This window comes from Erythrobacter sp. JB2-19 (assembly GCF_057365005.1).
Genome location: NZ_CP200290.1, coordinates 1,699,867 through 1,930,552 on the forward strand (window position 1 = coordinate 1,699,867; position 230,686 = coordinate 1,930,552).

General features: G+C 57.6%; 206 protein-coding genes, 2 tRNA genes and 9 pseudogenes (2 of these 217 running past the window's edge). 95 read left to right on the forward strand and 122 right to left on the reverse strand.

Annotated elements, in window-relative coordinates:
- Both AC0V6O_RS08070 and AC0V6O_RS08075 read right to left on the reverse strand, forming a co-directional pair.
- Positions 1-889, reverse strand: partial view of a pyridoxal-dependent decarboxylase, exosortase A system-associated gene (locus tag AC0V6O_RS08070; protein WP_486143058.1) — the 5' portion only. 356 nt of this gene lie to the left of the window's left edge; the window shows 889 of its 1,245 coding nt (coding positions 1-889); the start codon lies at positions 887-889; its stop codon lies beyond the left edge, outside the window.
- Positions 886-2,422: pseudogene (locus AC0V6O_RS08075) on the reverse strand (acyl-CoA ligase (AMP-forming), exosortase A system-associated). Before AC0V6O_RS08075 ends, AC0V6O_RS08070 begins: the two are co-directional and overlap by 4 nt.
- Positions 2,423-2,457: 35 nt before the next feature.
- Between AC0V6O_RS08075 and AC0V6O_RS08080 the strand changes: the two are divergent.
- The 4 genes and pseudogenes from AC0V6O_RS08080 to AC0V6O_RS08095 all read left to right on the forward strand — a co-directional run bounded on the left by AC0V6O_RS08080 (position 2,458) and on the right by AC0V6O_RS08095 (position 5,317).
- Positions 2,458-3,435 carry a GNAT family N-acetyltransferase gene (locus AC0V6O_RS08080; protein ID WP_486143060.1) on the forward strand — a complete coding sequence of 326 codons (978 nt, stop codon included), beginning with the start codon at positions 2,458-2,460 and terminating at the stop codon, positions 3,433-3,435.
- A gap of 134 nt (positions 3,436-3,569) precedes the next feature.
- A pseudogene (locus AC0V6O_RS08085) lies at positions 3,570-3,852 on the forward strand (acyl carrier protein).
- A 59-nt stretch (positions 3,853-3,911) separates the two neighbouring features.
- Complete coding sequence (locus AC0V6O_RS08090) at positions 3,912-4,541, forward strand: hypothetical protein (RefSeq protein WP_486143062.1); 630 nt, start codon at positions 3,912-3,914, stop codon at positions 4,539-4,541.
- On the forward strand, positions 4,538-5,317 hold the full coding sequence (locus tag AC0V6O_RS08095) for a hydrolase 1, exosortase A system-associated (protein WP_486143064.1): 780 nt from the start codon (positions 4,538-4,540) through the stop codon (positions 5,315-5,317). Before AC0V6O_RS08090 ends, AC0V6O_RS08095 begins: the two co-directional genes overlap by 4 nt.
- A gap of 1 nt (position 5,318) precedes the next feature.
- Here AC0V6O_RS08095 and AC0V6O_RS08100 read toward each other — a convergent pair whose 3' ends face one another.
- The 8 genes and pseudogenes from AC0V6O_RS08100 to AC0V6O_RS08135 all read right to left on the reverse strand — a co-directional run bounded on the left by AC0V6O_RS08100 (position 5,319) and on the right by AC0V6O_RS08135 (position 13,675).
- The gene (locus tag AC0V6O_RS08100) at positions 5,319-6,506 is read right to left on the reverse strand and encodes a class I SAM-dependent RNA methyltransferase (protein WP_486145552.1); all 1,188 of its coding nucleotides are present in this window, start codon (positions 6,504-6,506) and stop codon (positions 5,319-5,321) included.
- 23 nt (positions 6,507-6,529) lie between these two features.
- A complete protein-coding gene (locus AC0V6O_RS08105) occupies positions 6,530-7,924 on the reverse strand; it encodes an NAD(P)H-hydrate dehydratase (RefSeq protein WP_486143066.1) in 1,395 nt (464 codons plus the stop codon).
- The gene (locus tag AC0V6O_RS08110; RefSeq protein ID WP_486143068.1) at positions 7,921-8,295 is read right to left on the reverse strand and encodes a hypothetical protein; all 375 of its coding nucleotides are present in this window, start codon (positions 8,293-8,295) and stop codon (positions 7,921-7,923) included. The genes AC0V6O_RS08105 and AC0V6O_RS08110 overlap by 4 nt, the downstream gene beginning before the upstream one ends.
- A complete protein-coding gene (ilvD, locus tag AC0V6O_RS08115; protein WP_486143070.1) occupies positions 8,276-9,997 on the reverse strand; it encodes a dihydroxy-acid dehydratase in 1,722 nt (573 codons plus the stop codon). The genes AC0V6O_RS08110 and ilvD overlap by 20 nt, the downstream gene beginning before the upstream one ends.
- Positions 9,998-10,038: 41 nt before the next feature.
- A complete protein-coding gene (locus AC0V6O_RS08120) occupies positions 10,039-10,761 on the reverse strand; it encodes an N-formylglutamate amidohydrolase (protein WP_486143072.1) in 723 nt (240 codons plus the stop codon).
- An 8-nt stretch (positions 10,762-10,769) separates the two neighbouring features.
- The gene (locus AC0V6O_RS08125) at positions 10,770-11,576 is read right to left on the reverse strand and encodes a 4-(cytidine 5'-diphospho)-2-C-methyl-D-erythritol kinase (protein ID WP_486143074.1); all 807 of its coding nucleotides are present in this window, start codon (positions 11,574-11,576) and stop codon (positions 10,770-10,772) included.
- Positions 11,573-12,028 (reverse strand): hypothetical protein, encoded by a 456-nt coding sequence (locus tag AC0V6O_RS08130; protein WP_486143076.1) that lies wholly within the window; start codon positions 12,026-12,028, stop codon positions 11,573-11,575. The genes AC0V6O_RS08125 and AC0V6O_RS08130 overlap by 4 nt, the downstream gene beginning before the upstream one ends.
- Positions 12,028-13,675: pseudogene (locus AC0V6O_RS08135) on the reverse strand (electron transfer flavoprotein-ubiquinone oxidoreductase). The gene AC0V6O_RS08130 and the pseudogene AC0V6O_RS08135 overlap by 1 nt, the downstream one beginning before the upstream one ends.
- Positions 13,676-13,766: 91 nt before the next feature.
- Here AC0V6O_RS08135 and AC0V6O_RS08140 point away from each other — a divergent pair.
- The 3 genes from AC0V6O_RS08140 to moaB are packed head-to-tail and all read left to right on the forward strand — an operon-like array spanning position 13,767 to position 16,879.
- Positions 13,767-14,576 carry a uracil-DNA glycosylase family protein gene (locus AC0V6O_RS08140; protein ID WP_486143078.1) on the forward strand — a complete coding sequence of 270 codons (810 nt, stop codon included), beginning with the start codon at positions 13,767-13,769 and terminating at the stop codon, positions 14,574-14,576.
- Complete coding sequence (locus AC0V6O_RS08145) at positions 14,576-16,342, forward strand: lytic transglycosylase domain-containing protein (RefSeq protein WP_486143080.1); 1,767 nt, start codon at positions 14,576-14,578, stop codon at positions 16,340-16,342. Before AC0V6O_RS08140 ends, AC0V6O_RS08145 begins: the two co-directional genes overlap by 1 nt.
- 6 nt (positions 16,343-16,348) lie before the next feature.
- Complete coding sequence (gene moaB / locus AC0V6O_RS08150) at positions 16,349-16,879, forward strand: molybdenum cofactor biosynthesis protein B (RefSeq protein WP_472638785.1); 531 nt, start codon at positions 16,349-16,351, stop codon at positions 16,877-16,879.
- A gap of 14 nt (positions 16,880-16,893) precedes the next feature.
- Here the strand turns inward: moaB and AC0V6O_RS08155 are convergent, their stop codons facing one another.
- The 4 genes from AC0V6O_RS08155 to AC0V6O_RS08170 all read right to left on the reverse strand — a co-directional run bounded on the left by AC0V6O_RS08155 (position 16,894) and on the right by AC0V6O_RS08170 (position 20,142).
- Positions 16,894-17,358 carry a hypothetical protein gene (locus AC0V6O_RS08155; protein ID WP_486143083.1) on the reverse strand — a complete coding sequence of 155 codons (465 nt, stop codon included), beginning with the start codon at positions 17,356-17,358 and terminating at the stop codon, positions 16,894-16,896.
- Between the two features lie 168 nt (positions 17,359-17,526).
- A complete protein-coding gene (locus AC0V6O_RS08160; RefSeq protein WP_486143085.1) occupies positions 17,527-17,964 on the reverse strand; it encodes a DUF1330 domain-containing protein in 438 nt (145 codons plus the stop codon).
- Positions 17,965-17,976: 12 nt separating this feature from the next.
- Positions 17,977-18,522: a pseudouridine synthase gene (locus tag AC0V6O_RS08165; RefSeq protein WP_486145554.1), complete on the reverse strand. Its 546-nt coding sequence runs from the start codon at positions 18,520-18,522 to the stop codon at positions 17,977-17,979.
- 12 nt (positions 18,523-18,534) lie between these two features.
- A complete protein-coding gene (locus AC0V6O_RS08170; RefSeq protein WP_486143087.1) occupies positions 18,535-20,142 on the reverse strand; it encodes a long-chain fatty acid--CoA ligase in 1,608 nt (535 codons plus the stop codon).
- 78 nt (positions 20,143-20,220) lie between these two features.
- Between AC0V6O_RS08170 and AC0V6O_RS08175 the strand changes: the two genes are divergently transcribed.
- Entirely contained in the window at positions 20,221-20,586 is a 366-nt protein-coding gene (locus AC0V6O_RS08175) for a hypothetical protein (protein WP_486143089.1), read from the forward strand.
- Here AC0V6O_RS08175 and dnaE read toward each other — a convergent pair.
- Positions 20,569-24,168, reverse strand: coding sequence for a DNA polymerase III subunit alpha (gene dnaE, locus AC0V6O_RS08180; RefSeq protein ID WP_486143091.1), 3,600 nt, complete (start codon positions 24,166-24,168; stop codon positions 20,569-20,571). The genes AC0V6O_RS08175 and dnaE overlap by 18 nt on opposite strands.
- Positions 24,169-24,268: 100 nt before the next feature.
- Between dnaE and AC0V6O_RS08185 the strand changes: the two genes are divergently transcribed.
- Positions 24,269-24,559, forward strand: a complete 291-nt coding sequence (locus AC0V6O_RS08185) for a DUF6958 family protein (RefSeq protein WP_486143093.1) — start codon at positions 24,269-24,271, stop codon at positions 24,557-24,559.
- A 5-nt stretch (positions 24,560-24,564) separates the two neighbouring features.
- Here AC0V6O_RS08185 and AC0V6O_RS08190 read toward each other — a convergent pair whose 3' ends face one another.
- From AC0V6O_RS08190 to AC0V6O_RS08205, 4 genes are all read right to left on the reverse strand, one after another.
- The gene (locus AC0V6O_RS08190) at positions 24,565-25,044 is read right to left on the reverse strand and encodes a glutathione peroxidase (protein WP_486143095.1); all 480 of its coding nucleotides are present in this window, start codon (positions 25,042-25,044) and stop codon (positions 24,565-24,567) included.
- The gene (locus tag AC0V6O_RS08195) at positions 25,041-25,592 is read right to left on the reverse strand and encodes a hypothetical protein (RefSeq protein ID WP_486143097.1); all 552 of its coding nucleotides are present in this window, start codon (positions 25,590-25,592) and stop codon (positions 25,041-25,043) included. Before AC0V6O_RS08195 ends, AC0V6O_RS08190 begins: the two co-directional genes overlap by 4 nt.
- A gap of 96 nt (positions 25,593-25,688) precedes the next feature.
- Positions 25,689-26,375: an ABC transporter ATP-binding protein gene (locus tag AC0V6O_RS08200; protein WP_486143099.1), complete on the reverse strand. Its 687-nt coding sequence runs from the start codon at positions 26,373-26,375 to the stop codon at positions 25,689-25,691.
- Positions 26,368-27,609, reverse strand: a complete 1,242-nt coding sequence (locus tag AC0V6O_RS08205; RefSeq protein WP_486145556.1) for a lipoprotein-releasing ABC transporter permease subunit — start codon at positions 27,607-27,609, stop codon at positions 26,368-26,370. Before AC0V6O_RS08205 ends, AC0V6O_RS08200 begins: the two co-directional genes overlap by 8 nt.
- 190 nt (positions 27,610-27,799) lie before the next feature.
- Here AC0V6O_RS08205 and purF point away from each other — a divergent pair.
- The 3 genes and pseudogenes from purF (at position 27,800) to AC0V6O_RS08220 (ending at position 30,553) form a co-directional block, all read left to right on the forward strand.
- Positions 27,800-29,273 (forward strand): annotated as a pseudogene (purF, locus tag AC0V6O_RS08210) (amidophosphoribosyltransferase).
- A gap of 5 nt (positions 29,274-29,278) precedes the next feature.
- Positions 29,279-29,992 carry an SDR family NAD(P)-dependent oxidoreductase gene (locus AC0V6O_RS08215; RefSeq protein ID WP_486143101.1) on the forward strand — a complete coding sequence of 238 codons (714 nt, stop codon included), beginning with the start codon at positions 29,279-29,281 and terminating at the stop codon, positions 29,990-29,992.
- A gap of 219 nt (positions 29,993-30,211) precedes the next feature.
- Positions 30,212-30,553 (forward strand): PilZ domain-containing protein, encoded by a 342-nt coding sequence (locus AC0V6O_RS08220; RefSeq protein ID WP_486143103.1) that lies wholly within the window; start codon positions 30,212-30,214, stop codon positions 30,551-30,553.
- A gap of 17 nt (positions 30,554-30,570) precedes the next feature.
- On the opposite strand, the gene AC0V6O_RS08225 is transcribed toward AC0V6O_RS08220, so the two are convergent.
- The 3 genes from AC0V6O_RS08225 to AC0V6O_RS08235 all read right to left on the reverse strand — a co-directional run bounded on the left by AC0V6O_RS08225 (position 30,571) and on the right by AC0V6O_RS08235 (position 34,310).
- Complete coding sequence (locus tag AC0V6O_RS08225) at positions 30,571-31,764, reverse strand: serine hydrolase domain-containing protein (RefSeq protein WP_486143105.1); 1,194 nt, start codon at positions 31,762-31,764, stop codon at positions 30,571-30,573.
- Between the two features lie 89 nt (positions 31,765-31,853).
- Positions 31,854-33,245, reverse strand: coding sequence for a cryptochrome/photolyase family protein (locus AC0V6O_RS08230; protein WP_486143107.1), 1,392 nt, complete (start codon positions 33,243-33,245; stop codon positions 31,854-31,856).
- Between the two features lie 99 nt (positions 33,246-33,344).
- Positions 33,345-34,310, reverse strand: a complete 966-nt coding sequence (locus AC0V6O_RS08235) for a metal-dependent hydrolase (protein ID WP_486143109.1) — start codon at positions 34,308-34,310, stop codon at positions 33,345-33,347.
- A 99-nt stretch (positions 34,311-34,409) separates the two neighbouring features.
- Between AC0V6O_RS08235 and AC0V6O_RS08240 the strand changes: the two genes are divergently transcribed.
- Together AC0V6O_RS08240 and AC0V6O_RS08245 are read left to right on the forward strand one after the other, a co-directional pair.
- Positions 34,410-35,363 carry an alpha/beta hydrolase gene (locus AC0V6O_RS08240; protein ID WP_486143111.1) on the forward strand — a complete coding sequence of 318 codons (954 nt, stop codon included), beginning with the start codon at positions 34,410-34,412 and terminating at the stop codon, positions 35,361-35,363.
- Positions 35,360-35,845, forward strand: a complete 486-nt coding sequence (locus AC0V6O_RS08245) for an RNA pyrophosphohydrolase (protein ID WP_486143113.1) — start codon at positions 35,360-35,362, stop codon at positions 35,843-35,845. The genes AC0V6O_RS08240 and AC0V6O_RS08245 overlap by 4 nt, the downstream gene beginning before the upstream one ends.
- A gap of 11 nt (positions 35,846-35,856) precedes the next feature.
- On the opposite strand, the gene AC0V6O_RS08250 is transcribed toward AC0V6O_RS08245, so the two are convergent.
- The 6 genes from AC0V6O_RS08250 to AC0V6O_RS08275 form a co-directional block, all read right to left on the reverse strand.
- Entirely contained in the window at positions 35,857-36,357 is a 501-nt protein-coding gene (locus AC0V6O_RS08250; protein WP_472638802.1) for a tetratricopeptide repeat protein, read from the reverse strand.
- 58 nt (positions 36,358-36,415) lie between these two features.
- A complete protein-coding gene (locus AC0V6O_RS08255) occupies positions 36,416-37,597 on the reverse strand; it encodes an RsmB/NOP family class I SAM-dependent RNA methyltransferase (protein WP_486143116.1) in 1,182 nt (393 codons plus the stop codon).
- Positions 37,594-37,854, reverse strand: coding sequence for a hypothetical protein (locus AC0V6O_RS08260; protein WP_486143118.1), 261 nt, complete (start codon positions 37,852-37,854; stop codon positions 37,594-37,596). The genes AC0V6O_RS08255 and AC0V6O_RS08260 overlap by 4 nt, the downstream gene beginning before the upstream one ends.
- Positions 37,855-37,860: 6 nt before the next feature.
- A complete protein-coding gene (gene guaB, locus AC0V6O_RS08265) occupies positions 37,861-39,315 on the reverse strand; it encodes an IMP dehydrogenase (RefSeq protein ID WP_486143120.1) in 1,455 nt (484 codons plus the stop codon).
- 115 nt (positions 39,316-39,430) lie between these two features.
- Positions 39,431-40,879, reverse strand: a complete 1,449-nt coding sequence (locus AC0V6O_RS08270; protein ID WP_486143122.1) for a M20/M25/M40 family metallo-hydrolase — start codon at positions 40,877-40,879, stop codon at positions 39,431-39,433.
- A gap of 53 nt (positions 40,880-40,932) precedes the next feature.
- Positions 40,933-41,688 carry a 3-hydroxybutyrate dehydrogenase gene (locus tag AC0V6O_RS08275; RefSeq protein ID WP_486143124.1) on the reverse strand — a complete coding sequence of 252 codons (756 nt, stop codon included), beginning with the start codon at positions 41,686-41,688 and terminating at the stop codon, positions 40,933-40,935.
- Between the two features lie 150 nt (positions 41,689-41,838).
- On the opposite strand from AC0V6O_RS08275, the gene ypfJ reads away from it, so the two are divergent.
- Positions 41,839-42,717, forward strand: a complete 879-nt coding sequence (ypfJ, locus tag AC0V6O_RS08280) for a KPN_02809 family neutral zinc metallopeptidase (RefSeq protein WP_486143127.1) — start codon at positions 41,839-41,841, stop codon at positions 42,715-42,717.
- A gap of 92 nt (positions 42,718-42,809) precedes the next feature.
- On the opposite strand, the gene AC0V6O_RS08285 is transcribed toward ypfJ, so the two are convergent.
- From AC0V6O_RS08285 to AC0V6O_RS08305, 5 genes and pseudogenes are all read right to left on the reverse strand, one after another.
- Positions 42,810-42,971, reverse strand: a complete 162-nt coding sequence (locus AC0V6O_RS08285) for an inner membrane CreD family protein (protein ID WP_486143129.1) — start codon at positions 42,969-42,971, stop codon at positions 42,810-42,812.
- A 106-nt stretch (positions 42,972-43,077) separates the two neighbouring features.
- Positions 43,078-43,545, reverse strand: a pseudogene (locus AC0V6O_RS08290) (inner membrane CreD family protein); the annotation flags it as partial.
- Complete coding sequence (locus AC0V6O_RS08295; protein ID WP_486143131.1) at positions 43,451-44,221, reverse strand: inner membrane CreD family protein; 771 nt, start codon at positions 44,219-44,221, stop codon at positions 43,451-43,453. The gene AC0V6O_RS08295 and the pseudogene AC0V6O_RS08290, both read right to left, overlap by 95 nt.
- Before the next feature lie 160 nt (positions 44,222-44,381).
- Complete coding sequence (locus AC0V6O_RS08300) at positions 44,382-46,091, reverse strand: M56 family metallopeptidase (protein WP_486143133.1); 1,710 nt, start codon at positions 46,089-46,091, stop codon at positions 44,382-44,384.
- Positions 46,088-46,495, reverse strand: a complete 408-nt coding sequence (locus AC0V6O_RS08305) for a BlaI/MecI/CopY family transcriptional regulator (protein WP_486143135.1) — start codon at positions 46,493-46,495, stop codon at positions 46,088-46,090. Before AC0V6O_RS08305 ends, AC0V6O_RS08300 begins: the two co-directional genes overlap by 4 nt.
- 122 nt (positions 46,496-46,617) lie before the next feature.
- Between AC0V6O_RS08305 and AC0V6O_RS08310 the strand changes: the two genes are divergently transcribed.
- Positions 46,618-47,292, forward strand: a complete 675-nt coding sequence (locus AC0V6O_RS08310; RefSeq protein ID WP_486143137.1) for a peptidylprolyl isomerase — start codon at positions 46,618-46,620, stop codon at positions 47,290-47,292.
- Here the strand turns inward: AC0V6O_RS08310 and AC0V6O_RS08315 are convergent.
- From AC0V6O_RS08315 to sdhC, 5 genes and pseudogenes are all read right to left on the reverse strand, one after another.
- Positions 47,264-48,259 (reverse strand): C13 family peptidase, encoded by a 996-nt coding sequence (locus AC0V6O_RS08315; protein WP_486143139.1) that lies wholly within the window; start codon positions 48,257-48,259, stop codon positions 47,264-47,266. The genes AC0V6O_RS08310 and AC0V6O_RS08315 overlap by 29 nt on opposite strands.
- A gap of 317 nt (positions 48,260-48,576) precedes the next feature.
- Complete coding sequence (locus AC0V6O_RS08320) at positions 48,577-48,843, reverse strand: hypothetical protein (RefSeq protein ID WP_486143141.1); 267 nt, start codon at positions 48,841-48,843, stop codon at positions 48,577-48,579.
- Positions 48,840-50,676: pseudogene (sdhA, locus tag AC0V6O_RS08325) on the reverse strand (succinate dehydrogenase flavoprotein subunit). The gene AC0V6O_RS08320 and the pseudogene sdhA overlap by 4 nt, the downstream one beginning before the upstream one ends.
- Positions 50,676-51,062, reverse strand: coding sequence for a succinate dehydrogenase, hydrophobic membrane anchor protein (gene sdhD, locus AC0V6O_RS08330; RefSeq protein ID WP_486143143.1), 387 nt, complete (start codon positions 51,060-51,062; stop codon positions 50,676-50,678). The pseudogene sdhA and the gene sdhD overlap by 1 nt, the downstream one beginning before the upstream one ends.
- On the reverse strand, positions 51,062-51,400 hold the full coding sequence (sdhC, locus tag AC0V6O_RS08335) for a succinate dehydrogenase, cytochrome b556 subunit (protein WP_486143145.1): 339 nt from the start codon (positions 51,398-51,400) through the stop codon (positions 51,062-51,064). The genes sdhD and sdhC overlap by 1 nt, the downstream gene beginning before the upstream one ends.
- 192 nt (positions 51,401-51,592) lie before the next feature.
- Between sdhC and AC0V6O_RS08340 the strand changes: the two genes are divergently transcribed.
- From AC0V6O_RS08340 to AC0V6O_RS08355, 4 genes are read left to right on the forward strand one after another with little or no spacing between them, the layout of a single operon-like run.
- Positions 51,593-52,303: an SDR family NAD(P)-dependent oxidoreductase gene (locus AC0V6O_RS08340; RefSeq protein ID WP_486143147.1), complete on the forward strand. Its 711-nt coding sequence runs from the start codon at positions 51,593-51,595 to the stop codon at positions 52,301-52,303.
- On the forward strand, positions 52,293-53,210 hold the full coding sequence (gene bla / locus AC0V6O_RS08345) for a subclass B3 metallo-beta-lactamase (protein ID WP_486143149.1): 918 nt from the start codon (positions 52,293-52,295) through the stop codon (positions 53,208-53,210). The genes AC0V6O_RS08340 and bla overlap by 11 nt, the downstream gene beginning before the upstream one ends.
- A complete protein-coding gene (locus AC0V6O_RS08350; RefSeq protein ID WP_486143151.1) occupies positions 53,207-54,109 on the forward strand; it encodes a 50S ribosomal protein L11 methyltransferase in 903 nt (300 codons plus the stop codon). Before bla ends, AC0V6O_RS08350 begins: the two co-directional genes overlap by 4 nt.
- Positions 54,109-54,825 (forward strand): DUF2459 domain-containing protein, encoded by a 717-nt coding sequence (locus tag AC0V6O_RS08355; RefSeq protein WP_486143153.1) that lies wholly within the window; start codon positions 54,109-54,111, stop codon positions 54,823-54,825. Before AC0V6O_RS08350 ends, AC0V6O_RS08355 begins: the two co-directional genes overlap by 1 nt.
- A 3-nt stretch (positions 54,826-54,828) precedes the next feature.
- Here AC0V6O_RS08355 and AC0V6O_RS08360 read toward each other — a convergent pair whose 3' ends face one another.
- From AC0V6O_RS08360 to AC0V6O_RS08405, 10 genes are all read right to left on the reverse strand, one after another.
- The gene (locus AC0V6O_RS08360) at positions 54,829-56,040 is read right to left on the reverse strand and encodes an RNA polymerase sigma factor (RefSeq protein WP_486143155.1); all 1,212 of its coding nucleotides are present in this window, start codon (positions 56,038-56,040) and stop codon (positions 54,829-54,831) included.
- A 2-nt stretch (positions 56,041-56,042) separates the two neighbouring features.
- On the reverse strand, positions 56,043-56,393 hold the full coding sequence (locus tag AC0V6O_RS08365; RefSeq protein ID WP_486143157.1) for a YciI family protein: 351 nt from the start codon (positions 56,391-56,393) through the stop codon (positions 56,043-56,045).
- A gap of 93 nt (positions 56,394-56,486) precedes the next feature.
- Positions 56,487-56,975, reverse strand: a complete 489-nt coding sequence (locus AC0V6O_RS08370) for a CinA family protein (RefSeq protein ID WP_486143159.1) — start codon at positions 56,973-56,975, stop codon at positions 56,487-56,489.
- Positions 56,975-58,159 carry a sterol desaturase family protein gene (locus AC0V6O_RS08375; RefSeq protein ID WP_486143161.1) on the reverse strand — a complete coding sequence of 395 codons (1,185 nt, stop codon included), beginning with the start codon at positions 58,157-58,159 and terminating at the stop codon, positions 56,975-56,977. Before AC0V6O_RS08375 ends, AC0V6O_RS08370 begins: the two co-directional genes overlap by 1 nt.
- Positions 58,156-60,234 (reverse strand): NAD-dependent DNA ligase LigA, encoded by a 2,079-nt coding sequence (gene ligA, locus AC0V6O_RS08380; protein WP_486145558.1) that lies wholly within the window; start codon positions 60,232-60,234, stop codon positions 58,156-58,158. Before ligA ends, AC0V6O_RS08375 begins: the two co-directional genes overlap by 4 nt.
- A 40-nt stretch (positions 60,235-60,274) precedes the next feature.
- A complete protein-coding gene (locus tag AC0V6O_RS08385; protein WP_486145560.1) occupies positions 60,275-60,559 on the reverse strand; it encodes a putative quinol monooxygenase in 285 nt (94 codons plus the stop codon).
- A 136-nt stretch (positions 60,560-60,695) separates the two neighbouring features.
- A complete protein-coding gene (locus AC0V6O_RS08390; RefSeq protein WP_486143163.1) occupies positions 60,696-61,007 on the reverse strand; it encodes a hypothetical protein in 312 nt (103 codons plus the stop codon).
- Positions 61,004-62,668, reverse strand: coding sequence for a DNA repair protein RecN (gene recN, locus AC0V6O_RS08395; protein WP_486143165.1), 1,665 nt, complete (start codon positions 62,666-62,668; stop codon positions 61,004-61,006). Before recN ends, AC0V6O_RS08390 begins: the two co-directional genes overlap by 4 nt.
- Positions 62,669-62,774: 106 nt before the next feature.
- Positions 62,775-64,856, reverse strand: a complete 2,082-nt coding sequence (locus tag AC0V6O_RS08400) for a CapA family protein (protein ID WP_486143167.1) — start codon at positions 64,854-64,856, stop codon at positions 62,775-62,777.
- A 115-nt stretch (positions 64,857-64,971) separates the two neighbouring features.
- Entirely contained in the window at positions 64,972-65,736 is a 765-nt protein-coding gene (locus AC0V6O_RS08405) for an outer membrane protein assembly factor BamD (protein ID WP_486145562.1), read from the reverse strand.
- An 879-nt stretch (positions 65,737-66,615) separates the two neighbouring features.
- Here AC0V6O_RS08405 and AC0V6O_RS08410 point away from each other — a divergent pair.
- Genes AC0V6O_RS08410 through AC0V6O_RS08420 form a run of 3 tightly spaced genes read left to right on the forward strand, consistent with a single transcriptional unit; the run spans position 66,616 to position 68,798 of the window.
- The gene (locus tag AC0V6O_RS08410; RefSeq protein WP_486143169.1) at positions 66,616-67,335 is read left to right on the forward strand and encodes an RHS repeat-associated core domain-containing protein; all 720 of its coding nucleotides are present in this window, start codon (positions 66,616-66,618) and stop codon (positions 67,333-67,335) included.
- An 8-nt stretch (positions 67,336-67,343) separates the two neighbouring features.
- Positions 67,344-67,847, forward strand: a complete 504-nt coding sequence (locus AC0V6O_RS08415) for a hypothetical protein (protein ID WP_486143171.1) — start codon at positions 67,344-67,346, stop codon at positions 67,845-67,847.
- 45 nt (positions 67,848-67,892) lie between these two features.
- Positions 67,893-68,798: a transglutaminase family protein gene (locus AC0V6O_RS08420; protein ID WP_486143173.1), complete on the forward strand. Its 906-nt coding sequence runs from the start codon at positions 67,893-67,895 to the stop codon at positions 68,796-68,798.
- Positions 68,799-69,395: 597 nt separating this feature from the next.
- Here the strand turns inward: AC0V6O_RS08420 and lepA are convergent.
- The 4 genes from lepA to AC0V6O_RS08440 all read right to left on the reverse strand — a co-directional run bounded on the left by lepA (position 69,396) and on the right by AC0V6O_RS08440 (position 78,779).
- Positions 69,396-71,213 (reverse strand): translation elongation factor 4, encoded by a 1,818-nt coding sequence (gene lepA / locus AC0V6O_RS08425; protein ID WP_486143175.1) that lies wholly within the window; start codon positions 71,211-71,213, stop codon positions 69,396-69,398.
- An 86-nt stretch (positions 71,214-71,299) separates the two neighbouring features.
- Positions 71,300-73,498, reverse strand: a complete 2,199-nt coding sequence (locus AC0V6O_RS08430) for an EAL domain-containing protein (protein ID WP_486143177.1) — start codon at positions 73,496-73,498, stop codon at positions 71,300-71,302.
- 121 nt (positions 73,499-73,619) lie between these two features.
- Positions 73,620-76,367: an EAL domain-containing protein gene (locus AC0V6O_RS08435; RefSeq protein ID WP_486143179.1), complete on the reverse strand. Its 2,748-nt coding sequence runs from the start codon at positions 76,365-76,367 to the stop codon at positions 73,620-73,622.
- Positions 76,368-76,562: 195 nt separating this feature from the next.
- Entirely contained in the window at positions 76,563-78,779 is a 2,217-nt protein-coding gene (locus AC0V6O_RS08440; protein WP_486143181.1) for an EAL domain-containing protein, read from the reverse strand.
- 180 nt (positions 78,780-78,959) lie between these two features.
- Here AC0V6O_RS08440 and AC0V6O_RS08445 point away from each other — a divergent pair, with 180 nt between their 5' ends.
- From AC0V6O_RS08445 to AC0V6O_RS08460, 4 genes are all read left to right on the forward strand, one after another.
- Positions 78,960-80,702, forward strand: a complete 1,743-nt coding sequence (locus tag AC0V6O_RS08445) for a PHA/PHB synthase family protein (RefSeq protein WP_486143183.1) — start codon at positions 78,960-78,962, stop codon at positions 80,700-80,702.
- Positions 80,703-80,839: 137 nt separating this feature from the next.
- The gene (locus AC0V6O_RS08450; RefSeq protein WP_486143185.1) at positions 80,840-81,682 is read left to right on the forward strand and encodes an alpha/beta fold hydrolase; all 843 of its coding nucleotides are present in this window, start codon (positions 80,840-80,842) and stop codon (positions 81,680-81,682) included.
- Between the two features lie 17 nt (positions 81,683-81,699).
- The gene (locus AC0V6O_RS08455) at positions 81,700-83,169 is read left to right on the forward strand and encodes an MFS transporter (protein ID WP_486143187.1); all 1,470 of its coding nucleotides are present in this window, start codon (positions 81,700-81,702) and stop codon (positions 83,167-83,169) included.
- Between the two features lie 75 nt (positions 83,170-83,244).
- Entirely contained in the window at positions 83,245-85,011 is a 1,767-nt protein-coding gene (locus AC0V6O_RS08460; protein WP_486143189.1) for an N-acyl-D-amino-acid deacylase family protein, read from the forward strand.
- Between the two features lie 978 nt (positions 85,012-85,989).
- Here AC0V6O_RS08460 and AC0V6O_RS08465 read toward each other — a convergent pair.
- From AC0V6O_RS08465 to AC0V6O_RS08505, 9 genes are all read right to left on the reverse strand, one after another.
- Positions 85,990-88,650, reverse strand: a complete 2,661-nt coding sequence (locus AC0V6O_RS08465; protein ID WP_486143191.1) for a DEAD/DEAH box helicase family protein — start codon at positions 88,648-88,650, stop codon at positions 85,990-85,992.
- Positions 88,651-88,794: 144 nt separating this feature from the next.
- Positions 88,795-89,883, reverse strand: a complete 1,089-nt coding sequence (locus tag AC0V6O_RS08470) for a DUF2855 family protein (protein WP_486143193.1) — start codon at positions 89,881-89,883, stop codon at positions 88,795-88,797.
- 34 nt (positions 89,884-89,917) lie between these two features.
- Positions 89,918-90,112 carry a hypothetical protein gene (locus AC0V6O_RS08475; protein WP_486145564.1) on the reverse strand — a complete coding sequence of 65 codons (195 nt, stop codon included), beginning with the start codon at positions 90,110-90,112 and terminating at the stop codon, positions 89,918-89,920.
- 6 nt (positions 90,113-90,118) lie between these two features.
- Positions 90,119-90,544 (reverse strand): glutathione S-transferase family protein, encoded by a 426-nt coding sequence (locus AC0V6O_RS08480; RefSeq protein WP_486143195.1) that lies wholly within the window; start codon positions 90,542-90,544, stop codon positions 90,119-90,121.
- Complete coding sequence (locus tag AC0V6O_RS08485) at positions 90,541-90,783, reverse strand: hypothetical protein (RefSeq protein WP_486143197.1); 243 nt, start codon at positions 90,781-90,783, stop codon at positions 90,541-90,543. The genes AC0V6O_RS08480 and AC0V6O_RS08485 overlap by 4 nt, the downstream gene beginning before the upstream one ends.
- A 74-nt stretch (positions 90,784-90,857) precedes the next feature.
- Positions 90,858-91,985 carry a DNA polymerase III subunit beta gene (dnaN, locus tag AC0V6O_RS08490; RefSeq protein WP_486143199.1) on the reverse strand — a complete coding sequence of 376 codons (1,128 nt, stop codon included), beginning with the start codon at positions 91,983-91,985 and terminating at the stop codon, positions 90,858-90,860.
- Positions 91,986-92,181: 196 nt separating this feature from the next.
- Positions 92,182-92,934, reverse strand: coding sequence for a 3-oxoacyl-[acyl-carrier-protein] reductase (gene fabG, locus AC0V6O_RS08495; protein WP_486143201.1), 753 nt, complete (start codon positions 92,932-92,934; stop codon positions 92,182-92,184).
- Complete coding sequence (gene fabD / locus AC0V6O_RS08500) at positions 92,934-93,872, reverse strand: ACP S-malonyltransferase (protein WP_486143203.1); 939 nt, start codon at positions 93,870-93,872, stop codon at positions 92,934-92,936. Before fabD ends, fabG begins: the two co-directional genes overlap by 1 nt.
- 28 nt (positions 93,873-93,900) lie before the next feature.
- Positions 93,901-94,731, reverse strand: coding sequence for an LD-carboxypeptidase (locus tag AC0V6O_RS08505; protein WP_486143205.1), 831 nt, complete (start codon positions 94,729-94,731; stop codon positions 93,901-93,903).
- Positions 94,732-94,857: 126 nt separating this feature from the next.
- Here AC0V6O_RS08505 and AC0V6O_RS08510 point away from each other — a divergent pair, with 126 nt between their 5' ends.
- Both AC0V6O_RS08510 and AC0V6O_RS08515 read left to right on the forward strand, forming a co-directional pair.
- The gene (locus AC0V6O_RS08510) at positions 94,858-96,228 is read left to right on the forward strand and encodes a glutamate ligase domain-containing protein (protein ID WP_486143207.1); all 1,371 of its coding nucleotides are present in this window, start codon (positions 94,858-94,860) and stop codon (positions 96,226-96,228) included.
- Entirely contained in the window at positions 96,225-96,506 is a 282-nt protein-coding gene (locus AC0V6O_RS08515) for a hypothetical protein (protein WP_486143209.1), read from the forward strand. The genes AC0V6O_RS08510 and AC0V6O_RS08515 overlap by 4 nt, the downstream gene beginning before the upstream one ends.
- Positions 96,507-96,515: 9 nt before the next feature.
- Here the strand turns inward: AC0V6O_RS08515 and AC0V6O_RS08520 are convergent, their stop codons facing one another.
- The 3 genes from AC0V6O_RS08520 to AC0V6O_RS08530 form a co-directional block, all read right to left on the reverse strand.
- The gene (locus AC0V6O_RS08520; RefSeq protein WP_486143211.1) at positions 96,516-97,172 is read right to left on the reverse strand and encodes a glutathione S-transferase family protein; all 657 of its coding nucleotides are present in this window, start codon (positions 97,170-97,172) and stop codon (positions 96,516-96,518) included.
- Positions 97,169-98,110 carry a DUF808 domain-containing protein gene (locus AC0V6O_RS08525; RefSeq protein WP_486143213.1) on the reverse strand — a complete coding sequence of 314 codons (942 nt, stop codon included), beginning with the start codon at positions 98,108-98,110 and terminating at the stop codon, positions 97,169-97,171. The genes AC0V6O_RS08520 and AC0V6O_RS08525 overlap by 4 nt, the downstream gene beginning before the upstream one ends.
- 78 nt (positions 98,111-98,188) lie before the next feature.
- The gene (locus AC0V6O_RS08530) at positions 98,189-98,512 is read right to left on the reverse strand and encodes a hypothetical protein (protein ID WP_486143215.1); all 324 of its coding nucleotides are present in this window, start codon (positions 98,510-98,512) and stop codon (positions 98,189-98,191) included.
- A gap of 232 nt (positions 98,513-98,744) precedes the next feature.
- On the opposite strand from AC0V6O_RS08530, the gene rpsF reads away from it, so the two are divergent.
- From rpsF to AC0V6O_RS08550, 4 genes are all read left to right on the forward strand, one after another.
- Positions 98,745-99,110 carry a 30S ribosomal protein S6 gene (rpsF, locus tag AC0V6O_RS08535; RefSeq protein ID WP_472645118.1) on the forward strand — a complete coding sequence of 122 codons (366 nt, stop codon included), beginning with the start codon at positions 98,745-98,747 and terminating at the stop codon, positions 99,108-99,110.
- Positions 99,110-99,334 carry a 30S ribosomal protein S18 gene (rpsR, locus tag AC0V6O_RS08540; protein ID WP_299192991.1) on the forward strand — a complete coding sequence of 75 codons (225 nt, stop codon included), beginning with the start codon at positions 99,110-99,112 and terminating at the stop codon, positions 99,332-99,334. The genes rpsF and rpsR overlap by 1 nt, the downstream gene beginning before the upstream one ends.
- A 13-nt stretch (positions 99,335-99,347) precedes the next feature.
- Positions 99,348-100,004 carry a 50S ribosomal protein L9 gene (rplI, locus tag AC0V6O_RS08545; RefSeq protein ID WP_486143217.1) on the forward strand — a complete coding sequence of 219 codons (657 nt, stop codon included), beginning with the start codon at positions 99,348-99,350 and terminating at the stop codon, positions 100,002-100,004.
- Between the two features lie 148 nt (positions 100,005-100,152).
- Positions 100,153-101,589 (forward strand): AMP nucleosidase, encoded by a 1,437-nt coding sequence (locus AC0V6O_RS08550; protein ID WP_486143219.1) that lies wholly within the window; start codon positions 100,153-100,155, stop codon positions 101,587-101,589.
- Between the two features lie 18 nt (positions 101,590-101,607).
- Here AC0V6O_RS08550 and AC0V6O_RS08555 read toward each other — a convergent pair whose 3' ends face one another.
- The 9 genes from AC0V6O_RS08555 to AC0V6O_RS08595 all read right to left on the reverse strand — a co-directional run bounded on the left by AC0V6O_RS08555 (position 101,608) and on the right by AC0V6O_RS08595 (position 108,160).
- Positions 101,608-102,057, reverse strand: coding sequence for a YbjN domain-containing protein (locus AC0V6O_RS08555; RefSeq protein WP_486143221.1), 450 nt, complete (start codon positions 102,055-102,057; stop codon positions 101,608-101,610).
- Positions 102,058-102,120: 63 nt separating this feature from the next.
- Positions 102,121-102,687, reverse strand: a complete 567-nt coding sequence (locus AC0V6O_RS08560) for a type III secretion system chaperone family protein (RefSeq protein WP_486143223.1) — start codon at positions 102,685-102,687, stop codon at positions 102,121-102,123.
- Positions 102,688-102,707: 20 nt separating this feature from the next.
- On the reverse strand, positions 102,708-103,817 hold the full coding sequence (locus AC0V6O_RS08565; RefSeq protein WP_486143225.1) for a YncE family protein: 1,110 nt from the start codon (positions 103,815-103,817) through the stop codon (positions 102,708-102,710).
- A gap of 323 nt (positions 103,818-104,140) precedes the next feature.
- Positions 104,141-104,662, reverse strand: a complete 522-nt coding sequence (locus tag AC0V6O_RS08570) for a hypothetical protein (protein ID WP_486143227.1) — start codon at positions 104,660-104,662, stop codon at positions 104,141-104,143.
- Positions 104,659-105,405 carry an alpha/beta fold hydrolase gene (locus tag AC0V6O_RS08575; RefSeq protein WP_486145566.1) on the reverse strand — a complete coding sequence of 249 codons (747 nt, stop codon included), beginning with the start codon at positions 105,403-105,405 and terminating at the stop codon, positions 104,659-104,661. Before AC0V6O_RS08575 ends, AC0V6O_RS08570 begins: the two co-directional genes overlap by 4 nt.
- Positions 105,406-105,422: 17 nt before the next feature.
- Positions 105,423-105,860, reverse strand: coding sequence for a GFA family protein (locus tag AC0V6O_RS08580; protein ID WP_486143229.1), 438 nt, complete (start codon positions 105,858-105,860; stop codon positions 105,423-105,425).
- Positions 105,861-105,877: 17 nt separating this feature from the next.
- Entirely contained in the window at positions 105,878-106,528 is a 651-nt protein-coding gene (locus AC0V6O_RS08585) for a DsbA family protein (RefSeq protein ID WP_486143231.1), read from the reverse strand.
- A gap of 48 nt (positions 106,529-106,576) precedes the next feature.
- Positions 106,577-107,131, reverse strand: a complete 555-nt coding sequence (locus AC0V6O_RS08590) for an aspartate-semialdehyde dehydrogenase (RefSeq protein ID WP_486143233.1) — start codon at positions 107,129-107,131, stop codon at positions 106,577-106,579.
- Between the two features lie 3 nt (positions 107,132-107,134).
- Positions 107,135-108,160, reverse strand: coding sequence for an aspartate-semialdehyde dehydrogenase (locus AC0V6O_RS08595; RefSeq protein ID WP_486143235.1), 1,026 nt, complete (start codon positions 108,158-108,160; stop codon positions 107,135-107,137).
- Positions 108,161-108,257: 97 nt separating this feature from the next.
- On the opposite strand from AC0V6O_RS08595, the gene AC0V6O_RS08600 reads away from it, so the two are divergent.
- On the forward strand, positions 108,258-109,187 hold the full coding sequence (locus AC0V6O_RS08600; RefSeq protein ID WP_486143237.1) for an alpha/beta fold hydrolase: 930 nt from the start codon (positions 108,258-108,260) through the stop codon (positions 109,185-109,187).
- Here the strand turns inward: AC0V6O_RS08600 and AC0V6O_RS08605 are convergent.
- The 11 genes from AC0V6O_RS08605 to AC0V6O_RS08655 form a co-directional block, all read right to left on the reverse strand.
- Positions 109,147-111,408 carry a S9 family peptidase gene (locus tag AC0V6O_RS08605; RefSeq protein ID WP_486143239.1) on the reverse strand — a complete coding sequence of 754 codons (2,262 nt, stop codon included), beginning with the start codon at positions 111,406-111,408 and terminating at the stop codon, positions 109,147-109,149. The genes AC0V6O_RS08600 and AC0V6O_RS08605 overlap by 41 nt on opposite strands.
- 186 nt (positions 111,409-111,594) lie before the next feature.
- A complete protein-coding gene (gene rplS, locus AC0V6O_RS08610; protein ID WP_486143241.1) occupies positions 111,595-111,963 on the reverse strand; it encodes a 50S ribosomal protein L19 in 369 nt (122 codons plus the stop codon).
- A complete protein-coding gene (gene trmD / locus AC0V6O_RS08615) occupies positions 111,960-112,826 on the reverse strand; it encodes a tRNA (guanosine(37)-N1)-methyltransferase TrmD (protein ID WP_486143243.1) in 867 nt (288 codons plus the stop codon). The genes rplS and trmD overlap by 4 nt, the downstream gene beginning before the upstream one ends.
- A 418-nt stretch (positions 112,827-113,244) precedes the next feature.
- A complete protein-coding gene (locus AC0V6O_RS08620) occupies positions 113,245-114,213 on the reverse strand; it encodes a carbon-nitrogen hydrolase family protein (RefSeq protein ID WP_486143245.1) in 969 nt (322 codons plus the stop codon).
- Entirely contained in the window at positions 114,210-114,539 is a 330-nt protein-coding gene (locus AC0V6O_RS08625) for a hypothetical protein (RefSeq protein ID WP_472638873.1), read from the reverse strand. Before AC0V6O_RS08625 ends, AC0V6O_RS08620 begins: the two co-directional genes overlap by 4 nt.
- 5 nt (positions 114,540-114,544) lie before the next feature.
- Positions 114,545-115,063, reverse strand: coding sequence for a ribosome maturation factor RimM (rimM, locus tag AC0V6O_RS08630; protein ID WP_486143248.1), 519 nt, complete (start codon positions 115,061-115,063; stop codon positions 114,545-114,547).
- Between the two features lie 96 nt (positions 115,064-115,159).
- Positions 115,160-115,750, reverse strand: a complete 591-nt coding sequence (gene rpsP, locus AC0V6O_RS08635) for a 30S ribosomal protein S16 (protein WP_486143250.1) — start codon at positions 115,748-115,750, stop codon at positions 115,160-115,162.
- Between the two features lie 43 nt (positions 115,751-115,793).
- Positions 115,794-117,290, reverse strand: a complete 1,497-nt coding sequence (ffh, locus tag AC0V6O_RS08640; protein ID WP_486143252.1) for a signal recognition particle protein — start codon at positions 117,288-117,290, stop codon at positions 115,794-115,796.
- Positions 117,283-117,423, reverse strand: coding sequence for a hypothetical protein (locus AC0V6O_RS08645; protein ID WP_486143254.1), 141 nt, complete (start codon positions 117,421-117,423; stop codon positions 117,283-117,285). The genes ffh and AC0V6O_RS08645 overlap by 8 nt, the downstream gene beginning before the upstream one ends.
- 261 nt (positions 117,424-117,684) lie before the next feature.
- A tRNA-Ala gene (locus AC0V6O_RS08650) sits at positions 117,685-117,760 on the reverse strand.
- Positions 117,761-117,854: 94 nt separating this feature from the next.
- On the reverse strand, positions 117,855-118,196 hold the full coding sequence (locus AC0V6O_RS08655; RefSeq protein ID WP_472638877.1) for a TIGR02300 family protein: 342 nt from the start codon (positions 118,194-118,196) through the stop codon (positions 117,855-117,857).
- Between the two features lie 221 nt (positions 118,197-118,417).
- Here AC0V6O_RS08655 and aroA point away from each other — a divergent pair, with 221 nt between their 5' ends.
- The 6 genes and pseudogenes from aroA to AC0V6O_RS08685 all read left to right on the forward strand — a co-directional run bounded on the left by aroA (position 118,418) and on the right by AC0V6O_RS08685 (position 124,526).
- A complete protein-coding gene (gene aroA / locus AC0V6O_RS08660; RefSeq protein ID WP_486143256.1) occupies positions 118,418-119,719 on the forward strand; it encodes a 3-phosphoshikimate 1-carboxyvinyltransferase in 1,302 nt (433 codons plus the stop codon).
- Positions 119,716-119,979 (forward strand): CBU_0592 family membrane protein, encoded by a 264-nt coding sequence (locus AC0V6O_RS08665; RefSeq protein ID WP_486143258.1) that lies wholly within the window; start codon positions 119,716-119,718, stop codon positions 119,977-119,979. The genes aroA and AC0V6O_RS08665 overlap by 4 nt, the downstream gene beginning before the upstream one ends.
- Positions 119,976-120,596, forward strand: a complete 621-nt coding sequence (locus AC0V6O_RS08670; RefSeq protein ID WP_486143260.1) for a (d)CMP kinase — start codon at positions 119,976-119,978, stop codon at positions 120,594-120,596. Before AC0V6O_RS08665 ends, AC0V6O_RS08670 begins: the two co-directional genes overlap by 4 nt.
- 335 nt (positions 120,597-120,931) lie before the next feature.
- Positions 120,932-122,640, forward strand: a pseudogene (gene rpsA / locus AC0V6O_RS08675) (30S ribosomal protein S1).
- Between the two features lie 129 nt (positions 122,641-122,769).
- Complete coding sequence (gene gloB, locus AC0V6O_RS08680) at positions 122,770-123,528, forward strand: hydroxyacylglutathione hydrolase (RefSeq protein ID WP_486143262.1); 759 nt, start codon at positions 122,770-122,772, stop codon at positions 123,526-123,528.
- 5 nt (positions 123,529-123,533) lie between these two features.
- Positions 123,534-124,526, forward strand: a complete 993-nt coding sequence (locus AC0V6O_RS08685; protein ID WP_486143264.1) for an NADPH:quinone oxidoreductase family protein — start codon at positions 123,534-123,536, stop codon at positions 124,524-124,526.
- A 144-nt stretch (positions 124,527-124,670) separates the two neighbouring features.
- On the opposite strand, the gene AC0V6O_RS08690 is transcribed toward AC0V6O_RS08685, so the two are convergent.
- The 8 genes from AC0V6O_RS08690 to AC0V6O_RS08725 form a co-directional block, all read right to left on the reverse strand.
- Positions 124,671-125,246: a F0F1 ATP synthase subunit B family protein gene (locus AC0V6O_RS08690; RefSeq protein ID WP_486143266.1), complete on the reverse strand. Its 576-nt coding sequence runs from the start codon at positions 125,244-125,246 to the stop codon at positions 124,671-124,673.
- Entirely contained in the window at positions 125,239-125,733 is a 495-nt protein-coding gene (locus tag AC0V6O_RS08695) for a F0F1 ATP synthase subunit B family protein (RefSeq protein WP_486143268.1), read from the reverse strand. Before AC0V6O_RS08695 ends, AC0V6O_RS08690 begins: the two co-directional genes overlap by 8 nt.
- A gap of 100 nt (positions 125,734-125,833) precedes the next feature.
- The gene (locus tag AC0V6O_RS08700; protein ID WP_027442220.1) at positions 125,834-126,061 is read right to left on the reverse strand and encodes a F0F1 ATP synthase subunit C; all 228 of its coding nucleotides are present in this window, start codon (positions 126,059-126,061) and stop codon (positions 125,834-125,836) included.
- Positions 126,062-126,106: 45 nt separating this feature from the next.
- Positions 126,107-126,865: a F0F1 ATP synthase subunit A gene (locus AC0V6O_RS08705; RefSeq protein WP_486145568.1), complete on the reverse strand. Its 759-nt coding sequence runs from the start codon at positions 126,863-126,865 to the stop codon at positions 126,107-126,109.
- Positions 126,866-126,959: 94 nt separating this feature from the next.
- A complete protein-coding gene (locus AC0V6O_RS08710) occupies positions 126,960-127,292 on the reverse strand; it encodes an AtpZ/AtpI family protein (protein WP_472638885.1) in 333 nt (110 codons plus the stop codon).
- Positions 127,293-127,506: 214 nt separating this feature from the next.
- Complete coding sequence (locus AC0V6O_RS08715; protein WP_486143271.1) at positions 127,507-127,896, reverse strand: YdbL family probable chaperone protein; 390 nt, start codon at positions 127,894-127,896, stop codon at positions 127,507-127,509.
- Between the two features lie 36 nt (positions 127,897-127,932).
- Positions 127,933-128,151, reverse strand: coding sequence for a YnbE family lipoprotein (locus tag AC0V6O_RS08720; RefSeq protein WP_486143273.1), 219 nt, complete (start codon positions 128,149-128,151; stop codon positions 127,933-127,935).
- A 47-nt stretch (positions 128,152-128,198) separates the two neighbouring features.
- Complete coding sequence (locus tag AC0V6O_RS08725) at positions 128,199-131,414, reverse strand: intermembrane phospholipid transport protein YdbH family protein (protein ID WP_486143275.1); 3,216 nt, start codon at positions 131,412-131,414, stop codon at positions 128,199-128,201.
- A gap of 85 nt (positions 131,415-131,499) precedes the next feature.
- On the opposite strand from AC0V6O_RS08725, the gene radC reads away from it, so the two are divergent.
- Positions 131,500-132,234: a RadC family protein gene (gene radC, locus AC0V6O_RS08730; RefSeq protein ID WP_486143277.1), complete on the forward strand. Its 735-nt coding sequence runs from the start codon at positions 131,500-131,502 to the stop codon at positions 132,232-132,234.
- A gap of 23 nt (positions 132,235-132,257) precedes the next feature.
- Here radC and AC0V6O_RS08735 read toward each other — a convergent pair whose 3' ends face one another.
- Entirely contained in the window at positions 132,258-134,429 is a 2,172-nt protein-coding gene (locus AC0V6O_RS08735; protein WP_486143279.1) for an FAD-dependent oxidoreductase, read from the reverse strand.
- Between the two features lie 110 nt (positions 134,430-134,539).
- Complete coding sequence (locus tag AC0V6O_RS08740; protein WP_486143281.1) at positions 134,540-137,275, reverse strand: DUF3857 domain-containing protein; 2,736 nt, start codon at positions 137,273-137,275, stop codon at positions 134,540-134,542.
- 275 nt (positions 137,276-137,550) lie between these two features.
- Here AC0V6O_RS08740 and purB point away from each other — a divergent pair, with 275 nt between their 5' ends.
- The 3 genes from purB to pyrF all read left to right on the forward strand — a co-directional run bounded on the left by purB (position 137,551) and on the right by pyrF (position 140,017).
- A complete protein-coding gene (gene purB / locus AC0V6O_RS08745; RefSeq protein WP_486143283.1) occupies positions 137,551-138,861 on the forward strand; it encodes an adenylosuccinate lyase in 1,311 nt (436 codons plus the stop codon).
- A gap of 99 nt (positions 138,862-138,960) precedes the next feature.
- A complete protein-coding gene (locus AC0V6O_RS08750; protein WP_486143285.1) occupies positions 138,961-139,341 on the forward strand; it encodes a DUF1049 domain-containing protein in 381 nt (126 codons plus the stop codon).
- Between the two features lies 1 nt (position 139,342).
- A complete protein-coding gene (gene pyrF, locus AC0V6O_RS08755; protein ID WP_486143287.1) occupies positions 139,343-140,017 on the forward strand; it encodes an orotidine-5'-phosphate decarboxylase in 675 nt (224 codons plus the stop codon).
- Between the two features lie 318 nt (positions 140,018-140,335).
- Here pyrF and AC0V6O_RS08760 read toward each other — a convergent pair whose 3' ends face one another.
- Positions 140,336-140,809: a hypothetical protein gene (locus AC0V6O_RS08760; protein ID WP_486143289.1), complete on the reverse strand. Its 474-nt coding sequence runs from the start codon at positions 140,807-140,809 to the stop codon at positions 140,336-140,338.
- A gap of 100 nt (positions 140,810-140,909) precedes the next feature.
- Here AC0V6O_RS08760 and AC0V6O_RS08765 point away from each other — a divergent pair, with 100 nt between their 5' ends.
- The 6 genes from AC0V6O_RS08765 (at position 140,910) to AC0V6O_RS08790 (ending at position 146,501) form a co-directional block, all read left to right on the forward strand.
- Complete coding sequence (locus AC0V6O_RS08765) at positions 140,910-141,551, forward strand: phosphoribosylanthranilate isomerase (RefSeq protein ID WP_486143291.1); 642 nt, start codon at positions 140,910-140,912, stop codon at positions 141,549-141,551.
- Positions 141,552-141,572: 21 nt separating this feature from the next.
- Entirely contained in the window at positions 141,573-142,790 is a 1,218-nt protein-coding gene (gene trpB / locus AC0V6O_RS08770) for a tryptophan synthase subunit beta (RefSeq protein WP_486143293.1), read from the forward strand.
- Between the two features lie 321 nt (positions 142,791-143,111).
- Entirely contained in the window at positions 143,112-143,510 is a 399-nt protein-coding gene (locus AC0V6O_RS08775; RefSeq protein ID WP_486143295.1) for an endonuclease domain-containing protein, read from the forward strand.
- A complete protein-coding gene (gene trpA / locus AC0V6O_RS08780; RefSeq protein WP_486143297.1) occupies positions 143,507-144,301 on the forward strand; it encodes a tryptophan synthase subunit alpha in 795 nt (264 codons plus the stop codon). The genes AC0V6O_RS08775 and trpA overlap by 4 nt, the downstream gene beginning before the upstream one ends.
- A 26-nt stretch (positions 144,302-144,327) precedes the next feature.
- On the forward strand, positions 144,328-145,176 hold the full coding sequence (accD, locus tag AC0V6O_RS08785) for an acetyl-CoA carboxylase, carboxyltransferase subunit beta (protein ID WP_472638902.1): 849 nt from the start codon (positions 144,328-144,330) through the stop codon (positions 145,174-145,176).
- 26 nt (positions 145,177-145,202) lie between these two features.
- On the forward strand, positions 145,203-146,501 hold the full coding sequence (locus AC0V6O_RS08790) for a bifunctional folylpolyglutamate synthase/dihydrofolate synthase (protein ID WP_486143299.1): 1,299 nt from the start codon (positions 145,203-145,205) through the stop codon (positions 146,499-146,501).
- Here AC0V6O_RS08790 and AC0V6O_RS08795 read toward each other — a convergent pair.
- Complete coding sequence (locus tag AC0V6O_RS08795; protein WP_486143301.1) at positions 146,498-147,820, reverse strand: AmpG family muropeptide MFS transporter; 1,323 nt, start codon at positions 147,818-147,820, stop codon at positions 146,498-146,500. The genes AC0V6O_RS08790 and AC0V6O_RS08795 overlap by 4 nt on opposite strands.
- Positions 147,821-147,826: 6 nt before the next feature.
- Positions 147,827-149,560: an AmpG family muropeptide MFS transporter gene (locus AC0V6O_RS08800; RefSeq protein ID WP_486143303.1), complete on the reverse strand. Its 1,734-nt coding sequence runs from the start codon at positions 149,558-149,560 to the stop codon at positions 147,827-147,829.
- 100 nt (positions 149,561-149,660) lie between these two features.
- Between AC0V6O_RS08800 and AC0V6O_RS08805 the strand changes: the two genes are divergently transcribed.
- The 4 genes from AC0V6O_RS08805 to rsmD all read left to right on the forward strand — a co-directional run bounded on the left by AC0V6O_RS08805 (position 149,661) and on the right by rsmD (position 153,047).
- Entirely contained in the window at positions 149,661-150,845 is a 1,185-nt protein-coding gene (locus tag AC0V6O_RS08805; protein WP_486143305.1) for an aromatic ring-hydroxylating oxygenase subunit alpha, read from the forward strand.
- A gap of 10 nt (positions 150,846-150,855) precedes the next feature.
- A complete protein-coding gene (locus AC0V6O_RS08810) occupies positions 150,856-151,557 on the forward strand; it encodes a DUF6445 family protein (RefSeq protein WP_486143307.1) in 702 nt (233 codons plus the stop codon).
- Between the two features lie 75 nt (positions 151,558-151,632).
- Positions 151,633-152,463 (forward strand): pseudouridine synthase, encoded by an 831-nt coding sequence (locus AC0V6O_RS08815; RefSeq protein WP_472638908.1) that lies wholly within the window; start codon positions 151,633-151,635, stop codon positions 152,461-152,463.
- Positions 152,460-153,047 (forward strand): 16S rRNA (guanine(966)-N(2))-methyltransferase RsmD, encoded by a 588-nt coding sequence (gene rsmD, locus AC0V6O_RS08820; RefSeq protein ID WP_486143309.1) that lies wholly within the window; start codon positions 152,460-152,462, stop codon positions 153,045-153,047. The genes AC0V6O_RS08815 and rsmD overlap by 4 nt, the downstream gene beginning before the upstream one ends.
- A 36-nt stretch (positions 153,048-153,083) precedes the next feature.
- Here rsmD and AC0V6O_RS08825 read toward each other — a convergent pair whose 3' ends face one another.
- Positions 153,084-153,440 (reverse strand): hypothetical protein, encoded by a 357-nt coding sequence (locus AC0V6O_RS08825; protein WP_486143311.1) that lies wholly within the window; start codon positions 153,438-153,440, stop codon positions 153,084-153,086.
- A 341-nt stretch (positions 153,441-153,781) separates the two neighbouring features.
- On the opposite strand from AC0V6O_RS08825, the gene AC0V6O_RS08830 reads away from it, so the two are divergent.
- From AC0V6O_RS08830 to AC0V6O_RS08845, 4 genes are all read left to right on the forward strand, one after another.
- The gene (locus AC0V6O_RS08830; RefSeq protein WP_486143313.1) at positions 153,782-156,100 is read left to right on the forward strand and encodes an ATP-dependent helicase; all 2,319 of its coding nucleotides are present in this window, start codon (positions 153,782-153,784) and stop codon (positions 156,098-156,100) included.
- A 46-nt stretch (positions 156,101-156,146) separates the two neighbouring features.
- Positions 156,147-156,776, forward strand: a complete 630-nt coding sequence (locus AC0V6O_RS08835) for a hypothetical protein (RefSeq protein ID WP_486143315.1) — start codon at positions 156,147-156,149, stop codon at positions 156,774-156,776.
- 108 nt (positions 156,777-156,884) lie between these two features.
- Positions 156,885-157,880: a hypothetical protein gene (locus AC0V6O_RS08840; RefSeq protein ID WP_486143317.1), complete on the forward strand. Its 996-nt coding sequence runs from the start codon at positions 156,885-156,887 to the stop codon at positions 157,878-157,880.
- A gap of 79 nt (positions 157,881-157,959) precedes the next feature.
- Positions 157,960-158,487 carry a DUF7282 domain-containing protein gene (locus AC0V6O_RS08845; RefSeq protein WP_486143319.1) on the forward strand — a complete coding sequence of 176 codons (528 nt, stop codon included), beginning with the start codon at positions 157,960-157,962 and terminating at the stop codon, positions 158,485-158,487.
- A gap of 333 nt (positions 158,488-158,820) precedes the next feature.
- On the opposite strand, the gene AC0V6O_RS08850 is transcribed toward AC0V6O_RS08845, so the two are convergent.
- The gene (locus AC0V6O_RS08850; protein WP_486143321.1) at positions 158,821-160,302 is read right to left on the reverse strand and encodes a DEAD/DEAH box helicase; all 1,482 of its coding nucleotides are present in this window, start codon (positions 160,300-160,302) and stop codon (positions 158,821-158,823) included.
- Between the two features lie 167 nt (positions 160,303-160,469).
- Complete coding sequence (locus AC0V6O_RS08855; protein WP_486143323.1) at positions 160,470-161,126, reverse strand: hypothetical protein; 657 nt, start codon at positions 161,124-161,126, stop codon at positions 160,470-160,472.
- A gap of 153 nt (positions 161,127-161,279) precedes the next feature.
- Here AC0V6O_RS08855 and AC0V6O_RS08860 point away from each other — a divergent pair, with 153 nt between their 5' ends.
- Both AC0V6O_RS08860 and AC0V6O_RS08865 read left to right on the forward strand, forming a co-directional pair.
- Positions 161,280-162,710, forward strand: a complete 1,431-nt coding sequence (locus tag AC0V6O_RS08860) for an FAD-binding oxidoreductase (protein ID WP_486143325.1) — start codon at positions 161,280-161,282, stop codon at positions 162,708-162,710.
- Between the two features lie 109 nt (positions 162,711-162,819).
- Positions 162,820-163,608: a SapC family protein gene (locus AC0V6O_RS08865; RefSeq protein ID WP_472638917.1), complete on the forward strand. Its 789-nt coding sequence runs from the start codon at positions 162,820-162,822 to the stop codon at positions 163,606-163,608.
- Positions 163,609-163,866: 258 nt separating this feature from the next.
- On the opposite strand, the gene AC0V6O_RS08870 is transcribed toward AC0V6O_RS08865, so the two are convergent.
- Positions 163,867-164,862: an N-formylglutamate amidohydrolase gene (locus tag AC0V6O_RS08870; protein WP_486143327.1), complete on the reverse strand. Its 996-nt coding sequence runs from the start codon at positions 164,860-164,862 to the stop codon at positions 163,867-163,869.
- A gap of 94 nt (positions 164,863-164,956) precedes the next feature.
- On the opposite strand from AC0V6O_RS08870, the gene cpdR reads away from it, so the two are divergent.
- From cpdR to AC0V6O_RS08890, 4 genes and pseudogenes are all read left to right on the forward strand, one after another.
- Positions 164,957-165,346 carry a cell cycle two-component system response regulator CpdR gene (gene cpdR, locus AC0V6O_RS08875; RefSeq protein ID WP_472638918.1) on the forward strand — a complete coding sequence of 130 codons (390 nt, stop codon included), beginning with the start codon at positions 164,957-164,959 and terminating at the stop codon, positions 165,344-165,346.
- A gap of 97 nt (positions 165,347-165,443) precedes the next feature.
- Positions 165,444-165,518: transfer RNA gene (locus tag AC0V6O_RS08880), tRNA-Val, on the forward strand.
- Between the two features lie 438 nt (positions 165,519-165,956).
- Positions 165,957-167,178: pseudogene (locus tag AC0V6O_RS08885) on the forward strand (NADP-dependent isocitrate dehydrogenase).
- Between the two features lie 72 nt (positions 167,179-167,250).
- Positions 167,251-169,014 (forward strand): cation:proton antiporter domain-containing protein, encoded by a 1,764-nt coding sequence (locus AC0V6O_RS08890; RefSeq protein ID WP_486143330.1) that lies wholly within the window; start codon positions 167,251-167,253, stop codon positions 169,012-169,014.
- Positions 169,015-169,021: 7 nt separating this feature from the next.
- On the opposite strand, the gene alaS is transcribed toward AC0V6O_RS08890, so the two are convergent.
- From alaS to dapA, 8 genes and pseudogenes are all read right to left on the reverse strand, one after another.
- On the reverse strand, positions 169,022-171,682 hold the full coding sequence (gene alaS, locus AC0V6O_RS08895; RefSeq protein ID WP_486143332.1) for an alanine--tRNA ligase: 2,661 nt from the start codon (positions 171,680-171,682) through the stop codon (positions 169,022-169,024).
- A 230-nt stretch (positions 171,683-171,912) separates the two neighbouring features.
- Positions 171,913-172,977, reverse strand: a complete 1,065-nt coding sequence (gene recA / locus AC0V6O_RS08900; protein WP_486143334.1) for a recombinase RecA — start codon at positions 172,975-172,977, stop codon at positions 171,913-171,915.
- Between the two features lie 281 nt (positions 172,978-173,258).
- Positions 173,259-174,878 (reverse strand): DUF4139 domain-containing protein, encoded by a 1,620-nt coding sequence (locus AC0V6O_RS08905; RefSeq protein WP_486143336.1) that lies wholly within the window; start codon positions 174,876-174,878, stop codon positions 173,259-173,261.
- 14 nt (positions 174,879-174,892) lie between these two features.
- A pseudogene (locus AC0V6O_RS08910) lies at positions 174,893-176,399 on the reverse strand (DUF4139 domain-containing protein).
- Positions 176,400-176,557: 158 nt separating this feature from the next.
- On the reverse strand, positions 176,558-178,999 hold the full coding sequence (locus tag AC0V6O_RS08915) for a response regulator (RefSeq protein ID WP_486143338.1): 2,442 nt from the start codon (positions 178,997-178,999) through the stop codon (positions 176,558-176,560).
- A gap of 115 nt (positions 179,000-179,114) precedes the next feature.
- On the reverse strand, positions 179,115-179,699 hold the full coding sequence (locus AC0V6O_RS08920) for a DUF2062 domain-containing protein (protein ID WP_486143340.1): 585 nt from the start codon (positions 179,697-179,699) through the stop codon (positions 179,115-179,117).
- A 196-nt stretch (positions 179,700-179,895) separates the two neighbouring features.
- The gene (gene smpB / locus AC0V6O_RS08925) at positions 179,896-180,378 is read right to left on the reverse strand and encodes an SsrA-binding protein SmpB (protein WP_486143342.1); all 483 of its coding nucleotides are present in this window, start codon (positions 180,376-180,378) and stop codon (positions 179,896-179,898) included.
- A gap of 63 nt (positions 180,379-180,441) precedes the next feature.
- Positions 180,442-181,323, reverse strand: coding sequence for a 4-hydroxy-tetrahydrodipicolinate synthase (dapA, locus tag AC0V6O_RS08930; RefSeq protein ID WP_486143344.1), 882 nt, complete (start codon positions 181,321-181,323; stop codon positions 180,442-180,444).
- A 106-nt stretch (positions 181,324-181,429) separates the two neighbouring features.
- On the opposite strand from dapA, the gene AC0V6O_RS08935 reads away from it, so the two are divergent.
- The 5 genes from AC0V6O_RS08935 (at position 181,430) to AC0V6O_RS08955 (ending at position 186,475) form a co-directional block, all read left to right on the forward strand.
- Positions 181,430-183,370: a lytic transglycosylase domain-containing protein gene (locus AC0V6O_RS08935; RefSeq protein WP_486143346.1), complete on the forward strand. Its 1,941-nt coding sequence runs from the start codon at positions 181,430-181,432 to the stop codon at positions 183,368-183,370.
- A gap of 25 nt (positions 183,371-183,395) precedes the next feature.
- Positions 183,396-183,917 carry a hypothetical protein gene (locus AC0V6O_RS08940; RefSeq protein ID WP_486143348.1) on the forward strand — a complete coding sequence of 174 codons (522 nt, stop codon included), beginning with the start codon at positions 183,396-183,398 and terminating at the stop codon, positions 183,915-183,917.
- A 57-nt stretch (positions 183,918-183,974) separates the two neighbouring features.
- Positions 183,975-185,231, forward strand: coding sequence for a dual-specificity RNA methyltransferase RlmN (rlmN, locus tag AC0V6O_RS08945; protein ID WP_486143350.1), 1,257 nt, complete (start codon positions 183,975-183,977; stop codon positions 185,229-185,231).
- Complete coding sequence (locus tag AC0V6O_RS08950) at positions 185,206-185,859, forward strand: MOSC domain-containing protein (RefSeq protein WP_486143352.1); 654 nt, start codon at positions 185,206-185,208, stop codon at positions 185,857-185,859. Before rlmN ends, AC0V6O_RS08950 begins: the two co-directional genes overlap by 26 nt.
- 139 nt (positions 185,860-185,998) lie before the next feature.
- Positions 185,999-186,475 (forward strand): glycine zipper 2TM domain-containing protein, encoded by a 477-nt coding sequence (locus AC0V6O_RS08955; RefSeq protein ID WP_486143354.1) that lies wholly within the window; start codon positions 185,999-186,001, stop codon positions 186,473-186,475.
- Between the two features lie 236 nt (positions 186,476-186,711).
- Here the strand turns inward: AC0V6O_RS08955 and AC0V6O_RS08960 are convergent, their stop codons facing one another.
- Entirely contained in the window at positions 186,712-186,954 is a 243-nt protein-coding gene (locus tag AC0V6O_RS08960; RefSeq protein WP_472638935.1) for a hypothetical protein, read from the reverse strand.
- Between the two features lie 260 nt (positions 186,955-187,214).
- Between AC0V6O_RS08960 and AC0V6O_RS08965 the strand changes: the two genes are divergently transcribed.
- On the forward strand, positions 187,215-187,973 hold the full coding sequence (locus AC0V6O_RS08965; RefSeq protein ID WP_486143356.1) for an SDR family oxidoreductase: 759 nt from the start codon (positions 187,215-187,217) through the stop codon (positions 187,971-187,973).
- A 35-nt stretch (positions 187,974-188,008) separates the two neighbouring features.
- Here AC0V6O_RS08965 and AC0V6O_RS08970 read toward each other — a convergent pair whose 3' ends face one another.
- Positions 188,009-188,446, reverse strand: coding sequence for a DUF1801 domain-containing protein (locus AC0V6O_RS08970; protein WP_472638937.1), 438 nt, complete (start codon positions 188,444-188,446; stop codon positions 188,009-188,011).
- An 85-nt stretch (positions 188,447-188,531) separates the two neighbouring features.
- Between AC0V6O_RS08970 and AC0V6O_RS08975 the strand changes: the two genes are divergently transcribed.
- Complete coding sequence (locus AC0V6O_RS08975; RefSeq protein ID WP_486143359.1) at positions 188,532-189,797, forward strand: class I SAM-dependent methyltransferase; 1,266 nt, start codon at positions 188,532-188,534, stop codon at positions 189,795-189,797.
- On the opposite strand, the gene AC0V6O_RS08980 is transcribed toward AC0V6O_RS08975, so the two are convergent.
- Complete coding sequence (locus AC0V6O_RS08980; protein WP_486143361.1) at positions 189,794-190,975, reverse strand: hypothetical protein; 1,182 nt, start codon at positions 190,973-190,975, stop codon at positions 189,794-189,796. The genes AC0V6O_RS08975 and AC0V6O_RS08980 overlap by 4 nt on opposite strands.
- Before the next feature lie 170 nt (positions 190,976-191,145).
- Positions 191,146-192,522, reverse strand: coding sequence for an acyltransferase family protein (locus AC0V6O_RS08985; RefSeq protein WP_486143363.1), 1,377 nt, complete (start codon positions 192,520-192,522; stop codon positions 191,146-191,148).
- Positions 192,523-192,704: 182 nt separating this feature from the next.
- Here AC0V6O_RS08985 and AC0V6O_RS08990 point away from each other — a divergent pair, with 182 nt between their 5' ends.
- The 3 genes from AC0V6O_RS08990 to AC0V6O_RS09000 all read left to right on the forward strand — a co-directional run bounded on the left by AC0V6O_RS08990 (position 192,705) and on the right by AC0V6O_RS09000 (position 195,719).
- Entirely contained in the window at positions 192,705-193,937 is a 1,233-nt protein-coding gene (locus AC0V6O_RS08990) for an argininosuccinate synthase (protein ID WP_486143365.1), read from the forward strand.
- Between the two features lie 862 nt (positions 193,938-194,799).
- On the forward strand, positions 194,800-195,384 hold the full coding sequence (locus AC0V6O_RS08995) for a septal ring lytic transglycosylase RlpA family protein (protein ID WP_486143367.1): 585 nt from the start codon (positions 194,800-194,802) through the stop codon (positions 195,382-195,384).
- A complete protein-coding gene (locus AC0V6O_RS09000) occupies positions 195,384-195,719 on the forward strand; it encodes a ribosomal protein L7/L12 (protein WP_486143369.1) in 336 nt (111 codons plus the stop codon). Before AC0V6O_RS08995 ends, AC0V6O_RS09000 begins: the two co-directional genes overlap by 1 nt.
- 90 nt (positions 195,720-195,809) lie before the next feature.
- Here AC0V6O_RS09000 and AC0V6O_RS09005 read toward each other — a convergent pair whose 3' ends face one another.
- Complete coding sequence (locus AC0V6O_RS09005; RefSeq protein ID WP_486143371.1) at positions 195,810-196,619, reverse strand: hypothetical protein; 810 nt, start codon at positions 196,617-196,619, stop codon at positions 195,810-195,812.
- 496 nt (positions 196,620-197,115) lie between these two features.
- Here AC0V6O_RS09005 and AC0V6O_RS09010 point away from each other — a divergent pair, with 496 nt between their 5' ends.
- Positions 197,116-197,658, forward strand: a complete 543-nt coding sequence (locus AC0V6O_RS09010) for an SH3 domain-containing protein (protein ID WP_486143373.1) — start codon at positions 197,116-197,118, stop codon at positions 197,656-197,658.
- 231 nt (positions 197,659-197,889) lie between these two features.
- Here the strand turns inward: AC0V6O_RS09010 and AC0V6O_RS09015 are convergent, their stop codons facing one another.
- Entirely contained in the window at positions 197,890-198,207 is a 318-nt protein-coding gene (locus AC0V6O_RS09015; RefSeq protein ID WP_486143375.1) for a hypothetical protein, read from the reverse strand.
- 9 nt (positions 198,208-198,216) lie between these two features.
- Positions 198,217-201,336 (reverse strand): excinuclease ABC subunit UvrA, encoded by a 3,120-nt coding sequence (uvrA, locus tag AC0V6O_RS09020; protein ID WP_486143377.1) that lies wholly within the window; start codon positions 201,334-201,336, stop codon positions 198,217-198,219.
- Positions 201,337-201,631: 295 nt separating this feature from the next.
- Here uvrA and AC0V6O_RS09025 point away from each other — a divergent pair, with 295 nt between their 5' ends.
- From AC0V6O_RS09025 to AC0V6O_RS09040, 4 genes are all read left to right on the forward strand, one after another.
- On the forward strand, positions 201,632-202,963 hold the full coding sequence (locus AC0V6O_RS09025) for a methyl-accepting chemotaxis protein (protein ID WP_486143379.1): 1,332 nt from the start codon (positions 201,632-201,634) through the stop codon (positions 202,961-202,963).
- A gap of 481 nt (positions 202,964-203,444) precedes the next feature.
- Positions 203,445-203,831 (forward strand): hypothetical protein, encoded by a 387-nt coding sequence (locus AC0V6O_RS09030; protein ID WP_486143381.1) that lies wholly within the window; start codon positions 203,445-203,447, stop codon positions 203,829-203,831.
- A gap of 137 nt (positions 203,832-203,968) precedes the next feature.
- Entirely contained in the window at positions 203,969-205,588 is a 1,620-nt protein-coding gene (locus tag AC0V6O_RS09035; protein ID WP_486143383.1) for a M3 family metallopeptidase, read from the forward strand.
- A complete protein-coding gene (locus AC0V6O_RS09040; protein ID WP_486143385.1) occupies positions 205,554-205,667 on the forward strand; it encodes a hypothetical protein in 114 nt (37 codons plus the stop codon). The genes AC0V6O_RS09035 and AC0V6O_RS09040 overlap by 35 nt, the downstream gene beginning before the upstream one ends.
- A gap of 91 nt (positions 205,668-205,758) precedes the next feature.
- Here the strand turns inward: AC0V6O_RS09040 and AC0V6O_RS09045 are convergent, their stop codons facing one another.
- Positions 205,759-206,589 carry a hypothetical protein gene (locus tag AC0V6O_RS09045; RefSeq protein ID WP_486143387.1) on the reverse strand — a complete coding sequence of 277 codons (831 nt, stop codon included), beginning with the start codon at positions 206,587-206,589 and terminating at the stop codon, positions 205,759-205,761.
- A 316-nt stretch (positions 206,590-206,905) separates the two neighbouring features.
- Positions 206,906-209,017, reverse strand: a complete 2,112-nt coding sequence (locus AC0V6O_RS09050) for a hypothetical protein (RefSeq protein ID WP_486143389.1) — start codon at positions 209,015-209,017, stop codon at positions 206,906-206,908.
- A 281-nt stretch (positions 209,018-209,298) separates the two neighbouring features.
- Between AC0V6O_RS09050 and AC0V6O_RS09055 the strand changes: the two genes are divergently transcribed.
- Complete coding sequence (locus AC0V6O_RS09055) at positions 209,299-211,065, forward strand: bifunctional helix-turn-helix transcriptional regulator/alpha/beta hydrolase (RefSeq protein ID WP_486143391.1); 1,767 nt, start codon at positions 209,299-209,301, stop codon at positions 211,063-211,065.
- Positions 211,066-211,231: 166 nt separating this feature from the next.
- Here AC0V6O_RS09055 and AC0V6O_RS09060 read toward each other — a convergent pair whose 3' ends face one another.
- From AC0V6O_RS09060 to AC0V6O_RS09075, 4 genes are all read right to left on the reverse strand, one after another.
- Entirely contained in the window at positions 211,232-211,669 is a 438-nt protein-coding gene (locus tag AC0V6O_RS09060) for a hypothetical protein (protein WP_486143393.1), read from the reverse strand.
- Positions 211,670-211,754: 85 nt separating this feature from the next.
- Positions 211,755-212,507 (reverse strand): ABC transporter ATP-binding protein, encoded by a 753-nt coding sequence (locus tag AC0V6O_RS09065; RefSeq protein ID WP_486143395.1) that lies wholly within the window; start codon positions 212,505-212,507, stop codon positions 211,755-211,757.
- Positions 212,504-213,508, reverse strand: a complete 1,005-nt coding sequence (locus tag AC0V6O_RS09070) for a FecCD family ABC transporter permease (RefSeq protein ID WP_486143398.1) — start codon at positions 213,506-213,508, stop codon at positions 212,504-212,506. The genes AC0V6O_RS09065 and AC0V6O_RS09070 overlap by 4 nt, the downstream gene beginning before the upstream one ends.
- A complete protein-coding gene (locus tag AC0V6O_RS09075) occupies positions 213,505-214,407 on the reverse strand; it encodes an ABC transporter substrate-binding protein (RefSeq protein WP_486143400.1) in 903 nt (300 codons plus the stop codon). The genes AC0V6O_RS09070 and AC0V6O_RS09075 overlap by 4 nt, the downstream gene beginning before the upstream one ends.
- 184 nt (positions 214,408-214,591) lie before the next feature.
- On the opposite strand from AC0V6O_RS09075, the gene AC0V6O_RS09080 reads away from it, so the two are divergent.
- From AC0V6O_RS09080 to AC0V6O_RS09150, 15 genes are all read left to right on the forward strand, one after another.
- Complete coding sequence (locus AC0V6O_RS09080) at positions 214,592-215,821, forward strand: cell wall hydrolase (RefSeq protein WP_486143402.1); 1,230 nt, start codon at positions 214,592-214,594, stop codon at positions 215,819-215,821.
- A 196-nt stretch (positions 215,822-216,017) separates the two neighbouring features.
- The gene (locus AC0V6O_RS09085; protein WP_486143404.1) at positions 216,018-216,356 is read left to right on the forward strand and encodes a hypothetical protein; all 339 of its coding nucleotides are present in this window, start codon (positions 216,018-216,020) and stop codon (positions 216,354-216,356) included.
- Between the two features lie 72 nt (positions 216,357-216,428).
- Entirely contained in the window at positions 216,429-218,411 is a 1,983-nt protein-coding gene (locus AC0V6O_RS09090; RefSeq protein WP_486143406.1) for a putative bifunctional diguanylate cyclase/phosphodiesterase, read from the forward strand.
- A gap of 367 nt (positions 218,412-218,778) precedes the next feature.
- The gene (gene mdh / locus AC0V6O_RS09095) at positions 218,779-219,741 is read left to right on the forward strand and encodes a malate dehydrogenase (protein ID WP_486143408.1); all 963 of its coding nucleotides are present in this window, start codon (positions 218,779-218,781) and stop codon (positions 219,739-219,741) included.
- Positions 219,742-219,834: 93 nt separating this feature from the next.
- Positions 219,835-220,137 (forward strand): hypothetical protein, encoded by a 303-nt coding sequence (locus AC0V6O_RS09100; protein WP_472638964.1) that lies wholly within the window; start codon positions 219,835-219,837, stop codon positions 220,135-220,137.
- The gene (locus AC0V6O_RS09105) at positions 220,134-220,754 is read left to right on the forward strand and encodes a hypothetical protein (RefSeq protein WP_486143410.1); all 621 of its coding nucleotides are present in this window, start codon (positions 220,134-220,136) and stop codon (positions 220,752-220,754) included. The genes AC0V6O_RS09100 and AC0V6O_RS09105 overlap by 4 nt, the downstream gene beginning before the upstream one ends.
- Positions 220,751-221,431, forward strand: coding sequence for a hypothetical protein (locus tag AC0V6O_RS09110; RefSeq protein WP_486143412.1), 681 nt, complete (start codon positions 220,751-220,753; stop codon positions 221,429-221,431). The genes AC0V6O_RS09105 and AC0V6O_RS09110 overlap by 4 nt, the downstream gene beginning before the upstream one ends.
- 29 nt (positions 221,432-221,460) lie before the next feature.
- On the forward strand, positions 221,461-221,988 hold the full coding sequence (locus tag AC0V6O_RS09115; RefSeq protein ID WP_486143414.1) for a hypothetical protein: 528 nt from the start codon (positions 221,461-221,463) through the stop codon (positions 221,986-221,988).
- Between the two features lie 92 nt (positions 221,989-222,080).
- Positions 222,081-222,971, forward strand: coding sequence for a succinate--CoA ligase subunit alpha (sucD, locus tag AC0V6O_RS09120; protein ID WP_486143416.1), 891 nt, complete (start codon positions 222,081-222,083; stop codon positions 222,969-222,971).
- Positions 222,972-223,067: 96 nt separating this feature from the next.
- The gene (locus tag AC0V6O_RS09125) at positions 223,068-225,899 is read left to right on the forward strand and encodes a 2-oxoglutarate dehydrogenase E1 component (protein ID WP_486143418.1); all 2,832 of its coding nucleotides are present in this window, start codon (positions 223,068-223,070) and stop codon (positions 225,897-225,899) included.
- 10 nt (positions 225,900-225,909) lie between these two features.
- Positions 225,910-227,139 carry a 2-oxoglutarate dehydrogenase complex dihydrolipoyllysine-residue succinyltransferase gene (gene odhB, locus AC0V6O_RS09130; protein WP_486143420.1) on the forward strand — a complete coding sequence of 410 codons (1,230 nt, stop codon included), beginning with the start codon at positions 225,910-225,912 and terminating at the stop codon, positions 227,137-227,139.
- 9 nt (positions 227,140-227,148) lie between these two features.
- The gene (locus AC0V6O_RS09135) at positions 227,149-227,724 is read left to right on the forward strand and encodes a DUF1877 family protein (protein ID WP_486143422.1); all 576 of its coding nucleotides are present in this window, start codon (positions 227,149-227,151) and stop codon (positions 227,722-227,724) included.
- A 12-nt stretch (positions 227,725-227,736) separates the two neighbouring features.
- Positions 227,737-229,143 carry a dihydrolipoyl dehydrogenase gene (gene lpdA / locus AC0V6O_RS09140; protein ID WP_486143424.1) on the forward strand — a complete coding sequence of 469 codons (1,407 nt, stop codon included), beginning with the start codon at positions 227,737-227,739 and terminating at the stop codon, positions 229,141-229,143.
- A gap of 19 nt (positions 229,144-229,162) precedes the next feature.
- Positions 229,163-230,140 (forward strand): Rossmann-fold NAD(P)-binding domain-containing protein, encoded by a 978-nt coding sequence (locus AC0V6O_RS09145; RefSeq protein WP_486143426.1) that lies wholly within the window; start codon positions 229,163-229,165, stop codon positions 230,138-230,140.
- A 103-nt stretch (positions 230,141-230,243) separates the two neighbouring features.
- Positions 230,244-230,686, forward strand: partial view of a serine hydrolase domain-containing protein gene (locus AC0V6O_RS09150; RefSeq protein WP_486143428.1) — the start only. Its footprint extends 643 nt past the window's final position; only the first 443 of its 1,086 coding nucleotides appear in the window; the start codon lies at positions 230,244-230,246; its stop codon lies off the right edge, out of view.

A 230,686-nucleotide genomic window follows, 5' to 3' on the forward strand; every position in this document is an offset into this window, starting at 1 on the left:
CAACGAGATAGCGCCCAAGCTCAAGACACAGCTCTGTATCTTGCAACACCGCCGGGAGGTTCGCCACATACTCATGCAGAGCAGCGCCGACCGCAGACAAGTCCAACGCATCATCATTGGGGAAATAGGGAATACCAAATCCGCCGCCCATATTGAGCTTTGGCAGAAGTTCTCCAATCGCGTCTGACAATTTTGCTGCCAAATTCAGCACATTGCCCTGCGCTTCTATAATTGCCTCGGCGCTCAAGGCCTGACTGCCTGTAAAAATATGCAGGCCGCGCCACTCAGCGCCCGCTGCGATCACTTCGCGCGCCAGAACGGGCACCTTGTCTGCGTCAACGCCAAATTGCTTGGCGCCTCCGCCCATCTTCATACCGGAGCCTTTCAGCTCAAAATCTGGATTCACGCGCAGAGCCATGCGAGGAGCTTTGCCCAGTTTCTCGCCGATGGCGAGGGAGCGGTGCGCCTCCCCTTCAGACTCGCAATTGAGCGTGACTCCTGCAGAAATGGCAGCTTCCAGCTCGTCATCACGTTTGCCCGGACCGGCGAAGCTGACACGCGCCGGATCAATTCTGGCGGCATTGGTCATGGCAAGCTCACCAGAGGAGGCGATGTCAAAACCATCGACCAAAGCCTCCATATGCGCGATCACAGGGGCATAGGGATTGGCTTTGACCGCATAGTTGATGCCGATGCGCGCCGGCAGAGCAGCGCGCAGCTCTGCGACCCGCGTATTGAGGCGATCTCTCGAATAGACGAACAGCGGCGTCTTACCCGCCTGTGCTGCCCATTCGCTCGCCCGCTTACCGCCAATGGCCAGTTCGCCCTCAAGTGCCGCAAACCCTGCTGGAATTGGCCCAAGTGCCTTGGTCTTATCGAGGGATGTCATTGGCTTAACTCCCTTAACAGGGCCGTGCGATCAATCTTCCCATTGGGATTGATCGGCATCGCATCGCGCCAATGGATCGTCTGAGGTTGCATGAAATTCGGAAGCTCCCGCTTGAGCCTTTTAACCAGATCTTTGTGCGACGCCTCGCTTTCGGTCCCGCGCACCACGAGATGTACTGCATGGCCAAGACGCTCGTCTGGCAGACCAAGCGCAACCGCCTCTTGCACCTGATCACAGGCGATCGCGGCTTCTTCTATTTCTGCGGGACTGATCCGGTTGCCGGCGCTTTTGATCATCGCATCGCGCCGACCGACGAAATAGAGCAAACCATCTTCGTCCCGTCGAACTCGATCGCCGGAGAACACCGCTGTCCCGCCATAGCGCGATTGACGCGGCGCAGGCTTGAATCGCTTAGCGGTGCGCTCTGGGTCTTGCCAATATCCTTGCGCGACCAGTGGTCCGCAGTGAACCAGCTCACCCTCCTCACCGGGTTCAGCGACTTCCCCCGCATCATTGACGACAAGAATTTCTGCGAAAGGAATGGCCTTACCCATTGAAGTTGGGTGCGAGATCGACCAATGCCGGATCAAGAAAGGTTGAGCGAAACGCCTCGGTCAGGCCATACATCGGATAGAGATCCGCATCGGGGAATATCCGGCGCAGATCACTGACCAACTCAGTGGTGAGTGCGCCGCCACTATTGGTCATCCGTCGCATGGAAATGGTGGCCTCTGGTGTCCACTCCAGTTCGGTGAGCTGAACCCACAGTGGTGGCACAGCGGCCAGGGTGGTGATCTGATGCTTGGCGCAGGCCTTCATCACGTCGCGCGGAAACAGGAAGTCGAGCGGGACAATACAACCGCCCGCATGCCACGTTGAAAGCAGTTGATTCTGCCCGTAATCAAAGCTCAATGGTAGGACCGACAAGGTTACATCATCGCCTGCCATTTTGAGATAATCGGCGACGCTAACCGCGCCGAGCCACAGGTTCGCGTGACTCAGAACCACGCCCTTGGGCCGCCCCGTCGAGCCACTGGTGTAGAGAATAGCTACGAGCTCGCTCGGATCGGCTTTGGACGGACCAAGCGGCGTATCATGTGTGGTCGCCGTAGACAGCGCCTCATTTTCCTCCATCGCGGCGCAGGAAGCTATTAAATTGCCGGCTTCAAGCGATTTAAGCCGTGCAGCATTAGCAATCAGCAAGCTCGCCCCGCTATCTGCTAAGATGTGCGCCGCCTGCGCACGTTTTAGCAGCGGATTGATCGGCACATGCACCAGGCCCGCCCTCGCCGCCGCCAATGGCAGAAGACAGGTCAGCTCGCCCTTTGCCGCCCAGCTCGCTACACGAGCGCCTTTCTCTGGCACAATGCTCTTAAGCCATCCCGCCAAGACAGCGACACGCTGTCTTAACTCCTCATGGTTAAACGTCCGGTCACGAAGCACCAGAGCAGGCGCATCAGCGCGGCCACATTCCACGCCGCGTTCGGCAATGTGGTCGAGCGGTTTGGCTGTCTCGTCTAAGGTGCTTGGCATGACAATTTCCGAAGGGGCACGATCGAGTGATCACCGTGAGTTACCATGATACCGTTAACGTCTTGCATGACCTATGTCATCAAGCGGATGATGGCGCGGTGACCTCGCCATTTGAGCGCGCGGAATGGTTTGGTCTCTTGGCTGAAACCGGTCTTAAGCCGCTGATCGTGATTGCGAAAGAAGGTGATCGCAGCGCAGCCTTGGCCCTAAAAGCAGGCACAGGCCACCTCACTCCAATGCGTAATTGGTACAACTTCACGTGGCGCGAACTGGCTCCGCCTGGTGATCTTGGCGACCGTCTGCTGCTGGAAATTGCGCGCAACCTAAAGACGCGCGGCCACCGCGTAACGCTGGAGCCTGTACCCGACGAAAATGGCTCGGCCACTCGGCTTGCAAAGGCATTCAAGGCTGCCGGGTGGAGCGTTGTGAGCGAGGCATGCGACCTCAACCACATATTGAAGGTTAATGGGCGCAGTTTTGCGGAGTATTGGGCCGAGCGGCCTGGCAAGATGCGCACGACGCTGAAGCGTAAGGCGAAAAAGGTGCGCACCCAGATCCTCGACACGTTCGATGAGGCTGCATGGAACAATTATGAGGCAATTTACGCCGCCAGTTGGAAGCCTGAGGAAGACGAACCCGCGATGCTGCGTAAATTTGCACACGCTGAGGGAGCCGAAAGGCGCTTACGCCTAGGCCTTGCCTATGAAGGCGAGACGGCGGTCGCTGCACAATGCTGGACGGTTGAAAATGGCCGTGCATACATCCACAAGCTCGCGCATCTAGAGAGTCATAAGCATCTCTCCGCAGGCACCACATTGACTGCTGCCTTGTTTGAACGGGTCATCGACCAGGACCACGTCCAATTGGTCGATTTTGGAACCGGTGATCAGCCCTACAAAGCGGATTGGATGGGCGAGACCCGCCATCGCTACCGAATTGATTGCCTCGATCCGCGCCAGCCCAAGGCCTGGCCTGCACTGGCCAAGCGGCTCATTCGTCAAAGCACCGGGTGACTTGCGAAGCGAGAGGTGCAGAGCTAAGGCGAGCGCCCGTATCAGTAGAAACTCGCGAAATTCCGGCAAACGAGGGGCGCATGAGTAGCAATCCGGTCACCGACAATTCGGCAACCGCATCAGAGCAGACGGATATGTCGGGCCTCGGCAAAAGCCGTGGGGCGATTGACCGTGATCTCAAGGCGATCATCGCCGATGTGCTGGGGTTGGACGCTGAGAGCGTGAACGAATTCACACCGGAAACCGGCCTGTTCGGCGACTTGCCAGAACTCGATTCTGATGGCGGTTGCGGGCCTGCTGACCGAGATGGAAGACAGGCTCGACATTGTTATCGAGGATGACGACGTCGATGGTGAAATGCTTGAAACCTATGGCGGGCTGCTCGCCTTTGCCGAGGCCAAGATCATCGAAGGCTGATCGGGCGCGTGCTCACTCACTGGCCCTGCCCGCATCCAAGCGGCAAAATCTCAGAAGAAATGCTGGCGAAATTTGAGCATGCTGGGCGCCCGTGCGTTCTTGTGATCCCGCCGCTATTCGACGAACACAACAAGTTCCGCAGGCAAATCATTGAAGTGATGCGTTTGCTCAATGATCTGGAAATTGGTTCAGCCATGCCCGATCTGCCCGGTTGGAACGAGAGCACTGCCCCATTGGCACAGCAGAGCGTGGGCGCATGGCAGGCGGCGATGGGCGCCGCTGCAAGCCATTGCGAGGCGACCCATGTGCTGACCTTTCGGGCGGGCGTGATGTTTGCGCCGCCTAGCCTTCCCGGTTGGGCCTATGTCCCGCAAACGGGCGCAAAGCAGCTGCGCAGTATGATCCGTGCGCAAGTGATCGCCGCTCGCGAAGATGGGGCTGATGAAAGCTCCGACACATTGATGCAAAGTGGACGCGAAAGCGGCATGGTTTTGGCGGGCTGGGATTTGGGCGCACAATTGGTGCGTGAATTGGAGCAGGCGGATGAAGTTTCCATCGGTAGCCTGACCGAAATCACGCAAAGCGAACTAGGCGGGCGCGGGCTATGGCTGCGTGCCGAACCGGATGAAGACCCGGAACAAGCCGTCGCTCTCGCCACGCTGCTTGCTGAAGAACTGGTCGCACCATGACCCGGCTGCATATGGATTATGGCTGCGGAACGCTCAAATGCGCGGGCACGTTGGACACTGCGCCCGGCACAACGGGTATGTTGATCGTCAGCGGCGGCAATGAAATTCGCGCAGGTGCATTTTCCGGCCAGGCGCGGTTAGCCGCAGAGATTGCTAAGGCTGGCTTCCCCGTGTTCCGCTTTGACCGGCGCGGGATCGGGGATAGCGAGGGTGAAAATCGCGGTTTCCGCAAATCAGAACAAGATATTCGCACTGCCATCGAAGCCTTTCGAGCAATAGCGCCACAAGTTGAGCGGATCATTGCCTTTGGCAATTGCGATGCGGCCTCGGCCCTAATGCTGGCAAACGGTGCGGGTTGTGACGGTTTGATCCTGTCCAACCCCTGGACGATTGAAGGCAACGAAGCGACGGATTTGCCTCCACCCGATGCGATCCGCGCTCGTTACGCTGAAAAACTCAAAAATCCGCGTGAGATTATACGCTTTCTGCGTGGGGGCGTTGATCTGCGCAAGCTGGCGCGCGGGTTGACTGGATCGCTACGTTCAGCGCCTGAGCCGACAAGTTTAGCTGCCGAAATGCAGGCCGGACTTGCTGGCTTTTCCGGCCAGGTACGCATTCTGCTCGCTAGCAGCGACCGCACGGCCCAGGCTTTTGCCGCCAATTGGGTAGCAGATGACCCTCGGATTGCGACCTGTGAAGGGGCAGGACATTCCTATGTTGAGGCGCATGCTGCCGACTGGCTGCGCGCCCAGATACTTGCTGGACTGCGCGCCTAACCTACTCCCGAGTAAACAGGCTCACCAACTCAACATGTGTTGACCAGCGGAACTGCCCCACCGGGCGCAGTTTCTCCAGTGTGAACCCCGCTTCCACTAAGCGTGCGGCATCACGTGCCCAACTTGATGGGTTGCAGCTGACATAGACGACCCGTTCAATCGTGCTTTGCGCGATTTGGCCGATTTGTTCGCGTGCACCGGCCCTCGGCGGATCAAGCAAAACGGCGGCGAACTTGCTGATTTCCTTAGCGTCGAGCGGGTTTCGAAAGAGGTCGCGGTGCATCGCATGAACTTCTCGCTGACCGCGCGCAGCAGCAGATTTGCAAGCCAGATGAGCCGCTTGATCCGCCTCTACGGCCAAGACCTTGCGCCCCTGTGCCAAGCCAAAGGCAAATGTACCGAGGCCAGAGAACAGATCAGCGACCACGCCGCAGCCCTCCAGCCAATCCGACGCATCGTTGAGCATGCGCGTCTCCGCATCGCGGGTCGCTTGCAGAAAAGCGCCCGCAGGCATGGGCACGGGCAGACCCGATAATGTGATGCTGATGGGTTGAGGCTCCCACACGGTTTCAGCGCCGTATCCCTGATCTATCGAAAGCCGAGCAAGACCTTGATCGCGCGCGAAATCGAGTGCTGCCTCTGTCGCCTCCAACCCTTCCAAAGTGATATTGGTGAGGCTGCAATCAACGCCCTGATCGGTCCAGGCGAGTACGATATCGACCGGAGCCTTGCTGCCATGCTCGGCGATAAAGGCGCGCAATGGCACGATCATCGCTGCCAGTTCAGGGAGCAGAACCGGGCATTCCTTGAGATCTACGATCTTATGCGATCCTGCCTCGCGAAAGCCGAGTAATGCGCGCCGATGCTTGCGCAAGGCATGCAATGTTGCGCGGCGGCGGCTTTGCGGCGGTGAGAGATGCACTGGCATCAGCTCGCGGGGCTCCAGCCCTTGCCCCTCGGCCGCATTGGCCACTCGGGAGCGCACGAATTCCGTCAAGCTCTCTTCATCGGCATGCTGCAATTGGCACCCGCCGCAGCGGTCAAAATGCTGGCAAGGCGGAGTAACGTGATGCGGGCCGCGCGTGACAGTGCCATCATTGGCGACTACGTCTCCAGGCAACGCACCCGGCGCATGGCGGCCGTCTGCGCTCGCTCCATCGCCCTTGGCCGCTAGCCTGACGATCTCCATTGCCTCAGAATCACTCAAACTTTTCACTCACACGCTTCACTCATTGCCCCGCTGACGGCATCGGCCAGATCATCAGCCGTAAATGCCGCGCCGCACATACGCGCAGCCGCGCCGTGAAGCCACACTGCTTCGCAGGCCGCAGTGAATGCATCGCGGCCTGTTGCCATTCGGCTGACCGCGATCCCTGCGAGCACATCGCCCGTTCCCGCTACTGACAGCCAGCTGGAGGCGTGCGGTGCCAACGCTAAACGGCCATCAGGTGCGGCGATCACTGTCTCTGGGCCTTTGGCTAGGATCACCATGCCGCTTGCCGCTGCAACAGCCTGAGCGCGGTCTTGGCGCCCTTCTGCGATCACAGCGAACGTCTGACACAGAGCGTCCAGTTCCCCATCGTGCGGGGTCGCCAGGACATTGGCGCAATCATCAATCAGATGCACCGGCAAGATTCTCAGAGCGTCGGCGTCCAGGACCAAGTCACAACCATGCTTGTAGGCTGTTTCTAGGTCCTTGATCGCGCCCTCGTGACGACCCAATCCCGGACCGATCAACATCGCCTTTATCCGCTTGTCGTCCTGCGCCACCTTGAGTGGCATCGGATCAACCACCAATCCGGCGGGGGCACCAGCCAAGGGTTCCTGGTTGAACAGTCGCACATATCCCGCCCCGGCGCGCATCGCGGCCTTACTCGCAAGCAGCGCGGCGCCCGGCATCTCCCCGCCCACGATCGCGCACATTCCGCGGGTGTACTTATGGGCGTCGTTTGCCGGAGCTTTAATGGCCGGGCGGCCAACCAATTGAGCCACGCCCTCGACCGCCGAAATGCCAATCGGCACCAGCAGTTTTTGTCCCATCGCCTCACGGGCTGGCAACCGCCAATGCGCGAATTTCCAAGCGCCCAATGCCAACGTAATGTCATAACTGGGAAGCGATTGAGCTAGGACCGCACCCGTATCGGAGTGCACTCCGGATGGCAGGTCGACTGCGATCCTGAAATCGTGGCGCTCAGCCAGATCACGCAGCAGCAACGCATGTTCGGCTGAAAGCTCTCGCGATAGGCCGGAGCCGAACAGACAGTCGACGAAGACGCTACCCACCGCCGCGCCGCTGGATGTGAGTATTTCGCCTTTGAAACCAGCGCGGGCGTTCTTGGCAGCATCAGTGGTCGGGGTGAGCGGTGCCACCACCATCACCTGCAAATCCGTTTGACGCAAAATCTCTGCGATTACGTACCCATCGCCGCCATTGTTGCCTGGTCCGCACAGCACGGTCGCCGCCCTGCCCGCAGCAATACGCCGGACCCATTCCGCCGCGCCGCCAGCAGCGACAGCCATTAATTCATCAACACTTACACCTGTATCGAAAATCGCCTGTTCAGCGGCCTGCATTTGGGCGGCGGTGAGAACCTGGCGATCACTCACTCTGGTGCGCTGGCCAGCATCTCCGCCGGGATCAAATAGCGGTCTTCGCCGATTACGAACTCGCGCACCTTGGCCGGATCAAGGCTGCGATCCTGGAGCATATCTGCCCCGTCCATCGCGGCAAGATCGCCGGTGGCTGCATCATGTTTGACCCGGCGAAACCCGCCATCAGGGTGGTGGATCAGGAAGAACGCGCCGCTCTCATCCGCGGCCTGCTCCAAAGTGCAGACGGTTGAATAATCCGCGCCCGGGCCTATCGCGCAATCAACATCGCTGCCATGCGGTGTGCTGGCAGGCTCTGCGCCGCACCCAGCGAGCACGCCGCTCGTGAGGAGTGCGATCAGCCCAGCGTTAGATATCCGCAAATACATGAGTTTCCTTTGCTGCTCCTGGATGAGTGAGCGCGCCTTTGCTAGCAGGACCGACATTCTGAGCATAGCGCCACAATGCGCCCGCCTGATAATCATTGGTGCGCGGCTGCCAGGCCTTGCGCCGCTCGGCCAACACGTCCTCGCCGACATTGAGATCGATCGTGCCGTTCTCCGCATCGATCACGATCTCGTCGCCATCTTCAACCAAGGCGATCGGTCCGCAATCCGCCGCCTCTGGTCCGACATGGCCGATGCAGAAGCCTCGTGTTGCGCCGGAGAAGCGGCCATCGGTGATGAGCGCGACTTTCTCGCCCATTCCCTGCCCATAAAGCGCCGCAGTAGTGGAGAGCATTTCGCGCATGCCCGGCCCGCCCTTCGGTCCTTCATACCGAATGATGATCACGCTGCCCTCGGCAATGTCACGCGCCTCAACGGCGGCGAAGGCGTCTTCCTCGCAATCGAAAACGCGCGCAGAGCCGGTGAATTGCAACCGCTCCATCCCCGCGACCTTCACAATTGCGCCATCGGGAGCAAGCGATCCTTTCAAGCCTACCACGCCGCCCGTAGGGGTGATTGGCTCGGCTACCTCGTAAAACACCTTCTGATCGGGGTTCCAGGTGACCTCTTCGATATTCTCGCCCAAGGTCTTACCGGTCACGGTCATCAGGTTGGGGTTTAGGAAACCGCCATCGAGCAGGGTTTTCATGCCCATGTAGATACCACCCGCTTTATGCATGTCCTTGGCGACATATTGCCCGCCAGGCTGCAGGTCGGCGATGTAAGGCGTTGATTTAAATATCTCCGCGACATCGAACAGGTCGAATTCAATGCCCGCTTCACTAGCCATCGCAGGCAGATGCAGCGCCGCATTGGTTGAACCACCAGTCGCCGCCACCACACGTGCTGCATTCTCAAACGCTTCCCGAGTGCAAATGTCGCGGGGTCGCAAATTCAGCTCCAGCAGGTTCATCACCTGGACACCCGCAGCCCGCGCAATTTCTTCGCGCGATTTATACGGAGCCGGCGTCATATTGCTGTTTGGCAGGGACAATCCGATCGCCTCGCCGACGCAGGCCATGGTGTTGGCGGTGAATTGTCCGCCGCAAGCGCCGTGGCCAGGACAAGCGACCTTTTCCAGTGCGACCAATTCTTTGAGAGGGCAATTCCCCGCTGCGTATTGCCCAACGGCCTCGAACACGTCCTTAACATTCACGTCTTTGCCGTGGTGCGTACCGGGCAGGATGGAGCCGCCATAAACAAAGATACTCGGCACATTGAGGCGCAGCATTGACATCATCATGCCGGGCAGGCTCTTGTCGCAGCCAGCAAAGCCAACCAGCGCGTCATAACAATGCCCGCGCACGGAGACCTCGACCGAATCTGCGATAATCTCACGGCTGATCAGAGAGCTTTTCATGCCCTGATGACCCATCGCAATGCCATCGGTAACTGTGATCGTGTTGAAACGGCGCGGCGTTCCGCCGTTCTCGATCACGCCCTCGCGGCAAATATTCGCCTGCGGATCGAGCGTGGTGTTGCACGGCGCGCTGTCATTGCCCGCACTTGCAATCGCCACAAACGGTCGCGCGATCTCTTCCTCGCTCATCCCCATCGCATAATAATAGGAACGGTGCGGGGCACGCTCTGGCCCGACCGAGACGTGACGACTGGGAAGTTTCGTTTTATCGAAGCGCGAAGACATAATATTTCTCAAATTGAAGCTCTGATGAAGCTCCACTGCCGCTAGTCGAGCGCGAGTGCAACCCTTCCGCACACATCTGCGATCATTGCTGCCCAACGTGATTGCTCCACGCGCGTCGCGATCAGGTCTTGGCGGACCTCGATTGCGCAATAATAGCGTCCATGCGCCTCCGCGTGACGGTTCATCGTGGCGTTGAGTTCGCGCCCGGAATAGGGCTCGTTATCGCCGACGTTTAAGCCCTGCTCGCCAAACAGGCGGATTGCATGGCGCGCCGCGCGGTCGTCCTGGTTGTAGAGCAGCGCGATTTCCCAAGGGCGGTCTTCGCTGCGCGATTCCAACTGCGGTGTGAAACTGTGCAGCGAAATGATCAGCTTGGGCGCGACTTCATCGAGCCAATCGCCGAGCGCGGCGTGATAGGGCCTGTGAAACCGCTCTAACCGCCCCTCCACATCGGCGCCGATATTGCCGGGGATCAGGTGACCGTCGCTTTCTGTCGGCACCACGCCGGGATGGTCTTCTTCTCGGTGAAGATCGGTGACGAGGCGACTGACAGTGGCGAGATGCGCGGCAATGCCGTGCTCGCGGGCCATGCGAACGGCCACGCCGTGCACGCCAATGTCGATTGCAATATGCTTTTCCAGCAGCGCGTCTGGAATGCCGAGCGGGACGTCTTCTGGCACGAAGTTTGAGGCATGGTCTGCGACACAGACGATCCCGCCGCGCGTCGGCTCGCCCATTTGCCGGAAGGGATTCTCATCAATCATGGGAGAGATCATCGCAGTTTGCCCGCCAATTGCCACCAATCCGGGTGGCTTTGTGTGATAGTCACTTGCGCTGCATTGCGCGCGGCCTCACTATCGTAGAGCGCAAAACACGTCGCGCCGGAGCCGGACATGCGGGTGAGCCAAGCGTTTGTGGCGTCCAGCGCGTCCAAGACAGTGCCGATTGCTGGGCATATGCTGATCGCTGGCTGGGTCAGGTCATTGCGGCCAGACAGCGCGATTTCGCGAGCTATCCCTGAGGGCAAGGCGCCGCGATCGACCCCGTCCCACGCTTCGAACACCGGGCCGGTTGATAGGGGCACGCGCGGATTGACGAGTAGGACTGGCGTGCCCGTAAGATCGCTTTCGATTGGCTCCAATTCGGTGCCAGTGCCCCGGCCCACTACGGTCTCACTCCTCACGCAGCATGGTACATCCGCGCCAAGCTTTGTGGCGCGCTCCATCCAATCATCTGGCAGGCCATGTGTTTGCTCAACAATGCGGAACAGCGCACCCGCATCGGCGGAGCCTCCGCCAAGGCCAGCGGCGACGGGAAGGTTCTTCTCCAGCGTGATAGCAAGACCCTCTGCGCGCGGCAGCAGGCCAAGAGCCTTCGTCACGAGATTATCCATCGGATTGTCGATCCCGCCCGCAAATTCGCCGATTGTTTGGACGCTGTCCTGCTCGGCATCGCGCGCCGTTAGCGTGTCGCCCGCATCGACAAAAGCGAACAATGTCTCAAGCTTGTGATAGCCATCGTCCCTGCGGCTGCGGACATGCAGCGCGAGGTTGATCTTGGCGTAGGCGGTTTCCTTCATTCGTTGTCGAACTTTGCTTGATCGAGCAAATGTCCACGACGCATGAAAACAGCAAGTGCTTTCTTAGCCTCCATAACAAACCGATCCCATTCGGGGGTACCGATCAGGTCCTCAATGGTCCAAGGCAATGGATCAGGTGTGGTATCGGCTGTCTCATTCCAGACTTCGTGGAAATCCAAAATTGCTTGTTGCTCTGCCTTGGAGAACACTGGCTCGGAATACCGATCAATTAAAACCGTTTTGTAGTCATGACCTTTGGTTAATACCCAATCGGCCCACTGCTCGATCATTTCGGCTGGGACCAAGCCAGGCGACTTTGCCTCGATAATGTTCTTTTCGTATTCTCTTTGCTCATCGGGCGAAGATGCAGTTTCGAGATACCATACTATCTGTGCTCTGATCCGGTATTCGATTACTTCGGGTGCCACCCCAGTCTCATCCCCTTCCGCCATCACATATTCGGATAGTTCGGACCGCCGCCACCTTCTGGTGTGACCCAGTTGATGTTCTGGTTCGGGTCTTTGATGTCGCAGGTCTTGCAGTGGACGCAGTTTTGCGAGTTGATCTGGAATTTGGGCTCCTTGCCTTCTTCTTCGATCCACTCATAGACGCCCGCCGGACAATACCGGTTTGAAGGACCGCCGAAGACGTCAAATTCGCTCGCCTTTTGCAGGTCCGCATCACCCAATTGCAGGTGAACCGGTTGGTCCTCTGCGTGATTGGTGAAGCTGAAGGCGACATTGGTCAGGCGGTCAAAGCTGATCACGCCATCGGGCTTCGGATAGTCGATCTTTGGATAGAGATCCGCGCGCCCGGTCATGGTGTAGTCGGCATGGTGCTTCATGCTGATCGGCAGGCCAATCTTGAGCGTGCGCATCCACATGTCGATCCCGCCCAGAATAGTGCCGAGATCATCGCCGTATTTGGCAACGGCAGGCTCCGCATTCTGAACCTTCTTAAGTTCGTCCGCAATCCAACTGGAACGGACAGCGGGTTCATAACCTTGAAGCTCTGGCTGGCTTTCGTGCCCTTCGATCTCTGCGGCGATGGCCTCCGCGCACAGCATCCCGCTCTTCATGGCGGTGTGGCTGCCCTTGATGCGGGGTACGTTTACAAAGCCAGCTGCACAGCCAATCAACGCGCCGCACTGGGAAGGCGAGCTTTGGCACCGACTGCCAACCGCCTTCGTTGATGACGCGCGCACCGTAAGCAACGCGGCTGCCGCCTTCGAGGATCGCTTTGATCTCTGGGTGCGTCTTCCAACGTTGGAATTCCTGATAGGGCGAGACCCATGGGTTCTTGTAATCCAGCGCGGTGACAAAGCCGATCGCGACCTGATTGTTCGCCTGGTGATAGAAGAAACCGCCGCCCCATGTGCCGCTTTCGTTGAGCGGCCAGCCTTGCGTGTGAATGACGCGGCCCGGGACGTGCTTGCCCGGCTCAATGTCCCACAATTCCTTGATGCCAAGGCCGTAAACCTGCGGCTCGCAATTGGCCTCAAGGTCGTATTTCGCCTTCATTTGCTTGGTCAGCGATCCGCGCGCGCCCTCTGCAAACAGGGTGTATTTGGCCTCGATCTCCATGCCAGGCTGATAGTCGGGCTTTTGTGAACCATCCTCGGCGATGCCCATGTCCTGAGTGATGACACCGCGCACCGCACCCTTGTCATCAAACATCACTTCATTCGCGGGGAAGCCGGGAAAGACCATCACACCCAGCGCTTCGGCTTGCTCACCCAGCCAGCGGGTCATATTGCCCAGCGAACCGGTATAGCAACCGTGATTGCTCATTAGGGGCGGCATTACGAGATGCGGGATCGATGTTTTGCCGTTTTTTGACAGAACCCAGTGCCAGTTATCGGTCACTGGTGTTTCTGCCATTGGGCAATCCATATCGCGCCATTCCGGCAGCAGCTCAGCCAGGGCCTTTGGATCAACCACCGCGCCAGACAAAATATGCGCGCCAATTTCGGAGCCCTTTTCAAGGACTACAACCTCAAGCTCTTCATTGATCTGCTTCAGCCGAATTGCCGCAGAGAGGCCCGCTGGACCGCCGCCGACAATAACGACGTCACATGGCATTGATTCCCGTTCGCTCATGAGCCTATTTGATCCCCGAATAATCCTAGAGTTTGCGTGCCTACCCACTTGCTAACTGCCACGGCTAAGGTCAAGACCTCCGATTAACAGTATGTCCGCCCCCGCTCCGCCTTTGTCCCGAGAATTTGTTGCTGCCCTTGATTGGTGGCGCGCGGCCGGCGTGGACATCGACTTTGCCGATGACGTTACGGATTGGCTTGCGAAGCCAGAACGTGAGGCAGAGCCAGGCGACGGTGCTAAGGCGAAGAAGCCGCAAAAATCGGGTGGGACTTCGCAAAAGGCCGAAATCAGCGATCCGCAAAAAACTCTTGGACCGAAGGGCGATTTACTGGGCCAGGACGCACCGAGCGACCTAGCGGCATTCCAAGAATGGTGGCTGAATGCGCCGGGTCTCGATCCGATTGGCCCGCGCGGCCGCGTGCCGCCACGCGGGAAGAGCGGCGCGAAGCTAATGGTGCTGGTGCTCGCGCCAGAGGATGACGACAGCGAACAATTGCTATCCGGGCCGCAGGGGCGATTGCTCGCCAATATGCTGGCCGCAATGGGCTTTACACAGGATGAGGTCTACTTCGCCTCCGCCCTCACCCGGCCTACACCCATGGCCGACACTGCCGCTTTGGCTCATGCGGGAATGGCAGAGGTCTTGGCCCTGCACATTAAATTGGCCGCACCAGAAAAGGTTTTGGCGCTCGGTTCAAACATCCCGCCGCTTTTGGGCCACGCAGCGGCGCAAGACGCAATCAATTCACAAAAAAGTAACCACACATCTGCACCAGAAAACAACCCTAGTGAGCCATTAACTAAGCTTCTTGTTAGCGAAAGTCTGGAAAGCCTGATGGCAAGCCCAAGGCTGAAAGCGCGTTTTTGGCGGAGATGGATTGAATGGTCGGCAAATCGGTGATGGCGAAAAGCCTTAGGCCAGTAATATTGGCCGCTTCATTCGCCGCCGCACTTGCCACGCCGAGCGTCGCTTTGGCGCAAGCGGGCAGCATGGTTGCGCATTACGATGCGAGCTCGAATGGGCGCAGCGAGGCTGTGCCAACTGTCCTGTCGGCAAATGAGCGCGCGTTTTATTCTGACCTGTTTGGTGCGATTGACGCGCAGCAGTGGGAGCGTGTTGAAGGCATGTTGGCCCAGCGCCGGGGCGGATTGCTGCACCAGATCGCGCGCGCCGAATATTACACCCATGCCAAAAGCCCAAAGATTGAGGCGGAGCGGATTGCCCGCTGGTTCGACGATGGTGTGAACCTGCCTCAGGCGGCACAGCTTGGGCGGATGGGCGCAAAGCGCGGTGTCGAAAACCTGCCCTATTTACCTCAGGCTCAGCGGTTTAGCCGGCAACCATATGCATCAAAGCGGATCCGTCCGCGTCCGGTGAATGATGGCACAATGCCATCCAGCACCAAGTCGGCGATCCTCGACCGTATAAAGAACGATGATCCGGCGGGCGCGCACAGCCTGTTGATTGAGGTCGACCCGCAGCTCAGCTCTGCTGCGCGAGCAGAATGGCGTCAGAAGGTCGCGTGGAGTTATTACATCGAGAATGATGACACCTCGGCGCAGGCCCTGGCCGAAACTGTCTCGGAAGGTTCCGGCGCTTGGGTTGCCGAAGGTGAATGGGTCGCTGGCCTAGCCGCATGGCGCCAGGGTTTTTGCGCGCTAGCGAGTGAGAGCTTTGCCCGCGCCGCTGATCGATCCTCCAATGTAGAACTGACCGCTGCGGCGCATTATTGGGCGCATCGCTCGCTGGTCCGCTGCCGCGAGCCAGGCCAGGCCCAGCGCCACCTTAGCGCCGCCGCGCGCCATGATGAGACGCTCTATGGCCTGCTGGCGGGTGAGCAATTGGGCGTGAAGGTGCCCGATAGCGCCAAGCCGGCGCCTTTCACGCGGGATGACTGGAGCGTTCTGCAACGAAGCACCAATCCGCGCATCGCAGCCGCGCTAAACGAGATTGGCCGTCCCGTGCTGGCCGATGAAGTGCTGCGCCATCAGGCGCGGATCGGCAATCCGAACGAATTTCCTCTGCTGGCGCGCTTTGCCCGTGAGCTTGGCATGCCATCAACGCAATTGTTCATGGCGCACAACGCCCCGCGCGGCATGCGCTCTGACCCATCATTGCGTTATCCCGTGGCCCGCTGGCAACCGGCGACAGGCTGGACGGTTGATCCCGCCCTCGCCTTTGCTCACGCTTTGCAGGAATCAAATTTCCGCGCTGGCGCGGTTAGCCCAGCCAATGCGCGCGGGCTGATGCAGATCATGCCCGGAACGGCGCGTGATCACAATCGCCGCCTGAACCTTGGCGCGAGCTATGCCGATCTCAACAATCCAGAGGTCAACCTCGCTTATGGACAGCGCCATCTGGAGATGCTGCGCGACAGCTACGCCACCGAGGGCAAACTTCCAAAGATCATGGCTGCTTATAACGCAGGGCTTACGCCGATCAGTCGGTGGAACAGTGAAGTGCGCGATTATGATGATCCGCTGCTCTACATGGAATCGATCCCCTATTGGGAAACGCGTGGCTATGTCGCGATCGTGATGCGCAATTACTGGATGTATGAGCGCGCTGCGGGAGTTTCTTCGCCAAGTCGCCGGGCTCTCGCCGAAGGGCGCTGGCCAGAGTTTCCGCAAATGTCTATGGGGCGCTCTGCACGTTTGGAAAGGTAAAGCGCGATGGCCATTGATGAGGCGAAACCATTCACCCCGATCAATATTGCCGTCCTAACCGTTTCCGATACGCGGACCCCAGAAACCGACACGTCGGGCGATATTCTCGCCGCGCGAGTCAGCGCGAAGGGCCACTCGTTGGCTGCGCGAGAGATCATCAAAGACGATGCAAGCACTCTGGTTGATCAATTCAATGCTTGGATTGATGATCCCGATATTGATGCGATCGTCAGCACCGGCGGGACTGGCCTGACCGGGCGTGATGTTACGCCAGAGGCGCTGTCCCGGATCGAAGACGCGCGAGACATTCCCGGATTTGGCGAATTGTTTCGTTGGCTTAGTTTCAAGACCATCGGCACCAGCACAGTCCAATCGCGCGCCTGCGCGGTTGTGGCACGCGGCACCTATATCTTCGCCCTGCCCGGTTCAAACGGCGCGGTGAAGGATGGCTGGGACGGGATCCTCAGCGAGCAATTGGATAACCGCAATCGCCCCTGCAATTTCGTGGAACTGATGCCTCGGCTAACCGAGAAATAGCACCCTCGCGCCTGTTACTCGCTTGGATTAAGGGTGTGCATTGATGCGTCGAAATCCTTAAGGTCAGGCTTTTCTGGCTTGTCACCATAACCCTTCACAACAGCGGCAAGCACTGGCTGTTTCGTACCAGGCGTTCCTTTGGACTTGCGCTCCATTCCAAGCACTTTTTCGCCGAAGTATTGGAACACTTGTGCAGCGACGCCTTGCTCTTCAGCCTTCTTAATGCGGACCTGAGCCTTGGGCGAGACGATGTAGAATTCTTCCCCGCGAACCAACACTGCGCGGCCACCTTCGCTGGTGCGCACCACATCGCCGATTTCCAAACGTGTGCCCTTGGCGGCATAGAGTGCCTTAGCATCGCGGGTGATCGAAACCTGCCCATCTGTCTCAGAAATCATCCAGCCAGAATCACTGGCGAGTGCTGCACTGCTTGAAAAGAGCCCAGCAAGAATGCACAGATGTTTTGACAGTTTGATCATGGCCTTACCTCGGGATCCTTAGATTAGACTAGGCATCCACGTTAGGCCGATGGCTTTCCCAACCGATTAAACCGATTGGCTAAGAAAGCCTTGGACCATTGGGTTAACTTTCCCTTTTTTTGTCCGCTTTCGACGTATGACTGAAAACGCAGTTTCGCCAGAGAACCATCATCCAAACACGTCCCCGCCCTCGCCCGGCTTAAATCGCATCAATCGGCTGTCGATCAGGGCGGCGCTGCGATTCACAACGGCCAGTTGATAGTTCGGGTCTTTGATCATTTGGAAGAACGCCCCGCTATTCGGGTATTGCGCGACAAAGCCATCGTGCCACACCTTGTCATCCGGCTCCGGCCCAGTGACCATGGTTTGAAATGCGCCGCGCCAAACAATCGACCCGCCAACCCGGCGAAAAATTGGACCGCTGGTCGCGCCATATTCTTTATAGGCCCGCCGTCCGCTCCAACCATTGCCGTGACGCTCATGTCCTTCAGGATACTCGGCAATGTCGCGATAGCGCAGCAGGTTGAGCATATGGATCGGCTCATCGCGTGGCAGATCCTTGAATGCCTGAAAATTATTCGGACTGGGATCGATATAGTTTGTCATCAACTTGGCTCCTCAAACTGCAATTTCGCGCCATTCACCGGGCGACAATCCCTCAACTGACCAATCTCCGACACTCCAGCGCACTAAGCGCAAGGTCGGAAGGCCCACGGCGGCTGTCATGCGCCGCACTTGCCGGTTCTTCCCTTCCGATATGCTCAGAGAAATCCAAGCATCTGGCACATTCTTGCGGAAGCGGATCGGCGGATCGCGATCCCACAACTCAGGTAAGTCAATCCTCGCTGCTTTGGCCGGTTTAGTCATACCGTCTTTCAGCTTCACGCCACGTCGCAGCGCCTCCAGCGCTTGCGTCTCTGGCTCACCTTCGACCTGCGCAAGATAGGTCTTTTCCGTCTTATAGCGCGGCTCGGCTATCTGGGACTGTAATCGGCCATCATCGGTCAGCAGCAACAGCCCTTCGCTATCCTTGTCCAGACGCCCAGCAGGGTAGACCGCCGGCATATCGATCAGATGCGCCAGCGTGTCTTGAACGCCTTCCTTGCCGCCGCTAAATTGCGACAGGACACCAAAGGGTTTGTTCAGCAGGATCAGCCGAGCGATTGCGGCGGCCTCCTAAGCGCCTTCGAGCTTATAATCGCTGAACCGGTCGCGCAGGTTCTTCTTGGAAATCTTACCTGTTGCCGTGTGCGGAATATCATCCACAAACTCGACCGCATCGGGCATCCACCATTTCGCGATCAGGGGTTTGAGATGCTCTAGCACATCGTTACTCGAGAGGTCCGCGCCCTCGTTCTTTACGACGAACAGCACGGGCCGCTCATCCCATTTCGGATGATGCATGCCAATGCAGGCAGCCTCTGCAATGTCTGGATGGCCAACCGCCGCGTTCTCCAACTCAACCGAGCTAATCCATTCGCCGCCTGATTTGATCACGTCCTTGGTGCGGTCGGTTAATTGAAGGGTGCCATCGGGATGGATGATGCCGACATCGCCCGTGTCGAACCACCCTTCGTTGTTGACTGCATCCTGTTCGCCTTTGAAATAGCGCCGAATAATCCAGGGACCACGAATTTGTAACGCACCGGAAGCCACGCCATCGCGCGGCAATTCGGTGACCATATCATCAAGATCGACAGTGCGCAGTTCCACGCCAAAGATCGGGCGACCTTGCATTGCGGTCTTATCAACCTTTTGCTCAAACGTAAGCTCGTCCCAATCATGGGTTGGTCCGCCAACCGTTCCGATTGGGGACGTTTCCGTCATACCCCAGGCGTGCTGCACCCGTGTGCCATTCTTCATCAGCCGTTCGATCATAAAGCGTGGACAGGCAGAACCGCCGATCGTTGCGGCTTTCAGCGGTGGCAGATCAATGCCTTCTTTGTCGCAATATTGGAAATGGGCGAGCCATACTGTGGGCACACCAGCGCTGTCAGTCACCTTCTCGCGCAGCATCAACTCGTGCAAAACCGCTGGATCATTGACTGCGGAGAACACGAATTTAATTCCCGCCATCGCGCCAGCATAGGGAAGGCCCCAACTCGCCGCATGAAACATCGGCACCACCGGCAACATAACCGAGGCACTGCTGAAATTGAATGTCGATGGCTGCAATCCGGCAACAGCATGAAGCACGGTCGAGCGATGCTCATACTGTACGCCCTTGGGATTGCCTGTCGTGCCAGAGGTGTAGCACAGCATGCACGGATCACGCTCGCCCACCTCGGCCCAATTGTATTCGCCATCTTGCGCGCCGATCCAGCTCTCAAATGCGTGACCATCAAAACCGTCTGCTGGATCGTAGCAAACATAGTGCTCAATCGTGGTCCAGCGGTCGCGCATCTTGTCGACGATGGGCTGGAAGGCGGCATCGTACAGCAGCACTTTGTCTTCAGCGTGATTGACGATGTATTCGAGTTGATCCTCAAACAGTCGCGGGTTCACGGTGTGCAATACCCCGCCCATCCCAGCGACGCCGTACCAGCTAACAAGATGGCGCGAGTGGTTCATCGCCAGACTGGCGACACGATCGCCTTTCTTCACACCGAGCGCTTCGAGGGCCTGTGCCATCTTCAAGGCATCAGCGCGAATGCCTGCCCAATTCGTGCGGGTCTCATTGCCATCTGCCCAGCGTGTTACGATTTCGCGGGTGCCAGATTCTCGCGCGGCGTGATCGATCACATGTGTGATCCGCATCGTCCAGTCTTGCATCGCTCCGAGCATTTATCCACTCTCCCAAATTCGTTGTTTGCCGTTCATGGCTTTGCTCATAGAGACTAGCGATCAGTCCGGGGCGCGCAAGTGATAGAGACGTTCACACAGTTAAAATTATGGCTGGTTGAAAACACCAACCTCGCGAAGGATGCGCTGCACATTTATGTGGCGCTTGCCGTCTATCTTGGCTCCTGCCTGCTGCTGAGGTGGCGAGCGGCGAGCTTAAAGCCGTGGGCGCTGGTGCTGGCGATCACTCTGCTCGGCGAACTGTGGGATGCGCAAACCACACAAAGTCTTGGACGTCAGCCCATTCCAGACGCGCATTGGAAAGACGTTTGGAACACCATGATGCTGCCAACGATCCTGCTAATTGTAGCACGTTTTACCGCCGTGTTTGAGCGACCTGTAGAAGCAAATGGGCCGCCGAAAGACGACCTAAGCGACGAGCTTTAGGTTCGCGCGGCCTCGCAGCGGCTGCAGCTCAACGTTCTCAATCCCCTCGATATCGGCGACCCGCTCGGCCAAATCACCGTCGAGAATGAAGCTGCGTCCAAGGCGCATATGCGCCTCCTGTCCGTCAGCCAGGATCAACCGCACAAGAACCTCTCCGGGTGCCTCTTCACCTTTGGTGAGCGACAGTTTAAGTTCGCTCAGCGCCTCAGCCCGGGTCACATCGGCGCGCATCATCATCAGTGTACGTCCGCTCACGCTGGCGAGAGGCTTCGCACCGCGTACCGTCAGCCGCGGTGGTTCACCGGGATTGGGCGAATCTAGCTCAACGGATAACAGCAGGCACGCGCCCTCTGCCGCCCATTTCTCAAATTCTGGCACTAGGCTTTCTTCAAAGCAGGCGGCCGAAAATTGCCCACTCGAATCGGAGAAATCCGCGCGCACAAATTCCCCGCCGCGTTTGGTCCGGGCCTTGTTCATACCCTCCACCATCGCTGCGATGACGGCGGTTCCGCGCCCACCAGGTGGAGCACCAGCCTCCATCAGACTTTGATACGTTCGCGCGCCATTGGCCGAGGCAACTTCGCGGTATTGCTGAACCGGATGGGCGGCAAAGTAGAATCCGAAATTTTCGCGCTCCTTCGCCATTTGCTCTGTGCGAGACCATTCCTCGGTCACTTTAAGGCGCAGTTCCTCTTGCGGTGCATTCTCACCGCCAAACAGCGCTACTTGCCCACTGGAGCGCTCACGCTCTGCCGCGTCCGCAATCGCCAGCAACATGTCTGCATTGGCGAAGATCGCCGCGCGGTTGGACTCCAGGCAATCAAGCGCGCCTGCCCCAACCAGACCTTCCAGCTGGCGGCGGTTCATGCTGCCCTGAGGCAGGCGGTCGAACAGGTCTTGCAGGCTCTCAAACGGCCCGCTCGCTTGGCGCTCCGCGACAATCGCATCCATCGCCTTCTCACCGACATTACGGATGCCGGCCAGCGCATAGCGCACGCCGTACCCATTGTCGGTCTGCTCGACTGTAAAGCGCGCCTCGGAATGGTTGATGTCTGGCGGCAGAACCGTGATCCCACCCTCATCACCGGTGGGATAGCGCCGTGCATCATCGACAAAGATCGACAGCTTTTCCGACTGATGCAGATCGAAACACATTGAGGCGGCGTAGAATTCCTCTGGGTAATGCGCCTTCAGCCATGCGGTTTGATAGGCGAGCAACGCATAGGCCGCTGCATGCGATTTGTTGAAGCCGTAGCCTGCGAACTTGTCGATCAAGTCGAACAATTCGTTGGCCTGTTTGGCTTCGATGTCAGAGCAGGTCTTGCAACCGTCAACGAAGCGCTGGCGCTGTGCGTCCATCTCGGCCTGGACCTTCTTGCCCATCGCCCGGCGCAGCAAATCCGCGTCTCCGAGTGAATATCCGGCCAGGATCTGCGCGGCCTGCATAACTTGTTCTTGATAGACAAAAATGCCGTAAGTTTCGGCGAGAATGCCCTCCAGTTTCTCATGCGGATATTCAATCGCGACTTCGCCCGCCTTACGCTGACCAAACAGCGGGATGTTATCCATCGGGCCTGGGCGATAGAGCGAGACGAGTGCGATAATGTCGCCGAAATTGCTAGGCTTCACCGCTTTCAGCGTGCGCCGCATGCCTTCCGATTCCAGTTGGAACACACCGACTGTGTTGCCGTCTTGCATAAGGTCATAGACCGCCGTGTCATCAAGCGGCAGCTCGCCAAGATCGATGGCGATCCCGCGCAACTCCAGCAGGTCGACGGCCTTGCGAAGCACCGACAGGGTCTTGAGCCCTAGGAAGTCGAATTTGACGAGGCCAGAACTTTCAACATGTTTCATGTCGAACTGCGTCACCGGCATGTCAGAGCGCGGATCACGGTACAGCGGCACCAACTGCGCCAGTGGCCGATCACCAATCACCACACCCGCCGCGTGAGTGGAGGAATTACGCGGCAGTCCCTCCAACTGCATCGCCAGATCAACCAGGCGCTTTACCTCATTATCATTGGTGTACTCCGCCTTGAAATCGGCCGCTCCATTAAGCGCGCGCGGCAATGTCCACGGATCGGTCGGATGGTTTGGCACCATCTTGCAGAGGCGGTCGACCTGGCCATAGCTCATCTGCAAAATCCGTCCGCAGTCGCGCAGGACCGCGCGTGCCTTCAGCTTACCAAAGGTGATGATCTGGGCGACGTGATCATCGCCATATTTCTGCTGAACATAGCGGATCACCTCGCCCCGCCGGGTTTCGCAGAAGTCGATATCGAAGTCCGGCATGGATACGCGTTCTGGATTGAGGAAGCGTTCAAACAGCAGACCCAATTGGATCGGATCAAGATCGGTGATGGTCAGCGCCCAGGCCACAATCGACCCTGCGCCTGAGCCGCGCCCCGGACCCACCGGAATGCCATTGTCTTTGGCCCATTTGATAAAGTCGGCAACGATCAGGAAGTAGCCGGGAAAGCCCATTTTGACGATTATGTCGATCTCGTAGTCGAGGCGCTCTTTGTACTCGAGCACATCCTCCCAAATTCCGTTCGTCCTGAGCTTATCGAAGGACTGCACTTCTTCTCTAAGCAATCTTGCCGAAGAGAAATGCAATGCTTCGACAAGCTCAGCATGGACGGCTTCCGGGTAGTAAGGCTTCAAGCGGTCCACCAACCCTGCGAGCGATTCCTCCGCCAACATTTTCGCCTCACCCTCCAAATCGCCAGCGAGGCTGGGCAGGATCGGGTCGCGATACGGCGGGGCAAAGGCGCAGCGTTGAGCCACTACGAGTGTGTTCGTCATCGCCTCTGGTATGTCGGCGAATAGCTCGTCCATCATCGGCGCGGATTTGACAAAGGCCTGCGCATTGGAGGTTGGGCGATCCTCGTTCTCGATATAAGTCGAATTTGCAATACACAGCATCGCATCATGCGCCTTGTGCATGTGCGGATCGGCAAAGTTGGACGGGTTTGTCGCAACCAGCGGCAGGTCGCGGGCATAGGCCAGCTCGATAAGAGCCTCCTCCGCCTTCGCCGCCGCGTCATCACCATTGCGTGCCAGCTCCACATAGAGCCGTTCCGGGAACAAGCGCTGCCAAGTATCGCACAGCGTATGTGCTGCCTCGATCTGCTCTTCCGCTAGCAATCGGGTGAGAGCGCCCTCGCCTGCGCCAGTCAGGGCGATCAAGCCATCGGTGCGACCTTCGAGCTCTTCTATGCCGACATGCGGATCCAGCTCCAGCGGGCGATCAAGGTGCGCCTTTGAAACAAGATGGCACAGATTGTCATAGCCCGCCTCGTCCTGAGCAAACAGCGGCAGGTAATCCACAATTGTGCGTTCACGCTCATCATTGCTCGGCCTTGCAACACCCAGCAATGTCCCGATGATCGGCTGCACACCCTCAGCCTTGCAGGCGGAGGCGAACATCACTGCACCATAGAGGCCATTGCGGTCGCAGATAGCTATTGCGGGAAAGCCGCGTTCCTTGGCGAGTTTTGCAATCCCTTTTGGATCAATCGCCCCCTCCAACATTGAGTAAGACGATAGAACGCGAAGCGGGATGAACGGAGCAAATGCCATGCTTGCTACGCTACGGTGCTGGCCCGCGCATTCAAGTGACAAAGGCCGCCCGCTTGGGGAAAAGCTGGGGGCAAGCTAATATCGAGCGCAGGAGGTGAAAATGAGCGACAAAATCGAGATTGAGAACGTCAACACTCCTGGGCGCACATCGCGCGTCAATGCGGCGAAATATCAGGATATGCGCCAGGCCTTCGAGCAAGCGCTGCCACGATCATCGCCAGGCCTGACCCAGGACGAAACCCGAAAGGCAGTCAAACCGCATTTGAGTGACGAACTCTTCCCTCAAGGCAAGACCTGCGGGTGGTGGGCTAAGACCGTCCAGCTTGATCTGGAGGCCAAGGGCCTAGTGGTGCGCGAGTCGACGAAGCCGCTGCGATGGTACTGGAAATAGGCGCTTTACAGTAGCTTTTCGATGTCTTTCGCTATCGCCTCTGGTTTATCGGAAGAGCCATAACGCTTCACAACATTACCCTCACGATCGATCAGGAACTTGGTGAAGTTCCACTTGATCGCGGTCGTACCCATGATCCCGCGTGCCTCTTTTTTCATCCAGTCGAACAGCGGTGAAGCGTCCGAACCATTGACATCGACCTTCTCCATCAGCGCGAAAGTGACTCCAAAGTTGAGTTTGCAAAACTCCTGAATTTCCTCGGCATTACCGGGCTCCTGCGCGCCAAACTGATTGCAGGGAAAACCAAGCACTTCAAAGCCCTGGTCTTTGTATCTTTGAAAGACCGCCTCAAGCCCGTCATATTGCGGGGTAAAGCCACATTTGCTAGCCGTATTGACCACCAGCAACACCTGCCCCTTCTTATCGGCAAGGTCCAATTCCTCTCCGCGATTGGTGATCACCTTAAAATCGGCGATAGTAGTCATAGTTCATCCTGGTCAGCGGTGTTGGGTTTCGGCCGATATAGAAGATCAAAGCTGGTTTGCCACGTAAGTCCGTGATCGGGTGAAGCTTCCCCGTGTTGCCGCACGCTGCCATCTTCCTTCGGCGTGAAGGTCATGCGGATCAGCAAATGCGGAACAGTCGGCGATGGCCAATTACCCACCAGAACCATCGCGCCATCCGCGACACCGCCGGTAAACTCGACCGCAATCGGTGCGCTGCCGACCCATTTCTGTTTCCATTGCCCAGCAGCGGTGTCGTAATGGTTCAGGCTTGTCCCACCCGCGCCGGAAAGGGGCATCCAGTTTTCAAGCACCGCGCAGCCATTGTGCTTTCGTTCAATACGGCTGTTGGCGACCTTCGTTTCAAGGTCCGAGGCGCTGTAAACATCCCATTCCCCGAGCCAGAAATCGAAGCCAGCGTGCTTTTCTGTCTGGCAATTCGGCGGCGGGGCCGCAGGTGTGGCTGGCTGCTGAATGGCATCAGCGCCAGACGCCTGCAAAACCAACAGCAAAGCGCTCGAAATATTCATCAGCATATCGAGTTCCTTTCCACAATCATGTGACTTGACGATTTGGCTTGGGACATCGGGGTTCGACAGAAGCCAGCCTGACGTCGCCAGATGTCACTATTCCAGCACCCCATCATGCAAGCGCACCACCCGGTCCATACGGGCGGCCAAACGTTCATTATGCGTCGCGACCAGAGCCGCACTGCCTTCGCCGCGCACCAGCTCAAGGAACTGCCCCAATACACGGTCAGAGGTGGTCTCGTCCAAGTTTCCGGTCGGTTCGTCAGCCAGCACCAATGTTGGTTGGTTAGCGAGCGCCCGCGCAACTGCAACGCGCTGCTGTTCTCCGCCAGAAAGCTGGCTGGGCCTATGTGTCAGGCGGTGTTCCAGCCCGAGTGAGGTCAGTAGGCTGTCAGCGCGTGCTTCAGCGGCTCCGCGTTCCTCGCCAGAGATCATTTGCGGCATCACGACATTCTCGCGCGCATCAAAATCGGGCAGCAAGTGGTGGAATTGATAGACAAACCCAAGGTGATCGCGCCGCAAAGCGGTGCGTTTGTCGGTTGGCAATTTGCTTGCCTCGATTCCCGCGATTGCGATTGAACCCTCAAACCCTCCCTCAAGCAGGCCAACCGCTTGCAGCATCGTCGATTTGCCCGAGCCAGAAGGACCAAGCAATGCGACAATCTCGCCCGGCATAATGTCGAGGTCAACGCCGCGCAAAACCTCTATCGTTTGCTCACCCTGGGTGAAGCTGCGTTTGAGACCCTTGAGCGAGGCAATTGGTGCTGCAGTCAGATTACTCATAACGCAGCACCTGTACCGGGTCTGTGCTGGAGGCCTTGAGCGCAGGATAAAGCGTCGCGAGGAAGCTCAGGATCAGTGCCAAGGCGACAATGCCCGCAACTTCCCATGGGTCTGTGCGTGATGGCAGAGTCGAGAGGAAGCGCACCTCAGGGTCCCATATCTGCTGCCCGGTCGACCATGCGATGAAGGTTACAATCGGCCCACGGAAATAAAGGATGATGAAACCAAGCACTAAGCCGGCGGCGGTACCGATCACTCCAACCGTGGAGCCGGTTGTGACGAATATCTTCAGCAGACTGCGGCGAGTTGCCCCCATCGTGCGCATGATCGCAATATCGCGCGTTTTCGCGCGGACCAGCATCACCAGGCTCGAAAGAATGTTAAAGGCTGCCACGAGAACCATGAAACTAAGTGCAAAGAACATCGCAACACGTTCGACCTGTAACGCTTCAAAAAGGGCCGAATTGATCGTCTGCCAATCCGATACGACCGCGCGTCCGGCGAGTTTTTCCTGAACCGGAGCCAGTATGGACCCGACTTTATCTGGGTCCTCCACCGTCACCTCGATCATACCGATTTTATCGCCCATCAACAGCAATTGTTGAGCATTCACGATCGGCATGATCACGAAGGTTTCATCATAGTCGTAAATGCCCGCTTCGAAGATCGTGACGACCTCGTAATCCACTTGTCGGATTGAGGTTCCGAAAGGCGTCGTCCGCCCCTGGGGATTGATGATCGTCAGGCTGTCACCGACGCGCGCACCGATATTCTGCGCCAGGCGCGAGCCAATCGCGATCCGCCGTTCGCCGGGGACCAAATCGGCAATGTTCCCCTGAACAACTGTGTCCGCAAGCCCTTCTATATCCTCGGCCGTATTACCGCGCACAAAGATCAGGTTTACCCGGCCATTGAGCGAGGCCATCAGTGGCTTTTCAATCAGCGGCGATGCATCGACCACGCCGGGAGTGGCACGCACATCCTCCAGCACGCCCTGCCAATCACCCAGATCATCATTATAGGCCTGCACAATCGCATGGCCATTGAGCCCTGTGATTTTGTCCAGCAATTCGGCGCGAAACCCGTTCATCACGCTCATTACGACAACCAGCATGGCGACGCTGAGCATCACCACGCCCACCGATATACCGGCGACGAGCGCAATGAAGGCCTCCCCCTTGCCCGGCAAGAGGTAGCGTTTGGCGATCATCCATTCAAAAGGCGTTAGAAACAAAGTGATTAAAGCTCTGATCAATTGCGGCTTAACGCAGGCTGTAAGCGCGCTCTTCCGGCGGCGCAATGTATGGCGGCCACGCGCTTGTGTGAAAAACCCCGGTGAACGCCCCGCCTTATCGCTTGTAATTGAGTTGTAACATCGTCATTGAGGCCCGCATCCAGCAGCGGCGCTTTAGGCAGGATCAGCGATGAATTTCACGCACCCCTTTCATGATGAAGATGGTGACACTCTGCGCGAGGAGTGCGGTATCTTCGGGGCGATCAATTCGTCCGACGCTGCGGCAGCGACGGCTTTAGGTCTTCACGCCCTACAACACCGCGGACAAGAAGCCGTTGGCATAACCAGCTTTGATGGCGAGACCTTCTTCTCACGCCGTGGCCAAGGGCAAGTTGCGGAGAATTTCTCCTCGCAAGAGGCGATTGACGAGCTTCCAGGCGGCATGGCGGCGGGTCACGTACGCTATTCCACCACTGGCGGTGCGGGTCTGCGCAATGTTCAGCCGCTCTATGCAGAACTCGCCAGCGGCGGCTTTGCGGTGGCGCATAACGGCAATATTTCCAACGCTCAGGCGCTGCGCAAGGATTTGGTTGGTCGCGGATCGATCTTCCAATCGACCTCTGACACTGAGGTGATCATCCATTTGGTGGCGACCTCGCGTTATCCCACAGTGGCAGACCGCTTGATTGACGCTCTGCGTCTGGTTGAAGGAGCCTATGCGCTGATCGTGATGACGCCAGAGGGTATGATTGCCTGCCGTGATCCACTGGGTATTCGCCCGCTCGTAATGGGCAAAATGGGCGATGCGGTCGTTTTCGCCAGCGAAAGCGTGGCCTTTGACGTGGTCGGCGCAGAGATGATCCGAGAGGTTGAACCGGGCGAGATGATCCAGGTCGATTTCTCTGGAGAGATCAAGCCTATCCGCCCATTTGGCGATCACAAACCGCGCCCCTGCATCTTTGAGCATGTCTATTTCAGCCGTCCGGACAGCTATTTTGCCGGGCACAGCGTCTATGAAGCGCGCAAGGCCATTGGTGCCGAACTCGCCAAAGAATCGCCTTGCGATGTCGATCTGGTCATCCCGGTGCCCGACAGCGGCGTTCCCGCAGCCATCGGCTATGCTCAGGCATCAGGTCTGCCGTTTGAGCTCGGTATTATCCGCTCCCACTATGTTGGGCGAACTTTCATTCAGCCATCCGACACAGCCCGCCATGCGAGCGTTAAGCGGAAACACAACGCCAATCGCGGCCTGGTCGAGGGCAAAAAGATCGTGCTGATCGACGATCTCGATTGTACGCGGCACCACCAGCCTTCGCATTGTTGAGATGATGCGCGAAGCCGGGGCGAGCGAAGTGCATTTCCGCGTAGCCAGCCCGCCGACGGCACACAGCTGTTTTTACGGGGTCGACACCCCGGAGCGCTCCAAATTGCTCGCAGCCCGGATGGAGCTGGAGCCGATGCGCGACTTTATTCAGGCAGACAGCCTTGCGTTCATCTCGATTGACGGACTGTACCGCGCGGTTGGGGCCAAGGGGCGCGACAAAGCCTGCCCGCAATTCTGCGATGCGTGTTTCACCGGTGACTATCCAACGACGCTCACCGACCTTGATATGGGCGAGCATGAGCCAGCCCAACTGCCATTTAGCGATCACAAAGCGGCGTAAATCACATGACACAGGACAAGCCGCTAAGCGGTAAAACCGCGCTTATTACGGGCGCTAGCCGAGGTATTGGCGCGGCCACAGCGCAAGCATTGGCTTCTGCGGGTGCGCATGTGATTCTGGTCGCGCGCGATGTAAAGGCGCTCGAGGCGATCGAAGACACGATCCATGCGGTCGGTGGGACTTCGACGATCGCCCCGGTTGATTTGACCGAATCTGACGCCGTCACTCGTCTCGCCGGTGCTATTGGCGGGCGTTGGGATGTGCTAGACTATCTCATCATTTCAGCGGCCTATTTGCCGGAGTTGTCACCAGTCACCCAGATCGATCCCAAGCTTTATAACAAAGCGCTGGTGACCAATGTTGTCGCAACGCAGGCATTGCTCGCCTCGTTCGATCACCTGCTGAAGAAATCCGAGGCGGGCCGCATCATCGGCCTCACCAGCAGCGTTGGCGCGGCCCCTCGCCCGTTCTGGGGCGCTTACGGCTCGACCAAGGCAGCTTTCGATAATTTGATCCTCAGCTACGGCGCAGAGGTAGAGAAACTCGGCAATACCCGTGTGGCTATCCTCGATCCCGGCGCGACTCGCACTGAAATGCGTGCACGCGCCTATCCGGGAGAGAAACCAGAGACGGTCAAAGAGCCCGCAGTGGTCGCTGACCGCATCACAGCACTGCTTATTGAAGGCTTTGAGACCGGTCATCGCGAACGCGTCGATTAGGCCGCAGCGCCCAGGCAAGCGGCCACAAGCATTTCAATTCGTTTGATAAGCGCGCCTCGCGCGGCGCATTTCGTATGCGCATCCTGGCTGCGTCGCTCGTCTGGTAAATATCTGGTAACCATGTTTGACAACTCGCCCTTAACGTTAGGGGCCGAATTTGCGCCCCAAGACCGACCGGCAAGAGACCACAAGCTGATTGGAAATAAGGGTACGCATCCTATGCAGACCGAACACGACCGTTACACATTGGCAGCGCAAGAAGACCGCTGCTCACCGCGCACAAAGCTAACGATACCGGCAACTTTGCGGGCATCGGGTGGCCGTGCGTTTCAATCCGTTGTCCATGATCTGTCGATCTCAGGTTTTTCAGCCGCGTCGATCAATCGCATGCACGAAGGCCAATTGTGCTGGTTGACCCTGCCCGGCCTCGAATCACTACAATGTGAAGTCGTATGGTGGGAAAACTGCGTCGTTGGCTGCGCGTTCAATGAACTGCTTAGCCCGATCGTGCATGACAATATCCTGAAACGCTACAGCGAAACCGGCGCGTACCGCCGCTGATCTTTCGCATTTGACGCTCAATCAATCGCGGCGATCTTTGCTGCGATGCCGCCCCATTTGACGCGGTATTCGCTGCTGGTTGCGGTTGGCCAATTGCTGACCACTGCCAACACCAATTGCTCTGATGGCACGATTGTAATGGATTGGCCAAAGATGCCCTGAGCGCCATAATTACCGCCGGGATAGGTCCACCATTGGTAGCCATAGCCAAAGCCACCATTTTGGAAATCGACCTGGGCTGCGCCGGCGGCGGCAAACCAGCCATCGGGCACAATACCTTCAGGCCCTCCTTCTAGGACGAACAACCCCATCCTGGCATAATCGCGCAGGCGCAGTGACAGGCAACACCCGCCTACATTGCCGCCGCGTGGATCGGTCATCCAAAACAATCCGCCTTCAAAGCCAGCGGGCTCAACGATCTTAGTTTGCGCATATTCAGCGAGGGGCAGGCCGATAGCGTTCTCGACAACCATTCCAATCAGGTTGGTCTCACCTGTGCTGTAATTCCATTTCTCGCCCGCTGGTGCTGCTCGGCCTAATTGCTTCATTTGTTCAACGATTGCATTCGGCCCAAACTCGACAACGAAACGATTGAGCTGCGCCACATCACTAGTCGGATCAGTGTAATTCTCATTCCAGGCTACGCCGCTTGTCATTGTGGCGAGCTGCTTGACTGTTACGCCGTCGTAGGAAGAACCAGCCAATTCCGGCACGTATTGGGTGATCGGATCATCCAAGCTGCCGATAAAACCATCGGCGATTGCTGCACCGAGCAGGGTAGAGGTGAAGCTCTTCGCGACGGAAAAGCTGGTCCAGCGGTCCTCTGCTCCCAGGCGAAGGCTGTAGCTTTCAAAGCGGGTTGTCCCATTCTTGATGACCATCACGCCAGAAGCGCCCGATTGCGTCATCAGTTCAATAATTTCAGCCTGAAGTGCAGGTGGCAGCGGCGCTCCATTGGGCAGCTCGCGCGGATTGGCAGAGGCAGGAACTTCATGACCCGCAAACCAGCTTTCCATCTCGCGAAAACGCGCCGAACGGGTTTCATCATCCCAAAACAGCACCTGCAGTTCTGATGGATCACGTGCTGGCGGAGTGACCAATTGCACTGGCTCTGCCGCGGCAGTGGTTTCCACAGGTCCGCTGTAGCTCGCCGAACATCCTGCAATTGCAAGTGCGGCAATCCCGCTGAGTAGTGTCTTGGTGATCATCATCTGCGCCCTGCTCTCAAATTGGTTTCGAACGGCAACCTTAATAGGATGACACCGCTAAGGACAAGGGGCGAATGGCACTGCGCGTTTCGCTATTCGCCCTTCATCGCCTTGTACGCCGACAGCGCTCGCTCACGCGCTTCCTTGTGACCGATGACTTTCGCTGGGTACGCTTTGGGCAGGCAGCCATGCTCTTCGGGATCGTGAATGTAAGGCTCGCTCAGGTCCGCCAGCTCCGGCACATATTCGCGGATATAGGCCGCGCTATCGAATTTCTCCGACTGGCTGAGCGGGGCCATAATCCGCACGAACATGTTGGAATCAACACCTGTTCCTGCGGTCCATTGCCAATTGGTCGCGTTGGAGGCGTAGTCAGCATCGACCAGCGTATCCCAGAACCACTTTTCGCCCTCGCGCCAATCGATCAGCAGATGCTTGATCAGGAAGCTTGCCGTGATCATCCGCACGCGGTTGTGCATCCACCCGGTCTGATACAATTGCCGCATACCTGCATCGACGATGGGATAGCCTGTCTTGCCCTCCTGCCAGGCCTTCAAATCGCACGCGGCGGCCTTGTCGGAATGCGGGTCGCGCCAATTTAGCTTGTCATAATCCTCGCGGTAATTTGTGCTAGCATAGGCGGGAAACTGAGCGATCGCGTTTTGCGCATAATCGCGCCAGATCAGCTCCTTCTCATAGGTCCGCCATCCGTCGGAGCAGCTATGCTTCAGCGCATGCCAAATCTGCACCGGAGATATCTCGCCAAAGTGCAAATGCGGGGATAGCTGCGATGTTTTCTCAACCGAGGGAAGATTGCGAGCCTCATCGTAGTCCTCGACGTGATTCTCCCACCAGGCGAGCCGTTCATGCGCGGTCGCCTCGCCCACTTCCCAGAATGCGCGCATACCGCCCGCCCAATCGGGCTTGCTGGGTAGTAACTGCCAATCCTCCAACGCATCACTGGCGGGCCATTTGTCGGGCGAAGACAGTGTATCTGGATCTGGCAGAACATCGCGCGGCGGGAACTGCGCCAGGCTCGCTTTGGAAAACGGGGTGTAGATTTTGTACTGCGTGCCAGAGCCGGTCGTGACCGAGCCGGGCGGCGTCAGATAGTTGCCATCATACAGCTTTAGGTCGAGCTTCTCCGCCAGAGCGCCCTGCGCCTTGCGCCACCACGGCTCGTAATGGCGATTGGCATGGATGGCCTCAGCGCTGGTTTCGTGCGCAAGCTTGGTCAACTCCTCCACCGCATCGCCGCGCCTCAGGATGAGCCGCGCATTATGCTGGCCAAGCGACTTTGACAGACTCTCCAACGAATGGTGCAACCACCAGCGTGATGCCCCGCCATAGGCGTGGCCCTTCGCGCATTCATCATCAAGCACATAGAACGCGATGACGGGACCTTGCTGCGCCGCCGCGTACAGAGCGGGATTGTCCGCCATACGCAGATCGCGCCTCAGCCAGACGATTTGTGGTTTGGTCACTCAAATGCTCCGTTCGTCCTGAGCCTGTCGAAGGACGTGGTTCCTGATGCACGTGGTTCGACAGGCTCAGGACGAACGGTTCTCTCGGTGGCAACGAGACTAGTCACTTGGAAGTTCCACACATTGCACATTAGGCAATGCAACAGTGAACCGATCGCGAGACAGCGGGTCATAGAAACGCGCGTCACGCAGGAGCACAGAACCATCTTCGGCCCGCTCAGCGAAAGGTGCGCGTGACCAAAAGATGAAGGCTTCAAGCTCCGAATTTTCTGTCCGTTCGTCTGTTAAGTCAGGCAAAATGCACTGCGGATTGTCCGACCTGTAGGAACCATCTCCAAATCCATATTCCTCACCTGTCCAACTGTCTGAGACCCATTCGTCCGTGTAAAGTCTCAGAATCCGTTCTCTTGACCAAAAAGCGACAGGGACCGGTGCGCTGATGTGTGCAGTTGGATACGGTTGACTACGCCAATCTTCCTCCAGCCAGTAGTCAGCACGAGTTATCGCCCCATTCAGCCCAATATACGCCAGCGCCACCGCTATCGCGACGCGCGCGGGCTTGATCCAATCACCGCCCTTCTTCTCGCGCCGTAATGAAAACCACGTGGCAAAGCCCATCAGCGCCCACAGCCACACATCGATGATGAACAAAGTATCGCCGTAGAACCATTGCGAGGAGAACGGCTCAAGCAGACGAATGCCATAGACATTCAGCCAATCCAGAGCGGGATGCGTCAGACATCCGATAAAACTGAGCAGGAAAAGCCATTTGAAACTGACCGGGCGTCTACCCTCAGGCCGTTTGCCACGTTTTGCCTGCCACCGGTCAAAGCCCCACAGCAATCCCGCCAATATCAGCGGTAGCAGCACCAATGCCGGCGGCCCATGCGTGATCCCGCGCCGAAATCCGAGGTGCTCCTGCCCATCCAGCCAGAAGAAACACGCCGCATCAACATCGGGCAAATTCGCCCCAATGATCAGCGCTGGCATTGCCAAACCGGTTTTCTTCTTAAGCCCCGCCTGACCCAGCAAAGCGCCGACCAGGCTATGTGTGAGATTGTCCATGTGCTAGGGCGTATCTCCGCAAGTCCTTTAATCCAAGTGGAAAAGCCGCGTAGAGGAGACTAACGCAGGATCAAACAAAGTTTGGAACGAGGTATCACTATGAGCGCAACAGCACCCTTTATCCGTGCCGATATGAAGGCATTCTTGGATGCATTGGCGGCCGCAAACGGCCCAGCCATCGCCGATATGACGCTGGAGGAAGCGCGTGCAGGCTATGGCGCGCTGCACACCATGGCGGATAGGCCTGCGCGTGACCTGGCGGTGATCCGTGACCTCAACTGTCCCGGCCCAGCGGGCGAGATAGGCCTGCGCCTGTATGATACACGTAAGACGCGAGAAGCTGGCCCAGTGATCATGTTCTATCACGGCGGCGGCTATGTGATCGGCGATCTCGACACGCACCAAAACCTTTGCACCGAAATCGCATATCTAATGGATTTGCCGGTGGTGGCGGTGGATTATCGTCTCGCGCCAGAGGCCCCCTTCCCCGCCGCGATTGAGGATTGCGAGGCGGCGACGCGTTGGGTCGCATCGGGGCCATCAGAACTAGGCCGCCCAGCCAATGGCATCATCACAATTGGTGACAGCGCCGGCGGCAACACCGCGATTGTCATGGGGCAGCAATTGGCGGCAAACCCCGCCAATATTCCGGTTGCCTTGCAAGTGCCGATCTTCCCACTTGCCAGCGATGCCATGGGATCAGCCAGCCTTAATGAATTTTCAGACGGCTATGTACTCACCAAGGCGGCTATTGAATTCTTCGATGCGCAATATCAGCCCAATCGCGGTGACCCGCGCGCCTTCCCGGTTCTAGGCGACCACAGCGCAGCTCCGCCAACCGTACTTGTCACCGCCAGCCTTGATCCAATCCGCGATTCCGGCCGGGATTATGGCGCGGCGCTCTCTCAGGCAGGCGCAGACCACATGCTGATCGAGGTGAAAGGCGTAACACATTCCTTCACCAATCTGCGCGGCGCAGTGCCCAGCGCTCAGGCCGATCTGGAACGCATCATTGCCGCTATGAAACACATGCTTGCAGGAGCCACTCCATGAGCAATCTGCCCTATCGTCCCTGCGCTGGTTTCATGCTGGTCAACGCCGATGGTCAAGTCTTTGTTGGGCAGCGCATTGATGCCAACCGCGATCCTAAGACGCTTGGCACCTGGCAGATGCCGCAAGGCGGGATCGACAAGGGCGAGGATGAGGAACAGGCCGCTCTGCGCGAGCTGGAGGAGGAAACCGGCATTGGCGCGCATTTGGTCGAAGTGATCAAACGCTCGGCCACCACGCATCTCTATGATTTGCCGCCCGAATTGCTGGGCAAGGTGTGGAAGGGCAAATATCGCGGGCAGGAACAGCATTGGTTCCTCGGCCGGTTTTTGGGGACTGAGGCGGACATCAACCTAAACGCGCACGAACCGGCGGAATTCGAATCCTACAAATGGATCGAGCCTGCACAACTGCCGGAGCTGATCGTGTCCTTCAAACGCGATGTTTACGCGGCATTGGTGGAAGAGTTTGCGCCGCTGATTTAGCGCAGTGAGCCTCAGTTTTGGGCGACGCCGCCCTCAGCAGCCGCGGTTTCTGCCGCAAGCCGCGCCTGAGCGCCGGTCGCGATGCTGCTTTGCAAAGCCAACGTCTCTGGGCAGTTCGCCCCGCACAGGCTGCGCAGTTGCGCAAGGTTAAGCTTCGCCTTCTCCAGCGCGCCCTTCTCTACCAGAGCCTCACCCTCGCCCGACATGGCCGCAAAATTGCCGGGATCACGCACCAAAGCTTCGCGGTAATAACGGATCGCCTTGCCTTGCAGCCCTTCAAACCGGGCCACACTTGCCAGCTCTAGAAACACGCCGACATAGCCCGGATCAACCGCCAATGCGGCCTCAAAGGCATCAATCGCGGCCTGCGGATCTTCAGCCTTAAGCGATGCCTGGCCCTGCGCCACAAGCGCGGCAGCGCGCGCATCAGGTTTATAATCCTGCGCGCTGGTGACGCTCGCCGAGATGGTGAGTACGAGCGATAGGGCAGCGGCGGCGGGCGCAAAGCGCATGAGCGTCTCCTTAAGGGAAGCTAAGCTGGAAGTTTGAGGCTCAGCCATAGCGCATGAGCTAACACGCAAATTCCAGATTTGCGACAAAAAATCCGTCCGTGCCGTGCTGGAACGGATCAAGCCGCCAACCCTCGCCGCGCGGCGTACCCAGCGCCAAGTCTGGTGCCTTCGCTGTCCATCCCTCATGCCGTTCTAGAAAGGCCTTGATCCGGTGCGGGCCCTCTGCATCCAAGAGCGAGCAGGTGACGAATACCATTGAACCGCCTGGACGAACCAACTGCGCCCCCACGTCGAGCACATGATCCTGCAACTCATTCAGCCGGGTAAGCTCGGCCTCGTCCAAGCGCCATCTGCTTTCCGGATTGCGCCGCCAGGTCCCGCTGCCAGAGCAAGGCGCGTCAACCAGTACGTGATCCGTCTTTGCAGCCCACTGGGCTAAGGCCTCCATTTCCTTGCCCGGATCTAGCAAGACGATGTGGTCTACCTCTGCGCCTGTGCGGGCCGCGCGCGGGGCCAGATTGCCGAGCCTGCGCTTGTCGGTGTCCGACGCGATAAGAGAGGCTGCATTGCCCAGCTTTGCCGCCAGAGCCAGCGTCTTGCCCCCGGCCCCTGCGCACAGATCAATTACCGTGTCACCGGGTTTCGCCGTCAATGCTTCGCACACCAGCTGGCTGCCGTGGTCTTGCACCTCGATCTGGCCATCGCGGTACGCCTGCCATTGCTCCACCTGAGTGCCGAAGGGAAAACGAAGGCCTTGTTCTGAAGCCAACTTCTCGCTCGGTTCAGGGAGTTCAATCGTCACACGATCAGCCTTCAGCGAGTTCACCCGAATGTCGAGCGGTGCGCGGCCGAGCAAGGCTTCGGCGGCATCGCCGGTAATCCCGCTTTGTGAGAGCAATTCGATTAGCCATCCCGGCGCGACACCGACCTTGGCGAATTTTTCGCCATCTCGGATCTTTGCAGGTCCATGATCGGAACTATCAAACAATTCGAGGATCGCGGGTTCTTCCTGGCCCAAAGCAAGCATCGCCGCTCGCCCATTCTTGGGCACCGGCCCGCACAGCCGTATTGCTCGGTAAACCAGCTCGCGAATGGCGCGCCGATCTTTCGATCCAGCATAGCGCCGCGCCTTGAAATATTCCGAGATTAAACGGTCTGCCGGGGCGGCCTTACGCCGGGCGCAATCGATGATCGTATCAAGCAGTTCAATGGCTGCTTGAACGCGCGCTGCGGGCCTCATTTCGTTGACTTTAAGTGGTTCTGCCAGACGGATTCATATTCCGTTAGGGCTGGCGCACTCATGCAGCGATGCTCGTAGCGTACGCCGCTTTTGCCGTTCGCCGCCTGCGTCATTTCCTTCGCCATTTTGGCACCAGCTTCTTCGCATTCCGCCGCTGAGGCGAACAGGAATTCTAGGCGCTGGATATCCGTCTCACCCGGTTGATTTGGATGCCATCCAACAAAGAACAGCATAACCGGCACAAACAATTCCATCATATGATCCTAACGCGTTGGATAATTGGGGGCTTCGCGAGTAATCGCCACATCGTGAACGTGGCTTTCAGAAAGGCCGGCGTTGGTAATGCGGACGAACTTGCCGCGCTCACGCAGGTCAGGAATGGTGGCAGAACCAGTGTAGCCCATGGCGGCTTTGATGCCGCCAACCAATTGGTGGACCACATCCGCCGCAGGGCCTTTGAACGGAACTTGGCCTTCGATCCCCTCTGGCACCAGCTTCATCGCTGAGACGTCTTGCTGGAAGTAACGATCTGCACTGCCGCGCGCCATCGCGCCGACAGAGCCCATACCGCGGTATGATTTGTAGCTGCGGCCCTGGTAAAGGAACACCTCGCCGGGGCTTTCCGCCGTGCCAGCCAGCATAGAGCCAACCATGACTGTGGACGCGCCCGCCGCCAGCGCTTTGGCCGCATCGCCGCTGGTCCGCAGGCCGCCATCAGCAATCACGGGTACGCCGGATTTCGCCGCTTCTGCCGCGCTGTCCATGATCGCGGAAAGCTGAGGAACGCCAACCCCGGCGACAACGCGCGTGGTGCAGATTGATCCCGGCCCAATGCCGACCTTCACCGCATCCGCGCCCGCATCGATCAGCGCGCGAGTCGCCTCAGCTGTGGCGACATTCCCAGCCACGACTTGAACCGTACTAGACAACGCCTTGGCGCGTTCAACCGCGCGGGCCACGTCCTTGTTATGCCCATGTGCCGTGTCAATGATCACCACATCGACCTCAGCTTCAATCAGTGCCTCGGTGCGTTCAAACCCTTTATCGCCAACTGTACTTGCCGCCGCCACACGCAGGCGCCCGGCCTCATCCTTGGTTGCATCCGGGTAATTGACGGCTTTTTCAATATCTTTGACCGTGATCAGGCCAATGCATCGATAGTCATCATCGACCACCAACAGTTTTTCGATGCGGCGCGCATGGAGCAGGCGGCGCGCGTCTTCCTGGCCAGTGCCAAGCGGGACGGTAGCCAAATTTTCTGTCGTCATCAGCTCGCGCACAGGCTGAGCGGGGTTTTCCGCAAAGCGCACATCGCGATTGGTAACGATGCCAACCAGCTTGCCCGCCGTATCGGTCACCGGAATACCGCTGATCTTGTTCGCATCCATCAGGGCCTGCGCATCGCCAAGAGTCGCATCCGGGCCGATAGTGATCGGATTGACGACCATGCCGCTTTCATAGCGTTTGACCGCGCGAACGGCGGCGCATTGATCGGGCAATTCCAGATTGCGGTGCAGCACACCGATCCCGCCCATTTGCGCCATGGCAATCGCCATATCCGCCTCGGTCACGGTGTCCATTGCGGCGGACAGGATGGGAATGTTGAGCGCAATACCGCGCGTCAATTGGGTTTGCGTGTTCGCCATCGAGGGCAGCACATCGCTTTCGGCCGGACGTAGCAATACGTCGTCGAATGTAAGGCCAAGTGGGATGTCCATAAGTGCCACTTTCTAAGTCAGAGCATGATTGATGTGGCAGCCCATGTAACCGCACTTCGCCCGATCCGCTAGGGTGTGCAGGTGCGAAAAGCGCTCTTAATCCTCAGCTTGTTGGTTAAGGTGTGGGATAAACCTCGGTATCGGCCAGTCTTTTGACCAATTCTTCATGCAACAGCAGGTCGTCAATCGCCCCGCCGAGTTCAATTTTATCGATATCGTCCGAAACGCGGTGGTAATCGGCCTCTAGGTATGGCCCAAGCGTGATTTCCGAGCCAAAGGTCGTGGACAGCACGAGCGCAGGCACGTTCTCTTGCAGCAGGACCCAAGCGTCCTGGCGCTGGATAAAGCTCTCGGCAGTTTCACGGTTGCCTAGCTTTCGGCGCGCGTCATTCAGCACATCCATCACAACCTCATCGAGTACGGTGCGTCCTTCTCCGATAAAGCCAACTGGGCTGCCCTGTGGTGCTAGCGCGACGGTGTCGAAATTGAAGGCCGCAACAATGCTGTCGAGCGGAATGGAAGGCTTTTCGGTGAATGCGCGGATGCCGAGCAAGCCCGCCTCTTCGGCGGTGGTGGCCATCACATAGATATCGCGGTCATGCGGGCCGGCCTCTTTAAGCCGCCGAGCAAGCTCAATGATCAGAGCAATTCCGCTGGCATTATCAATCGCACCATTGCAGATTTTGTCTTGATCGCTCTCCGTCCCGCAGGTCCCCAGGTGGTCCCAATGCGCCAGCAGCAGCACAGCACCCTCGGCGGGTTGCACGCCGGGCAATCGGCCGATGACATTGAACGAATTGAACTCGCGCCGCCTTGACTTGGCCTCGATTGTGGCCGCCATGGTCAGGTCAATCGCTTCGAATTCATCTTCATCAGAAGCCTGCAGCAGCTCGTCCCAGCGATCCTCACCCAGCATGCTAAGCATCACAGAATTGGTGATGAAGGCGCGCAATTCCTGGCCTTCACGGCTCGCCAGGATGAACCGCTCACGCTCGCTTATAAAACGCTGATCCGCGATCGATTTGGTATCTTGCATCACCGTGATGATTGCGACCGGCCCCTTGCCGAACAGGATCTCGCGGCGCGGATCGCTGACGCCGTCCTCGTCCAGCATCAACACCACTTTACCGGCCACTCGTTCTGGTGAAACGCGCGTCGCCTCGCGGCCAACGAAGACCACATCCGCACCCTCCACCAAGGCCAATTGGCGGGTTGTGTAGGCGGCGGCGACCTCCGCAGGCAGCTCAACGTCCCGGGCACCAAAGCTCAAAGTGACTGAGCTTTCGCTCGGCTGAGTACTGATCAAGCGAACCGGCGCACGCCATGGATTGCCCGGATCATTGGTGCCGGATTCCAAACCCACACTCTGAAACCGATCAATGATGTAATTGACCGTTAGATCCTGTCCATCAGTGCCCGGCTTGCGCCCGCCATATGTGTCGCTGGCAAGGATATTGATATCGCGCGACATGCTGGCGGCGATTTGCGCCCGCTCTGCCTTGGAAACGCTCGCAACGGGCGAGCCGACACAGGCGCTGACCACCAGCCCGAGGGCGGCAATCACACATGCTCTTGCAAGGCCTGCTAACCTCGCCCCTGTTTGCGCCCCTGCGTTACTCACTCGGCAGTCCAGCCTCCGTCTATGCTCCAATTGGCTCCGGTCACATTGCCCGCTTCTTCGCGGCAAAGGAAGACCGCAAGCGCGCCAATCTCTGCTGGCTGCACGAATTTCTTCGTTGGTTGTTTCGCCAGTAGGACGTCGTTTATCACCTCGTCTCGAGTGAGACCGCGCGCCTTCATCGTATCCGGGATCTGCCCCTCGATCAGAGGCGTCCAAACATAGCCTGGGCTGATGCAGTTGGCGGTCACCCCGGTTTGCGCCAGCTCCAGCGCGATTGTCTTCGTGAATCCAGCAATCCCATGCTTGCTGGCATTATAAGCGCTTTTGAACGGAGACGCGGTGAGTGAATGCGCACTCGCGGTGTTGATAATCCGGCCCCAACCCCGCTCCTTCATGCCCAGCACGGCAAGCCGCGTTGTGTGAAACGGTGCAGTGAGGTTTAGCCCGATCACCTGATCCCATTTCTCCGGCGGAAATTCATCGACCGGCGCAACGTGCTGCATCCCGGCATTGTTGACCAGAATATCAACCGAACCGACCTCAGCCATCATAGCTTCGATCGCGCCGCTATCGAGCAGGTTTGTGCCTCTGTAATCCGCGTCCATTTCCTCACGCAGCGCCGCAATCTCTGCCTCGTCGCCAAAGCCATTGAGGATCACGTCTGCACCCTCTGCATGAAGCGCGCGGGCCACGGCCAAACCAATCCCGGAGGTTGATCCCGTGATAAGCGCGCGTTTGCCCTTGAGGAACATCGGTAACTCCTGCAGTTTCGTTTCCCATCAGGCTTTTGCCATTGCAGGCGGCCCTGTCCAGCATTTATGCAGGCGGGCAGCGCAGCAATGTGCGAAACGCAGTCTAGGCCATGCGGGATCGCACAGCCCGGACCAGGGAGGGAAAACACAATGCGACTCAACCCGTTCGACACATCCAAGATCAAGGTCCGCTCCAGCGATGGCGGTGGGCGCAGAATGCCGGGCGGCCGGGCTGGCGGAATGGGTTGCGGCACGATTGTGATCGTCGCGATTGGTGCACTGGTGTTTGGTATCGATCCCGGTCAAATGCTAGGCGTGGTCGAAGGCGTGCAGCAGCAAGGCCCACAGCCGCAGGTGCAACAGGGACAAAGAAGTGAGCAGGAAATCTGCTCCAGCAGCCAATATGCAACCGAAGCATGCGCAGCGCTCACATCCTTGAATGAGACATGGGAGCCAGAGTTTGCCCGCGCGGGCATCCCCTTTGAACAGCCGTTTCTCGACCTGTTTCAAACAAGACGCGTCGACACGAGCGGCTGCGGCAGCGCCAGTTCCGCCTCTGGCCCGTTTTACTGTCCGGCGGACATGGGCATTTATATCGACACCAGCTTCTATGATCAGCTCGCCCGTATGGCTGGCACGGGCGGCGACTTTGCACGGCTTTATGTGATCGCGCATGAATATGGACATCATATCCAAAACCTCACCGGTATCGCTGGGCAGGTACGCAGCGCCCAGCAGCAGAACCCGCGCAATCGCAACCAGTTGCAGGTCCGCATGGAATTGCAGGCCGATTGCTATGCCGGGGTCTGGGCGGGCAAGAATCGCCAATTGATTGAACGCGGCGACCTGGAAGAAGGCATGCGCGCTGCCGCGTCGATTGGGGACGACACCTTACAACGCAATGCAGGTCAACGGATCAATCCTGAAGGTTTCACTCACGGCACCAGTCAGCAACGCATGGAGGCCCTGCGCCGCGGGCTCGACAGCGCCGATAGCGACGTCTGCAATGTCTATTTCGACTTTGGCTGACGTCCTTATCGCATAGTTTCCAACAGAATTCGGGGCCGGAGCGGTTTGACCCGTTCCAGCCCCGAAATATCTGCCGGTAGAAGCGCGAGCGATTAAGTCGCTGCGCCCTCCGCCGGGATGGCAGGCGTTGGCTCATCAGACTTGGCCGCTGACGACCAATCGATCCGACGGGTCGCATACATCATGCCTGCCAGAGCGAAGAACAGCAGCACCGATCCAATCACCAGAGACCATTCTTCGAGGTTCAGCAGCACATAGAGGCCTGCGTAAAGCGCAACCAGCAGAGCCGCGATGACTCTCCGCCCGTTTCCAGCTGCCTAGAATTGCTGCGCTGTAAGCTGACAACAGCCCGATGGTTGCGGCGCTCGCGATCAGATAAGCGATCATGAAGCCGAGCATCTCGGAAAAGGCCAGCAGCATCACGAAGAACAGGACAAGCCCTGCCCCGCTGAGCAGATATTCCGCCGCTGCCACACGTGCACCGCCGACGATGTCAAACATCAGAAAGGCCAGAAACGTAAAGCCGATGAACAGGAAACCATATTTCACTGAGCGATTGACGCGGCTGTAAAGATCAACCGGCTCAACCAAGCGGATCGTGGCAATGCTCACGTCACTGCCATCGTTTGAGTACGCAGAGAAGCGATCACCCGCATTGATTTGCGGTAGCTGTGCTTCACTGTTGCGCACCAAAGTCTGTCCAAGCGCCAGGTTCGAGATCGACCAACTGGCCTTAAAGCCAGCATCGCTGATCTCTACTGTCTCCTTTGGAGGAAGGAAGCTGCCAGCGAAGCTTGGGTGCGGCCATTCGGATCTCGACCATCCAATTGGTTTCCTTGCCTTGCGGCACCATGCTGATCGCGCTGCTGCCACGCAGCTTGTAATTGAACTCGACGTTCAGTGGTTCGCTACCGGTCCAGTCAAGGAAAGCGTGCATGCCGCTGCCATCGCTGTTCGTGCCAAGGCCTGGTCGCAGGGGAATAGCCTCACCGCCAACGTTCAATTCAGCGTCGGTTTGAATGCCGCGCGGGTCAGAGATCGGGAAACGAATTTCCGCCTCATCCAACAGCAATTGCTCCGGTTCCACCCCGAACCGGTCTAGGTCACTTGGCATAGCGAAGGCGGCCGTCCCCGACAGCACGACATCATAGATCACCGATTTGTGGATCGATCCGCGAGATTTCACCTCAGGATTAATCGCGGTTGTGATGTCCTGCTTCTCCGGAGAGATATACAGCAGCTCTCGAACGGTGATGGTGCGTGTAACCGTCCGGTTGTTAACCTCTTCATTGGTCACGCGCTCCTGATTGTACGGCACGACCAACACTGGCCCTGCGAGTACTTGCGCACCTGCCCAACCCTCGGTGATAGAGCCTTGCGCAATGCGCGCTTGATCTTGCCGGTCATACACCAGCGCGTAGACAGCCAATAATGGTATGGTCAGCGCCATGCCGATAATGGCTGCGAAGAGTAACTTCAGTCCTGGGGATCGTTCTTTCGCCATATCTCGCCCTCCTATCAAGCGATGAAACGTGCAATGAGCGCGATGAACTGAATTTGATATGAACCGATTGACAGGAAACGGCGGACGTCCAAATTAAACGCCCGCCGTCCGATTGTTTCAAATTTGATCTGAGCCTCTAACCCAGTGTTGGCAGAGTCGATCAGCTCGCGTTGGTGCGTTCCCAATCGCGAATTTGCTCATCCAAGGTGTCGAGCAATTGGCTGCGCAGATTGCCTTGGATCTCGCTGTTATCTGCCAGAGCCTTGCGCGCTTCCCGCAGGCCCTCAAGTGCCTTTGCCATAACTTTGGCCTGGCACAGGTACACCGTTTGATGACCATTGCCGTGCTCAACCACCGCTGCTGGCTCTTTCTGGCCAGAGCGGCACTTCATTTTCACCTTGGTCTTCGCATTTTCGATATCGATCCGGGCCAGTTTGATCTCCCGGCGCGCTTCGGCAATAGCGGCGTCGGCTTCAGCCAGTCCGAGGCGGACATCGACCATGATCTCTTCGACCTCTTCATCGCTGAGATGACCATTCGATTCCACACTGCGGCGGATCTGGATGCTGCGGCTTTGACTGCGCTGTGCACGTTCCCTGCTACGTTCAGCACGTTCGTGGGCGCGCTCTCGGGCTCGTTCGGTGCGCTCTTCCGCCCGTTCAGCCAGTTCCTCAGCGCGTTCAACCTCTGCCTCAATACGCTCTTCTTCCAGCTCGATCTCTTCTTCGATCGCATCAAGCTGTTCCTGGCTCGCACCTGGATCAATCGCTTCGATAGCCCCCGCTTGGAGCATAGCAGGCGGTGCAGGAGGAGCTGGCGGCAATGGAGCACCCAGCGCGAGCGGCGCAGCCGGAGCTGGCGGTGCGGCGGGCACTGTGCCTTCCGCATAGGATATTGATGCGGTCAGCGGCAGCGCGAGCACGGCAGCCCCCACCAGGGCGCGGCCAGCAATCCGGCGGCGCGACGACATATTGGACATTTTCAGGCTCCTTAGACGGTGGATAATCGACTTCTCACCCAGCACCGGACACGCCATAGGCGCGGCCAATGCAAACTTGGGCCCTGCTGCGAAAGTGGTAATTAAACTGGCATAGACTGCGCGCTCTTCTGGGGCTTTTTCAGCCATCACCCGGGCATCGCAGGCTGCCTCTTGATCGCGCCGCATCGCCAGCCAGCCATAACGGCCAAGCGGGTTAAACCAGTGCAGAGCGAACAAGGGTTGAACAATCATATTGGCGAGCAAATCGCGCGCGGAATGGTGTGACAGCTCATGCGCCAGCGCCATGTTGCGAGCGGTGATATCGGCCTGCGCCATAAAACCCTGCGGCAGCGCCACGACTGGATCGATCACGCCAAAGGCGAGCGGCGCGCTGGCGCCTGATGACTCAAGCAGGCGCACGCGGCCACAGCGGCCCACTTCACACGCATCCTCTAACAGCTCGCGCCGCAAGCGGAAGTAGGCAGAAAAGCGTAGCCAGAGAAAAATGGCGGCGCCAACCAGCCATACCGAAATGCAAATCTCCAGGATCGGCATCGGGGTTGTCGGCATTAGCAAGCTGGGCGCCGCGTCCAACCGCCCCAGAGTCGCAGCAGGAGCGTGGGGTTGGACAATCGTGAATAGAAAATCGCCGGACGCCGCCTCGGTCGGGCTAGCATCCGCAAAGGTCGCTGCGGGTGCGGCCTCCTGTGGCGCAGGGTTGAGCCACGCAGGTAGCTCCACCGGGGGCATCAGCAATCGTAAAGCCGGGATAGCCCACAAGGCATAGGCAATCTGCGGCCCGAACCAGCGGGCCACCGGGCGTCGAATAAGCAGGACCAGCGCGATCAATCCGGCGGTCCATAATAGGGTATCAAGTAGCCAGTCCATCATGATTTCAACTCCTTGAGCAGAGCTTCAATATCAGCGAGATCTTCCTCGCTCAGCGCCTCTTGTTCTGCCAGGTGAGCGAACAGAGAGGACGCGCTGCCGCCAAACAGGCGGTCGACCAAGCGGCGGGATTCGCCGCCGACATAATCCACCCGCGCGATCAGCGGGCTGTAAAGAAAACGGCGGCCGTCTGGCTGCGCCGCGATGGCATTCTTGCCTACCAAGCGCGAGAGCAGCGTTTTGACCGTAGCAAGGCTCCATCCGCGTGGCTCGCAAACCGCGTCGCACACATCAGCGGCGCTCAACGTGCCACCTTCCCACAATGCCTCCATCACGGCATGTTCAGCATCGCTGATCCGTTCAGGTTTGGAATTACCGGGGGATTTGCCATTTTCGGACTGCGTCACGTGAGCCCTCCTGCTCTCGATTACGTCTGTAGTTTTATCGATTACGTTTGTAAACATGAAGGCTGGATGAACGCGGCACTCTACCCCTTGCCCTTCGATCAGACTGCGATATCCTCCGACGAATGACATGGAAGAAATCACTATTCGCATCGGCCACATTGTTTATCGCTGCGGGCGCGCACGCCCAGGAACTCGGTGATATTCTCACCACCCCAGCGCCAGAGCCTCAGTTTGAAACTGTCAGCGTCGTTCTGGAAACCCAGTTGGGCAACATCACCATTGCGCTGGAAACGGAGCGCGCGCCGATTACCGCGGCGAACTTCCTACGCTATGTTGATGAGGACCGCTTCGACGGCACCGTTTTCTACCGTGCGATGCCACTTGATTGGGGAAAGCAGCCCAATGGCCTGATCCAGGGCGGCACCCAATGGGACCCAGACCGTCTCCGGGACGGTATCGAGCACGAGCCGACCACTGTCACCGGGCTCAGCCACACGCGCGGCGCGCTATCCATGGCGATGGGCGAACCCGGCACAGCCAATGGCGATTTCTCCATTATGCTCGGCGATCAGACCGGGCTGGACGCGAACCCCAACTCAGATGATCCAGTCTGGCGCAATGGCTATGCGGTGTTTGGCTATGTCACCGATGGGATGAGTGTCGTTAAGGCAATCCATGCCGCCCCAATCGATCCAGCGAAGGGCGAAGGCTGGATGAAGGGCCAAATTTTGGCTGAGCCTGTTACTATCGTCGAGGCGCGGCGAGCGCCTAGCGAGACCGAGGAACCGGCTGACTAGACGTGTTCGAACCCAGCGTGCTGATCGCTGGGCGCCCAATCGGAGTGCCCGCCGCCTGAGGCGTTCGCGCACGGAGCGCTGGCATCCACTCGCTCACTTTGGCGCCGATCTGCGTCTGCGGCAAAGAGGCAAAAACCCGCGCTTTTACTTCCCAATCCGCGATTGAACGGTTTGCCTCCTTTGAAGCATCAGCCAAGGATTGCGGTTTGCGCAGCGCATTGTTGATCAGCGCGTCACCAAAGAATGTCCAATCATTGTCCGCCTGACACCCGAATGAGGTGCGATTGTCCGCCGCTGCGGTCAGGATAGCCGTGTTGTCACTGGCGAGTTTCGGCACAAACACGCCCGCATAACACGCGCTGATAATCAGAACCCGCCGCTCAATGCCCAGCTCTTCCAGCGCGGCCTTGAAACGGTCAGGCGACAGCACGCCATAGCCGGTGTCGCCATAGTGATAGGCCAAGCCCTGCTGCAGACCGTGGCTGGTGGTGTAGAGCACCAGCACGTCTTCGCTGGTGTCCATAACCTCTGAAATGTGCGCGAGGGTAGAGAGAAACGCGCTGATCGAGCCTTTGGGCAGCTCGCTGCTCGTTCCATCTGGGCCGGCCAGCGTGATCGTGCGCCCCGCCGCGCCATATCGCCGCGAAAGCACTTTGGCCGCCTCGCGCGCTTCGCGGGCAAACACCGGATCGCTATCCAGCGCCACGGTGAGGACATAAGCATCGACGGTCCCAGGGCGATTGGGCTGTAGCGCGCTGAATACCGCATCCAGCTTGCGCCGCTGGCGGAGCAAAGCCGCAGGCGAACTCTCACGCTCAAACTCTGGCGATGCAGCCAGACTGGCATTGATCGCAGCACGGTTTTGACCCGTGACGAAATTGGGCCACGGCTTGGTGTGCGGCGGCGGCTGATTGGGATTGTTGGCGCTGTCCGAATTGCTCTGAGTATAGGCGGGCCCCGCGATCACCAAGGCGAGCGCCGCGACTGCGATTCTGAAAAGATGCGCCCCGTTTCATACGACGCTTATGGTGTGCGGACCGGAGCATAGCGTCAAGCCTGAAGGCTATCTACTTTGAGACCCGAGGTCCGGTGTCTTTCAAAATGACCCAAACGGTTCAATCAGAAATCCGTTCGTCCTGAGCCTGTCAAAGGACGTGCAACAGAGAATAAACGCCCTTAAACCGATCAATCTTGGACTAAAAAAAGGCTCAGGACGCTTTGCGAATAGCGTGGTGCATGCGGCACGTCCTTCGACAAGCTCAGGACAAACGGTACTTTGGGATCTTAGGGGCGTTTTGCACGAAACCACTGACCAAGAAGATATCCGACCGCTCCAGTTACACAGGCATAGGCTGTGTAGAAATAAATCGCCAGCGAGGCGGTGGAGTTGAGCAAATCAGGGTCGATCATCGCAAATTCGATGTTTCCAACCACAAAGAATGTAAGCGGCACGACACACGCAATCAGACAACCGTGTTTGTTAGCACCCACCACATAACCGACGAGTCCACCTAGCAGAAATCCTCCAACCAGATAAATCGCCAGGCTCAATAAACCCGCGCTTTCGGCTCGATATAGGTCGCATCGTCGGTCAGTGTGTACTCGTGCACGGGGCGATAATCGATCTTCATATCGCCTTTGCCGCTGCCCTTGGCGCCGCCGCCCCAACCATCAAACCAAGTGATGGTGTGCTTCATCCATTCTTTGTCGTTGCGATCCGGGAAATCTTCGTGGCTGTGCGCTCCGCGGCTTTCCTTGCGGTTCGCCGCGCTCGCCATGGTCACATTCGCCTGTGACATCAGATTGTCGAGCTCCAGCGTTTCGATCAAATCGCTGTTCCAAACGAGCGATTGGTCGGACACGTGAATGTCTTCCATCCGCTTGTTCTGCTCGGCGAGGATTTTGACGCCTTCTTCGAGCAGAGCGCTGTCACGGAATACGGCGGCGTGTTTCTGCATGCCCTTTTGCATTTCGCTGCGGATTTGTGCGGTTGGTGAACCGCCCTGCGCATAACGGAAATGATCAAGCCGGCTGAGCGCCAGCTCGGCGCTATCTGCGGGCAGCTCTGGCTGGCTTGCGCCCGCCTTTGTAATGTCGCGCAGGCGGTGGCCGGTCGCGCGGCCAAACACCACGAGATCGATTAGCGAGTTGGAACCCAGACGGTTTGCGCCGTGTACCGACACACAGGCTGCCTCGCCCACGGCGAACAGGCCGGGGACCACGTGATCCGGATTGCCATCCGGGCCGATGGTCACAACCTCGCCGTGATAATTGCAGGGGATGCCGCCCATATTATAGTGCACGGTCGGAGTGACTGGCAGAGCCTGCTTAGTCAGGTCCACGCCGGCAAAAATCTTGCCGCTTTCGGTTATGCCGGGCAGGCGCTCAGCCAATACCTTTGGATCAATGTGATCGAGGTGCAGGTGAATGTGATCACCATCTGCGCCCACGCCGCGCCCTTCGCGCATTTCCAGCGCCATGGAACGGCTGACCACGTCGCGCGAAGCAAGGTCTTTTGCCGATGGAGCGTAGCGCTCCATAAACCGTTCACCCTCGCTATTGGTGAGGTAACCGCCCTCGCCCCGCGCGCCTTCTGTGATCAGGACGCCCGCGCCATAAATGCCGGTTGGGTGGAATTGAACAAATTCCATATCCTGCAAAGGCAGGCCAGCGCGTAACACCATGCCGCCACCATCGCCGGTACAGGTATGCGCGGAGGTAGCCGTATAATAGCAGCGACCATAACCGCCGGTTGCCAGCACTACGTTTTGCGCACGGAACCGATGAATGGTGCCATCATCCAGGCACTGAGCAATCACGCCGACGCATTTGCGATCCCCCCTCGCCCGTCATGATCAGGTCGAGCGCGAAATATTCGATGAAGAAATCCGCGTCGTATTTCAGGCTCTGCTGATAGAGCGCGTGCAGCATGGCGTGACCGGTACGGTCGGCCGCGGCGCAGGTCCGCTGAACCGGCGGGCCATCGCCCATATTCTGCATGTGGCCGCCAAATGGGCGCTGATAAATCGTGCCGTCTTCGTTGCGAGAGAATGGAACACCCGCATGCTCCAACTCATAGACAGCGGCGGGTGCTTCCCGCGCGAGATATTCAATCGCGTCTTGATCGCCCAGCCAATCTGCGCCTTTCACCGTGTCATACATATGCCATGACCAGTGATCTGGCGTGTTATTGCCCAGCGATGCCGCGATCCCACCTTGCGCCGCGACAGTGTGCGAACGGGTTGGGAAAACCTTAGAAATATTGGCAGTGCGCAGGCCAGCCTCGGCCGCGCCCATAGTGGCGCGCAGGCCAGAACCGCCCGCGCCAACAACAACAACGTCGTACGTGTGATCGATAATCTTGTAGGAATTCAGGTCAGCCATCAGGCGGCTCCTCCGAGTGCGAGCCGGGCGACGCTAAAGATAGCGAATGCACCGCCGCCAATGACAGCAAGGTTGAGTGCAGCGATCACGCCAAATTTGGTGCCGCTGTTTTCGACATAATCTTCGATCAGCACCTGAAGCCCCAGGCGCGCGTGCCAGAATGTGCAGATCACCAGCAGGATCATCGCCGTGGCTGGCACAGGCTGAGAGATCCAACCGCTGACCGTGGCATATCCAAGATCCGGCAGCAGCATGATGCTGGCCACCAGCCAGATCGTGAGGACAACATTGCCAATCGCCGTAAAGCGCTGCAGCAGCCAATGATGCGCGCCAGCATGCGAAGAGCCGAGACCGCGTACTTTTCCGAGTGAAGTTCCACTACCCATCAGATCACTCCCTGCTTGCTCAGCATGAAGCCCCAGAAGGCCGCAGTGAGGAGGATCGCCAGAATGGGTGATGCAATTGACCAGATCTTATTGGCATTCAATTCATAGCCAGCGCCAATATCGAGGACAAAGTGCCGCAGGCCGCTCATCATATGGGTGAAGAATGCCCATGTCAGACCGACCAGCACGACATAGCCAAAGGGCGAAGTTGCCACCGTCTGAAACGCATTATACGCCTCTGGTCCGCTCGCCAAAGCGCCAAGCCACCAAACCAGCACAGCCAGGCCAACAATTGCCAAGCCGTCGCCGGATACCCGGTGCAAAATCGAAACCAGCATGTGCGGCCCCCAGCGCCAGATCTGCAAGTGGGGGAAAGCGGTCTATTCGCCATTATTTATTGATCCCATACATTTCGTCTCCCCCACTTAACGTGACAATCGCGTGTGACAAGCGGTGAGCGCTCGACTCCCGGTGCAAAGTTTTGGATAGAGAGTGCAATCAGGACACTCTTAGCCAGGGCCGATTGCCGCATGACATACATTCTGTTGACTGGATCAAGCCGCGGGATTGGTGCGACGGCCCGCAATGAACTGACCCAGCGCGGGGCGAATGTGACTGGCCATGCGACGCGCAGCGGCGATGATCAGACGATTGCGGCAGACTTCACAGACCCTGGCGCAGCACAAGCCCTATGGGACGCCATGCTGGAGAAGACAGGCGGCAAAGTAGATGTGCTGATCAACAATGCGGGACTGTTTGACGCCAATCCATTGGATGGGTCCGACATTGCCTGGCTTGACGGGTGGGAAGACACCTTGCGCATCAATCTAACCGCCGCGGCCCAACTGTCTCGCTTTGCGGTGCGCCATTGGCAAAATACCGGGACCACTGGGCGGATCGTTCATGTCGCAAGCCGCGCCGGGCACCGGGGCGATTCGCCTGCGCATTGGCATTATGCCGCGGCAAAGGGCGGCATGCTGGCCATGCACAAGACCATCGCCCGCGCTTATGCCAGCGAAGGCATATTCAGCTATGCGATAGCTCCGGGCTTTACAGATACGGCCATGGCCGGAGATTATCTGGAGAGTCGCGGCGGCGACGGTCTGCTGAAAGACATTCCTTTGGGCAAAGTCGCTCAGCCAGAAGAGATCGCGCGCATCATCACATTCTGTGCGCTGGATGCCCCGCCCAGTATGACCGGCGCGGTGATCGACGCCAATGGAGCGAGCTATGTTCGGTAGATTAAGCGTGATCACGGGCGCGTTGTTGCTCACAGCTTGTTCTACGTCGCTCGCGAACGAAGAAGAGCCTTCTGGGTTACCTGCGGACCAGCAAGCATTTCTTGACGCCTGTGAGCCTTGGGACGACTGGGACAAGCCTGCCCCGCCCTTCAAGATTCACGGCAGTTCCTATTACGTCGGCACATGCGGTATCTCTGCGATCCTGATCACCGATGACAGCGGCCACATCCTGCTCGATAGCGGGACCGAGGCAGGAGCCCGCGTTGTAGAGAGCAACATCGAGAGCTTGGGCTTCAACCCGAACGACATACTCCTGCTCGGATTTAGCCACGAACATTTCGACCATGTTGGCGGCATGGCCTATTTGCAGGAGCTGACCGGGGCAACTCTGGTTTCGCTGGAGGCGGGCGCCGAGGCGATGCGTACAGGCCGCGATCAACCGGGCGACCCGCAAAACGGGATGCATGAGCCATTTTCACCCGTTCGCGTCGATATTATCCATCAGGACGGGGATGCAATGGGCGCAGGACAAACCTCTGTCCGTTCTATCGCAACCCCGGGTCACACGCCCGGCGCGACAAGTTGGGAATGGGAAAGCTGCGAAAACGACGTTTGCAAAACCATCGTCTACGCTGACAGCCTCTCTCCGGTTAGCGCAGATGGATATCGCTTCTCCGATCATCCGGATTACTTGGCAAAGTATCGCGCGGGTCTTGATCGTTTGGTAGCCATTGACTGCGATATCTTGATGGCTGCGCATCCATCGCATGGGCAGTTGTTCCAATGGTTTGAAAAGGGCGGCCTGCTGGCCATGGAAGCGCCCTGCGCTAAATATGTCGCCAAAAAGCACCGCGATCTTGATGCCCGCCTCGCCAAAGAAGCCGCCAAAGAAACCGCTAGCGAATGAGCACAAGTTGGAAGCTATCGGCCTTTGCGCCAAAGAAGGCCGTACAGGCCGCTCTGCTGACGCACGATGAGCTGGATGATTGGGATTTTGATCTCGTCATTTCTGGCCGCGAAATTGCCGAGGATCGCCCACAGGAATGGGTGCTGGAAGGGTGGTATCCGAGCAAGCCCGGCACAGTTCAGAGAGATGCCCTCGCCGACCTGTTCGCTGGTAAAGCGCCCAAGATCACGGTTGAGAAATTGCCCGATCAGGATTGGCTCACTCTGAGCCAGCAAGGCGTCGAGCCGATCCGCGCCGGACCATTCTACATTCATACGCCCGATTTTGCGCCAGACCCATCTGCCATCAATTTTGCGATCCCAGCGGCCCAAGCCTTTGGCACCGGCCAGCATGAGACCACCGCTGGCTGTCTCGAAATGCTCGCGGTAATGAGACGCACTGGGATGAATGCGCGCAACCTCGCCGATATCGGCACAGGCACAGGGCTGCTCGGTTTCGCGGCGCTCAAGCTTTGGCCTGCCGCGCGCGCCACCGCATCCGATATCGATCCCGTCTGCGTCCACGTGATTGAGGATAATGCCGCCCTCAATGCCATCCGACTTGGTCCGCGCCCTGGCGAAATGGCGATGGTGATCGCGGATGGCATGGACGATCCATTGCTGCGGGCACGCGCGCCTTATGACCTATTGATCGCCAATATTCTGGCAGGACCGCTGACCGAGCTGGCACCTGATTTCGCCGCCTCTGTTCCGCCAGGCGGCAGCGTCTTGCTTGCCGGTTTGCTGACCAAGCAGGAGCAAGGCATTCGCCGAGCCTATCGCCGCGCTGGCTTTCGCCTGACCGCGCGCCTTGTCAGGGGCGATTGGTCGATCCTGTGGCTGCGGCGGCGCGGCACCTGATGGCCAGCAAGGTGCTCCCCAGAATTGGTAGGGCGCTGAAATATGCGCTCATCGCCTTGGTGGCTGCACTCACACTGTTCCTGCTCACCGCATGGTTTGGATCCATGATCCCGCGCGGCACACTCGCTGAGGAGCCGATCGCCGATCCGGTTACGATCATGGTTGAGACCAATGGAGTGCACACGCAATTCGTGCTGCCGATGGCGAATGCGCACAAGGATTGGCGTGAGACATTTCCCAGCGCGAATGAATGGCTGGGCACCGCCGAGCCGACCCATGTCGCGATTGGATTTGGCGACCGGCAAGCCATGATGGAGATACCGCAAATCTCCGATCTGTCGGTATCCAGCGCGCTCAGGATCGGGACGATTGGCGGACCCGGCGTGATCCGCGTCAGCCGCTATATCAATCCGCCCCTCGATAAGGAGCGCCGCGCGATGCGCGTGTCGGGCGAACAATACAAAGCCTTGGTCAAAGCAATTGAAGCAGACCTGCCGCCGCTGGGCGCCGACCCGTTTCGCGATTACGAACGCGATACGTTCAGCCAGGATGCGTATTACACCGCAATCCCAAGCTACAATTTCACACAGACGTGTAACCAATGGACCAGCAATCGGCTAGCGATGGCGGACATACGCACGGGTCTTTGGACGCCGATGTCTGGCGGGTTGATGAAGTGGCTTCCGGTGCATCGCACGGAGCTGGGCGAGCGCTAAACTCTATTCAATCCTTGCCAAGCGTTGCTTTAAATATCGCCGTTCTGCGCTGCGCGGACTGAGTTTCAATGCTGCGTTCAGCGATACCTTTGCCTCTTCATCGCGCCCCAATCGGATCATCATATCCGCTCGCGCCGCATGATAGGGCCTAAGTGATTGGAGCTTCTCTTTCGGAAGCTCTTCCAACGCAGCAAGCCCAGCGGCAGGACTCTCCGCTTGCGAAAGTGCAACCGCCCGGTTCAGCGCCACCACAGCGCCCGCCCGCATCACCATAAGTGCATCATAAAATTTCAAGATTGCCGCCCAATCGGTCGTACCATCGGTCCGGCGCCGCGCATGGCACAGCTGAATTGCGGCCATCACTTGATACGGCCCGGTTCGCGAAAATGCATGCGCCTGATCAAGAAAGAGCCGCGCATGTTCAATCAGTGCGCCACCCCAAAGGCTGCAATCCTGCTGAGACAGAGGGACCATCGCTCCGGCCTCATCCACCCTCGCCGCCTCCCGCGATCTTGCAAGCGCGATGAGCGCCGCCAGCGCCAACACTTCCGGCTCCTTTGGCAGCAATTCGGCCAACATATTGGCAAGCCGCGAGACCTCACCCGCCAGCTCTCCATCGCATTCTTCCGCCGCATCCTGATATGCCACCGTATAGGCCAATTCCAAGGTGAGCAGTACCGCATCTAACCGCTCTGCCCATGCCGTTCGCGGCGGCAATTCGAACGCGATGCCTGCTTTATGGATCTTTGTCTTGGCCCGCGTGATGCGCTGAAACATGGCTGGTTCATTGCACACAAAGACTCGCGCAATTTCCGACACTGGCACACCGCAAATCACCTTCAGCGCTAATGCCGTGCGCGCCTCCAAAGCAATCGCTGGATGACAGCAGATAAAGATCAGACGCAGCCGTTCTTCCGGTATCGCTTCGGGCAATTGGATAACATTGCTCATCTCGCTTACCTGAGCCGCATCGCTGACAGCCCGCTCCTGAGCCGCCTGCTTACGTATCGCGTCGAGCGCCTTGCGCTTAGCTGTGATGAAGAGCCACGCGGCGGGACGGTCTGCCGCGACACCTTTGGAAATGTACGTCTCCGCCGCGTCGGCGAAGGCATCCTCCGCCATATCCAGATCGCGGAGCTGCGCGGCAAGAGCCGCGATCACTCGCGGCCGCGCCTCTGAAATGGCATCAGCGATTTGCACAGACGCGGCCGCCAAAATCACTCCTGCCAAACGGGGCGCACTTCGATCCCGCCGTTGCCAGGCACTGGGATTCTACGAGCCCAGTCAATGGCTGTGTCGAGATCATTCGCTTCGATGATGTAGTAGCCACCCAGCTCTTCATGCGTTTCAGCATAGGGGCCATCATGCAAAGTGCCCTCACCAGCTTTGTATTTGATGGTTGTGGCAGTGGCTCCAGGCTGCAATCGATTGCCTCCGTCATAGACGCCGGCCTTTTCCATATCTGCGATTAACGCCATGTGTTTGCCGACAGTTTCCTCCATCAATTTGCCACCATCATCACCCTTATAAATGTTCTCGTCTTCGGTGATCAGCAACATATATTGCATGGGTCTTCTCCTTTGTGGCCCGCGCCACTGCGGCGAGGCTCTGATCAGAAGACGAAACTGGCAAGTCGGATTCGACAGTTACTCAGATTTTTTTCATTCGCTGAGTGTTTGCTCCAGCAGATTGAGCGCATTGCGAGTGAAGGCCTGCATGTTTTCGATCCGGTTTTCGCTGCCTGTCTCCAGCACAAGCGTGTGCTCGCTCTCTGGCCCGATAAGCGCTGCACAGCTGCGCCCAGATGGCGCGCCACTTGGATGCTTGCTGCCGCCGACAGAGCCGCTCTCAGCGATGCCCCAATCTGCGACGAAATTGTCGCGGATCGCGCGCGCTTGAAGCAGGGCGTATTCTTCACTTGCCCCACGCATGCCCTTATAGGCCTCGCGCGGTAGATCAAACAGAACATCGCGCGCCCGGAACGAATAGACCACACCGCCGCCAACAAAGAAATCGAGCGCACCAGGCACACTCAACATGCTGGCCGCGATCAATCCTCCGGTTGCACCATCTGCCACCGCAATTTTCTCACCCCGGGCACGCAACAAATCGGCAATCCGCAGCGCCTGTGGGTGCGCTTCCGTGAGCATTATTCCTGATCTTTCGGTTTGCGAGTCCATGGATAGGCCATCTGTTTAAGATAGCTACGTGGCACATCCTCAGGAATACCATAGTCCTTTGGCCAGCGCCCTTTCGGAAGATGGAAGGTCCCAAACAGCTTGTCGATCCACGGAAAGTGTATGGCGAAATTCACATCAAACGCCTCTTGTTCCAAGCCGTGATGCCAATGGTGAAACCTTGGCGTTGCCAGCCAATGTCCAAGACGGTCGAAATCTCCGCCGACATTCGCGTGAAGCAGCGACGACCAAACGTATATGAAGCCCAGATAGGCCTGCATTACCGATGGACTGAACCCGAGCGTAAAGAGCGGCAGGCTGGTCACCATTCGCAGCAACACAACCTCAATCAAATGCATGCGCGAACCGGCAAGCCAATCCATCGACTTTGCGCTGTGATGGATCGCGTGAAAGCCCCACAGGAATGGAACCTGATGGAACAGGCGGTGATACCAATATTGCAGGAAATCAGACGCGACCAAGACGATCACGAACTGAACCAACCATGGCAGGTCGGCGACGCCCGCACGAAACGCCTCCCAGCTATTGGTGTTCGCGTTGATGATGGTCGAAGGCGCAAGCGTTAGAAACGTTAGGATCTGCACAAACATCGTGCTGACCAGGAAGTAGAACAGATCCTCTCGCCATTCATTACGGAACAAGCGTTGCTCGCGGCGATGCGGGAACAGCCGTTCGAATGGAGCGAACATCAAGCCGGTGACCAGCAAGTTGACGATAAAGAAATCGAGACCGAAAAAGACTCCCCAACTGTTCGTCTCCTCTGGCTGAACATTCGCACCGCCGAGCAAGGCTGCTCCAATGCCAATGACCAACGCGCTCACGCCCAGCACCTTGCGCGGCCTCAACAGCAAGCTCAGCAATGCCAGCGAGTAACTCGCCAACAGAACACCGTGCACGAGCGTGCGAAACCCGCTCCATTCCTTGACGATCTCTAGTTCCGGTGTCGCGAACCATTCTGGAAAGCGGAGCGCGATGACAAGGAAGAACCCTGCGATTGAAAACAACAGCGCGAAAAAGCCAGCGAACCAGCCACTGCCAAAACGGCGCACTTGGCGCGGCGATTCCAGATCGCGCATCAGCTTGCGAAAGTAACCGGAGACCTCCGCCTCGGCGCGTTTTTCGATCTTGCGACTCATCCCGCCGCCGCCACAATTGCGGCCCAGCCTGCCTCATCCATCACTTCAATCCCCAGGCTTTGCGCCTTTTTGAGTTTCGATCCCGCCCCTGGCCCTGCGACCAGAATATCGGTCTTGGCGCTGACTGAGCCGCTGGCCTTTGCGCCAAGCCGTTCAGCCTGCGCTTTCGCTTCATCGCGGCTCATTGTCTCCAACTTGCCGGTGAACACCACGGTCTTACCCGCGACCGGACTGTCGAGCGCCTCGACCACATAGGCCGGCGGTGAAACCTGGCTCAGCATATCCTCCCAAACGACGACATTGTGCGGCTCGTGAAAAAAGTCTGCGAGCGAATGCGCGACCGTCGCGCCGAACCCATCACTGACGCCGAAAATGTCTTTCGCGGCGTTGTCCATGCGGGCCTTGAACGGTGATGGTTTCTCGTCATCGCCCAGTGGATTTTCGCGGCGATATGTTGAAAATTGCTGTGCAGCATTCCGCAGCATATTGATGTCACTCAGCGCCTTCATCAGGTCGCGTGCAGTGACCTCACCAACATGGCGAATGCCCAGACCGAACAGCAATTTTGCTGCATCCGGTTCACGCTTTGCCTCGATAGAGGCGACGAGGTTGTCGACCGACTTTTCCTGCCAACCTTCCAACGCCAGAATGTTGTCGCGGCGATCCTTAAGGCGGAAGATATCAGCGGGACTTTCCAGCCATCCCAACTCAAAAAACTGGCCAATGGTTTTCTCCCCCAGCCCATCAATATCCATCGCCTTGCGGCTGACAAAATGTTCAAGCCGCTGGGTCCGCTGAGCCGGGCAGATCAGCCCACCGGTGCAGCGCATATCAACCTCGCCCTCTTCGCGCGCAGCCTCGCTGCCGCACTCCGGGCAAATCTCAGGGAAATCGAAAGGCTCGCGCTCCGCATCACGGGTCAGATTGTCGACCACCTGCGGGATCACATCACCGGCGCGCTGAACGACAATCCGGTCGCCTGGCCGCACGCCCAGGCGCGCGATCTCATCGCGATTGTGCAGAGTCACATTGGTGACCGTTACCCCGCCAACCAGAACCGGGGCGAGCCTGCCGACCGGGGTCAGCTTGCCGGTGCGCCCGACCTGAATGTCGATCGCCTCCAGCGTGGTCTGCGCCTGCTCGGCCGGAAATTTGTGCGCCAGCGCCCAACGCGGAGCCTTCGCAACAAAGCCAAGCCGACCCTGCCAATCAAGCCGGTCGACTTTGTAAACCACACCATCGATCTCGTAATCGAGGTCCGGACGAGCAGCGCCAATTTTCTCATAATGCGCGATCAAAGCATCCGTGCTCTCGACCCGTGTGAACAGTGGCGAGATCGGAAAGCCCCAACGCTGCAAGGTCTCCACAACCTCGCTCTGCGTGGAGCCCGGAACTGCGGAAGCCGCGCCCCAGCCATGCGCCCAGAACCGCAAAACGCGTTTTGCTGTGACGCTAGCATCCTTCTGACGTAGCGATCCTGCGGCGGCGTTGCGCGGGTTCGCAAACAACTTTGCCTCCACCTCTTGCTGCGCAGCATTAAGCGCAGCAAAGGCCTGTCTTTCCATATAAACTTCACCGCGCACTTCGAATACATCGGGCACATGATTACCGCGCAGTTCCTGCGGAATGTCGGCAATATGCTGCACATTGGCGGTCACATCTTCGCCGACCTGCCCGTCGCCTCGCGTCGCCGCACGCACCAGCTTGCCGCCTTCATAACGCAAGCTGCAGGACAGCCCGTCAATCTTATCCTCAGCAGTGAAAGCCATCACCTGCGTATCATCCAGGGAGAGGAAACGCCGCACCCGCGCGGTCCATTCCTCAATCTCTTCGCGCGAGAAACCATTGTCGAGGCTCATCATGCGAACCTCATGCGTCACCTTGCTCAGCGGCGATGCAGCAATTTGATGGCCGACATTTTTGGACGGGCTGTCGTCGCGGATCAGATGCGGAAACGCCGCCTCCAATTCCGCATTACGCCGCACCAGCGCGTCATATTCCTGATCGGTGATCTCCGGATTGTCCTGCGCATGATAGAGCTTATCATGCTTCGCGATCAGGCGCGCGAGGCGCATCAGCTCATTGGCTGCATCGGCTTCTGAGAGGTTCGCCAATTCAGGCTCCCATTACAGGCTTTGTCTCTACCCGCGTTCCGAAACCAGCAATGTGCGGGCGCGCCTTGCCAATTGCCGCCTGGACTGAAGACAGCTGGAGGCTGTTCGCATGATCGGTCTTCGTCTGCCAAACTTCGGTGATCCAAATCGAGTTGGGGTCTTCGAGGTTTTCGGCGATCATATAGGCGATGTTTCCTGGCATATCACGTGTACCTTCGAGCAAGGCAGAAATAACTTCTGCACGCTTACCTTCAGCGGTTTTCATCTGGGCAATCAAGCCATACATTTCTTCCAATTCTTGAGCTCCTAGAAGTCTGGTTGAGCACCCGCTCAACAAAGAAAATGCCGCAAGGCCGGTGAATTCACGCCGCTGCATTACGCGATTCCATTACTCTGCAAAGTATCGGGGTTGGCCGCAACACTCACTCAACCAGAACAAACATCGACAATATCAAGAGCGCCGCACCAAGGCAGCCAGCGATAGCCCAGCCTTTAGCCGACACATATCCCCGAGTAAGCCGCAGCATCAGCCACCCGACTGCGCCGGAAAAGACGAGCCACATTGCGGTCGTTATCGCATAGGTCGGCCAGGTATCTGCATCAATTGGACTGTAGTGCGAGCTTACCATGATCACCACGAGCCACGACACTGTCGCACCCAGGATCGCGACGATCCCGGCGACCAATGCCAGGATTTGCAGGCTGCTCATTTTAGGCTTCACGTCTTCCATCATGCGTTCTCCAACAAACGGTCCGCTTGCGCGCGCGCCTCTGGTGTGACTTCCGCGCCCGACAGCATCCTCGCAATCTCTTCCTTGCGCTCCATTGAACTCAGTTTCGAGACCGAGGTTTTGGTAACGGTGCCACTGGAAGCCTTAGCGATAAGATAATGCTGCCTGCCGCGCGCGGCGACTTGCGGGGAGTGCGTCACGGCCAGCAATTGGCCGCTGTCGGCCAGCCTAGCAAGTCGCTCTCCAATCGCGCTTGCCACCGCGCCGCCAACGCCGCGATCAATCTCGTCAAAGATTACGGTTGCGGCCCCGCCCTGCTCGGCCAAGGCCACCTTCAGCGCGAGAATAAAGCGCGACAATTCACCGCCCGATGCGATCTTGTTGAGTGGCGCAAAATCGGCGCCTGGATTGGTCGCAATCAGAAATTCGGCGCTATCCATTCCGGCCGCGCCCCATTTGTCTTCTGGCAATTTACCCACCGCGGTCAGGAAACGCGCGGCGTCCAGCTTCAACGGGGCCAGTTCTGCCGCAACGGCCTTGTCCAGTTTCTTGGCCGCTTTCAACCGCGCAGCATGCGCTTTTTCCGCCTTAGCCAGATAGATCTCTCGCGCTTCACGGGCGGCGGTTTCCAGCGCGTCCAATTGCGCCTCACCGCCCTCAATTGCGTCAAGTTGTGCCCGCATGTCGCGCATCAGCTCTGGCAGGTCATCAACATCGCAGCGATGCTTGCGCGCAATCGCTCTTAGTTCGAACAATCGCGTCTCAGCATCATCCAGCGCCTGGGGATCATGGACCAGAGCATTGCCCGCATCCATTAAGCGATCCTCCGCCTCGCCCGCTTCGATCACCGCACGGTCCAACGCTGCCAATGCCTCGGTCAGCAAGGGATGCTCGCCAGCGATCCGATCCAGCTTACGTGCGGCCACCCGCAGCGATGCCAGCGGCGAATCTGAGCCTTCCCAAATATGACGCAGCTCCTCCAAATCACCGGACAATTTCTCGCCCTTTTGCATGGCGGCGCGGGTCTCTGCGAGGCGAACCTCTTCGCCCGCCTGCGGCTCAATCTCGGTCAGTTCAGCCAGATGGGCGAGCAGCAATTCCTGGTCAGCCGCGGCCTGCTCCACCGTACCGCGTGCCTCGGCCAATTGCGCCTCTGTCTTGACCCATGCCTGCCATGCGCATTCCAATCCACCCAGATCCGTCCCGGCATATCGATCCAGCAAAGCGCGGTGCCCGCGCGGGTTCACCAGCCCGCGATCATCATGCTGTCCGTGCAGCTCAACCAGAGATGCGGAAAGCTCTCGCAGCAAAGCAACGCCAACAGGCTGGTCATTGATAAAGGCCTTGGAACCGCCATCGGCCTTCACCTGACGGCGAATGATCAGCGGCTCTCCCGGCTCCAACTCTATATCTGCATCATCCAATGTGGCGACGATTGCGGCGGGAAACGCGCCAAATTCAAAACTGGCAGTCACACTGGCCTTGGCCTCGCCCGCGCGCACCAAAGAAGTCTCAGCCCGGTCGCCCAGCACGAGACCAAGCGCATCGAGCAAGATCGATTTACCCGCGCCTGTTTCCCCGGTGAGCACGCCCAACCCGCGCGTAAACTCTAGGTCAAGCGCCTCGATAAGCACGATATTGCGGATGGACAGGCGGATCAGCATTTCAGCGGGTTTTCTAACCGCTCAAATGCCGCACGTCACCTGCTGAGCTGAGACAACAAACAGCTAGTTTTGCGCTGCGTGCATTCGCCGAGGTTTTGTCTGAGTATTACTCGCCAGCGGAGGGGCTAGTCGGGCTGCTTTCAGCACGTAAAGTATTGGGCTGGTAATGGGTCCACCGCCACGCCTGCGCCGGGTCTTTCTGGCTGTCTTCATCAGGCCATTCAATCAGCTCAAAATCATCCAGCTCAATGGTCTTGTCGCCAGCGGCCCGTTTGTCTTTGGAACGGATTTTCAGGATCACTCGGAATGCGCGCGCCGCTCCATTGATCTCTTCCGGACGGTTGAAATCGAATTTCAGATCACGCCAATCGCCTCCGGCTAGTTCGATTGTGCCGATTGATGTTCCACGAATGGAGGAGGATGGCGCGGCCCCTTCTTGCGGACGCTCCTTTAAGATCAATTCCACCTCGGCGTCGCGGGGCAATTTGATCTTGCTCTGCAGGGTAAAGCGGGTCGCATAGACATCACGAATGTAAGAGCGCGAATAGAGATAAGGCAGTTTGGGTCCGCCGTCGGGCAGTAGGGCCATATAGCCTTCGCCATTAGGCCAAGTGCGGAAATCAATCGCCGCATTGCGCGACATCCAAAACCGATCCCCGGCCAGCTCAAACTGAGTGTTTTCAAAGTCGCCGCGCGGGATCATATTGCGGCCATAGCTACCCCGGTCGCTGATGCAGGCAGGTGCGAAATGCGCAAGGTTGAACTCTTTGGGGAAACGGCATTGTGGGCGCTCAATGCCCCTGCGTTTGGCCCAAACGGCGGAGTGCCCCCCTGTCTGCGCCAGCACAGTGCCCATCTCTTCCGACAGCCAATGCAGCCGGGTTAGCACCGCCTGACGCATGCCGCCGGTTGCCGGAACGGGGCGGTAATCGAGCATGTTAAGCGGGATCGCTTCTGCGCGCAGGAACTCGCCCTTTTCCAACCAGACCTTCAGCGCGTAAGTGACTTGGGTGTGCGGGTGTTCCTGATCAAACAGGAAATTGCCGAGCGAATGCGCGATCAATCCGCCGCGATATATCTCTAGCCCGTGGGTCACGTGCGGGTGATGGCCGATGACCAGCGGAGAGCCTTTTTCAATCGCAGCGCGAAAACGCGGGAGCGACAATTCCGATGGCCGGTCGGCATATTCCATATTGCCGTGGAAATGCATGATCGGGACATATCCGGCACGCCGTTCACGCTTGGTCACGCGCTCGACATCGCTGCGCTTGCCCCAGGCTGCGCCGCCTTTGATTTCGGTGGCGGTCTGGTTCGGCGTCCATGTGCCGCGCCACCCGACAAAGCCATAAATGCCCAGCTTGTGCTCGGCAAGATCGAAGCGAGAGGCGCGCTCTGCCTCGGTCACATCCATGCCCGCGCCAGACCATGCGACACCGGCGGCGTCCAAGGCGTCGATCGTAGTTTTCAACCCGGCATCGCGGTAATCGGCGGTGTGATTGTTGCCCAGTGAAACGTGATCAATCCCTGCGCGCGCCAGAGCATGCGTCAATTCCGGCGGGGAGAAGAACAAGTATTTCTTGGGCGCCGGCGGTCCGGGTTGCTCCGCAGCGACTACGGATTCCAGATTGATTGACGCCAGATCGCTGGTCTCTAGATAGGGTGTGATGGCGGTAAAAAGGTGATCCAAATCGCTGTCCAGCGTCACCTTATCGAGCACCGCCTCTTCACCGCGCGGGGCCGAGAAAAAACGCCGACCCGCCATGCTATCGCCGCCAAAGAACAGCTCGATGCGTCCCTTTTTACGCGCGACCATCTCTATCGGCGGGATCGACAAGCAATCACAGCGCGCATCGCGCAGCTCAGCATTGCCGAAGGTTTGCACCATGGTAAAAATGCGCTCGCCTTTGATGTCCACGCGGTAATAGGGGGCGACTGGCACCGCGGCGGTGAAATGCCCGTCCTCGGCCAGATCGGTCGGGGCGCCATTGATCGTTACTGCAATGCCATCAAACTTCACGCCATCACGGCGCCCGTCGAGCATTCCACCAATCAAAATCTCGCCCGGTCCAGCATCTGCCCCTCCGACCAATCCGTGGTCAGGGTGCGCAGTGGCAGGCGCAGTAAGGCCAACCGCTGCCAGACAAGCAAACAGCGGCGCAAATAGGGTAAAGCAAAACGAACGTCTCATGGCCGCGCGGACTAACGCACAGCAGATGATATTTGGTTAATGCAGAGCTAGCACGGGCCTAAGGGGCTAGCACGGGCCTAAGGGATTGCACCAAACCCCGCAGCCACAAAGCCAATCAGCTTGGAGAAACGCCCGCTGCGTGGTCCTGAACCAGCTCAAAGGCCTTTTCATACCATTCATCACCGGGATAGTTCGCGCCCAGCACAGCGGCATATTTCACCGCTTCGTTCGGCACGCCCAACGCCAGGCTGCTCTCCGTCAGGCGGTACAAAGCCTCCGGCGCATGGCTGGTCGTATCAAAATTCTCCAGCACATTGCGGAACCGCAAATTCGCCGCCAGCCACCGGCCAGAGCGCTGATAATAGCGCCCAATTTCCATTTCCTTACCGGCCAGGTGATCATCCACCAAGTCCAGCTTGAGCCGCGCATCGGCAGCATATTCGCTCGCAGGGAAACGCCGGTTCACCTCACGCAGGGCCGTCTTCGCCTGCTCGGTGATCTTCTGATCGCGGTTCACATCGCTGATCTGCTCGTAATAGCTCAGCGCGATCAGATAATACGCATAGGGCGCATCCTTGTTGCCCGGGTGGATCGACAGGAACCGCTGAGAGCTCTGGATCGCCTTGTTGTAATCGCGCGCCACGTAATAGCTGAAAGCGCTCATCAATTGCGCCCGCCGCGCCCATGGCGAATAGGGGTGCTGCCGCTCAACCTCGTCAAACAGCGCGGCGGCGAGCAGCGTATTGCCGCTATCCATCCGCCGCTTCGCCTCGCCATAGAGCGATTCCACATCCCGCGCGACATAGGCCACATCTTCATTGGCAGAGCCGCCGCCACACGCCGTGGTAAACAGCGTGGCACCGGCCAGGCCCGCCAACATGGCAGACTTGCGGAGGATACGGGCGAAAGAGCGAGCGCTATCAGGGGCAGTGGTCATACCCCACCCTATAACCGCGCCTTACGTGAACGCCAAGTGAAGTTGACGCCGCAGACCACACTTCATGCACATCTCTCGCATATCCGCGCGAGCCTCGGCTCACCGCACGTGAGCCACGCTTGGAACGGATGGAACACAGTCTTAGGCCAAAATTCCAATCGATCACAGCGCGCCCGACTAATCGCTTTTTCCGATCAAGGTTAAGATGCGAGCGCATGTCCGCGCCATAGCGCCCTGCGTGGGAGTAGGAAAATGAGAGCGCAGCTGCGCGATTTCAAAGCGGCCCGATTGTGTTTAGCGCTGATCGCTCCGCGTTTCACGGACCACAAGCCCAACGCATACTGGATGGCGATGATCCGGCGAGCGATCAGCGAGCCGCAAGGGCGACTGCGCGCCCGAGCTTATGCGAGGATAGCCAAGCGAACGGAGGTGAGCGCCGGCGCTTGAGGCAAAACAAACACCCGCGGAACGCAAGAAGCCGCAGATCGTGAACGCGAAGCCTCAGGTGCGAGAGCGCAAGGTTGCGGAGACTGAGACGCGGTGGGGCACTAAGGGTGAAGGTTGGGAATCGTAGTACTAGAACTAACTACGGCTATGACTGAAAATTGCCGATTGCGGAATGTTCGCGTTAGTCCAATCAGAAGCGAAGAGTCGCCATTCCGCTCACGACCCAGTTACGGAAATGACGGACTTGCTATGCCTCGTTCACTAACTCTAGGTGGTTGCCGAACTCCCTAGAATAGTATCGAAAAAGATCGAACTGCGACTAGCTTTTACTCGTCGAAGTGTTAAAATTCCTTCTAACACTAGTGGAGGCGAGTTTTGCAAAAGCCGATTTTCACCGTCGTAACAATCGCAATAGCGACCGTCAGTGCCCCATCTGCATATGCACGCTTTTTGCAGACTGATCCGATAGGCTACGAGGATCAAGTCAATCTCTATGCCTACGTTGGCAATGATCCGATAAATGGCATCGATCCAACGGGTTTGAGCTGTGTTTCTGCTGAGAGTGGAGAAGGTTTCTCTTGCTCACTCGACGATACAGGAAACTTGTCAGACGATGAAATTGCTGAGGTTAATTCCGCTTATACAAGTGCGGTGAATGAACTGATGAGTAACCCTGACAGACAAGTTTCTATTACTTTGAAGCTTGACGGAAAAGAAGTGAGTTCGACCTTTACTGCGGGCGAGGTCGGGCAGCGCTTGGTTGATGCAGAGGTCGTTGCGCAGCCAGCAAGCACGACTGCCAGAGGTGCGAATCGAGCATATGCTCAAGCTGAAGGAGGTCCAGGCAGTAGGCGTGCTGACGGCTCTCAGACAATTACAGTCTATAGGCGACTTTTCCAGAAAGATGCTTTTGGGCAGCAAACCACGTTTACCCATGAAGGGCTGCATTTAAGTAACGGCCAAGCCGCTTTCGTAGAACCTTTCGGTCGCAACGACCTCCGTAACAGGATATTTAGGAGTCAAGCTTTTGGTTCTCGCCATCGGGCGCCCTACAACGACGCGGCTAAAGTGCTCTTGGGCCGCCCATCGAGATGAAGTTTTGGATGGCAGCGATAGTTACTGTAGCCTCTGTATCAGGCTGCGAAAAATCTGCGCCCGAAATCAATAAGTGGTCGCACTATGACCATAGAATTGCTTATGTCTCTGAAATAACAAAGGAAGTTGCCCTCTTTGATCTAGAGGCAGGAAACTATGCATACGCAATTTACACCGACGACCCGCAGCGCCCGTATGAGGTAACTGATATAGGTGGGGCGCAGGAACTATGTAGCAACATAGATTTCTTTTGCATTAAAGGGCAAGTTAATATTGCAGTACCTACAAGTGAAATGGAAGAAAATTATAGTTTTAAAGGTATTGAGTGCCAATCTTTTGCCGATCAGGACAACCACGATACGCTTTTAATATCCTGTGAATTTGACGCTAAGCGAACGGTTTTTTTATATGGAAGCAAAGGCGTTGAGCGTTATCAAAATATTTGTGACGCCTGCGATTATTCGCTCTATTTTCTGAATAGTCCTGTCGGCATCTTTCCACCTGTTAGTTGAAGGCTTACTCGCGTGAGGTTGTCGAACTTAGCTTGGTGTTTCGTGATGCTGATCGCCGCGATATGCTCTTCTTCAACATCCGCCCAGTCGCCTGCCGATGTGGTGCACGCTGTCCTATCTGCACCTGATAGCGAGTTGAGCTACGAGCGTGCAAAGCTGACCTTCGACCGCATCATTGCGCCAGAGTTGGGCGACGCAACTGTTACGGCCGAGATTGACCAGCTCGCCAGTGCTGCGACACGCATAGCGGCGGGCGGCAGCGACGTGGACAAGCTCAAAGCTGCACGGCAGGTCATTTACGAGGCTGGGGCCTGGAACGCGAACAGGCCATTCGTCTACGACCATAACGACCCCTATGGGCAATACCTGCGCAACAAGCTCCTCGCAACATACTTCGATACGCGCCGAGGCAATTGCGTCTCGATGCCGATCTTGCAGCTTATCGTGGCCGAGAGGCTGGGGCTGAGTGTTTCGCTATCGACCGCGCCGCTTCATGTGTTCATGCGCTACACCAACCTGACCAATGGGCGCAGCATTGCCATCGAGTCTACGAGCGGAGGCCATCCCGCCCGCGAGAGCGAATATTTCGAGCAGATGGGCGTGACGCAGGCACAGGTGGATAGTGGTATCTATCTCGGTGTGCTGACCAAGCGTGAGAGCATTGCTGTGATAGCCAGTACGGTCACCGAATGGTTGATGAGCGAAGGCCGCTACGATGATGCCATAGCGGTCGCTGACGTGCTTCTAGAATACTACCCGACCGATGTTCACGCGATGCTGACACGCGGCTCTGCGCATGGTGAGCTGCTCCGCATCGAGTTTATCGAGCGGTTTCCGAATCCACAGACAATTCCACCAAGCTTGCGGCCGCGCTTTCAGATGCTCGCCAGCCAGAACGCCGCAGCTTTCCAGCAAGCAGAGGCGTGGGGTTGGGTTACGCCGACCCGATAGGTTCACCTGTGACCGCTTTCACCCGCCAGATGCAGAAGTTTATATCGAGCTTCAGCATTCTCATATAAAGTCAATCAAGACACCCGAACGTCGACATATAGGAATCGGGCGCAAAACAGGCATGGGATGTCGCTAACACGTCGTCCGGAGTTATAGCCTCATAAGCAATAAACGTCATCCTGAACTCGTTTCAGGATAACAACTGGGCGCGCGTTGCCTAGAAGGTTATCCCGAACTTGTTTCGGGATGACGGATGGCGCGGGGCTTCGCCTTCTCCGTCGCGGCCCGGCTTCGCATTTGCCCTGCGGTCAAATGCTCCGCTGGCCTGCCCCGTCGATCCTCAACGCTTCGCGTCGAGGTCGGCCGGAATACGCGATGCGCTAACGCGCACCGGCTTCTAACTTGTCGCTTTCAAGGAAAGCTCCGGCGATGGACAACTTAACCGCCACGCGCCGTTCCGCGATTGCTCGCGCAATCGCTTCATGCGCCGCGTGACGTCAGTCGGGTTCGGCCAAGGCCGACCCGCTGGCCGGAGTTACAGCCTCTCGCTTCTAGCTTGCCGATAGCTGCGCTATCGCCTGCACTAGGCGCGGGGCTTCACTCTTCCCCCATCCGCAGCGCGGCGATAAACGCCTCCTGCGGAATACTCACATTGCCGTACTCACGCATCTTGGCTTTGCCCTTTTTCTGCTTCTCCAGCAGCTTCTTCTTGCGGGAAATATCGCCGCCATAGCATTTCGCGGTCACGTCTTTGCGCATTGCCGAAATCGTCTCGCGGGCAATGATCTTGCCGCCGATCGCGGCTTGCACGGGGATCTTGAACAAGTGGCGCGGGATCAGGTCTTTAAGCCGCTCACACATGCCGCGGCCACGCTCCTCCGCAACCCCTGAATGGACGATCAATGACAGGGCATCAACCGGCTCATTATTGACCAGAATGTTCATCTTCACCAGGTCGCCTTCGCGCAGGCCAATCTGCTCGTAATCAAAGCTCGCATAGCCGCGTGAAATTGATTTCAGGCGGTCGTAAAAATCAAACACCACCTCATTAAGCGGCAACTCATAGGTCACCTGCGCGCGCCCACCGACATAGGTCAGATCGGTCTGAACCCCGCGCCGGTCCTGGCACAGTTTCAGGATCGCCCCGAGGTAATCATCCGGGGTGTAAATCACCGCTTTGATCCACGGCTCTTCTATCATTTCAATGCGGTTCACATCCGGCCAATCGGCGGGATTGTGCAGCATGATTTCCTTCGCGTCCTCGTTCTTCGTCTTGCCCAATTGCAGACGGTAAACGACCGACGGCGCGGTGGTGATCAGATCGAGGTCATACTCGCGGCTGAGGCGTTCTTGAATGATCTCAAGGTGCAGCAGGCCGAGGAAGCCCGCGCGAAAGCCAAAGCCCAATGCGGCGGAGCTTTCCATTTCAAAACTGAAGCTGGCGTCATTCAGGCGCAGCTTGCCGATGCTCTCGCGCAGCTTCTCAAAATCCGCCGCATCGACCGGGAACAGGCCGCAGAACACCACCGGCTGCACTTCTTTATAGCCGGGCAAAGCTTCGGTCGCGCCGCCCTTCACCGTGGTGATCGTGTCACCCACGCGGGCCTGCTCCACCTCTTTGATTTGCGCGGTGATGAAACCGATCTCGCCCGGGCCCAGATCGTCCAGATCTTCGCGCTTCGGCGTGAAACAGCCGACGCGGTCGACAAGGTGCTGCGTGCCGCCCTGCATAAAGGTGATGTTCTGGCCCTTTTTGAGGAAGCCCTCGATCACGCGAACCAGAATGACCACGCCGAGATAGGGGTCGTACCAGCTGTCGACGAGGCTCGCCTTCAGCGGCTTGTCGCGCTCTCCTTTGGGCGGCGGGATTTTGGCGACGACGGCCTCCAGCACGTCTTCGATCCCGATGCCGGTCTTCGCGCTGGACATGACCGCTTCGGACGCGTCGAGGCCGATGACCTCCTCGATTTCCTCACGCACGCGCTCCGGCTCTGCAGCGGGCAGGTCGACTTTGTTGATGACGGGTACAATCTCGTGGTCATGCTCAATCGATTGGTAAACATTGGCGAGAGTTTGCGCCTCCACCCCTTGCGCGGCGTCGACGACCAGCAATGCGCCTTCGCATGCGGCCAGGCTACGGCTCACTTCATAGGCGAAATCGACATGGCCCGGCGTGTCCATCAGGTTGAGCTGATAGGTCTCGCCATCCTTCGCCTTGTAATTAAGGCGCACGGTCTGGGCCTTAATGGTGATCCCGCGCTCCTTCTCGATGTCCATGTTATCAAGGACTTGCTCGGACATCTCGCGCGCGGTCAATCCGCCCGTAAACTGGATCAGGCGGTCGGCCAGAGTCGACTTCCCGTGATCGATATGAGCGATGATCGAGAAATTGCGGATTTTTGAAAGGTCGGTCATTGGCTGTGCCAATTAGCGAGCCGTGCTGCCCATGTCATTCGCGAAAATCGCAACACCCTCAAAAGAGCGTGCAAAACCTGAAGTAACTATGCCGCCTCAGGCTTTGGCGTGTTGGCATAGCCGAACTGCGGCACACTGCCGCCGCCTTGGCCTAGCATACCGCCCTCCATGCCCTTGTAGCTCCCCTGAGAGAGCGCCGCTAATGGCGCACCGGCAGATGCCAGAGCATAGGGCGAGACCCGATTGCGCGTGCACAACCCGCCAGAGCCATCATCAATCAAGTGCTGCTCAAACTCGAGGCCTTGGGTATCAGCGCTCGTCCGGATCACAGTCGTAACCGCCAATTGACCGCCGCCAAGGTCGACGACGAACTGAGTGCCCTTAGGAACATCAGCCAGGCCTTGGATCAAAGCGCCAGTCTTCGATAGATTGCGCAAGGTGACCTCATAGGAGTGATCATCGTGGATCACCTGAATCTTGCGAAATACGGTCCGGCGGCGCGCGCGCTTGGTACGGTCGCTATCAGGTTCGATGTTCCACGCTTCATCGGTCAGCGCGTCAAAGACAGCGTCGATTGTAATGGGATCGGAGTAAATCGGGCCTTGAAGATAGGATATGCCACATTCACCCAGCACGCGGTGCAGTTCCATGGACTCAATGCCATTGGCAACGGTGTTCATTTCCAAAGCGCCAGCTAGTGCGACAATCGCCTTTACCAGGCCCAGCTCCCGGCCATCTTTGTCGGAAGCCTCTGCAATCAGGCGTTCGTCGATCTTGATCGTATCGAAAGGCGCACGGCGCAGGTAAGCAAGCGAGGAATAGCCGCTGCCGAATTCATCAAGGGTTAGCTGAACACCCAGCTTGAACAAAGCAGCCAAAGTCCGGTCTACACCATCAGTGTCACCGAAGAAAACAGCCTCGGGTATTTCCAGCTCGAGCCGTGCAGCGGCAATGTCCGCCTCTTTCAAGGCGTCAGCCACTCCGTCGACAAAGCCATCAGAATTGAACAATTGCACCGGTACATTGACGGAAACCCGCACAGTCTCTGGCCAATTGGCGGCATCGCGGGCGGCCTGCTCAATAGCCCAGCGGCCGACTTCGATATTTTGGCTAGAGCCCTCAAGGATCCCGGCGAATTCTTCCTGATCGATTTCACCGCGCTGCGCATGGTTCCAGCAGATGTGCGCCTCAAGCGCCTCCACATTCATGCCCTGCGTTGCAACAATCGGCTCGTATTTGAGGAACAGCTGATCCTCGCGCACTGCCTCACCCAGACCTTCTTCGAGCCGGCGACGGAAAATCGCCTCGTTTTCGAGTTCACCGGAGAAGAAACGGTACTGCCCGCGCCCCCCATTCTTCGCCGCGTAAAGAGCGAGGTCCGCTGCGCGAACTACCTCTTCGCGGGAAACACCATCGTGAGGCGCGATGGCAATGCCAACTGACGCCCCGATGACGCAGCGCCCCTCTTCTAGGGAGTAAGGCTGTTTGAGCATCGAGATGATCTTCATCGCGACTTCGCCCAAAACGCCGCGGTCGTCCATGTCCGGCAGAAGTACTTGAAATTCATCGCCGCCCAATCGGCCGATCTCGCACTCATGATCGATCGAGCGTTGGAGCCGCGAGGAGACCTGCCGCAGCAATTCATCACCCGCTGCATGACCCAGCGTGTCATTGACCTGCTTAAACCGGTCGAGATCAAGCATGAGAACAGCGCAACTGCGCTTAGCAGTCTGAAATGCTGTAAGCGTGGAATCGATGATTTGTGCCATCCGGTGGCGGTTTGCGAGGCCCGTTAGAGAATCGAATTTCGCGAGGCGAGAGGTCTCTTCTTCGCGATGGAATTCTTGAGTAATGTCGGCACCAGTGCCGCGAAACCCAGTAAAGCGTCCTCGGCCATCTTCAACAGGCCTTCCCGCCAAGCGTAGAACGGCATTGGCTTTGCCTTTTGACGCCTCGACAACAAAGCCAGAGAACGATTTGCGTGCGCCGAGCACCAAGGGAAGCGATTTGGTCCGCCCATCCCCCGCACGAGGATTGAAAACACTAGCCAGCGGCTGTCCAATCAGATCCTCCAAAGGAACATCAATGCACTCCGCAAGTGCGCCGCTTAGATAGGTAAGGTTGCCATCGGCATCGCTCGCCCAGAACCATCCTAAGCCGGAATGTTCCAAGTCATTAAGCATTGCCAGTTTTTCATCATCGGAAAGCGCCGAAGCAGCAACGCCGCGCTTGCTGCGTGACGAGCCATTTCCACCCATTGATGATAAGAAACCCTTCAGGGCCACTTTTGTGTTCCTTTTCAATTTGCTCAGACGGCAAACACTATCTGCTGACTAAGATGTAAACCGCGATGGTTACTATTGCCCTAACGGCCGGGCGCTTGATCTCTTTACTGATTGCTATTGGTCAAACGTCACGCAGCACGTCAAAGCCACCATCTGCGCCGCGCTGTAATTGCGCTGCGAATTCAACACCAATCTTGCTTTCTCGGGACCAGCGCACCTGCGCTTTCACTGATCGGTCCTTTGAGAAGTCAATCTTGATCAAGGTGCCCTCTGGAACATTCCAAACCCCATCGATCATTGCCCCGCCTTCTGAAATTGAACGCAGGGTTGCAGGTGCTCGATAGCCGTCATAACTGACCATAATGCGCCGCAACAAGACCTTGCGGGGAGCGCGGACCGCGCGCGGCCCATCTGCCTTGATGGCGAGATCGCCCGCCACCAGCTCACCCGCATCATTGGCGTTCAAGGCTTTATGATAGATATTGCCCTGAACATGACTGCAGCCGAGCTGCCTGACTAGCTCCAGCTCATCCAGTGTTTCGACACCCTCTGCCGTCGTATCCATCCGCAAGGCTTCGGCGAGACTGGTGATGGAGGCAATAATCGCTCCATTGCGGCTGCCTGTTTCTGTGGCGCCGCGAACGAAGCTCTGATCGATTTTGATCTTATCGAACGGTGCCTTTTTCAGGTACCCCAGCGATGAGTAACCCGTGCCAAAATCATCAAGCGCAAGACGCACGCCAACCCGTTTCAGGCTGGCGAACATGGCCTCGGTACCGGCGCTATCATTGAGGAAAACACTTTCCGTGATTTCCAGCTCAAGCCGCGAGGCCTCAATCCCACTGTGCGCCAAAGCGTTCGCGACAATGGTCGGCAATTCAGGGTTTGAGAACTGAAGCGGAGAGACATTGACGGCGCAGCGAATGCTGTCGGGCCAGCGCGCCAGATCAGCGCAGGCCGTGCGCAACGCCCAAGCGCCGATTTGATCGATCAGGCCAGCGTCCTCTGCAATCGGAATGAATTTCGCCGGAGACTGCCAACCTTTGGTCGGATGATGCCAACGCAGCAATGCCTCAAAACCGGTGATTTTCTCGTTCCCCGCAAAGACGACCGGCTGATAGAACAGTTGCAACTGCCCCTGCGCGATGGCTTCGCGCAGATCTTTTTCCAACTGCGCGCGCGCTTCAGCGGCAGAATGCAGGTCCGCTGCATAAAAACGAAACGTACCTCGTCCTGCATCTTTGGCGGCATACAGGGCCAAGTCGACATTGCGGACCAGCTCCTCATTCGAGAATCCGTGTTCGGGCGAAATCGCAACACCAATAGAAGCACCTATGACAACGCTCTGCCCTTCGATGGAATAAGGCTGAGAGAGGACTGCGATGATTTCATTGGCAAGGTCGCCCAGCATTTCACGCGAATTATATCCGGGAATGATGACTTTGAACTCATCGCCGCCCAAACGGCCACAGCGTCCTTTGCTGCCTACCGTGCGTTCTAACCGCTGAGCCACCTGCTTCAACAAAGCATCGCCCGCCGGATGGCCCAGGGTGTCATTGACTTGCTTGAAGCGATCGAGGTCCAGCATCATCAGTGCACATGCCCGATCACGCTCTCGTGGCGAGCCCAAGATACGCTCCAGCGACTGCGACATTTGCATCCGATTGGCCAGCCCGGTGAGGCTGTCATAGTGGGCCAAGCGTGAGACTTGCTGTTCGCTGCGGCGCTGCTCGGTTAGATCGGAGCCGTGACCGCGAAAGCCGCAGAAATTCTTGAAACTGTCGTAGACCGGCCGCCCGGTTAGGGCCCACCAGCGTTCTGGCGTGGTCCCTGCTGCCCGCAGCTCCACCTCATTGAACGGAGAACGCGCCGAAAGGTGGAACGTCAAGGTGCGTTCTGCCCCTGACGGTCCCGAAGTCATATCGACAATAGCGTTTAGTGGTCGCCCTAGGATGTCTTCAACGGGCTTTTCCAGAATTTCCGCAGCCGAGGGGGAGATATAGCTGATCAGACCGCGCCGATCAGTCTCCCAAAACCACCCTTGGCCGGTTTCTTCAAAGCTGCGAAGAATGTCCTCTGCCCGCGAGGCGAGCCGCTCTCGCGCCTCACGGGCCACTTGGCGGCGATGGGCGCTGAGCCACTCAAACCGCGCGACCAGCATCAATACGATCGCAGCGCCAGCCAATGCCGAGAATGTCAACGGACTTGGATCGACCAAGGCAAAACCGGCCCAAACGCCGAACTTTGCGGTAAACAACGAAACGATGCGCATCCCGAACAGAGCAGCACAGGCAGCGTTGATACAAACGATCGTGCCAACCGCCCACTGCCATGCAAGTCCTTCGAGCACCCACAGACCGAGCACCATACCCGCGCTGAGCATCGGGATGGCAACGCCAGTGAACAACACCACGAGCCGCATGAAATAAGGCGTCTCGTCGCGCCGTTCGAAGGCGGAAAGAGTCCCTCCAAGCGCGAAAATGCCAACAGACAAAACTACGCCAATGATCGCCAAGGCCCCAAGCGGGACCGCGCCCGCAATCGCCCCTGCAATCACATATGCAATGAGCAGAAAGCCCGCGATCACGCGCGGTCGCGGTGGCAGGTAATAGCTATGCTCAGCGTTGGAAGCAGCCTCTTCGCGTACGGTTTCCGGTGCAATCGATGTACGCACACGCTCCGGCCCGCGGCGATCATCGCTGGTGCGATTGGGAGCCTCGGCCCCATTTTTGAGCGATGGAGTGCCGTTGCCCTCTCCACCTTGCTTAGAGATCGCAGTTGTCTGCGCCGAAGGAATACGCGCAGCGCGAGGGCGATTGGCGCCCTTCTCATCGTGGTCCAGATGCAATGGTTTCACCGGCGAATTCATAAACCGGGATTGGCGCGAAGGCGCTTAGGAAACCGTTAATTTGGGCAGCGATATTCGGCCTGATTTTAGCGCGTTTTAACCAAGCCTGCGCGTTTCGAAAAAGAGTGGTTACGGGTGAGCACTCGGTTTCATGGTTAATTTCGGTAAACCATAATTGGGAAGGTCTAAGGACAATACCGCGTTTTCAATAGCCTGCTAGGCTGCGACCCCTGCAGTGCCGCTGATGTCGACCTCGATGAACGCCTTACTCGCCCCTTTGACATTGCCGGCAAGCGCCGCATAGGCATCATTACCCAAGGAGGTCAGCGGCCGCCCAACTGCCTCAATTTGGTAAGGCGACACGCGGTGGCGTGTACACAGACCGTCGGCCCCATCATTAATCAGCGGGGTCTCAAACTCGACACCTTGGCTGAAGCCCTCGGATCGCTTCACAGTTGCTACTGCTAACTGTCCGCCGCCAAAGTCTAGAACGACCTGAGTCCCCAATGGAACGTCCAACAGGCCTTCGATCTTTGCGCCCGTTTTGGAAAGGTTCCGCAACATCACTTTGTAGCGGTGATCATCGTGGATCAATCCGATCCTGCGAAATTCCGTACGGCGATCCGGTCGGTATTTTTCAGGCCCTAACGGCTCATATTCAAACGCGCCGCGTTCAAAACGGTCCAAAACCTCTTGCGCTGGCACAGCGCGGGAGAACAAAATGCCCTGCAAGTGACTGGCACCGCGCTTTTGCACCATCGCAAGCTCGTCTTTGTTTTCAACGCCCTCAGCAACCGTCTCCATGTCCAGCGCTTCTGCAAGGCTGACAATGGCAGCAATGATCGCGGCATTGTTGTTGTCATCAGCTGAACAACCACGAACAAAACTTTGATCTATTTTGATTTTGTCGAAAGGCGCATCACGCAGATAGCTGAGCGAGGAATACCCCGTCCCAAAGTCATCAAGCGCCAGTTTGACACCGAGTTCTTTCAGCTCTCGGAACAATCGGAATGTCCGGTCCAGATCCCCGACGAATACGCTTTCTGTTATTTCCAACTCAATCTGAGCGGGATTGACGCCTGATGTTTGCAGCGCGCCGCGAACAACTTTGACAAAATCATCGGATGCGAACTGAACTGCCGAAACATTCACGGCCGCACGGACTGACTTTGGCCAGAGCTTTACCTGATTGCACACCTCAAGCAGCGCCCATTCACCCAATTCGCGGATGATCCCGACATCCTCCGCCACTGGGATGAAGTCCCCGGGTGAAATCATACCCCGATCACTATGTTCCCAGCGCATTAACGCTTCCATGCATTCGACCGTATGCTTCTCAGCCGTTACGATCGGTTGATAGTGCATTTGCAGTTCGTTTTTGGCGATCGCATCGCGCAGATCTTCTTCAATCCGGTGGCGGTGTTTCACCCCTTCTTTGAGATCGCTGGAGTAGAACCGGTATTGCCCGCGCCCCTCACCTTTCGCCGAATACAGCGCTAGGTCAGCGGCCTTTACCAATTCGTCGGCATCGATCCCGTCATAGGGCGCAATTGCGATGCCCATGGAAGATCCAATGACCGCGCGCATACCATTGATCGAGTAAGGCTGTGAGAGCATCTGAATGACGCGCTGCCCTAAATCACCGAGCACCCCGCGATCATCGATGTCAGGCAAGATGACTTGGAATTCGTCACCACCAAGGCGCCCTATTTCCCCGCGATCACCGATCAGCCGCTTCAGCCGCGCTGCAACCTGTTTGAGCAGTTCATCACCCGCGGGATGTCCCATGGTGTCATTGACTTGCTTGAAACGGTCGAGGTCCAACATCATCAGTGCAACACTGCGTTTCGCGGACCGGAAGGCGGTCAGCGTCGAAGTCAGCTGCTTCGTCATGCGGTAACGATTGGAAAGACCGGTTAGCGAATCGAATTTGGAGAGCTTTTCCGCATCACGGCGGCTTTCATGCGTGGCGCTGATGTCCTTCGCGCTTCCGCGGTAACCAGTGAAATGATCATTCTCGTCAAACTGCGGTTTGGCAGCAATTTCCCACCAGACCTCGCCCTGCGTCCCAGCAAGTCGAACCGTCATCGGAGTAATCGAGTTTCTTGCCGCGAGTACAAATTTCAGTGGCCGTTCAGAACTTTCGGCGGCTTGATCATTGTCCGGCAAAAACAGTTCGGAAAGGGGCATTCCGACCGCGCTTTGCCCCTCTTCAAGCCCCAATTTTTGGGTCGCAGCCTCAGAAAGATAGATCAGCCGACCTTTGGAATCACTCGCCCAAAACCATCCAAGGCCAGCGCTTTCCAAGCTGTCGAGCAGCTCCACCCGGCGTTGCAAATCGCTCGCACTGATAGGCTTGAGCGGCGCTGGTTCAGGCACTTCCTGTTCCGGCTCCGCTGCGGATTTGGTTAGTTTTGAAAACAATCCGGCCACTGAAGTGACTGTCCCTTCCGAATGTGCAGGCGATCTGCGTAAATTCACTTAGGGGACGGCAAATAGCCAAAAATCGTTGAGATTGTTCTAAGTCGCCCTTCACGGACGCGATTGCCCAGCAAAAACTTCAGCCTATTGCCCCTGTTAGACATTGAGTTAGAGTGTGGCTGAATCATGTAAATGGATGATACCAATGGCTCCGCAGAAGCCAGCAGAGGGGATGAGATGCCAGAAAGCACCGTAAAACTCGAAAACGAAGCAGCCCAATCGACCAATGCGTTGGGCCCGTTAATTGGTGTGGCGCGCGAGGATTTCGTCGGCGCGGTCGCTTTGCTGCTGCGTGAGACCGCATCTGATCCGAAACGCCTGATGAAGCACGCTCAAAGCATGGGCGAAGACGTAGTCAAGATCATGACCGGCAAGAGTGAGCTGGCGCCAGACCCAAAAGACAAACGGTTTATGGATCCCGCCTGGCAGTTCAATCCATTCTTTAAAGCGGGCGCACAATATTATCTGGCGGTGCAAAAGGGAATGCGCAGCTGGCTTGAGGAGTTGGAGCTTGATGAGCTGGAGCGCAACCGCGCCAATTTCATTTCCAACATCATCCTAGACAGCCTTTCGCCAACCAATTCGCTGATCGGCAATCCAATCGCGCAAAAGCAGGTGATAAATTCCGGCGGTCTGTCGCTGATCAAGGGTTTGCAAAACGCCTATAATGACCTCGTGAATAACAAAGGCATGGTCAGCCAGGTCGATAAGCGACCCTTCAAAATTGGTGAAAATATTGCAATTTCAAAGGGCTCCGTCGTGTTGCGCACAGACATGATGGAACTGGTACATTATGCCCCGACAACAGATGAAGTGCATGAAGTCCCGCAGCTGACCATCCCGCCACAGATCAACAAGATGTACATCAACGATCTGTCGCCCGATAAATCCGTGGTGAAGTTTCAGGTTGATAACGGCATCCAAACCTTCGTCATCTCCTGGCGCAATCCGACCAAGGAACAGGGCGTGTGGGGCATGGCGGACTACATCCGGTCATGCGAAGAGGCGATGGAAGCCGTGGCTCAGATCACTGGTTCTAAAAAGGTAAATGTTTCAGCGGGCTGTTCCGGCGGTCAAACCGCCTCGGTACTGGCATCCAAACTGGCCGCGCAAAAGAGCGATCTGCTCGGAACACTGACGCTGATGGTTTGCGTGCTGCACCCCAAGCCTACGGACGTGGAGGCGGCGTCGCTCGTATCTGAAAACGGCATGGCACTGGCCCGCAAACGCGCGGAAAAGGCGGGCATTATCAAGGCGGATGACCTCGCCCGCGGCTTTGCCTGGCTACGCCCGAATGACTTGATCTGGAACTATGTAATCAACAATTACCTACTTGGCATGGATCCGCCAGCCTTTGATGTGCTGTTCTGGAATGCGGATGCAACCAACCTTTCAGGTAGTCTGATGGCTGACTTCCTCACATTGTTTGAAACACTTGCCTTCACCAAACAGGGTGAAGTTGAGATGGCCGATCACAAGGTCGATCTGTTCAAGGTCAAATCTGACATGTTCATTCTGGGCGGGGTCACAGACCACATCACCCCTTGGAAGGCGACATATCGCTCCACCGAACTGTTTGGATCCAAGGATGTGACCTATGTCCTGAGCCAGTCAGGCCATATGCAAGCGATCCTGAACCCACCAGGCAATCCCAAGGCCAAGTACTTCATTCAAAAGAAGAAGGGTAAGCTGCCACCGACTGCAGATGAATGGCTGCAAGGGACCGAAGAGGTCAAAGGCAGCTGGTGGCCGTATTGGATGGAGTGGGTTCAGAAACGCTCTGGTAAGACTAAAGCTGCACCGCAAAAGCTGGGGAGCACAAAGTACAAGCCGCTGGACGCGGCCCCTGGTCTGTACGTAGTGGAAGAGGTGTAACGCCCAAGGCGCCTTTAGCGAAAGCATGGGGGCTGCAAAAAATTGCAATTGAGGCGGTGTTCATGAGGGATCGATGAATGCCGCGTCAGCCATATTGAAGGGAATAGAGCTTGGACCGGGCCTCGAAAGACGACGCAATGAAGGACGCCGTAATCGGCCTGCGTGATGTAGGCGGTCGCTCCCTGCGCGTCGCTACGTGGCGGCTGGATAGGGCATCGGAGCATCCGCCCGTCCTGTTCTTCAACGGCATTGGCGCGAATATCGAAGCGGTTGCGCCACTGGCCGCTGCTTTGCCAGAGCGCGCCTTTATCATGTTCGACATGCCCGGCATTGGCGGATCGCCTGATCCGCTTGTTCCTTACACCCCGTGGACGATGTCTTGGACGGCCTCAAAGCTGCTCGATCAACTGGGCGTCGATCTGGTCGATGTGATGGGCATCAGCTGGGGCGGCGGTATGGCTCAGCATTTTGCCATTCAGCATCCTGGCCGCACTCGCCGTCTCGTGTTGATCGCGACCAGTGCAGGTATGCTAATGATGCCCGGCAGCCCAAAAGCACTGACGAAGATGGCCAATCCGCGCCGTTATATCGATCCTGCTTTCATGCAGAAGAACTTTGAAACACTGTATGGTCAAGGCCTAGGCGCGGGTCCGGGTAAATCCGGCCATATGTCGCGCCTCACCCCGCCGTCGCCTCGCGGGTACATGTATCAACTGCTGTGTATGCTCGGTTGGACGAGTGCGCCTGCCCTGCCCTTCATGAAGAAGGACACACTGATCATGATGGGCGACGATGATGCCATCGTTCCGCTGACCAATGGCAAATTCCTGGCCAGCCTGATTCCCAATTCTGAACTGGTCGTGATGAAAGGCGGAGGGCATCTGTTCCTGCTCAGCCACAAGGATGAAAGCGTGGCGGCAATTCGTGATTTTTTAGATCCGCCAGAAACTGATGAAGAGCTAGAAGCGCAAGCAGCTTAACTGTCAGGATCGAAGCTATGCAAGCGTCTGACCCTGCCCCGACAATTCCTGGCCGCCCTGCTCACGGTGAAGGGGGCGCGTTAAGTCGAACCGGGTTTGCCTGGGCTGTCTTTGAGTGGGCGCGCAACCCGTATTACATCCTGATCGTCATCTACATTTTTGCACCCTATTTCGCGCGAGATATTATCGGCGCGGACCTGCTCGCAAGCGGGGAATTGGACAGCCTCGATCCACAAACCGCGCGGCAAACGGCGAACGCTCAAGGTCAGGCGACCATCGCTTCGGTTACCAAATGGGCTGGATTAATCGCCGCTTTGACCGCTCCCTTTCTGGGCGCCGCGCTGGATCGTGGAGGACGGCTGAAACCGGTACTCGCGCTCTCACTGGGCACAATAGTGGTCTGCTCCGCCTTGCTCTGGTTCGCTCAGCCCGGCGGCACTGGCCTGCCCGTATGGGCGATCATGATGCTGCTGGTGATCGCCTATGTTAGTTATACCTATTCTGAGGTCACCCATAATGCGATGCTCTCGGTCGCGGGTGAGCCACAGCGACTTTCTATGATTTCCGGTCTTGGCTTGGGCCTCGGTAATTTGGCGGCGGTGCTTATCTTCCTTGCCATCGCCGTATTGTTCATTCTGCCCGGCGCAATCCAATGGCCATTCCTCAAGCCGCAATTCGGTTTTGACCTTTCCAGCTTCGATCATGCCAGGATAGTTGGGCCCATCTGCGCGGTTTGGCTCGCAGTCTTTTCCATCCCGTTTTTCCTTCATGCCAAGGATCCCGGTGTAGTTGGCGCAAGCTGGCGAATTGCCGTTATCACGGGGTCTCAAGCTGTCCTGAAGACCGTGCGTGAAGCGACCAAATATCCGGATCTCGCGAAGTTCCTAATCGCTCGCATGTTCTATCAGGATGGCATGGCAGCACTGCTGGCATTGAGCGCCGTTTACGTCGCGTTGTTCCTCGATTGGGGTTTCCTCGAAATGCTCTGCTTTGCGATATTCGCATCAGCCTGGGCCTTCCTTGGTGGAATTTTCGGGGGCTGGTTAGACGGGAAGGTTGGTGTGAAGAACGCGCTGATCATCGAAATTCTGGGCATGGTGCTGGCCTTTTCGCTTCAGCTCTCCGTCACGCAAGAAAGCCTGCTCTTTGGGTCGATCGCGAACTATCAGGTGTGGGATGGTTTGGTCTTCCAGTCACTCTCGGACCTGGCCTATCTGTCTCTCGTCAGCATCGTAGCGGTCATGGCCACTGCCAGTATTTCTTCGAGCCGCGCGATGCTCGTAACATTGGCCCCGCCGGGCCGCAGTGGCGAGTTTTTCGGACTTTACGCGATTGCAGGAACGATTACTGTTTGGATGGGACCGTTGCTGGTCGAGATATTTACCACCGCTTTCAACGACCAGAGGATCGGAATGGCCTCCATTTGCTTGCTATTCTCCGCCGGATTGGCTGCGTTGCTATTCGTCAGGATGCCGCATCGAACCTAAGCTAATCATGCCATGATGCACTGGACATAGCTCTGCACTTGAGACACTTTCGTTCTCCATAGAGGAGAGAGAACCATGCCAGCATTCGATCTGATCATCAGGGGCGGCACTATTGTCGATGGCACCGGGGCTGAAAGCTTCGCAGGCGATGTGGCAGTCCGCGACGGTATCATCGTGCAAGTTGGCGACATTCACGGTGACGCCGCGGAAGAGATCGACGCCAGCGGACAAATCGTTACACCCGGCTTTGTCGACATCCATACCCACTATGATGGTCAGGCCACATGGGACCAGGAAATGGCACCATCTAGCTGGCACGGTGTCACCACCGCCGTCATGGGCAATTGCGGAGTTGGCTTTGCGCCCGCCAAGCCAGATCGACACGAATGGCTGATCAGCCTGATGGAAGGAGTGGAGGACATTCCCGGCACGGCTCTGGCTGAGGGCATTACATGGGATTGGGAGACCTTCCCCGAATATCTTGATGCGCTAGAGAAGCTGCCGCGAACCATGGATATTGGCACACATGTGCCTCACGGCGCAGTGCGCGCTTATGTGTTGGGCGACCGCGAGCAACCCGGAGCGGTCCCGACCGATGACGACATTGAAGCGATGGGCAAGATCGTTGAGGAAGGCGTACGTGCCGGCGCGCTCGGCTTCTCCACCTCACGCACGGTTCTGCATAAATCCGTCGATGGTGAGCTTGTCCCTGGCACAACAGCCACGGCTGACGAGCTTGTTGCAATTGGCCGTGCCATGGGACGTGCGCAGGCGGCCGGCGGCCATGCCGTGTTCGAGATGGCTAGCGACCTGCAAAAAGACTGGAACGAGTTTGAGTGGATGGGGAAATTGAGCCGCGAGGCTGGTATTCCGGTCACATTCGCCGCGCTGCAATCCATTGCCAAAGAGCTGCCTCTGGAAGAACAAATCTCTGAAATGCGGGCACAAAACGACAATGGCGCGAACATCGTTGCTCAGATCGCGCTGCGCGGAAATGGCATCATCATGGCGTGGCAAGGGACGGTGAACCCCTTCGCCTTCCGTCCTAGCTGGCAGGAGATCAAAGATCTTGCCTGGCCCGAGCAGAAGGCAAAACTGCTTGATCCCACCTTCAAGGCTCAGCTTCTGTCGGAGGCCAATGACTATTCTGAGGCCCCGGCCGACATCATCCAGGTGGTCATGGTGATCACCCAAGGGTGGGCACTTCAGTACGAGATGGATCCCGATTTCGACTATGAGCCGGATGCCAACGCCAGCGTGAATGCGCGGGCAATCTCAGCAGGCGTCGATCCTCAGGAATACGCCTATGACATGCTGTGCCGCGATGATGCGACCGGCTTCATCTACCTGCCCATCCTGAATTATGCCGATGGTAATCTCGACTTTCTGCTGCCCCTGCAACAGGCCGATGACACGGTGAATTCCCTGTCTGATGGCGGCGCGCATTGCGGCACTATTTGCGATGCTGCCTCGCCCACCTTCATGCTGCAGCATTGGGTGCGAGACCGGAAACGCGACGGGAAGATAAGCCTTGAGCATGCGATCAAGCGACAATGCCGCGACACCGCCGTGCTGTATGGTCTCGAAGATCGCGGCGTAATCGCGCCAGGCTATCTCGCAGATCTTAACGTCATCGATATTGAGCGCCTAAAGCTGGGCCGCCCATGGCTCGCCTTTGACCTGCCCGCTGGCGGCAAACGTCTGCTGCAAAAGGCAGATGGTTACGCCTATACGATCAAGAACGGCGTGGTGACCTTCCGAGAGGGCAAATGGACCGGAGAAGCACCCGGCGGCCTCATCCGCGGCCCGCAAAGAGCCGAACTGGCTGAGGCGGCGGAATAAGGGCGGCCGAGGTCGGCTGATTGAGCACTGTTTATAGGACCAGACTTTCAGCTTACGACCCATGTGTGAACATTTGGCAGACTAACTGGGAACCGAAGACGCTTTGCCGCCCATAACCATAAACCCACGGGCGACGAGTTTAGCCGTCGGTATAGAATTGCCGATTTGTGATATTTGAGAATATCGTTCTCCTGCCTTCGCCGCCTCGATCAGCGACAAGCGCATTAAATCCGACAAAACCACTTAAGCACTGTGCGAGCGCACCAATAGCCTTAGTTGCAGATCATATGCTAAAACAACGTTGGCAGCGCGGCGACGGGAAGTAACCTCATGATTCAGCGAGCACTGGAAGCGATGAAGACACTTGGGGTGACCGAAGCGGCTTGCCTCACCGTCCTTTTCGTAATTGCTGGTTTTGCTAGTCGAGAAATCTGGAAACGGCTATTCCCGACTGCTTACGGTGAATTGGTGTCAATGGAAGTAATTGAAATTCTGTCATATACCGATGAGGACGGAGACCCGTTATACCGCCCGCGGTTTAAAATACTAACGGGTGACAATATAGGCCAGGTCTTCGATCATCGCATAGCAACAAGCCCATGCCTCTATCATCTTCAAGAGCGTGTCGAAGGCTATTTTGACGCTGGCAGACAGCGGGCAATGTCGCGAAAGTCTAGATGGTTGGAGTTGATCGCACTCATAGCGTTCACCATCTTTCTGTTTGTCACGATGTATTTAATCATAGTAAACCACGGTAGGTGAAGAATTTCATGCATGTCCGCCTAGCCTCCAAACCAGACTGTCCGTCGTCAGGACACTCTCAAGCAGTGGTGCGGAAAACATCCACTTCCACCCCCACGAGCTGACTGATGATGACCGCTGTCGTCGATCTCTGAGCGGTCAGTCAGCTTAGTCAGGCTTGTCCAAAAAAACGGTCAGGCACCTCCCGACCCAACTGCGGATGTTGCCCATTAGCCTTCACAGCCATGCAGAGCGCCGATCAACAGACCGCTGGAACCCAGCGGCAAGCGACCGCATCCTCGCTTTCAGCAAGACCTTGCGTCCCTCAGCGCTTCGAGTGAACACCAAGCGTGAAGACCCGACGCGTTCTTTCCAGAGTTCCGCAAACTTCTCGGCACTCTCTTTACGCGCTCCAATGCTTGCGGGGATTGCGTGATAGTCAGTTCGGGCGAACAAGCCCAGCCACGACTCTCTGACCAATACATATCTTGGATTTTGAACCGGCCCCAACACTTCCGCGATCGCCATCATGATCCGACGTTCCGCCGCTCTGCTCACGCCTGTGACCACAATATCTTTCCGACCATCGATACTGGGCCTAATCTCAAACTCTGCGTTCTCATAATCCGCCCCAGCCAACTGACCAGACCTGTTGAGGCTTTCAAGCGCGACCCCGGCGACCTGTGAAAGGCTGTTTTCAAGGGAGCCATTTCGCCAGAGCAAGCGTCCAGCTTTAAATAGTGATGGCAGGCTCGCCAATGTAGCTACGCCGGTTGCTCCCAGCACCACTAATCCTAATGTTTCGAGAGAGGTGACGCCACGCAGTTGGTCTGCAAAAGCCATCCCGGCGCTTCCTGAAGCGGTCCACAGCAAGGATTGGAGGGTGTCATTCCAACTCAAAGAGCGTGGTGCGTAGTTGGGCGCGGCAGTTTCGCGAACATGCGAGCGCGCATCACCTTCACCTAGAGAGTGATTCCACTTGTCAGCTACGCGCTGCCTTTCTCGTGCAAGTGCAAACGTTGCGTCGTTCTGATCAGCTAGGGACTTGGATGGGGCGAGACCGAGCCTACCCAGCCCGCTTTCGATAAGGTTCGATTGCCCGTTGGAGATGCATTCAAACGCTCTGAAGCGACGAGCGACCGTTCCGATATCAGTCAATCCAGCATTACCATGATCGTTAAGCGCCCCCCAATCGAGCGAGGTTGCGATGGCATCTTTAAGTCCCTCCATGCACGGCTCAATCGTGGCTAGATGCCAGATGTTTGATACCTTAGCTGAGTTAGTTGGATCAATTCGTATGGCTCGTCCGCGCATCTGGTTTGAGAGAACGAAAGAGGCTGTGTTGCTTGCAAGCACGAGAGAATTGAGTGCAGGCGCGTCCCAGCCTTGGCCCAGTAGCGATTGCGTCCCGACCAATATGCGGACTGAACCATTCTGAAAGAGAGCGGTGACTACCCTCGTCAGATCAGCTGAACTTGCCGCCAATAGTTCAACGTGAGCGGGGCATGCATCGATGGCTTTTGTCCGAATGGCATCTTTCGGCAAGCCCAACTGCGTAACAATGCGACCTAACTCCTCCGCCGCAAGTTTGGGAATAAGCACCAGACTTCCGGTAAGGACTGCGAGATAGTCTTCGCAAATGCCAGCGCGCCTCAAGGTCTCAAAGATCGGAATGACACCCAGTTTTGCTGGTTCAAACGGGTCAGTGGGTGAGTTCGGAAGTTCTCCGGCGCGAATGTGATCGGAGAGAACCACGAGGTGTAAGTTTTCACCGAGCGCGGTCTCCTCAAGGCGAGCGATCTCACAAATGCTCTGCATCTTGCCGAGGCTTGATGCGAGCAAGCGGAAGACTGAACGGGTATGCGCCAGCCGCACTCGTTTCCCTTCGATCAGCCCATTACGCTGTAGCCTGTTTTCGAGACTGGACCTCGATTTAGCATCAAGAGGAAAAGCGTCCTTCTGACGAAACACCAAACCATCGAGCAGGCGTTCCAGCCAAAACAAAGACAGAAGTGGCAACTCCTTTGCTGATACCCCTAGGAGGTCCAGCGGCTTGGGCGGCAGCGGTCGTCCAGCTGAACCAAGTAAGATCAGGACGGCAGACAGCATCTCAGGTGCATCGAATATGGCCTCAACATGCTCTTGCGGATTGGTCAGCCATGGGTGGTCTGTCAGCCAATCCAGCAGGTCATCGTCGGCGCGCAGATCAAGTTGAAGATCGCTTACTTCGGCGCGGCGGCGGTCCAAAAGTTCAAGGGCATCCTCCGTTGGCTCGGAGAGGATGACCTGATCTTGATGGGGGCACAGATCGCCGTTCCTGACAAGTTCGGGGATGCCGATCTCAAGATCAATCGGACCGCAGAGCGTCTCGTATCGGTTCCATTCAGCAAAGCTGGCATCGTATGGAGGTGTCGCGGTGAGCGCGACAATCTTCACGTCTTCAAGTTCATTCGCCAGACGGTTGAGGCAGTCCCACCATGCTCTCCGCAAGTGATGGGCCTCATCTAAGACCAAGGTGAAGCTACCCTCTTTGTTGAGGTTCTCGATAAGTGATCTAAGTTCGTCAGATCGACGGAAGCTGTCGAGCGATTGATAGGTGGATAAGGTGAGCGCCTTCGGATCGTTCAAGTCGCGCGATATTTCTGCAGGTCCCGGCAAGTCTGCCATGAACAGCGGCGCAAGCCTCTCGCGCCATTGATCGCGGATGGCAAGGCTGGGGGCGAATACCAAAGCAGGCCGGCCCGGGGATCTCACAATCTCCAATCCCAAGACTGTCTTGCCTGCTCCGGGAGCGGCAACGACGTGAAGTCGATCATCGTCGAGATGATCTTCCATCTCGCGAAGAACGCGGGCTTGGTAGTCGCGCCATACCCCTGAAAATTGCATCCGATCGAGCATGAGAGTTTGCTATGAGATTAGTTGCTGCAGGCAAAGCGATAAAATAGCGCGCAATCAACGAACCTCGAAACGTCCGCTCCCACCCCCAACTTCAGACCAACAGAATTAATCTAACGTCACCTTAAAGCAGGTGCGAACCCACCCCTAAGGTTCGATCACGATGCCTTTGGCTGGATCGACATGGCCGCCCACCATTTCCAGATAGGTCGTGCGCGCGGTATCCAGACCGGCATGCCTTTCGATCTGAACCGAGCCGTCCACTGCGCCGAGGAAGCCGTGCCATGTCTTGGCGATCATCATCCCCCCTTCGGCTGGACCATGTTCTTTAAAGAACGATACGAAATGATCCGGGGCAAAGAACAAAGTCGGCTTCGGCCCGGGCAGCCCGCGTTCTGCGCGCATTCCGCCCTCGCCGCGTTCCTCAATATGGGTCGCCCCGACCAGACATGAGTATTTAAGCGCGTCAGAAAAATGCTCGTGAATCTTTGCGAGCAGTCCCGCGTTGCCGGCAAAATCCACCACGACCGCTGGCAGCAGGCTGAGCATGGCCACCTCATCATAGGAGCAGACCTTGTCGTACAGACCGGTACTCTCAACAAATTCGACATTGCCAGGCGACGTCAAACCGACGCGTTTCACATTTGGAGAGTTCTGCTGCGCGACACTGGCAAGGCCCATGGCCGTCTTTGACGATGCGCTGGTCAGGATCACCTGTTCAGCCCCGAACCATTCATTGTTGCGCATGAAATAGTCGATGATGAAGCCCGTTTTGAACAGCGGGCCATAGATCATCCGTTCCGCCTCTTTGCTCGCGTCATGCTCCGGATCTGCGGCGAGACGCGAGTATTGATTGTAAACTGGGCTCATTGGCTGGCGATAATCGGTGGTGTCGATGAAGCTTCCGGCCGACACATTGCCCGGGATCACGTCGAGGTGCGTTGCCATTGGCAGGTATCCATAGACCCGCTCGCCCACTGCAAAATCCTCAGAATTGCTCTCAATGACTTTTGCATGTCCCCACATTGGTACAATGCCGCTGCCCTCGGGTGCGGGGAAGAAATTCCAATACCCAAAGCCGTCGCCGACCACCGCATAGGTGATGTTGTTGGCCGTGACAGAGAAGCTCTCAATTTCGAGCCGAACTGCGCCGCTGGCAAGCTCTTCATTGTCGACCTCAACAAGAGCGGCGTTGGTGAGTTCATCCTTGCGAACGTGGACTTGTTGGACTGTCATGACTGATCTCCTCTTTACGCAGCATGCTAGACGATCACGGCTCGCTTTCCCACCGCGTTGAGGCGATTGAGGGACGCTTTTCGCACATGCGCATCCACTGCTGGAGGCCATCGCATTGCTCAATGCCTACCGCACCTTGCGGGGTCATCTCCAAACCGCGCAGTATGGGGTACAGAAACACATCAGCCAGATCGAATGGCTCGCCGGTCCAGGCACCATCCTTGTCGATCTCCGCTTATAGAAAACCAAGCGCCCGGCTGATCTGAGGAAGCGCTCGCTCAATCTTTGCCTGATCCAGGGGATGTCCGGCATAACGGTGCATGATCCACGGCATCACAAGACCATTTTCAAACAGTGGAAACAGGTAGTTATTGGCGACTGCGACCCATTTATCCATCACCGCTCGTGCCGCCGGATCGGCAGGCTGAAGAGCGCCGCCATTATGCCCATTGTCGAGATATTGCGCGATAGCCACACTCTCAATCAGCTCTAGCCCATCGATCTCAACCACCGGGATTTTGCCGAATGGATGGCGGTTTTGCGGGCTTTTCGCAGGCGTCGGGGTGACTTCATGCGACAGGTCAGCCTCTTCACACGTGATCTCTACGATCCGCGTGTAAGTCGAAATGACAGTTCCAAAAATGTGAACCTGCGCCGTCATTCGATTTCTACGCACTCGACTTGAAACAGGTGCACAGCCCGCTCGTCCCATCGATGAAGAAGTTCACGTGCAGAACTGGGAATATGAGCGGCCGTTGCATCCGGTCCAACGAGCTTCTTGATCGCTTCTTCGTCATTGAAGCGCAAGATCGTGGTGAATTCCGACTCCGTGCTCAAATCCCGCCGCAATATCTCATGGCCCAAGAAGCCAGAACCCGCCTTAGCTGCGATATCTGGCATGATTTCCTGCTTTAACAGGCGTTCATACTTCTCAGTATACTCAAATTTGACCCAACCATGCCAAACTCGCGCGATCACACCCGCATTGGCATCAGGACATACAGAGCCGGTGACTTATCATCCTTGCGGATCAGAGTCGGCGCCCCGGCATCGGCCAGGTGCAGCTCGACCGTATCGCTGTCGATTTGGCTAAGAATGTCCTTCAAGTAATTGGCGTTAAAGCCAATTTCAAAACCTTCGGACTTGTATTCACCAGCCAGCTCCTCCGCCGCGGTGCCATTGTCAGGTGATGTCACTGACAGGGTGACCCGATCCGTATCGAGTCCCATTTTGACTGCGCGTGTTTTCTCTGTTGCGATGGTCGCAACCCGGTCAACACCGTCAAAGAAGCTCTTCGGATCAAGCTTGAGCAGCTTATCATTCCCGGTCGGGATAACCCGGCTGTAATCTGGGAAGGTGCCGTCGATCAGCTTAGAGGTCAGGACAACGCCGCCCTCTCCGCCGAGCGTAAAGCGAACTTTGCTTGCCGACAAGTCGATCTGGACATTGCCGTCCATCGCCTCTTCCAGCAGCTTGCGCAGCTCCGCAACCGCTTTACGCGGTAGGATGACGTCCGGCATGCCCTCTGCACCTTCTGGACGGGCCAGAGTAAAGCGCGCAAGTCGGTGGCCATCGGTCGCAGCAGCCTTAAGCACGGGCTCATCATCATCGGTCACGTGCAGGAAAATGCCGTTGAGGTAATAGCGGGTTTCCTCGGTAGAGATGGCAAACCGGGTCCGGTCAATCATCTCTGCCAAAGTGCGAGCCGGCAGCTCAAAACTGGTCGGCAGATCGCCTTCGACGATCACAGGGAAGTCATCGCGCGGCAGGGTTGGCAGCTTAAAACGGCTACGGCCTGCCTTCACTTCCATCCGATTTTCAGCCGTTTCCAGGCTGACCTGGCTGCCCTCTGGCAGCTTGCGCGCAATATCGAACAGCAGGTGCGCGGAAACGGTGATCGCCCCTGCCCCTTCGACCGAAGCGGCGGCCATGGTCTCAACCACCTGCAGATCGAGATCGGTCGCCATCACCTTCACACTGCCGCCATCGCTGGCATCGATCAGGACGTTGGACAGGATCGGAATGGTGTTGCGGCGTTCAACAACCGACTGAACATGGGAGAGACAACGCAGGAGCGTCGCGCGTTCGATCGTAGCCTTCATTGCTTAGCCTATTACCCTTACTTTGCATGACGCGCTCTAAGGGCAGGAATCGCCCAATCGCGCCGGAATTCCTCTGAAGACCTTAGCGGGGCTGAACCCACGGGCAAGCTTGGGGTGTTACCTGCGGCGATTCCTTGGGGATAACGGCCCGTTTACCAGACAATGGCCGTCAGCAACGGCCGCCCGCACGAGTGAGTTACCCGAGCATCGCCATGCCGCCGTTCACGTGCAGCGTCTCGCCGGTGACATAGCCAGCCTCGCGGCTCGCCAGATAAGCCACAGCCGCACCAATATCAGTGCCCTCGCCCATCTTACCGGCGGGAATACGGGCATTGAGCGCGTCTTTCTGAGCGTCAGGTAATTCCGCCGTCATCGCGGTGCGGATAAAGCCCGGTGCCACGCAATTGGCGGTGATCCCGCGCGAGGCAACCTCTTGCGCGAAGCTCTTGGTCAGGCCCGTCAGCCCTGCTTTGGCCGCGGCATAGTTCATTTGTCCGGGATTACCGGTGCTGCCGACCACGCTGGTGATGTTGATAATGCGGCCAAATCGCGCCTTCATCATCGGCCGTGCGCTGGCGCGCATCAGGCGCATTGCGGCCTCGAGATTGACAGAGATCACTTGATCCCATTCCTCATCCTTCATCCGCATGGCAAGGTTATCACGAGTGATCCCGGCGTTGTTCACCAGAATGTCGATCCCGCCCAGCGTATCAAGCGTTGCCGGGATCAATTCCTCAACCTGGATGCTGTCAGACAGATTGCAGGTAATCTCGACATGATCGCCGCCAATTTCATTGATCATCTGCTCTCTGAAAGCGCGCAGCTTGTCTCCATTGGAGCCTGACAATGCGACGCGTGCGCCCTGACTGGCCAGCGCCATCGCGATCGACGAGCCAATGCCGCCACTTGCGCCAGTGACCAGAGCGTTCATTCCGCTGAGTGAAAACATTATGTGTGCTCCTTCGCAAAACCTTCGAGGTCTTCCATGGTGACGAGGCTGGCGGTTTCTGCCTCGCCTGCAATCTTTCGGATCATTGGGGCAAGCACTTTGCCGCCCAGTTCAACAAACTCATTCACGCCGTCGTTGTGCATTTGCGCCACACTTTCGCGCCAGCGTACGCGCCCGGTGACCTGCTCAACCAGCAGCTTTTGCTCCTCCGCTGGGTCAGTCACTTTGGAAGCGGTGACATTGGCATATAGTGGCAGCGCCAACGCGCCAGGAGGGGTCGCGGTCAAAGCCTCTGCCATGCGGTCAGCCGCAGGCTGCATCATCGAGCAGTGGAACGGCGCGGATACGGGCAGCAATACGCCGCGTTTGATCCCGTGATCCTTCACCATGCTGACAGCGCGCTCTACTGCGCCCTTCTGGCCGGAGATAACCACCTGACCCGGATCATTGTCATTCGCGATCTCACACACTTCACCGTCCGCCGCAGCGGCCGCCAATGCGCTTGCTTTCTCAATATCTGCGCCGAGCAGGGCCGCCATCGCGCCCTCGCCCACGGGAACCGCCGCCTGCATGGCGCTGCCGCGGAGTTTCAATAACCGCGCCGTATCTGCCAGCGAGAATGCGCCAATCGCGCAGAGCGCCGTGTATTCGCCAAGCGAATGGCCTGCGACACAATCGCCCGCCTCGGTCAGCGATACGCCGAACTCAGTTTCGAGTACGCGCAGGGTTGCAATGGCATTGGCCATGATCGCTGGCTGGGCATTCTCCGTGAGCGTCAGCGCATCTGCCGGCCCTTCGGCCATGATCGCGGACAGGTTCAGAGACAAAGCTTCATCGGTCTCTTCAAACACGGCCCGCGCCGCAGCACTCGCTTCTGCTAGCTCTGTGCCCATGCCAACCTTCTGGCTGCCCTGTCCCGGAAAAACGAATGCTCGCATTTAAGAAACTCCTCTTCAGCCCGCGCGGTTACGAAGCCTTTGATGGGCTGGCAAGACCGAACGGCACAACCCTGTTGGCAGAGGTGTGGCCGATCTCAGCGCGACCTAGATAGGGTATGCCTGCACGCGCGCACCAGAACTTGGCGATCTCCTCCGGGCTTTGGGTGAATTCACGGTAGTTTTCCGGCACATTGGTCACCGAGCCAAGCCGCAATCCTGCGACCCGTGGCAGCGAACCAGCCAAATTGAAGAACAGCCGGTCGATTGAATAGAGATGCTCGCTCACCTCCTCTACCATTACCACATGGCCAGACAGATCGGGCATCATCGGCGTGCCCGCGATCATTGACAGGGTGATCAGGTTGAAGGCGACCACTGGAGTCTTGCCATCAACACTTGATTCCAGCCCGCTGTTATCGCCCGCAAACCAGCGCAGCACCCGTCGCACAGCCTCGCGCCCGCCTTCGCTGCGCGCACTGACCGGCATAGAGCCATGGACGCTCTGGCCAATCCCATGGCGATAAAGCGCGGCGAGCAAATAGCCTGCATCTGAAAAACCGACATAGGTCTTAGACCGAGCCGAGGCATTCATCTGCGCCACCGCGGCCTCTGCAATCCGGTTGGAGCCATAGCCCCCTTTCGCAAACCACACCGCATCATAGGCGGGATCATTCGCGCATTCGAGCAGCGCCTCAAGCCGCCTCAGGTCAGGGCCAGCAAAATGACCGTCCAATTCAAAGCACTGATCATGGAACGTGACATTGTGCATCGGGAACTCGGCCGCCACCAGCTCATTCAAGGCATCCGCTTGCTCGCGAGTGATCGGCGTCGCCGGGGCGCAAATCGCAATATTCGTCATACGGCCCAACTAAGCCCCTTGTTTTGACAGTCACATCTTAATAGCGGTGGTTCGCATGGGCAAAGGGATCGATCAAGCGGCGCTGGCACAGCGGCCATTCTTTTTTGCGGCATCGGCGGATCTGGCATGCTTCCGCTCGCACAAATCCTGCGAGGCATAGGCTGCGAAGTCGCTGGCTCTGACCGATCCTATGATCAGGGACGCACGCCGGAGAAGTTTGCATGGCTTGCGAGGAATGGTTTCACCTTGCACGCGCAGGATGGCAGCGGGCTGACCTCAAGCAATCAGGTCTTGGTCGCCTCCGCTGCGGTTGAAGACACTGTTCCTGATGCTGCGCGCGCTAAAGAGCTGGGATGTGAGCGACTGACCCGGGCCGAAGTGCTCGCGATGCTGTTCAACCAAGCGGGATATTCGGTCGCGATTGGCGGCACCTCTGGCAAATCGACCGTCACCGGTATGATCGGCACCATCTTGGACGCTCAGAATTATGATCCGACGATCATGAACGGCGCGGTGATGAAGAACTTCATCGCAGCGGACAATCAGTTCGCGAGCGCGCGTGTCGGCAGGCCAGAAATTTTCGTCAGCGAAGTGGATGAAAGCGACGGCTCCATCGCGCTCTACCGCCCCACCATCGGCGTGCTCCTCAACGTCAGCCTCGACCATAAGAGCCTGGAAGAATTGCGCGATCTGTTTGGCAATTACCTCGCATCATCAGGCTGCGGCGTCGTCAATTTCGACAATGACGAGGCGCGCAAACTTGGCCAAGCCAGCATGACCGATGGCAAGGGGCAGATGATCTCTTTCGCGGTGGACCATCCGCACGTTGATATCACCGTCGAGTCGGGCTCGATTGTCGAAGGCCCATTCACGCTTCAAGCCAAGGTGATCGACAGCCGCGCGAACGAGGCTGCGGCGCTAACTCTGCCAATGCCTGGGTTGCACAACCTTTCCAACGCTTTGGCGGCAATTGCTGCGGCAAATGCAGCGGGGATTTCGGTGACGGATGCTGTGGCTGCTCTCAATCAGTTTCAGGGGCTGGCGCGCCGTTTTGACGTGATCGGCACCAGCCCCAGCGGCATCACCGTGATCGATGATTTCGGCCATAATCCGGAAAAGTGCGCCGCCACATTGCGCACTTTGAAGGGCACGCCTGGCCGGGTAATCGCCTTCTTCCAACCTCACGGATATGGCCCACTTCGCCAGATGGGCGATGAACTCGCTGAAACCTTCGCGCGCGAACTTGACGCGAATGACATTACCGTAATGTGCGACCCAGTTTACTACGGTGGAACAGTCGACCGCAGCGAAGGTACTGAGCGGGTTATCAAGCTGATCGAGGATGCTGGCGGTTCAGCGCGGCATATCGCAGCGCGCGAAGATTGCGGCGCGAAGATTGCCGAAATCGCTCAGCCGAGTGACCGGATTGTGATCATGGGCGCCCGCGATGACACGCTTACAGGCTTTGCCAAAAGCCTGTTCAGCCAGCTTAAATGACCGTTTATTCGCTCGCTCTGCGGCACGCCCGATTGATGGGCGTAGCCATGCTGGCCGCTTTTCTGTTCGTGATCACGATTGATCGGATGTTTGGCCATACGAGCTGGGCGTTTGCCGGGGCGATCATCATGCTGGTGCTGGTCAATGCGCGCATGCGCCTGTTCAATTGCCCCAATTGCGGAAAGAACCTGTTCTTTCGCGGAATTTTTGCCGTGCCCTGGCCCAATCGCACCTGTACCAAGTGCGGAATGGAATTGGATAAAAAGGATGCTGGGTAAGTCGCTTGCTTAGGTGCTTTTTAGAGCTTTTCGCCCCTCTTCCTCTCGCTCAACTGCACGCTTGTAAGCAGGACGAGCGACTAAGCTCTCGCGGTAGGTCTTCAAGCTATCAGGAATGCCTTCATCGAGCCCCACATTCTTGGCCAAAATCAGCGCATAGCCGACGCATATATCTGCGACCGTAAAACGATCTGCACATAGATATTCACGTCCTTCAAGACGCTGCTCGACCTTAACCAACCGCTTGTGAAACCACTTGGCATAGGCCTCACCCGCCTCGACCAGACCCTTCTCCTTTTCGAAAATGGCAAATCGCATGTAAACGGTTTGTGGAAAGGTGATCGTCGCATCGGCGTGATAGGTGAAATCGCAATATTCCGCATAGTCCGTCTGACCTGGGGCGATCGCAAGATCTGTCATGCCGTTGCGGGTCGCAAGATAATGCGCAATCGCGCAGCTTTCCGTCATCCGCACGCCGCCATCCACCAGCATAGGAACTGTGCCTAACGGATTGATCTCCATATATTCGGGCGCAAGATAGCGCGGAGGGAGCGGCAGTATCCGCAAGTCAATGCCCGCGCCTGCCTCCTCTGCCGCCCAAGTCGCGCGCAAACCGCGCGAGCCAGCGCAAGTGTAGAGGAGCGGAGGAACGTTACTTTGGTTCAATGCGCACCTTCATAACCGATCACTTTGTGCAGTACGAAGGCGATGACCGCACCCAGCGCGAGGCCGAGTACCGCAGAGATGCCCGCATAGGTAAACCATCCCAGGATACCGCCCATCGCGCCCGTGCCGCCGCCAACTGCTGCCTCTGCACCATGCGCAATGTCATAGAACAGGTGGAAGCCGATCTCATGCGTGCCGTGAATGATAATTCCGCCGCCGACCCACAACATCGCAATCGTACCGATAAAGGACAGTGCAATCAGCAGCTTGGGAACTGAATTGACCAGCAAGTGGCCGAATTTCTGCGCAGCAGTGCTGTCTTTCTTCGTTAGGTGCAGGCCAACATCATCCATCTTCACAATCAGCGCGACAGCACCATAAACCGCAACGGTAACGGCGATTGCAACGATGCCGAGCGCAATTGCCCGCTCCCACCACACATCAAGATCAAGCTCGTTGAGCGTGATCGCCATGATTTCAGCTGACAGGATCAGGTCGGTCCGAATGGCGCCAGCGACCCGTTGATTTTCGAAGGCCTCGGGATCCGTGATCTCATCATCCACGGTTTTGCCGTGTTTTGCCCCGCCGAGCTTTTCCATAACCTTCTCAGCGCCTTCGTAGCATAAGAAAGCGCCGCCAAGCATCAATATCCAGATAATCAGCGAGGGCAGGAATTCCGACAGCAATATCGCCCCGGGCAGCAATATGACCAGCTTGTTGAACAGGCTACCTTTGGTGATTTTCCAGATGATCGGCAGCTCACGCGCTGGCGAAAGCCCGGTGACATAGCTCGGCGTGACCGCAGCATCGTCGATCACAACGCCAGCGGTTTTGGTGCCCGCTCGCCCGGCCGCCGCCGCAATATCGTCAATCGAAGCCGCCGCCGTGCGCGCTATGATCGATACGTCATCCAAAAGTGCAACCAATCCTGATGGCATGTCGTTGTCCTACCCTGCTCTATTATTGTTCATTTCAAATGACGCCGCTGCCAGGTCCAAGGCGTTGGCGCGGTTCAATTATTCGCTGACTAGTCCGAAAGTCCTAACTGGATTGGCCGCCAACGGATCATCAACAACTCGGTATTCATGCGTTGCGCCGCCTTCGTCCACCTCAGCATATGTTGCGACCAATTGCATACTCCCATCAAATTCACACAGCAGTCCAATATCGTCGAAGATACGAACGCTCTGGCCCTCCATGATCGCCGCCCGGCTTGGCGGGCCATCGCAGGCGCGCTCGCTCGGCGCATCAGCAGCGATGTAATAGGAGCTTTCGGTGGTGGCCAAGACCCCGCAGGCGCTTAGCGTTAGCAAAGCGGCAACCGCAGTGATTTTCTTCATTGATCGACCCTCCCATGACGAAAATCATGCAAGCCCATCAATTATAGCCCCCACGCATCAGGTCAACCACACGGCCACCGCCTGCAAACAGCCGCATTCGCGCTTGCTTTTGGCGGCAAAGGCGGTATGTGCGCCCATCGCCTGATTTAGGGCGTATGAAGAAAGCCGGAGGGGCACTCGCGGATCCGCTGCGAATTGGCCAACGATCGGTAGCAATATGAAAGGATGCGAGATGGCTCATTACGAGCATATCTTTCTCGCGCGTCAAGACCTGAGCCAAGCTCAGGTAGACACGCTGGCGGCAACCGCCACAGAAATCGTAGAAGCGAACAACGGCAAGGTTACCAAGACTGAAACTTGGGGCCTTAAATCGCTAGCCTATAAAATTGACCGCAACCGCAAGGCACACTTTGTGCTGCTCAACATCGATGCCCCTGGCACCGTGGTTGAAGAGCTGGAGCGTCAGACCCGTATCAACGAAGACGTCATCCGCTACATGACTATCCGTGTCGAAGAGCACGAAGAAGGTCCAAGTGTAATGATGCGTAAGAACGAGCGCGACCGTAAGCGCCGCTCTGACAGAGAGGAGCGCGACTAATGGCACGTCCTTTTTTCCGCCGCCGCAAATCTTGCCCGTTTTCGGGTAACGAAGCGCCCAAGATCGACTACAAAGACGTTCGCCTGCTGCAAGGCTTCATGTCTGAGCGTGGCAAGATCGTTCCATCGCGCATTACCGCCGTTTCTGCTAAGAAGCAGCGTGAACTCGCCAAAGCCATTAAGCGTGCACGCCACATCGGCCTGCTGCCCTACATCGTAAAGTAAGAGGAGAGACGACATGGATATCATTCTCCTCGAACGGATCGAGAAACTCGGCACCATTGGCGACGTCGTCACTGTCAAAGACGGCTATGCCCGCAACTTCCTGCTCCCGCAGAAGAAGGCCTTGCGCGCTAACGATGCCAACAAGAAGGTGTTTGAAGCCAACCGTGAGCGTCTTGAAAAAGAGAACGCAGAACGTCGCGGTGAAGCTGAGAAGGTCGGCAGCAAAGTCGACGGTGCAGAAGTTGTGCTTATCCGCGCAGCCTCCAACACCGGCCAGCTCTATGGTTCTGTCAACGTCCGCGACATGATCGCTGGCCTGACTGAACAAGGCCACGATGTGAACAAGAAGCAGGTCATTATGGGCAGCCCGATCAAAACGATCGGCATGCACGATGTGACTGTTGCTTTGCACCCAGAAGTGCACGTCATCGTTAAAGCAAACGTTGCGCGTAGTGACGACGAAGCCGAGCTGCAAAGCCAAGGCGTCGACGTTCTGGCTCAGCTGTTTGAAGACGAGCAGAAGGAAATCGAGGAAGCGGCCGACGCAAATCGCATCGACCCTACCCTTGAGCCAGGTGAAATTCCTGCCGAACTGCTCGAAGAGGGTGCTGCTCCTGCAGAAGAAGCGGCAGAAGATGCCGCTGCTGAAGAGGAAGCTGCAAGCGAGTAAGCTTGGTACCTCTTTTAGGCCAATCAATGAAGGGCGCGAGGTCAAACCGGCTTCGCGCCCTTTTTGTAAAAGCCGGAGTTTTGAGAGAAATGCTCTTTAAATCTGAGCTGTCTTTGAATTTTCCTATTTTGGACACTAACACCAGCACATGAAATCAATCGAAAACACCATCGCGCAGCTGCAAAGCATTTATAACGAAGCGGTTTCCACCCTTCGCGAGGATGTTATGGCTTACGGAACAAAGGGCACCATCCCGCCTACGAGCCGCCGCGAAGATGGAAGTTATGCCTATCCAGAGTTGACCGTGCATTACTCCGGTATTGGCGAACCACTCGACCGCAGCCGCGCCTTTGGCCGCTTGGAGCAATCTGGCACCTATCAAACGACTATCACACGGCCTGATCTGTTTGCTGGCTATCTGGCGGAACAACTGAGCCTGATAGCGGGCGAATATGAGATCGAGGTTGAGGTCAGCCGCTCTCGCCAGGAAATCCCTTTCCCCTATGTTCTGGATGGTGACGCGGGTGCAGCGATGGTCGGCATCGCGCCTCAGGACATTGCCAAGCATTTCCCATCCACCGACCTTGCCCTGATCGGTGACGAACTCGCCGATGGGATTGAGTTTGATGAAGCGGAAACCATGCCGCTATCGCTGTTTGATGGGCTGCGCACGGATTATTCGCTTGCTCGCCTCGCACACTATACCGGCACAAAGGTGGAGGATTTTCAGGATTTTATCCTGTTCACCAATTACCACCGCTATGTCGATGAGTTTGTGAATTGGGGCGCTCAGCAAATCTGCGAGGGCGGCTATACCGGCCTCACTGGCGCTGGCGGTCTGAACATTCACGAATGCACCGACAACGCGCAGGAACAGCTCAATGATACCGCATGGCGGCGGCACCAAATGCCAGCCTATCACCTTATGCGTGAAGATGGGCGCGGCATCACGTTGGTCAACATCGGCGTCGGCCCGTCAAATGCAAAAACAATCTGCGATCACCTCGCCGTGCTGCGCCCGCATGCCTGGATGATGATCGGACACTGCGGCGGTGTACGTTCGAGCCAGAAGATCGGCGATTTCGTACTCGCTCACGCATACTTACGCGATGATCATGTGCTCGACGGCGTGCTTCCGCCAGAAATTCCAATTCCTCCTATTGCTGAGGTGCAGCAGGCTCTTGCAGGCGCAACCGAAGAAGTGGCCGGCACTCAGGGCGCGAACCTTAAACAGCGCATGCGCACGGGCACGGTCGTCACCACGGATGACCGCAATTGGGAGCTGTTGTACTCGACCTCAGCCAAGCGCTTCTCTCAGAGCCGCGCGATCGCGGTCGAAATGGAAAGCGCAACGATTGCCGCGCAGGGTTACCGCTTCCGCGTGCCCTATGGCACCTTGCTGTGTGTGTCAGACAAGCCGCTTCACGGCGAAATCAAACTGCCCGGCCAGGCGAACCAGTTTTACGAAGAAGCCATCGCCGCTCACCTGCAAATCGGCCTAGAGGCATGCAAGCGCCTGCGCGATGAAGGTGACCGCCTTCACAGCCGCAAGCTGCGCGCCTTTAACGAGCCGCCGTTTAGGTGAGCCGTATCCTCTAGATTCCTACTCGTCGGCAAAGACGATGTCGGCCGTGGATTCGACGGTACTGCTGTACTTTAGAACCGACTGCAAGAAGACGCGCGATGGTATACCGTCACCTGTAAAGACATCCCATGAAATATAAGGATCGCCCTCGTCATCCAACGATACAGCGGCAAAGCGTAATTTCTCGCTGATCTGGATGGCTTCGCCCTTAGTCCAAGGCTCTTTCCTGTCAAAACCAGTGGTAAATTGCACCGAGTCACAATCCGAATTAGTTTGTCCGTCACAGCCATAGAAGACCAAACGTGTTGTCATGTTTGCCAGTTCGGTTCTAATCATCGGGTCACCTTGCCTATCGGTCGTCAGCTCGGCTTCATAACCCGCATCCATCAATACTTTCGCTAAACCCTCAGGGTCTTGCGCACTCACCATTGGCTCGGCAGTTTGAGCGCTCAAAGAAGTCGCCGCCATTAGCATTATTGCGCCCAAAAGGCATTTCGTCATATTTATATCCCCCCATCTCATCACTAAAAATCACCGTGACTGCGCAGTAAACTCGGTCAAGCTCGCCCGCATCTTCTGGATTTCCTGACCAAAGACCAGCAATTGCGCCTGCGCATTGGCATAGCTGATGCCATAGGCAGAATTGACATAGCCCTGCAGGACGATCGCCTGATCGCCTGCACGAACGGCTTTGCTGCTCGCATTGAGATCGTTGTATTGATTGATGAATTCATTGATCTCCGCACGTGGGCGAGTGTCTTCACGCACGAATGTAGCCACCATTAGCAGGCCAACACACCCCTGCTGCGGCATACATCCCCGCGGGGTCAGAGCAAAGCTGATCCCGGTTCCCGACTGCGCGCGGTAAACCGTTCCGCCATTCGCATCAGTTTCGACTTGCCAAGTTGTTTGCACATCGAGCAGCAAACGCGAGATTGTGGCCGCGTCAAACTGAGTCACCACCTGCGGGTTTTGCGGGGCCACCTGCGTTTGCGGTTGCCCCTGAGCCTGAGCCTGAGCCTGAGCCTGTCCGGCACTAGGTTGGATCGCCAACACTGCACCAACGGCCCCGATAACCGATAAAAAACGCACAATCATTACCCCCAAATCTCAACCGATCACGGTGAGAAAAACTCCGTCATCCCAAGAATGGCCATTCCATCCCCGCCGTCACCGGTGGTTAAACGGCGCAGTACCTTACCGCTTTCATAGTCAACTTCTGCGACAGTGTCGCTAGCCGTTTCAGCAACATAGACCCGCTGGCCATCATCGGACCACAGGATCGTGACCTGGAAACGTTGCTGCGCTTCCTGAGGACCTGAAACCGCAATGCTACGAATTACCTTGGCAGTTTTCAGGTCGATGACCGTCAGCCCGCCATCCATCAGATCAGATGTGACCGCGACATCGGCCTGCGGACGGATTGACAGGCGCAAGGGAAATGCTCCTGTATCAACCGTGTTGCGCACTTCCATCGTGACTGGATCGAGTTCAAACGCCTGATTGGAGCCGCGTGCCGAGACCCACAGAGATTTGCCGTCAGGAGCGAGTGAAATGCCCTCCGGTTCCTCGCCCACCGTGACTGACAAAGGCGGGGCTTCGCCAACCAAGTCGATGCGAGTGACTGTCTTTGAACCAAGATCCGTCGTCCAAGCCGCGCTTTCATCAGGCGCGACGACGAGCATGTGGCTGCCCTGCTTGCCGGTGGGATACTCCGTGAGCGCAGGACTACCCACGCCGTTATCGGTAATCCGGAAGATCGACTGCCGCCCTTCTGCAGTTGCATAGATCACACCGCTATCCATCCACATGATGCCATGTGGACGGGCATTTTCGCCCAGCTCCACGCTTGTGACCCGGCTTAAATCCTCGACATCAAAGACATCGATCGTGGTACCGCCATAGCAAGCGAGCGCGACCAAATTGCCGTTTGGCGACATCGCTAACTCATGAGGATTGGTGCAGCTGTCTTTGCGCAGCACCTCTTCCCCGGTCGTCAGGTCAACCTTCGACAGCGTATTGCCCCGCTTATTGGCCACAAACAACAATTCACCGGCCGCACTAGACTTTGCCTCGCCAAGCGGTTCGTAAACGGTCCATTCGGATTGTTTATTGTCGCTTCCCACGGGCGCACAGGCGGATATTGCCAATGCAACCGCGCCAATCAGTCCAGCTCGTTTGCCAATCACCATCCCGCCTGCTGCCCTTGGTTCTATTCGCTCAGCCATTCCACCATTCCCATACCGCTCATTTGGGACTCATCAGTAGAGGCCTCGAGCGTATCAGGCCATGGCTTTGGCGCCCATTTTCAAGCATTGCATCGAAGTTTTGCCAACCTCGTCGGCATTGCTCAGGATACAAAGCTTGCGCGCGGTGCCCGGATTAGGGCCTTCGATCTATGCAAATTTCACCTAAACACTGGCAATCCATGCATCTGGGTCTGATAGCATTTCAGGAAACTAACAGCGCGGCCTCATCCGCCGAGTGACTGCCGGTCAGCGCCGGCGACGATCCCATCATGAAATTAGTCTGAATGGCGAGTCACTTGGGTTCAAGTGTCAATCATCGAAAAACGTTCGACCGCTAAAGCAGCCAAAACTGCCAGAAAACCGCCAATCCACGCCGCCATCTTTATCGGCCTCAAGGTCGATGCGAATGAGGCAAGCTGATCGTCGCCTGCAAAATTCCGTAACTGGATAAATTGCGAAATGGTCTCACCGTAATCAGTCACCAAAAATACAAGTCCCGATGCAAGTGCCACCCAACCAAGGCGCGACAAAACCCGCGATCGGTGGGTTCGGTAATATAGACCTGCGAGGACGCAGCCTATCCCATAAATGCCAATGAATATCAGATCCGATATCATCGCGGTCGCGGCCGAACTGAGCAATCCATCATTGCTCCAGGCGCGCTGAATAGCGTCCACCGTCGCCGCATCTGGCGCACGTTGATGATCTAGAATGCCGCCCGGCACGCCGTCGATGGCCAAAGGCGCATGAAGCGTCAATGTGATTGCGAAGGCGATCAGGCCACCGACCCACCAAAGCAATGCGGTCCGCTTTGAGACCGTCATAGCGCGCTCAAGAACTGTGTAATCGCCTCGCCCAATTCCGGCTTTGTCGCGCTGTCGAGGTGCGCGCCAGGCACGGCGCGATAGGTCGCATTGGGGAGCAATTCGGCCAGTTCCGCCGCGGAACCATTGTCTTGATCATCAACACCGCAGGCGACAAGCGTCGGCATGTTGACATTGGAAAGCTTAGCAAGGTCGAGATCGCCCATTGCATCCAGCAACAAACGCGCTGCGACCCGGTCAACCCCTTGTGACTTCAGGAATTGACGTGAGAAATAGGCGGGATCTCCGCGCTCAATGGTATCAAACTCATCAATGACACGTTTGAAAAAACCCGCTCGTTTTTGCCATTCGGACAGACCAGATACCCCCATCCCGCACACCACCAATTTGCGCGGAGCAAGCACCTGCATAGCGGTCGCATGTAAGGCCGTGCGCGAACCGAGCGAAAAGCCGACGAGGTCGTACCCACCGTCTTCAAATCCTAAATGCTCCACAAGTGAGACCGCATCGCGCACCAAAACACCGCTCGGGTAATTGCCGGGATGAGTCGGCGCCTCGCTCTCACCATGCACGCGAAAATCGAGCATGATCGCCTCAAACCCGGCCTCGGCAAGGCGCGCTGCGTGACCCCACTTGATCCAGTTCATATCTGCGCTGGAGAACAAGCCATGGAGCAGGATAACCGGCGCGCCCTCGCCCATCCGATGCACCGCGAGACGGGTGCCGTCAAAGGAGGTAAACATCGCTGTTGTTTGATCGCTCACGAAAGCAGTTCCATCCATTCTGACTGGGTTTGCGGCTGCGTTTCCCATTGCGGCACGCCTTCGGGCAGGACAAACCAAGACTGCTTACTGCGGGTCCAAATATGCGCAACCGGTTCAAGCTCCCCAGCATTATCCAGCGAGCCGCCTTTGATCGTGACCATGCCGGGGCGGTTTTCTCCTGCATGATAGATGCGGCTACCGCACCGCGCGCAGAAGTGGCAATTGGTATGCGATCCACTATCGGTCGGCCGACGCCAGCTGGCGGTATCGCCTTCGATTTCAAGACTGGAAACAAAGACGGGTACCGAGAGACCGAATGCACTCGCCGACTGCATCTGACACTCGCGACAATGGCAGGCGTAGGCAGTCAGGCGCTCCGCTTTGATAGTGTAGCGCACTGCGCCGCATTGGCAGCCTCCGGTATGTTCGGTCATATTGGACGCCTTGCCATTCACCGCTTCATCAACCCCTTTTGCTCCATCCGCCATTTCGCCATATCGATCCGGTCCTGGCCAAAGAAGGGCTCGCCATCGAACACCAGGGTCGGCACGCCCCAATGGCCCGCCGCCTCCAGCGCGCTCTGATTGTCGGCGATTTCGGCATCCAGCGCTGCTGCATCACCTAGAACTTCCGCATCAAGTTTAGCGAGGTCCAAGCCCGCCCGAGAGGATGCGCCCGCCAGGTGATCGCCTTCGTCCCAGCCATCGACTTCGCCAGAGAAGATAATCCGGGATACCTCATCTGCAAACGCCAGGCCCCTACCCCGGCGCGACGCGGCCTGGCCCAATCGGCAGATGCGGCGGATAAGCGGCTGCTCGGCCGCAATCTCCCGCGTCATCAGGTTTTGATCAACAGGATCAGGACGCGGCCAGCGATAAGGAATGCCCAAATGTTGCGCGACCCGCATCGAGTCCATCAGAATATAGCGCGGTGCCGCAGGGTTCCCGGTGAAGAGCAGTTCCGGCGCGCGGATCGCAATCGGCCAAACGGTGCGAAGCGCAATCTCGACATCAAATTCCTCTGCCAGTGCGCGGTAGCGGCCAATAGCGAGATAGGAATACGGGGAACGGAAGCTGAAATAGAGGTCTGCTTTTAAAGTCATTGGCAGAGACTAGCGCGAGCTTTCGCAAAAATCTCTATCCAAAACGCCTCACCGAAAGAAACACTGTGTCCCAGCATAAAGCATGGTCAGGCGGTCTTCCTCCAGAAAGCCACCAATCTTACCGCCAATCGCAAATTCTTCACCCAAGGTGCTGTCCGTGATCGGAGCAAATCCGGTTGTGCTTTCGGCTTCGCCGCGCGGCGCTCCGGGTTTGAGGCCGCTTTGTAAGGCAATGTTCGCAGCCCCTTCTTGCTCGCCGAGCACCCAACCGACCAAAAAGCCGTCCTGAAAATTGACGGTCAACGCGCCGGGAAAGCTGGTGAACTCCATACGGCCCGCACCGCACTCTTCTCCAATGGTGCGGCCCTCTGGTTCACCCAGGCTTGCGGTAAGAGCACCTTCGACTTCGCTGCGCCCAGCGGAAAAGAAGAACGCCTCTGACCCAGCAGCCAATCCTTCTGCGCGCAGCTCAACTGCATCATCGGCGATTACTGGCACTGCAGGTTCGCCGCGCTCATTCATGCGTTCGCTCGGACTTGGCACGGTACCGCTGTCGCAAGCGGCGAGCGCGAATGCCGACAATATGATCACCAAGCCACGCATGCTTTATCCCTTTTTCAAATGCCTCCGCCCGAGCAATTCAGCGATCTGTACCGCGTTCAATGCCGCACCTTTGCGTAAGTTGTCTGACACACACCACAAAGTGATTCCGTTCTCGACGGTCGGGTCTTCGCGAACGCGGCTGATGTAAGTCGCGCCATCGCCCGCGCTTTCGGTTGGTGTGACATATCCGCCGTCTTCACGCTTATCGATCAGCATGATGCCCGGTGCCTCACGCAGAATTTCCTGCGCTTGCTCCGCCGATAGCTCATTTTCAAACTCGATATTGATCGCTTCAGAATGGCCGACAAATACCGGCACGCGCACGCAAGTCGCGTTGAGCTTAATTTTTGGATCGAGGATCTTCTTCGTCTCGACCATCATCTTCCATTCTTCCTTGGTCGATCCATCGTCCAGGAACACATCGATATGCGGGATCACGTTGAACGCAATCTGCTTGGTAAAGGTCGCAGGCTCTACCGGATCGCCGACAAAGATCGCGCGGCTCTGGTTGAACAGCTCGTCCATGCCCGATTTGCCCGCACCCGACACCGATTGATAGGTCGAGACGACGACGCGCTTGATCTTGGCCGCATCATGTAAAGGCTTCAGCGCGACAACCAGTTGAGCCGTCGAGCAGTTGGGATTCGCGATGATATTGCGCTTCGTATAGTCATCAATCGCGTCCGGATTGACCTCTGGCACGATCAGCGGAACGTCCGGCTCCATCCGGTAAAGCGAAGAGTTGTCGATCACGATACAGCCTGCTGCCGCCGCCTTCGGCGCATATTCCTTTGCTGGGCCGGACCCAGCGGAAAACAGCGCAATATCCCATCCAGCCCAGTCAAAATGCTCGATATTTTGGCATTTGAGCATTTTGCCTGTGTCACCGAATTCCACTTCGCTGCCCTGCGAACGCGAGCTGGCCACAGCAGCGATTTCCTCAATCGGAAACTCGCGCTCTGCCAGCACTTGCATCATCTCGCGTCCGACATTGCCGGTCGCGCCGACCACTGCCACCCGGTAACCCAAATCACTTACTCCAATGGAAATTCAACTTCACGTTGTGCGCTGCCGCGCCTAGCGTGCCTTGGCAAGTGTTTCTTGGGCACATCAGGAGGGGAAACGTATGCAAAGCGGTATTGCGCATTGGCGCGAGAAAGCGAGCTATTTCGGCTTTCAAGGGCACCAGATTGCCTATTGGACCGGCGGCAATAGCGATGCGAGGCCGTTGTTGCTGGTCCATGGCTATCCCACATGCTCGTCTGATTGGGCCCGGACGTGGGATGATCTGGGTGAAAAGCACCATTTGATCGCGTGCGATATGTTGGGATTTGGCCTGTCGGATAAGCCCCGCAGCGGCTTTGGCGGCAATGGCTATACGATCCATGGCCAGGTCGATGTGCAAGAGGCCCTGCTTGCCCATCTCGGCATTGGAGAATTTGACGCACTCGTGCACGACTACGGGGTGTCAGTTGGCCAGGAGCTGCTCTCTCGCCAGCAAGATGGCACCGGCGCACAGCAGCTCGGAATGATGGTGTTCCTGAATGGCGGGATATTCCCTGATCAACACCGCGCAAGACCAATCCAGAAACTAGGCGTTTCACCGTTCGGATTTCTGGTCGGCCTATTGATGAACCGCAAACGCTTTGGCCAGAGCTTCTCCGAAGTGTTTGGGCCAAACACTCAGCCCAGTGAGGCAGAACTGGACGAGTTTTGGGAGTTTATCGCGCACAATGGCGGCAACCGGCTTACCCACAAACTGCTGCACTACATCGCGGATCGACGCACGCATAAAGAGCGGTGGAAGGCGGCGCTGGTCGAGGCACAGGACAAGATCGGCCTGATTAATGGTGCGCTTGATCCGGTCTCAGGCAAGCATGCCTATGACAAGTGGCGCGAGGTTGTGCCCGAGGCGCGTGCGCATCTGATCCCCAACGTGGGCCATTATCCCCAAGTCGAAGCGCCTGGCGAAGTCGCCACCACAGCGCTGGAATGGCTGGCCCAGTCGCGCGTACCTATTCCGGTGGGGTCACGCCGTTCCGTTCGAGGAAAGTGAAGATCGTGTTCCACAAATGCGGAGAAATATTCTCGCCAGAAACTCGGTGTGTGTAGCCGGGATAGAGCATCATTTCGAACGGCACGTTGTTTTCCTGCAGAACCGAAATTAGCTCGGATGAATTTTCAAACACCACATTGTCATCCGCCATTCCGTGGATCAGCAGCAAGGGATCGCTGATCTTGGTCGCATTGGGAATAGCGCTGGCCTCTTCATAGGCCTCTGGCACTTCGCGCGGATCACCCATGAAACGCTCGGTGTAATGGGTGTCGTACAGTTCCCACTTGGTAACCGGAGCGCCGCTGATACCCGCCGCATAAAGCCCCGGATCGGCTTGCATCTGCTTCAGCGTCATATAGCCGCCATAGGACCAGCCATAGAGCGCAATCTTGTCTCCATCGACAAAATCGAGGGTCTTGAGGAACTCCGCACCTACCTTCTGGTCGCGCACCTCAACCCCACCCATCGCTCGGTAGAGCGGTTGTTCGAAGTCGACACCGCGATTGGCCGTACCGCGATTGTCGAGCGCGAAATAGATGTAGCCCTTGTCCACGATCGCCTGAGCCAGCGCCCCGCCCCAAGTCCGGTCGACAATTTGAGGGCCTGGTCCAGAATAGTGATAATAGAACACCGGATATTTCTTCCCCGGCTTCATCCTCGGACGGATGATCATGTAGTGCAGCGGTGTGCCATCTTCCGCGTTAATAGTGCCGTATTCCGGCGTTTGATGATGCAATACATAGGGCGCATAGGCGTGGTTATCGTCTAGTTTATTCTGCTCCACCCATGTCAGCCTCTTACCTTCCCCATTGGCTAGATAGCTCTGTGGGGGTTGGTTCGGCGCTGATCGCGTGACCATCAGAAGCTTGGCGGATTTATCCATTATCGCGGCGTTCGTATAGGCTGGATCAGTCAGGAGGGTAGGGTCTCCGCTGCCGTCCAGATTGGCCCGATAAATCTGCTGTGTGAGGACGTCTTTGGTACCTTGGAAATAGAAAACACCGTTGTCCTCATCCACACCAACGAGCTCGGTTGCAGGAGATGTGCCTGACGTAAGCGGTTGAGCCAGGGTCATGTATCTACGCTCACCGCTAGCTAGAATCTCTTTTTTCAATCCTATGAGATAGAACTGCCCATATCCGCTGCGTTCACTCCACCACAGCAGGCGACCATCCCTCAGGAAACGATAACTGTCGGAGAGGTTGATCCAGTAATCCTCGCGTGCGGCCTTCTCCGTGAAGACCAGTTCACTCTTGCCTGTCGCTGGATCAACGCTCAGCATATCCAGCTCAGTCTGCTCGCGGTTTTGGCGCTGGACATAGAGCGCACCATCTGGCCCCCAATCGACTCGGGCGACGTAGATATCGGTTTCTTCGCCGAGATCGACCTTCACACGGTTTCCGCCATCCGGGTCCATCACAAACAGCTCAACAATCGCATTGTCACTGCCCGCAACGGGATAGCGCTGATCGAACACTTTGGTCCCGGTCGCGCCAATCGCTGCGCGAGTCACAATGCCCACCGGACTTTCATCCGTACGCTGCACGACCAGACGGCTGTCATCTGGTGCCCACCAATAACCGGTCAGGCGGCTCATTTCTTCCTGAGCCACAAACTCCGCCTCACCCCAGCGAATTGTATCGCCTTCCTTAGGAGTAATCGGCGCGGCTTCCTCGCCGACCTTGCCAACCCACAGCTGGCGCTCGCGCACGAATGAAACAGAGCCGCCCTTGGGGCTCAGCTTAGGGTTAAGCTCGCTCTCTTCAGTGTCCGTGAGGCGCGTCACCTCGCCGCTCAGCTTCGCTAGGTACAAATCACCATCGAGCGGCACGAGCACGCCCGAACCATCACTGACCCATTGATAGCTGATAATGCCTTTGAGGTTGCCAACACGCGCACGCTCTCGCTGCATTTTTTCGTCTTCGGACAGCTCACGGCCCGAACCCAGCGCCTTGCTATCGACCAACATAGTCCATTCGTTGGTTTCCCGGTCATAGCCCCACAGGTCATAACGCTCCCGATCATCATCGCGGTTGCGCAGCACGGTGAGATAGCGCCCATCGGGCGACAGTTTCGCCTGACGCGGGGCTGGCCCATTCAGCGATGGCGAGGCAAAGACGCGCTCAAACGTCAGCTCTGGTGCGCTGGTCACTGTGTGATCATCCGCGATGGCTGGAGTGGCAAAAAGCGCCGCAGCGGCGGCCAGTATTGAAATGCGCATGTCAAGGATTGCCCCATCTTCTCGTCATTGCGAGCAGCCACAAGGCTGCACGGCAATCCAGGGTCAGACGCTGGATTGCTTCGTCGTTATCGCTCCTCGCAATGACGGGAGAGAAAATCAACATCCCCAACGAAAAAGGGCGCCCTGGTTTCCCAGAACGCCCCTTCAAATCTCTCGGTATGAGACTTACGTCTTTGGCGCATTCTCACGGCGCTCAGCAATACGAGCCCGCTTACCGGTGCGGCCGCGCAGATAGTAAAGCTTCGCACGGCGCACAACGCCGCGGCGAACCACGGTGATGCTGTCGACGATTGGCGCGTAGAGTGGGAACACACGTTCCACACCTTCGCCAAAGCTCATTTTGCGCACGGTGAAATTGCTGTTGATGCTGCGGTTCGACCGCGCGATGACAACGCCTTCAAAGTTCTGGATACGCTCGCGGCTACCCTCGGTGACTTTCACGCCGACACGCACGGTGTCTCCGGCCTGAAACTCAGGAATTTCTTTGGTCACTTTGCCGATTTCTTCGGCTTCGATTTGCTGGATCAGGTTCACTGGTCCGTTCCTTTATCTTTTTGCCGCGCGCCAGAGGCAGACTGGACCCGAGCATCCTCATGACGCTCCCATAGATCCGGCCTGCGTAACCGAGTATGATCTTCCGACATGGCTTTGCGCCAAGCGGCGATCTTCGCATGATCCCCCGATCGCAGCACTTCGGGGATCGTGCGCCCTTCCCATTCTTGAGGTCGGGTGTAGTGCGGATACTCAAGGAGGCCTTCTTCAAAGCTCTCTTCAGCACCGCTTGAAGGCGCGCCCATTACGCCGGGAAGCAGCCGAATGCAAGCATCAAGTATGGTCAGCGCGGCCATTTCTCCGCCCGATAAGACGATATCGGCCAGGCTGACCTGCTCAATCTGAGGCCGAGCCTCGAAAATGCGCTCGTCAAAGCCTTCAAACCGCCCGCACAGCAGAGTGACGCCGGGCCCGGCTGCGATCTCGCGGATGCGCGCCTGAGTGATGGGCTTGCCGCGCGGCGTCATGGCCAGGATTGGGATTTGTGAAACTAACCGTTCGTTGGACCCTTCGACAAGCTCAGGGCGAACGGTTTCTTGATAGGTTGGGTTCTCTAAATCCGTTCGTGCTGAGCCTGTCGAAGTACGAGCGGCCAGGTACTTTGCTGCCTGCGCTTCTGCATAATCCACCGCTCCAGCAAGCACATCACATTTCAACACCATGCCCGCGCCCCCGCCAGCCGGCGGACTGTCGACATTCTTGTGCTTATCAAGCGCAAAATCGCGGATTTGCACCGTGTCACACGACCACTTTCCCTCGGCCATGGCCTTTCCCGCCAGACTCGCACCAAGCGGGCCGGGAAACATCTCTGGATAGAGGGTGAGGATTTGCGCGGCGAAGGTCATGGTTTTCTAGTCGAAAGCCAAACTCACGGTTCTAAGTTTGCGCTTACTAATCCAGCGATTGCAGCAAGCCACAACCGCCCATGAAACCACGAAAACGAAGGGACAAAGCAAATGCACGCTGAGCGGAGCGTCCAAGATATGTTGCATTTTACCCTGCTGAACTGAGACTGCCAACAATCCATAGAAACTGATTGTGAGGATTATCGGGGGCGCGAGGACCGCGATCCAAAACCGTCTTTTGTGATTTTCGGAATGGACATGCCGGAGCATCAGCCACCCAAACGCAAGCGAAAGTGCTCCAACAACCAATGCTGCTATCCCATAAACAATAACATATGGCATTGCAGCTTCGATAGCACTCGAACCGTTTGACACCCGGTGAGCCGAAGGTGGAACAGGATTTCGCTCTGAAATTGGGTCACTCATTTGACCAATTCACCCCATCCTTTGCCCGCGTATCCACACTAAGCTCAAACACGTCCGGACGTGAGTAATGGCCATCGGTGTCGAGGCTCGTCAAATTCGCGCCGATCTCTGACAGGTTAAGCTCCGCGTGGAGCGTCTCTTCGGCCTCGCCCGCTTGTGCCAGCACGCGCGCATCGGGGGCGGCGATAAAGCTGCCACCGCGATTCAGCACGTCGCTACCAATCGCTTCGATCAGCTCTCGGGCGGCGCCCACATCGGCATTGCCGGTTTCCGCAAGCTCCAGGCCCTCAAACAGGTCCGCCTTCTGCTGCACCAGACCCGCAGCGAGCACGAAGCAGCGGCCCTCAAACGCGTAATGGCGCGAATTGAGCGCATATTCCTCGCGCACGGTCGGCCACGCGGCAACATGCACCGCTTCGCCGAGATTGTGCATCGCCGCGCGCGCTAGCGGCATCCAATGCTCCCAGCAGATCAGATTGCCAACCTTGCCCCATTCCGCCTGATGCACGCCCAGGGTGGAGCCATCCCCGCGCATCCAGATCAGGCGTTCGCCATGCGTTGGCACCAGCTTACGGTGGTCCAGCGGAGCCTGACCAGGGCGAAGCATCAACTGATTGTTGTAGAGGCTGGAGCGCACCCGCTCATGCGCGCCGATAGAGATGCAGGCGTCATGCGCATCGCACAGCTCCTGCAACGGCAGCAGCCGCTCATCATTTGCAACAATCGCATTTTCCAGCATGATAGCATGGCATGCGCGCGTGCCCGGATGGTCCCATAGTGCGGCGCCGGGGGACTCATCCAGCCACAGCGGATAACCTCCTAAGAATGTCTCACCAAAGGCGACCAGCTTCGCACCGTCTTTGATCGCCTTTTCAGCGAGTTCGGCGGCCTTTGTGATGCCCGCTCCAATCGCTAAGGGGATCGGTGCAGCTTGGCAAATAGCGACGGGGAGTTTGGTCATTCAAAGGTTTCCGGATTAAATTTAGTAAGACGATCAAGCTTGCGCGTAGCGAAGTGGGCTGTGGGATAGCCTATAACCGCGAAAAACAAGAGGAGCAGGATTGCAAGCCCGATAACTCCAGCAAACACGTCATCACCGTCACCGACAAGCGCCAAGCCAATCACGGGGAACAGAAGAATTCCCGGTCCAAAGAATGCTGCCGCAAACGTCCGGGCAGCAGTGTCAGCTTTGGTCATAAAGAAGCGCACAAGCAAAACCGAACCCAGCGTCGACATTGCTACAAAGACGATCAAGGCAAAAATCGTGACTGCAATTTCGATTATCATGCTGATCAGCCTTCAGCGAAATCGGCCGCGATCACAAGCCTGCTTGTATCCCATTCGATCACTGCCGCATCGATCAGCGGCACCATAAAAGTCTTGGTGCCTTTCTCAGGCGGCGGTTCGCGCACGATCTCGATAACATCGGTTGCGCCGAAATTCTCGACCGCCACGACAGTGCCCACGCGCTCTCCCGCGTCCGTTACGGCGTCGAGGCCGATAAGGTCAGCGTGGTAGAACTCACCCTCGGCAAGGTCTGGCAGAGCCTCTCGCGGCACCATCAGCACGGTTCCGCGCAATTTCTCCGCATCATTGCGCCCAGCCACTTCGGCGAAACGGGCGACCGCCCCGCCTTTATTGTCGGAGCGGATTTTCTTGAGCGTCAGGACACGCCCGTCTTTGCCGGCGACGAAACTCTTGTGCTGCGAGAGCGCTTCCACGCCCTCGCCAAACAGTTTCAGCCGAACTTCGCCCGCCACGCCATGCGCGCCAGTAATGGCGGCCAACTCGATCTGCTGTTGACTTGTCATGCTCGCAACCGCTCGTGCTGAGCTTGTCGAAGTACGAGCTGCTCCCCCATTCGCCCTTCGACATGCTCAAGACGAACGGGGAAACAACGCGTCACTTTAGCCTTCAGACTTTTCTTCGCCAGCGTCTTCCGCTGGTGTTTCTTCAGCAACAGGCTCTTCAGCTGGCGCTTCTTCGGCTGGCGCTTCTTCGGCTGGCGCTTCTTCGGCTGGTGCTTCCTCAGCAGGAGCTTCTGGAGCAGCTTCTTCAGCAGGCGCTTCTTCCGCAGCAGGCTCTTCTGCTGGTGCTTCTGCAGCAGCCTTTGCCTCTTCTGCAGCGGCGTTCTTCGCCTCTTCTTCCGCTTCCTTAGCGGCAGCAGCCTTTTCAGCCTTCTCTTCAGCGCGTTCGGTCGCTTTCTCGCCCGGCTTCGCTTTGTTGGGGTTGTTGCGAGCTTCACGCTCACGGATGCCAGCAGCATCGAGGAAACGCGCGACCCGGTCGGATGGCTGCGCGCCAACGCCGAGCCAATATTTCGCACGGTCTTCGTTAAGCTTTACTCGGCCTTCGTCGTCCTTGGCGAGCAGCGGGTTGTAAATCCCGATTTGCTCCAGATACTTACCATCGCGTGGTGCGCGACTGTCTGCCGCAACGATCCGGTAATAAGGACGCTTCTTTGCGCCACCGCGCGAGAGCCTCAGTGCAATTGCCATTATAGATACCTTTCCAGTCTCAAATTATTGAAATCGTTTAAAATTACTTCTTATTCAACATGTCGCGTAATTCAGGGGGCAGCGTGTTCGGATCAACACCCGGAGCGCCGGATCCACTGCCCGGACCGCCCAGCCCTGGCAAACCACCAGGGCCACCGGGAGCACCGCCGCCCATGCCGGGTAGGCCGCCCATTCCACCGCCTCCGCCAAACATGGATGCGAGGCCTTTCAGCCCGCCCATTTTCTTAATCTGTTTCATCGCGCGACCCATTTCCTGGTGCATTTTCAACACCTTGTTGACCTGCGGAACTTCGGTGCCGCTGCCCGCAGCAACGCGGCGCTTACGCTTGGCGTTCATCAACGCGGGATTGGCGCGTTCCTTGGCCGTCATTGAACCAATGATCGCATCCATATGGAGCAGCACTTTGTCGTCCATATCGGCGGCGGCCATCGCCGCCTTCGCCTTCTTCATGCCCGGCATCATCCCCGCCAGCATGCCGAGGCCACCCATGCTTTGCATTTGCTGCAATTGCATACGTAGATCATTGAGGTCGAATTGCCCCTTTGACATACGCTTGGCGAGCAGCTCAGCATCTTCTTCCTTGATCGTCGCAGCGGCTTTTTCGACCAAGCTGACGACATCGCCCATGCCCAGAATGCGGTCAGCGACGCTACCTGCGCGGAAGGCTTCAATCGCGTCGAGCTTCTCGCCCGTACCCGCAAACTTGATCGGCTTGCCCGTCACCGCGCGCATCGAAAGTGCCGCGCCGCCGCGTGCATCGCCGTCCATCCGGGTGAGCACTACGCCGGTCAGTGGCACTTCACCGCTGAAGCTTTGCGCAACGTTTACAGCGTCTTGCCCGGTCAAGCTGTCAACCACGAGCAGCACTTCGGTTGGCTCAGAAACGCTGGAAACGGCCTTCATTTCGGCCATCAGAGCTTCATCAACATGCAGGCGGCCTGCGGTATCGAGCAGCAGCACGTCGAAATTCTGAAGCCGCGCGGCCTCCATTGCACGGCGTGCGATGTCCACCGGCTGCTGACCAGCGACGATCGGCAAGGTCGCAGTTTCGACCTGCTCACCCAGCACCGCCAGCTGCTCCTGAGCAGCCGGGCGGTTAACGTCGAGCGAGGCCATCATGGCCTTCTTGCCGTGCTTTTCCTTGATCAGCTTTGCGAGTTTCGCAGTGGTCGTCGTCTTACCAGAGCCCTGAAGACCGACCATCATGATCACAACCGGCGGCTTCGCCTCTAAAATCAGGCCTTCGGTCTCTGGCCCGCCAAGCATGTCGACCAGCTCGTCATGGACGATCTTGACGACTTGCTGGCCGGGGGTGACCGATTTCAGAACGTCTTGGCCAACGGCCTTTTCCGTCACTGCATCGATAAACCGCCGCGCCACGGGCAATGCCACGTCGGCCTCGAGCAAAGCCACGCGGACCTCGCGCATTGCATCGCGCACGTCTTGTTCTTTGAGCGCGCCGCGACCCTTAAGCCGATCAAAAACCCCACCAAGGCGGTCGGACAAATTGTCAAACATTGCCGCATGCTCCTTGCTTGCGTTCCATCTGATCGCGTTTCCGAACCGCAAAACCGGTCCCCACTTTTGCTGGAAACGCTCCGCTGAGCCGATCGAAGACCCCGCCAAGGCGGTCGGACAAATTGTCAAACATCCTCTTCAACTCCTCACTTGCCGCGCACGGCGAGAACTAAACGCAAAAAACGCCGGCGAACGAAACCTCGTTGGCCAGCGCGGGGATATGCCCCAATTTTACCCATGTATCCGGGTGTGTTGATATTCGGTCAGTACCTCAGCGAAAAGGTGGCTCCCGAGAACCGGAGCGCAGCGATCATAAAGATCGTGAGCACCGGAAGCGCATGGGAGCTGCTCTTTGCAGCCCGGTAATGGCCGGATACCAACATATCCGGTTCGATGGTGGAGCCTAGCGGGATCGAACCGCTGACCTCAACACTGCCAGTGTTGCGCTCTCCCAGCTGAGCTAAGGCCCCTATCATCGATGTGTCTGGCCTATTGAAATAAGACCAGTGCCTCGCTTTCGCAAGGAGGCAGCCCATTATGGGCTACCCCCTCGAAAGGCAAGCCTTAATTCTCGTGATCTTCCTCGTCGCCTTTGCCCTTGGACACGCCAAGATCATCATCGCCGCCCAGATCAACGTCATTGTCCGGTGAATCTTCGCCGTCATCGATGTTCTCGATGTCTTTCAGCTCATCATCATCGTCACCGCCTAGATCGGTATCGGCTTCGCCATCCTTCTTCTTGTCATCCGCTTCAAATGGAATTGGCTGCTTGGTCTTAAGCACGGGCTCAGGGTTCCAAGTCTCACCGCATTCAATGCAGGTGACCGGCTCATCATTGCCGAGATCGTAAAAGCGCTCTCCGCATTTGGGACAAGAACGCTTGGTGCCCCATTCTGGCTTCGCCATCAATTAATCCTCGAGTTAACGCCGCGGGCCGCGATTGGCGCGGGCAAAAATATGGTGTGGTTTGTGGGGCCGATTGAGATGTAGTTCAAGAGCCCCGCTCCAAAGTCGGCGCGCCTTGCCAGATGCGTGGGTGACTGTCAAAGACGCCGCGCTGATTTCATCGCCTATATTTTTCAGAAAGCCGCATCTTGCCTGCTCACACCTTTGCCCCTCTTGGTCCTTTGCGCGGAAATCTGCGCGTGCCCGGCGACAAGTCGATCAGCCACCGTGCCTTGATGTTTTCCGCTCTTGCCGTGGGAACAAGCACCGCAACCGGCCTGCTGGAGGGTGAGGATGTGATGGCCACGGCCGCTGCGATGCGGGCGATGGGCGCACAGATTACCCGCGATGACGACGGTTATGGTAATGTCACTTGGCAAATCAACGGCGTTGGCGTTGGCGGATTGCTGGAGCCTAGCGAAGCGCTCGATATGGGCAATTCAGGCACTTCGACCCGCCTGCTGATGGGAATCGTCGCCAGCCACGGGATCAAAGCGACATTTACTGGCGACGCCAGCCTGTCGGGCCGGCCCATGGGCCGCGTGATTGATCCGCTGAGCTTGATGGGCGCGAGCTTCGAAAGCTCCAAAGGCGGCACTCTGCCGCTGATGATGCGGGGCGCCCTACCCGCTGTGCCGATTGAATACACCCTGCCGGTGGCCAGCGCCCAAGTAAAAAGCGCGGTTCTGCTCGCGGGTCTCAACACACCGGGCATCACCACTGTGATCGAGTCAGTGCCCACCCGCGACCACACCGAGCGCATGCTGAAAGGCTTTGGCGCGAAGCTGGACGTGGAGGAGCAGACCGATGGCGCGCGCGTCATTCGCATTCACGGCGAAGCTGATTTGAAACCGCAGCACGTTACCGTGCCAGGAGACCCCTCGTCCGCTGCGTTCTTTATGGTTGCGGCTCTGATCGTTCCGGGCAGTGATCTGCTGATCGAGAATGTCGGCCTCAACCCGACCCGCGCTGGCCTGGTGCAAGTGCTACGTGAAATGGGCGGCTCCATCGAAGAGGTGAACCCGCGCGAAGTTGGCGGAGAGCCTGTTGCCGATCTGCGTGTGCGCCATTCTCAATTGAGCGGAATTGATGTTTATCCGGCAATCGCACCGAGCATGATCGACGAGTTTCCCGTCCTGTTTGTCGCCGCATCGCTGGCAAAGGGCACCACACGCACCAGCGGGCTTGAAGAATTGCGCGTGAAAGAAAGTGACCGGCTGTCGGCGATGGCCGCTGCGCTCACCTTGGCCGGAGCAAGCGTGAAAGAAGAACAGGATGGCCTAGTGATCCATGGCACTGGCGGAGAGCCACTCCCCGGCACAACTGAGGGCCAAACGGTCACCACGCATCTCGATCACCGTATCGCAATGAGTATGGCGGTCGCGGGCCTCGCCAGCGCGGGCGGCGTGACTGTGGACGACACCTCACCCATCGGCACCAGTTTCCCCAGCTTTATGGACTTGCTGACAGGAGCAGCACGTTGAACATCCCTCTCGATATCTTTTCGATCATCGGCTTTGTCGGCACGGCCTGCATCATCGCCGCCTATGCCTATCTGACGGTCAAGGATAAGCCGAACCCGTTTATCCTGCACGGCACGAACCTGACCGGGGCTGCGCTGCTGACGATCAGCCTGCTCGTCCACACCAATTGGCCCAGCCTAGTGCTGGAGGGCTTCTGGGCGGCGATCGCGATATTTGGACTGGTGAAGGCGCTGAGGATGAAGAGTAAGTCCGCATCATGATCATCGCCGTTGATGGCCCCACCGCCTCTGGCAAAGGCACCATTGCCATAGCACTGGCGGCGCATTTCGGCCTGCCGCATCTCGACACGGGCCTGCTCTACCGCGCGGTTGGCCGGCAAGTTGCGATCAATCAGGGCAATCCCGATGACCCCGCAGACGCTCTGGCCGCCTGCGAATTTCCTGATACCCTGCTGGCCGATGAGCAATTGCGCAGCGAGGAAACCGGCGGGCTTGCAAGCCGTGTCTCAATCCATCCGCAGGTCCGCGAGGCGCTGTTCGCGCGCCAGCGCGCCTTTGCGACGCAGGAAGGTGGCGCGGTGCTGGATGGCCGAGACATCGGCACCGTGATTGCGCCGGACGCCCCGATTAAGCTCTATATCACCGCCAGCGCGACCGAGCGCGCGCGCCGACGTTGGCTGGAGATGACCGGACGCGAAATCGACATCCCGCTCGCAGAGATTGAGCAAGACATCATCGCCCGCGACAACCGCGATATTGGCCGCAAGGACGCCCCGCTAAAGGCTGCGCCCGATGCAATGGTGATCGACACCACTGCACTCGGCAAAGAGGAAGCGATCGCTGCGGTGATACAAGCCGTCGAAGAGTATCTTACTTGATCGGCTTCAAGCGCCAGCGTTCACATCCGTTCGCTCGGTTTTCCTCGCTCACGCGACCTGAAGGTCGCATCGCTGCGGGCGGGCAGGCGGGCGCCCTTGCGGCACTGCATGCCGTTTCGCCCCTGCAAAATCCTTGCATTTGCACCGCCCTTCGCCTAAGCGCGCCCCCGTTCACCCAATCACACCAGATTGTTTCGAACCCGCATGAACGCATTCGGCCTCATGCGGATTACGGCCCTCTTGCCCCGTTAGGCTGAGCAATGGTGCTCAGAGACGGTTTAAGACCCCGGAAAAACCGGTGGCCGGTAGCAAACGTAAACAGGATTTCCTGACCTATGGCGACTTCGCCCAACCCTTCGCGCGACGATTTCGAAGCGCTTCTTAACGAACAACTCGGCGGTGCAGACGACGGCGGCTTTGAAGGCCGCGTTGTAAAAGGCACCGTAACAGCCATCGAGAACGGTATGGCTATCATCGATGTGGGCCTCAAATCAGAAGGCCGCGTCGGACTCAAAGAATTCTCTCGCGGTGATGACGACCACGGCCTTAGCGTTGGTTCAGAGGTTGAAGTGTATGTCGACCGCGTTGAAAACGCCGATGGCGAAGCCATGCTCAGCCGCGACCGCGCCCGCCGCGAAGCCGCTTGGGATAAGCTCGAAAACGAATTTGGCGAAGGCAAGCGCGTCGAAGGCCGGATCTTTGGACGCGTCAAGGGTGGCTTCACCGTCGATCTAGACGGCGCCGTAGCCTTTCTTCCTGGCAGCCAGGTCGACATCCGCCCAGTGCGCGACGTTACCCCGCTGATGGAAGTGCCTCAGCCGTTCCAACTGCTTAAGATGGACCGTCGCCGCGGCAACATCGTGGTATCACGCCGCGCTGTCCTCGAAGAAACCCGCGCTGAACAGCGCAGCGAGCTGATCGACAAGCTGGCCGAAGGTCAGGTTATCGATGGCGTCGTCAAGAACATCACCGATTACGGCGCATTCGTCGACCTCGGCGGTATCGACGGCCTGCTGCACGTTACCGACATGAGCTACAAGCGCGTCAATCACCCAAGCGAAGTCATCAATATCGGTGACACCGTGAAGGTTCAGATCGTTCGCATCAACTCAGAAACTCAGCGCATCAGCCTTGGCATGAAGCAACTGGAAAGCGATCCATGGGACGGCGTTGCAGCCAAGTACCCAATGGGCGCGAAACTCTCTGGCACCGTCACCAACATCACCGAATACGGTGCATTTGTTGAGCTGGAGCCAGGCATCGAAGGTCTGGTCCACGTCTCTGAAATGAGCTGGACGAAGAAGAACGTTCACCCAGGCAAGATCGTCAGCACTTCGCAAGAAGTCGACGTGCTGGTCCTGGAAGTAGACAGCGACAAGCGCCGCATCTCGCTCGGTCTCAAGCAAGCTCAAGGCAACCCTTGGGACGAATTCGCTGAGAAGCACCCAGTTGGCACAATCGTCGAAGGCGAAGTCAAGAACGCAACCGAATTCGGTCTGTTCGTTGGCCTCGACGGCGACGTCGACGGCATGGTTCACATGTCCGACATTGCTTGGGGCATCTCTGGCGAAGACGCCTTGGCGCTCCACCGCAAGGGTGAAGAAGTCAAAGCCATCGTTCTTGACGTTGACGTTGAGAAAGAGCGCATCAGCCTTGGCATGAAGCAGCTCGAAAAGGTGCTCCAACCGCAGATGGCGCTGCTGGTGCAGAAACACTGCGCAAGGGCCAAACTGTTACTGTCACTGTTCTCGAAGTTCGCGATGGCGGCCTCGAAGTACAGGTTGGCGACGACGGCGCGACCGGCTTTATCAAGCGTTCGGATCTCGGTCGCGACCGCGACGAGCAACGCCCTGATCGCTTCCAGACCGGCAGCAAGGTTGACGCCATGGTCACTGGGTTTGACCGTTCGAAGAAGCCAAACTTCTCGATCAAAGCGCGTCAAATCTCCGAAGAGAAGGAAGCGGTTGCACAGTTCGGTTCATCCGACAGCGGCGCTTCACTCGGCGACATCCTTGGCGAAGCTCTGAAGAAGTCAGACGATTAAGTCAGACAGCCAATTAGGCAAAGAAACGGCCCGCCTGCTCGAATGAGTGGGTGGGCCTTTTCATTGGTGCTTCCATCGCGCGCATGAGAGGCGTATCGTTAGCGTGCAATCCCCTTTGAGAGACCCGAGATGACGATCCAAATCCACCAGTTCCCCTGCCTGTCCGACAATTACGGTTTCCTCGTGCACAATTCTGTGACTGGCGAGACCGCCGCAATCGATACGCCTGATGCGAAGGAATATCTGCGCCAGGCAGAGGCGATGGGTTGGACAATCACTCACATCTGGAACACTCATTGGCATCCAGATCACGCTGGCGGGAACACAGAAATCGTTGAGGCGACCGGTGCACGCGTGCTTGCACCAAAGGAGGTGGAGAAACTCTCCCCCATCGACCGGGTTGTTTCGCATGGTGATAGCGTCAATCTGGGCGAACACCGTGCAGAGATCATCGACGTTTCCGGCCACACCAATGGCCATATCGCTTACCACATCGTTGAGGAAGGCGTTGCCTTCGTGGGCGATGCCGTGTTTGCGCTCGGCTGCGGACGGATGTTCGAAGGCGAGCCGAAGCAATTCTGGACCAGCCTAGATCGGATTCGGCGCATGTCGACCGAGACAACGCTCTACTGCGCGCATGAATACACTGAGGCGAATGCCAAGTTCGCGCTGCACGCCGACCCGGACAATGCGGCGCTGCACGACTACGTGGCCGAGATCAAAGACAAGCGCGCTCGCGGTGAGGCAACCGTGCCCACCGTCCTGAAACGCGAGCTTGCGACGAACCCATTCCTGCGCGCGGATGATCCAGCGATGATGGCGAAATGGGGCGGCAACGAGCCGCACGAGACCTTTGCCGCGCTGCGCAGCGCCAAGGATAATTTCTAAACCCGATGCAGGCGCTCACAGTCGAAACGCTATCAAGCGATCTGTCAGGGGTGGCGCTGATGGACGCGCCAGAGCCTGTGCGCAGCGATGGCGAGGTTTTGCTGCGGGTACGCGCCGCATCGCTCAACTTTCCCGATTTGTTGATGACGCGTGGTGAGTACCAATTCAAACCACAGCCACCCTTTGTCAGCGGGCTGGAGCTAGCCGGAGAAGTGATTGAGGCAGAGCCGGACAGCGGCTTTGCCCCCGGCGACAGAGTGATGGGCGGAAACAAAACGGGCGCCTTTGCCGAACTCGCAAGCATCCCTGCACGCGGCCTATCCCTCCTTCCCGCCAACGTAAGCTTCGCTGAAGGTGCAGCCATGGGCGCGGCTTACTCGACGACCTACACCGGCCTAGTGGAGCTGTGCGGGCTGTTAGACGGCGCTAGCGGCGAAAAATGGGTGCTGGTGCACGGAGCAAGCGGCGGTGTCGGTCTGGCCGCTGTGGATCTCGCCAAGGCCTTCGGCGCGAAAGTGATCGCCACAACCGGTGTCGATTCCAAGCGAGAGCGGATCGCCGCGCTCTATCAGCCCGATGCTGTGATCCTGGCCGAGGGGCGCTTCCGAGAGCAAGTGTCAGAGATTACCGGCGGAAAGCTGTGTGATATTGTATTCGATCCGGTTGGCGGTGATGTGTTTGATGAAAGCACCCGCTGCGTCAGCTTCGCCGGAAAACTGGTGATTGTTGGCTTCACCAGCGGGCGGATCGCAGAGGTCGCGACCAATATTCCGCTGATCAAGGGCTTCTCCATTGTCGGCCTACGCGCTGGCGAATATGCGCGCCGCTTTCCTGAGCGGGGTCGCGCAATCAATGCCGCCATCGCACAGCTGGCTTCTGAGGGCCGGATAGCTCCCGCCATCGACCGCATCCTGCCCTTGTCCCGCTGGCGTGAAGGTTTTGAGGCGATGGCAAACCGCAAGCTGGTGGGCAAAGTGGTGTTTGAGCCGGTCGGCTAGCCATACGAAAGTCACCCTGGAGGCAAATATCTGTATCGAGTCTGCGCTTTGCCCATTAGAGACCCCCGCCTGCGCGAGGGTTCACGAACATGAAGAAGGCGGCCCAATCGAGCCGCCTCTTCATAATCCACGGTAGGCCAGCACTTAGATCGCCGAGATTACCTCGTCGGCCAGCGTACGGTCGGCGTCGGCGTTATGCTTATCAGCGATAATCTTACGCGAAGCAGCGGCAGCGGCGTCAACCGCGCTGCTGCGAACTTCCTCAACCGCATCGCGTTCAGCAGCAGCGATCTTATCTTCAGCCATACGCTGACGGCGAGCGACCATAGCCGCGCCGTCTTCCTTGGCCTTGGCAAGGATAGCGTCCGCCTCGCGGGTCGCGCCTTCCATCATCGCTTCGGCATCTTTTTCAGCGCCAGCGATCTTGGTGGCATATTCGTCGCGCAGAGCCTCTGCCTCGGCGCGCAAGCTCTTGGCTTCGTCAAGCTGCTGCTTGATTTCTGCGATCTTCTTATCCAGCCCGCCCGTGATCAGGCTTGGAACTTTCTTCCAAACGAAGATCAGGATCAGCACCAGCATAGCCAGCGAAACCCATTGGTAATCCTGAAGGAACAGCGCTGATGGTTCATCCTTAAGGTAGACCGAACCCGCCTCATCTGTCGCCAACATGCTTTCAGTGGCGTTGCCGGCGGCAACCAAGAGTGACATGAGATCAGCCATTGACGAGCGCTTTCTTCACCGCAGAACGCGCGGTGCGTTTGTCGACTTTGGCTCCGGCAAGGCGGGAGACAATGTCTTGCGTTGCTTCAGCAGCGACGGTTTCAACCTCAGCCATGGCGCTGGTGCGGGCCTCAGAGATCGCCGCTCCCGCTGCTTCCAGCTTTGCATCGATCTTCGTCTGCGCCTTTGCCAGAGTGGCTTCGGTTTTGGCCGCAGCCTTGGTTTTGGCCTCAGCAATGGTTGCCTGAGCAGCGGCGCGATTTTCATTCTCGCGCTTGCGCCATGCTTCCTCTTGCTCGTCCGCCGCGTCACGAGCGGCCTGCGCCGCAGCCAGATCGTCAGCGATCTGATTGTCACGCAGTTCGACCGTTCCCATCACTTTGGGCACCATCCCGCGTCCGATGACGAAGAATGTCAGGCCGAAAAACACCAGCGACCAGAAAATCTGGCTGGAGTAGAACTCGGCTAATTGGGCTATCTGAGGCATGAGAGCGGTCCGAAACCTGTGAAGTGGATCTTAAACGTCGTCGATAGAAATTTGGGTGGCCCAGCCCGCAGTTCAGCAGGCCGGGATACCAAAATTGCTGTTAGGCAACGAAGATCAGGATCATCGCAACAACAAATGCCAGCAGGCCGAGAAGCTCAGCCGCGGCGAAGCCGATGAACAGGCGACCTTGCTGGCCGTCTGCTGCGCCAGGGTTGCGAAGTGCGGATTCGAGGAACGAACCGAACACGTTACCAACACCAATTGCGGCCATGCCGGCACCGATTGCTGCAAGGCCTGCGCCTACGAGCTTAGCTGCTTCTGCTTCCATGTGAAAAACTCCTTGGGATCAAATATATAAATTAGAGAGATAAACTCAGTGAAGGTGTTCTGCGTCGTTGATATAAAGCGACGTCAGAAGAGCGAACACGTAGGCCTGAATTCCGGCTACGAGAATTTCCAGAGCGCTGATCGCGACCATCAGAGCAAAGCTTGGCAGGCTGACCATCAGGCCGATGCCAACGCCAGCGTTCACGCCGTCGATCACGAAGCTTGAGAGCACTTTCAACAGAACGTGCCCGGCCATCATCGCCACGAACAACCGCAGTGCGAGGCTGAATGGGCGGATGAGGAATGAGAAGAATTCAATCAGCGCAATCGGCAGGATCATCGGCACTGGCGTGCCATGCGGCACGAACAGCGTGAAGAATTTGATGCCGTGCTTCCAAAAGCCGACGACCAGAACGATCGAGAAGCTGATGATGGCGAGCACACCGGTGACGGTGAAGTGGCTGGTAAAGGTGAATGGGTGCAGACCCAACAGGCCGATCGGCAGCAGGCCGAGCAAGTTCGCGAACAGAATGAACATGAACAGGCTGAAGACATAAGGCACATATTTGCGCCCTGCCTTGCCAATGTTTGCCTCCAGCATGTCGTCGATGAAACCGGTAAAGGTTTCAACCGCCATCTGCCAACGACCTGGCACCAACTGGCGCTTCATGCCGCCGAACACAAATGCCCAGATCAGGACCGTTGTGATGGCCATCCAGAATGCGGAATTGGTGAATGCGATGTTGATTCCAGCAATCTCCCAGCCCGACGAACCAAACATTGGCTCGAGCTGGAATTGCTTCATCGGATCGACTTTGCCTGCCTCGGCTGCCACGATCTCTTAGTCCTTAAACCTTGTAAGAAACGCGCCCCAACTGATGATCCCAAATTCAGGCACTTTAGCCCTCGTCAGTGTCATCGGGGCGAGTGTTCGCCGCTCGAATAATGTTCCTGAAGGCAACGATGATCCCGAAGGCCATCATTATCAACAGACCCGCGGGCGAAGTGTCGGCGAAATAATCAATCGTCCAGCCAATCACTGCGCCGCCAAGAATCCCGCCAAGGAGGTCTGCGAGCACCCGGTTACCGCTGCGATAATTCGCATCAGTGCCTGATACCCGAGGCCGGTTGCGTTCCTCTTCGCGCTCGTTGGCAGCTTTCAGCCGCTCCTCGAGTGCATCGATACGCGCATCCTCGGCGATGGGTTCCTGTGCGGACTTCTTATCGCTCATGTCAGCTTCCTAAAGGTTGGACGCCAAAACACGCGCCACAAGGTGTCCGCCAAGGGCGCGCACCCCTTAGAAGGGGGCATATCCAAGTCAACCGCCAGTCACAATCAAACGGCCAACCTAGCAAGCAATTATAGCGATAGCCGTTGCGCAAAGCGCAAGTCGCCGTGGGAGAACAGCAACCTGCGCTTTGGCTATTGGCGGATATTGGGCCGAATTACGGGCAGCGCGGATCGCGCAGTGGCGCCGCATCTGTGCGAGTTTGCCACGTGCCATCAGGCGCCTGATACTTCTCACCAGCGGTCGTCCGCAGGATCGCCTGGCAACCGGCGGTGAAGGCGTATTCGTCAAGCGTCGCATTGGCCGCCTGTGCACGCTGCGCATAAACAGCGCGGCGTTTAATATTGATATCATTGACCAATCGACGAAGCTCAGCCGTCTCAGCCCCGGCCACACCAAGATAGCCATCGCGCTTCTCACCGATGCTGCCATTGGCGCGCGCAGCGGCATAGGCCGGATCACGCTGAGCCTGAGCGGACCCATGAAAGCCAGTGAATGCGACAGTCGCAGCAGCGGCAGCGAGCAAAGTTTTGCGCATATTTGTCATTCTCTTATTCCTCCTGCTTTGCGGTAAGTACGAACATCAAAAGATATCCGCATTTTCCTCAAGCGTGTTGGCCGCATCTTCGGCCAAGGCAAAAACCACTTCCTGCCGGATATTGATGTTAAGCTCGATCACAATCGGCTTATCCGGTGCAGCAACGTTGATGCACCCCGCCAATGGACCGCAAAGCGCAATTGCGCCCGCTCCCATCAATCCGGCCCGACCCACGGTTCGCCATGAATTCAGTCTATCAGTCATAGATAGGCCTGTGGCAGCGCCGCATAGATCGGTCAAATTCCACATGATCATGGCGTATTCTCGCTTTCTTGAGGCTGAATGGACAGTTCATTTGCCGGAATGTCTTCAGGATTGACGTCAGGCGTGTTCTGACAAGCGACCTGGAAAAACCGGCTTGCGCGCCATTTTGGATCGGACGTCAGGCATGGATCACGCAAATAGTTGGAATCGTAAGTGGAGCGCAGCAGGCGGCTAAGCTCCCAAAATTGTGAGCGGACATTGATGTTGAACCGGATCGGTAGGCGCGCGATTTGCTTTGTCACGAAATTGCGCGAAGTGCCCTCGCCCTGACTGATCCCGTCAAACCGAACGCTGGTGATAATCTCGCCAGTCAGACTCCCATCCATGGTGATCGCCATTTGATTGTAATCGAGGCTGCGCAGCGCATCGAAGGCGTAATTGGAGATCGTTCCCAGATCCTCATAGGCAAGTTCTCCTACATAAGAGAGATTGCCGCCCGGAGGCCGGGAGATCAGCAACCCGCTCTCAATTCGGCCATTACCCTGGGCATCGAAGATAATCGGGATCGTACCATCAAAGATCCCCTGCGCAGCAAGATTGCCGAATTCCATCTCCGATATAAATGTGCCCGCATCGAGCCCGATTATCTCAAAGATATAGCGCCGCTCCTCTGGCACCGCGAAATTGAGGTCGACCCCGCGCATGACCAACTCTCCGCCCATGAACGGCCAGCGCGCGTCTTTCAGCTTGACCAGCTGTCCCTCTTCAAGAGCGAAGGTGATCTTGCCATCTAGCACCTCGATGCCTGTGTTTATGGAGCCGAGATCGACTATCTGATCAGGCGCTGTTGTTAGCGCCAAGAGATCGGTGAATTCCACCGTCGCACGCGCGTTCTTCACCGGGCCAAAGGCGGCAGCGAAATCAAACCTTTCTGTGGTGAAAACACCTCCGCTGGAGATATCATCGGCAGTCCAATTGATCTGCCCTTGCCCGCTCACATCACCCTTCGCCAGGGCGACGACGCCGTCGGTGTAGATCGTCAAATCGCTGGGTTGCAACGTATCATCAAAGGCAAGGCGTCCTACATCCAAACGCGCGTTGCCAACGGTTGTGCTGAGATTGTGCACGATATCGACCGCCACGACCTCGCGATCTGATCCGGGATGGCGCAGCATTGCCTCGGCGCGAATATCGCTGCCGTTCAGCACCATCACGGCGTCGCGCGCGATCAGCGGCTCAAATCGGTCGACTGCCTCCCGGTCGGTGACGCGGAACTGCGCCTCGTCAATGCTAAGGATGCCGTCTTCATAGAGCCAATTGCCGTTGACCTCGTCCAGATCGAGTGGGACCAGACCAATCATCGCCTCGCCATCGCTGAAGGCGCCGCCGATTGTGTCGCCAAAGCTCGCCTCTAAGTTGCCGAGCGAGAGGCTCAGCCCCTCCTCACGCGTCCCGATCACCGCCTGAACATTGGAGGCATTGGCCGCGCCGGGATAGCCAAGCCGAAGGGCTCCAGTATCGAGCAGCAGCGGACTGCCAGCAATTTCCCCGCGTACGGCCAGGCTGGGCAATTGCGCCGAGATTTTGAGGCTATCATCGTAACGCACCATAGCGCTGCCCACGCCGGGGCACAGTCTTAGGCTTTGGCGATCCAGCGCCAGATCATAGAGCGCAAGGCGATCAAACCGGACATTGGCGCAGCTTTGCCCCGCGATCAGCCCGCCGCGCGGCGACCATGTCCCTTCAAGCGGCAGGCTGAGCCCCTGAACGCTGCCGCCCGGCAGCGCGCCAGAGGCCCGCACATCGCCCGCAAATCTCAGAGCCCCGCTTGGCGCCTGCGTCACCAGCAACTCTGGAACGGCGAGCCTGCTGTCCCCGGCTGCGAATTCTTCCATCCTCAGGCGCAGCGCAAGATTGCCATCGCCGACCTGCTCCATCCGACCGGAAATGCGCGGGATCTCCTCGCCGCTGGTCGCGATATTGCCGTTAAGCCGCCCAAGGCCGTCGACCGGGCTGGTCCATGCCAGACGCGATACCCCGAGCAAAGTCTCTCCCGATGCGCTCTTAAGGCGGGCCTCCGGCACAATCAGGCTCGTTACCTCTGGTGATACGCGCAATGTTGCATCGGCGATCACCGTGCCATCGCGTGTCGCACGACCGAAACCCTGCTGAAATCGAGCTAGCAAAGGTTCGAGCAATGTGTCCTCGACCGCGCTACGGGAGGCCTGCAATTGCTCGGTCAGGGCACCGCCAATGCTTGCACCCTCGCCCTCCAAGCGGCCAGCCCATTCCAGTGCATCAAAGCTGTCTTGCGCCCTCAGCGTGCCGTCCAGCGACAGTCCGGCCACCGCGCCATAGGGCGTCACCGCATTGTCTACGCGCAAATCATGGCGCACTTTCAACTGGGCGTCTTTCCAGCTTAGTCGCACATCGCCATCAAGCGTCGACGCCTCTGACCCTGCTATGGCCAATTGCTCAGCTGTCAGATCCAATTCACCCTCTGCACTGGCGAAATCCGATGCAAGGGTGAAACGCGTGGCCACATCTGCACTCGCGAGCTGCGCGCCTTCATTTGCACAATCGAGCGCACGCAGTCTCAGTGGCCCGTCGAACTCCAGTTCGCCACCTGACGTCGTGACGTCACCATAAAGCGTCGCAGCCTGCAGTGAACATCCCCCAATCGCCAGATCCGGCGCAGTCGCGGCGAGTACACCCTCAAATCCGTCACTCAGCAGCCCTTGCCCCGATGCCTTTAGGCCAATCGCGCCATAATCGCTCTCAATCAGGCCGCGTGCATCGACCAGTTTCACATCGATCGCTGGCAGACCCGGCTCCGCTTCGCTTTCGCCAAAAATCGCCTCATCCAGCGCCCCGAAGCTCAAATGGCCATCGCGATAAGAGCCGAACAATCGCGCGCCGATCACCTCTACAGTGCCGATAGACGGCACGCCGAAGCTGTATTCCAGATCAACCACGACCCGCTCAATTGTGAGATCAGGCCGTCCAGCATCGCCAATCACCAGATTGCGCAGAACCTGGCGCTGCGGGCCAATCGATACGATCTCATAGTCAGCTGGCAGCTCTAACTTCGCCAGCTCTCCATCGATGAAATTGCCCGCATATTGCTCGCGCGCCATCCACACCCACACGCCGGCAATACCGAGCAGCGACAATACCAATATGAGCGCGCGCCAACGTCTGCGGCGCGGCCACAGGCTCCACTTGGGCGTCTCTTCAAGATGTTCCGTTTGGGCTGACGCCATGATGAGCTCACACTTGCGCGCATCGAGCGTTAAAGGCAATGCAAGCAAGACACTAGCGCGCATAGCCGCGTTATAAGGAGGCAGCTTGCCGCAAGCTGAAGACATGTTTGGCGATGAGCCCGGCACCGGGAACGGTAGCGATGCTGGAAAGCACGCGGGCGCTGGCCATAGAGCGCGGCTGCGCGAACGCCTGCTGAAAGGCGGCGCAGAGGCACTGGCCGACTACGAAGTGCTGGAATTCCTACTGTTTGCCGGAATGCGCCAGGGAGACACAAAGCCCGTCGCCAAGGCGCTGCTCAAACGATTCGGTTCGCTGTCGTCCGTGCTGAATGCGGATCCTGCCACCCTCAAACAAGTTAAAGGGATCGGTGACAGCAGCGCGGCTGCGCTCAAGAGCGTGGCGATTGCTGCCCGGCGCATGGCGCGCAGCGAAGTGACGGATAGGCCAGTGCTGGGCTCGTGGCAGAGCCTGATGGACTATCTTGCCATCGATATGGCGCATCTGACAGTCGAGCGGGTTCGGGTACTGTATCTCGATACCAAGAACCGCTTGATCGATGATCACCATGTTGGCGACGGCTCCATTGACGAAGCCTCTATCCATCCGCGTGAGGTTATTCGCAAGGCGATGGATGTTGGCGCGAGCGCTATGATTCTCGTCCACAATCACCCCAGCGGCAATCCGGAGCCGAGCCGCGCAGACATCCAAGTCACAAAGCAGATTGCCGAAGCGGGCCGATTGCTCGGCGTGATCGTGCATGACCACGTGATCGTTGGCCGCGAAGGGCACGTGAGCCTGCGCGCGAAAGGACTGATTTAGGCCTCGTTACGCACCGCCGATTATCATGACTTCGTGATCAGACGCACGCCAGCGTGATTGGCAAAGAAGCTCCACCCCCAATTGAGGATAACCGTCACCCGGTTGCGCGCTCCTGTAAGGAAGCCGACATGAACTACACCCCACAGCCACCAGGCTAGCGCGCCTGACAGCTTGAAAGCGCCAAAATCCGCCACCGCCGACTTGCGGCCAATCGTCGCCAGGCTGCCTTGATGCTTATACTCAAATGGGCCTGGGCTTTCCTTGCCCAGCAGCTCAGCCTCGACCAGCCTGCCGACATAGCCGCCTGCTTGTTTCGCAGCGGGAGCAAGCCCAGGGACCGGCTGCCCATCCCATGCGCTGCTGCCCGCAGTATCGCCAATTGCGAACACATCGGTTTGGCCCTTCACGCGCAGCCGCTGGTCGACCAACACCCGGCCAGAGCGATCGCATTCCGCGCCCAGCCATTTACCCGCTGGAGACGCAGTGACGCCCGCCGCCCACAGTACGGTTTCGGTCTCAATCTTGGTCTTATCGCCAATCATAACATGGCGCGCGGCGATCTCTGTCACCCGCCCACCTGTGCGAATTTCCACGCCAAGCTTTTCAAGCGATTCGGCAGCTTTCGCCGCCAATTCTTCAGGAAAGGCCGGGAGTACACGCGGCCCCGATTGCACCAGGATCACTCGCGCGCTGCCGGGGTCAATTGTGCGAAACTCCCGCTCGACATTGATCTTGGCAAGCTCTGCAATTGCCCCGGCCAGCTCCACACCGGTCGGCCCCGCCCCGACTACGACGAAGGTCAACAATCGTTTCACCCGCTCTGGGTCATTGCTTGCCTCGGCCTGCTCAAACGCCTCAAGGATCGATCCGCGCACCGCGACGCCATCCTCAACCGTCTTCAAACCGGGAGCAAAGGCGCCCCATTCATCCTTGCCAAAATAGCTGTGCGATGCCCCGGTTGCGAGCACCAGCTTGTCATAGATCAGCGACTGCTTGCCAAGCTCTCCGCCACCATAAGTCAGCGTCTTGGTCTCTGCATCGATCGCCGAAACCTCTCCCTTAATCACCCGTACATTGCCATCGGGTTTGAACAGGCTGCGGATCGGCGTCGCAATATCAGCCGGGTTCAATGTAGCCGTGGCGATCTGGTAAAGCAGGGGCTGAAACAGGTGGTAATTGCGCTTATCGATCAAAGTGATGCGCACTGGCAGGCGCTTCAATCGCGCAACCGCCGCCAGCCCGCCAAACCCAGCGCCAACCACCACAATATGCGGCCAATGATCCGGAATATCGGCATAATCCCGGTCGAACAGAATGTTCTTTTCCATCCAGGAGTAGATCAGGTTGTCGAGCGACACGCTGCCCGCGCCGCGCGATTCATAGATCGCCAGGAACAGGATCGGATAAAAGGTGATATTCGGATGCACGCCGACGATCATGAACAGGCCGATCAGCAGCACAAGCGCATAGGACACCAGGCTCGCCGCAAACCCTGTCGCGAGCAACACGGCAAAGACAATCGCCAGCCATTCTGGAAAGCCAGTAAAGATAGTTATCGGCAGCCACGTCGCTAACGCCACCGAAGGCTCAAACACACCAGCAAACGCCAACAGAGTGAGCGCCAGCCACAACCGGATCAGCATCATCGCCATGGGCGCGCCGCGCTCCTTCAGCAGCTCTCCAAATCGAACCGCTGTTCGCGCCAATGGCAATGCACTGTTTTTCAGGCCCGAAGACAGCAGTCGGTCGAGCGAGAATGCCGCTGGCCCATGGAACACGTACCAAAGCAGCATAGCAGAGATCAGCACATTGCTGGTCGTGGGGACATAAACAGCCTGCGAAATAATCGTCAGCACCGCCATCGCCAGCGCCGCTGGCCGGGTAAAAAATCCAAGCAGCAGCAAGACTGGACCGATCAGCTCTATCGACAGCCCCACCGCGGCGGCGGTGTCTGGTGCCATCCAGCCAACCGGATATTCATTCGCTGCCAGAAAAACCGCTTTGTCCCAGTCCGCTGCCTTTACCAAGCCCGACCGAAAGAAGCTCTGCGCAAGAAAAAATCTCACGATGATGTCGGTAAACGGCCAAAAGACTTCGGCCCCGCCGGAATAGAGCTTTGCCCAGCTGCGCAAGGTCACTCGCACAAATGGCGACAGGCGCTCCTCCTGCAAGGTCATTTCTGCCGCGCTTGTCATACGACCAAGCCTCCTTGCAGCTAAGTTCGTGAAGCCATGACCTTAGTTACAAGAATGCGGACATGCAAAGCTGTGCTGATCGAACGGCAGATCATCCCCTCTAGGCAATTCTAAAGGTCAAAGCCCCAGCGCCGATAACGCGTTGCGAGCATTGGCTCCCGGGCCAGCGCATCGTCGACATCGACTTGACCGGCCTTGTCGCCTCGCTCAAGTCGGATCAGACCGCGCAACAGCACCGATGCCGTTTGATCCGGCTCCAATTCGAGCGCCGCATCAATATCGGCCATGGCTTTATCGAACATGCCATTACGCAGATAGATCATCGCGCGGCTGTCAAGAATGTTGGCCGATTCGCCGCTGTTCTCAACCGCCTTGGTGCATACGGAAATCCCGTCTGAGACCGCGACATTCCATGTTCCGCTGAACCAGCAGGCTTCGTTGAGCAGGCCTGAATCGTTGGGGTCATCGGCAAGCATTTCATTGATCATAGCGAATCCTTCGCTTGCCTGACCTTCCATTGCATCCAGCTCTGCGAGAGCAACCGTGAGACCCTGGCGAACTTCCTCGTCTCCGTCCTCATATTCGATAATTTCGCGCGCACCGGCAATGTCCCCTAAGTCGGCCATTGCGGTGGCGAGATCCATCGCACGCCAAGGTGTGGGATCGAGCGCATAGGCCTCTTCCAAATCCGCTTTGTTGGCTTCCAGATCGAGCAATTGCGAATGCACAGAACTGCGCTGGCCGTAATATTCCGCCGTCGCCTCAAGCTCGATGACCTTGTTCATATCTTCCAGCGAACCGGCCCAATCATAGGTGACATAACGAAAGCCTGCCCGGTGTAGATACGGATCAACCTCGTCAGGATCATTGGCGATCAATTCCGCGTAGGCCGCCTCTAGCGGTTGCAGGACGCTGCGATCCGCCCCTCTTGCAAAACGCCAGCGGCGCGGCACATCATCAGAGGTCGTCAGCTTCGTCTCTTGTCGAGCTAGGCCGGCAGCTTTCCGGCGTTCCTCGCGGAATGCCTCAGGCAAAATTTCACCGCCCCGCGTGCTCACGATTTCGGACACCTGAAGCACCCGATCGTCCAAGCTCGTCTGGCGCGTGTAGCGCTGTCCAGCGACCTCTACATCAATTGGGTCGCTTCCACTCAAGTCATAGCCATCGAAGTCATCAGGCAGCGTTATTGTCATGCTGTAGGCCACGCTTCTGCTAGTCCCAACGGAAACCGGCAAATCGCGCCATTCCTTGCGCGAACGATTGGGCGCAAATGTGATCTGCTTTGCCGCTATCGGTGCGTCAATTTCGCCCTTTGCACCCTCGAAAGCGAATAGATTTTCGGAAATTCCAGTCATCAGGAGGGTCGCTTCGCTATCATCCTCACCAGAGATGACTTCCACGTCCAGCACAGCCATTTCGCCGCCAAACCTGCGACCGATCTGTTTTCGACTTTCATCGTTCAGCTTTTCCGCCTCAGCGTTCATTTGCGCTGCGGCGGCGTCCCAAAATTTTATCTCGAAGGTCACCAGCGTGGGCAAATCCAAACCGGCAGAGGTATCGACCGCGATGTCCATTTCCACTTCCGGCGCGCGCGGCAGAACCTGCTTAATCGGCTCAAGCTGCGCACCGGCGGTCCGAATGGGCAGGCTGTATTCAAACGGTGGGACATTGCCGACCGTATGCATATTCGCGCCAAGCGATGTGCCATCGAGGTAATACAGATTGCCGTCTATCTCTGCGCGCACCAGCACGTGGTCAAACGCACCGGGGATTGGCAAGGAAATTGGAGCGGCATTGCCTGCGCGGCTCGAAACCAGCACCGCCTCCGCCGCAATTCCAAGATGGTCCAGGATCGCCAGCAAGATAACGGTCTTCGCTTTGCAATCGCCGTATTTGTTTTCCCACGTTGTCGCGACATCCTGGGGCAGGTAATTCCCGCCATCCAGCCCGTTCAGCAGATAGCGGATGTCCTCTTGCACCAGTTCCAGTGCGGCCACGGCTTGCTCAAGATCGCCGGTATGTTCGGTGCGAATGGCCTCTACTTTGACCATTAAATCATCAAGGCCGTCGAGTGCGCCATCGGTCTCGTAATAGGGGGCCATTGTGCTGGACACTTCGGCCCAATCGGCAAACGTGCCCAATTGCAACATTGTGCCCCGGCGATAGCGTAGCGGTGCATCACTGGGCAGCTCGTCGGCCTCTTCCAATGGCAGCGTCACCTCCAGCCATTTGTGGCCGCCCGATTGCTCAACCTGCGGCAGGTCAAAGTTGGGGCCTGCCTTGTACCGAACATCCAGATCGTTGGGCCATGAGGCGCGGATGCGCGCAAAATCGGCCACCCTATTGGGCTCGCGCCACAGGAAACGCTGGGTCTGGACCTCTTCGCCCAATGCCTGATCGGAATTGGTCACTGAATAGCGCATGCGCAGTTCATCACCGACTTCGAGGCCGGGGACCGACAATGTCGCGGTTAGGGAGCCGTCCAAAATGCGCCGCTCCAGCATCCGCTCGCGGCGCAGCACCTCCATAACCTCGCCCTGTTCAACCAGGTCGATCACCTCAGCGCCGCGCAGAATCGAAATCTCGTGGACGATCAAATCGCCTTTGTCCGGCAGCCATTGCGCCGTCAGAGTGCCGACATTGGACAGGTCGGACAGGCTGGCGACGCGGTAAACCACATCGGTGTAATCCCAGTTCAGCCCATTTTCGATGCGAATCTGAGTGTCGTTGACGATTTGCCGATTGGTGGGATCACGCTCAACCTCGGCCAATATGACCGGCTCAATCCAAGCGGGCGCGGGCTGATACAGCGGCTCTTCCCCGCCATCACCGCCGACGAACAGCATAGTGCGATCAGCGAAACTGCCGTCCGCGAAACTTGGAATGTCATGAATTAGGCCCCGTTTTCCCTGTATTGCCGCCAGACTATAACGCGAAATACTGCTGTCAAATGAGAAAACAGCAATTCGATTGATAAACAATTTAGAGCCGGCGCCGCGCATACTAATTCATGCAGAAACTGGGGCAATGCGCGCCCCTCGCCCTTGCCAAGTGCGCAGATGCGGCATAGCCGCGCAGCCACATCTTTACCCACGCAATTTCTCACTGGAGTTCCCAAGCCATGGTCCCTCGTTATGCCCGCCCGGAAATGAGCGCATTGTGGGAACCTGAGGCGAAATTCCGCATCTGGTTCGAGATTGAAGCCCATGCGACCCAGAAACTGGGCGAGCTGGGCGTGGTACCGGAAAGTGCGGCAAAGGCATTGTGGGATTGGTGGGCGACGAACCCAAAAATCGACGTTGAGGCGATTGACGCGATTGAAGCGGTGACCAAGCATGACGTGATCGCCTTTCTCACCTGGGTCGCCGAGCAAGTGGGCGATGAGGCACGCTTCATGCACCAAGGCATGACCAGCTCCGACGTGCTCGACACGACGCTGGCGGTGCAACTGGCGCGCGCGTCTGACATTCTTCTTACGGATTTGGACGCACTGCTCGCAGCAATCAAACGCCGCGCAGAAGAGCACAAATACACCGCCACCATTGGCCGGAGCCACGGTATCCACGCAGAGCCGGTGACGTTCGGCCTCAAAATGGCTCAGGCCTATGCCGAGTTTGACCGGTGCCGCACCCGCCTGATCGCGGCAAGCGAGGAAATCGCAACTTGCGCGGTCTCCGGCGCGGTCGGCACATTTGCCAATATCGATCCTGCAGTTGAAGAACATGTTGCGCAAAAGCTTGGCCTGAAACCTGAGCCGGTCAGCACACAAGTGATCCCGCGTGATCGCCACGCCATGTATTTCGCGACGCTTGCCGTCATCGCTGGTTCGATTGAGCGCCTCGCAGTGGAAGTGAGGCACCTGCAGCGCACCGAAGTGCTGGAGGCTGAGGAGTATTTCTCACCTGGGCAAAAGGGTTCCTCGGCCATGCCGCATAAGCGCAACCCGATCCTCACCGAAAACCTCACCGGCCAAGCCCGCATGATCCGCAGCTATGCCATGCCAGCGCTGGAGAATGTCGCCCTGTGGCATGAGCGCGATATCTCACACTCCTCAGTCGAACGTTACATCGGCCCCGATGCGACCATCGCGCTTGATTTCTCGCTCGCGCGCCTCACCGGCGTGATCGACAAGCTGCTGGTCTATCCAGAGCGCATGCAGGCCAATATGGACCGGATGGGCGGCCTTGTTCACTCACAGCGCGTGCTGCTCGCCCTGACCCAGGCCGGTGTCAGCCGCGAGGATGCATATCGCCTGGTTCAACGCAATGCGATGAAGGTGTGGGAATCGGATGGGCAACTGCAATTGCTCGACCTGTTAAAGGGTGATGAGGAGGTTACCGCCGCCCTCACCAACGAACAGCTCGAAGACAAATTTGACCTCGGATATCACTTCAAACACGTCGACACGGTGTTTGCCCGCGTCTTTGGCTGATGCGCCGCAGCGTAGCTGGCGCTAGACTCAAGGCTGAAAAGGCTTAGGTTCTGGGTCGCTCAAACATCGCCAGTGGCTTAGCCGTTTAGGAAACTCTGCATGCAAATTTTGCGCACGATCATCTGGATTGCGATTCTGATTGCAATCATCGCCTTCACCTTTGGCAATTTCGACCGCGCGACCGAAGTGCGGATCTGGCCAGGCTTGGTGTGGGATACTCGGGTTCCAGCAATCGTGATCGTGTCATTCCTGCTCGGTATTGTGCCGATGTGGCTGTATCACCGCGGGGTGAAATGGTCGCTCAATCGCCGCATCCGCAGCCTTGAGAACGCGGTGAAATCAAACGCTCTGTCTCAGCGTCACGCCCCGGCTGCGACTTCGGACACTCCTGCGCCGGACGCCGCACCCGAGGCGGTTGAGATGCCGGATACAGGCACCCTCACTCCTGACCCCGCCGCAGCGAAACCTGAAAGCACCTGATATGAGCAATCCGGTCTATCTCGCGCTCGACATGCCGCAAATTGAGCCTGCCAAGGCTCTGCTTGAAAAGGTAAAAGCGCATATCGGCGGCGTGAAGCTGGGTCTGGAGTTTTTCTGCACGCATGGCAGCCACGGCGTGCATGAAATCGCGCATGTTGGCCTGCCCATCTTTCTTGATCTGAAATTTCACGACATCCCGAACACTGTTGCCGGCGCGATGCAGGCGGTGCATTTGTGCGAGCCGGCCATCGTCACCGTGCACGCCAGTGGTGGCCGCGCCATGATGGAAGATGCCAAGGCAGCGGCGGCGGAGGGCTGTAAGGTGGTGGCCGTGACCACACTCACCAGCCTCGATGCAAACGACCTCACGCGCACCGGCGTTTATGGCAGCCCGGAAACGCATGTGATGCGGCTTGCCGAATTAGCGCATGATGCAGGCCTCGATGGGGTCGTATGCTCCGGCCAAGAGGTTGGCCAAGTGCGCAAGCAGTGGAAAGACGGCTTCTTTGTCGTCCCCGGCCTACGCCCCAATGGCAGCGGAACCGGCGACCAGAAACGGGTGGTGACCCCGCGTTCTGCGCGAGACAATGGCGCGAGCGTACTGGTAATTGGTCGTCCGATCAGCCGCGCAGAAGATCCAGTCGCCGCTGCAAGAGCGATCGAAGCGACGCTTTAGAAAATGGGTTGGCTGCCGCTGCTGACGCTTTTGCTGATATTCGCACTAGGCCTAATCGTCATGGTCGGTGTCTCGGCAGTTCAAAGAGCTTGGCTCCGCCGGACATTTTTCGTGGTCACATGCCTGCTACCAGCCATTCTATATTTCTCGTGGGGTGCAATTGATGGCTGTGTACCGATCCCGCCCGGTGAAAGATGCTACTACTTTGGAATGGGATTGATCGTCTTTTCACCGGTATTCGCATTTTGGGCAATTGGGGCACTAGGCGGATTGCTCTTCAACGTGGCTCGTAAGCGCTTCTAACCAAAAAATATTGCCCTATTCCGCTGCCTCCGGTGCGGCTTCATAGATCAACCCATCGCTCTCAAGCTTTGAGAAGTCGTAATCGTCGATCAGCGGCGATTGCACCACATAATTGATGAGCATCCATCGCTCACCTTGCTCGCGGTACCCAAATGTCTCCAGCGCTTCGCCATTCGCAAATTGACTGCGCATCACAATCTCGACGCTGGTCGTGCCATTCATCGAATTGACATTGATGCTCTGACGATTGGTGCTTTCCAGTTCGCCAAAAAGCTCGCGAAAATCGGTGAGCATTATCGACAATTGCGGTTTCTTCACCAGCTTGCGAAACTCCGGATGGGTCGTCCGCCAAATCGCGTCCAAATCGCCGCTTTGAAAGCGTTCCTGGAACTGAGCAATCTCCGCCTCTGCGCCTTCCGTTGCCGCAACCGGATTGCAGGCCGCCAGAAAAAGCGCCGCAAACGCCGTCAAAAACCCAGTAAAACGCATTAGATATTCCCCATTTGAAACGCACATTCGCCAGCAAAACCTGTGCAGCAGCGGATAATTCTAGCTATGCGCTGCGCATTGCAAGCTCTAAAGCACGCCCATGACAAGCACATCGCCATTAATCAAAATCTGCGGGCTCAAAACGCCTGAGACCATCGAAGCCGCCGTAGCCGCTGGAGCAACGCATATCGGCCTGGTGCACTTTGAGAAAAGCCCGCGCCACGTCTCCTTGGTGGAGGCCGCGCGGCTCCGCGCGCTCATCCCATCCTCGGTCAAAGCCGTCGTGCTGACCGTAAACGCTGATGTCACCGCAATGGGCAAAATCATTGCCGACGTGAAGCCAGACGTCGTCCAGTTTCACGGCGGCGAAACGCCCGAATGGACCGGATTGGTGCGCGAGAAGACCGATGTCGAGGTTTGGAAGGCCGTTGGCCTGAGAGACGAAGGAACCTTGGAGCGCGCCAGTAAGTTCATCGGCAAGATCGACCGTTTCCTGTTTGATGCTCCCGCTAAGGAGTTGCCCGGCGGTAATGGCGAAACCTTCCGTTGGGAATTACTGCATGGTCACGATCATAAGGTGCCATGGGGCCTCGCCGGCGGCCTCAATGCGCAAAACGTGGCGCAGGCCATTCGCGCCACTGGGGCGGAGCTGGTCGACACCTCATCCGGGGTGGAAACCGCGCCCGGCGTGAAGGACGTGGACAAGATCGCGGCCTTCTGCGAAGCCGCCCGAAACGCTTGAATACATGCCCAAAGGCGCACGATGAACAATAACACCCCCAATTCCTTTAAGAACCAGCCTGACGATCGCGGGCATTTTGGCGAGTTTGGCGGACGTTATGTCGCCGAAACATTGATGCCGCTGATCCTAGATCTGGAGCGGGAATATCGCGCGGCTCAGCAAGACCCGGCCTTTGCGGCTGAGTTTGACGACCTGATGAAGCATTACGTCGGGCGCCCTTCCCCGCTCTATCATGCCGAGCGCCTGACCGAAGCGCTAGGCGGCGCGCAGGTCTGGTTCAAGCGCGACGAGCTCAATCACACCGGCGCGCACAAAATCAACAATTGCATCGGGCAGATCCTGCTCGCGATCCGCATGGGCAAGACCCGCATTATCGCCGAAACCGGCGCGGGACAGCACGGCGTTGCCACCGCGACTGTGTGCGCACGCTTTGGCCTGCCTTGCGTGATCTACATGGGCGCAGAGGACGTAAAACGGCAATCGCCCAACGTGTTCCGCATGAAATTGCTCGGCGCAGAAGTGGTGCCCGTCACCAGTGGCGGCGCGACCCTGAAAGATGCCATGAACGAGGGGCTGCGCGACTGGGTCGCGAATGTGCACGACACGTTCTACATCATCGGTACCGCTGCTGGCCCGCACCCCTATCCAGAGATGGTGCGCAATTTCCAAAGCGTGATCGGCACAGAGGCACGCGCGCAAATGCTGGACCGCGTTGGCCGCCTGCCCGATCTGCTGGTCGCTTGCATTGGCGGCGGCTCAAACGCGCTTGGCCTGTTCCACCCGTTCCTCGACGATGCCGATGTGAAAATGTTGGGCGTAGAAGCGGCAGGCCACGGGCTGGACGGTGATGAACACGCTGCCAGCCTGCTGGGCGGATCACCCGGCGTGCTTCACGGTAACAAGACATACCTGCTGCAAGACGAAGACGGCCAAATCACCGAAGGCCACTCGATCAGCGCCGGGCTCGATTACCCGGGCATTGGGCCAGAACACGCGTGGCTGAAAGAAAGCGGCCGGGTGGAATACACCGCCGTCACTGACAAGGAAGCACTCGACGGCTTCCAATTGCTGTGCCGTACGGAGGGGATTATCCCTGCGCTAGAACCGTCACACGCTCTCGCTGCCGTTTCACAGCGAGCGAAGCAGATGGGCGAGGACGAGATCATCCTGATGAACCTATGCGGCCGCGGCGATAAAGACATCTTCACTGTGGCTGAAAAGCTTGGGGTGGCGATGTGAGCGTAGTGTTCGCGAAAGACAGTTTCCCTCGATGCTACCTTGAAGGTTGGCTTCTATGGCTTGGCGGAAATATCGCGATGGATTGGTTCCTATATTTACGGGCGACATTCGAGCGCGAGCTTAGACCTCGGGCTTGGGGTTTCGTTGAAAACCTTGCTGATCCTGGGTTCCTGATCGCAAATACGCTTTTCGTTGTTCTGATCGCAGCCATCCTCAGGGGAAAACGCAAATCGGTTGGCAGTGCGCTTTGACCATCGCTAACCTCTCCCTCATAACCCAAAAGCCCTCTCACCTTCAGGGGAGAGGGTTGGGAGAGGGGTAATGCGCAGCGCCGCTCTCACGCAGCGCGCGAAAGACATGCGCAAGGCAATGCCGGAGCCCGAAAAGCGGCTATGGATGGAGCTTCGCGCTGGCCGATTCCAAGGGATAAAATTCCGTAGGCAGAAGGTAATTGGTTCCCACATCGCTGACTTTGCCGCTAACGATCCAAAGCTGGTCATTGAGGTCGATGGCGATACACATGCCGGGTGCGAAACCTATGATGCGGTGCGAACCAAAGCCCTTGAGGATCACGGATACAGTGTGATCAGATTTTCAAATTTTAATGTGATGGGAAATATGGACGGAGTTTTGGTGCAATTGTCTGAGTTTGTAGCTGACTTGCGGGCAAGTTCCCCTCCCCCAACCCCCTCCCCAAAAGGTGAGGGGGCTGAGCAATGACACGTCCCACTTCCCCACTCACTGCGGCCTTTCACAAGGGTCACCCTGCGTTGGTGGCCTTCATCACAGCTGGCGATGGCAACACTGCCGCCAATCTTGATGCGCTGGTCGCGGGCGGCGCGGATGTGATTGAGCTGGGCATGCCATTCACCGATCCGATGGCCGATGGCCCCGCGATCCAAAGCGCCAACCTGCGCAGCCTTGGCGCGGGCACCACCACCGCCGATGTGCTGCAATATGCCAACGAGTTCAGCGAGAGGCACCCCGATGTCCCACTGGTGCTGATGGGCTATGCCAACCCCATGATCAGGCGCGGGCCTGAATGGTTTGCAAAGGCCGCCAAGGGCGCAGGCGTGGACGGTGTCATCTGCGTCGATATTCCGCCAGAAGAGGACGATGCGCTGGGTCCGGCTTTGCGCGACGTTGGCATTTCGCCCATTCGCCTCGCCACCCCGACCACCGATGCCAAGCGCCTGCCGCAAGTGCTAGAGGGTTCGAGCGGCTTTCTCTATTACGTCTCTGTCGCTGGGATCACAGGGCTGCAACAGGCCGCCACTGGCTCCATCGAAGAGGCTGTCGCCGCGCTCAAAGCGGCCACCGATCTGCCAATTGCAGTTGGCTTTGGGGTGCGCACGCCAGAGCAAGCGGCGGATATCGCCAAGGTCGCCGATGGCGTCGTCGTGGGATCCGCACTTGTGGAAATCATCGGCGAATATGGCGCAGAGGCTCCCGCCAAGCTACAAGAGCTGACATCGACATTGGCGCACGCGGTCCACACGGCTAGAGCCTAAACCGCCCAAGCAAACAGGATTTTGAAATGAACTGGTTCACCCGTGTCCGCAATTCCCTGGGCTTTAGCGACAAGCGCAGCTCTGAGAAGGATTTGTGGATCAAATGCAAATCCTGCCAGGAAATGCTGTTTGTTCAGGAATTTGAGGACAATCTCTCGGTCTGCCCGCGCTGTGAGCATCACGGCCGGATCAGCGCCGATGCGCGGCTGAACCTGCTGCTGGACGAAGGGTTTGAACTGCTGCCTCAGCCGCAGGTCACCGAAGACCCGCTGAAGTTTAAAGACAGCAAGAAATACACCGACCGGCTGAAAATCGCGCGGGCCAACAACCCGCATCACGATGCGTTTGTCGTCGGATCGGGCACAATTGACAGCCACCCTGCGGTCGTCGGGGTGCAGGACTTCGGCTTTATGGGCGGATCGATGGGCATGGCCGTGGGCATGGCGTTTTGCGCCGGTGCCGAGCGCGCGCTGACCCGCAAATGCCCCTTTATCGTGGTGACCGCCGCTGGCGGAGCGCGCATGCAGGAGGGCATTCTCAGCCTGATGCAAATGCCGCGTGCCACCGTGATGACACGCCGCCTGAAAGAGGCCGGCCTGCCCTACATCGTCGTGCTGACCGACCCGACCACGGGCGGCGTCACCGCCAGCTATGCGATGCTGGGTGATATCCAGATTGCAGAGCCAGGCGCGCTGATCGGGTTTGCCGGACAGCGGGTGATCCAAGACACCATTCGTGAGCAATTGCCCGAAGGCTTCCAACGCGCGGAATACCTCCACAAGCACGGCATGGTCGACATGGTGGTGAAGCGCCACGATCTGAAAGCCACTTTGGCCAATGTCATCGACTATCTGCAGCCGCCCGTCGCGGCGTAGGCACGCATCTGGTCGCCGGCAAAGCGATGGATTTCGGAAAGTCCGACGACCCGCGCGTTCAGGCTCAGCTTGACCGCCTTAGCCAGCTGAGCGTGCCGGACGGACGCATCGGGCTGGAGACGATCACCGCGATGATGGAGCGGCTCGGCAATCCGCATCGCAAATTGCCGCCGGTTTTCCACGTCGCCGGCACCAATGGCAAAGGCTCCACCTGCGCGTTTCTGCGCGCGATTCTGGAGGCGGAAGGTTACCGCGTCCATATGACCACAAGCCCACACCTGGTGCGCTACAATGAGCGAATCAGGCTGGCCGGAGAATTGATTTCCGACGCGGATTTGGCGACGTTGTTGGCCGAGGTTCTCGACACCTGCGAGGATCTCGGCCCGAGCTTTTTCGAGGTCACCATCGCCGCTGCCTTTCTGGCGTTCAACCGCGTGCCCGCCGATGCCTGCGTGGTCGAGGTCGGGGTCGGCGGGCGCTTAGACGCAACCAATGTGCTGGAGCCGGATGCGCTGGCGGCCTGCGGGATCGCAGCGCTGGGCATTGATCATGAGAAGTTTCTGCTCGCGCCGGAGGACGGCGTGCCGAAAGAACCCATAGCGCGAATTGCGTTTGAGAAGGCAGGGATTGCGAAAAGGGGCGTGCCGCTGGTGACGATGGAAAATGGCCCACAAGCCGATGGTCAACTCGTCGCGTCAGCTAAGGCTTCCGGTGCAATGCTCCGTGCGTATCGAAAGACATGGTACGCAGACGACGAAACGGGTCACTACGAAGATCACTTTGGCGATGATGAGCTAAGGCTGCCAGCTCCAAGTCTGTTGGGAGATCATCAGAGACTCAATGCTGGTTTGGCGGTGGCCATGCTTCGATGCCAGCAGTCGATAACGGTATCGACCAGTTCAATTTACGCAGGTGTTCGACAAGCAAAGTGGCCAGCAAGGATGCAGCGGCTAGGCGACGGGCCGCTCACGGCCCTAACCTCTTCCGCGGTCTTGCTCGATGGTGGCCACAATCGAAGTGCAGGCGAAGCCATCGCGGCAGAGTTTGCGAGCAAGTCCCTGCACCTAATCCTCGGCATGCTCGCCAATAAAAACCCGCGCTCACTGCTCGATCCGCTGGGCGATAGCGTTCGCAGCCTCACCGTCGTCCCGGTGCCCGGCCAAAATTGTCACCCGCCCGAAGCATTTGGACCCGATGCGCGAGCAGCATCGGACATTGAAGACGCGCTGCTCAACATTCCCGAGGACGGTTGCCCTGTGCTGATCGCGGGATCGCTCTATCTCGCGGGCGAAGTCCTGCGCCTGAATGACGAGATCCCTGACTAGCTGAGATCCAATTGCTCCCTGCCCGCCGTGCCCATGGAATCGTCAACCAATCCAGTGCGCATCATCCACCAGAACAGCACAATTCCCGGCACCGCCAATACGGTGGTGAGCAAGTAGAAATTCACATAACCGGTGGCCTCTATCAGGCCGCCTGCCGTGGTCCCCGTGATCAGCCTGCCGACGATGCTCGCCGCCGCGCTGATCATCGCATAATGCGCCGCGGTAAAGCGTAGGTCGCACAATGCCGAGAAATAGGCGACCACCACCACGCCGCCATATCCGCTGGCGAAATTCTCAAACCCGATGGCCGACGCGAGCCCCAGGTTAGAATGCCCCGCCGCAGCCAAGGCCGCGAAGCTGATATTGGAAACTGCCATCAGAATGAGCGCGATCAGGACCGAGCGTTTGAGGCCCAGGCGCGCATAGATGATCCCGCCCACAAATATCCCGATCAGATAGGCCCAAAAGCCCACGCCTACGTCGTAGATCGCGATCTCATCATTGCTGAAACCGAGGTCATCAAACAGCAGCCGGAATGTGAGATTCGCGAGCGTATCGCCGATCTTGTGGACGAGGATAAAGGCCAGGACGAGCCAAGCGCCGTGCCGCTGAAAGAACTCTTTGAAAGGGCCAGCGATCGACTGCCACACGTCAGAAACACCTTTGCGCGCGATCGTGACTTGCCGCCGCGCGGGCTCACCCATGATCAGCGCAGTGAGCATCGCGGGCAGCGCCAGCAAAGCGCAGGAGAGATAGGCGGCCTCCCACCCATATCGCACCGCGACCACCAGCGCGATGGCCCCTGCCCCCGCAGAGCCGACGCGCCAGCCATATTGGTTCATGCCTGAGCCTGTGCCCAGCTGATACGGCTTCAGCGTCTCGATCCGGTAGGCATCGATCACAATGTCGAATGTCGCGCCGGCGATACCGACCAGCACAGCGGCAAGGATTGTCGCGGGCAGATTGCCCGATGGGTCGACCAGCGCGAGATTGACCACCGCCGCAATCACCATCACGCCGGATAGCAGCATCCACGATACCCTCTGCCCCAACCGGCCGAGCAGCGGGATCCGCACTCCATCGACCAACCACGCCCAGAACACTTTGAAATTATAGACGAGGAACGCGAGCGTGAACGCGGTGACGGTCGCCTTGTCGATCCCATCCTGCGCGAGCCGCGTCGTCAACGTCGCGCCGATCATCGCATAGGGAAAGCCGGAGGACACGCCGACAAAGAACGCCGCCAGCGATTCCTTCTCAAAATAGGGCCTCACCGCGCTCCACCAATCGCGCTTCGCGGTTAACTGAGGCTCAGCCAAAGGAGCCTACTCCGCTGGCTGCGCCTCTGGTGTGACGACACCGGAGCCGGTCGGTCCGCTGCGCGATTGGCGGAACCATTCGGCCAGGCACAGGGCGACCGCGATGAAGCCGATCAGCGTCGTCAGGATGAAGACATCGTAATAGCCCTGATCCTCGATCATCTCGCCCAATGCGCCGCGCCCCAATGTGCCGACCAGCAATGTGAGCGAGGACAGCAAAGCGTATTGCACTGCGCTGAAATTCTTGTTCACGATGGAGGATAGCCACGCGATATAGGCCGCGCCAGCGATGCCGATGGCAAGGTTTTCAAAGAATATTGTGAAGGTCAGCTTGGCAAGCGACGGGCTGCCGATGACGGGCACTTGGCTGATCGCCCAGGAGAAGCCAACTGCATCGCTGACCGCCTGCATATTCGCCCCGCCGAGCGCCAGATCGGCATAGAGCAGGTTGGTGAGCGCAGCGAGCAAAGCGCCAATCGTCAGCGTCAGCATCCGGCCCATCATGGTGAGCATAAAGCCGCCCAGCGCGAGGCCAAGGATAATTGCACCGACGCCGAAGAACTTCGAGGCGAAGGCGACTTCGTCTTTGGTGTATTCCAGCTCTCCGAGATAGAACGGATAGGCAAAGCTGCCCCAGATCGCGTCGCAAATCCGGTAGGTCAGGACGAGCGAGAGGATCAGCACCAGCGACCAACCGATGCGCCCGACAAACTCAACCAATGGCAAAACGAGCGCACGGTAGAGGTGATCCATTACAAAACCGCTGCCCTGCGGCGCGGGCGCATCTTCGGCGAGCAGATAATTGCCTTGTTTCTTTTGGCTCGCCAGCCAACCCGCGATCAACGCAGGCACCACCACGGTCGCAACAATAATCCATGGCCCCCAATTGACAGTGAACTCCGTCGGGTTCGGGCGGTCCTCTGGCGCGTAGAACAAAGACATATACATGAAGGTGAGCACGACGCCGATTGCGCCCGCCCATAAGCCGCCAACCACCAGCAGCGCCTTCGCGCGAATGCCGGGCTCCAGCTCGCCTTGTTTGCGCAGGCCCACGAACAGCTCATCGACGATCGCAGGCTGTCCCTCGGCCAGTTTCTTGCTGTCGCTGTCAGGTGCGAACAGGCCGATAAAGCCAATTCCAAGCAGGATCGCTCCCATCAGCAAATAGGTCTGAGGCCAGCCGATCCGCGCGGCAACAATCAGGCCCAGTGCCCCGCCAACCAATGCGGCCAGCCGGTATCCCATTTGATAGACGGTGGAGAGGATATCGAGCGTCGCTTTCTCGTCAGCGACATCGATCCGCCAGGCGTTGATCGCGATATCCTGCGTCGCGCTGGCCAAAGCGCCAATCCCTGCGAGCAGGCTGAACCAGCCGATGCTTTCGTTGGTGGGATTGCTGAGCGCGAGTGACACAAGGATAACACCCAGCAGCAATTGCGAGGGCACGATCCACTGCTTACGCTTGCCCAGGCGGCGCATACCGGGAATGTTCACCTTGTCGATCAGCGGCGACCACAGGAATTGGAACGCATAGGCCAATCCAATGAGTGAGAAGACGCCCATCGTCTCCAGATCAACCTCAGCATCGCTCAGCCATGCGAACAAAGTGCCCAGGAACAATGCAAAGGGCAGACCACTGGCAAAGCCGAACAGCGCCATATAGCCGGTCTTTTTCTGGCCCATCGCGCGAAAGACCTCTGCCCAGCCCGGTTTACTCGCCTTGGCCGCTGCCTCTGACATATTCGAACGTCCTTTCGATCCCAGTCTTGCGATCCCGGTCTTTCGATCTTGACCGATTTCTGCGACACTACCCGCGGATGAGAGGAATAGGAACGCTTCGATGAACGCGCCAACAACGCCATCAACACCTTTAGCAGGTAGTCCGGCCCAAATCCTGCGGCCAACGGCTGGCCAATTGGCCCTGGCCGAGCAAATCAAGGCGGGCGGCACGCGGCCAAAAGATGGGATCAAGACGCTCCCTGCGAGCCTCTATACAGCTCCTGCGCATTTCGCGGCAGAGAAAGCAGCACTGTTTGACCGGCTCCCACAAGTCCTCGCGCCCTCCGCCTTGTTGCCAGAGCCGGGAATGTCTGTGCCGCATGATGGCACGGGCCGCCCTTTGCTGATTACCCGCGATGGCAGCGGCAAGGTGCATGTCTTCCTAAACGTCTGCCGCCACCGGGGCACGCGGCTGGTCGAGGGCGATGAAGTGCAATGCACCAGCCGTCTGGTGTGCCCCTATCACGCATGGACATACAGGCTGGATGGGGAGCTGCTCGCCCTGCCCCGTGCAGAGACTTTCCCCGGCCTCGATAAGAGCGCGCATGGGCTGGCTGAGCTTCCTTCCCTTGAGGCGGGCGGGCTGATCTGGTTTGCTCCGGAGGCGGCAGCAGACTTCAGCCACGCGAAGACATTGGGCGAAGACTTTGCCGCCTTTGGCATGGATCAGGCCCATCTGTTCCGTCGCAAGACTCATTCGGTTGCGGGTAATTGGAAGCTGATCATGGATGCCTTCCTCGAAAGCTATCATGTCACCCGCCTGCACGCGAACACCATTGGCCCGTTCTTTAAGGATGGGGTGACCAGCGGCGATAATGTTGGCCCGCATCAACGCTCTGCGGTTGGGCGGCTGGAAGAGATGGAGGGCCTGGACTTTGAGGACATGGCGCAGCTGCGTCAGGTGGTTACCTTTGCCTATCAATTGCTGCCTGCGACCGTCATTGTCCCCAGCCCCGATTATGTGAACGTCATGGTGTTGATGCCCAGCGCTCACAATCACACTCTGGTTGAGGATTTCATGCTGATCCCGGAGGAACCGCAGACCGACAAAGCGCGCAGCCATTGGGAGCGTAGTTGGGATCTGCTGGATGGCGGCGTGTTCGCCAGCGAAGACTTCCGCGCAGCAGAATTGGGGCAACAGGGCCTCGAAAGCGGCGCGATTGATCACCTCACCCTTGGCACACTGGAAGGCGGCATTGCCCGCTTTGACGAGGCCATTGCAGCGGCCATGGCCGAGAGCGCGTAAAGCCCTTTCTATGAACACCGTCAATTCACAGCAGAGCTATGAAGTGCGCCGCTTTGGCAAAGAGGCCGAGCCAGTCGTGATCATTGATGGCTTCTCTGGAGAGCTGGAGCGCTTGATCACTATCGGGCGCCGAGCCAGCTATGCGCCAGCTCAGGGCTATCCGGGTATTCGCAGCCCGCTTGATCCGAACTATCTAAGCTCCAAGGGGCAAGTGCTCTCTGAAGCGCTCGCTCGCGAATTTGGCCTTACCAAGCAAATCACCATCGAAAGCTGCGCCTTTTCGATTGTTACGACACCGCCCAGCAAACTCTCCCCGCCTCAACGTATCCCCCATTATGACGGCACAGAGGCCAATCTGGTTGCCGTGGTGCAATACACTCAAGGGGCGGACCAAGGCGGGACCAGTTTTTATCGCCACAGGCGCACTGGCTTTGAGAGCGTGTCGGCGGAGCGGGCGCAGGCTTACAAACAAGGCCTGGCCGAGGATGATGCGGAATTTGGCGCACCGCCCGCAAGCTATCACCACGGCGATAGCGACCGCTATGAGATGATTGGCGAAGTTGAGGCGAAACCTGACCGATTGATCCTCTATCGCGGATGCCGCTTGCACTCTGGCCATATTCCTCACCCGCCCGAGGCACTTTCTCCGGGGTCGCCGCTGCCAGATGACAGCCGCCTAACCGTTACAGCGTTCCTGATCGGCACGGCTTAGGCGTCCCTTAGGCGGGCCCAACACCTCGCGAGATTGTTGCGCGATGCCCGCGGACGGCCTAGGCGCGAGCCAGCCATGACAAACTCTCCCAAAACGCCCCCCAAAACGCCAAGGTCGGCAGACCGCCCAGAGGGCGACCGCATCGCCAAGCTGCTCGCACGCGCAGGCATTGCCAGCCGCCGCGAGATTGAACGGATGATCGATGATCGCCGCATCACACTGAATGGCAAGCCGGTGGAAACGCCCGCTACCTTCCTCACCAACCTGCGCGGTGTCGCCGTCGATGGCAAAGCGGTCGGCCCGATTGAACCATCGCAGCTCTATGCCTTTCATAAGCCAACCGGGCTGCTGACGGCGGAGCGTGATTTCACTGGCCGAGCAACGATTTATGATGCGCTGGTCAATGCCCTGCCCAAGGGTACGCCGCGATTGATGCCAATCGGCAGGCTCGATCTGAACACCGAAGGGCTGCTGCTGCTCACCAATGATGGCGGACTGAAGCGCCAAATGGAGCTGCCCGCCAGTGGCATACCCCGCACCTACCGCGCGCGCGCATTCGGCGACGTCTCGCAGGAACAGCTCGAAGCTCTGGCCGAAGGCATTGAGATCGATGGTGTGCGTTACGGATCAATCAATGCGAACAAGGAACACGGCGGCAAAGGCGGTGGCCGCAATCAATGGATCGAAATGACCATTACGGAAGGCAAGAACCGCGAAGTTCGCCGGGTGCTGGAATATCTCGGTCTGGAGGTCAGCCGCCTGATCCGAACCGCCTACGGACCGTTTGAGCTGGCTGATTTGGGACGCGGCCAGGCCGTGCGTATTCGCAAGGGCGATCTTGACCGTTTTGTCAGCACGCTGAAACAGGCGCGTAAGCAAAATAAGCAGGATAATCAGAGCCAATGAGGATCATTGCAGGCGAATGGCGCGGGCGCAAAGTTACCGCCCCTAAAGGCGATGCAACCCGGCCAACGGCTGACCGGACACGCGAAACGTTGTTCAGTATGCTGGGCAGTCGCCTGGGCAGCTTTGAAGACCTACGCGTCGCAGATCTGTTCGCCGGGTCCGGCGCTTTGGGCCTCGAAGCGCTCTCTCGCGGGGCCGCGCATTGCCTATTTGTAGAACAAGATCGCGCAGCGCTCGACACGCTCCGCGCGAATATTGCGGCGCTGGGCGCGAGAGACCGCGCCGATGTGCAAGGCGGCTCTGTCATGAGCCTGGGACCGGCGCGTGCATCGTATGATTTGATTCTAATGGACCCACCCTACTTTACAGGCGCGGGAATGGTCGCGCTGGACCGGTTTCAACGTCTCAATTGGATTGGCCCAGCCACCTGGATCGCATTGGAAGTGGCAGCCAAAGAAGACGTCTCGGTCAAGGGATTGGAAATCGAAGCGGAACGGCGGGTCGGCAAAGGCAAACTTGTGCTGTTTCGCGCAAATCCACCTCAGGCAGAGGACACTGCACCTCCCGCCGCTCGCTCCAATTGATATGATCGGCCGGACTTGACCGATCACACCTTACTCTCAGCCTTCTGGTGGCGGCGCGTCTGCCGGTTCACCTTCGGAGGCCGGTGCAGGCTCCGCTGCACCTGATGCGCGCGCTTCAATCACCTGCCATGTCGATTCGCGGTCCGGTCCGCTCATGGAGGTGATCAGCACCCGATCCTCGTCCGACAGGCGCCAGAACAGCTCCTGACGATCAGGCGAGAGTGTCCAGTAATATCCGCGCGTCTCCATTGGCCACGTGTCATAGGCGGCCTGCTGATCAGGTGGCCAACTGTCATAAGCGGCCGTTTGATCAGGTGACAATTCGGTGGATGTGGATGGCGCTGCTTCGTCCTGAGCCAGCGCGGTTGAACCAATTGGAATTGCTAATGCCATCAGGCCGGCACTGGCAAAAAGTGAAAAAGACTTACGCATGGGAATCTCCATTAAAGTTGTCCCAAGCGCTAACGAACGCGACCCGCTTGCCCGTACGAGTTCCCCTCTTGAGCAAGCCCCATTCTTATGGCGATGGTTTTGTCCCATGCGAAGGCTTTGGCCGAGCACGCAGCGCGTCCAACGCACGGCTAAGCGTCATGCGTGGCGAAAGCGCGATGGGTTGAGAATGGCTCGCAAATAGTACGCTTGGATTGCACATTTCCCTCAAGAAGAGGCGTGCATGAACGAATATGCGTGCTTGCGGGGCGCGATCACGTTCTCTACTTGTTCACAGCATTGTTATGACAGAACCCCACGCCATACCCGCCAACGCTCCGCCGCCCGACAGAGCACCGATCCCGGCCTATGCCGCGCAATTGAACGCGCCGCAGCGTGAGGCTGTGCTGACGACAGAGGGCCCAGTGCTAATGCTGGCGGGGGCTGGCACTGGCAAGACAGCGGCGCTAACCGCGCGGCTGGCGCACCTGGTCGCCACCCGGCGCGCCTACCCCAGTCAAATCCTGTGCGTGACCTTCACCAATAAGGCCGCGCGCGAGATGCGGGAGCGGGTTGCGCGCCATCTGGGCGAAAGTGTTGAAGGTATGCCGTGGCTCGGCACGTTCCATTCGATCTGCGCCAAGATGCTGCGCCGTCATGCGGAGCTGGTTGGCCTGCAATCCAATTACACCATCATCGACACCGACGATCAGCTGCGCTTGTTAAAGCAGCTGATCCGGGACGAGGATATTGATGAGAAGCGCTGGCCTGCGCGTCAGCTGGCGGGATTGATCGACCGCTGGAAGAACCGCGGGCTGAACCCCGGCGATCTCGATGCCGGGGATAGCGAGGCCTTTGCCAATGGCCGGGGGCAAGCGATGTACCGCGCCTATCAGGATCGGCTGATCGCGCTCAACGCCTGCGATTTTGGCGATCTGCTGCTGCATATCCTCAATATCTTCCGCAAGCATCATGATGTGCTGGCCGACTATCAGCAGCGCTGGAAATATATCCTTGTTGACGAATATCAGGACACCAACGCCGTCCAATATCTGTGGCTGCGCCTGCTGGCTCAGGAGCATAAGAACATCTGTGTCGTCGGCGATGATGACCAGTCGATCTATTCATGGCGCGGGGCGGAAGTTGCCAACATCCTGCGCTTTGAAAAGGATTTCCCCGGCGCGCATGTGGTCCGGCTGGAGCAGAACTATCGCTCCACCCCACATATTCTTGGCGCGGCCTCTGGCCTGATCCGCGCCAATAGCGAACGACACGAAAAGACGCTTTGGACCGAGGTGAACGCAGGCGACAAAGTGAAAGTCGTGGGCGTTTGGGATGCGCCAGAGGAAGCCCGCCGGGTCGGCGAAGAGATCGAACGTCTGGAGGGCGAAGGCGCACCGCTCGACCGGGTCGCCATTTTGGTGCGCGCGCAATATCAGACCCGCGAGTTTGAAGACCGCTTCATCCAGATCGGCATCAACTACCGGATCATCGGCGGCTTCCGCTTTTATGAGCGGGCCGAAATTCGCGACGCCCTCGCCTATCTCCGGGTAATTGCTCAGCCGCAAGACGACCTCGCCTTTGAGCGGATTTACAACCAGCCAAAGCGCGGACTTGGCGCAAAGACACTGGAGAAAATGCACAGCCATGCGCGACGCACTGGCATGCCGCTGGCCGCTGCCTCGCTCGATCTGGCTGACAGTGACGAGCTGCCCGCGCGCGCGGCAAACACCATTGGCGCGCTCATGCGGCAATTCCTCAGCTGGCGCGAAAGCGCGGATGAGCTGACCCCGGCCGATCTACTGCGGCTGGTGCTCGATGAAACCGGCTATAACGACATGCTGCAAAACGAGCGCAGTCCAGAGGCCGCTGGCAGGCTCGAAAACCTCTCAGAGCTCGCTCGCGCGATGGAGGAGTACGAGACGCTCGGCGATTTCCTGGAACATGTCAGCCTGGTGATGGACAATGATCGCAGCGATGATGAAGAGACCATCACGATCATGACGATCCACGGGGCCAAGGGTCTGGAATTTGACCATGTGTTCTGCGTCGGTTGGGAAGAAGGCGTGTTCCCATCACAGCGCTCTCTCGACGAAGGCGGCCTCGCCAGCCTGGAGGAGGAGCGCCGCCTCGCTTACGTCGCGATCACCCGCGCCCGGCGCAAATGCCACATCTTCCACGCCGCCAACCGTCGGATTTACGGCCAATGGACCAGCTCGATCCCCTCGCGCTTTATTGAGGAATTGCCCGACGAACACATCGATCAGGAAACAACCATGACCGGCGGCGCATCCCTGTGGCAGGCCAATTGGAGCGAGCAGGACGACCCGTTCGCCCATGTCGCACAAACGCAGCCGGGCAAGGCGGAAAATCGCGGCCCCGGATGGCAGCGCGCACTTTCCTCTGGTTATGATACCAAGCCAAAGCGCATGCGCGAGAACACCCGTTCCGCCGCCAGTTTTGCCGCCAAACCGCGCAGCGACATCACCATCGGCGCAATGGTTCATCACGAGAAATTCGGAACCGGCTGTGTGACCGATCAGGAAGGCAACAAGCTGGAGATCGAGTTCGAGGAGTATGGCACAAAACGCGTGCTCGACAGCTTTGTGAAACTGGCTGGGTGATCCGGTTCATCTTCGGACGTATTAGAATGGGGGTTAGTCAAAAGCGATGAGAATTGTATTTTGGCTCCTCGCCCTCTTTGGGCTCAGCGCAATTGCCTTTGTTCAACTCGGTCCAGAGCTAATGACACGCGTGGATTCAAGGCATCCGATTCTGGCATCCGGAATGCCACCCCAAATTGAGCTCATTGAGAGCATCGCCACAAAAAATGGGTGGGAAATTTCGTGCACTGGAAGTGCAGGCGAAACGACGGTTGTAAGGCTGCTCCCGAGCTTTTCGTTGCCTTTGCCAGCGTCTTCTGACGATCTCTGGGACGAACTAACACCTGTGGCAACTTCGTTGAAAAACGATTCTGGTGACAACTCGGAAGAGACATCATGCGATCTCCCTGCGAACCATTTCGAGCTCTCAGTCGATCCGGAAGATGGGCCAATGGTAATCGGCGTAGGTCCGCGAGATTATCTTGAACCATTTCTGAAAATAGCAGAGCAGTGCGATGTCCGCGGAGCGAAAATTGCTCCAATAGAGGCTGAGGAACAGCGCATCTTTGAAGGCGAATTACCCGCCGGCTCGTTGGGCTTGATTGTCGACCCCGCGCAGGAAGCAAGAACAGGCCCGATCATGTGCTTGGGCCTTCTTTCTCACCGCCTTGAGCAATCGACCGATCCGGAAGAGTAAAGTCGAACCTGCATTCTCCAGGCTCTCGCAACACACGATGCGTGAAATCGCATTGGCACCGCTTCGCCGTTATATTATCCACTGCACACACAGCAGGAGGAGCCGATCATGCGAGCATTGCCTAAGCCAATAGCGAGGGGCCTGCCCCTGCTGCTTCCCTTGGCCGCTATCGCGTTGGCCAGGTTTCTCACCTTCACACCTTGGGCACAGGCAAATTCAGGCTGGGCCGCCATCCTTTTCGCCTGGATTGTCGCCGATGCGCTGCTGCTCGCCCTGATAGCAAAGGCGGACGATCACAAGCCTGCGTTCTTCCAGGTGATCGGTGCGCTATCCATAGCCAGCATTGTCGTTCTGATCGGTGCCTCTGCACCAGTTCGCGCAGAGTACTTTGCGCTTTCGCACGTGTTGATCGCCGCCAGTGCTACCCTCGCCCTCTATTTGGTGATGTGCGCGCTTCGCATTGTCTCCGCCTACCGCGAAACCGGGTCGATCATCGCCGGCTTTGAGCGCGTCTTGCCAAAGCCATTGGTCAAACAGGTGGTGACAGAATCAAAAATGCTGAGCCTCGGCCTGCTGCGCTGGGGCGCGCCTGTCGATGTGCCCGCCGGAGCGCGCGCATTTGCCTATCACACCTACCTCACACCGATGATTGCCACGTTCCTGGTGCTTCAACTGATCGAGATCAGTGTAGTTCACTTCCTGCTGATGCTGTGGAATCCAACGGTCGCTTGGGTACTGCTCGCACTGAGCATTTGGGGCGTGATCTGGACGATGGCACAGCTCAAAAGCTTCCGCATCAATCCCGTATTGCTAACGGAGGACAGCGTGCGGGTGCGCAGCGGAATGCTCTATGATTTTGAGATTTCGCGCGGCTCGATCGAGTCAACTCATACCAGTTTCACGAGCGAGGAGTTGGAGAGCAAAGAGGTCTTGAACCTCGCAATTATGTCCTCGCCCAATTGCAGTCTGCGCCTGAAACATCCGATCAGCGTTCCAACGCTTTTCGGCCGCACCAAGGCAATTTCCGGCGTGGCGTTGCGATTGGATGAAAGCGCCGCGTTCCTAGCCGAATTGGCGAAAGATCATGAACCCAAGAGCGCCTAGGTTCGCTTCCAACTTCCTCTATGGTTCAGAATGTGCCAGACTTCAGACAACGGCCTTCGACATAGGGAAAATTATGATCATGCTTAAATCTGTACTTGGCGGCGCGGCTCTTATCGGCGTCTCGCTTACCGCGCCGCTGGCCACCGCTCAGGAGCAGGCCAATCCCGGCGGCATCGTGCTGGGCAATGGCGAAGCCAATTGGATCATAGTCGAAGATTTAAAGCTAGCTGAGGAGCAACGCCCCTACACCGAACAGCGGATCACCAATCGGACCAGCGCGGTGCGCCGCGGTGATGGAACAACGCTGACATTCTCAGAGGTTCATATCGACGGCGATGGCTGGCTGGTCATGCATCCGTTTATCGATGGTAAGCCCAATGGCGACTATGTCGCGGGCTACACCCACATCAAAAGCGGTACCAACAAAGATGTGACGATCACTCTCAATCCCACACCGGAAAGCGGCGCGATGTATATCGTGATGCTGCACAGCGACAGCAACACCGACGGCGTGTTCGATTTCGTTTTCGTCGACGACACCAATGTTGAGGACCGCGCCGTCTTTGAGGGCAATCGCATGATCGCCCACGCTGTGGCGGTGCCCTAGGCCGAAAAGCCTTAGCCCATATTGAGAAAGCCGGGCTTTGGACCGTTCCATTCGCTCGCTCGCGCTGGTTCATCGTCTTCAGCGCGGCAATGTGAACCCCTAAAACGAGCTCGCTTGAGGTCTTTGACCAAGACGACCTTACTCAACTTAATATTCTTGAACATTCGAGCACAAAAAAGCCCCGCGCGCGTTTCCGCGGCGGGGCGTGTAGTGCAGGTTCGATGCTCGAACCTCGGGTCGCAAAGGCTTCATACCAACCAATTGCACCGAGGAAATGGGTAACCCCACCCAATTTTCAAAAAATCTACAAGGGTGCGGAGCAATCCGCGCTTCTCAATCCTTGAAGCCCATGTCGAGGAAGCCGGGCTTTGGACCGTTCCACTCGCCCGCTGGCACTGGCTCATCGTCCTCGTCGCGGCGGCGGCGTCCGCCCCGGCTGCGCTTTTCTGCCTTCTCAACGCGTTCTGGTCGTTCTTCACGTTTGGCGCGTTCCGGGCGCTCTTCACGATCTGATCGCTCTTCGCGGGCGCGGCGCGGTTTGCGCTCTTTCTTTGCCTCGCGCGGTGCGTCCTGCGTATCACCGTCCTCGTCACGCTTTCTAGAGCGAGAGCGGCGGGCGGGTTTTTCCGATTTCTCAGGCTTTTCGCCCTCATCATCGGAGGATTTCGATGCTTTTGGATCAGCAATCTCAACGCGAACGTCGTCTTTGCCAAACACCGGGATTGTGTTCTTGGTCAGCTTCTCGACATTGTCGATCGCCTCTGCGTCGGATTTCGTCACAAAGGTGAACGCCCGGCCTTTTGCCCCGGCGCGGCCCGTGCGGCCGATCCGGTGGACATAATCATCCGGATGCCACGGCGTATCATAGTTGAAGACGTGGCTAACGCCTTTAATATCGAGCCCGCGAGCGGCCACATCAGAGGCGACCAAGATATTGATATCGCCCGACTTAAACCGTTCTAGCTCTTTCTGGCGCGTGTTCTGATCAATATCGCCGTGGATCTCTCCACTGCGGAAACCGTCGTTCTGCAGCTTCTTATTGAGTTCGCGAACGGTCATTTTCTTGTTTGAAAAAACGATCGCGGTTTCGACCAGATCGTTGCGCAGCAGCCATTGCAGAGTGGACAGCTTGGCGCGCTGCTCCACGTTCACCTTAAAGGCGGTGATATCTTTGTTGGTGGTCGCTGCACGGGCCGTCTCAATCCGCTTGGGATTGGACAGAAACGTCTTCGCCAATTTTGCAATCGGCGGCGGCATGGTCGCTGAAAACAGCATGGTTTGCCGGGTTTCCGGCAGTTTGGAACAGATGAACTCGATGTCCGGAATAAAGCCCATGTCGAGCATCCGGTCCGCTTCATCAATGACCAGCAATTCGCAGCCATTGAGCAGGATCTTACCGCGCTCAAACAGGTCCATCAGGCGGCCTGGAGTCGCGATCAGAACATCGACACCTTCGTTCAGCGCTTTGAGCTGATCCCCCATTTGGACGCCGCCGATGAGCAGCGCCATTTTCAGGTCGTGGTTCTTGCCATATTTCTCGAAATTTTCTGCAACTTGGGCGGCAAGTTCGCGTGTGGGCTCAAGAATAAGTGAGCGCGGCATCAGTGCGCGGCGGCGGCCACTGGCCATGATGTCGATCATGGGCAGCACAAAACTGGCGGTCTTACCCGTGCCGGTTTGCGCAATGCCGATGATGTCTTTCATCATCAGCACGGGCGGTATCGCCTCTGCTTGGATGGCAGTGGGCTCAGTGTAGCCTGCGTCTTCGACGGCTTTGAGCAATTCAGGTGAGAGGCCGAGATCGGCGAAAGTCATTATAAGCGTGTTTTCCGGATATAGCGGGCAGCTTGCTCGCTGCCGGTCAAAATCTCACATGAACCCTTCATGCAAGAATTGCTGCGCCAATCGCCGAAACTGGCCGTAAAGTCAAGGAAATGGGCGCTTGGCTGGACGGCGAAGCCACGCCCGGCGCTGTGCGGCAGCTAGTCTTTGACGGCCACCAATTGCCGCATGCGTTCAACTTCGCATTTTGAACCAGCGCGCGATTGCAACTTGTCTCGCGAGACGCACAGCTTTCCGTCATCGTTCTTCTCGACATAAAAGCCGGAATAGAACTCACGGGCAAGACAGGCCTTTTCAAGGTTGAGCGAGATGATCCGGCGGTCACGCAGGAACAGCAGCAGACGATTGCCCCGCCCGGTTTGCACGCCCGCGATGTCTTCCACCGCAAGGCATTTGTCCATCTTACGCTCTTCATAGCGGGTGTTGAGCCCCTGGCGCGGGAGGTCGGCCAGCAATTGGCTGCCCCGGCTCGGGCGCTTAGGCGAAATGCGGATGATCACCCGCTGCTCAATGCGCACTTGATGGGCGGTGTTGGTCTGCTGCCACGCGTTCAGCGGATTGGCGGAAACGGGAATGTCAGACTGACTGCGCGTCTTTGCCGGCGATTTGGCCAGCGGCGGTTTCTGCTCATCGCTCAGCGCATTGGACGGGGCGACATCGGGCGCCTGAGTTTCAACCGGAACCGGCGAAAAAGGCGCAGGAGCCGCATTGGCAACGCCCGTGCTTTGCGAGGCGAGCGCGGCAAACAAGGTGATTGGCAACGCAATTGGGGCCGCGAATGCGAGCATGCCTTGCATGGTCTGGGCCTCCTAAAAAGTGTCGCTCACCCCCCTGTGGGCTTGCTCGATTGGACGCGTTTAGCATCTAGAATTGAATGGCGGCTTAATTGATTGTCAGTTTGATTACAAAACTCTGGAGCATTCGCATCGCTGTGTGGCATAGCGCGCGCAATGACGGACCACGATAAATTCCTCGCCGCAGCGGCGCAATTGCTCGGGGCCAAAGGCTTCACGCAGGACAATGATGCGCTGGAGCCATGGCTGACAGACTGGCGTGGGCGCTACACCGGGCGGGCGCTCGCTCTCGCTTCACCTGCCTCAACGCAGGAAGTGGCCGAGCTGGTCAAACTGTGCGCGCAGCATTCCATCCCCATCGTTCCCCAAGGCGGGAACAGCGGCATGTGCGGCGGCGCAACCCCGGATGAGAGCGGTGCGGCCATTTTGCTGTCGCTGCGCCGTATGAACACCATCCTCAGCATGGACGCCGATGCCGGCCAGACCGTGTGCGAGGCGGGCGTGATCCTGCAAACCCTACACGAGGCCGCTGAGGCCAAGCAGATGCGCTTTCCCCTGACGCTCGGCGGTAAGGGCTCTGCGACGGTGGGCGGGCTTGTCTCCACCAATGCTGGCGGCACGCAGGTGCTGAGGCATGGGACGATGCGCGCTCAGGTGCTGGGGCTGGAGGCAGTGCTGCCCAATGGTGAGATTTTTGACGGGCTGACCGCGCTTAAGAAAGACAATCGCGGGTTTGATCTCAAACAATTGCTGATCGGATCAGAGGGGACGCTGGGCATCGTCACCGCCGCGAACCTGCGCCTGCTACCCCAGCATCGCGGGCGGATCGCCGTATGGGCGGGCCTATCCAGCATCACGGCGGCTCGCACGCTGCTGCGCCATGTAGACCGCGCGCTGGGCGACACGCTGGAGGGCTTTGAGGTCGTGCCTGATCACTGCCTGATCAACGTTCTCGATCACCTGCCCGATGCACGCTCTCCGCTGAGTCAACGCCACGCGTGGTATGCGCTTATCGAGTTCGTCTCCACCGCCGAGGATGCAGACGCCTTGCGCGAGCAGGTCGAGACTATTATGGCCGACGCATTCGAGCAGGAATTGCTCGAAGATGCCGCGATCGCCGCGAATGAAACGCAGGCGGAGCAATTCTGGCTGCTGCGCGATTCGATTTCTGCTGCAGAGCGCGCCATCGGCCCAGCGATGCAGCACGATATCTCTGTGCCGGTGGAGAAAATGCCCGAATTCATCCTTAAGGCGATTCCGGCGGTCGAAGGCGCCTTTGCCGGTACCACAGCGGCGGCCTTTGGCCATTTGGGCGATGGCAATGTCCATTTTCATGTCCTCGCCCCCACCGGCGCCACACCGGGGACATGGGAAGAGACCGAGGGTAAGAAAATCTCCAACCTCGTTTATGAAATGGTGTGCGAATGGGGTGGTTCAATCAGCGCAGAGCACGGCATCGGGCAGCTTAAAGTGCATGAATTGGAGCGGCTGAGCGATCCCGCCGCGCTCACAATTATGCGTAGCGTAAAGCAGGCGCTCGACCCCAAATCACTGTTCAACCCGGGAAAGCTGCTCATCAATCATTGAACCGCGCTTGCGCACGGGCGCATGAACGCCTACAGCGCGGCCCGTTCGGCTTATAGCTTGCTATCCAGTCGCCCACATTTTTCAGCACCGTAATATTCGGAGAACCGTCATGGCCAGCGCGCCTCAGCCGCAGCTTCCACTGTTTTACAAAGACCTGCTCCCGCTTAACAGCAAGGAGCACAAGGATTGGAAGGTAAAGCCTTTCGACGATGCGTCTTTCCTTGCCGACACTCACGCAATCCCTCTGACGGTTGACGAGTTCGTCGATGCCCAGCGTTCTTACCCGATTGTGTTTACCGCTGGCGAGAACCCACTGCCGATCGCACTGATGGGTCTTAACGAAGGCGTGAACACCTTCATCGGTGACGACGGCAAGATGATGGCTGACAATTACGTGCCAGCTTACGTGCGCCGCTATCCCTTCATGCTCGCTAAACTGCAGGAGGGTTCAGAAGAACTCTCGCTCTGCTTCGACCCAAGCTCTGGCGTCGTTGGCGATCACAAAGACGGCAACGAACTGTTCGACGACAAAGGCGAATCCAGCGAATACACCAAGAGCGTGCTCGATTTCTGCAGCAAGTTCGAAGAGTCCGGCCAGCGCACTCGTGCGTTCCTGGACGAATTGAAAAAGCTCGATATTTTGATGGATGGCGAAATTGCGATCACCCGCAATGACATGCCTGACAATCCATTTGTTTATCGCGGTTTCCGCATGGTTGATGAGAAGAAATTGCGTGAATTGCCAGCGGACACACTGGAGGCGCTGAACAAGAACGGCATGATCTTGCTGATCCACGCTCACCTGTTCTCGCTGAACCTGATGCGCACCCTGTTTGAGCGTCAAACCGCACAGGGAAAGATGCCTGAACCAACACCTGCGCCAGCTACGGTCAACTGATCTACGCGACGCAGCTTTCTTAACGAAGCACTCAGGGCTTGGCCGGGGCTTGAACGAGCTCTTGCCAAGCCCTATTTATTTGGTGTCAGCAAGGTTGCCCTCATGACCGAGCTGACAGACCGCGCCGATTGGCGCGATCCTCCCTGAACCTTGGCCACCTCGTGCAATTTTGCACGGGGTGGTTTTTTATGTGGGTTCATTCGCTTGTTTGCGAAGGCTCAGAAAGAGAAGGCGGAACGGCCTGGGTAGAAGCCGCGCTCATTCGGCAGCTTGCGCAAACCGCCCATCATCGCCCAGGCGCGCTGTTTCCGCGCCCAGCTCTCGCACCAGTCCTGCCAGCATTTTTGCCATCGGGCCTAGGCCTGCGCTGGGTTCCGCCATCCGGTCATCCAGATAGGTAGAACGGCACACCTCAACCTGCACCGCATGGATTCCCCGCGACGGCGATGATTGCCGATCGAGCACAAAGCCGCCCGCATAGGGCCGGTTGTGCGCCACGGAATAGCCCTGCCCCTCAAGATAGCGGAACGCGCGGTCAATCAGGCCGCCATTGCAAGATGCACCGAATCTGTCGCCCAGAACCACCTTGGGCGCGCGGGTTTGCGAATCCGGCCGGCGCAGCGGCGGCATGGAATGCAGATCAACCAGCAGCGCAGCGCCCCAACGATCGCGAATACGCTCCAGCTCCTGGGTAAGAAACGCATGGTAAGGCCGGTGAATATTGTCGATCCGTTGATCAAGTTCTCTACGCGGCAAAGCGCTGCGCCATATCTCGCCAAATCCCGGCAAGCGGCGCGGCACAAGCCCCAGCCCGCTGCGCGCGCGGCGATTAACCTGAGAATTGCGAACATTCGGCTTATCATCGCCGATAATCATACCCCAATCGACATCCTCGCGGGAACGATTGAGATCCAGCATCGCACGCGGCGCATGCGCCACCATCAAACCGGTGCCGGTCTGCTTCGCAATGCGGCTCGCCAACAGATCGACATAGCGATCCTCCAACCGCAGGGCCGAAAGTTCAGGATCGCGCATTTCCGCGACCACTTTGGACGGATATACCCGCCCGCCATGCGGCGCGGCCACAATAACCGGCAAAGGCATGGAGCCTGGCGCAAAAAAACTGAACGCTGGGCCATGGGCATCGCCCGCGACCCTGCCGCCGCTTTCACGGCGCGAATCGTCCTGATTTTGTTTGCCGAAAACCATAGCCACAGGTTTGCTGCCTGCTTTCGCGGGCCAAGTCAAAAACATCCCAAATACAGTAAATGCGATGATCCATGTCTCAAAGCAGGGCAATCGCATCTTCGGCTAGGATTTCTTAAGCTCGCGGTGCTATTGGATTCGCATGACGACAAACCCCTCTCCCAAGATCCTCCTCGCCGAGGATGAAGAAGCCATGCGCACCTATCTAGAGAGGGCATTGACCAATGCCGGCTATGAGGTGTCGACGGTGGATCGGGGAACCGAGGCCGTGCCTTTGCTTGAAAAAGAGCATTTTGACCTGCTTCTGTCAGATATTGTCATGCCGGAAATGGACGGGATTGAACTGGCGCAGCGCTGCGCCGAGATCAGCCCGCGCACCAAGGTGATGTTTATCACTGGTTTTGCCGCCGTTACCCTGCGCGCAAGCCGCGAACAGCCGCATGCTAAAGTGCTCTCCAAACCATTCCACCTGCGCGATCTCGTGCTTGAGGTGGAGCGTGTGTTTGAAGAGCAGCGCGAGGCGAGTCTTTAGATTTTAAGTGCGCGCGCGAGCTAATGGCTTGCACGATTGAAAGAGCCGCGTTAATGCGCCGCTCCGCTATGAGCAATCATGGCATTCCTGATGGTGCGGGCGTATAGCTCAGGGGTAGAGCACTGTATTGACATTGCAGGGGTCCCAAGTTCAAATCTTGGTACGCCCACCATCATGAAACTCACGAAGACCCGCCCTTACCCGGCGGGTTTTTGTTTGCGCGAGTGCGGCTTTGTGGATGTGTGCGTACGCGCTGGAATTGGCGCTAAACCGAAGCATCGGTACGCGGATCAATCACTTTCCTACTCCACATGGGTCGGGATATAACGGGACGCATGCTCAGCCCTCACCATTTATCGAGAAATCCGATCAAACAGGCCCCGTGTGATCGATTGGATTTTCACGCTAAGACTGTGTTCTAGGTGCTCCAAGCGTGCTCCAGCTGCGATGAACCGATAGTAGCCGTGAATGGTACGAAAACCCGCAAAACAATGGTATTTGGGGGCATGCTGACGCTTGAGGCACGGGCAAAAGCTGCTAAGGCCTGCGATCAGGGATTATCTAACACAATCCGAACACACGAAATCCAATGAAGGACGGGACACCTCCCATGCAAAAAATCCAGGTCAAGAACCCGGTCGTTGAACTCGACGGCGATGAGATGACAAAGATCATATGGCAATGGATCCGCGAACGGCTGATCCTGCCGTATCTCGACGTTGACCTGAAGTATTACGATCTCTCGATTGAGAAACGCGACGAAACCGACGACCAAATCACCGTCGATGCAGCGAACGCGATCAAGGAATACGGCGTTGGCGTGAAATGCGCGACCATCACCCCTGATGAAGCCCGCGTTGAAGAGTTCAGCCTCAAGCAGATGTGGCGTTCGCCAAACGGCACGATCTCGCAACATCCTGGGCGGTGTTGTCTTCCGTGAGCCAATCGTGATCGACAACGTACCGCGTCTGGTCCCGGGCTGGACCGACCCAATCGTGGTTGGTCGTCACGCCTTTGGCGACCAATACCGCGCAACCGACACGCTGATCCCTGGCCCGGGCAAGCTGCGCCTCGTATTCGAAGGCGAAGATGGCCAGAACATCGATCTTGATGTCTATGAATTCCAGTCATCGGGTGTCGCCATGGCGATGTACAACCTGGACGACAGCATCCGCGACTTCGCGCGGGCTTGCATGAACTATGGTCTGGATCGCAAATGGCCGGTCTATCTCTCGACCAAGAACACCATCATGAAGAAGTATGATGGCCGTTTCAAAGACCTGTTCGAAGAGGTCTATGAAAATGAGTTCGCTGCCAAGTTCAGCGAAGCAGGCATCACCTACGAACACCGCCTGATCGACGATATGGTTGCCTCTGCCCTTAAGTGGAGCGGTAAGTTCGTTTGGGCTTGTAAGAACTATGACGGCGATGTTCAGTCCGACACTGTAGCTCAGGGCTTCGGCTCGCTTGGCCTGATGACGTCCGTTCTGATGACTCCTGATGGCAAGACCGTGGAAGCGGAGGCCGCACACGGCACCGTTACCCGTCACTACCGTCAGCACGAGCAAGGCAAGGCGACCTCGACCAACCCGATTGCATCGATCTTCGCTTGGACCCGCGGCCTGATGTATCGCGGCAAGTTCGACGAGACGCCTGAAGTGGTGAAGTTTGCTGAAATGCTTGAGCGGGTCTGCATCGAAACCGTCGAAAACGGCGCGATGACGAAAGACCTCGCATTGCTGATTGGCCCAAGCCAAAACTGGCTGACAACCGAGCAGTTCTTCGAGGCGATCGTCACGAACCTTGAGAAGGAAATGGCGAACTGGTCGTAATATCGATCTTGCTTGAAACAGGAGCGGCGCGGATGGCTGGTGATGCCTTAGCGCCGCTTCTGGCCTACTGACATGGCAGGCGAACTCTCTCTATCACCAATGATGAAGGATGCGTTGGTCATCCTGGGCGCAGCCGGGATCGTCATTCCTGTATTCGCCAGATTCCGCATCACTCCGATCATTGGCTTCATCCTGATCGGCGTTCTGGTCGGCCCTTACGGCCTTGGCACTCTAGTCGAAGCCGTCCCGGGTCTCAGACATGTGACCATATCGGACCCAGAGCGATTAACGCCCTTCGCCGATTTCGGCATCATCCTACTACTGTTCGCCATTGGGCTAGAACTCTCGTTCAACCGTCTGTGGCAATTGCGAAAACTGGTGTTCGGACTTGGCTCGCTTGAGCTGCTTATCATCGGTTCCGCGTCCGCCGCGTTCTTCGGCTACATCAGCGGAATGGACTGGACCGGGGCACTCGCGCTTGGCTTCGCCCTCGCCTTCTCATCCACCGCTATCGTACTGCCAATCTCAGGGACGAAATCACCGGTTGGCCGCGCGGCGCTGTCCATGCTGTTGTTCGAAGACATCATGATCGTACCGATCGTCTTCATCCTTGGCGCGCTTGCCCCGCATGCACAGGCCGAGGGCTGGAGCGGCCTCACCGACACGCTGTGGCAAGGCGGCCTCGTCATTCTCGCGCTGCTGGTGCTCGGCCGTTTCGCGCTCCCTCGGCTGTTCTCACAGGCTGCGCGCACGAAGAGTCCAGAGCTGTTCCTTGCCGCTTCCCTGTTGGTCGTCATCGGTGCCAGCCTCGCCACTTCAGCGGTCGGTCTATCGCCCATCGTTGGCGCGCTGATCGCGGGCCTGCTGATCGCAGAAACTGAGTATCACGGCGAAGTTGAGAGCATTATGGAACCCTTTAAGGGCCTGGCACTCGGCGTGTTCCTGATCACCATCGGGATGAGCATCAACCTTGCCACGATTTGGCAGAACCTGGCTGAAATCATGCTCGCTGTCGTCGGCGTGCTGGTGTTCAAAGCTATCGTTACGGGCGTGCTGTTGCGCCTGATGGGCGCACGCAAGAGCACCGCAGCAGAGACCGGCGTGCTGATGGCCAGCCCAAGCGAAACGACGCTGATCGTCTTGGCGGCGGCTACCACCGCTCTAGTCGTTGATGCAGAAACCGCGCAATTCTGGCAAATCGTAACGGCAATTGGCCTTACCATCACACCGCTGCTCGCCCGCCTCGGACGGGTAATCGCACGCCGAGTGGAACCCGTCCCAGAGTTGCCCGACGAAGACGAGGACGAAGCGCGCACCATCATCATCGGTGCGGGCCGTGTCGGTCGCCTGATCGCGGACATGCTGGTTATGCACGATCAGCCCTATGTTGCGCTCGATTCGGACCCTGACCTGATCGAACGCGCGGCGCGCGATGGCTACCGTTCGGCATTCGGTGATGCGGCGCGCGGGGATGCGTTGTCACGGCTCGGGATTGAAAAGGCTCCGGCAATCGTTCTAACCATGGATGAGCCTGTGCTAGCTCAACGCTTGGTCACAAAACTGCGAAAGAGCTATCCCGAACTGCTGATCGTTGCCCGCGCGCGCGACACCGATCACGCCGCCGCGCTGTACCGCGCAGGCGCCAGCCATGCCGTGCCGGAGAACTTAGAGAGTTCGCTTCAGCTTTCGGAGGCTGTGCTGGTCGACATCGGCATACCCATGGGGCCAGTAATCGCCTCTATCCACGAGAAGCGCGATGAATTTCGCGAGCGGTTAGAGCGCGATGGCAAACTTACCAGCAAGCCGCAATTGCGCACCTCAACCAACACGCCTTAGCCTCTACCTACCCAGCGATGGCAGCCTTGACCGCTGCCAGAGCATCTGCCGCTTTACTGCCATCCGGACCGCCGCCTTGCGCCATGTCGGGACGACCGCCTCCGCCCTTGCCGCCAAGCGCTTCCACGCCAACACGTACTAGAGAGGTTGCGTCAAACCGCTCTGTCAGATCATCAGTCACTGCGACCGCAATAGCGGCCCGACCATCGTTCACGGCGATCGCCGCTGCGATACCGGAGCCAAGGCGTGTCTTCGCCTCATCGAGCAGCGGGCGCAGTTCCTTGGGACTCAGGCTATCGAGCACCTGGCCGCTGAAGGTTACTCCACCAACATCTTCATCCGTTTGCGCGGGACCATCGCCGCCGCTCGCGCCGCCGCCCAATGCCAGAGCCTTCTTCGCCTCCGCGAGTTCCTTCTCAAGCCGCTTGCGCTCATCAAGCAACGCAGCGACCCGTGCGGGCACCTCTTCTGGCGTCGCACGAATTGCACTCGCCGCCGCCTTCAAAGCATTCTCGCGTTCGACCAGCCAAGTGCGCGCAGCCTCACCGGTCAACGCCTCAATGCGCCGTACACCAGAGGACACGGCACTCTCAGAGATGATCCGGAACACGCCAATGTCGCCTGTGGCCGAAACATGCGTTCCGCCGCACAGTTCGACCGAGAATGAACGGCCTTCCGTGCCCGTGCGTCCCATGGAAAGTACGCGCACTTCCTCCCCGTATTTCTCGCCGAACAGCGCCAAGGCGCCCGCTTCAACGGCGTCATCGGGGCTCATCAAGCGTGTTCCGACCGGCTCATTTGCCCTGATCTCGGCGTTCACTTCAGCCTCAATCACGGCAATATCTTCGGTCTCCAAAGGCTTTGGATGGGAGAAATCAAACCGCAAACGATCTTCTGCAACCAGGGAGCCTTTTTGCGTCACGTGCCCGCCAAGCCGATTGCGCAGCGCCGCGTGGACCAGGTGAGTGGCCGAGTGATTGGAACGCACCTTCGCGCGCCGCACATCATCAACTTCCAAATGTACATTGTCGCCGACCGATACTTCGCCGCCGGTTACCTCAACCTGATGCGCGTGAAGGCGTCCCAGAGGTTTCGCCGTGTCCAAAACCTTGGCGGCAAATCCATTCGGTGTGCTGATACTACCGGTATCACCTGTCTGCCCACCGCTTTCGCCATAAAACGGGGTCTGGTTGGTCAGCAAAACCGCGCTCTCGCCCGCTTTAACTGATTGAACCTCCGTGCCGTCTTTGACGATTGCGACCACGGTCCCCTCGCCCGAGGTAGAATTATAGCCGGTAAATTCCGTGGCGCCTTCGCGCTCCGCAATGTCGAACCACACCTCGCCCGATGCGGCATCGCCCGACCCTTTCCAAGCCGCGCGAGCCGCAGCCTTTTGACGCTCCATCGCAGCTTCGAAGCCTTTGCCATCCACGCCAATCCCGCGTTCGCGCAGAGCGTCTTCGGTCAGATCATAGGGAAAACCGTAGGTGTCGTAGAGTTTAAACGCGGTCTCCCCATCGAGTTCGCCGCCCTCGCTCATGCTGCTGGTAGCTTCGTCGAGCAGCTTTAGACCCTTGTCTAATGTCTTGCGGAACTGCGTTTCCTCACGCTCAAGCACTTCCTGGATCAAGGTTTGACCGCGGGTGAGCTCCGGATAGGCTTGTCCCATTTCCGTGACCAACGCCGGGACAAGCCTGTGCATCAGAGGCTCGCTCGCTCCGAGCAAGTGTGCATGCCGCATCGCACGGCGCATGATCCGACGAAGGACATATCCACGCCCCTCATTAGACGGCAGCACACCGTCAGCCATCAGGAAGCTGACCGAACGCAAATGGTCCGCGATGACCCGGTGGCTTGCCACTGCATCACCTTCGCCGCCCACTCCGGTGAGCTGTTCCGAGGCAGCGATCAGCGCTTTGAACGTGTCGGTGTCGTAATTGTTGTGCACACCCTGCATAACCGCAGCGATGCGTTCCAGCCCCATACCAGTGTCAATCGACGGGCGCGGCAAGTCGGTGCGCTCACCACTAGCCTTCTGGTCAAACTGCATGAAGACGAGATTCCAGATCTCGACAAAGCGATCACCGTCTTCATCCGGGCTACCCGGAGGGCCGCCTGCAATATGCTCACCGTGGTCATAAAAAATTTCCGAACACGGTCCACATGGCCCGGTGTCGCCCATTGACCAGAAGTTGTCGTTGGTCGGGATGCGAATGATCCGTTCCTCTGGCAGGCCGGAAATCTTGCGCCATAGATCGAACGCTTCATCATCGGTGTGATAGACGGTCGCGGTGAGCTTATCTGCGGGAAGGCCCCATTCCTGCGTTAGAAGCGTCCAAGCATTCAAGATCGCTTGCTCCTTGAAATAGTCGCCAAACGAAAAATTGCCGAGCATTTCAAAGAAGGTGTGATGCCGCGCTGTGTATCCGACATTGTCCAGGTCATTATGCTTACCACCAGCGCGCACGCATTTTTGCGAAGACGCGGCGCGCGGCGCAGGCGGCGCCTCCAGTCCAGTAAATGCGTTCTTGAAAGGCACCATGCCCGCATTCACGAACATCAATGTCGGATCGTTATAGGGAACCAGTGGTGCACTGGGCACCTCAGCGTGGTCAGCATTCCCGAAGAAGTCGAGAAAAGAGCGGCGAATATCGTTGGTCGAAGTCATTGCGAGAATGCAGTTAGGCAATCACGCGGTCAGCGACAAGCCACCGCGTGATCAATGCACACTGAGTTCGTAATTCTTCATTACCACAATGTGGCTTTAGACGGACAGACATCCGGCAAGTTTGCAAAGCGCAGCCCCATGCCAGACACAGAAAAGCCGGCATCGCCAAGGGGGATGGCGCATACCGGCTTTCCGATTTTCCGAATGCGATTACCGCACTCGCTTGAGGATCAGTCGTCAGAGTCCGCGTCCGGCCCTGTCATCATCTCCTCGGCAACCTCGTCGGTGCGGCCGCGAATGGCGGCTTCCAACTGATTGCACATCTCTGTGTTCTCTTTGAGGAAGGTCTTGGCGTTTTCACGTCCCTGACCAATCCGCACGCTATCATAAGAGAACCAACTGCCTGATTTCTCTACCAGGCCTGCCTTCACGCCAAGATCAAGTATCTCACCAATCTTAGAAATGCCCTCACCGTACATGATGTCGAATTCAACTTGCTTGAATGGCGGTGCAACTTTGTTCTTCACCACTTTCACGCGGGTTGAATTGCCAACCACTTCGTCGCGGTCCTTAATCTGGCCCGTGCGGCGGATGTCCAAGCGAACAGAAGCATAGAATTTAAGCGCGTTGCCGCCGGTTGTTGTCTCTGGGTTACCGTACATAACGCCGATCTTCATCCGCAATTGGTTGATGAAGATGACCATGCATTTGGAGCGGTTGATCGACCCGGTCAGCTTACGCAGCGATTGGGACATAAGCCGCGCTTGAAGGCCGACATGGGAATCGCCCATTTCACCTTCAATTTCTGCGCGGGGGACGAGCGCCGCGACCGAGTCGACCACCAGCACGTCAATCGCATTGGAGCGGACCAACGTGTCAGTAATCTCGAGTGCCTGCTCACCTGTATCAGGCTGAGAAACAATCAATTCATCAATGTCGACGCCCAGTTTGTTGGCATAGACCGGGTCAAGAGCATGCTCTGCATCGACAAAAGCCGCTGTGCCGCCAGCCTTCTGAGCCTCTGCAATCACATGCAATGCCAAGGTGGTCTTGCCCGAACTTTCAGGCCCGTACACTTCTATCACGCGGCCTTTCGGAAGGCCGCCAATACCAAGCGCAATATCCAACCCTAACGAACCAGTTGGAATGGACTCGATATTCATTGCTTCGCGAGACCCCAGCTTCATTGCTGAACCTTTACCGAAAGCACGATCTATTTGCGCAAGTGCGGCGTCGAGCGCTTTTTGACGGTCCACTGTCTTTCCTTTTTCTACCAATTTCAGACTTGCAGACATCGCATGGCCTCCTTGACTTGCCTAGGGTCGACAAATTGTTATCGACCGCCCCTTGTGGAGACAGCTTGTACCCACTTTGTTCCAATAGAACAAGTAGGGAACATGAGAATTCGTATGTGCCCCCATGAAGGCACGCGCCAAGATTCTGAATTTATGGGAGAAAGACCGCAGAAAAAAGTTATGCCGGGTCGCGAATAGACCACCGGAATGTGCGTTCCGAATTCGCGGGAACATCCACTTCTGCAACAATACGGCCATCCTTCATGCGAGTCTTTGCCTCCCTAAAGCGCACCTCCCAAAGAGAGGATCTCGCCCAGGTCAATCCGAACATTAATCGGATGCGCATTAGCGTTGGTGAGCTCCACCCCATTGCCAAACCAACTGTTCATATTCCCGGTTGTCACTGGGCCAGGGGCAGGCAGACATTTCGCAAAGACCTGATTGCTTGCCCCAATTCCAAGCTCGACGTCCTGATCTTCCGCATAGTCCCGCATATCAACATCAGCGACCAATTGCGGACCAAAGCTGCTCGGTTCAAACACGGTCAAACCGCCTTGAGGCAGGGCCACACCCAGTCCTCGCTCGGTTTCGTTCTTCGTAACAAGCAGCATGTCCGCATTTTCAAAGCCAGGGTTAGGCTGTCCCTCACGCGTGACCAAAAATCCGCAATTCACCCGGTAGAGATAGCGCGCATCGACCTCTTGCCGATTGAGAAACGCAATCTGTTTCAGGCCCTTGGCCGACACATTCACTCGCTCTGGTACACGGTAAAGCTTGAGGTCGCCAAGCTGCTCTTCGACCGCTTGCATTACCTCAGCCTCACTTACTCCCACCGCCGCGTCGGCCATCGCCATTACCGGTGCAGGAGCAGAAAGCTTCATCCGCGATTCATTGCGACGACCAGTCACCACAATCGACTGAGGGGATTGGACCGGAGAGCCAGCAGCCGTGCTGCCTATCGGATAGCATGTTAGGCGCAGCGGCGCGGCCCGAGGCGGCGTCGCAAGACTGCGAAAATCGCTCACCACGCTGAGCGAGCCCGCAATCACCAACAATTCTGCATCGTCAAAGCTCTGACCATTGTCATTGAGGATCGTCAGCCAGCTCATCAGGCCGAGTTTGAAATTGCCGTTCTCCCCTCGCCTCGTCGAGCCTGCAACCGAAGCGCTCCCGTGATCAGGTAAAGTCGCGACATAATTCGCCTGCCAATCGAAGCCCCATGCGAGATAGGTAAGGACGACTTCATAAGTTCCCCCGCTCGCATCCTGAGTGTCGATGGTAAAAATCGGTTCTGCCGATAGTCCCTTTGGCACACGATCAAAGGTCAATCGCTCGGGCAGGCCCGCGCAGCGCACCGCCTCATATCCTTGGTCCGTTTGCAGCACCAAGCCGCCATCGGCCCTGGTGCGAACAATTGCGCTTTGAGGCTCTTCTGCTCCGGTCGCGGGATTGGTCCGCGTCAAGGTCACACGGTTGCCAAGCGCCCCGTTCACTAAAGCGGCGGGTGACAGCAAGTCAGCATTGCGGTTTTTCTCAATCGTACCGCCAGGTAAGCCTGAGACAATTGCGCTAACCCCGACCATACCCTCGGCCACGCCCTCAAAGCGGATCGTCGATTGCCCAGGCGGCAAAGTGACCGTGCGAGTCTCGCTGATCATGGCGAAGCCTTGCGGCCAACGACGGTTCATCTCTTGGCCAAGCTGCCTACGCGGATCACGGTAGACAGTGACCGAAAGCGATTGCGGCGCAGAAGCGTCGACCGCCTGACGGGTTTGCTGCGTTTGAGACGGAGCCGGCGCTTCAATACCAGCCGTCGCGCCCTCTTGCGCGCTGGCAGGGGCGCTGACAACCGCGCTAGCCAATAGGCCAAGCGCCAATCCGATAGATGCGGGGCTCCGCATGATCGCCCGCCCCCTTAGTAACGGGTTTCGTAGGTAACGCGGATCACGCGCTCGCCGTTGGCTGGCACTGGCACCACCCATTTGCGCCGATCAAAATTGATCTGCTCACCTGTGATGTCCTCGCTGACCACACGGTAGTCGTTCGACCAATATCCGCGGTAAAGCCCGCTTTGGGTCAGATCGACATCAACCGACGTGCTTTTAGCATTGGTCAACGTATAGCGCATGGTTGTGCGGTAATATTGTTTGGGTCGTTCAACCTCAATCTGGCGGGTGGTCTCGCCATCCTCAATCACCCGGAACCGTGCTGTGCGCTCCCAATCTGAACTGGTGATTTCTTCGCGCTTCTCCACTTCGGCTTGCACAAAAATGTCAAAGGCGTCGCCGGTTCTGAGCGAGAGCTCGCTGCCCATGGGCGTGTGGCCAATGCTATTCTCGCCGATAAATTGAGGCGTACCTTGGTTGTCGCGCTGATAAAACCGCACGGTGCCCGACGGCAGAGCATCACCCAACCCCTGATCACGCGAAGTTGAGAAGGAAATGGCGCTTGAAACATTCACGGGGCTGCGATCGTTCGAGAGCCAACCAATTGTCCGCTCATAGATCTTGCGCGCTGGGACCGATTGCACATCGAGGAAGCTCACTTGCTTGGTCTGTGCATTGGCAATCGTCGTGCGCCCACTGATCGGATAGAGATAGAAATCGCCCAGCTGCTCTCGCGCAGCGGTTTCCGTTCCAGGTCGGATCAAGTTTCGATTTCCGCCCCCACGGCCGCGGCCTCCGCGATTGTTAGGATTACCAGCGACCAGCAGCGTCTTCGCCTGATTGAATGTGGTTCCGGTATTGTTCGTAAGCGTCACCCAGCCTTGCATATCAATCGAGTCCGTTTGCTCATTGTAAAGCGCGACATAATCCGCGCTCCAACCAAGTCCGCCCGTCAAATAGCGGATCGAGACCGGGCGCGTACCGCCACGAGTGCTGTTGAGGTTTACTGACAATGTTGGGCGGGCGCGCAGATTGGGCGGCACTCGATCAAAAATCACACGGACCGGAAGGCCATCATCGCGCAAGACCTCGATCTCGATTGCCGATTTGGACCACCACACCGCCCGCAGTCGACAGAACCTTCACGCGTTCACGGGTCTCTCGCCCGGTCGCAGGATTAGTGCGCAGCAGAGTGACTGTTTGACCAATCGCCTTTTCCATCATCTTGGCCGGCGTCAGCAGGTCGAAGTCAAAATTCTGCTCGATGATCGATGTATTCGGTGCAAAAAAGCTCAGCGTTTGCGGTTGAATGGTTGCGGAAACATCTGGAAACTCAACCCGGCTGCGACCACGCTCAATGTTGATTTGGCGCACGTCCTGCACCAGCGCGAGATTGTTGTTGTAGATCGTAACCGCGACATCGCCCTGCGCTGTTTCATCTGGATCTGGTAGCGATTGTGAGGTGGCCGTCGTTGCTCCAAGAGCGCTCATCCCAAGTGCCAAACCTGACACCAATCCTAGCTTAATCGCGTTCATCACCCAGCCTCCTATTGAACCCGCCAATAAGCATGACGGGGTGTACTGTATGCGCGATGAATGGACTTTGGGCTAGTGCAAGTACAGTGATAACCGCCTGTGCAAATCGATACTTTTAGTTGTATTTTCAATGCACTATCAAGCAAGCCTTGAGAGGCTTAACTCCGCCTGACCCGCTGCATTACATTGCCGACCTTGTCCCCGATCGCCTGAACGCTGAACGGTTTGGGGATGAAATGCATGTCTGGAATATCGATGTCTTTGCGCAGCTGTTCCTCGGCATAGCCTGACATAAACAGCACCGGCATATGCGGCAGCTTTTGGCGAATCGCGCGCACCATGGCCGGGCCATCCATACCAGGCATCACGACATCGCTGACGATCAGATCGAACTCACCGCCGTCTGAGATTGCGGCCAAGCCCTCTTCCCCGCCTGGACATGCCGTGACTTCATAACCCGCGCGGGCAAGCGCGCGTTCGGCAACTGCGCGGACCATGTCTTCGTCCTCAACGAGCAGGATCCTGCCGCCTTCGGCCCAATCAGACGATGGCTCTGGAGGAGCTTCGGCGATCTTTTTGGGTGCCTCACCGGCGTAGACCGGGAAATATATTGTAAAGCGCGCACCCTTAGGTCGGTCGTTTTGATCCATAACATTGTCGACGAAGATGAAGCCGCCAGACTGCTTCACAATCCCGTAGGCGGTGGAAAGGCCAAGACCGGTGCCTTTGCCTTGCTCTTTGGTGGTGAAGAATGGCTCAAACAATTTCGGCAGGACGTGCGCGGGAATGCCGCCCCCGGTGTCCTGCACGATCAGCACGGTGTAATCAGCCGCTGGGAGAATTTCCGACCCCAACTTGATCACTTCCTTGGCTTGCAGGCTGCGCGTGAGCAGCGAAATGCGCCCGCTGCCCTTACCGTTTGACTGGATCGCATCGCGGGCATTCACTGCGAGGTTCATGATAACTTGCTCAAGCTGCTGCGGGTCAGCCCGCACTGGCCCCAGGTCGCGATCATGCTGGACGTAGTATTGGATCTTCTCGCCCAGCAGTCGTTTAATCAACGGCCCAACTTCGCTCACCACATCGGGCAATTGCAGGATTTCAGGACGCAGGGTTTGCTGCCGAGAGAATGCCAGCAATTGCCGGGTCAGCGATGCGGCGCGATTAGAGTTGGCGCGGATCTGTTGAATATCGTCATAGTCGCTGTCGCCGGGCGTATGGCGCAGCAGCATCAGATCACAGGTGCCGATAATGGCCGTCAGCACATTGTTAAAGTCATGGGCGACACCGCCCGCCAATTGCCCAACGGCCTGCATTTTCGTGGCCTGTGCAACCTGGCGCTTCAGCTGGTTTTCCTCGCTCGAATCGGCAAGGCTAAGCAGCACCGCCGCCTCGCCAAGACCGCGCACGCCAGCGAGGCCAATCGAAACCGGCTCTTCGGGCTGGATTGAGAGGCGCACCGCCATATCCCCGCTGGTCGCAGGGCCGCGGCCGTGGCGCCGCACAGCGTCGGACATAGCGCCCTTGTCTTCGCGCACCACAAGATCAGTAGGAAATGCGGGCAGGCCGCGCCCTTCCCGATCGACCGAGCGCAAGAAGGCATCATTGCAAAACAGGAAGCGGCCATCGCGGTCCGTCATCGCCAAACCAAGGGGCAATTGCGCGAGCAGTGCGTCAAGCTGGGCCACGCCAGCTTGCGAGGATCCATCCCATCCGCTGCCAATCCCGACGCCGCTATCGACGAGCAGCATTAACGAGGGGCCTTCATCTGGGCCAGACTGGATCTGCGCGCTCGGATCATCGAGCGGCACGTGGATCAAAGTTTGCGGCGTACCCCCTCTCCCTTCGCGGGCGAAGAATATCCGGTCGCGGTCATCAGAGCGCAGGTAGGTCACAAAATCCTGACCGGCCATAGTTGCGCTAGCGTCGCCAACCGAACGCTCGGCAAAGCCTGAGCTCACCATTTTGATGACTCCATCCGAGCCAGTGATCGCACTTTCGATGCCCGCGCGACTCAACATGAGGCCAAACGGTCCAGCCAAATCAAGATCGGCCAGCGCGTCACTGCTCGGCATAACATGGCGCCGGAAACGCCAGATCAGGTGATCTTCACCGCGCCCTGCGCGTTCAACGGTTACTTTCCAAGGAGTTTCGCCAGCCTTGCCCGCCAGTTCCTTTAATGCGCCCGAGCCATCACGCCAGGCTTCGCGGGCGAGGCGCGTCATCGCCTCTAGCCCTTCACGCTCAAGCGGAAGCGAAGGCGGCGCCGCACCAATCCCAAACCCATCGATGAAAGCAGAATTTGCGCAGACCAGGCGGTTCGCCCGGTCCGTAATCGCAACCGCCTCGCCCGCTTCTTCGATGGCGGCAATTGTAACCGTCCAATCGGGTGCGCTTTCGATCTGCGCCGCTGGCTCTGCGCGCATTCGGTCAAAGGTGAACACGCCGACCAGCAATACGCCGAGTCCCAATGCATAGGACAAAACCAGCGCAGGCTCACGTGTTGCCAACCACAGGATCCCAGCGCTGACGCACAGGGCAGCCGCCAGCCCTGCGATCATCAATCGGTTTTGATCATTGGCCTGCAAGACGGCTTTCATAGCGCTCTTTTCTCTCGCACTTTACGTTTTGGTTCAGCGGTACGGATGCAGCATCTTGGCGGCGCTGCGCAATAGGGATCGTTCGTGGCTCTTACCGAACCAACTATTCTAATCTCTAATTGGCATTGAGCCGCTGGTCGAGCCGTGCTTCCATCCGCGCCAAGCGTTTTGCACGGCGACGCGCAACCATCACGCGCCACACCGCGCCAGAGATGAGATAACCCACCGCTGACGATACGATAGCAAGCACTACAAAGCCAAAGGCGGTAACGCCGGCGAGTTGGAACAAGTCGATGAGCCAACTCCATCGACCACTGGCAAGCTCATCATTGGCGAGCCCGCCGACCGCCGCGTCAAGGTTTAGCGTCATTTTGCCAACTTGGTTGGCGATCACGATCCAAAACGGAAAGGTGAAAGGGTTAGTGATGAAGGTGACCATTGCCGCCAGTGGCATATTCGCGCGTGCCGGCAGGGCAAGAAAGGCGGCAAGGAAGATTTGCCCAACCGGGATAATAAAGCCCGCAAACAGCCCCAACGCTACGCCGCGCGGGACCGATCGCCGGGTAAAACGCCACAGTTCCGGTGAGAGAAAACGGTGCGCAAATGGCTTGAGATATTTGTTGCGCGCCATCTGCTCGCGCGTCGGCATATATTTGCGCAGCATGTCCATCGCCCAGGTTTTGCTGCGTTTTTCAATCATGAACCGTGCACCTGATTGCCACATGCAACGGACAACTGCCCATCTATGGTGGAAAGCTGCGGAAATGCAGGAATGTGCAAGGTGTAAGACATGGACATCATATGGGTAGGAATTGGCCGCTGAACAGTGGGTTGCTGACGATCTTACAAAACTTTGCGACTATTACGTGACTAAAGCGTTTGCATGTCAGTTGGGGCTATCCCTTTTCACGCATCAGGCGGGCCTTATCCCGTTTCCAATCGCGATCTTTAACGCTCGCGCGCTTATCATGCGCTTGCTTGCCCTTCGCCAGTCCGAGCTCGACCTTCGCGCGCCCTTGCTTGTTGAAATAGATCGACAGCGGAACCAGCGTCATACCCTTGCGCTCCACCGCGCCGAACATTTTCCCAATCTCGCGCGCATTGAGCAGAAGCTTGCGCGGACGCTTCGGTTCGTGATTCAGGCGATTACCGTGGCTGTATTCAGGGATGTTAGAGTTGACTAGCCAAACCTCGCCGTCACGCACTTCGGCATAGCTTTCCGCGATGGTCGCCTGACCAGAGCGCAGCGCCTTTACCTCGGTTCCGTGCAGTACCAGACCCGCCTCATATTTATCTTCGATGTGATAGTCGAAGCGCGCGCGGCGGTTTTCCGCCACGGTCTTGTGCTTATCAAAGGTCTCGGGTTTGGGTCTCGCCATGATGCGCGTGATGTAGTGGCTTGTTCGAGATTCGCAATCTCGCTTGCGCCCGAAGACTAAGCCTCAGACCAGACCCGCATGCTCCAATGCTGCATCAACCGCTTTGCGCGCGGCCTCGCTCGCCTCGCATAGCGGCAACCGAACCTCTGACGTGGCCCAATCTTGCACCCGGCTCAGCGCATATTTAACCGGACCCGGACTTGAGTCAGAAAACATCGCGTAATGTAGCGGATAAAGCTGATCATTCAGCGCGCGAGCGCGCACCAGGTCATTGTCAGCACAGGCCTGTTGAAATTCCGCGCAGAGCGCCGGCGCGACGTTGGCGGTGACAGAGATACATCCCTTCCCGCCTGCTGCGTTGAACGGCAGAGCCAACTCATCATTGCCAGAAAGCTGGCAGAACGTGCGGCCAATGCCCATACGGTGATCAGCAACCCGGGAGAGGTCTTCGCTCGCATCTTTGATAGCAACAATTTTCTCAGGAAATTTGTTGGCAAGCTCAATCGTGGTTTCCGGTGCGATATCGGTTACGGTGCGGCCCGGCACATTATAAAGCACAATTGGCAGATCACAGTTCTCAGCCAGAAAACTGAAATGCGCCACAAGACCAGCCTGACTTGGTCGATTGTAATAGGGCGCAACGCACAGTGCTGCGGCGGCTCCAGCCTTCTTGGCGAAGCTAATATGCAGCGCCGCGTTTTTCGTGTCGTTTGATCCGCACCCCGCAATTGTGGGAACGCGGCCAGCGGCTTGCTCTATGCAAACTTCAACAACCCTGTGATGTTCTGCATTGGACAGTGTCGATGCCTCACCCGTCGTCCCGCAGGGGACCAGAGCCGCGCTGCCTTGCTCAATTTGCCAGTCGACCAATTTGCGAAATGCAGCCTCGTCAAACGCTCCATCGCGAAAAGGAGTCACCAGAGCGGGGATTGAACCGCTAAACATTGTTGTATTCCTTTATCTAGGCACTTAGCGAATAACTGAAGCAATTCTCCAAAGCTAAGGCACTTGTTCAGCGCCTGATAAGGAGCCGATCGGCACTATGTCCAGCATGCGTAAAAGTTCTTTTGGCAATCCCCTTGCCGTTGCCGCCATTCTTTTCACCAGCACAGCCGCCATGACGGGTCCGTGTTTTGCCCAAAATGCCGGCCAATCTGGGAACAGCACAATGCTGGCTCAGCAGCCGCGCGCCGTCGGGCAAGCGATCGCTCGGTGGGAGGTTTTGCAGAAATCGCGCCTCTCCAGCTTTTCTGATTATGCTGGCTTTGCCCTCGCCTATCCAGATTTTCCACGCATGACCGTTTTGCGGGTGCGCGCGGAAAACGCGCTAGAGAACGAGGCACCTTCTTCGGCGGATCTGATCCGTTTCTTTGATGCCCATCCACCGCTCACCAACTCTGGCCGTGCACGCTATGCACTGGCTCTGGCTGGTGCGCAGCGCGCGGAAGCCTTTGACGTTGCGCGCGAAGCCTGGCGCGGCGGTGAAATGAGCGGTCCAGCGGAAGCCTATATCATGGGCTTGTTTGGCTCACGTCTCACCGCCGAAGATCATAACACGCGGATGGATGCGCTCCTTTGGCAAAGCGAAAGCGAAGCCGCAGTCCGCCACATGGTCAATATCTCGCCAAGCGAACGCAATATGGCGATGGCTCGCCTCGGAGTGATTCGTGGAGAAACCGGCAATGTGCCGACTGGCGCGCTCAGCGATCCCGGCTTCGTCTATAATTATGTGAAACAATTGCGTTCCAAGCGGCAGGTTGCTCAAGCTGCGAATGTTCTGACCACGCGTCCAAACTTCACGCGCACCTCGCACAAGCCAGAGGATATGGTCGCGCAAATGCTAAGCGTAGCCAAGGCTTCTGGCGCGCGCCAAGCGGTCGCAATTGCCGCCTCTGCCGACGATCTGTTCGCGCCCGGCACGGATGTGTCGAAAGGCTCTTTCGCCCTTCGCGATCGGTACACAGATTTGATGTGGCTTGGCGGGACAAAGGCGCTCTGGAGTCTTGGCAATGGCACCGCTGCTGCACCCTTGTTCTATCGCTATGGCGCGGGTGCGGGCACGCCCCTAATTCGGGCCAAAGGGTTTTACTGGGCTGGACGTTCTGCGCGCCAGGCCGGGCAAGCTGATGAGGCTACGCGCTATTTTGAGATGGCGGCTGAGTTTCCCGAGTATTACTACGGTCAGCTCGCGTATGAGGCTTTGGGACGCCCACTGCCGCAATTCGCGCCGCTGGCTCCCATTGAGGTGAGCCAAGCTCAGCGCACTGCGTTCAACAGCCGCCCAGTTGTAAGGGCGATCCGCGCTATCGCCGCGAACCGCATGGCGTGGCAGACCGAACGGCGCTTCTTCGAAGCTGTCGCTGATATTGCCGACACGCCTGAAGAAATGAGCATGGTTGCTGATCTCGCTGCAGAAACTGGCCTTGATGAAATGGCGGTTGTCGCGGGCATGACAGCAGGCGAGCATGGGCTCAAAGGCTTTGAACGCCTTGGCTTCCCAACCGTTACACCGCCTCCAGGCGCAAACTGGACCATGGTCCATGCAATCTCTCGCCAGGAGAGCGAATTCGACCGCTTTCGTGTCAGCCATGCTGGCGCACGCGGCGTGATGCAATTGATGCCGGGAACGGCGCGGGAGCAAGCGGGCAAACTAGGCTTGCAATATCTCTCAGCCAATCTGATCGGCTCACCCAGCTACAATATGCGTCTGGGCGATGCCTATTTTGCCCGGATGATGGACTATTATGGCGGCGCCTACCCACTTGCTATCGGAGCCTATAATGCTGGGCCCGGACGGGTAAACCAATGGCTCCGCCTGAATGGAGATCCGCGCCGCGGCGATATCGATTGGGTGACTTGGATCGAGCGCGTGCCAGCCAATTTCGAAACCCGCTATTACATCATGCGCGTGCTCGGAAATGCCGTGTCCTACAGTCATATGTACCCGCAAGAGGCCGGTAGAGCGCAGCCGGTCAGCTATTACTTGCGATAGAGCAGGCGTAAGGGGGCGGTTCGAAATGGCGAGCTTCAAGCAGAGATTTGTCTCGCGCCCCCTGCTACTCTGCGCGCTGGCGCTTGGTGCCATCTTGGCCAGCCCGCTCGCTGCGAAAGACAGCCTTGGCGTTTATTCTAGCTGGGCCGCGTTCCGTGATCCCGGCACGCCTCGCTGCTATGCCATCGCCAAGCCATCCAGCGCGACAACGCGGCGCGATTACGCGCCCTTTGCCAGCATTGCGACATGGCCGAAGAACTCAATCCGCAATCAGGTGCACCTGCGGCTATCGCGCGCAATTGCGGATAGCGCGACCATTCGCCTGACCATTGGTGACAAGCAGTTCGACCTAACCGGCGGTGGCGGCGATGCCTGGGCGAAAGATGCCAGCATGGACGCCGCAATCGTTGCAGCCATGCGCTCCGCCACCTGGATGAGCGTTCGCGCCCGTGACAGGGGTGGCCGCGCCTTCACCGACAGATATCAACTCGCTGGCGCCGCTACCGCAATTGATGCCGCGCTGCTCGGCTGCGCAAAGCTCAGATAGACCGCTCAAATGCTAAGCTAGCAAAGGCGCCTTTGCGCGCCTATATGCGGCGAACTTATGGCCGATACCAACCTCATGCCCATCGCCGGACAAATCGATCCGGTTCCCACTGCGCGCGATATCACTCCGCGTCAGGACGGCCGCGTCGACCTGATTGGTCTGCCGCCAGCCCGTATACGGGAACTGTTTGAAGAAGCGGGTCTGGATGCAAGACAGGCCAAGCTGCGTTCCAAGCAGGTCTATCATTGGCTGTACCACCGCGGCGTGTCCAAATTTGAGGACATGACCGACATTTCCAAGACAATGCGGCCGTGGCTGACGGAGCGCTTTGTGATTGGCCGCCCACAAGTGGTTGAGGCTCAGCATAGCACAGATGGCACACGCAAATGGTTGCTGCAAACCGATGACGGTCATGATTACGAGATGGTATTCATTCCCGATGCTGATCGCGGAACTCTATGCGTGTCCAGCCAAGTGGGCTGTACGCTCAATTGCACCTTTTGCCACACGGGCACCATGCGTCTGGTCCGCAATCTGACGCCGGGTGAGATCGTTGGCCAGGTTATGCTCGCACGCGATGCCTTGGGCGAATGGCCCAAAGGCAAGATGGATTTTGCCGAGGATGAGGACGAGGCGGAGTACCGCGCAGACGGTCGTTTGCTCACCAACATTGTGATGATGGGCATGGGCGAACCGTTGTATAATTTTGACAATGTCCGCGACGCTCTGCTGCTCGTAATGGACAGTGCGGGCCTTGCCTTGTCGAAGCGACGGATCACTCTGTCGACCAGCGGCGTCATCCCGATGATGGAGCGCTGCGGCGCAGAGATTGGCGTCAATCTCGCGGTGTCCCTGCATGCGGTAAACAAGGATGTGCGTGACGAGATCGTGCCGCTTAACCGCAAATATGGCCTCGAAGAATTGCTGCAAGCCTGCGCCGATTATCCGGGTGCGACCAATGCCCGGCGCATCACCTTTGAATATGTGATGCTGAAGGACAAGAACGACAGCGACGAGGACGCGCATGAGCTTGTTCGTCTGCTGAAACAGTTCAACCTGCCTGCCAAGGTCAATTTGATCCCGTTCAATCCATGGCCAGGCGCGAATTACGAATGTTCTGATCCAGACCGAATTCGTAGCTTTTCCAACATCGTGTTTGAAGGCGGGATCAGCGCGCCAGTACGCACACCGCGCGGGCGAGACATTGATGCAGCCTGCGGACAGTTGAAAACCGCAGCAGAGAAGAAAAGTCGCGCGCAATTGGACCGAGAGGCGGCGGCAGCCGCTGTTGAGACCGCCGCCAGTGAAGGTTGAGCTCACCGCGATTTGCGCAGGCCGCACTCAAGGCTTCCGAGGTGAAGAAACAAGCGCCATTGCAAAACAGCCGATTGCTGGCCCAGTACGGATTGGCATCGAAGGGCTGGAAGCGGATGAGCAAGCCGACCGCAGCGTGCATGGCGGCCCAGAAATGGCAGTGCATCTCTACCCCAGTGATCATCACGCGTTTTGGCGCGATCAGATCGGCGACCACGCCCTACTCTCAGAACCCGGCGCATTCGGCTCAAATCTCGCGGTCAGCGGCCTCACGGAGGCCCAAGTCCACATCGGCGATCAATTCCGTTTGCGCAGCGCCTTGCTAGAAATCAGCCAACCGCGCCAGCCCTGCTGGAAGATTGAGCATCGGTTCGGCGTCAAGAAAATGGTCGCCGCAATTGTTAGCTCTGGGCGATGCGGATGGTATTTCCGTGTGCTCGAAGAAGGCGCAGCGGAGGCAGGAGACAGTCTGGAACGCGTGTCTCTCGGCGCAACCGACTGGAGCGTTGAGCGGGTTTTCGCAGCCATAATCGCTGGCAAAGGCACGCAGGATGAGCTGTTCGAACTCAGCCAGCTTGAGTCGCTTTCTCCCAAGGTTCGAGCCAAAGCAGCGGGAAAATTGCGCTAACCGCTCAGCTCATCGCTTAATAAAAGCGGCTCGTCGCCTGAACAGAATTCCCAACAAAGCGTTCATGTGGCGTTGTCTTTTTCTGAACGAATGTCCTCTCACCCCACCAGGTAACTCGAACAAAAAGAGGGACACGCAAATGAAAAATCTCGCCGCATTCGCCGCCGCTGGTACACTCGCAATCGCTGCCGCCCCCGCACAAGCGGTAGAGATTGCTCCCAGCGTCTCTTCCAATCCGATCGCATCCAATGTGATGATAGTTCCAATGGATAGCCTCAACCAAACAGCAGCCCATCACTACGATGGTGATTGGGACGATTATGATGATCGCCGCTATCGGAAAAATCGCCGCCAGAGCCGTTACGACCGCAATGGCCGTTACCGCGAGCCGCGTCACATAAGCCGCCGTGACCGCGTATGGCGCGGACGGGATGGCCGTTACTATTGTAAACGCGACAATGGCACCACCGGCCTCGTCATCGGAGCAGGCGTTGGCGCGCTGATCGGTAATGAGGTTGCCGGACGCGGTGACAAGCTGCTGGGCACATTGCTTGGCGGTGTCGCAGGCGGCCTTCTGGGACGCGAAATCGACAAGGGTGACCTTAAGTGTCGCTAGGACCTCGCTGACTTAAGGTGGCCCCACTCCACCTTTGGCGCCGCCAGCCTTCAATGGTTTGGCGGCGCCTTTGCATTTGAGTGCAAGCTGGCAAGACAAGCCGACAAAGGAAAACTTTAGACCCTAAAACAGTGAAACCCAATTCCGATTTTCGCGAACTAATGAACGTACATGGCGCGCAGGCGCTCAGATCAAAAGCACACGAAAAGGAATTGGAAATGAGAAAGATTCTTCTTTCAATCGCTGCCGCGACTTTGGCGGCTACGGCGGGCCCAGCGTTGGCCCATGACGCTCCACATGGCCACCATGAGAGCAGCGAACATCGCAAAGATCATGATGCGCATAGCGGCGGCCACAATTCCCGCAGAAGCCATCATCAAGCCGATGATCACAAGACACACCACGCACATCGCTCGGATCATTCGATTGGCAAGCACCATGATCACCGCGACCATGGTATCCATCGCCGCGATTTCCATTCGAAGCATTACTCATCGCGTGGGTTCAACCGCAACCACTACAAACATTTTAGCAAACGCTCTTTTGGCAGGCGCTCCTTTGGGCACAAACTGCACTCAAAGGGGTTCCGCTCAAGAGGTTTTCGGTCAAGAGGCTTCCGGTCACGGGGTTTCCGCTCGCGCCATTGAGTCCAAACCTTACCTGGAATGAATGAACGGGAAGAGGAGAGCACACATCGCTTCTCTTCCCATTCCACTTCAAGTGTGCTGCATGTAAGGCCATGAACACCCCGACGATATTGGTCACAGGCGGCGCCGCGCGCATCGGTGCGCAAATCGTCCGCCGCTTTGCTGAAGAAGGTTGGCATGTGATCATCCACTACCGTTCTTCATCCTGCGACGCAGATGCTTTGGCAGCATCGCTGCCCTCGGCCAGCACTGTCAAATGCGATTTAGACGACGGCGATGCAGCGGTCGCAATGATTGAGCAGCTGGCAACAAAGCATCCCGACTGGCGCGTGTTGGTGAATTCGGCCGCCGTTTTTGAGTCAGACAGTGTGACCGCCCTAACCCCCGCAACGAACCGGATTGCAATGCAAGTCAACGCGATCACGCCAACCCGCATGGCACAAGCCTTTTTGACCGCAGCCCGGTCCAGCAGGGGACGCTGCGTGATCAATATCACCGATATGAAGCTGGAAAATCCCAATCCCGACTTCTTCAGCTACACTATGGCGAAGCACGCTTTGCACGCCACCATCCCCATGATGGCGATGGGCGCAGCGAAGGAAGAAGACCGCATCTATGGCATTGCACCCGGCGCTATTTTGGCCAGCCATGATCAAACACAGGAAGAGACAGAGACCTCCCACCGGCTCAATTTGCTGGGCCGTAAGACTAGCGCAGATGAAATTGCCAATGCCGCGTTGTTCCTAGCGCGGGGCCATTTGCGCAGCGGATCGACCCTGTTCATCGACAGCGGCCAACACATGCTTTCGCAAGATCGCGATGTCATCTATCTCGCACGCGAGGGCGCCTGATCAATGGCTAAGTTCGTTAGAAAACGTCACGCGGTTTAGACTGGATATTTGCGATTCATCGCGTCCCAGCAAAGACCGATGATCTCCTCCAAGACGCTCAAATCAATATCGCCCAGTTTGTTCACGTAAACACAGCTCGCGCCGGTTTTGTGCTTGCCCATTTTCTCCAGCAATCCATCGACTTTCTTGCCGGTCGCCTCGTCGCAATAACGGCCCATCAGATATAGCGAATGCTTAGCCTTGCGCGGTGAGAAGCCCGAGCGTGCGGAATCGCCTTCACGTCCGCTCTCATATTTGTAATGATAGCTTCCATAACCGATAATCGTCGGACCCCACATCTTCGGTTCTTCTCCGGTCACTTTACGAAACAGCGCGTCGAGCACCTTGGCGTCTTCACGTTTGCTGGCGGGTTCGACTGCAGCGATGAAATCATCAACCGAAGCTGTGGTTTGTGTGGTTTTTGGGTCGCTCATAGTGATTAACGTAACCCATCATTGACACCGCGAACAGTGCTGGCATTCGTAACCTTCGGGTGGATCGCTGCGAAGAAGGCACTGTATGAGTAAAACACTTTTTGATCGGTTTCTGACCAAAGGCGTAAAACGTGGGCGGTTGGGCATCGTATTCGCCGATGGATCAGACAAAACTTATGGCGAGCCAGAGGAAGGTTTTCCGGAAATTGTCGTTCGCCTTGCGGATGCGAAGGTCCCACGCGACATAATCATGGACCCGCGTCTTGGCGCAGCTGAAGCCTTTATGGATGGCCGTCTGGTCATCGAAGAAGGTGACATCATGGGGCTTGTCACCCTGCTTCGTAAAAACAACTCATGGGACAAAGGCGGCGATATCGGCCCACCCAATCTACTGCGGCGTGTACTGAACAAAGCCAGCTTCGCCGCCGAGAAGGTCAACAACAGGATCAGTTCAAAAAGCAACGTCGCGCATCACTATGATATCGGGAACGATTTCTATCGCCTGATGCTGGATGAGGAACACTGGCAATACAGCTGTGGTTATTGGCCATCGGACGACATCACTCTGGGCGAGGCTCAGACCGCGAAACTGGCGCACATCGCCGCCAAGCTGAACATAAAGCCGGGCCAAAAAATACTCGACATCGGCTGTGGTTGGGGCGGCATGGCGATCTTCTTGGCGCGCAACTACGATGTCGAAGTTGTTGGCATCACTTTGTCTGAAGAGCAGATCGCTTATGCCAAGGAACGCGTCGAGGCCGCTGGTGTCACCGACCGTGTGAGCATTGAGCTCGTCGATTACCGCGACTTTGCCGCCGCTGGTCGTAAGTTCGATAGAATTGTCTCGGTCGGCATGTTCGAACATGTTGGTCAGCCTCAATTTGAAACCTTCTTTGAAGCCTGTGCCAATCTTCTCACCGACGATGGCACCATGTTGCTCCACACGATCGGGCGTATGGGCGGCCCCGGCTCCACCGATGCGTTCACTCGCAAATACATCTTCCCTGGCGGCTACATTCCGGCCCTCTCAGAGACCGTTGAAGCCAGTGAGAAATTCCGCCTGATCGCCACCGACGTAGAGACCCTGCGGGTCCACTACGCCAAGACCCTGGGCCAATGGTATGCCAATTGCATCGTCAATCGCGAAAAGATGATTGCGATGTATGACGAGCGCTTTTTCCGGATGTGGACGTTCTATCTATCAGGTGCGGCAACCGTGTTTGAGAGTGGCAGTATGTGCAATTATCAGATCCAATATGCGCGCAATCGCTATGCCCTGCCGCTGACGCGGGATTACATCGCAGCGGAAGAAAAGCGCCTGATGGAAGCACCCGCGCAAAAGCGCGGCTAACCCGCTTCGCAAAGCTTGATCATACCCCGCGCTGCCAAGGCTTTATAACGGTCAATATCCGCAGCTGACATCGTCGCGGGATCGATCTTTTGACACGCCGCAGGCTGCATCGGCTTACGCGGCGGTTCAGGCTCTCGCTCAACAGCGCTCACTTTTGGCTGCTCTAGCTTGGGCGCAGGACTGACCTGTAACAAGACGGGTCTGGGTTCCGCCGCAGTTTTGCGAGTTTGCACCGACTTGATCCGAACCCCTGCTTTGTATTGGTCACAGTCTTCAATGACAATCAGGGGCTTGGAAATATCGCTGGCCCATTCGAGCATATCGAACGGCACAGTGCGAGCGCCCTTGCCCCGCAACTGCTCATTGATCGGCACCAGGAAGTTGCGATCAATCACGCTCTTTTTCATATTGAACCCGCGCCTAAACTTTTGCTCTGGAAAGCCGAGCGTCGAGAAAACCCCTAGCCGCCGCGTCATGATCGGGCTTTTCAGCTCTCCAACGCGCCCCGGTTGAAAGCCGCGCCAGCCACTCTTGGCCCATTGCCCCGGGCTTTCCTCATAGAAATATGCGATCTCAATGTATTTGCGGCATCCGTTCTTCACATAAACCCGGTAGCGAGTGTCGGGTTCTGGCCGCTGCGGGATCGGCCTAGCGGTTGGCGCAGGTGGCGGCTCAGCGACGTATGCTCCATCATCGCGCGAATTCTGTTGCTGGTCCAAAGCGGCGCTCTGATCATAGATGCATTGGCCATATTTCTGCTCACACTGGCCATAGGTCGGGCAGATTTGCGGCTCAACCTGACACTTGGTCTCTCTATAATTCGCAAGATGTGCACATCGCGGATCAGGTCCCCGGACTCTAGCACCATAGTGACCTCTCAACGGAGCCTTGGTGCTCACGCACTCATCATAGCGCGTCTTGTGCCGGGCAAGGCATTGCGTACGCCATGTCTGCCGTTCGCGCTCATTACTATCGCAGCGCGAAACGTCCGCACGGCAGAAGGTGCGAACATTGTGGCAGTTAACGGCATTATAGCTGCCGCCTTGTAGCATTGCGGTGAGCTGAGCAGCACCGCCGGCACGGGCCTGTAATTTCTGAGAGGGTGCAGGGGTAATCGCCAGCAGCAGGGCCGAGATACTTGCGATCGCAGTCGCCAAACCATAGAGCCAAAGTCGCATAGTACCTCCCCAAACCGCCGCCCCCTCGGGAAGTATCCCTTAAGCGGCGGCAGCCTCTGATAGCAGTCGTCAGCCCATTTTGACCAATTCACTGCGTGTCTGTGCGACCTTATGCGATAGGTCTGGTCCGGATCCCTTGAACCAGGAGTGAACCCAGGCGACGTCCTGGCTTAGGCTGTATCGCGCGATCTCGGACGATATGCCGGGCCAAAGCCGAGCAAAGCCGCACCGACAAATGGCAGCGCCACCACCCAGATCCGAACGCCTGTTATTCCTTCAGGGCTGGCAATGCTGATCCCAGCGGTTGCGCCCAGCCCTACGCAGATCAGAACAACGCCGGCCACCACGCGGGCGCGGGGCACCGTACGCCCGCCTCTGATGGGGCCAAAGCTGCGTTCATGCCGTGCGAACACCGCGATAAAGGGCAAAAGTGCAATGATATAAATGCCGAGCCACAATGGCCGTGTTGCCCACCATTCACCAGTACCCGGGACGCTATCCAGTCCAATCCCACCGAGTGCAATCCACGTAAAAGTCATCACCAATACAAAAGCGGTGAGGTGCCACAAGAAAACGGTCATAATCATACCGTTCATCAACACCGTCGCAGTCCAGATCCCGATCTTGTCCAGCATCCGGCGCCCCAGTGGCTCCAATCCAAGGACAAGCCCTACCTGCACCACGCCAAGCGCCAACAATGCAAAGGTCGGCGGCAGCGAATTTGAAAACCCATCCGGCGCAGAAACCATCGACACGGGGTAAAACCCATAGACCGTGATCGAAATCAACACGCCTAGCCCGGCCGCAAACCAGCCAAAGGCAAAGAGGCGATTGTCAAACTTCGCATCGCGCCACGCCAAACCCAACTGGTGGATCGCAAGGAACACCCAGAGGAAATTGGTGAAGCTGATGTACGGTACACCGTGCTCAAACCTCAACCAATCAACCAACGCGGTGATGGGAATATATATCGCAAAACTCGCCCATCCCCAGCGTTTCCACGCTTTCACGGCCAGCGGCGTACAGGCCGTCACCAGCAGATAGACCGCCAGAAACCACACCGGGATCAGTGCAGCTTCCGTAGCCATGCGTATCTGCGCGCGGTCAAAACCGACCTGTGTCAAAGCCACCGCGATCACTGCCCAAACAAGCAGCACAGGGAACGTAGGCGCAATCAAACGCTGGACACGGCTCGCCAACCAATCGCGGTATATTCCCTTCTGCCCGGGGCTCGCTTTGCGCAAGGTCCCCTCCCAACTCACCGAATTGGAATATCCGCCCACAAGGAAGAAGACCGGCATCACCTGGAAAGCCCATGTTAGCCAATGCGTCCACGGCGAGGTTTCAATTAAATCACCGCGTTGCAGCGCACCAGCCTCATCAACGTAAAGCCCGGCCATCAGCCAATGACCAAACACCACAGCGAGAATTGAAACCGCCCGCAGGAAATCGACCCATCGGTTGCGTTCTGGCGGTGCCAATTGCGCCAATTCGCGCGCTTGGCCCCACAGGCTCTTTCTCGCCTTCTGCGCGGTTTCGCCGTCCATAATCGTGATCCCTCTGACCCGGTTGAGGCACAGATATTGTGATCAACCATGCCTTTCACAAGCTTTGGCCTGTCCGTGATGCATGCATCACCGCTCACAAGCATTGCTCCGCATCCCCTCCCCTGTTAGCGGCCCCTTGACGAAATGACTAAGGCGCGCGGCGCCGAGATGAAGGTGTGACAATGTCCGATATCAAACGTGTAGTTCTCGCTTATTCAGGCGGTCTTGATACCTCTGTGATTGCCAAATGGCTGGAGGTTGAGCGCGGACTTGAGGTGGTCACCTTCACCGCCGACCTCGGCCAAGGCGAAGAAATTGAGCCTGCCCGGACAAAAGCACGCGCGATGGGCATCCCGGACAAACACATCTTCATCGAAGATCTGCGCGAGGAATTCGTGCGCGATTTCATCTTCCCGATGATGCGCGCCAATGCCCGCTATGAAGGCGACTATCTGCTCGGCACTTCGATCGCCCGCCCACTGATCTCAAAGCGTTTGGTAGAGATCGCTGCGGAAACTGGCGCAGACGCCATCGCCCACGGTGCGACAGGCAAGGGCAACGACCAAGTGCGCTTTGAGCTTTCTGCCTATGCGTTGAACCCCGATATTCAAGTCATCGCCCCATGGCGCGAATGGGACCTCACTAGCCGCACCGCGCTGATCGCCTGGGCAGAGGCACATCAGATCGATGTGCCAAAGGATAAGCGCGGTGAGAGTCCCTTCTCCACCGATGCAAACCTGCTGCACACTTCATCTGAAGGCAAAGTGCTCGAGGATCCGTGGGAAGAGACGCCGGATTACGTCTACTCTCGCACGGTCAATCCTGAGGACGCGCCGGACGAGCCGGAATATATCACCATCGCGTTTGAAGCCGGTGACGGCGTTGCCCTCAATGGCGAGGCGATGAGCCCGGCCACACTCCTGACCGCACTCAACAATCTCGGCCGCAAGCACGGCATTGGCCGACTTGATCTGGTTGAGAACCGCTTTGTAGGCATGAAGTCGCGCGGCATGTACGAAACTCCGGGCGGTGAGATCTATGCCCGCGCACACCGAGGCATTGAGCAACTGACGCTGGATCGCGGCGCTGCTCACCTTAAGGACGAGTTGATGCCACGCTATGCAGAGCTGATCTACAACGGCTTTTGGTTCGCGCCAGAGCGTGAGATGCTGCAGGCCGCGATTGATCACAGCCAGATCGGTGTAACCGGCGATGTCCGTCTCAAGCTTTACAAAGGCAATGCCCAGGTCGTGGGCCGGCGCGCCGATGTCGACTACAATCTCTACAGCGAAGACGTCGTCACATTCGAAGACGATGCGGGTGCATACGATCAGCAGGACGCGGAAGGCTTCATCAAATTGAATGCGCTGCGACTCAAACTGCTCGCTCAAAGAGGCCGCAGAGGCAGTCGCTGATCGCGAGAACAGGCATATTTTGCAGCGCTCAATTCACGATTGCGACGAGCCGCTGACTTATCCACCCTCCTCCACAAGTGATCTTGGCAAAAGTGGATAAGTCGGGGTTGCAACACTTGCGCGACTCGGTTTTTGGGCGCAGCTTCTAAACATCGTAAGGGCAGAAAAGAGATTGAAAAGAGGGCCTTAAGGCGCTGTTTTTAAGAACTTTTTGTAACGATCGACGCGATGGTGATTGTCCACGCGAACTTTGAGAGACAGTGCGGCAAAGGCCTCGGCCAAACCCAGACTGGATCGTTTGAGGAGATCGCGAAGCAGACCCATCGGATGGCCACCAATTTGGTCGGCGATTGAGGGCGAAAAGGGTTAGACCCGGATCGACCGTTTGAGATCGAAGGCAATACAGATTGATGGTCTCAGCTCCGCCCGAGGAGCAGAGGATGCAAACAGGAACTTCGGTTCAGGGATGCAGAGACTGCTTGCAAGTGAAGCTGGATGCCGGTGCGAGCACTGGTGAAAAGCCCGCCGTACATCGTGCGGAGGCCAGAAACCGGATGCCAAGTGCATCTTGCGAGGTTCGCCAAGCAAGTTGACCACGCGGCGGTAAGAGTGGGGTCGGCAGCAATGCCGGCCCCATTTGCTTTGCACGCCTGATTTTCGCCTAGGGCTGCTCGACACCTGCCTGATCAGCTCAATCTGAAGAGCTCCCCAAAGCTCGGATGTCAAAGAGCCATCCCCATCCTCGCCCGACAAGAGCACGTTAACCGGGCAAGTCCCAGCCACAAGTCGCGTCAGAACGGGCATCAAACCGGGCAATCAGAGCCTCGCGCAATTGTGCTCTCACCCGATTCTCGCCTAAACCATGCGCATTATGAGAGGGGTAGGAAAGCGAGTTTGCGCAAGCGGCGTTGGCGTAGCCACGGCCACGCTCCTGTTCGCATCCGTTCCCTCCAGCACGCTTGCTCAGCAAGACAGCGCCTCCCCCGCGCGCCCGCAACCTCAAGCAGCATCCCTATCCGCAGCCTCGTTTGGCGCACAGTTCGCCCCCTACAACACCGCGCCCAGTCCCATTACTGTCGCCCCCGGCGCCGTCGACCTCACCAGCTTTGAACCACCAGCAGAGCCTAAGCCGCCAGAGCCGCGCAGCATCCGCAATCTCGGCAGCGGGATCGCATCCTACTATGGCCGCCGCTTCAACGGCCGCCTCACCGCCAATGGCGAACGCTTCAACATGCGCGCCATGACTGCCGCCCATAAGACCCTGCCCTTTGGCAGCATGGTTCGCGTCACCAACCCGCGCAATGGCCGCGCCGTTACGGTGCGCATCAACGATCGCGGCCCATTCGTGAAAGGCCGCGTCATCGACCTCTCGCGCGCAGCGGCCGAGCGGATCGGCATGATCAGCAGAGGCCATGCCCGCGTCAATCTGGAGCTGGTTGCCCGCTGATGGAGAGCATACTCCTGTTCGCTGCAGGCATGGTCACCGGCTTCATCCTGGCCGTCATCGTGTTGAGGCGCACGGGCGGCGACATGATCGAGCAGCAACGCCGCGACGCCTCCAGCTTTGCCAACCACACCCACACGCCCGGCCCGCTCACGCCGCCGCAGGCCAACCCGGCCATCACCCCGGCATCTGGCGCCATAGACCTTAGCGATCATCCCAAGATCCGCGTGGCCTTCGCAAGAGGGAGCAAGATCGAGGCGATCAAGCTCGTGCGCAAGCACACCGGCCTGGGCCTCAGGGAAGCCAAGGACATCGTCGAGAGCCAGTGGCCGCATTAGCGCGCCCTCCACTCACTGCGCCTCAACTCGCCGCATGCCCGCCTCCCTTGGAACACATGGAACACAGTCCAGGGGCCAAAACCATGCGCGTCATTCATCCCCAGATTGATCGGAATATTCGGTCATAGCGCCCTCCGCGATATGCTCTGGCAAGTCCTGCGTGCGGGCCACGGCCCACCACCTATCCATCCCCGCCTCAAAAGCGCACAATTGCGCCGCCTCCGCCTCGCCCGGATCGTCGAATTGATGCACCGCCCGCGCGGTGAGGGGCCGCTCCGCCTCCATCGCCATCAGTCGCTGCTCCAGCTCGGGTATGGGAGGATGTGAGGAGGAGGGAGAGGAGTTGTTTTGAGTTTTTTGTTGTTCCGCAAGCGCATCCGCGCTCGCGATTTCCTCGCTCATGCGACCTAAAGGTCGCGTCGCTGCGGGCGGGCGTGCGCCCTTGCACTCGCCTGCGGCTCGCGATTGGTGCTGGTCGCAGCCGTATGTGCTTCGCGTTTGGCTTTGTGCTCTTAGCCGCGCCTCCTCCGCTTCTTTCTGCTCGATGCGCTCCGCCAATCGGTCGAGCCGCGCGAGATGCGCCAGCAGCAGGCGGCTGTCGTAACGGGTGCGGGTCGCCACCTCCTCACCATGATAGAACACTTTTTCGGTCACCCCGCTGATCGCGCGATCGGCCAGGATCGCCTCGACATGGGTGCGAGCGACGACAAGTGCCGCGTCCCATTCGGTCATAAAGCGCGGCTCTGCCTGGCGCGCACGGTAAGCGGTCTGCGGGCTGAGCGAAGCCGCCCGGCATGCAAGCCGCACATTGCCATAGAGTTGCAGGTTTTCGAGGAAGGCCGCACGCCGCGCCGGGGTCAGCGCGGGCGGGACGGATGGCAGTGGGAGGAGTTGGGTCATGGTGTTTTCTGATTCCTTTTTCGGGAAAGAGAGGGTGGCACTACGCCGCTGGCTAGGAATGTTCGGCGAGCGTCCAGCGAGCCGCAAGGGCGCACGCCCGCCCGAGCTAATGCGAGGAAAGCCAAGCAGTGCGGATGCGCTGCGCCCGGCGTTTGAGGGTCCAAACAAACAAACACACCAAAAAACCATCTTACCCTCCCCCTATTCGCCCAGCCTTGACATGTGCGAGCCAGCTGCGCGCGTGCTCAGCCGGTCCGGGATCTCCGGGGCGCGTGGGATAGGGGCTTTGGGGAGTTTGCGGCGCGCATCATAGGGACCGCGCGAGGGGAATGTTGGGCTTTGGGCCATGGTCGTTCGCCTTTGAGTTTCGGTTCAAGGGAACAGGACCAGTTATAGGAACTTTCGCATGTAGGACAGGTTAAATCATACAACCCGCTATGCAATTGAACTATAAATAAGTTTGACTTAGTACTTATTATTCAAAAAAGGGGCATTCATGGCGAAGAAACAAAATTCAACACTAGGCTGCTTAGCGCTTGTTCTAGTTTTCTTTGCGGCAATTCTCTCTATTTTCGGAGGCGATGATGGTGACGATAAAACGGTCGATGAGGTTCAATCGTTAGTGAGTCAGCCCACATCCAACGATAAGCACGTCGTTGAAGATAAAGAAAGTAATGCTCCGCCATCCGGAGAATCTCTCAAATATCAGCCACAACAAACCGTGTACGTAACGGCATCAACGCTAAATGGTCGATCTGCTCCGCGCGTCACTAGCCAAGTCATTACGAAAGTATCATTCCGTTCATCGGTCCGCGTAGTCGACCGCTCAGGCGAGTGGCTCAAGATCGCCAGTGATGCAGGGGATTTTTGGATTTCAAGCCGGTACGTATCTCGCTCTCGACCAGCTCCGAAACCGACAGCGCGTCCCCGCCAGTACTATCGCGGAAATTGTCCTTGTCGTGGATCACGGGTGTGTATTGGCCCGCGAGGTGGTCGCTATTGTATCACATCAGGCGGCAATAAGAGGTATGGAGTCTAAGCCAACTGCAAAGACCTTGCGAAGTGTCAGTCGCACATTTTAATTGAGCAATCCTAGAAACTTGGGGAGGCTAGCTAGGTCAAGCGCCCGCCAGTACATTTGAATATCAGATGTAGAGAGCTGAGAATACCCTGACAAAAAGAGAAACGCGCCCTCCCCGTAGGAAGAGCGCGTCTCTCAAAATCCTAAACCTTTAAGCGCAGCTCCAAACGGAGCATCACGCGTGCGGGCTTACTCCGCAGCGGGTTCTTCCGCGCCCGCTTCAATTTCCGTGAAGATTTCCTCTGCGCAGGCTTCTCCCAAAGCAGTCATCTTTTCCTGATCGAGCATATCCATCTGGTCCAAATCTTGCTCTTTCACCTTCTCAAGCGAGCAATCGCAAAACGGCTGAGCCATTTCCGCAGGTCCACCTTCGGATACGAAGGACGAGGTGCAGGCTTTCCCAAACTCTTCGTACATCGCCTCTTTATCCATCGCCCCGCAGGCAGACAGCAAAAGGCCCCCGGTTAGAACAACGGGTAGCGCGAATGCTTTGGTAGTAAATGGCATAGAGACCCCTCAATTATTGTAAGTGATACGCCGTGTGCCGGCGCGGCGCATCCTACACAGCGCGCGCTGCATGGCAATACAGCAAATCTGGGTAGCGCGGCGGCCGATGTTGAGGGTCTGCGCGCGCGGGCGCCTACGATCCAGCTTTCGCCTTTTTTTGGGGGTTTTCGCGGTCTTACCGGCAGGTTTTGCAGCCGGTTTTTCCCCGGATTTGGGTGCCACTTTCGTCGGCCCCTTGCCCAGCATGTTCTTCAGGTACCCGCCGGTGAAGCTGCGCGGTTCCTGCGCCACAGCCTCCGGCGTGCCCGCGGCCACAATCTCGCCGCCGCGCACCCCGCCTTCTGGCCCGAGATCCACGATCCAGTCAGCCGTCTTGATGACATCAAGATTATGCTCAATCACGACCACGGAATTGCCCTGCTCCACCAGGCGGTGCAGCACCTCCAGCAGCTTACGCACATCCTCAAAGTGCAGGCCTGTGGTCGGCTCATCCAGGATATAGAGCGTCTGCCCGGTGCTGCGTTTGGACAGCTCCTTCGCCAGCTTCACCCGCTGCGCCTCGCCGCCCGACAACGTCGTCGCCTGCTGGCCGACCTTCACATAACCAAGACCGACCTCGTTCAGCATCCGCATCTTGTCCCGGATCGGCGGGACCGCCTTGAAGAAACCCTCCGCATCCTCAACCGTCATGTCCAGCACATCGGCGATGGAGAGGCCCTTGAACTTCACCTCCAGCGTTTCGCGGTTGTAGCGTTTGCCGCCGCATTCCTCACAAGTGACGTAGACGTCGGGCAGGAAGTGCATTTCGATCTTGATCAGGCCGTCGCCGGTGCATTGCTCGCAGCGCCCGCCCTTCACGTTGAAGCTGAAGCGGCCCGGTTTGTATCCGCGCGCCTTCGCCTCTGGCAGGCCGGCGAACCAATCGCGGATATTGGTGAAGGCGCCGGTGTAGGTCGCAGGGTTGCTGCGCGGGGTGCGGCCAATCGGCGATTGGTCGATCTCGATCACCTTGTCGCAATATTCGAGACCCTCGATTTTGTCGTGCTTGCCCGCGATCACGCGCGCGCCATTCAGCACGCGGGCGGCGGAGGCGTAGAGCGTGTCGATGGTGAAGGTCGATTTGCCTGAGCCAGAGACCCCGGTGATGCAGGTGAATGTGCCCAAGGGTATCGACGCAGTCACATCTTTGAGGTTGTTCGCACTCGCGCCGCGCACCGTGATGCTGTGCCCATTGCCGGGCCGCCGCTGTGCTGGGACAGCAATCTCACGCCGCCCGGTCAGATAGTCCGCGGTCAGCGACTTCTTCGACTTCATAATCTGTTTCAGCGTACCCTGCGCCACCACTTCGCCGCCGCGCACACCCGCGCCGGGCCCCAGATCGACGACATGGTCCGCTTGCCGGATCGCGTCTTCATCATGCTCCACCACGATCACCGTATTGCCGAGATCGCGCAGGCGTTTCAGCGTCTCCAGCAACCGGTCATTGTCGCGCTGGTGCAGGCCAATGCTCGGCTCGTCGAGTACATAAAGCACACCGGACAGGCCGCTGCCGATCTGGCTGGCCAGCCGGATACGCTGGCTTTCTCCGCCTGACAAAGTGCCGCTGGTCCGATCGAGGTTGAGGTAATCGAGCCCCACATTGTCGAGAAAGCCCAGCCGCTCGTTGATCTCTTTCAGGATAGCCTTGGCGATCTGCGATTGCTGATCGGTCAGCTTCTCGTCGAGTGCCAGGAACCACTCCTTCGCATCTGACACACTCATCTTCACCGGGTCGGCGATGTCCGTGCCCGCGACCTTCACTGCCAGCGCTTTTTCATTGAGGCGTTTGCCGCCGCAGCTCTCGCATGGCTGCGCGGTCTGAAATTTCGACAGCTCCTCGCGCATCCACGCGCTGTCGGTTTGCAACAGGCGGCGATTGAGATTGCCGACCACACCCTCAAACGGTTTGCGCACGGTGTATTCCTTGCGCCCGTCTTTAAAGGTCAGCTCGACCGGCATTCCGCCGGTGCCTTGCAGAATGATCAGCTGCTGATCAGGCTCCAGATCGCGCCACGGCGTCGTCAGGTCGAAATCATACGCCTTTGCCAGACTGGCCAGCACCTGCAGATAGTAAGGGGATGGCGGATTGCTCTTCGCCCACGGCGCAACCGCGCCCTGTTTCAACGTCAGCCCTTCATTGGGAACCACCAATTGCGGGTCGAACAATTGTTTCTCGCCCAGACCATCACAGGTCGCGCAGGCGCCCTGAGGCGCGTTGAACGAGAACAGGCGCGGCTCAATTTCTTCAATGGTGAAGCCGCTGACCGGGCAAGCGAATTTTTCTGAGAAGACAATGCGATTGGCGGGGATGCCAGCGCCCTTCATTGCGCCGCCGCCCTGCTCCTCATCCTCGCGCCCCGGCACAACACCATCTGCCAGATCCACATAGGCCAGCCCCTCGGCCAGTTTCAGAGCGGTTTCAAAACTGTCGGCCAGGCGCGTTTCCATGCCGGGTTTGACCGCGATCCGATCAACCACGACTTCAATGTCGTGCTTGAACTTCTTGTCGATCGCAGGCGCTTCTTCGATCGGATAGAGTTCTCCATCGATCCGTACGCGGGTGAAGCCTGCCTTTTGCCATTCGGCCAGTTCCTTGCGGTATTCGCCCTTGCGCCCGCGCACCACCGGCGCGAGCAGATAGGCGCGCGTGCCCTCTGGCAATTCCATCACCCGGTCGACCATCTGGCTGACGGTTTGCGCGCTGATCGGTTTGCCGGTGGCCGGTGAATACGGCACGCCCACCCTGGCCCACAGCAAACGCATATAGTCATAAATCTCGGTAACCGTCGCAACGGTTGATCGCGGATTGCGGCTGGTCGTCTTCTGCTCAATGCTGATCGCTGGAGAAAGCCCGTCGATATGCTCAACATCGGGTTTCTGCATCATCTCAAGGAATTGGCGCGCATAGGCCGACAGGCTCTCAACATAGCGCCGCTGACCCTCAGCATAGATCGTATCAAAGGCGAGCGAGCTCTTGCCCGACCCAGACAGCCCGGTGACCACGATCAGCGCATCACGCGGCAGATCAATATCAACGCCTTTGAGGTTGTGCTCTCTGGCACCGCGAACTGAGATTTTCGTGAGGGACATGGCACACCAATTGGGGACTAAAGAGAGATGAATCCAGCCCTTTCAAAAAAGAGCCGGGGACGCGCGATATGTTCTTTAAATGTTCCATGCTCGAACGAGCTATGTCAAGCGCGTTCAATGCGCCCTTCCCCGGCCATTCGATGCGAATATGGATGCGGAGGCAAACGTCACACCTGAATGATGCCGACACAATTCGACCCATTAAATTCTCTTTAAGCATACTTGGCTACGACACATGGTGGATGGAGTGGAGTGCTATGAGCGACGCAAAAGAATCTTTGCAAGCAAGTTTAGAATGAGCTCTGAAAGCTATCAAAATCGCGTTGATGCGATCTTTGGTGACGGAGAGTTGCGTCCAAAGTTGAATGACTTTTGGTCACGCCACGAAACGATGATCACAGATTGGACGAGAGAGCATTGCTTCGCGAATACACGCGATGGCTATGTGGAATCCGCATCAATGCTGCAGGGCGCGCCTGTAACCCGCGAACAGTTGGGCGAGATTACGACCCAATTGTTCTTGGCAATCTTCACGGCCACGCGTGAAGACTATTGGATGAAGGCATTGTCTAACGTCGCTTTGTCGAGCTGGCTTGTCGACAACGAAAACGACATGAACCGGTACATGTCCGGTTATAATCAGGGTTTGATACACCGCCTGTGGGACAGCACCGACAACCCCGCCGAGATTTTCGAAGACCTGTTATTTGTGAACAGGATCATCTTGCTCGAATTCGAGATGATCGCCTCGATCCGAACAGAACTGCAACTGCGCTACTCACAGGAATTGATCGACCAAAAAGGTAGTGATTTCGTGTCAGGCCTGGCAGACAAAATCGACATCTCGCTCAAAGCATCAGAAACAGTAAATGCCGCGGCAGTGGCGGCAAATGATAAAATCTCTGGTCTGCGTAATGACACGACCGAAGCCGCCGCCATTTCTGAGCAATCCGCGCAAGCGATGCAGGATGCGGCGAAGTCTGCTGGTGACCTGCTACACACATTGAACAACGTGAGCTCTGGCCTGACTGACGGAAAGAACCTGCTGGTCGAGGCGGTCGAACAGGCCGAACGCACAGCAAATGACAATGCCGAAGTGGCCAATGAAGTGGCCGCAATCGAAGAGGTCGTAAAGACGATCTCGGAAATCGCTGACCAAACCAACATCCTGGCGCTCAATGCCAGCATTGAAGCGGCGCGAGCAGGTTCGTCAGGCGCGGGCTTTGCCGTGGTGGCACAAGAGGTGAAGAACCTTGCCAATCAAACCGCGAAAGCAACTGACAGTGTTTCTGCGCGGATCAACGCTATTCAAAACTCAACCAAGCAAAGCGGCCACTCCAGTGGCGCAATGGTCGAGACGACGAGCCGGCTGCGTACGGCGAGCGACAGTCTGCTCGATTCCCTGAATCGAGAGCTTGGCGCATTTTCCAAGATCACCGATGCTGTCGATGAAACCGCTCAAGGTGCAGTCAGCATTGGTGAGCTTGTCGCTAACATCAACCGCGACACTGATGCCGTCTCTGGCCTCGTCGAGGAACTATCCAGCTCATCCAAGACCTCTGCGGGCAAGCTCGCTGGACTTGTGGAAGAGACCAGTGGCTTCATACAGGCAATTGGCAAGCAATAGAATTCAGCTTTCGGCACTGATGCGAACCCGAAACGCAGCCGCTTTAGATAGAAATTCATACTTAGATCGCTGCGCCTAAGCGGCCATATTCGGCTCGCGCCGCGAATTTGAGCAAGCCAGCACATCGCGTGAATTTCTCGCATTCGGCAAGATATTGCAATCTTGCGCTGCTGTTTTCATTGATAAATTCTCGCAACCCTACAGGAAAACTTAAGTTCCGCACTCTCGGTTTACCCCTACTATGAAGGGCCTCTTTGCTAGTCTTCCCACAAGCCCTTCGGGTCGCACCTTAGGCGAGTTTGCCGGAACACGAGTTTAGAGACGAGGCCGCGGTCCGGATGGGCTGCGGCCTTGTTCCATTATGGATAACGCGGCCCCCCGGGGCTCATCCCCGTTCAGGCAGGTGGGTCCTTTTGCTTGCCCAAAGCGAAAATTGCTCTCAATACACGGCAACACAAATTCGTAATTTACCGGAGTGAATATGAAGGCCCAGTTCAAGGCCCAGACCGCCGCAATTGCCCTCGCCGCTATGCTAACCGCAGGCTGCGCGACCACCAATGGAGAGACAGGGGTGAATGAAACCAACCCGATTGCTGAAGCCCAGGCAGAGGCCGAGTACAACCCTGAGATCCCCACCGGGACGGGCTATTTCGCCTCTGACAGCACCCTGCCCTTCCTGACCCCTGATTTCAGCGCGATCAGCGAAGACGATTATATTCCCGCTTTCGAGCAAGGCATGGCGATCCAGCAGGCTGAAGTTCAGGCGATCATCAACAATCCGGCGACGCCTTCGTTCAGCAACACGATTGTTGAACTGGAAAAATCCGGCCGTATGTTAGGCCGTGTGGGCAGCGTTTTTTTGCGCTGACAGGCCAGAACACGACTGACCGACTGGATACGATCAATCAGGAAATCAGCCCAAAACTGACTGCGCATGGCGATGCAATCAGACTCAACCCAGAGCTGTTTGCCCGCGTAAAGGCGGTCTATGACAACCGCGCGGCGATGACGATGACGCGCGAAGATGCGAAGCTGCTTGAAGAGACCTATTCCGGCATGGTGCAAGCAGGCGCGCTGCTGACCGAGGTAGAGCGCGACAAGGTCAAAGCGATCAACTCTGAGCTGTCCACGCTGACCACCGATTTCAGTCAGAAGGTCCGCGATGCGACCAATGCTGGCGCGGTGATCGTCGACACCCGTGAAGAGCTGGCTGGACTGTCTGATGCTGAGATTGAGGGCGCGGCAGCACTCGCGAAGGAAAGAGGCATGGACGGCAAGTTCGCCATCGCCCTGCAAAACACCACGCAGCAACCATCGCTGCCCGCGCTTGAAAACCGTGCAGTGCGCGAGCGTCTGTTCAAAGCCAGTGCATACCGCTCTGACCAAGGCGGAGAGAATGACACGCGCATGATCCTGGCCAAGATTGCCGAATTGCGCGCGGAAAAGGCCGCTCTGTTCGGTCAGCCTGATTGGGCCAGCTACACCATGTATGACCGCATGGCGAAGCAGCCGAAGACCGCGCTCGATTTCATGGAGCAAATGGTCCCGGCCCTCGCCGCGACGCAGCGCCGCGAAGCCGACGTTCTCAACGAGCGGATCGCCGCAGATGGCCTCAATTTCGAGGTTGAGCCATGGGATTGGTACCGCTTCGCCAATAAGGTGAAGGCAGAGCAATACGCCTTTAATGAAAACGCGGTGAAGCCTTACTTCCAGCTCGATAAGGTGCTGGAAGACGGCGTTTTCTACATGGCGAATAAGCTTTACGGCCTCTCGTTTGAACGCCGCACCGACTTGCCCGTCTATCACCCGGATGTGTGGACCTACACCGTGTTCGATGCCGATGGCAGCGAGCTCGGCCTGTTCTATTTCGACCCATTCCAGCGCCCGTCAAAGCGCGGCGGCGCGTGGATGGGCAACTTCATTGACCAGAGCGATCTGTGGGGCACCAAGCCGGTGATCTACAACGTGCTGAACATTCCGAAGGCGGCCGATGGTGAGGTCCAACTGGTCAGCTTTGACTGGGTAGAGACGACCTTCCACGAATTCGGCCACGCATTGCACGGCTTCTTTGCGGATCAGCGCTATGAAAGTCTCTCTGGTACGGCGACCGCGCGCGATTTCGTGGAATACCCCAGCCAAGTTCACGAGATGTGGGCGACCTATCCAGAGGTCCTGCAAAACTATGCCAAGCACCACGAAACGGGTGAAACCATTCCGATGGAGCTGGTGGAGAAAATCCAGACCGCATCGAAGTTCAACCAGGGCTATGACTTTGGTGAAGTGGTGGCCGCCGCGCTGCTTGACATGAAGTGGCACGCGCTCTCACCAGCTGAAGCCGCTGCGATTGATACAGCGGAGAAGGTCGATGCATTTGAGCGCCAGTCGCTTGGCGAGCTTGGCCTTGAAATTGATCTGGTCCCGCCGCGTTACCGGTCAAACTATTTCAACCACATCTTCAGCTCACCTGCGGGCTATTCTGCGGGCTATTACAGCTATTTGTGGACTGAAATGCTCGACAAGGATCTCGCGCCAGTGGTTCATCGACAATGGCGGTCTGACCCGCGAAAACGGCGATCACTATCGCAAAACCGTGCTCAGTCGCGGCGGCACGATGGACTATTTTGAGATGTATCGCACATTCGCCGGACGCGAGCCGGATGTGAAATATATGATCGAAAGCCGCGGGCTAGCCGGCGGCGAGTAAGGCCCTCAACAAGAACCCAGAAACACAAAACCCCCGGTAGGCCAGCTGCCCGCCGGGGGTTTTGTTTTGTGCTCAATGAGAGTGCCTGCGCTTATGCAGTTTGTCCATCGGCAATCACTGGACATGGTCCATCTGGTTCGCCGCAGGTCAGCAGCTCAACGAATTTCTCCGCATTGATCGCCACATCATCTGGTCCGATCTGGTCAAACGGATCTTCCAAATGGCTTTGGATGTTATCGAGACCCGTCAGGATCACCGCAAACAACACCGGCATGACATAGGTCAGGATCGGGGCTTCATATTCAATCGCTTGATGCGCGAAATACGGGCCATAGATGATCGGCAGTATGATTATGAAAAAATCGCTGAAGGCGCTGAGCGTGCGCGGCGTGCGATATTGATAGATATGCTTCACGCTTTCAAACGCGACGATCATCTTGGAAAGATATTGATTGCAGCGGCTGCACTCGCCAGAGGCCAGCCCCTCTGCCCGCATCCGCTTTACGAATTGCGACAGTTCCGAAAACGCGGCGTAAATCGCCTGCTCGCGCGCCGGCATTTCTGAACGTTCGCCTTTGAACATATCGCGGCAACCGGTCAGCAAACGCGCCAGCGCACCTTCGAGATGCTTGATCCTGTCTTCGTTTTCCTCTGGAAGCCAGTCGCGCGCGGCAAAATAGATCGCACGGCCATGGGCCTTGATCGTGCCGTAATCATCCAGCGCCGCCTCGCGCCGTTTGTACGCATGACCAATGGAGAACACGATTGGGAAAATCACCGCAGTCGAAATGATCGTCAGCGGGTAATCGGCAACCAGGTTCAGTTTCAGCGATAACCATGTGGCGAAGATCGCAAGGATCGCGACGCCCAAGGTCTTCCAATTAACAATCAAACCAATTCTTGAAATACGTTCGAGCAGCACGAGCAGCCCCCTATTGTCCGTTTGTAGCGGGCTTTAGGGGGAAGAGCTTGAAACATGGTTAAGCGCAGGTTGAGGCGCGCCTATAGGCGGAGTGCTGCTGATTCCAGCCAACTTGATTCTTGTCTCCAACCGCGACAGACTGGCTGCCTGTACTGCCTGACCGAAATGTCACCACTCGTCCCTGAAAGCCGACCATCGGCTCACGACCCAATTCAAGACAGCGTGCAGCGGCTAGAACTGGGCCGATCAGAGACAAGTTGCGATTAGGCTGGCAGCACCCATGAATGCCCCGACGGGCAAACACAATGCACACTGCTTATGACGAAGGCACCTCGATGGACAGCAATCCTTTTTCCGCCGGATCTGCAATCAACATTTTCATCACATAGCCAAACACAGCGCTTCGGTTCAATTGAGCTTGGGCTGCGTCATTCGTGTTGAGCAATTGATAAACATTTACTGGTTGCGGGCCAGCATCCAACGTTGTCCGCAGTTTGGCATCGAGTGCATTTGACATCGCCAAATCTGCGAAAGACTTAGAAATAAGAGCAGCAAGGGCGAGAGAAATCCCGATTCCGATCGCGGCAGAACTTCCCAAACTCGAACTTGCGCCTGAGGCAATCACATTCTTGCTTACAAGGAACGCAGCGTTCGGAACGACATAACTTACCCCCGGGATCGTTTGCGTTACAGTCATAGCTGCAGTCACCGCAGTTGTCGCAATTGGGACAGCTGAGGTGCCGACAGTTGTGACCGTTGCTGCGACAACGGCTAACGAACCGGCTGCGACCGCGAGAGTGCCGCCCAAGCCAGCCGCAACGCCAATACCAGCAAGATCGAGACCATTCTCACCAAGGTTTAGGCTTGCACCGTCTGCTGATCCAGCCAGGATTGCGGGATGAAGAAGGTTGATCATCGCTTTTGAACCTTCAACCCCAATCTGCATTGGATTCGTTTGCTGAGCTTGAAACGTCGAAACTTCGGGAATCACCGGCAGGAAATTGGCAGCAGGCGAGCTGTATCCGTAACTTTCATTCGCACTGAATTGACTTTGCCCGTTAAACTCTCTCCAGGCGTCATATGTGATGCCATTCACCCGGTAGCGCTCATAGCTCATATACGCTTCGAATACGCGGCGAAAATTGAGTTGCTCTGACGCGGGATTATCTGTGATCAAAGCTTCATATGCTTCGCCAATGAGGTAAGACGCGAGGGCATAACGTTGATCGGCATCCGACTGGGCAGCGTTCAAAAGAGCTTCGACGTCGCTGTCGCTTGAAGTCTTGTTTTTTTGTTGGAGCATAGTTCGTGCAGCCCGGCGCAAGATGATTGCATCACCCAGTCCGAACAGAGCTTTTGCCGGGTGTTGATCAGCAATGTTTGAGCTCCAGAAATTCCCGACAATGGGGCGCTCTATTGATTGCCATCCTGATGCACTAGCCATCAGTCCATTGACGCCAGTGGGTATCGGAGCCGGAGCGCCATCGGTAGGTTTCCATGGCGATCCATATTGTATCCGGTGAGGAATGGTCTGTACCCGGTTACCTGCAGTCTCTTCGACATAGTAAAACCCGTCGGACCTTGAGACGTATTTGGGGTTCAAATTCAAAGTACCGTCTTGCGTGGCCTCCACTCTGTTGCCCCCGGCTGCGACCCCAGACTTGTTAGGAGCTAATCGGCCCGAACTGACATTGGCTTGCAGTTCTGGCGGAGTCGCTAGGACCCATGCCCGCTCTCGTGCAGCGACCATGGCATCCGATTGAGCACTGCCAAAACGGAGAAACGTCTCATGAAATTTGACCTCGGGGCCGCATTGAATGGCCGCCACTTTTGGAAGGTAGTCAAGTTGCCCGGCCGGACAATTGCCGATATTTGGCGTCACAATAACAGTGCTAGCCAAAATGACATCTGTGGGCGTAGGGCTTGCACTGGTTCCAGGGGCAGCCGCCGCTAATGAACCGGCATCAGGCGCGCTCGCATCGACATAAAAAATGCCCTTTACAAGGAAATTAGGCACTGCGGCACTGCGGAAATTCACCCCTCTTTTGAGTATGGATCCAACAGGGTACTGGGCCGGAACGGCGTTTGTCCCATCAGACAATCGGTAGATTGAAGTGGTATGAAGACCGAGGTTTTCATATGCTTTGGCCAGCTCATCGGGAGTTGCCAAACGCCATCCATTTTCCGCCAGGACACGGTCGACGTCTTCTTGACTTCCGACTGACATCTGATGTGTTTTTACGACGTTGAAGCAGGCGCCGGAATCGTCTGTGGCTTGTCCGTCCGGGCAATCATCCACGATAGTCAGCGTACCCTGCGCCAATTCCTGCTGGGCACTCGCTGCAGTGCTCGTCCCTGTGAGCAACAGTGCCGTAGCCATCGCTGAGAAAGATATGTGCGAGAAATAGAGTTTGCGTGAATTGGTCATTTTAGCCCCCAGAGCTGCTACGCAGCGCAAAAAATCAATGTCTGGGCGAACCTGAAATGCCTACGGCAACGGACTCACCAGACGTAAAGATCAAGTTAACCACCGCCGCACAAGGCCGCATCATCCATATGAAGGATAAACCAAAAAGAACTGGCCTTTGGCCCTGAATGTGATCAGAGTTAGTTCGATTTTGGGCTTAAATTTGAGTGCGTTGACATTCTAAAGTTGAGGGCATTTGGGCAGTCTCCTGCTAACTCGCCATATGGCTTGGACGTGGGCAAATGTTGAAAGCGGGACTTGGCATGAAAGCGGATGGCACAGAGAACGAGTTCGATGTTACCGACCTCTACAATCTGGTGTCCGAACCAGATCAATATGACGCGTTCATGCAGTCACTTTTGACCAAGTTGGATGCTCTTCAGCAAGGCAAGAATGAAGCTCCGGTTCAGCCGCTTGGAAGCCATTGGGGCAAAGCCTCGTCGCTGCTGGATAAGGTTACGCCTTGGCGCAACGAGACGAAAAGTGAGCTCGACGCATTTCTCGCCGGAAAAATGCAAGCGATGCTAGCCATCGATGGAGAAGGAAGCATCGTTGGCGCCAATCCTGCAGCGAGGAGCCTTTATGATTTGGGGCCCAGGGCACGGCTTCAAGACATGCCCCTTTCCAGCGCCGATTGCGCTACTTTGCAGAAACTGATCAGTAGTATCATCGCTGGCTCGCGGCGCGGGAACAGTCCAAATAATGTGCGACGTTTCCAGAACCAGCGGACTGAGAAGCCCTTGTTGATGACATTGGAGCGTCGCCATGATGAATGTGAGGATCGCCATCTCACGATCATAATGACGAACGACATTTATTGGCCAACTTACCTTGGCCCGATCTTGCAGGATCTGTTCAATCTCACGCTTGCGGAAATAGAGGTCATCCGGTTGATGCTAGCCGGCCATAGGGCGAAGGAGATAGCCGAGGCGCGAATGGCTTCGATCACTACCGTTCGCAGTCAACTACGTGCTATTTTTTCCAAGACAGACACCACGTCACAAATTGAATGTGTCCGGATGGTCATCGGTTTGGCGCTGATGCATGATCAGGATGATGGCAATTTGATTGCCGCGCGCCTGCAAGCTGAGAATGAAACAGCCCATTACCCACGTGAGAGCCAGCGGCGAATCTTCAAATTGCGAAACGGACGCCAGATCGACTATTCGATCTTCGGGGTTGAAGATCCGAACAAGCGGAAGGGAACGATTCTTTTCTACCATGATCAGGCTCTAGGCGACACATGGTTCAAAGAAGCCGTCGCAGCGGCGACGCTCGCCGGGTTGCAGATCATTGCGCCGCTGAGGCCCGGTTTTGGCAGGACTACAATTTATCAAGGCGAAGCGAGCGACCCAAAGGTCTTTGCTCCAGACATAAAGCTGCTGCTGGACCATTTGAAGGTTGATAAGACAGCCCTGATGACTTTGAGGTCTGGCTTGGTCCACGGCCTTGCCGCTGCACAGATAATGCCGGAACGCATAACCAGCGTTACTGCAGCCAACCCGATCTTGCCTGCTATATGCGATGCAGATCTGGAGGGGACGAACGGGTACAATCTGTTGATACCCAAGACCCGGTTGCACTTCCCTCAGGCCTTGCGCTTTTTATGCAAAGCGGGGTTTGCCTTTGTCACAACCAAGGGACCAGAAGCCTTCGCTAGGGCAGTTGTGAGAGATTCACCGAGAGATTATGAATGGGTAAGCCGCCCTGAGATATTACCAGTGATCATTTCTGGCCTCCCGGTTCATCGTGAGCAAGGTTATGTCGGAAACTACGGTGATATTGCTTATGCCGACGACTGGACCGACTTGTTGCGCGGCACACCTGTCCCCGTCCGATTAGTAATCGGCGAGCATGACCGCAACGTCCAATGGACCGCTGCGCACCGCTGGGCGGGCGCACTGGATCATGTTGAGCTGCACGTGCTTCCCGACAGCGGCTATTTTGTGCAACATCAACAGCCTGGCCAATTTTTGGCGTGGTTGAAGCAAGACCTGGGAGTCTTTTAGGTTAAAGAATCGCCGGTCATAGGTGATTTCCCGAGCATTGAGTGGTGCGAATTATTCTAAGTGCTAGCGACGTCCGCTTCCACCCCCATAGGCGGTCATTTCGCAGCTGCGATGAGTCACCCGAAACCAGACACGCGAGTCAAGTTGGCTGGAACCAGCAACGCGTTTAGCTAAGCGGCGGGATCTGAAACGGCCTGCGTACGGTCCCGCTCAAGCTTGTGCGAAAGATCGGAATGTCCAACTTTTTGCCGTCGCGGCCAATCTTTTCCAGAACACCGAGGACATAGCCCTCTGCTCCGTCAAAGATTTGGACCGAATGGCACGAGGTGGCGTGGGCCGGGATCGCTAGCTTCTGCCCCTTCATTTTGCCTTCCGTCACCTCAACGACGTAGAAATTGGGCCAAAGCTTGTTTTGCTCGCCCGCGCGCTCGCCGGAATAACGTATCTTGAAGACGTCGCCCTTGGCCCCCTCGCCCTGTTCCGGCTTCTCCGCCATCACCGGGTAGATCACGGTTTCAAACTGCGGGCCTCGACACGCATGGGCCGGAGTGGATGCAGCGGCCAAAACCGCCGCCACGCCAAATGCAATTGGAAAACTCTTCATACCCACTCCCTGGCAAAATGCTCTGATGCAATGCGCGCTAAAGACCCTTTGCTGACAAGGACTTGAACCGGAATGCAGCTGAGGTTCAGACGGTGATGAGTGCTCTGGTCCCCGGTTCGCCGATCCACTTGGTTTGAACGCCCCAGCTTTTGGCGATCGTCTCGTTAGTCAGCGCATCTTCTGGCGCGCCATCTGCAACAAGCTGCCCCTGATCCAGCACCAGCACGCGGCCGGCATGGTTCATCGCCTGGGCCAGATCATGCACGACCAGCACAACGCCCTTGCCCGCCGCCGCTGCGGTCCTGAAATGCTGGATCAATGCGGTCTGATGCGCCAGGTCGAGCGCGGCCAAGGGTTCATCGGCCAGGATCCATTGCGGCTCTCCGGCGAGCACTCTGGCGAGCAAGACCCGTGCCTGCTCCCCGCCGGACAATTTGCTGGCGGGGCGGCGGCGCAGATCGCCTAGCGCCAACGCATCAATGGCTCGCTGGATGGCGTCTTCACCGCGCGGGCTGCCCCCGTCGCCGCGCGGCATACGGCCCAAGGCTACGATGTTCTCAACCGCGACATCCCAAGCGATCTCAGCGGATTGGGGGAGGTAACCGATAGCTTTTGCGCGGTCCTTTGGATGCAGCGATGCGATGTCGTGCTTATCGAGCGAGACCCCGCCCGCCACCGCTGGGAGCAATCCGGCGAGCGTCAGTATAAGGCTCGATTTGCCTGCTCCATTCAGGCCGCAAATCGCGGTGATCTGCCCCGGCAGCAAGGTTGCGGCGATATCATCAAGCACAAGCGCACCTGAGCGGGTTACCGAGAGATCATGCGCCTGCAAAATCATAGTATTCCCCGGCGCATTTTCAGCAGCAGCCACAGGAAGAACGGCGCACCAATCAGGGAGAGGGCGATGCCCAGACGCAGTTCTGTGATCAACGGCAGTACGCGCACCGCACTATCCGCCACCAGCACCAGCAATGCCCCGGCGAGCGCGCTGGGCAAGATCACACTGGAGGGCATGCGGTCCGTCATCGGGCGCACCAGATGCGGCACGATCAGACCGACAAATCCGATAATTCCGGCGACGGCGACCCCTGCTCCGACCGTCAGCGCAACGCCGACCACCAACAGGCGCAATAGCATACGCGGATCGACGCCCATGCTCCACGCCGCATCCTCGCCCAGGGTCAGCGCATCGAGCGAGCGAGCGGCAGCAGACAGCACGACCAGGCCGACCGCGATCAGCGGGCCCGCGATCATCACCTCACGCCAAGATCGATCGGTCAGCGCGCCGTTCAGCCACAGCACAATCTCCGACAGGGCAAATGGATTGGGCGCGAGCGTAATCGCCAATGCCGTCACAGCGCCAGCGAGGCTTGCAATCATTAGGCCTGCAAGCGTGAATAGCGCGAGGCCTCCGCCGCGCCCGGATGGCGTCCTGCCTGCGATCAGCGCGAGCAGAGCCATGCCTGCCCCGGCACCGATCAACGCAAAGACGGGAAGTGTCCATGACGCCAATGCACCGGGCAGCACCGCCCCGAACCAGAAGCTTGCGACCGCACCAAGCGCCGCCATCGGCGCAATGCCAAACAGGCCGGGATCGGCCAACGGATTGCGCAAATAGCCCTGCATCGCCGCACCCGCAGCGCCGAGGCCAGCACCAATCGCAATCGCGAGCAGTCCGCGCGGCAGGCGCAGCTCCATCAGAATCAACGCCGCATTGCTGCCCGTCTCAGTAAGCGCAAACGGATCAATCCAAACCCGCCCCGCCAGCAATGACAGCGGCAAGGCGAGCACCAAAAGCGCGCCAAAGATAAGAGATGCTCGGTGCGCCGCGATGCTCACTGATAAGCCTTGCTGGGCAGATTTTCACGGATTTCACCGAGGCGCTCGGCGGCATAGATTATCGTCGGCCCTGCGCAATAAAACAATTTAGGGTCAAAGGCTTCCACTTGAGTTCTGGCAAGCTCTTTAAGTAGAGGATGACTTTGCCCCGCGCTGTTTCCCGCGACCAGAACTAACTCTGGCGGATCAGACAGCAGGCCCTCCAATGAGACATAGTCCGCTTGGCCTAAGCCCCGTGCGGCGCTGTGATTGGAAAAACCGGTTTCCCGCATCAGATAGCTGATCAAAGTGGCCTCGCCCGGCACGATTTGCCCCGGTTGCCATAGAACGGCGGAAGCCATGTCTGAGCCGGAAGGCGGCGCAGCATCGGTAAGTGCACGCTTGATCTTCGCGATCAGTTCTTCACCGCGCCGTGGATGCCCGGCCAGCTCCGCGAGCCGCTTGATCTGCGCAAAGCTCTGCTCCGGATCGGAGGCAATACCAAACGGCTCAATCGGAAACCCTAGATCAGTGAGGGCGTTGCTGCTCGGAGGCGCGATAAATTCGCTCGCGAGCACAATATCAGGATTGAGCGCAGCGACCTCTTCCACCGTCCCGCCCGTGAAAGCGAATTCACTCGCTAGATCCACGTCAATTGAGCTGGAGTTTGGATCGCGGCTGTAATGCGACAGTGCCAGGATTTGCTCCGGATCAGCGACCTCGATCAGGATTGCATCGATACATGGGTTTAAGCTTACAAAAGAGGGGTTTGTACTCGCCAGCTCCGGCATATTCATCGGGCCGTTTGAGCCATCATTTGATGGGGTGTCCGGCGCACTGCAGGCGGCAGCAAGCGCGAACAATGCCGCCGCCGACCAAGCCTTTCCTGCGGCCATCGCGGCCCGCGCATTCCCACCCAAAATTCTGATCCTTATCCCTCGTTTGCAATGGGATAGGCGGCTCTACCCGTGGCTGCAAGATACGGCGAGGCGTCCATCCCAAGGCACGAGTTAATCCGGGTTAACAATGTGTTCGGTTTCGGGACGGTGGAATTCCTCGGATCGCAAATTGCCGCCGCGCGCCCTAAATCCGGCGCTGCGCACCATGTGGACCCTTTTCCAATCTCCTGACCGGCAAAAGCCGATTTGTCTGCCGGACCGTTCCGGCGGTGAACCTCCCCTACCCGCGCCCAAATTGCCGATGAAGCGCCGCCTGATGGTGCTGATCGCGGCGATCGCAGTGCCCGCTATGGCGGCACCTGGCGACTTTGGCGCAATTGCGGGTGACGCGCCGACCGACGGCAGCGACGCACCCTACATCGCCTATGAAAACGTGCCGGTGATGCCGTTTGAAACGCCTGGCGGCAGCTTCCCCGGCTCTGCGTTTTACTATCTTGCCGATCCGCCGAGTGAGGCTCTTGTCGCTCTGCCCAGCACGGACCCGCTCGACACCAGCACAGATGGCCGCGAACTGGGCGAGCTAATCAATGTTGGCCCCGCCGCCAGCCCCTTTGCGAGTTTCGCGGGCAGCGCCAGCCAATCACGCGCGCAAACCTGCCTGGCACAAGCCATCTATTACGAGGCAGCGAGCGAGAGCGAAGCGGGCCAACGCGCGGTTGCACAAGTCGTGCTGAACCGTGTGGCCCACACCAGCTGGCCCGCCAGCGTTTGCGGAGTGGTATTCGAAGGCTCTCAGCGGTCAACTGGTTGCCAGTTTTCCTTCACCTGCGATGGCAGCATGCGCCGCACACCCAGCGCCAATGGCATGGCCCGCGCGCGTCGGGTCGCATCAGAGGCTCTTTCCGGCAGCGTCTATGCCCAGATCGGCCACGCGACCCACTACCACACGCTTTGGGTCAATCCTTACTGGGCAAGCTCGCTCGATCACGTTGGGACAATCGGCGCGCACCGTTTCTACAAAAACCGTGGAAATGCCGGAAAGAAAGGCGCTTTCACCCAAAGCTATGCTGGCTATGAGCCGGGTGTGAGCGCCTCTGGAGCAGCCCCGGTTGTGGCGGGCACCACCGCCCCGCGAATTGAACCTGCAGCAGTGAGCGCAGTGCCCACGCAGCGCGGCGGAACGCGCGCAACCTTTACGCCGGGTCGTCCGGCCAGCGGTGCTGCAAACAGCAAGCCTGCGACACCTGATGCAGCGCTGGCGGACCAGAACCTGCGCGGAGCCGGTCAAGTGAAAGCGCCTTATTCGAACGCGGGTCAATGGAAAGACAGCGCAGGTGCTGCCTTGGCCGCGAAAGAGGCGGAACGTTTGGCTGCGGAACGCATAGGCATTTCGGCCGAGGCAATCGAAGCCGCCCCACAAACTTCAGGCGAATAACGACTTTCGCGCTCTCCGAGGCGCATCACACAACGCGCAATTTCATTTCACCTAGGCGCAAGTTAACACGCCAGAAACCTTGTCTTCACACGCCGCTTTATCGCCTTTCGCTTTAAAGCAATTTTCGTGATCAGACTTGAGGCGCGCCGGGATCGACTGCGCGCCAACAAGCGCCAACAGGACGGAAATTGCCCGAATGACCATTCACTTTGCCGCAGCGCGCACCCCTGATTGCTCGCCGGTTGCCCGCGCTCTGGCGCGTAGCGACCGCACGGCTGCGCCTGCCAATGACAACGGAAATCAGGCACCGGGCGAAGAGATTTTCAAGGCGTCGCTGCGCCACTTTGCAGAGCACGGACTGGGCGCTGCACGGGCTGCTAGGGCCAAGGCGCAAGAGGCGTTTTTCGCTGGCGATCGCCAGGCCTATGATTGGTGGCTGGGCATCACACGCACGCTGGACCGCCGGCTGGCAGCGCAGCTGGACCAGCAGGAGGCCGAGCCATCAGAGGCATCGGAGCTCAATCCCGTCGCGTAAAATTCTGAAATCGCGAGACATAAATTTGGTAAGTAGAGCATTAACCTTGCCTTGACCTATTTTGGCTAACCCATGCGTATGTCAGGCAAGGTCAGCCCACTTTCCAAAATTCGTCACGCCATGCGCGTGCAAGAAAACTCAGACACCCTGTCTGAGCGCGTTCGGCGGACACTAGTCAAGACGCTCTACACGCAGCCTGCCAGCCTGGCGATCGGCGCGTTCAACGGTATTGCCTGTACCGCGGTGGCGGCATGGGTCGCCGATCTTGAAATTCTTTACGTCGGCTGCGCTGTTCTAACAGTCATCGCGATTGCCCGGCTCATTGCTGCATTGGGCCTCTCATCCGACGAAGACCGCACCAGCACGCGCCGCCTTGAGCTGGTTTATGAAATTGGTGCTTTCAGCTACGCCTTCACCATTGGCCTGATTGCTTCACTTACGATCTGGTTTGAGGCTAGCGCCGAGGTTGAGGTGCTGATGGTCGCCAATGCGCTGTGTTACGGCACAGGGATTTGCGCCCGCAATGCTGGCCGGCCAACCATTGCTTTGGGTCAATTGGTGCTGGTTTGTGCGCCCATTATGGCCGTTTCGCTGCACGCCGGCACGCTTGCATTCATGGCTTTGTTTATCAACATCTTCCTGCTGATCCCGGCGATGATGTCGATCACTTTCAACGTCTTTAAGGTGCTGCGCGACTCCATCGCCTCAGCCGAAACCAGCGCGAAGCTCGCCGAAAAAATGCAAGTTCTCGCCCGCACGGATGTGGTGACAGGTCTCGCTAACCGCGCTGGGCTCAACCACTCGATGGTTGAAACCATGATGACGGTGAACGAAGACACGCAGCTTGCACTGTTCTGGATCGATCTGGACCGCTTCAAGGAAGTGAATGACCTGCTTGGCCACCCTATCGGTGACCGGGTTTTGACCGAGGTTGCCAGCCGTCTGCGCGAGGTGTCACCTGATATGGCCACCGTATCACGCTTTGGCGGGGACGAGTTCATCGTCTTCTGCCCGGTTGATTGCCGCTTGGATGCAGAACGGCTCGCCAGTGAAATCCATGCAGAGATCATGCGCCCAGTGCGTGTTGATGGCGACCGCCTCGAAGTGCGCGCATCAGTCGGTGTCGCTCTGCTGCCGGATGATGGCGCGGACGCTGACAGCTTGATGCAATGCGCTGACCTTGCCCTGTATCACGCGAAGGTGGGCGGGCGTTCGCAGACACAATTCTTCGATCAATCCATGACCCGCGACCTTGTGCGCCGCCGTGAAATCGAAGGCGAGCTTCGCACTGCGCTACAACGTGACGAGTTGTCGATCTTCTACCAGCCGATCATCGACTTGGAGACGGGCAAAATCCGCGCCTTCGAAGCTCTGATCCGTTGGTTCCACCCGGAAAAGGGCGAATTGCGGCCAGATGAGTTCATCCCGGTGGCCGAAGAGACTGGGGTTATTGTCACTTTGGGCAATTGGATCACGGCGCAGGCTGCGCGAACAGCCGCGCAGTGGCCTGAAGACATCTCGCTCGCAGTAAACCTGTCGCCATTGCAGATTCGTGCCCCCGGCGCGGCGCTGGCGATCCGCAACGCTTTGCGCGAAGCAGGCCTTGATCCCTCACGGCTAGAGCTGGAAGTGACCGAGAGCCTGTTTATCGAAGACAATCACGCAACCGGGAATTTCATCGACGAATTGTCGTCGATTGGCGTCCGCTTTGCTCTCGACGATTTCGGCACCGGCTATTCCTCGCTCGGCTATATCAACACCTTCCCGTTCAAGAAGATTAAGGTTGATCGCAGCTTCGTCTCTGGCCCCAATGTTGGTCGCCGTAGCGATGCGATTATCAGGGCCGTGGCCGAAATGGGTTCAACCTTGGAAATGGATATTGTGGCCGAGGGTCTTGAGACCATTGAACAGGTTCAGGCCGTACGCGCCGCCGGGTGTAATATGGGCCAGGGCTTCTATTTCAGCCGCGCCGTGCCGGACTATCTCGCCGCTATGCTGTTGGAGCAAGAGCGCGAAGGCGAAACACCGATGCAGAGCAAGCGCATCACCGGCTAGCCCGCTTTGTGAACGTTGCGCCTAGCTCTGCTGTTCGCTACGCCCTTTCCCTGAGAGACAACCGATCGCACAGCGACTAGCAATGCGGCTCGCATGCCCCTTTTCGTTGCCGGCGATTTAGGGGCACCGGAGGCGTGGCCGAAGAGCATCATGTGGCTTGCTCAATTCCACGCTATCGCTACTGCGAACTATTCACAAAAATAGTTGCGACATCAAGACCTTTGTCGGTTGCAATCCCCTATCCGCAGGATTAATCCAACTTCCGAAACGCAGATGCATCAGCTGCTCGGGACGGTCGCTGCGCATCACACATGCAACATCTTAGCTTTCGTCCCGCCGATATCTACAGAAGGGTTTTTGCAAGAACATGGCACGCAATAAGATCGCACTCGTCGGCGCCGGAATGATTGGCGGCACTCTCGCCCACCTCGCAGCGATGAAAGAAATGGGTGACGTTGTCCTGTTTGACATTGCAGAGGGCATGCCTGCGGGTAAAGCGCTCGACCTTTCGCAATCCGGCCCTGTTGAGGGTTTCGATGCGAACCTCAAAGGCACCACCGATTACGCCGATATCGCGGGCAGCGATGTTGTGATCGTTACCGCTGGCGTCCCGCGCAAGCCGGGAATGAGCCGCGATGACCTGCTCGGCATCAATTTGAAAGTGATGAAGGCGGTTGGCGAAGGCATCAAGGCCAATTGCCCAGACGCGTTTGTAATCTGCATCACCAACCCGCTAGATGCGATGGTTTGGGCGCTGCGCGAATTCTCTGGCCTGCCGCACAACAAGGTCGTCGGCATGGCGGGCGTGCTCGACAGCGCGCGCTTCCGTCACTTCCTTGCTGACGAATTTGATGTGTCAATGGAAGACGTCACGGCCTTCGTATTGGGCGGACACGGCGACACCATGGTTCCGATCCTCGAATATTCGACCGTTGCAGGTATTCCTGTGCCGGACCTCATCAAGATGGGCTGGTCCACACAAGAGAAGATGGACGCCATCGTTGACCGCACCCGCAAGGGCGGCGGCGAGATCGTTGGACTGCTCGGCAATGGCTCAGCTTACTACGCTCCGGCGACCAGCGCGATCCAAATGGCCGAGGCCTACCTCAAGGATAAGAAGCGCGTCCTACCATGCGCGGCCTATCTCGATGGGCAATACGGCGTTGACGGCCTGTATGTCGGCGTGCCGATTGTAATTGGCGCTGGCGGGGTTGAGCGGATCGTAGAGATCGCACTCGACGAAACTGCCAAGGCCGGTTTCCAGGTGAGCGTTGATGCAGTCGAAGAACTGCTTGATGCGTGTAAGGGTCTGGATAGCTCGCTGAGCTAATGCGCTCATGCGCTCCCCTCTTCTCCTTGATTGTTTTTGCAGCGACCGCTCCGGCGCGTGGGTAGTACTGGGCACTGATACAGGAGAGCAAATATGATGGAATTTGACGACTTGGGGATTACCCTCTTTATGCTCGGCTTTGTTGTTGCGCCGATCATCCTAGGGCTGATTATCCAGCGTTTTATGAGCGCAAAGGCAGCGTTGATCTCTATCGCTGCTGTGCTCGTCCTGTCGATCGCAAGCCTGGCCATCGCTGGCCTCGGCCCGCATGCGTTTATCCTCATCCCGCTCCTCCCAATGTGGGCTGGATGCATCATCAGCATGATCATCTCCACCATCGTGCTCATTCGTGCGCGGATGAAGAGCAAGGCGGCGGAGGCCAGCGAGACATTGTGAAGCGCGCCCTCCTCCCCTTGATTGCCCTCGCAGCAGCCACACCAGCGGCGGCGCACATTGGCCATGGTCAGGGCGATGCCGCCTATCCAGCGCTCGAAGTGCTCAATGCCTTTCGCGAAGGATGTGGTTCGGTTGAAAACCAAGCGGGGACCGCTGCTTCGCTGACCGCAGCGGATTGGCAAGAGGGTTCCACGTTTGCACCTACCAAGCTCGTCATTTTTCTGAACTTCGCCCGCGAAACTGGCGGATCGGCCGTCACAGAGGCTGGCGGTACCATGAGCGACATGCAGGTCTTTAAAAAGACTGTCGCAGGCGAAGAGCTATACGTGGTTCTGTCTGAGGTAATGATCGATGGAACGCGGGTCAGCGCCTGCCGCCTGTTCGATATGGGTGAAACGCGCGTGATCCCTCCTGAAACGGTGGCTGAATGGCTGGACCGAGAGCCAACCAAAGCCATCGATCAAGATGGTGTCCAAATCACCGATTGGGAGCCGGGCACTCAGCCTGGTCACGACAGTTTCCAAGTGTTCTACATTCCGCCGGGCAGCCAATTGGCAGACGCCTTTAAATTCGACGGCGTGGCTCTCAAATCAGATACAGTGGGAACTGCGGAGTGATGCGCTTCTTCCCAGTCGCCTTGCTCGCCGCAATTGCCGCACCTGCCGCAGCGCATGATGCGCCGATGGCACTGGTCGAGGCGACCGACCGGCATCTGGTCGAATGCAACGATGCGGCAGCTTACGAGCCTAATGGTGAATTGCGCAGTGAAGGTTGGACTGAACAGTCAGAGCCTAAGCCGCTGATGGCCGAACGGCTAGCAGGGGCGACTTGGGCCGATGATCCAGATCCAACAATACGTGTGTTTAGTGTGACATTGCATGGTCACGTAATTGACCATTCGATGGCTCGGTGGACATCAGTCGACGGCGAAGAGATGTATTCCTGCATCACCGTTATCGATGATTTCCCGTACATGCCAGACGGCCGACTATTGGGCGGGATACTTGGCGTCCAACCGGATTTTGCCAATACTAACTCGCCCGGCGATTATCGCGATGGTTGGTGGATATGGGAAAGCGTTGCTCCGCAACATCTGGTTACTGGCGCGCGATATACGAACAGTCATTTCGGAGCCGCCAGTATATCGGATTTACCCGACGATGTGCTGTATCCAGGTTTTTACATTCTTACCGAGTTCACCGGATTGGAGGCTTTGACAAAACCTCAAGCCGATCAAGACCGATTGACGCCAGAACAATCCAATTCCGACACCGAAGAAAGCAAACAGCGATAAGTATGCTTAAAGATATTGGGAGACGTAATGTGCTGAATTCCAGAACCATAGTTTTGACGGGGCTAGCCTTGCTTTCATCTGGTGCCTACGCGCAAGAGAAACTCGATCCGGAAGTGAACCCAGCCGTAATGGCCACCCACACTTGCGAGCAGCTTCATGCGGATTTTGAAGGCACCAGTGCGAAGCTTGGGTCAGAAGGTTGGACCAAACCTGCCAGTGCAGGCGATAGTGCATTCTGGGATGAACCAGGAGCACTCGCTCTCTCTAAAGACGGCAAAACACTGTTTTTCATTGGCAAAGACACCAGCATCGGTTCCAAAAGAGAGGGTTTCGGTGGCACTTGCCAAATGGCTATACCCGGCAACAGCATTATGGCGGCAACTCAGATCGCAGCCTACCTCGATCAACCTGCGTCGGGTTACCGCGCCACCGGCCGCGACATTTCCAACAGCGTTTCCTTTGAGAGAGGCGACACGATCTACGAGGTTGCATCACTCGACGAAAAATTCACCAGCATGCGCATTCAAGTTGGAAAGCAAATTTCCGGCGCGCAATGATGGCATAGAGTACATCCACAAATCTTCTGGCCATGCTCAACTGAGGTCAGGAATTCATTTCATTCACTTTGCATCAGAGGTTTCGAACCACAATGAGCATTCTCGTAAACAAAGACACCAAGGTCATCACCCAGGGCATGACCGGGGACACGGGCACGTTCCACACCCAGCAGGCGTTGGATTACGGCACGCAAATGGTTGCGGGCGTTACGCCTGGAAAAGGCGGCACGACACATATTGGCTTACCCAATTTCAACACCGTGCGCGAGGCGAAGGCTGAAACCGGCGCGACCGCATCGTGCATCTATGTGCCGCCGCCCTTCGCTGGTGACGCCATTTGCGAGGCGATTGATGCCGAAGTTGAGCTGATCATTGCGATCACCGAGGGTATTCCTGTGCTCGACATGGTGCGGGTTAAGGCCGCACTCGAAGGCTCCAATTCACGCCTGATCGGACCGAACTGCCCCGGCGTTCTAACACCGGGCGAATGCAAGATCGGCATTATGCCGGGCAGCATCTTCCAAAAGGGCAGCGTTGGCGTGGTCTCACGCTCTGGCACGCTCACCTACGAAGCCGTGCATCAGACCACGATGGTTGGCCTGGGCCAGACCACAGCGGTTGGCATTGGCGGCGACCCGGTCAATGGCACCAACTTTATCGACGTGCTCGACCTGTTCCTGGATGATGAAGAAACCAAGTCGATCATCATGATCGGCGAAATCGGCGGCAGCGCGGAAGAAGAAGCGGCCGAATTCCTCAAAGCAGAAGCCGCCAAGGGCCGCAGCAAGCCAACCGTTGGCTTTATCGCTGGCCGCACGGCACCTCCGGGACGCCGCATGGGCCACGCCGGCGCGATTGTGTCTGGCGGCAAAGGCGGCGCGGATGACAAGATCGCGGCGATGGAAGCTGCAGGCATCCGTGTGTCGCCCTCACCATCTGAGTTGGGCACCACTCTGGATGCAATGCTTAAGGAAATTGCCTGAGGCGATTGTTGAGGGATATTTCCTCCCCAGGACTATCCCCCAGCTTTGGTAAGATGCTTTGAAGCCGAGAGCGCTCGGTAAAATAGGTGACCTTTGATGGGTAACGAAAGCCAAGATTTCATACCGGAAGTACCGGACCAAGAGGGACCACAGCCTGGCCCTTCGTGGGGCAATGCGCATTGGCCGCTGAGCGGCGGCGAAGAGGCCGATGATCTAACGCAGGCGCTTGATCCGACCGTCATGAAGCTGGCGGTTGAAAAGGCCGCAAAGAAGGCCGACAAAGCGATGGATCCGGCAGCGATTGAGGAGGCGGCGAGCCTTTCGATTTCTGCCATGACCTTGGTTCGCCTTTACCGGGTGCGCGGCCATATGGCGGCGGATCTTGATCCGCTGGGCCTCTCGCACCGTGATGTACCGGCTGACCTCACGCTCGAATTCCACGGGCTTGCGGGCAAGGAAGATACTCAGGTCTATGTCGGCAGCGTGCTCGGTCTGGAATGGACCAGCGTGCGCGAACTCTACAACACATTGCGCGCGACCTATTGCGGCAAGGTTGGCCTGGAATACATGCACATTGCCGACACTGAAGAGCGGCGATTCCTGCAGGACAAGTTTGAAAGCCCAGGCGAGACGATCCAGTTTACGCCAGAGGGCAAGCGCGCCATCCTGGCGGCGGTGGTTCGCGGCGAGCAATATGAAGCGTTCCTCGGCAAAAAATATGTCGGCACCAAACGCTTCGGCCTAGACGGCGGCGAGAGCATGATTCCAGCCCTGGAGGCAGTGATCAAGCATGGCGGCAGCTCTGGCGTGCGCGAGATCATTTACGGCATGGCGCACCGCGGGCGTCTCAACGTGCTCGCAAATGTTATGGCCAAGCCATACAAGGTGATCTTTCACGAGTTTTCCGGAGGCTCTGCCAATCCAGAGGACGTTGGCGGTTCTGGCGATGTGAAATATCACCTCGGCACCAGCACCGATCGCAATTTCGATGGGATCGACGTGCACATGTCGCTCGTCCCCAACCCATCGCACCTGGAAACAGTTGACCCGGTTGTTCTGGGCAAGGTCCGCGCGCAGCAGGCAATCCGGGACGATCTCGACAAGAAGGATCAGGTTCTGCCTGTCCTGATCCACGGTGACGCAGCCTTCGCCGGGCAAGGCGTGGTGTGGGAAAGCCTCAGCCTGTCGGGCGTGAACGGCTATGACACTGGCGGCTGTCTGCACTTTATCATCAACAACCAGATCGGCTTCACCACTTCGCCGCGCTTCGCGCGCAGCTCGCCCTATCCATCCGATGTAGCGAAGGGCGTGATGGCGCCGATCCTGCACGTGAATGGCGATGATCCAGAAGCGGTGACCTTCGCGTGTAAACTGGCGGTGGAATATCGCCAGACTTTCAAGCGCGACGTTGTGATAGACATGTGGTGCTATCGCCGGTTCGGCCACAATGAAGGCGATGAGCCGAAATTCACGCAACCGCTGATGTATGATGCGATCCGCACTCATCCAAAAGTCAGTGCGATTTATTCAGAACGCCTGATCGGCGAAGGCGTGATCGAGGGCAGCACCTTGAAGCAGTTGCAGGACGACTTTGTCGCCGAGCTCGACGAGGAATTCGAGGCATCCAAGAGCTATAAGCCGAATGAGGCGGATTGGTTCGCGGGCCGCTGGGCAGGCCTCAACAAGCCGGTCGATCCCGAATCCGCGCGGCGCAATGTCGAAACCGCGCTTGAGCCAAAGCAATTCGACAGCCTAGGCCGCGTTTTGACCGAGGTTCCGGACGATCTGAACATTCACAAGACTTTGGGCCGCGTGCTGAAGGCCAAAGGCGAGATGTTCAGCAGCGGCGAAGGCTTCGACTGGGCAACGGCAGAGGCGCTTGCCTTTGGCAGCCTGGTGATGGGCGGATACGGCGTGCGCCTGTCCGGCCAGGATTCCGGGCGCGGCACCTTTAGTCAGCGTCACGCGGTGTGGGTCGATCAAAAGACCGAGCGCAAATACATCCCGCTTACCACTCTGCCCCACGGCAAGTTCGAGGTGTATGACAGCACCCTGTCGGAATACGGCGTGCTCGGGTTTGAATATGGCTTTGCCATGGCTGACCCGAAATCACTGGTCCTATGGGAAGCGCAATTTGGCGATTTTGCCAATGGCGCGCAGATCATGATCGATCAGTACATCGTCAGCGGCGAGGCGAAATGGCTGCGCGCAAACGGCCTCGTCATGCTGCTGCCGCATGGATATGAGGGCCAGGGTCCAGAGCACAGCTCCGCCCGGCTCGAACGCTTCCTGCAATTGTGCGCGAACGACAATATCCAGGTCTGCAACATCACCACGCCGGCGAACTATTTCCACGTGCTGCGCCGCCAGATGCTGCGTCCGTTCCGCAAGCCGATGGTTATTATGACGCCAAAGAGCCTGCTGCGGCATCCGATGGCCAAGAGCCCGCGCGAGGAATTCCTTGGCGATCATCACTTCATGCGGATCAAATCCGATACGACGGCGATCGATGACAAGAAGGTGAAGCGTCTGGTCCTGTGCTCTGGCAAGGTCGCCTATGACCTGATCGAGGCACGCGACAAGGCAAAGATCAAAGACGTCTCAATCGTCCGCATTGAACAGCTCTATCCGTTCCCCGGCGATCCACTGGCCGTGCGGCTTAAACGGATGACGGGCCTCAAAGAGGTCGTCTGGTGCCAAGAAGAGCCCAAGAACAATGGCGCATGGTTCTTCGTCGATAATCAGATCGAGGAATCGCTGAGCGCGGCCGGACATGATGGCATGCGGCCAATCTATGCCGGACGTGATGCCTCGGCATCGCCTGCCACCGGCCTTGCCAAACGGCACGCCGAGCAGCAAGAAGCGCTGATCGCAGATGCGCTCGGCCTTTCGAATTCATCCAGTAAATCCAGCAAGAAAAAGGCCTAAGGAACCCATTATGGCCCAAGATATTACAGTCCCAGCGCTCGGCGAATCCGTCACCGAAGGCACCATTGGCGAATGGCTCAAGCAGCCAGGCGAGGCGGTTGCCGCTGACGAGCCAATCGTCAGTTTGGAAACCGATAAGGTGGCCGTTGATGTGCCCTCGCCCATCGCAGGCGTCCTGACCGAGCATAAAGCCGCCGTCGGCGACACGGTAGAAGTCGGCGCGGTTCTCGCGGTGATTGATGCCGATGCTTCCGCCAGCACCCCTACGCCCGCAGCCAAGGCGGACGCCCCTGCACCAGCAGCCAAAGCGGAGGGCTCCGATGATCTGCAGGCCGCCGCGCAAACGCTTTCCCCTGCGGTCCGCCGCGCGGTGCTGGAGCATGGGGTTGATCCCTCGACCATCAAAGGCACCGGCAAAGACGGCCGTCTGACCAAGGAAGACGTCCTCGCCGCCGCGAAGGCCAAAGGCGATCCTGCACCAGCAGCTTCTCCTGCCCCGGCCGCCGCCGCACCTGCAGGCGCCGCCGCGCCAGGCGCTGGCCGCAATGACGAACGCGTGAAGATGACGCGGATGCGCCAGACCATCGCAAAGCGTTTGAAAGGCGCGCAGGACACCGCCGCCCTGCTAACCACCTTCAACGATTGCGACATGAGCGCGGTCATCGAGGCGCGCACCAAGTACAAAGACCTGTTCGCCAAGAAGCATGACATCCGCCTCGGTTTTATGGGCTTCTTCGCCAAGGCCGCCTGCCTCGCGCTGAAGGATGTGCCATCGGTCAACGCGTACATCGAAGGCGATGAGATCGTTTATCACGACTATGTCGACATCTCTGTTGCCGTGTCCGCGCCCAATGGCCTGGTCGTCCCGGTCGTTCGCGACTGCGACAAGAAGGGTTTTGCCGGCATTGAAAAAGACATCGCCGATTTTGGCAAGCGCGCCAAAGAGGGCACGCTGACCATGGCGGATATGACCGGCGGCACCTTCACCATTTCCAATGGCGGTGTGTTCGGATCGCTGATGTCGACGCCGATTATCAACGCTCCGCAAAGCGCCGTTCTCGGCCTGCACCGGATCGAGGACCGCCCGGTCGCGATCAACGGAGAGGTTGTGATCCGCCCGATGATGTATCTCGCGCTCAGCTATGATCACCGCCTGATCGATGGGCGCGAGGCTGTGACCGCGCTGAAAATCATCAAGGAAGCGATCGAAGATCCAACCCGGATGCTGATTGATTTGTGAGATAGCGACATGGGTGTTTCGGCATCATTGAAGGCGATTACCCCAAAAGATGCCGCTCGTATCTCGGCTCAATCCGACTTGCTCATTCCATTCCTCTTCGGTGTTCCGGCACGCTCGGGACGAGTTGAGAGCCGCCCGTTTCTGAAGCGCATGTTTGGAAAGGTCAAATCACCGCCGGAGCGCGATAAGTTCGCCGATACTCCAATGGTAACTTTGGCAGGGCATTGGGCTATCTTGACATTTGCCCTGAGTGGCAGCCAACCGCCAGCCGACAACCCGTTAGATTTGGTCGAACGAGAGTTTGAGGACTTCATCGATGTCGACCTTGGCTACGGACCACCGCGTTTCGTACCGAGGCAAATTTTGAACGCATTTCACAGTGCAATGTCAGAAATATCGAACGATCAGATTACTGGCCGCCTTAATGAGAGAGACCTAGCCGAAGCACAGATTTTTGAGGCAAGGGAAATCCTTGAAAATTTGGAGGAATGGCAAGCGGCGTTGGTAGAGAAAGCCAATGAGCTTCGTTCCTTCGGAAAGCATTGCTACGACGAGAAACTTAGTGCGCTCGTGTTCTTCCACTAACGGAAATGAAAAATGATTGACCATTCATACGACTACGATTGCCTTGTCATTGGCGCGGGACCGGGCGGCTATGTCGCCGCAATTCGCGCGGCGCAGCTGGGCCTGAAAACGGCCTGCGTTGAAAGCCGCGAGACCTTGGGCGGCACATGCCTCAACGTCGGGTGCATCCCGTCAAAGGCGCTGTTGCACGGTTCTGAGCTGTTTGAAGAGGCCGATGGTGGTCACTTTGCCAAATGGGGCATCACCGCCAAGCCGAAGCTCGATCTGGGCGTGATGATGGCGGAGAAGAACAAGGCCGTGGGTGAGCTGACCGGCGGGATCGAATTCCTGTTCAAGAAGAACAAGGTCACCTGGATTAAGGGCCACGCCGCATTTGAAGATGCGCATTCGGTAAAGGTCGGCGACGAGACAGTCACCGCGAAAGACATCATCATCGCCACCGGCTCCTCGGTCACGCCCCTGCCCGGCGTTGAGGTCGACAATGCGGCCAAACGCATCGTCGACAGCACTGGCGCGCTGGAGCTGGAAGAAGTACCAGAGCACCTCGTCGTCATCGGCGGCGGCGTGATCGGCCTGGAGCTTGGCTCTGTCTGGCGGAGACTAGGCGCTAAGGTCACCGTGATCGAATTCCTGGACCAACTGCTGCCTGGAATGGACGCAGATGTTCGCAAGGAAGCGGGCAAGATCTTCAAGAAGCAAGGCATGGAGCTGATGCTCAGCCATAAGGTCACCGGCGCGAAGGCGACCGCAAAAGGTGTGACGCTGAGCGTGGAGAAATCCGCCGGAGGCGACGAACAAACGATCAAGGCCAGCCACGTGCTTGTCTCGATCGGACGCCGGCCCAACACTGACGGACTGGCGCTTGATAAGATCGGAATTGAAACCAACAAGCGCGGCCAGATCGAAGTCGGCCACGACTTCCGCACCAAAGTGGACGGTGTTTGGGCGATTGGCGACTGTGTTCCCGGCCCGATGCTCGCCCACAAGGCCGAGGATGAAGGCATCGCCTGCGCAGAGAACATCGCAGGTGAGACCGGCATCATCAATCACGATGTGATCCCCGGCGTGGTCTACACCATGCCAGAATTTGCCGATGTTGGCATGACTGAGGCGGCTGCGAAAGAAGCAGGCCACACGGTCAAAGTTGGCAAGTTCCCGATGATGGCAAACAGCCGGGCGAAGGCAAACCGCGACACCGATGGCTTTGTGAAAGTCATCGCCGATGCAGAGACGGACCGCGTGCTGGGCGTGCATATCGTTGCCAGCCTGGCCGGCACGATGATCGCAGAAGCTGCGGTTGCGATGGAATTCGGCGCCACGTCGGAAGACATCGCCTACACCTGTCATGCGCACCCGACACACGCAGAGGCCGTGAAAGAAGCAGCCATGGCCGTGACAGGCAAGCCAATCCATATGTGATTGGCCAGGAGGTACCGATATGACCAGTTCTGTTGCGATTATTGGAGCGGGTCAGATTGGATTTGCAGCGGCGTACCAATTCGGTTTCCATGGCTGGGACGTGGCGATTTGTGCGCGGTCGAAACCGGCCTGGCATAATAGCGGAATTGGACGATACGAAGAGTATCGTGTGGGTGAGCACCGCGCACCCGAGGCAGATGTAGTCGTTGATACGATCGCTTTCGACCAAGACCATATCACACGCTATAATCCCGAAAAGGTCGGGCGGCTGATCGTCATTTCTTCTGCTTCGGTCTATTGCGACGCGCACGGACGGACACTTGATGAGGCTGCGCAGAACGGCTTTCCTGAATTCGACGGTGCGATCTGTGAGACGCAATCGACTGTCTCGCCCGGTCCCGACACCTATTCTACCCGCAAAGTCCGGATGGAAAACAAGGCACTGGAGATGTTTGGCGACCGCGCAACCATTCTAAGACCCTGCGCAATCTATGGAGCTTGGTCTCGTCACCCACGCGAGTTGTGGTTCGTTAAGCGGATGCTGGATGGACGCCGCATCATTCCATTAGCATATGAGGGCCAAAGCCAATTCAGCACGACCAGCGCTTTTTGTCTTGCATCATGTGCGCAGCAGATGGCCGGTGACGAGAGAGGCGGAATCTTCAACATCGCCGATGATCCTGCTCCTTCGGTATTGGAGATCGGGCAAGAGATCGCCGGGTCGCTTGAACGGGAAGTTGAGTTCCGGAAGCTCGCCGGTCGACCGGTAGGAACGGTTGGAAGAACCCCGTGGTCGGTCCCAAAACCTTTCGTCGTTTCACATGAAAAGGCGGAGCGATTGGCATATTTCTGTGTGGGATCTGACCCCTTTAACACCAATCATTGGCTCCGCGATCACAACCTTAGTGATTGGCAAAATGCCTTCCCGCAATTGGCGGCCTATCCGTGGGACCTGTTCGACTACGATGCTGAAGACCGCTTTCTCGCGTCTCTTTAAGCCGCTGAAGCGTCTTTTGTAGCGATGATTAAGCGTCTTGCGCTCCTGCTGAATTTGCCTATGTGTGTTGATAGTATAATACACCAACACACTGGAGCTTCGCATGGCGCTTAGAAGATCACTTGCTAAATCGCTAAACCTGTCCCTCGCCTCAATAGCACTCGCGGCAGCTTGTGCGCCCGCCCACGCGCAGAGCACAGAAGAACTGGCTGCTGTGGTCGAACCGGAAGCGGACAGCGGCGCCTATATGGGCGCGGTCCTCGTCGCGAAGGTCGATGAAGTTCTGCTCGACCAAGCTTGGGGGTCAGCCAACTTAGAATGGGATATCGCCAACACCAGCGAAACACGCTTTCGTATCGGCTCTGTTACGAAGCAGTTCACCGCTGTTTCCATCCTGCTTTTGCAAGAACGCGGACTGATCAATGTGGATGATCCGATCAGCAAATACATCACCGATACGCCCGCGACTTGGGGCGAGATCACAGTGCGAAACCTGCTCCAACACACCTCAGGCTTGCCCAATGTCACTTCATTAGACAGTTTTGG

Bases quoted from the DNA above. Each gene is read 5' to 3' on its own strand.
- AC0V6O_RS08090 (WP_486143062.1), top strand. From the start codon at position 3,912: ATGCTGGCGAAATTTGAGCATGCTGGGCGCCCGTGCGTTCTTGTGATC.
- AC0V6O_RS08095 (WP_486143064.1), top strand. From the start codon at position 4,538: ATGACCCGGCTGCATATGGATTATGGCTGCGGAACGCTCAAATGCGCG.
- AC0V6O_RS08100 (WP_486145552.1), bottom strand. From the start codon at position 6,506: ATGGAGATCGTCAGGCTAGCGGCCAAGGGCGATGGAGCGAGCGCAGAC.
- AC0V6O_RS08110 (WP_486143068.1), bottom strand. From the start codon at position 8,295: ATGTATTTGCGGATATCTAACGCTGGGCTGATCGCACTCCTCACGAGC.
- ilvD (WP_486143070.1), bottom strand. From the start codon at position 9,997: ATGTCTTCGCGCTTCGATAAAACGAAACTTCCCAGTCGTCACGTCTCG.
- AC0V6O_RS08120 (WP_486143072.1), bottom strand. From the start codon at position 10,761: ATGATTGATGAGAATCCCTTCCGGCAAATGGGCGAGCCGACGCGCGGC.
- AC0V6O_RS08125 (WP_486143074.1), bottom strand. From the start codon at position 11,576: ATGAAGGAAACCGCCTACGCCAAGATCAACCTCGCGCTGCATGTCCGC.
- AC0V6O_RS08130 (WP_486143076.1), bottom strand. From the start codon at position 12,028: ATGGCGGAAGGGGATGAGACTGGGGTGGCACCCGAAGTAATCGAATAC.
- AC0V6O_RS08140 (WP_486143078.1), top strand. From the start codon at position 13,767: ATGTCCGCCCCCGCTCCGCCTTTGTCCCGAGAATTTGTTGCTGCCCTT.
- AC0V6O_RS08145 (WP_486143080.1), top strand. From the start codon at position 14,576: ATGGCGAAAAGCCTTAGGCCAGTAATATTGGCCGCTTCATTCGCCGCC.
- moaB (WP_472638785.1), top strand. From the start codon at position 16,349: ATGGCCATTGATGAGGCGAAACCATTCACCCCGATCAATATTGCCGTC.
- AC0V6O_RS08155 (WP_486143083.1), bottom strand. From the start codon at position 17,358: ATGATCAAACTGTCAAAACATCTGTGCATTCTTGCTGGGCTCTTTTCA.
- AC0V6O_RS08160 (WP_486143085.1), bottom strand. From the start codon at position 17,964: ATGACAAACTATATCGATCCCAGTCCGAATAATTTTCAGGCATTCAAG.
- AC0V6O_RS08170 (WP_486143087.1), bottom strand. From the start codon at position 20,142: ATGCTCGGAGCGATGCAAGACTGGACGATGCGGATCACACATGTGATC.
- dnaE (WP_486143091.1), bottom strand. From the start codon at position 24,168: ATGGCATTTGCTCCGTTCATCCCGCTTCGCGTTCTATCGTCTTACTCA.
- AC0V6O_RS08185 (WP_486143093.1), top strand. From the start codon at position 24,269: ATGAGCGACAAAATCGAGATTGAGAACGTCAACACTCCTGGGCGCACA.
- AC0V6O_RS08190 (WP_486143095.1), bottom strand. From the start codon at position 25,044: ATGACTACTATCGCCGATTTTAAGGTGATCACCAATCGCGGAGAGGAA.
- AC0V6O_RS08195 (WP_486143097.1), bottom strand. From the start codon at position 25,592: ATGAATATTTCGAGCGCTTTGCTGTTGGTTTTGCAGGCGTCTGGCGCT.
- AC0V6O_RS08200 (WP_486143099.1), bottom strand. From the start codon at position 26,375: ATGAGTAATCTGACTGCAGCACCAATTGCCTCGCTCAAGGGTCTCAAA.
- AC0V6O_RS08215 (WP_486143101.1), top strand. From the start codon at position 29,279: ATGACACAGGACAAGCCGCTAAGCGGTAAAACCGCGCTTATTACGGGC.
- AC0V6O_RS08220 (WP_486143103.1), top strand. From the start codon at position 30,212: ATGCAGACCGAACACGACCGTTACACATTGGCAGCGCAAGAAGACCGC.
- AC0V6O_RS08225 (WP_486143105.1), bottom strand. From the start codon at position 31,764: ATGATGATCACCAAGACACTACTCAGCGGGATTGCCGCACTTGCAATT.
- AC0V6O_RS08235 (WP_486143109.1), bottom strand. From the start codon at position 34,310: ATGGACAATCTCACACATAGCCTGGTCGGCGCTTTGCTGGGTCAGGCG.
- AC0V6O_RS08240 (WP_486143111.1), top strand. From the start codon at position 34,410: ATGAGCGCAACAGCACCCTTTATCCGTGCCGATATGAAGGCATTCTTG.
- AC0V6O_RS08245 (WP_486143113.1), top strand. From the start codon at position 35,360: ATGAGCAATCTGCCCTATCGTCCCTGCGCTGGTTTCATGCTGGTCAAC.
- AC0V6O_RS08250 (WP_472638802.1), bottom strand. From the start codon at position 36,357: ATGCGCTTTGCGCCCGCCGCCGCTGCCCTATCGCTCGTACTCACCATC.
- AC0V6O_RS08255 (WP_486143116.1), bottom strand. From the start codon at position 37,597: ATGAGGCCCGCAGCGCGCGTTCAAGCAGCCATTGAACTGCTTGATACG.
- AC0V6O_RS08260 (WP_486143118.1), bottom strand. From the start codon at position 37,854: ATGATGGAATTGTTTGTGCCGGTTATGCTGTTCTTTGTTGGATGGCAT.
- guaB (WP_486143120.1), bottom strand. From the start codon at position 39,315: ATGGACATCCCACTTGGCCTTACATTCGACGACGTATTGCTACGTCCG.
- AC0V6O_RS08275 (WP_486143124.1), bottom strand. From the start codon at position 41,688: ATGTTCCTCAAGGGCAAACGCGCGCTTATCACGGGATCAACCTCCGGG.
- ypfJ (WP_486143127.1), top strand. From the start codon at position 41,839: ATGCGACTCAACCCGTTCGACACATCCAAGATCAAGGTCCGCTCCAGC.
- AC0V6O_RS08295 (WP_486143131.1), bottom strand. From the start codon at position 44,221: ATGGCGAAAGAACGATCCCCAGGACTGAAGTTACTCTTCGCAGCCATT.
- AC0V6O_RS08300 (WP_486143133.1), bottom strand. From the start codon at position 46,091: ATGATGGACTGGCTACTTGATACCCTATTATGGACCGCCGGATTGATC.
- AC0V6O_RS08310 (WP_486143137.1), top strand. From the start codon at position 46,618: ATGACATGGAAGAAATCACTATTCGCATCGGCCACATTGTTTATCGCT.
- sdhD (WP_486143143.1), bottom strand. From the start codon at position 51,062: ATGGGTAGTGGAACTTCACTCGGAAAAGTACGCGGTCTCGGCTCTTCG.
- sdhC (WP_486143145.1), bottom strand. From the start codon at position 51,400: ATGCTGGTTTCGATTTTGCACCGGGTATCCGGCGACGGCTTGGCAATT.
- AC0V6O_RS08340 (WP_486143147.1), top strand. From the start codon at position 51,593: ATGACATACATTCTGTTGACTGGATCAAGCCGCGGGATTGGTGCGACG.
- bla (WP_486143149.1), top strand. From the start codon at position 52,293: ATGTTCGGTAGATTAAGCGTGATCACGGGCGCGTTGTTGCTCACAGCT.
- AC0V6O_RS08350 (WP_486143151.1), top strand. From the start codon at position 53,207: ATGAGCACAAGTTGGAAGCTATCGGCCTTTGCGCCAAAGAAGGCCGTA.
- AC0V6O_RS08355 (WP_486143153.1), top strand. From the start codon at position 54,109: ATGGCCAGCAAGGTGCTCCCCAGAATTGGTAGGGCGCTGAAATATGCG.
- AC0V6O_RS08365 (WP_486143157.1), bottom strand. From the start codon at position 56,393: ATGCAATATATGTTGCTGATCACCGAAGACGAGAACATTTATAAGGGT.
- AC0V6O_RS08370 (WP_486143159.1), bottom strand. From the start codon at position 56,975: ATGCTCACGGAAGCGCACCCACAGGCGCTGCGGATTGCCGATTTGTTG.
- AC0V6O_RS08375 (WP_486143161.1), bottom strand. From the start codon at position 58,159: ATGAGTCGCAAGATCGAAAAACGCGCCGAGGCGGAGGTCTCCGGTTAC.
- ligA (WP_486145558.1), bottom strand. From the start codon at position 60,234: ATGCGCCTCGCGCGCCTGATCGCGAAGCATGATAAGCTCTATCATGCG.
- AC0V6O_RS08385 (WP_486145560.1), bottom strand. From the start codon at position 60,559: ATGTATGGCTTGATTGCCCAGATGAAAACCGCTGAAGGTAAGCGTGCA.
- AC0V6O_RS08390 (WP_486143163.1), bottom strand. From the start codon at position 61,007: ATGATGGAAGACGTGAAGCCTAAAATGAGCAGCCTGCAAATCCTGGCA.
- recN (WP_486143165.1), bottom strand. From the start codon at position 62,668: ATGCTGATCCGCCTGTCCATCCGCAATATCGTGCTTATCGAGGCGCTT.
- AC0V6O_RS08400 (WP_486143167.1), bottom strand. From the start codon at position 64,856: ATGAGACGTTCGTTTTGCTTTACCCTATTTGCGCCGCTGTTTGCTTGT.
- AC0V6O_RS08405 (WP_486145562.1), bottom strand. From the start codon at position 65,736: ATGTTGGCGGGCCTGGCCGGTGCCACGCTGTTTACCACGGCGTGTGGC.
- AC0V6O_RS08415 (WP_486143171.1), top strand. From the start codon at position 67,344: ATGGCAGCGATAGTTACTGTAGCCTCTGTATCAGGCTGCGAAAAATCT.
- AC0V6O_RS08420 (WP_486143173.1), top strand. From the start codon at position 67,893: ATGCTGATCGCCGCGATATGCTCTTCTTCAACATCCGCCCAGTCGCCT.
- lepA (WP_486143175.1), bottom strand. From the start codon at position 71,213: ATGACCGACCTTTCAAAAATCCGCAATTTCTCGATCATCGCTCATATC.
- AC0V6O_RS08435 (WP_486143179.1), bottom strand. From the start codon at position 76,367: ATGAATTCGCCGGTGAAACCATTGCATCTGGACCACGATGAGAAGGGC.
- AC0V6O_RS08445 (WP_486143183.1), top strand. From the start codon at position 78,960: ATGGATGATACCAATGGCTCCGCAGAAGCCAGCAGAGGGGATGAGATG.
- AC0V6O_RS08450 (WP_486143185.1), top strand. From the start codon at position 80,840: ATGAAGGACGCCGTAATCGGCCTGCGTGATGTAGGCGGTCGCTCCCTG.
- AC0V6O_RS08455 (WP_486143187.1), top strand. From the start codon at position 81,700: ATGCAAGCGTCTGACCCTGCCCCGACAATTCCTGGCCGCCCTGCTCAC.
- AC0V6O_RS08460 (WP_486143189.1), top strand. From the start codon at position 83,245: ATGCCAGCATTCGATCTGATCATCAGGGGCGGCACTATTGTCGATGGC.
- AC0V6O_RS08465 (WP_486143191.1), bottom strand. From the start codon at position 88,650: ATGCTCGATCGGATGCAATTTTCAGGGGTATGGCGCGACTACCAAGCC.
- AC0V6O_RS08470 (WP_486143193.1), bottom strand. From the start codon at position 89,883: ATGACAGTCCAACAAGTCCACGTTCGCAAGGATGAACTCACCAACGCC.
- AC0V6O_RS08480 (WP_486143195.1), bottom strand. From the start codon at position 90,544: ATGACGGCGCAGGTTCACATTTTTGGAACTGTCATTTCGACTTACACG.
- AC0V6O_RS08485 (WP_486143197.1), bottom strand. From the start codon at position 90,783: ATGCCAGATATCGCAGCTAAGGCGGGTTCTGGCTTCTTGGGCCATGAG.
- dnaN (WP_486143199.1), bottom strand. From the start codon at position 91,985: ATGAAGGCTACGATCGAACGCGCGACGCTCCTGCGTTGTCTCTCCCAT.
- fabG (WP_486143201.1), bottom strand. From the start codon at position 92,934: ATGTTTTCACTCAGCGGAATGAACGCTCTGGTCACTGGCGCAAGTGGC.
- fabD (WP_486143203.1), bottom strand. From the start codon at position 93,872: ATGCGAGCATTCGTTTTTCCGGGACAGGGCAGCCAGAAGGTTGGCATG.
- AC0V6O_RS08505 (WP_486143205.1), bottom strand. From the start codon at position 94,731: ATGACGAATATTGCGATTTGCGCCCCGGCGACGCCGATCACTCGCGAG.
- AC0V6O_RS08510 (WP_486143207.1), top strand. From the start codon at position 94,858: ATGCTTCCGCTCGCACAAATCCTGCGAGGCATAGGCTGCGAAGTCGCT.
- AC0V6O_RS08515 (WP_486143209.1), top strand. From the start codon at position 96,225: ATGACCGTTTATTCGCTCGCTCTGCGGCACGCCCGATTGATGGGCGTA.
- AC0V6O_RS08525 (WP_486143213.1), bottom strand. From the start codon at position 98,110: ATGCCATCAGGATTGGTTGCACTTTTGGATGACGTATCGATCATAGCG.
- AC0V6O_RS08530 (WP_486143215.1), bottom strand. From the start codon at position 98,512: ATGAAGAAAATCACTGCGGTTGCCGCTTTGCTAACGCTAAGCGCCTGC.
- rpsF (WP_472645118.1), top strand. From the start codon at position 98,745: ATGGCTCATTACGAGCATATCTTTCTCGCGCGTCAAGACCTGAGCCAA.
- rpsR (WP_299192991.1), top strand. From the start codon at position 99,110: ATGGCACGTCCTTTTTTCCGCCGCCGCAAATCTTGCCCGTTTTCGGGT.
- rplI (WP_486143217.1), top strand. From the start codon at position 99,348: ATGGATATCATTCTCCTCGAACGGATCGAGAAACTCGGCACCATTGGC.
- AC0V6O_RS08550 (WP_486143219.1), top strand. From the start codon at position 100,153: ATGAAATCAATCGAAAACACCATCGCGCAGCTGCAAAGCATTTATAAC.
- AC0V6O_RS08555 (WP_486143221.1), bottom strand. From the start codon at position 102,057: ATGGCGGCGACTTCTTTGAGCGCTCAAACTGCCGAGCCAATGGTGAGT.
- AC0V6O_RS08560 (WP_486143223.1), bottom strand. From the start codon at position 102,687: ATGATTGTGCGTTTTTTATCGGTTATCGGGGCCGTTGGTGCAGTGTTG.
- AC0V6O_RS08565 (WP_486143225.1), bottom strand. From the start codon at position 103,817: ATGGCTGAGCGAATAGAACCAAGGGCAGCAGGCGGGATGGTGATTGGC.
- AC0V6O_RS08570 (WP_486143227.1), bottom strand. From the start codon at position 104,662: ATGACGGTCTCAAAGCGGACCGCATTGCTTTGGTGGGTCGGTGGCCTG.
- AC0V6O_RS08575 (WP_486145566.1), bottom strand. From the start codon at position 105,405: ATGTTTACCTCCTTTGACGGCACCCGTCTCGCGGTGCATCGGATGGGC.
- AC0V6O_RS08580 (WP_486143229.1), bottom strand. From the start codon at position 105,860: ATGACCGAACATACCGGAGGCTGCCAATGCGGCGCAGTGCGCTACACT.
- AC0V6O_RS08585 (WP_486143231.1), bottom strand. From the start codon at position 106,528: ATGACTTTAAAAGCAGACCTCTATTTCAGCTTCCGTTCCCCGTATTCC.
- AC0V6O_RS08590 (WP_486143233.1), bottom strand. From the start codon at position 107,131: ATGCGTGGCTTGGTGATCATATTGTCGGCATTCGCGCTCGCCGCTTGC.
- AC0V6O_RS08600 (WP_486143237.1), top strand. From the start codon at position 108,258: ATGCAAAGCGGTATTGCGCATTGGCGCGAGAAAGCGAGCTATTTCGGC.
- AC0V6O_RS08605 (WP_486143239.1), bottom strand. From the start codon at position 111,408: ATGCGCATTTCAATACTGGCCGCCGCTGCGGCGCTTTTTGCCACTCCA.
- trmD (WP_486143243.1), bottom strand. From the start codon at position 112,826: ATGACCTTCGCCGCGCAAATCCTCACCCTCTATCCAGAGATGTTTCCC.
- AC0V6O_RS08620 (WP_486143245.1), bottom strand. From the start codon at position 114,213: ATGACCAAACTCCCCGTCGCTATTTGCCAAGCTGCACCGATCCCCTTA.
- AC0V6O_RS08625 (WP_472638873.1), bottom strand. From the start codon at position 114,539: ATGATAATCGAAATTGCAGTCACGATTTTTGCCTTGATCGTCTTTGTA.
- rimM (WP_486143248.1), bottom strand. From the start codon at position 115,063: ATGACAAGTCAACAGCAGATCGAGTTGGCCGCCATTACTGGCGCGCAT.
- rpsP (WP_486143250.1), bottom strand. From the start codon at position 115,750: ATGGCAATTGCACTGAGGCTCTCGCGCGGTGGCGCAAAGAAGCGTCCT.
- ffh (WP_486143252.1), bottom strand. From the start codon at position 117,290: ATGTTTGACAATTTGTCCGACCGCCTTGGTGGGGTTTTTGATCGGCTT.
- AC0V6O_RS08645 (WP_486143254.1), bottom strand. From the start codon at position 117,423: ATGTTTGACAATTTGTCCGACCGCCTTGGCGGGGTCTTCGATCGGCTC.
- AC0V6O_RS08655 (WP_472638877.1), bottom strand. From the start codon at position 118,196: ATGGCGAAGCCAGAATGGGGCACCAAGCGTTCTTGTCCCAAATGCGGA.
- AC0V6O_RS08670 (WP_486143260.1), top strand. From the start codon at position 119,976: ATGATCATCGCCGTTGATGGCCCCACCGCCTCTGGCAAAGGCACCATT.
- gloB (WP_486143262.1), top strand. From the start codon at position 122,770: ATGACGATCCAAATCCACCAGTTCCCCTGCCTGTCCGACAATTACGGT.
- AC0V6O_RS08685 (WP_486143264.1), top strand. From the start codon at position 123,534: ATGCAGGCGCTCACAGTCGAAACGCTATCAAGCGATCTGTCAGGGGTG.
- AC0V6O_RS08690 (WP_486143266.1), bottom strand. From the start codon at position 125,246: ATGGCTGATCTCATGTCACTCTTGGTTGCCGCCGGCAACGCCACTGAA.
- AC0V6O_RS08695 (WP_486143268.1), bottom strand. From the start codon at position 125,733: ATGCCTCAGATAGCCCAATTAGCCGAGTTCTACTCCAGCCAGATTTTC.
- AC0V6O_RS08700 (WP_027442220.1), bottom strand. From the start codon at position 126,061: ATGGAAGCAGAAGCAGCTAAGCTCGTAGGCGCAGGCCTTGCAGCAATC.
- AC0V6O_RS08705 (WP_486145568.1), bottom strand. From the start codon at position 126,865: ATGAAGCAATTCCAGCTCGAGCCAATGTTTGGTTCGTCGGGCTGGGAG.
- AC0V6O_RS08710 (WP_472638885.1), bottom strand. From the start codon at position 127,292: ATGAGCGATAAGAAGTCCGCACAGGAACCCATCGCCGAGGATGCGCGT.
- AC0V6O_RS08715 (WP_486143271.1), bottom strand. From the start codon at position 127,896: ATGACAAATATGCGCAAAACTTTGCTCGCTGCCGCTGCTGCGACTGTC.
- AC0V6O_RS08720 (WP_486143273.1), bottom strand. From the start codon at position 128,151: ATGACTGATAGACTGAATTCATGGCGAACCGTGGGTCGGGCCGGATTG.
- AC0V6O_RS08725 (WP_486143275.1), bottom strand. From the start codon at position 131,414: ATGGCGTCAGCCCAAACGGAACATCTTGAAGAGACGCCCAAGTGGAGC.
- AC0V6O_RS08735 (WP_486143279.1), bottom strand. From the start codon at position 134,429: ATGACAAGCGCGGCAGAAATGACCTTGCAGGAGGAGCGCCTGTCGCCA.
- AC0V6O_RS08740 (WP_486143281.1), bottom strand. From the start codon at position 137,275: ATGCTGTTCGTCGGCGGTGATGGCGGGGAAGAGCCGCTGTATCAGCCC.
- purB (WP_486143283.1), top strand. From the start codon at position 137,551: ATGGTCCCTCGTTATGCCCGCCCGGAAATGAGCGCATTGTGGGAACCT.
- AC0V6O_RS08750 (WP_486143285.1), top strand. From the start codon at position 138,961: ATGCAAATTTTGCGCACGATCATCTGGATTGCGATTCTGATTGCAATC.
- pyrF (WP_486143287.1), top strand. From the start codon at position 139,343: ATGAGCAATCCGGTCTATCTCGCGCTCGACATGCCGCAAATTGAGCCT.
- AC0V6O_RS08760 (WP_486143289.1), bottom strand. From the start codon at position 140,809: ATGCGTTTTACTGGGTTTTTGACGGCGTTTGCGGCGCTTTTTCTGGCG.
- AC0V6O_RS08765 (WP_486143291.1), top strand. From the start codon at position 140,910: ATGACAAGCACATCGCCATTAATCAAAATCTGCGGGCTCAAAACGCCT.
- trpB (WP_486143293.1), top strand. From the start codon at position 141,573: ATGAACAATAACACCCCCAATTCCTTTAAGAACCAGCCTGACGATCGC.
- AC0V6O_RS08775 (WP_486143295.1), top strand. From the start codon at position 143,112: ATGCGCAGCGCCGCTCTCACGCAGCGCGCGAAAGACATGCGCAAGGCA.
- trpA (WP_486143297.1), top strand. From the start codon at position 143,507: ATGACACGTCCCACTTCCCCACTCACTGCGGCCTTTCACAAGGGTCAC.
- accD (WP_472638902.1), top strand. From the start codon at position 144,328: ATGAACTGGTTCACCCGTGTCCGCAATTCCCTGGGCTTTAGCGACAAG.
- AC0V6O_RS08790 (WP_486143299.1), top strand. From the start codon at position 145,203: ATGGATTTCGGAAAGTCCGACGACCCGCGCGTTCAGGCTCAGCTTGAC.
- AC0V6O_RS08800 (WP_486143303.1), bottom strand. From the start codon at position 149,560: ATGTCAGAGGCAGCGGCCAAGGCGAGTAAACCGGGCTGGGCAGAGGTC.
- AC0V6O_RS08805 (WP_486143305.1), top strand. From the start codon at position 149,661: ATGAACGCGCCAACAACGCCATCAACACCTTTAGCAGGTAGTCCGGCC.
- AC0V6O_RS08810 (WP_486143307.1), top strand. From the start codon at position 150,856: ATGAACACCGTCAATTCACAGCAGAGCTATGAAGTGCGCCGCTTTGGC.
- AC0V6O_RS08815 (WP_472638908.1), top strand. From the start codon at position 151,633: ATGACAAACTCTCCCAAAACGCCCCCCAAAACGCCAAGGTCGGCAGAC.
- rsmD (WP_486143309.1), top strand. From the start codon at position 152,460: ATGAGGATCATTGCAGGCGAATGGCGCGGGCGCAAAGTTACCGCCCCT.
- AC0V6O_RS08825 (WP_486143311.1), bottom strand. From the start codon at position 153,440: ATGGCATTAGCAATTCCAATTGGTTCAACCGCGCTGGCTCAGGACGAA.
- AC0V6O_RS08830 (WP_486143313.1), top strand. From the start codon at position 153,782: ATGACAGAACCCCACGCCATACCCGCCAACGCTCCGCCGCCCGACAGA.
- AC0V6O_RS08835 (WP_486143315.1), top strand. From the start codon at position 156,147: ATGAGAATTGTATTTTGGCTCCTCGCCCTCTTTGGGCTCAGCGCAATT.
- AC0V6O_RS08840 (WP_486143317.1), top strand. From the start codon at position 156,885: ATGCGAGCATTGCCTAAGCCAATAGCGAGGGGCCTGCCCCTGCTGCTT.
- AC0V6O_RS08845 (WP_486143319.1), top strand. From the start codon at position 157,960: ATGCTTAAATCTGTACTTGGCGGCGCGGCTCTTATCGGCGTCTCGCTT.
- AC0V6O_RS08850 (WP_486143321.1), bottom strand. From the start codon at position 160,302: ATGACTTTCGCCGATCTCGGCCTCTCACCTGAATTGCTCAAAGCCGTC.
- AC0V6O_RS08855 (WP_486143323.1), bottom strand. From the start codon at position 161,126: ATGCAAGGCATGCTCGCATTCGCGGCCCCAATTGCGTTGCCAATCACC.
- AC0V6O_RS08860 (WP_486143325.1), top strand. From the start codon at position 161,280: ATGACGGACCACGATAAATTCCTCGCCGCAGCGGCGCAATTGCTCGGG.
- AC0V6O_RS08865 (WP_472638917.1), top strand. From the start codon at position 162,820: ATGGCCAGCGCGCCTCAGCCGCAGCTTCCACTGTTTTACAAAGACCTG.
- AC0V6O_RS08870 (WP_486143327.1), bottom strand. From the start codon at position 164,862: ATGTTTTTGACTTGGCCCGCGAAAGCAGGCAGCAAACCTGTGGCTATG.
- cpdR (WP_472638918.1), top strand. From the start codon at position 164,957: ATGACGACAAACCCCTCTCCCAAGATCCTCCTCGCCGAGGATGAAGAA.
- AC0V6O_RS08890 (WP_486143330.1), top strand. From the start codon at position 167,251: ATGGCAGGCGAACTCTCTCTATCACCAATGATGAAGGATGCGTTGGTC.
- alaS (WP_486143332.1), bottom strand. From the start codon at position 171,682: ATGACTTCGACCAACGATATTCGCCGCTCTTTTCTCGACTTCTTCGGG.
- recA (WP_486143334.1), bottom strand. From the start codon at position 172,977: ATGTCTGCAAGTCTGAAATTGGTAGAAAAAGGAAAGACAGTGGACCGT.
- AC0V6O_RS08905 (WP_486143336.1), bottom strand. From the start codon at position 174,878: ATGCGGAGCCCCGCATCTATCGGATTGGCGCTTGGCCTATTGGCTAGC.
- AC0V6O_RS08915 (WP_486143338.1), bottom strand. From the start codon at position 178,999: ATGAAAGCCGTCTTGCAGGCCAATGATCAAAACCGATTGATGATCGCA.
- AC0V6O_RS08920 (WP_486143340.1), bottom strand. From the start codon at position 179,699: ATGATTGAAAAACGCAGCAAAACCTGGGCGATGGACATGCTGCGCAAA.
- smpB (WP_486143342.1), bottom strand. From the start codon at position 180,378: ATGGCGAGACCCAAACCCGAGACCTTTGATAAGCACAAGACCGTGGCG.
- dapA (WP_486143344.1), bottom strand. From the start codon at position 181,323: ATGTTTAGCGGTTCAATCCCCGCTCTGGTGACTCCTTTTCGCGATGGA.
- AC0V6O_RS08935 (WP_486143346.1), top strand. From the start codon at position 181,430: ATGCGTAAAAGTTCTTTTGGCAATCCCCTTGCCGTTGCCGCCATTCTT.
- AC0V6O_RS08940 (WP_486143348.1), top strand. From the start codon at position 183,396: ATGGCGAGCTTCAAGCAGAGATTTGTCTCGCGCCCCCTGCTACTCTGC.
- rlmN (WP_486143350.1), top strand. From the start codon at position 183,975: ATGGCCGATACCAACCTCATGCCCATCGCCGGACAAATCGATCCGGTT.
- AC0V6O_RS08955 (WP_486143354.1), top strand. From the start codon at position 185,999: ATGAAAAATCTCGCCGCATTCGCCGCCGCTGGTACACTCGCAATCGCT.
- AC0V6O_RS08960 (WP_472638935.1), bottom strand. From the start codon at position 186,954: ATGGAAATCGCGGCGATGGATACCATGGTCGCGGTGATCATGGTGCTT.
- AC0V6O_RS08965 (WP_486143356.1), top strand. From the start codon at position 187,215: ATGAACACCCCGACGATATTGGTCACAGGCGGCGCCGCGCGCATCGGT.
- AC0V6O_RS08970 (WP_472638937.1), bottom strand. From the start codon at position 188,446: ATGAGCGACCCAAAAACCACACAAACCACAGCTTCGGTTGATGATTTC.
- AC0V6O_RS08975 (WP_486143359.1), top strand. From the start codon at position 188,532: ATGAGTAAAACACTTTTTGATCGGTTTCTGACCAAAGGCGTAAAACGT.
- AC0V6O_RS08980 (WP_486143361.1), bottom strand. From the start codon at position 190,975: ATGCGACTTTGGCTCTATGGTTTGGCGACTGCGATCGCAAGTATCTCG.
- AC0V6O_RS08985 (WP_486143363.1), bottom strand. From the start codon at position 192,522: ATGGACGGCGAAACCGCGCAGAAGGCGAGAAAGAGCCTGTGGGGCCAA.
- AC0V6O_RS08990 (WP_486143365.1), top strand. From the start codon at position 192,705: ATGTCCGATATCAAACGTGTAGTTCTCGCTTATTCAGGCGGTCTTGAT.
- AC0V6O_RS08995 (WP_486143367.1), top strand. From the start codon at position 194,800: ATGCGCATTATGAGAGGGGTAGGAAAGCGAGTTTGCGCAAGCGGCGTT.
- AC0V6O_RS09000 (WP_486143369.1), top strand. From the start codon at position 195,384: ATGGAGAGCATACTCCTGTTCGCTGCAGGCATGGTCACCGGCTTCATC.
- AC0V6O_RS09005 (WP_486143371.1), bottom strand. From the start codon at position 196,619: ATGACCCAACTCCTCCCACTGCCATCCGTCCCGCCCGCGCTGACCCCG.
- AC0V6O_RS09010 (WP_486143373.1), top strand. From the start codon at position 197,116: ATGGCGAAGAAACAAAATTCAACACTAGGCTGCTTAGCGCTTGTTCTA.
- AC0V6O_RS09015 (WP_486143375.1), bottom strand. From the start codon at position 198,207: ATGCCATTTACTACCAAAGCATTCGCGCTACCCGTTGTTCTAACCGGG.
- uvrA (WP_486143377.1), bottom strand. From the start codon at position 201,336: ATGTCCCTCACGAAAATCTCAGTTCGCGGTGCCAGAGAGCACAACCTC.
- AC0V6O_RS09025 (WP_486143379.1), top strand. From the start codon at position 201,632: ATGAGCTCTGAAAGCTATCAAAATCGCGTTGATGCGATCTTTGGTGAC.
- AC0V6O_RS09030 (WP_486143381.1), top strand. From the start codon at position 203,445: ATGAAGGCCCAGTTCAAGGCCCAGACCGCCGCAATTGCCCTCGCCGCT.
- AC0V6O_RS09035 (WP_486143383.1), top strand. From the start codon at position 203,969: ATGACGATGACGCGCGAAGATGCGAAGCTGCTTGAAGAGACCTATTCC.
- AC0V6O_RS09050 (WP_486143389.1), bottom strand. From the start codon at position 209,017: ATGACCAATTCACGCAAACTCTATTTCTCGCACATATCTTTCTCAGCG.
- AC0V6O_RS09055 (WP_486143391.1), top strand. From the start codon at position 209,299: ATGTTGAAAGCGGGACTTGGCATGAAAGCGGATGGCACAGAGAACGAG.
- AC0V6O_RS09060 (WP_486143393.1), bottom strand. From the start codon at position 211,669: ATGAAGAGTTTTCCAATTGCATTTGGCGTGGCGGCGGTTTTGGCCGCT.
- AC0V6O_RS09065 (WP_486143395.1), bottom strand. From the start codon at position 212,507: ATGATTTTGCAGGCGCATGATCTCTCGGTAACCCGCTCAGGTGCGCTT.
- AC0V6O_RS09080 (WP_486143402.1), top strand. From the start codon at position 214,592: ATGTGGACCCTTTTCCAATCTCCTGACCGGCAAAAGCCGATTTGTCTG.
- AC0V6O_RS09085 (WP_486143404.1), top strand. From the start codon at position 216,018: ATGACCATTCACTTTGCCGCAGCGCGCACCCCTGATTGCTCGCCGGTT.
- AC0V6O_RS09090 (WP_486143406.1), top strand. From the start codon at position 216,429: ATGCGTATGTCAGGCAAGGTCAGCCCACTTTCCAAAATTCGTCACGCC.
- mdh (WP_486143408.1), top strand. From the start codon at position 218,779: ATGGCACGCAATAAGATCGCACTCGTCGGCGCCGGAATGATTGGCGGC.
- AC0V6O_RS09100 (WP_472638964.1), top strand. From the start codon at position 219,835: ATGATGGAATTTGACGACTTGGGGATTACCCTCTTTATGCTCGGCTTT.
- sucD (WP_486143416.1), top strand. From the start codon at position 222,081: ATGAGCATTCTCGTAAACAAAGACACCAAGGTCATCACCCAGGGCATG.
- AC0V6O_RS09125 (WP_486143418.1), top strand. From the start codon at position 223,068: ATGGGTAACGAAAGCCAAGATTTCATACCGGAAGTACCGGACCAAGAG.
- odhB (WP_486143420.1), top strand. From the start codon at position 225,910: ATGGCCCAAGATATTACAGTCCCAGCGCTCGGCGAATCCGTCACCGAA.
- AC0V6O_RS09135 (WP_486143422.1), top strand. From the start codon at position 227,149: ATGGGTGTTTCGGCATCATTGAAGGCGATTACCCCAAAAGATGCCGCT.
- lpdA (WP_486143424.1), top strand. From the start codon at position 227,737: ATGATTGACCATTCATACGACTACGATTGCCTTGTCATTGGCGCGGGA.
- AC0V6O_RS09145 (WP_486143426.1), top strand. From the start codon at position 229,163: ATGACCAGTTCTGTTGCGATTATTGGAGCGGGTCAGATTGGATTTGCA.